We start from the raw sequence: 222,321 nt of genomic DNA, 5'->3' as shown, positions 1-222,321 counted from the left end.
GCCGACCGGCACCAGGGCGAGCGTCGTCTCGGCGGAGGTCGTGTAGTGATGCCCATAGCTGATGCCGTGCCCCGGGGGCACCTGCTTGACCAGCGCCACGGACGCCGCGAGCGTCATGACCGGTCGCAGGCCGAAGTCGGCCGGGGTGCCCAGCTCGGGGCTGGGCGAGATGCCGTACATCGCGATCCCGGTGCGCACGAGGTCGAAGTGGGACTCGGGCACCGTGAGCGTCGCCGGGGAGTTGGCGATGTGCCGCACCTCGGGCCGGACGCCCTCCTTCTCGGCGTACGCCACCAGGTCGCGGAACACGTTCAGCTGGGCGGCGATCGACGGATGGCCGGGTTCGTCGGCACACGCGAAGTGCGACCAGAGACCCGTGACGCGCAGGACGCCCGCGTCCTCGGCGGCGCGGGCCGCCGCGACCAGTTCCGGCCAGTCCGCCGGCTGGCAGCCGTTGCGCCCGAGGCCCGTGTCCGCCTTGAGCTGGACCCTGGCCGGGATCCCGGCCTCGGTGGCGGCCGCGACGACCTCGTCGAGAGCCCACATCCCGCTCACCGAGACGTCGATGTCCGCCTCGACCGCCGCGCGCCAGGGGCCCCCGGGCGTCCACAGCCAGCACATCAGCCGGCCGCCGATACCGGCGGCGCGCAGCGCGAGCGCCTCCTGCGGCGTGGCGGTGCCCAGCCAGGCCGCCCCGGCCTCCCGTGCCGCCCGGGCGCAGGGCACCGCTCCGTGGCCGTACGCGTCGGACTTCACCACGGCCATGAGCTGTGCCCCGGACGCCCGCGCACGCAGGGCGCGCACATTGGCGCGCAACGCGGCGAGGTCGATCTCGGCACGTGCTCTCAGGGTCGCTGTCTCGTTCATCGCGCCCAGTCTCTCAGAGCCGTACGCCTGTGCCCTCGACCTCCTGTGCCCGGTGAGGCGGTCAGCGGTGGTCGAGGGCGTGCTCCAGATGCTCGACGAGTACCGGGACATGGCTGGCCGGGACGTCCTTCACGGCCGTGACGAGCGTGACGGCGCCGCCCTCGCGCAGCAGGGCCAGCAGTCCCTGGACGGCCTCGGTGTGGGCGGCGTCGCCGAGCTCGGTGCGGTAGCGGTCCACGAAATCGTCGTACCGGTCACCCGTGCGGTCCTCGTGGTACCAGGTGCGGAGTTCGTCCGAGGGCGTCACGTCCTTGGCCCACAGGCCGATCGCCGCGTGCTCCTTGGAGACTCCGCGCGGCCAGAGCCGGTCGACCAGGACCCGGGTGCCGTCGTCGTCCTCCGGCGGGTCGTACACCCTGCGTACGCGTATGCCGCTGCCGCTGCCCACGACCGATCACCGTCCGTCCCTGTCGCTCCGGCCCGGACCGCTCGCGGGCCTTCGTCCCAGCGTGGATCAGGCCCGCACGTCCCGCCAGGCCGCGGGCAGGGCGTGCGCGACGTCCTGCGCGGACACCGGTGCCCCGTCGGACGCGCGGCGCGCCGCGAGACCGTGCAGATAGGCGCCCACCGACGCGGCGTCGCGCGGTGCGAGGCCCGCCGCCAGCAGCGAACCGGTCAGCCCCGACAGCACGTCACCACTGCCGGCCGTGGCCAGCCAGGAGGTGCCGGTCGGGTTGACCCGCACCGGCGCGTCCGCGGCGTCCGCCACGAGGGTCGTCGAACCCTTCAGCAGCACCGTGGCGCGGTACCGCGCGGCCAGTTCCCGTACAGCGGCGAGCCGGCCCGCCTCGACCTCCTCGCGCGGTACGCCGAGCAGCGCGGCGGCCTCGCCGGCGTGCGGGGTGAGGACGGTCGCGGCGGTCCGGGAGCGCACTGCCCCCTCGTCCATCAGCCGCAGCCCGTCCGCGTCGACCAGCACCGGGACGTCCGCGGCCAGCACGTCGGCCACCGACCCGGCCGCCGCCGAGGAGTCGCCGAGCCCCGGACCGACCACCCAGGCCTGCACCCGTCCCGCCTTCGACGGCGGGCCGGGGTGCACCAGCGTCTCCGGGAAGCGGGCGATCACCGCCCCGGCCCCCGGGCCCGCGTACCGCACGGCCCCCGCGCCGCCGTGCAGCGCCCCGGCGACCGCGAGCACGGCCGCGCCCGGGTACCGCTCCGAGCCGGCGGCCACGCCGACGACCCCGCGGCGGTACTTGTCGCTCTCGGCGTCGGGCTCGGGCAGCAGGGCGGCGACATCGGCGTACTGGAGTGCCTCCAGGTCCGGACGCGCGGGCAGATGCGCGGTGAGGCCGATGTCGACGAGCCGGAGCGCGCCCGCGTGCTCGGCCGCCGGGTCGATGAGCAGCCCCGGCTTGTACGTACCGAAGGTGACGGTCGCGTCCGCCCGCACGGCCGCACCGAGCACCTGCCCGGTGTCCGCCTCGACCCCGCTCGGCAGGTCCACCGCCAGCACCGGTGCGTGGCCCGCGGAGACCGTGCGGACCAGTTCGGCCGCTTCCGGGCGCAGACCGCCGCGCCCGCCGATCCCGGTGATGCCGTCGACGACGAGGTCGACGGGGCCCAGCCCGTCGGGGGTGTCCAGGACCTGCCCACCCGCCGCGAGGAGGGCCGCCAGGCCGCCCCGGTGGACCTTGTCCGGTGAGGTCAGCAGGGCCCGTACACCGGCGCCGCGCCGGGCCAGCCGGGCTCCCGCGTGGAGCGTGTCACCGCCGTTGTCACCGCTGCCGACGAGGAGCAGGACCCGGGAGCCGTAGACCCGTCCGTTGCGCCGGAGCAGATCACCGCAGGCCACCGCGAGCCCGGCTGCGGCGCGCTGCATCAGCGCGCCCTCCGGGAGCCGTGCCATGAGCGCCTTCTCGGCGGTCCTTACGGTCTCGACGCTGTAGGCATGTCGCATACCTCAACCCTCCGCGATCACCACGGCCGACGCCACCCCCGCGTCGTGGCTGAGCGACACGTGCCAGCTGCGTACGCCGAGTTCGGCCGCCCGCGCCGCCACGGTGCCGCGCACCTCGAGCCGGGGCCTGCCGCTCTCCTCGACGCACACCTCGGCGTCGGTCCAGAGGAGCCCGCCCGGTGCGCCCAGCGCCTTGGCCAGGGCCTCCTTCGCGGCGAACCTGGCCGCCAGCGAGGCGATCCCCCGCCGTTCCCCGCCGGGGAGCAGCAACTCCCTCTCCAGGAAGAGCCGTTCGGCCAGCTGCGGGGTACGCCCCAGCGCGGCGCCGAAGCGTTCGATCTCCGCCACATCGATCCCGACCCCAATGATCACGCGCTCACTCACTCACTCGACTGTCACGGACTTCGCCAGGTTGCGCGGCTGGTCCACCTCGTTGCCCCGGGCGGTCGCCAGCTCGCAGGCGAACACCTGCAACGGCACCGTGGCGACCAGTGGCTGAAGCAGCGTAGGCGTAGCCGGGATCCTGATGAGGTGATCGGCGTACGGGACGACCTCCTCGTCGCCCTCCTCCGCGATGACGACGGTACGGGCGCCGCGCGCCCTGATCTCCTGGATGTTCGACACGATCTTGTCGTGCAGCACCGAACGGCCGCGCGGGGACGGCACGACCACGACGACGGGCAGGCCCTCCTCGATGAGCGCGATCGGCCCGTGCTTGAGCTCCCCGGCGGCGAAGCCCTCGGCGTGCATGTAGGCGAGCTCCTTGAGCTTCAGCGCGCCCTCCATGGCCACGGGGTAGCCCACGTGACGGCCCACGAAGAGCACGGTGTCGTGGCCGGACAGCGAGCGGGCCAGCTCGCGCACCGGCTCCATCGTCCCCAGCACGCGTTCGACGGCTCCGGACATCTCGGAGAGCTGGCGCACGACGGTGCGGATCTCGTCGCCCCATTTGGTGCCGCGGACCTGTCCCAGGTACAGAGCGACGAGGTAGCAGGCGACGAGCTGCGTCAGGAACGCCTTGGTGGAGGCGACGGCGACCTCCGGACCCGCGTGCGTGTAGAGGACGGCGTCCGACTCCCTGGGGATGGTCGAACCGTTCGTGTTGCAGATGGCGAGGACCTTCGCCCCCTGCTCACGGGCGTGCCGGAGGGCCATCAGCGTGTCCATCGTCTCGCCCGACTGGGAGATGGCGACGACGAGGGTGCGCTGGTCCAGGATCGGATCGCGGTAGCGGAACTCGCTGGCGAGCTCGGTCTCGCAGGGCAGCCTCGTCCAGTGCTCGATGGCGTACTTGGCGATCATCCCGGCGTGGAAGGCGGTACCGCAGGCGATGATGACGACCTTGTCGACCTCGCGGAGCACACCCGGCGGGATGCGCACCTCGTCGAGGTGGAGCGTGCCCGATCCGTCGACCCGGCCGAGCAGGGTGTCGGCGACGGCCTTGGGCTGGTCGGCGATCTCCTTCAGCATGAAGGAGGCGTAGCCGCCCTTCTCTGCGGCCGAGGCGTCCCAGTCCACGTGGTACTCGCTCACGTCGGCGGGCCGGCCGTCGAAGCCGGTGACCGTCACCCCGTCCCGCCGCAGCTCGACCACCTGGTCCTGGCCCAGTTCGATCGCGTCCCTGGTGTGGGCGATGAAGGCGGCCACGTCGGAGGCGAGGAACATCTCGCCCTCCCCCACCCCGACGACGAGCGGCGAGTTCCGCCGGGCCCCGACCACCGCGTCGGGCTCGTCGGCGTGCGCCGCGACCAGGGTGAAAGCGCCCTCCAGCCGCCGGCACACCTCCCGCATGGCCTCCGCAAGATCGCCCCCGGAGGAGTACGCCTCGGCGAGCAGATGGGCGACCACCTCGGTGTCGGTCTCGGAGGCGAGGTCATGGCCCCGGCCGGCCAGCTCCTCGCGCAGTGCCGCGAAGTTCTCGATGATCCCGTTGTGCACGACGGCGACCCGGCCCGCGTTGTCGAGATGCGGGTGGGCGTTGGCATCGGTGGGACCGCCGTGCGTGGCCCAACGGGTGTGCCCGATGCCGGTGTTCCCGGCCGGCAGCGGCCGGTCCTTGAGCTCCTTCTCCAGGTTGAGGAGCTTCCCCGCCTTCTTCGCGGAGGCCAGCCCTCCGTCCGCGAGGACGGCGACCCCCGCGGAGTCGTACCCCCGGTACTCCAGCCGCTTCAGCCCCGCGACAACGACATCCTGCGCCGACTGCGCCCCGACGTAACCCACGATTCCGCACATATCGGCACCATAAGGCCGCATGGAGGCGGGGGACAGTAGTGGCGGTCCGCACGCGGGCGATGTTGGTCGCACCTGGCCTTGCGCACACAGTCACCTACGCGGCACCGAACCCACGAGCCGGGCGCCGGGACGTGCCGGGCGTCCGGGCCGGACCTGGGCTGCGGTCGACTCTCCTGGTGAATACCTGCACCTACCGGAGGAGCCCTGCTGCCACGACGACCACTCAGCCGTCGTCGACGCCGAAGGCGCCAAGCCGTGATCCGCGTGGCCCGCCCTCTCCCGGGCGGGGCCGGTGTCCGGCACGGGGGTGCGGACGACGGCCCGGGCGGGGAACCGGTGCGCTCGCGGCGGGGCGGTTCTACGCTCTCGGGTCATGACGATCCCTGAGTGCTACGCGTGCGACAAGGAAGCACAGTTCGATGAACTGCCGCCCCGGGAGCGCGTCGACTTCGACCGGCACTGGCGGGTGGCTCACTCCTTCACCACCTCGGTTCCGGGCTGGCTGGTGCTGCTGCCCCGCCGCCACGTCACAGCGGTGCACGACCTCACCGACGCGGAGGCCTCCACGCTGGGGGCGTGGCAGATCGGCCTCTCCCGGGCGCTCCGCAGCGTGACCGGCTGCGAGAAGACGTACGTCGTGCAGTTCGCCGAGGCGGAGGGCTTCGCCCATGTGCACTTCCACATCGTGCCCCGCACCGCGGACCTGGCGCCGGAGCACCGCGGTCCGGGGATCTTCGAGCTGCTGCGGGCCCCGGAGCACGCCCGCGTGACGGCCGGTCAGGCCGACCGCCTGGCGGCAGCGCTCCGGGACCGCCTCCGCGGGCGTCCGGCCGAGGCGTGAAGTCACCGCGGCACCTCACGCGCGGAGGCACGCCGGGAGGTACTCGGACCGGGGCAGCGCCGACGGGGCCCGGCCGGGGCCAGGTGCCGTCGGCGCCGTACGGCTAACGCACGTCGACGTAGTCGCCCGCCGCGGTGGCCGTGCCCGATGTGGACGAGCCGCCGAACGACCAGCGCCAGTAGCCGTCCGCCGAGGCCGTGACCGTGGTCCTCAGCGCGCCCGTGCTGGAGGAGGTCGCCGTCTTGACCGTGGAGTAGACGGAGCTGCCGGCCTTACGGAACTGCAGGCTGACCGACTTGCCCGCGTAGCCGGTGTACGAGTGCTTCACCCAGTCCGCCCGTGTGAGGCTGCCGGTGACGGTGATCGTCTTTCCCTTCGTCACCGGTTCGGGCGAGGCGTTGACCGTGGCCTTGGCCCAGCGCTTGACCTTCACGCCGCCGGAGGCCGTGGTGTACTCCGCCGTCTTCAGCTGGCCGTTCGTCTTCCACAGCTTGGCCGCGACGCCGATCTTCCACGTCGTGGCGTCGCCGTTCGAGTCGAGGTCGTAACGCGGGTTGATGTACAGCTCACCCTCGCAGTCCGCGACCCGGGCGCTGGTCTCGTAGCAGGTGTAGCCGCCCATGTGGAGGCCACCGCTGTCGGCGCCCTGGGCCGCGGTGGTGCCGTGGTAGAGGAAGGGCTCCGCGTCGTACGCGAAGGGGTCCGCGGTGCTGTACCCGGCGGGGAGGGTGATCCGGAAGGTCACGGGCGGGGCCTTCTCGTCCGAGGTGCCCACGATGATGGACTTGCCCTCGTTGACGACGATCCGCGACACCGTGATCCCGGTGTCCGCGGCCTGTGCCGCGGGAGCCGTGAAGGTGGAGAGAGCGACGGCCGCCCCCGCGACTGCGGCGACGGCGCCGGTTCTGCCGGTTTTCATGCGTACCTCGATGCTGTGTGTGCCGATGTGAGAGACACCGCCCGGGACGATCACGTCCGCACGGCGGGGCGGCAGGCTACCAGCGGTTCTGACGGGGAGCCCGGACAGGGCCGGGACCGCCGGCCGACCGGATCGCCCCGCCTCCCCCTCCGGAGAACCGCTCGGCCACGTGACCGACCCCACCCCCCACTCCGTCGGAACTCCCGCGACAATGAGTACGTGATCACTTCGCCCGCACGGAGCACCCGCCGCACCGAGCACGCGCCGACGCCCTACGTCGACCTGACCCGGGCCGAGTGGAGTGCCCTGCGCGACAAGACCCCCCTGCCGCTGACCGCCGAGGAGGTCGAGAAGCTGAGGGGCCTCGGCGACGTCATCGACCTCGACGAGGTACGGGACGTCTATCTGCCGCTCTCCCGGCTCCTCAACCTCTACGTCCAGGCCACCTCCGGCCTGCGCGGCGCCCTGAACACCTTCCTGGGCGACGCGGGCAACGGACACGGCGAGCAGCGTGGCACCCCGTTCGTCATAGGGGTCGCCGGGAGTGTCGCCGTCGGCAAGTCCACCAGCGCACGCATCCTGCAGGCACTGCTGGCGCGCTGGCCGGAGCACCCCCGGGTGGAGCTGGTGACGACCGACGGGTTCCTGCTGCCGATGAAGGAGCTGGAGGCGCGGGGCCTGATGTCGCGCAAGGGGTTCCCCGAGTCGTACGACCGGAGGGCGCTGACCCGGTTCGTCGCCGACATCAAGGCCGGCAAGGACGAGGTGACGGCCCCCGTCTACTCCCACCTGATCTACGACATCGTGCCGGGCGAGCGGCTGACCGTACGGCGCCCGGACATCCTGATCGTCGAGGGGCTGAACGTGCTCCAGCCGGCGCTGCCCGGCAAGGACGGCCGGACCCGGGTCGGGCTCGCCGACTACTTCGACTTCAGCGTGTACGTCGACGCGAAGGCCGAGGACATCGAGACCTGGTACCTCCACCGATTCCGCAGGCTGCGCGAGACGGCGTTCCAGAACCCGTTCTCGTACTTCCGCAAGTACACCCAGGTCTCCGAGGCGGAGGCGCTGGACTACGCGCGCACCATGTGGCGGACCATCAACAAGCCCAATCTGCTGGAGAACGTGGCGCCGACGCGCGGCCGTGCCACCCTGGTCCTCCGCAAGGGCCCGGACCACAAGGTCCAGCGCCTCTCCCTGCGCAAGCTCTGACTCCGGAAAGGGTGCGCCGTGCTGCATCTGCGCCTCCTCCTGCCCTCCGACCGCACCGACGAGGTGGTGGAGCTGCTGGAACGGACGGTGGGGACCGCCCATCTCGCGGTGCTCGCGGGGGCGGCGCGCAGCCCCGCGGGCGATGTGGTCCTCTGCGACGTCGCGCGTGAGGCGGGCGACGAACTCATCGGTGACCTGCGGAAGATGGGCATCGACGACTGCGGTTCGATCACCGTGGAGAACATGGACCTCACGCTCTCCAGGCGCGCGGACGAGGCGGAGAGGGCGGCGCCGGGCGAGGGCGCGGACGCGGTGCTCTGGGAAGAGCTGAGCGAGGTGACCCACGAGGAGTCGACCTTCAGCGCCACCTATGTGGCCTTCCTCGCCCTCGCGACGATGCTCGCGGCCTGCGGGGTCATGCTGGACAACGCGGTCCTGATCGTGGGCGCGATGGCGGTGGGCCCGGAGTTCGGCCCGCTGGCCGGGATCTCGACCGCGCTGGTGCAGCGGGCGCCCCGGCTGGCGGCACGGTCGCTGTGGGCGCTGATCGGCGGCTTCGTGGTGGCGATGGCGCTCACGGCCGGTTTCGCCTGGCTGATGGACGTGCTGGGCCTGTTCACCGAGGACATGGTCACGGCGGACCGCCCCAACACCCGCTTCATCTGGCACCCGGACTGGATGTCCTTCGTGGTCGCGCTCCTGGCGGGCATCGCGGGGACGCTCTCACTGACCTCGGCGAAGTCGGGTGCGCTGATCGGGGTGGCCATCTCGGTGACCACGGTGCCGGCCGCGGCCAACGCGGCCGTCGCCTTCAGCTACCAGGACCTGGACCAGACGTGGGGGTCGTCGGTGCAGCTGCTGGCCAACCTGGGCGGCATCGTCCTGTCCGGGACCCTCACCCTGCTGGCGCAGAGGGCTCTGTGGGCCCGGCAGCGCCGGAGGGACCCGGCCGTGAGGCCGGGCCCCTCCGGTGGCTGAGTGGGCGTCAGCCCAGTGCGGACTTCACCACGTCGGCGAGCTGTCCGGCCACGGCGCGCGCCTGCTCCAGGTCGGCCGCCTCGACCATGACGCGTACGAGCGGCTCGGTGCCCGACTTCCGCAGGAGCACGCGCCCGGTGTCCCCCAGCTCGCGCTCGGCCTGGGACACCGCGGAGGCGACCTCGGGTGAGGTGTCCACGCGGGACTTGTCGACGTCCGGCACGTTGACGAGAACCTGCGGGAGGCGCTGCATCACACCCGCCAGGTCGGCGAGCGTACGTCCGGTGGCGGCGACCCGGGCCGCGAGCATCAGCCCGGTCAGCGTGCCGTCACCCGTCGTGGCGTGGTCCAGGACGATGACGTGGCCGGACTGCTCGCCGCCCAGGGCGAAGCCCTCGGCCTTCATCGACTCCAGGACGTAGCGGTCGCCCACGGCGGTCTGGACGAGCTGGATGCCCTCCCGCTCCATGGCCATCTTGAAGCCGAGGTTCGACATGACCGTGCCGACGACGGTGTCCTTGCGCAGACTGCCGGCCTCGCGCATCGCGACGGCGAGCACGGCCAGGATCTGGTCGCCGTCGACCTCCGCGCCGGTCGCGTCCACGGCCAGGCAGCGGTCGGCGTCACCGTCGTGCGCGATTCCGAGGTCGGCGCCGTGCTCGACGACGGCGGTCCGCAGGAGCTCCAGGTGGGTGGAGCCGCAGCCGTCGTTGATGTTCAGGCCGTCCGGTTCGGCGCCGATGGTGATGACCTCGGCCCCGGCCCGGGCGAACGCCTCGGGCGAGACGCGGGCCGCGGCACCGTGCGCCTCGTCGAGCACGACCTTCAGGCCGTCGAGCCGGTTCGGCAGGACGCCGATGAGGTGGGCGACGTAACGGTCGAAGCCCTCGGCGTAGTCGGTGACCCGGCCCACTCCGGCGCCGGTCGGGCGGGCCCAGGGCTCGCCGGTGCGGTGCTGCTCGTAGACCGTCTCGATGCGGTCCTCCAGCTCGTCGGCGAGCTTGTGGCCGCCGCGGGCGAAGAACTTGATGCCGTTGTCCGGCATGGCGTTGTGACTGGCCGAGAGCATGACGCCGATGTCCGCGCCGAGCGCCCCGGTGAGATACGCCACGGCGGGGGTGGGCAGCACCCCGACACGGAGGACGTCCACGCCGGCGCTGGCCAGGCCCGCCACGACCGCGGCCTCCAGGAACTCCCCGGACGCACGGGGGTCGCGGCCCACCAGAGCGGTCGGCCGGTGCCCCTCGAAGGTGCCGGCCTCGGCGAGCACGTGCGCCGCCGCGACCGAGAGTCCGAGCGCGAGCTCGGCCGTCAGGTCCGCGTTGGCGACACCGCGCACGCCGTCCGTGCCGAAGAGTCGTCCCACTGGTGTCCTCCGAAGGTGCTCCGAAACCGCAAAACCAAAGTAATCAAAGTAGGGCAAAGCGAGGCAAGGCGCAGCAAGGGGGGGCACACCTGAGATCGCCAGCCCTATAAACGTGCAAACGTCTTAAGCCGTTATACGCCCACGGGGGCTGATAAACGAACGCCCCAGCAGCACGAGGTGTGCCGCCGGGGCGAACGTGTAATGCAGACGAGCAGGCGATTTAGCGCTTGCTGTACTGCGGGGCCTTACGGGCCTTCTTGAGACCGGCCTTCTTGCGCTCGACCGCACGGTCGTCGCGGGAGAGGAAACCGGCCTTCTTGAGCGCGGCGCGGTTGTTGTCCACGTCCGCCTCGTTCAGCGCGCGGGCCACGCCGAGGCGCAGGGCACCGGCCTGACCGGAGACGCCGCCACCCGAGATGCGGGCGATGACGTCGTAGCGGCCGTCGAGCTCGAGCACCTTGAAGGGCTCGTTGACTTCCTGCTGGTGCACCTTGTTGGGGAAGTAGTCCTCAAGGGTGCGACCGTTGATCTTCCACTTGCCGGTGCCCGGAACGATCCGGACGCGGGCAATGGCGTTCTTGCGACGGCCAAGGCCGGCGGCGGGCTGCGGGTCGCCGAAGCGGCCGGCGAGCGACTCGGAGGTGTACTCACCCTCGACGGGGACCTCCGACTCGAAGGTGGTCACCTCGGCGAAGGTCTCTTCGCCCTCGGTACCCTCGACGGGCGTCTCTGCAGTGGTCTCGGCCACGATTCTCCTCAGATCTTTCTTTACGTCTTAGGGGGGAGGCCGGAACTACTGCGCGACCTGGGTGATCTCGAACGGGACCGGCTGCTGCGCAGCGTGCGGGTGCTGGTCGCCCGCGTAGACCTTGAGCTTCGAGATCATCTGGCGACCCAGGGTGTTCTTGGGGATCATGCCCTTGATGGCCTTCTCGACAGCCTTCTCGGGGTTCTTCGCGAGGAGCTCGTCGTAACGCACGGAACGGAGACCGCCCGGGAAGCCCGAGTGGCGGTACGCCATCTTCTGGGTCTTCTTGTTGCCGGAGAGGTGGACCTTCTCGGCGTTGATGATGATGACGAAGTCGCCCATGTCCATGTGGGGGGCGTAGATCGCCTTGTGCTTGCCTCGGAGGAGGTTCGCGGCCGTGGTGGCCAGACGACCGAGGACGATGTCCTCAGCGTCGATGATGTGCCACTGGCGAGTGACATCGCCGGGCTTGGGGCTGTACGTACGCACTTCGTAGCCTTCGCTTCTTCAGTGGATGAGGTCCAGACAACACATGGCACCCCTGAAGCGATCATGCAGCTGGGGCTCACACTGCCGGGTACGACGCCCGTATGCGAGCCACTGGTAACTGCTCCAGAGAACCTACGCAGGGGCTCTTCGCGTGAGAACGGCGAACCCATACGTATAACAACCCCCGACAGTACCCGCCCCGCCCGGGACGGGTCAAAACGCGCCGGGCCTACCGCTCCCGCGCGACCCTGCGCTCGTCCCAGACCGGCTCCGTGGACTCCCGCACCACGCCGTCCGAGCCGAAGACCAGATACCGGTCGAAGGACTTCGCGAACCAGCGGTCGTGGGTGACGGCCATGACCGTCCCGTCGTACACCTCCAGCCCGTCCTGCAGGGCCTCGGCCGACTCCAGGTCGAGGTTGTCCGTCGGCTCGTCCAGCAGCAGCGCGGTCGTGCCGGCCAGCTCCAGGAGCAGGATCTGGAAGCGTGCCTGCTGCCCGCCGGACAGCCGCTCGAAGGCCTGGTCGCCCTGGCGCTCCAGCTCGTAGCGCCGCAGCACCGACATCGCGCCGCCCCGATCCTTGGCGTGCTCGGTCCACAGGATCTCGACGAGGGTCTTGCCGAGCAGTTCCGGGTGGGCGTGCGTCTGGGCGAAGTGACCCGGCACGACCCTCGCGCCGAGCTTCCACTCACCGGTGTGCGCCACCGGCTCCCCCGCCAGCAGCCGCAGGAAGTGCGACTTCCCCGACCCGTTGGAGCCGAGCACGGCGACCCGCTCCCCGTAGTAGATCTCCAGGTCGAACGGCTTCATCAGACCGGTCAGCTCCAGGTTCGTGCAGGTCACCGCCCGCACCCCGGTCCGGCCGCCGCGCAGCCGCATCCTGATGTCCTGCTCGCGCGGCGGCTCCGGCGGCGGTCCCGCCTCCTCGAACTTCTTGAAGCGGGTCTGCATCGCGTGGTAGCGGTTCGCCATGTCGGGGCTGTTCGCCGCCTGCTGCCGCATCCGCAGGACCAGCGCCTTCAGCCGGGCGTGCTCCTCCTCCCAGCGCCGCAGGAGCTCCTCGAAGCGCGCGAACCGCTCCTTGCGGGCCTGGTGGTACGTGGCGAAGCCGCCGCCGTGCACCCAGACGTCGGAGCCCGCCGGGCTGGGCTCCACGCTCACGATCTTCTCGGCGGCGCGCGAGAGGAGTTCCCGGTCGTGGGAGACGAAGAGCACCGTCTTGCGGGTCTCCTTGAGCTTCTCCTCCAGCCACCGCTTGCCGGGGACGTCCAGGTAGTTGTCCGGCTCGTCGAGAAGCAGCACCTCGTCCGGCCCCCTGAGCAGCGCCTCCAGGACCAGCCGCTTCTGCTCACCCCCGCTGAGCGTGCGCACCTCGCGCCACTGCGCCTTCTCGTACGGGACGCCGAGCGCGGCCATGGTGCAGATGTCCCAGAGGGTCTCGGCCTCGTACCCCCGCGCCTCCGCCCAGTCGCTCAGCGCCTGCGCGTACGCCATCTGCGCGGCCTCGTCGTCGACGGTGAGGATGCGCTCCTCGGCCGCGTCCACGGCCCGCGCCGCCTCCCTGATGCGAGGCTGCGCCACGGAGACCAGCAGGTCACGGACGGTGCGCTCGTCCCGTACCGAGCCGACGAACTGGGCCATCACGCCGAGCCCGCCGCTCACCGAGACCGATCCGCCGTGCGGCTGGAGCTCTCCTGCGAGCAGCTTCAGAAGGGTCGTCTTGCCCGCCCCGTTCGCGCCGACGAGGGCGACGACGGCGCCGTCCGCCACCCGGAACGAAGCGTCGCCGAGCAGCACCCGTCCGTCCGGTAGGTAGTACTCCAGGTGGCCCGCTTCGAGATGTCCCATGCACAGCATTGTCACGGCAGGAGAACCGTTGGCCCAACCGGATTACCGTCGGTCTAGGATTCGCCGCATGAGCTTTGGGCAAGGGGGGCCCTCCTGGGGGCCGGGAGAGAGCCGGACTCCGGACTGGGCGGCGCTGGCGGAGGCGTCCGCCGCGCGGGGCAGGCGCAGGAAGTGGATGCTGATCGGCGGCGGCGCGGTGGCCACCGCCGCCGTGGCCGCGATCGTGGCCACGGCCGTCATCACGACCGGCGGAAGCGGCGGCGCGTCCGGGTCGGACAAGAACGCGAGTGAGCTGCCCGCCCCCGCCGACCTGCCCTCGGAGAGCTCCGCGCCGGGCCCCTCCTTCTCCTCGGTGGCCCCGCCGCCCCCGCCGGACCCGAAGGACTACATCGCCGACGAGAAGAAGGACAAGGGCCCGGTCACCGTCGACGCCTTCTTCCCCGGCAGGAAACTGACCATGGGCGACCGCGTCTACGCCAAGGGCGCCACCGCCCGCGCGGCGGACTGCGCCACGACGACCCAGGGCGCGCTCGGCCAGATCCTCGACAGCAACGGCTGCGACCAGGTCATCCGCGCCACGTACAGCAAGGGCGGTGTCGCGGTCACCGTCGGACTCGCCGTCTTCGGCACCGAGGCCGAGGCCAGGAAGGCGGCCCAGCAGGCCTCCGGCGGCCTCGCCTCACTCAGCGGCTCGGGCGTCCCCACCTTCTGCCGCGGCGGATCCGTCTGCCGGCGCACCGCCAACTCCTACGGCCGCTACGCCTACTTCACCATCGGCGGCTTCACCAGCGGGAAGAACGTCACCACGGCGGCCAAGGACGTCTACGCGGTCGGCGACGACCTCACCGACTTCACGTTCCGCCAGATCCGCCACCGCGGCGAGGTCCAGGCCTCGGCAGCCGCGGGCGCACCCGTCACCTGACCGCCCGCCCGTCCCCCCACGCACCAGCCCCCTCCCTCCCCTCGACCGAGGACCCGCCGCCGTGCGTCTGACCACGCTCTTCACCATCCCGCGCGTCCTGCGCCACAGCGATGCGATCGGCGCCGACCTGCCTCCGGACGAAGCCGTCGTACTCGACGCGCCGGACACCTCCCTGCGCCTTGCCCTCGCCGCCGCCGCGGCGGGTGACCACGGACCGGCCGCCGAGCTGCTCGCGGCGACCCGCGAGCACGCCCAGTGGGAGCGCCGGGACACCTGCGTCTCGCGACTGGCACGGGCCTCCCTGCACCACCCCGGGTGGCTGGACAGCTGGCTGGAGGAGGACCCGGAGGACCCCGACGCGGTCCTGGTCAAGGCCGACCAGTACGTCTGCCAGGCCTGGCAGATACGGACGGGCGCCCGCGCCAAGCACGTCGAGGCCGACCAGTTCCGGGCGTTCCACGCGGTGCTGCGGGACTCGGTGCCGGTGATCTCGGCCGCCGCGGAGCTCAACCCCGACGACCCCGTCCCGTGGCGCGTCGCGCTGACCCAGGCCCGGGGCATCCAGGCCCCGCGCGAGGTCTTCGACACCTATCTGGCCGAGGCGCACGCACGCGACCCGCACCACGAGGGCTGCCACGTCCAGGCCCTTCAGTACCTCTGCGGCAAGTGGTACGGCTCGCACGAGGAGATGTTCGCCTTCGCCGAGCGCGCGGCCGACCAGGCACCGCCCGGCTCACGGCTCCACGCGCTGCCTCTCCAGGCCGTCGTGGAGTACCTGATCGCCGACGAGGAGACACCCGACCCCGACCCCTACACCCCCCGTGCCGAAGCCGCTGTGACCCGCGCCCAGGCACTGTCGGACAGCTACGCCCCCGGAGACCGGGAGGCCGCCGGCTTCCGCAACCACCTGGCCCTGGTCCTGTGGTCGATGAGCCGCTACGAGGAGGCCCTCACCGCCTTCCGCAGCATCGGGGTGCACGCCACGACGTTCCCCTGGACCTACTTCGGCGACGCCCGTGCCGAGTTCCTGGAGGCCCGCTCCGACACCCGGGTCGAGCTCGCGATGAAGGTCCCCTTCTTCCGCCCGTCCCCCCGGCTCCCCGCCACCGGCGCGCCCGACTGGGAGCGCGAGCTGGCGCCCCGGTCGGTCGCCATCGCGTCCACCGGACCCACCGAGGTCGCCCAGGCCGCCCTGATCTGCGGCCACAGCCTCCGGACGGCTCCGGCGGGCAGCCACCACACGTACGTCGAGATCGTGCCGGACCAGGTACGCGGCAAACGCGCGGCCCTCCTCCTGGACGACCCGCTCACCTCGGCGGCCGACAACTTCACCACGGGCGAGGACTGGCCCGCCCTGGTCCTGCACCGCACACCGGAGCGCAGCAGCTTCACGCTCCTGCACCGGGGCAGGAAGGTGGCGGACCACGCCTGGGAGACGGCCGCCCCCGCGACCGACCACGCCGAGGCGACGAGGACCGCCGCCGCGCTCGCCAGGGTCTACGGCCTCACCGACCCTCGCCCCCTGACCCACCTCCTGCGGGCCACCGGCGACCCCGCCCGGCACCAGGGCCAGCTGGTCGCCGCCCTCGGTCTCCCGCCGCTCCCCGAGGGCTACGGCGGCGAGCAGGAGATCCTCGCCGGGCTGCCCGGCGCCCGCGTACTGGCACGGCGCGGATTCCTCGCGGGCATGCGGGACACCATGACCACCAAGGACGGCGTCCACCCGGAGACCCCACCCACGTCCGAGTCCCACACGGCCGGCTGGTGGATCCTGCGCACCCTGGCGCTGCTGGTCTTCGGCGCGGCGGCCGTCTACGCCTGGTGGGCGCCGGACATCGGCTGGTTCCGCTCCACCGTGTCCACCGCCGTCGCCGTGCACTTCGCGGCCAAGCTGCTCCGCGCCCTGCGCCGCCGCCCGCTCAGCAGCAGCCCGCCCCCGGCAGCGTCCTGACGTTCCGGGCCTCCACGGCCCTGGCCGCCAGCAGCCCGTCCGCCGGGTACGCCACTTCCTCCAGCGTCAGCCCGTGCGGCCGCACCACGTGCACACCCGGGTCCCGCACCTTCGCCGCCAGCACCTCGGCCGGCCACCCGGCGGGCCGGCGTCCGTCCCCGACGAACAGCGCCGCGCCGATCAGCGCCCGCACCATGTTGTGGCAGAACGCGTCCGCCTGCACGGCCGCCGTCAGCACCCCGGACTCCGTGTCCCGCACCCAGTGCAGCCGCTGCAGCGTGCGGATGGTCGTCGCGCCCTCCCGCTTCTTGCAGTACGCCGCGAAGTCGTGCTCCCCCACCATCAGGGCGGCGGCCTCGTTCATCGCGTCCAGGTCAAGCGGCCGGTCGTGCCAGAGCACATGGCCCCGCAGCAGCGGGTCCACACCGCCGGGCCGGTCCCCCACCCGGTACGCGTAACGCCGCCACAGCGCGGAGAAGCGCGCGTTGAAACCCGTCGGGGCCTCGGCCGCACGCCAGACGCGTACGTCCAGCGGCAGCCGCCCGGCCATCCGCCGCAGCAGCTTCTCCCGGTGCTCGGCCCACACCTCGGCCGGCAGGTCCACGTGCGCCACCTGCCCGCGCGCGTGCACCCCGGCGTCGGTACGCCCGGCCACCGTCAGGTCGTACGTCACCGGCGACCGCGTCACGGTGCGCAGCGCGTCCTCGATCTCGCCCTGCACGGTGCGCCTGCTGGTCTGCTTCGCCCAGCCGGAGAAGTCCTTGCCGTCATAGGAAAGGTCCAGCCGTACCCGTACGAATCCGGGCTCTGCCTCGTCACTCACCCGAAGATCCTCTCAGAACAGAACGGGCCCGCACCGCCCCGAAGGGTGATGCGGGCCCGTACCTGGGTCTCAGGACGCTCAGGCGTCCTTGGACTCCTCGGCGGCGTCGGCCGTCTTGGCGTCCTCGACGGACTCGGCCGGAGCCTCGTCCTTCTTGAGGGCGTCTTCCTTGACGGCGCGCTTCGTCGCGGCCTCGGCCTCACCGGTGGCCTGCTGGGCCACGGTCAGCGCCTCGACCAGCTCGATGACGGCCATCGGGGCGTTGTCGCCACGACGGTTGCCGATCTTGGTGATGCGGGTGTAACCACCGGGGCGGTTCTCGTACCGCGGGGCGATCTCGGTGAAGAGCGTGTGCACGATGCCCTTGTCCGTGATCGACTGCAGCACCAGGCGACGGTTGTGGATGTCGCCCTTCTTCGCCTTGGTGATGAAACGCTCGGCGACCGGACGCAGGCGGCGGGCCTTGGCCTCGGTCGTGGTGATGCGGCCGTGCTCGAACAGCGACTTCGCGAGGTTGATGAGAAGAAGCTTCTCGTGCGCAGCGCTGCCGCCCAGACGGGCGCCCTTCGCGGGCTTCGGCATGGTGTTTCTCCTTGTGTGCTGCACCGGCCGTATCAGGTACCGGTGTCAGTTCCCGCGAGGCGGCCGCCCCGCGGAAGTCTCAGACGTCAGCCGGACATCGGCCGGAATCAAGCCGGCCCGGCGTTTGAGGACAAAGCCTCACTCCGGCACGGGGCACCCGGAAACCCGGGCACCCCCGCCGAAGGCGATCAGTACTGCTCGGTCTCCACGAAACCGGCGTCCGCGTCGTCGTCGGCGCCGAAGGCGTCGGCGGCAGCGGTCGGGTCGAAGCCGGGAGGCGAGTCCTTCAGCGCGAGGCCCATACCGGCCAGCTTCGCCTTGACCTCGTCGATCGACTTCGCACCGAAGTTGCGGATGTCGAGCAGGTCCGCCTCGGAACGCGCCACGAGCTCGCCCACGGAGTGGATGCCCTCGCGCTTGAGGCAGTTGTACGAACGGACCGTGAGCTCGAGCTCCTCGATCGGCAGCGCCAGATCGGCGGCGAGCGCGGCGTCCGTCGGGGACGGGCCCATGTCGATGCCCTCGGCGTCGATGTTGAGCTCGCGCGCCAGACCGAACAGCTCGACCAGGGTCTTACCGGCCGACGCCATGGCGTCACGGGGACGCATGGCCTGCTTGGTCTCGACGTCGACGATCAGCTTGTCGAAGTCGGTGCGCTGCTCGACACGGGTCGCCTCGACCTTGTACGTGACCTTGAGCACCGGCGAGTAGATGGAGTCGACCGGGATCCGGCCGATCTCCTGGCCCACCTGCTTGTTCTGGACGGCGGAGACGTAGCCGCGACCGCGCTCGACGGTCAGCTCCATCTCCAGCTTGCCCTTGCCGTTCAGCGTGGCCAGGACGAGGTCCGGGTTGTGGACCTCGACACCGGCCGGCGGGGCGATGTCGGCAGCGGTGACCAGGCCGGGACCCTGCTTGCGCAGGTACATCACGACCGGCTCGTCGTGCTCCGAGGAGACGACCAGCTGCTTGATGTTGAGGATGAGGTCGGTCACGTCCTCCTTGACGCCCGGCACGGTGGTGAACTCGTGCAGGACACCGTCGATCCGGATGCTGGTGACAGCGGCACCGGGGATCGAGGAGAGGAGCGTGCGGCGCAGGGAGTTGCCGAGGGTGTAACCGAAGCCCGGCTCCAGCGGCTCGATCACGAACCGGGAGCGGAACTCGTCGACGACCTCTTCGGTCAGCGACGGACGCTGAGCGATAAGCATGTGGTGATCCTTCAGTCGTGGGCACCCACTATTTGATGCCCGACAGATGAAACAAGGGTACGGGCGGCACGCCCCCGAAGGGGCATACCGCCCGGACCCACGCTACTGACGCACGGCCGTCACCGGCCGTAGCGGATCAGACGCGGCGACGCTTCGGCGGACGGCAGCCGTTGTGCGGCGTCGGGGTGACGTCCTGGATCGAACCGACCTCGAGGCCCGTGGCCTGGAGGGAGCGGATCGCGGTCTCACGGCCGGAGCCGGGACCCTTGACGAAGACGTCGACCTTGCGCATGCCGTGCTCCTGCGCGCGGCGGGCGGCCGACTCGGCGGCCATCTGCGCGGCGAAGGGGGTGGACTTACGCGAGCCCTTGAAGCCGACGTGGCCGGCGGAGGCCCAGGAGATCACGTTGCCCGAGGGGTCCGTGATCGAGACGATCGTGTTGTTGAACGTGCTCTTGATGTGCGCGTGGCCGTGAGCGACGTTCTTCTTTTCCTTGCGACGCACCTTCTTGGCTGCGCCCTGACGACCCTTGGGGGGCATGTCTTGACTCCAGATGGAGAGGGGAGGTGATCGGTCCTACAGCGAAGACCGCTGGTTTCCGCGGACCCCCGGTGACCGGATGTCCGCAGTACGTCCGCTGAGGACTACTTCTTGCCCGGCTTCTTCTTACCGGCGATGGCGCGACGCGGGCCCTTGCGGGTACGCGCGTTCGTGCTGGTGCGCTGACCGTGGACCGGCAGACCGCGACGGTGCCGGATGCCCTGGTAGCAGCCGATCTCGATCTTGCGGCGGATGTCGCCCTGGATCTCGCGGCGAAGGTCACCCTCGGTGCGGAGGTTGGCGTCCACGTACTCGCGGATCTTGACCAGGTCCTCTTCGGCCAGGTCACGAACGCGGGTGTTGGGGTTCACGCCGGTGGTGGCGAGGATCTCCTTGGACCGGGTACGCCCGATGCCGAAGACGTAGGTGAGGGCAACCTCCACGCGCTTTTCGCGCGGGATGTCAACACCTGAAACGCGTGCCATTCAATGGCTCCAGTTGTTATTTCGGGGGTCTTCCGCAGTGCCGCTCCCGGACGCCGACCTCGACCGCGTGGGAGGAGGTGGTACGCCCAGGTCCCCGGCCCCCGCCGGAGGTGTCGTCAGCCGAAGCTTGGACGGGCTCTGCGTATGTACGTTTACGTGCGTCGCGCGAAGAACTGCGAGATGCAGGGGGTCGTGCGTCAGCCCTGGCGCTGCTTGTGGCGCAGGTTGTCGCAGATGACCATGACCCGGCCGTGACGGCGGATCACCTTGCACTTGTCGCAGATCTTCTTGACGCTCGGCTTGACCTTCATGGGATGTCAGGTTCTCCGGGTCAGTGCCCTCACCACGCCGAAGCGGGATGGCGGCAAGATCTACTTGTACCGGTAGACGATCCGGCCACGCGTCAGGTCGTACGGAGAGAGCTCCACGACGACCCGGTCATCCGGGAGGATGCGGATGTAGTGCATCCGCATCTTGCCGCTGATGTGCGCGAGGACTTTGTGACCGTTCTGGAGTTCCACCTTGAACATGGCGTTCGGGAGGGACTCGATCACGGTGCCCTCAATTTCGATGGCACCTTGCTTCTTGGCCACGCTTCGCCCTTCGAATCGGCTACCTTGATCGACTTCCACCATCCGGTGCCCAGACATACGGACACACTGATGCACGGGAGCCGACGAGTCAGTCTACTTCAGCGGACCCCAAAAGACGAATCCGTCAAGTTTGCCCACTTCCCCTGATCCTTAGACACGGATCAGCCGGACAGTCCTGTGAGCGGTCCCGCCCGGGAGGAGGGGCCGGGCTCTCAGGCCAGCGGGTCCGGCGCCGCCTCGACGCCGTACTGGGCGAGCTTCGCCCGGCCGCAGTCCGGGGAGGTCAGGACCAGCGGGCCCTGCTCCGTGAGGGCGATCGAGTGCTCCCAGTGCGAGGACCAGGTGCCGTCGGTCGTGAGTACCGTCCACTCGTCCGCGAGCACCTTCGTCTGCGCCGTGCCCAGCGACACCATGGGCTCGATGGCCAGGCAGACGCCCGGGACCAGCTTGATGCCCTTGCCGCGCTTGCGGGAGACGTAGTTCAGCAGGTGCGGGTCCATGTGCATCTCGGTGCCGATGCCGTGGCCGCCGTAGTCCTCGATGATCCCGTACTTCCCGGTCGCCGGACGGGGCTGGCGGCGGATGTAGGACTCGATGGCCTTGGAGATGTCGACGAGGCGGTTGTTCACCTTCATCGCGGCGATCCCGGCCCACATGGACTCCTCGGTCACCCGGGAGAGCTCGACGAGCTCCGGAGCGTGCCCGGTGCCCACGAAGGCGGTGTACGCGGCGTCGCCGTGCCAACCGTCGATGATCGCGCCGGCGTCGATCGAGATGATGTCGCCGTCCTTGAGGACGGTCTTCTCGTCCGGGATGCCGTGCACGACGACCTCGTTGACCGAGGTGCAGATCGTGGCGGGGAATCCGCCGTAACCCAGGAAGTTCGACGTGGCGCCGTGATCGGCGATCACCTTGCGGGCGACCTCGTCCAGGTCCTTCGTGGTGGCGCCGGGAACGGCGGCCTCGCGTGTGGCGGCGTGAACGGCAGCGACGACGAGGCCCGCCTCGCGCATCTTCGCGATCTGCTCGGGGGTCTTGATCTGCACCATCGCTGGGCGCCTTTCTGGGTACGGAGGGGAACGTCGGGCCGTATTCCACGATACGGCGCAAACAATCGGCCGCGACGCCCTGAGGCGCCGCGGCCGGCTGCTGTGGTGGAAACGGAGGGGTCAGCCCTCGTCGGACTTCTTGAGGGCCTCCATGGCCCGCTCGGTCACCTCGGTGACCTTGCCGAGCGCCGAGATCGTCACGACGAGGCCCTGGGCCCGGTAGAAGTCGATGATCGGCTCGGTCTGCGAGTGGTAGACCTCGAGACGGGTCCGGACCGTCTCCTCGGTGTCGTCGTCCCGCTGGTACAGCTCGCCGCCGCAGACGTCGCAGACGCCCTCGGCCTTCGGCGGGTTGTACGTCACGTGGAAGACGTGCGCGCTGTCGTTACGGCAGATACGGCGGCCCGCGATGCGCTTGACCACCTCGTCCTCGGGGACCTCGAGGTCAAGAACCGCGTCCAGCTTGACGCCCTCGCCGAGGAGCATCTCGTCGAGCGCCGCGGCCTGCCCCACGTTGCGGGGGAAGCCGTCCAGGAGGAAGCCGTTCTCGGCATCCGCCTGGGACATGCGGTCCTTGGCCATCGCGATGGTGACTTCGTCCGGCACCAGCTGTCCCGCGTCCATGTAGGCGCGGGCCTGCTTGCCAAGGTCGGTGCCCTGGCTGATGTTGGCGCGGAAGAGGTCGCCCGTGGAGATGTGCGGAATCGAGAGATTCTTGGCAAGGAACGCGGCCTGCGTTCCCTTGCCGGCACCGGGCGGCCCGACGAGGACGATTCGCATCAGCGGAGGAACCCTTCGTAATTGCGCTGCTGGAGCTGACTCTCGATCTGCTTCACGGTCTCCAGACCCACACCCACGATGATCAGGATGCTCGTCCCGCCGAACGGGAAGTTCTGGTTAGCGCCACCGAAGCCTGCCAACGCCATCGTCGGCACCAGAGCGATCAGACCCAGGTACAGCGAGCCCGGCCAAGTGATCCGGTTGAGCACGTAGCTCAGATACTCGGCGGTAGGTCGACCTGCCCGGATACCCGGGATGAAGCCACCATACTTCTTCATGTTGTCGGCGACTTCCTCGGGGTTGAACGAGATCGCCACATAGAAGAATGCGAAGAACACGATCAACAGGAAGTACGTCGCGATGTAGTACGGGTGGTCGCCCTTGACGAAGTGGTCCGTAATCCAGGTCGCCCAGCCCGCGGTGGAGTTGGAGAACTGAACGATTAGAGCAGGAATGTAGAGCAGCGAAGAAGCGAAGATGACGGGAATCACACCCGCCTGGTTGACCTTCAGCGGGATGTAAGTGGACGTACCACCGTACGACCGACGCCCGATCATCCGCTTCGCGTACTGCACGGGGACCCTGCGCTGGGCCTGTTCGACGAAGACGACGAGGCCGACCATCACGAAGCCGATGAGGATGACCGTGATGAACTCGATCCAGCCGTCGGCCAGCTTGCCGCTCTGCTTGATGGCCCACAGGGCGCCGGGGAAGCTGGCCGCGATCGAGATGAACATCAGGATCGACATGCCGTTGCCGATGCCGCGGTCGGTGATGAGCTCACCGAGCCACATGACGGCGGCGGTGCCGGCGGTCATGGTGATCACCATGACGATGGTCGTGAAGATCGACTGGTTCGGCACGATCTGGTCGGCGACCGGGCAGCCGCTGAAGAGCGCGCCGCTGCGGGCTGTCGCCACCAGGCCGGTGCCCTGGAGGATGGCCAGCGCCACGGTCAGATAACGCGTGTACTGCGTGATCTTGGCCGTGCCCGACTGCCCCTCCTTCTTGAGGGCTTCGAGCCGGGGGATGACGACGGTCAGCAACTGAAGAATGATGCTGGCCGTGATGTACGGCATGATGCCGAGCGCGAAGATCGTGATCTGCAGCAGTGCACCACCGCTGAACATGTTGACCAGACCGAAGAGGCTGTTGTTGCCCTTACTTGCCTGGTCAACACAGGTCTGGACGTTCTCGTAGCTCACCCCCGGTACGGGAATGTGCGCCCCGAGACGATAGAGCACGATGATGCCGAGCGTGAAGAGCAGCTTCTTGCGCAGGTCGGGCGTCTTGAACGCCCGGGCGAACGCGGTGAGCACGGTGCCTCCTGCGACCCCCGCGCAAAAGCGTGAGGTGACGGTCTTGAGGATCGACGGTTACGTAACAGCCAAAGGAACCCGGGCGCTTGCCCGGGACTTACCACAGCAACAACGCACGCCACCTTACCGGCGGACATGCCCCCCTAGGAACGACCAACCGGGGATGCCCCAAATGAGAGGCATCCCCGGTCGGGTGTTCAGGCCACAGACCTGTCCGAGTTGTCTCAGACGAGTTCGGTGACGGTGCCGCCCGCGGCGGCGATCTTCTCCTTGGCGGAGCCGGAGACGGCGTCAACCGAAACCTGCAGCGCCACGGAGATCTCGCCCTGTCCGAGGACCTTGACGAGGTGGTTGTTGCGCACGGCGCCCTTGGCGACCAGACCGGCCACCGTGACCTCTCCACCCTCGGGGTAGAGCGTCGCGAGCTTGTCCAGGTTCACGACCTGGTACTCCGTGCGGAACGGGTTCTTGAAGCCCTTGAGCTTCGGGAGACGCATGTGGAGGGGCATCTGGCCACCCTCGAAGCGCTCCGGAACCTGGTAACGAGCCTTCGTACCCTTGGTACCACGGCCTGCGGTCTTACCCTTGGACGCCTCACCACGACCCACACGGGTCTTGGCGGTCTTGGCGCCCGGGGCAGGCCGGAGGTTGTGGGCCTTCAGCGGGCTGTTCTCCGCCATGTCAGTCAACCTCCTCAACCGTCACGAGGTGGCGGACGGTCTGCACCATGCCGCGGAACTCGGGGCGGTCCTCCTTGACAACCGAGTCGTTCAGGCGCTTGAGCCCGAGCGAACGCAGGGTGTCGCGGTGGTTCTGCTTGCTGCCGATGTACGACTTCGTCTGCGTGATCTTGAGGCGAGCCATTACGCACCCGCTCCCGCACGCGCACGAAGCAGAGCCGCGGGGGCGACGTCCTCGAGGGGCAGACCGCGGCGGGCCGCGATCTCCTCGGGACGCTGCAGGCCCTGCAGGGCCGCCACGGTCGCGTGCACGATGTTGATCGGGTTCGAGGAACCGAGCGACTTCGACAGGATGTCGTGGACGCCGGCGCACTCGAGAACGGCACGCACGGGGCCACCCGCGATCACACCGGTACCGGGGGAAGCAGGCTTGAGCAGGACGACGCCCGCAGCCTTCTCGCCCTGGATCGGGTGAGGGATGGTGCCCTGGATACGCGGGACCTTGAAGAAGCTCTTCTTGGCCTCTTCGACGCCCTTGGCGATGGCCGCGGGAACTTCCTTGGCCTTGCCGTATCCGACACCGACGGTGCCGTCACCATCGCCCACCACGACCAGCGCGGTGAAGCTGAAGCGACGACCACCCTTCACTACCTTGGCGACGCGGTTGATCGCGACGACGCGCTCGACGTACGCGGTCTTCTCGGCCGCAGCACCGTCACGGCCCTTCCGGTCCCGCCGCTCGCCGCCACCGGCACCGCTTCCGCGGCGCTGGGGTCCAGCCATTGGATTTACCTCTCTCTGTTACGTCCGCTGTGCGTTGGAACCGGGGCTTAGAACTTCAGCCCGGCTTCGCGGGCGGCGTCAGCCAGAGCGGCAATCCGCCCGGCGTACTGGTTACCGCCGCGGTCAAACACGACGGCCTCGACGCCTGCGGCCTTGGCACGCTCGGCGACCAGGGCACCGACCTGCTTGGCCTGGGCGCTCTTGTCACCCTCCGCACCACGGATCGACGTGTCCAGGGTCGACGCCGACGCGAGCGTGTGGCCCGCGATGTCGTCGATGACCTGGGCGACGATGTGGCGGTTGGAACGCGTCACGACCAAGCGGGGACGCTCCGGCGAACCGGAGATGTGCTTGCGGACGCGGATGTGGCGCCGCTTGAGAGCGGCACGCTTGTACGCGTCGCCCTTGGCGATCTTCACACCGTATGCCATGGCTACTTACCAGCCTTTCCGACCTTGCGGCGGATGACCTCGCCCGCGTACTTGACGCCCTTGGCCTTGTACGGGTCGGGCTTCCGCAGCTTGCGGATGTTGGCGGCTACTTCGCCGACCTTCTGCTTGTCGATGCCCTCGACGCTGAGCTTCGTGGGCGACTCGACCTTGAAGGTGATGCCATCCGGAGCCTCGATGAGGATCGGGTGGCTGTAGCCCAGGGCGAACTCCAGGTTGGAGCCCTTCGCCTGGACGCGGTAACCGACACCGCTGATCTCGAGCGCCTTGCTGTATCCCTGGGTCACACCGGTGATCATGTTCGCCACCAGCGTGCGGGACAGGCCGTGGAGGGCCTTGTTCTGACGCTCGTCGTTCGGGCGGACGACGTTGAGCACGCCGTCCTCACCCTTGGTGACCTCGATCGGCGCGGCGACGGTGTGCGAGAGGGAACCCTTGGGGCCCTTCACGGCGACCGTACGGCCATCGATGGTGACGTCCACACCGGCGGGAACCTGGATGGGGAGCTTGCCGATTCGCGACATGAGCTTTCCTTCCTTTCCCGACTACCAGACGTAGGCGAGGACTTCCCCACCTACGCCCTTCTTGCCTGCCTGCTGGCCGGTCAGGAGACCGTGGGACGTGGAGATGATCGCCACGCCCAGGCCGCCGAGGACCTTCGGCAGGTTGGTGGACTTTGCGTACACACGCAGACCCGGCTTCGAGATGCGCTTGATGCCGGCGATCGAACGCTCGCGGTTGGGCCCGAACTTCAGCTCGAGGACGAGGTTCTTGCCGACCTCGGCGTCCTCGACCTTCCAGCCGGTGATGAAGCCCTCCTGCTGGAGGATCTCCGCGATGTGCGACTTGATCTTGCTGTGCGGCATCGAAACATCGTCGTGATACGCCGAGTTCGCGTTACGCAGACGCGTGAGCATGTCTGCGATGGGATCAGTCATGGTCATGAGTTGGCCTTCGGCCTCTCTCGCCGGGGTTTCCTGTATGCGCCATCCCTCTCCCCACTCAGTGGCGGGACGGGTGCGGTGCGGGGACCTACGGCGTAGTAAGTCGGTCAGGGCGGCAGGCGCCCAACCCTTCTAGCCTACGGCATGAAGAGCGGGGCTCCTGCCGACCGGATACTTACCGAGAGCTTTCTGGTCCTACGACGCCCGAGGGCGAAGGAGGATTACCAGGAGCTCTTGGTCACGCCCGGCAGCTCGCCACGGTGGGCCATCTCACGAAGGCACACGCGGCACAGGCCGAACTTGCGGTAGACGGAGTGGGGCCGGCCGCAGCGCTGGCACCGGGTGTAACCCCGGACGCCGAACTTCGGCTTGCGGGCGGCCTTAGCGATCAGAGCCTTCTTCGCCACGGTCAGTTCTCCTTGAACGGGAAGCCGAGGTGACGAAGCAGGGCACGACCCTCGTCGTCGTTGGTCGCCGTGGTGACCACGGTGATGTCCATGCCCCGGACCCGGTCGATCTTGTCCTGGTCGATCTCGTGGAACATGACCTGCTCCGTGAGACCGAAGGTGTAGTTGCCACGGCCGTCGAACTGCTTCGGCGACAGGCCACGGAAGTCACGGATACGCGGAAGCGCGAGCGACAGCGTACGGTCCAGGAACTCCCACATGCGGTCACCACGGAGGGTGACGTGGCAGCCGATCGGCTGCCCCTCGCGCAGCTTGAACTGCGCGATCGACTTGCGGGCCTTCGTGACGGCCGGCTTCTGACCGGTGATCGTGGTGAGGTCCTTGACGGCCCCGTCGATCAGCTTGGAGTCGCGGGCGGCGTCGCCCACACCCATGTTGACCACGATCTTGACCAGACCGGGAACCTGCATGACGTTCTCGTACGAGAACTCCTCACGCAGCTTGCCGGCGATTTCCTCGCGGTAGCGCGTCTTGAGACGCGGCGCAGTGGTGGTCGTCATCAGATGTCCTCACCGGTCCGCTTGGCAACGCGGATCTTCTTGCCCTCGTCGTCAAAGCGGTAGCCGACGCGGGTGACGACCTTGTTGCCGTCCTTCTCCACAACCAGCTGAACGTTGCTGACGTGGATCGGGGCCTCGGTGGTGACAATGCCACCCGTCTGCGAACCGCGAGCCGTCTGACCGGCCTTGGTGTGCTTCTTGACCCGGTTGACACCCTCGACGAGGACACGGTCCTGAGCGGGGAAGGCAACGATGACCTTGCCCTGCTTGCCCTTGTCCTTACCGGTGATGACCTGAACCAGGTCGCCCTTCTTGATCTTCATGCTTACAGCACCTCCGGCGCGAGCGAGATGATCTTCATGAACTTCTTCTCGCGCAGCTCTCGGCCCACGGGGCCGAAGATACGGGTGCCGCGGGGGTCGCCGTCGTTCTTGAGAATGACAGCGGCGTTCTCGTCGAAGCGGATGTACGAGCCATCCGGACGGCGACGCTCCTTGACGGTGCGAACGATGACGGCCTTGACGACGTCACCCTTCTTCACGTTGCCACCGGGGATCGCGTCCTTGACGGTGGCGACGATGACGTCACCGATGCCCGCGTAGCGGCGACCCGAGCCACCGAGAACACGGATGGTGAGAATTTCCTTCGCACCCGTGTTGTCGGCGACGCGCAGTCGCGACTCCTGCTGGATCACGTCTATCTCCTGATCGTCTGCCGGTTCCCGGCAGGGGCTCCGTTACCGGAAGCCCCTGCCGAGCCTGGCGGAACTGGCCTGAGGGGAGACCCCCTCAGGGATTACTTGGCCTTCTCGAGGATCTCGACGATGCGCCAGCGCTTCGTCGCAGACAGCGGACGCGTCTCCATGATGACAACGCGGTCGCCGACGCCGGCAGCGTTCTGCTCGTCGTGGGCCTTGAGCTTGTTCGTACGGCGGATGACCTTGCCGTACAGCGCGTGCTTGACGCGGTCCTCGACAGCGACGACGACGGTCTTGTCCATCTTGTCGCTGACGACCAGACCCTCACGGGTCTTGCGGAAACCGCGGTCGGTGTTCGTCTCAGTCACAGTCTTCTCGCTCATCAGACGCTCTCCACCGTTTCGATGCCCAGCTCGCGCTCACGCATCAGGGTGTAGATCCGGGCGATGTCCTTACGGACGGACTTGAGCCGACCGTGGTTCTCGAGCTGGCCCGTCGCCGCCTGGAAGCGGAGGTTGAACAGCTCTTCCTTGGCCTCGCGGAGCTTGTTGAGGAGCTCCTCGTTGCCCAGCTCGCGCAGCTCGGACGCCTTGGTACCGGCCGACATCACGACTCACCTGCCTCGCGCCGAACGATCCGGCACTTCATCGGAAGCTTGTGAGCAGCGCGGGTGAGCGCCTCACGAGCAATCTTCTCGTTCGGGTAGGACAGCTCGAACATCACCCGACCGGGCTTGACGTTCGCGATCCACCACTCGGGAGAACCCTTACCGGAACCCATGCGGGTCTCGGCGGGCTTCTTCGTCAGGGGGCGGTCCGGGTAGATGTTGATCCAGACCTTGCCGCCACGCTTGATGTGGCGGGTCATCGCGATACGAGCTGCCTCGATCTGGCGGTTCGTCACGTACGCCGGGGACAGCGCCTGGATGCCGTACTCGCCGAACGCAACCTGCGTGCCACCCTTGGACATACCGCTGCGCTTCGGGTGGTGCTGCTTGCGGTGCTTGACCCTACGGGGGATCAGCATTTCGGTCAGGCCTCCGTTCCGGTGCTCTCAGCCGGAGCAGCGGCGGCGGGAGCGTCGGCCTTGGGGGCCTCCGCTGCCGGCGCGGACTGCTGCGGCTTGCGGCCGCGACCGCCGCGCTCGCCACCACGGCCACCACGGCCGGCCGGGCGGTCAGCGCCGCCACGAGCCGGACGGTTGCCGGCGCGAGCCGCTGCGTTCTCGGCGCGGACCTCGGCGATGTTCTTGACGTCGCCCTTGTAGATCCAGACCTTCACACCGATGCGGCCGAAGGTCGTCTTGGCCTCGAAGAAGCCGTAGTCGACGTTCGCACGGAGCGTGTGCAGGGGCACGCGGCCCTCGCGGTAGAACTCCGAGCGGGACATCTCGGCGCCGCCGAGGCGGCCACCGCACTGGATCTTGATGCCCTTGGCGCCGGCCTTCATCGTGCTCTGCATGCTCTTACGCATGGCACGACGGAAGGAGACGCGGGAGGAGAGCTGCTCGGCGACGGCCTGGGCCACCAGCTGAGCGTCCACCTCGGGGTTCTTGACCTCGAGGATGTTCAGCTGGACCTGCTTGCCGGTCAGCTTCTCCAGCTCGCCACGGATGCGGTCGGCCTCGGCGCCACGGCGGCCGATGACGATGCCCGGGCGGGCGGTGTGGATGTCAACGCGGACGCGGTCGCGGGTGCGCTCGATCTCGACCTTCGAGATGCCGGCCCGCTCCATGCCCTTCGTCATCATGCGACGAATGGCGACGTCTTCCTTGACGTAGTCCTTGTACAGCTTGTCGGCGTACCAACGGGACTTGAAGTCCGTGGTAATGCCGAGTCGGAACCCATGCGGGTTAACCTTCTGGCCCATTACCGGGTTCCTTCCTTGCTGCTGACGACCACGGTGATGTGGCTGGTCCGCTTACGGATCCGGTAGGCACGGCCCTGAGCACGCGGACGGAACCGCTTCAGGGTCGGGCCCTCGTCCACGTACGCCTCGCTGATGACCAGCGAAGAGGCGTCGGTGTGGTCGTAGTTGTGTGCAGCGTTGGCGATGGCGCTGTCAAGCACCTTGCCAACCGGCACGCTCGCGGCCTGCGGGGCGAAACGCAGGACCGCCTGAGCCTCCGTGGCATCCATGCCACGGATGAGGTCCACCACGCGGCGGGCCTTCATGGGCGTGACGCGGATGTACCGCGCCTGGGCCCTGGCTTCCATGGTTGTCCCTTCGGTGTAAGTCATAGTCGTTTCCACCCCGCGCTTAGCGGCGCTTCGACTTCCGGTCGTCCTTGACGTGGCCGCGGAAGGTGCGAGTCGGCGAGAACTCGCCGAGCTTGTGGCCGACCATCGACTCGGTGACGAACACCGGGACGTGGATCTTGCCGTTGTGCACCGCGATGGTGTGGCCCAGCATTGCCGGGACGATCATCGAGCGACGGGACCAGGTCTTGATGACGTTCTTGGTGCCTGCCTCGTTCTGTACGTCCACCTTCTTGATGAGGTGGCCGTCGACGAAGGGCCCCTTCTTGAGACTGCGCGGCATCTAAACCCGCTCCTAGCGCTTCTTGTTCGTCTTGCGGCGGCGGACGATGTACTTGTTCGATGCCTTCTTCGGCGAACGAGTACGACCCTCCTTCTGACCCCACGGCGAGACCGGGTGACGTCCACCGGAGGTCTTGCCTTCACCACCACCGTGCGGGTGGTCAACCGGGTTCATCGCGACACCGCGGACGGTCGGGCGAACGCCCTTCCAGCGCATACGGCCGGCCTTGCCCCAGTTGATGTTCGACTGCTCGGCGTTGCCGACCTCACCGATCGTGGCGCGGCAGCGGGCGTCGACCAGCCGGATCTCACCGGACGGCATACGAAGGTGGGCCATGGTGCCCTCCTTCGCCAGCAGCTGCACGGAGGCACCCGCGGAGCGGGCGAACTTCGCGCCGCCGCCGGGACGGATCTCGATGGCGTGGATGGTCGTACCGACCGGGATGTTGCGCAGCGCCAGGTTGTTACCGGGCTTGATGTCGGCGGTCGGACCGTTCTCGACACGGTCACCCTGCGACAGGCCACGGGGAGCGACGATGTAACGCTTCTCGCCGTCCGCGTAGTGCAGCAGCGCGATGCGCGCGGTGCGGTTCGGGTCGTACTCGATGTGCGCGACCTTGGCCGGCACGCCGTCCTTGTCGTGACGACGGAAGTCGATCACGCGGTAGGCGCGCTTGTGGCCACCACCCTGGTGGCGAACGGTCACACGACCGGCGTTGTTACGGCCGCCCTTGTTGTGCAGAGGGCGGACCAGCGACTTCTCCGGCGTGGACCGCGTGATCTCGACAAAGTCGGCGACGCTGGAGCCACGACGGCCCGGGGTCGTCGGCTTGTACTTGCGGATACCCATTTCTCAGTCCTCGTCCGATTCCGGACGACTCGACCTCACTAGGAGGTCGGGCCGCCGAAGATGTCGATACGGTCGCCCTCGGCGAGGGTCACGATGGCGCGCTTCGTGTCGGCGCGCTTGCCGAAGCCGGTCTTGGTGCGCTTGCGCTTACCCTGCCGGTTGATCGTGTTGACCCCGGTGACCTTGACCGAGAAGACCGCTTCCACGGCCTGCTTGATCTGGGTCTTGTTGGAGCCGGGCGCGACGATGAAGGTGTACTTGTTCTCGTCGAGCAGCGCGTAGCTCTTCTCGGAGACAACCGGCTTGACGAGAACGTCACGCGGGTCCGAGTAGGTCTTGCTGGTAACGGTCGCCTCACTCATCAGGCGGCGCTCCCTTCGGTCTCAGCGGTCTGGGGGCCAGACACGAAGGACTCGAAAGCGGCCTGGGTGAAGACCACGTCGTCAGAGACGATCACGTCGTACGTGTTCAGCTGGCCCGGCTCCAGGATGTGCACCTGGGGCAGGTTGCGCGCGGACAGCCACGCGGCCTCGTCGGCACGGTCGACGACCAGGAGCAGGTTGCTGCGCTCCGAGATCTTGCCGAGCAGCGTCTTGGCGGCCTTGGTGGAGATCCCACCCTCGACCACGCCGGTGACGACGTGGATGCGGGAGTGACGCGCCCGGTCCGAGAGGGCACCGCGCAGGGCGGCGGCCTTCATCTTCTTCGGGGTGCGCTGCGAGTAGTCACGCGGCTGCGGGCCGTGGACGACGCCACCGCCGGCGAACTGCGGCGCACGGGTCGAACCCTGGCGCGCGCGGCCGGTGCCCTTCTGGCGGTACGGCTTGCGCCCACCACCACGGACCTCGCCGCGGGTCTTGGTCTTGTGCGTGCCCTGACGGGCAGCTGCCAGCTGTGCGACGACGACCTGGTGGATCAGCGGAACGCTGGTCTTCGCGTCGAAGATCTCCGCGGGGAGCTCGACGGTACCGGCCTTGTCGCCTGCCGGCGAAAGGATGTCAATGGTGCTCATTACCTCAAGCCCCCTTGGCCGCGGTACGGACCAGGACGAGGCCGCCGTTCGGACCGGGGACCGCGCCCTTGATGAGGAGCAGACCCTTCTCCGCGTCAACCGCGTGGATGGTCAGGTTCTGGGTGGTGACGCGCTCGTTACCCATCCGACCGGCCATGCGCATGCCCTTGAAGACACGCCCAGGGGTGGCGCAGCCACCGATCGAACCGGGGGAACGGTGCTTGCGCTGGACGCCGTGGCCGGCGCCGAGGCCCTTGAAGTTGTGACGCTTCATGACACCGGCGAAGCCCTTGCCCTTGCTCTTGCCCGTGACGTCGACCTTGACGCCGGACTCGAACACCTCGGCAGTGACCTCCTGGCCCAGCGTGTACTCGCTGGCGTCAGGGGTGCGGAGCTCCACCAGGTGGCGGCGCGGGGTGACGTCAGCCTTGGCGAAGTGACCCTTGAGGGGCTTGTTCACCTTGCGCGGGTCGATCTCGCCGAAGGCGATCTGGACCGACTCGTAGCCGTCGCTGTCGTTCGTACGGACCTGCGTCACGACGCACGGACCGGCCTTGACGACGGTCACCGGGACAACCCGGTTGTTCTCGTCCCAGACCTGGGTCATGCCGAGCTTCTCGCCCAGGACGCCCTTGATGTTCTTGCTCATCTCGGCCCGTCCCTTCAGAGCTTGATCTCGATGTCGACGCCAGCCGGCAGGTCGAGACGCATCAGCGAGTCAACCGTCTTCGGGGTGGGGTCGAGGATGTCGATGAGGCGCTTGTGCGTGCGCATCTCGAAGTGCTCGCGAGAGTCCTTGTACTTGTGCGGCGACTTGATGACGCAGTACACGTTCTTCTCAGTGGGCAGCGGCACCGGGCCCGCGACCGACGCACCAGTGCGGGTCACCGTCTCGACGATCTTCTTCGCCGAGGAGTCGATGACCTCGTGGTCGTAGGCCTTGAGCCGGATGCGGATCTTCTGTCCCGCCATGGCTACTAGTAGTCCTGTCTCTCATAACGCTCTGGAACCCGGGAGTTCTCTTAACTCCGCCTCCGACCCACGCGGTCGGGCGTGTCGCATCCCCTCTACGAAGATCTCCCGAAGGATTTCCCAACCAAGGGGGTGCGGGCCGAAACCGCGCTGCCGGGGGCGAAACCCCACCGGGTGCCTGGTCAGCGCCCCACTGACGCTTCCCGAAAGATTCCCGTACGTCCGACCCTGGGGGTCGACGAGTACTGTGGGACTCGCTTCCGGTCCTCCCGGCGGGAGGCGCGCAGCATTGACACTCAACCGAGCAACCTGGCTAGTGTGCCATACGGCTCAGGGGCCTGGCCAATCGGGCCGGGGATCCTACCCCCTGTGGGGGACGGATCAAACACACGCACCGCCGCGCGGACGGTCGGGCCGGCCCTGCGGGGGCCCTACGCAGCCCTCCCCGACCCCTCCCCGGCCCCTCGCCGCGCCGCTCGGGCCGGGGCGGACGCCTCGGCAGAGCAGGGGTCACCGCCTCCGGAAGTGCGAGGGCCGCCCTCGGCCGCGGCAGGCCCCTCTGGTTGGATCCGGCCCATGTCTCCGCACACCACCGCCCATGCCTGGAGTCCGCGCCCCGCCACGCCGGACGACGTCGAGGTCATCGCCGAGCTCCGGGCGGTCGTCATGCGCCCCGACCTGGAGCGCCTGGGCCGCTACGACGAGCACCGCGTACGGCAGCGCCTGCGGGACGGGTACGAGGCGGGCCGCACCACGGTCATCGAGACCGGCGGTGTCTTCGCGGGCTGCTTCGTCCTGCGCCCTCACGAGAGCGACGGCTGGTGGCTGGAGAGCTTCTACCTCGCCCCGGAGCTGCAGGGCAGGGGCATCGGCACGTCGGTGCTGGCCGCCCTCCTCGCCCGTACGGACGGCACGGGCGCGACGGTCCGCCTCCAGGTGCTCCAGGGGAGCCCGGCCCGGCGCCTCTACGAGCGCCACGGCTTCACCGTGGAGCGCGAGGACCCGGTGGACGTGTACATGGTGCGGCCCTCCGGGCCCTGAGCACCGGGAGGGGACCGCGCCCTCGACCGCCGGACACGCCGGAGCGGGCGCCTCCTCCCTCCCGCCCTGGGCTTTTCGGCGGGTACCGAACAGCCTGGTCGGCCATGCACTCCTCGGAGATGCTCAGTTCAACGCGCCGCCGGGAACCGAACCGCGGCGCACCACCGAGCGGTCCGGGCCGAGGCACGTCCGCCGGCCGCTCCACGAGCATCGGGGGATCTCATGCGACAGAGGACCATGGCAAGGACACTCGTCGGACTCGCCGCGGCCGCAGGACTCGCCGCCGGCAGCCTGGCGGGTGCGGGGCTCGCGGCGGCCGCACCGGGCACGACGTCGGCGGCCGGCGCGGAGGCCGGCGTACTCGCGACGGTCAATCTCGGCCTGAGCACCACACAGGCCAAGGCCGTCCAGGGTGCGCTGAAGGCCCGCTGGAGCTACACGGGAGCGATCGACGGACAGCTCGGCACCAACAGCTGGAAGGCGATGCAGCGCTTCCTCAAGGCGAACCACGGCTACACGGGCACCATCGACGGCATCGTCGGGCCCAACACGGTGAAGGCCCTGCAGCGCTACCTCGCGACGTTCTACGGCTACACCGGCCCGATCGACGGTGTCGCCGGGGCGGGCACCCAGGCCGCGTTCAAGCGGGCGGCCGGCTACTGCCCCAGCGCCTGCCTGCTCTGACCCGTCGGCAGCGCTCGTGCCCGGCCCTCCTCAGCACCCCGGGGGCCGGGCACCTCCTGCTCCGCGGCACCGGGACCGGACATGGCGATCGCGATGCGATCACGCACCGCCCCGGTTCTCCGGCGGTGTTCTCCTCCCCCGAGTGGCACGCGCCCCCTCGTGCCGCTTTGCCCCACGCGCCCGTGCGACGGGACCATGGACGGCAGGGCTCTCGTACCGACCGAAGGCCCGCGCATCAGGGGGAGATGCCGTGCTCCGTATCCACTTCACCGACGCCGACCTCGCCAGGACCCGCGTGGCCTCCGGGCCGGACCCGCTGTGGGAGATCTGCACGAGCCTGCACCGATTACAGACCCGCCGCGGACGCTGGGCCTACGCCGACTGGTACCGGACCTCCCGTGACCGGCTGCGCGCCGGCCACCTGACCCGCACCGTGCGCACCCTCCTGCTGCCCCTGGTCCCGCGGGCCGCGTACTTCCCGGACTTCCTGACCCCGCCCGAGGCCTCCGCGGGACTCGACAGCGGACTGGAGGCCGTCCTGGCCACACCCGTGGAACGCGTCCTGGACGAGGTGGGCATCCTCGGGCGGACCAGCGGCGCCCCCTCCTGGGCACCACGCCTGGCCGAACGGCGCGTGCGGGAGGAACTGGTCCAGGCGATGCGCGCCTACTACGACACGGTCATCGCGCCGTACGACGAGCACACCCGGGCCCGCGTCGAAGCGGAGCGGTCGACCCGCGCGCGCGCCGTGCTCGACCACGGGATCGAGGGGGCTCTCCACAGTCTGGGGCCCTGCCTCCGGTGGAGACCCCCGGTCATGCACATCGTCTATCCCGTGGAGCGCGACCTGTTCCTGAACGGTCGCGGGCTCCTCCTCGTCCCGTCGTACTTCTGCTGGGGCAACCCGGTCGCCTTCGCCGAGCCGGCACTCGATCCGGTCCTGGTCTACCCGCTCACGCACGAACCGCGCCCTTCCGAGCTCCCCGGGGACCTCGGCTCCGGCGCGCCGCTGGCGACGCTGCTCGGACGCACCCGCGCCACCGTCCTGCGCGCCGCCGCCAACGGCGCCACCAACGGCGAGCTGGCCCGTGCCGCCGGTGTCTCCGCGTCGACCGCGAGCCAGCACACCACCGCTCTCCGGGACAACGGCCTGATCGTCACCAACCGCCAGGCCTCCTCAGTCCTGCACACCCTCACCCCGCTCGGAGCCGCCCTGCTGCGCGGCAGCGTCAGGTCCCCGGAGTGACACGGTGCGGTTCGGCATCCGCGCGGCGCCGTCCGTCCCGCCCGGTGCTCCCGCCGGCCCTGCCGAGGCCCGCGTCGGCCCCCTGGCCTCATGAGCGGCTGACCGTGGAGCAGTCCTCCTGACTCGGCCAGGTACTCCGGTCGTACGGGTCGACCAGGTCGCCGCCGGGTTCCCGGCCCTGCGCGTCGCTGTCGAAGGCGGGGTGCAGAAAGCCGTCGTACACCTCGCACGCGGAGTTGCCCGCGCGGGATTCGTATCTGAGGAGCGAGAGCTTGCCCGGTGTCACTTCGTAGTTCCGCGGGTCGTACAGCACCGTCGTCACACGGCGGCGCACGATCGTGCGCGCCACCTCGTCCTCGTTGCCCGCCTTCACCACGGGATAGACGAAGGTGTAGTCGGCGTGCACCTCCACGGAGCCCGGCCGCCCCGCCTCGAAGGTCGTCCGGCCACGCACCTTCACCACGTCTCCCAGCTGACGGGCCTCGGACGGGGCGAAACGGGAGAAGAACGCCACCGGGTCCCGCTTCTCGTCCGGTTCCGCCAGCGCCAGTGCCAGGTGCTCCCGGCCGTCCTCCTGCAGCGGGTCGAGCAGCGCCAGTGCCTCCCGGGGGTTCTCGCCGCGCAGGGTGGAAGCATCGAGGTTGGCGTCGACGAGGAGCTGCCGGGTGGTGCGCAGGGCGTACGCGACCTGGTCCTCGCTGATGCCTCCGACCGCCTTGGCCTCGGGGACCTCGATCCCCGCCGCCCCGTCCGCCCAGCGGATCGCGGGCGAGCCCAGGAACGGCTCCTCCGGGGTCGGCCGGTCCCCAGCCGTCCCGTGGGGCGGCGCGGCCGTCGGCGGTGCGGACTCCGCCGACAGGGGCGTGGTGCCGGCGGCATCGTCTCCCCCCGGGAGGCGGCCGGTCAGCAGGCTCGGCCGCATGGCGATCACCAGGATTCCCACCACGGCGACGAACCCCAGGGTGCCGGCGAGGCGCCGCCTCTTCCTCGGACGGCCGTTCATCCGCTGCCACTCCGGCCCCGTGCGCCAGCCGTCCGGCTGCCACGGCTCCACCTGCCTGGGCTTCCTGCCCCAGCGCCGGCCGGCCCCCTGGGCGCGTGCGGCCTCCTCGTCGAGCGCGCGCAGCCTGGCCGTGACCATGCGGGCCCGCGCGGAAGGCTCCTTCGGCGCCCCCGCGTCACCGGCCTCCGCCCTGCGCACCAGCTCCGTCCACTGCTCGTCGCTCACCGGAGGCACGGGGCCGTCGCGATCGGGCTGCTCTTCCGGTGGCGTACTCGTACTCACGGTGCTGTTCCACTCCCCCACTGCGGCTGTTCATCGCACCTTCGTCCGCCACTCTTCGGCGTTCAAGACGAACAGGCGTTCCGTGACGATCTTGTGACGACTACGTGCAGGCACCACCTGCATGGCACGGCGAAGGGCCCCGCACCTCTCGCGAGAGAGGTACGGGGCCCTTCTGGTGCTCTGTGCGGAGCAACCAGGTCAGACGATCAAGTAATTACTTGATGATCTTGGTGACCTGGCCGGCGCCCACGGTCCGGCCACCCTCACGGATGGCGAACTTCAGGCCCTCTTCCATGGCGACCGGCTGGATCAGCGCGACGTCCATGAGGGTGTTGTCACCCGGCATGACCATCTCGGTGCCCTCGGGAAGGGTCACAACGCCCGTCACGTCCGTGGTACGGAAGTAGAACTGCGGGCGGTAGTTGTTGAAGAACGGGGTGTGACGGCCACCCTCGTCCTTCGACAGGATGTAGGACTGCGCCTGGAACTCCGTGTGCGGCGTGACCGAACCCGGCTTGATGATGACCTGGCCGCGCTCGACGTCCTCGCGCTTGATGCCACGGAGGAGCAGACCGACGTTCTCACCGGCCTGGCCCTCGTCGAGCAGCTTGCGGAACATCTCGATGCCGGTGACCGTGGTGGTGGTCTTCTCGGTCTTGATACCGACGATGTCGACGGTCTCGTTGACCTTCAGGACACCACGCTCGATACGGCCGGTGACGACCGTGCCGCGGCCGGTGATCGTGAAGACGTCCTCGATCGGCATGAGGAACGGCTTCTCGACGTCACGCTCGGGCTGCGGGATGGACTCGTCGACGGCCTTCATCAGGTCGAGAACGGTCTTGCCCCACTCGGCGTCGCCCTCGAGGGCCTTGAGCGCCGAGACCTTGACGACCGGAAGGTCGTCGCCCGGGAACTCGTACTCGGAGAGGAGCTCACGCACCTCGAGCTCGACGAGCTCCAGGATCTCCTCGTCGTCCACCATGTCGGCCTTGTTCAGGGCGACGACGATGTACGGAACGCCGACCTGGCGGGCCAGGAGCACGTGCTCCTTGGTCTGCGGCATCGGGCCGTCGGTGGCCGCGACCACGAGGATGGCGCCGTCCATCTGCGCCGCACCCGTGATCATGTTCTTGATGTAGTCCGCGTGACCCGGGCAGTCGACGTGCGCGTAGTGACGCGACTCCGTCTGGTACTCGACGTGCGCGATCGAGATCGTGATACCGCGCTGGCGCTCCTCAGGAGCCTTGTCGATCTGGTCAAAGGCCGAGGCCTCGTTCAGGTCCGGGTACGCGTCGTGCAGCACCTTGGTAATGGCGGCCGTGAGGGTCGTCTTACCGTGGTCGATGTGACCGATGGTGCCGATGTTGACGTGCGGCTTAGTCCGCTCGAACTTTGCCTTCGCCACTGGGGTCCTCCTGAGTGGTTCTGTACGCCTTGCTTCATCGGCGCCAGGTGATCTTTGCTGGAATGCCGGTGCCGGGGGCATTCGCCGCGCTGCTTGCGCGCTGCGACGAATGCCCTACCGGGCTCCGGTGACAAGCCTAAAGCGTGAGCTCGGAAGAGTTACTCGCCCTTGGCCTTCGCGATGATCTCCTCGGCGACGTTCCGCGGAACCTCGGCGTAGGAGTCGAACTGCATCGAGTAGCTTGCGCGACCCGAGGTCTTGCTGCGGAGGTCTCCGACGTAGCCGAACATCTCCGAGAGGGGCACGAGGCCCTTCACGACGCGAGCGCCGCTGCGCTCCTCCATGGCCTGGATCTGGCCACGGCGGGAGTTGAGGTCGCCGATGACATCGCCCATGTAGTCCTCGGGCGTGGTGACCTCGACGGCCATCATCGGCTCGAGGAGCACGGGGGACGCCTTGCGGGCACCCTCCTTGAACGCCTGCGAACCGGCGATCTTGAAGGCGAGCTCCGAGGAGTCGACCTCGTGGTAACCACCGTCGAGAAGGGTGACGCGGACGCCCACCATCTCGTAGCCGGCCAGGATGCCGAACTGCATGGCTTCCTGGGCACCCGCGTCCACCGAGGGAATGTACTCACGGGGGATGCGGCCACCGGTGACCTTGTTGACGAACTCGTAGGAGGCGTCGCCACCCTCGATGGGCTCGAGGGCGATCTGCACCTTCGCGAACTGGCCGGTACCACCAGTCTGCTTCTTGTGCGTGTAGTCGATGCGCTCGACGGTCTTGCGGATCGTCTCGCGGTACGCGACCTGGGGCTTGCCGACGTTCGCCTCGACGCGGAACTCGCGCTTCATGCGGTCGACGAGCACCTCGAGGTGAAGCTCGCCCATACCACCGATGATGGTCTGGCCGGTCTCCTCGTCGGAGTGCACCTGGAAGGAGGGGTCCTCCTCCGAGAGGCGCTGGATGGCGACACCCAGCTTCTCCTGGTCACCCTTGGACTTGGGCTCGATGGCGACCTGGATGACCGGCGCCGGGAAGTCCATGGACTCCAGGATCACCGGGTTCTTGTCGTCGGACAGCGTCTCACCCGTGGTGGTCTGCTTCAGGCCCATGACGGCGACGATGTCACCGGCGCCCACCGACGCGATCTCCTCACGCTTGTTCGCGTGCATGCGGTAGATCTTGCCGATGCGCTCCTTCTTGCCCTTGACCGAGTTCAGCACCGCGGTGCCGGCCTCGAGGCGACCGGAGTAGATCCGGACGAAGGTGAGCTTGCCGAGGTGCGGGTCGCTCGCGATCTTGAACGCGAGGCCGGAGAACGGCTCGTCGTCCGAAGGCCTGCGCTTGACGACCAGCTCCGGGTCCTTGACGTCGTGGCCCTCGATGGCCTCGACGTCCAGGGGGGAAGGCAGGTAGCGGACGACCGCGTCGAGCAGGGGCTGGACGCCCTTGTTCTTGAACGCGGTGCCACAGAAGACGGGGGTCACGGTGACGGAGTCGGCCGAGCCCTTCGACGCGAGGGTGATCCGACGGATCGCCTCGTGCAGCTGCTCCTCGGTGGGCTCGACGCCCTCGAGGTACAGCTCCATCATCTCGTCGTCGTTCTCCGAGACGGCCTCAAGGAGCTTGCCGCGCCATTCCTCGGCGGCCTCCTTGTGGGTGTCCGGGATCTCGACGGTGTCGTACATCTCGCCCTTGGCGGCCTCGTCCGACCACACGAAGGCCTTCATCGACACGAGGTCGACGACGCCCTTGAAGTCGGCTTCGGCGCCGATGGGGAGCTGCATGACCAGCGGAACCGCACCGAGGCGGTCGACGATCATGTCGACGCAGCGGTGGAACTCGGCGCCGGTGCGGTCGAGCTTGTTGACGAAGCAGATACGCGGCACGCCGTAGCGGTCCGCCTGACGCCAGACGGTCTCGGACTGGGGCTCGACGCCCGCCACACCGTCGAACACGGTGACGGCACCGTCGAGGACGCGGAGCGAACGCTCCACCTCGACGGTGAAGTCCACGTGACCCGGGGTGTCGATGATGTTGATGGTGTGGTCAACATCATTGAGCGGCCAGTGACAGGTCGTCGCGGCGGACGTGATCGTGATGCCGCGCTCCTGCTCCTGCTCCATCCAGTCCATCGTGGCTGCGCCGTCGTGGACTTCACCGATCTTGTACGAAACGCCGGTGTAGAAGAGGATCCGCTCAGTGGTGGTCGTCTTGCCCGCGTCGATGTGGGCCATGATCCCGATGTTGCGGACCTTGGCCAGGTCAAGCGAAGTGGTGGCCATAAGGCTCAATCTTCTCTCGGTCTCGATGGGGTAAGCGACTACCAGCGGTAGTGCGCGAAGGCCTTGTTGGACTCGGCCATCTTGTGGGTGTCCTCGCGCTTCTTGACGGCAGCGCCAAGACCGTTGGAGGCGTCGAGCAGCTCGTTCATGAGGCGCTCGGTCATGGTCTTCTCGCGACGGGCGCGGGAGTAACCCACGATCCAGCGCAGCGAGAGGGTGGCGGCGCGGCCGGGCTTGACCTCGATCGGCACCTGGTAGGTGGCGCCACCGACACGGCGGGACTTGACCTCGAGCGAGGGCTTGACGTTCTCAAGCGCGCGCTTCAGCGTGATGACCGGGTCAGCGCCGGTCTTCTCGCGGAGGCCTTCCATGGCGCCGTACACGATCCGCTCGGCGGTGGAACGCTTGCCGTCGAGCAGGATCTTGTTGATCAGCGACGTGACAAGAGGAGAGCTGTAGACCGGGTCGATGATGACCGGGCGCTTCGGGGCGGGGCCCTTACGAGGCATTCTTACTTCTCCTTCTTGGCGCCGTAGCGGCTGCGGGCCTGCTTGCGGTTCTTGACACCCTGGGTGTCGAGCGAACCGCGGATGATCTTGTAACGAACACCCGGCAGGTCCTTCACACGGCCACCACGCACGAGCACGATGGAGTGCTCCTGCAGGTTGTGCCCCTCACCCGGGATGTAGGCCGTGACCTCGATGCCGGAGGTCAGACGCACACGCGCGACCTTACGGAGCGCCGAGTTCGGCTTCTTCGGGGTGGTCGTGAACACACGCGTGCAGACACCGCGACGCTGGGGCGAACCCTCGAGCGCGGGCGTCTTGTTCTTCTCGACCTTGTCCTGCCGGCCCTTCCGGACCAGCTGCTGGATCGTAGGCACTACTTCTCCGGTTTCTGTGTGCCGTTCGTGAAACTAACCTGGAACACTCACCGACCCACGCGGTCGGGTGTGTCGAACACTGCACGTCTCTGCGGTGAGGCAGAAGAAACACAGATTGCGGTGGCCACTTACGGACTCGCCATGCGGTTGAGGACACGCACCCGAGCCCAGGCACACCCCAGGCACAAGGCTTGAGCGTACCTACCTCACGGAGCTGGGTCAAAACAAATGCCGTCCACCCCCGGCCGACACGGACCGGGACACTGCGACACGGCCCCGCACGGCACCCCGGAGGGGCGTACGCAGGGCCGGCACAGCACCTCCGACCAGCATAAACGACTCCCCCGCGGCCCGGAGCGCTCCAGGCCCTCCCCGGGTCACCGGCTGGGTGCGGGTCACCCGGGGTGACCGACCTCACGGGGCACCGGCGCGAACGCCGCAGGGCGGTCACCCCGTGCGATACGGGGTGACCGCCCTGCGATCGAGTCGAGCGACCCGCTTACTGGTTGTACGGACCGTAGTCGTAGTCCTCCAGCGGAACGGCCTGGCCGGAGCCCGTGCCGAACGGCGAGTAGTCGATGTCGTCGTAGCCGACGGCCGAGTACATCGCGGCCTTGGCCTCCTCGGTCGGCTCGACCCGGATGTTGCGGTAGCGGGACAGACCCGTACCGGCCGGGATGAGCTTACCGATGATGACGTTCTCCTTGAGGCCGATCAGGGAGTCCGACTTGGCGTTGATCGCCGCGTCGGTCAGGACCCTGGTCGTCTCCTGGAAGGACGCCGCCGACAGCCACGACTCGGTGGCGAGCGAGGCCTTGGTGATACCCATCAGCTGCGGACGGCCGGAGGCGGGGTGACCGCTCTCCTGGACCACACGACGGTTCTCGGTCTCGAACTTCGAACGCTCGACGAGCTCGCCCGGCAGCAGCTCCGCGTCGCCGGACTCGATGATCGTCACGCGGCGCAGCATCTGCCGGATGATGATCTCGATGTGCTTGTCGTGGATCGACACACCCTGCGAGTTGTAGACCTTCTGGACCTCGCCGACCAGGTGGACCTGGACCGCGCGCTGACCGAGGATCCGCAGCACGTCGTGCGGGTTGGTGGCACCGACGGTGAGCTTCTGGCCCACCTCGACCGCGTCGCCCTCGCCGACCAGGAGACGGGCACGCTTGGAGATCGGGAACGCCGTCTCCTCGCTGCCGTCGTCCGGGGTGACGACGAGCTTCTTGGTCTTCTCGGTCTCCTCGATGCGGACCCGGCCCTTGGCCTCCGAGATCGGGGCGACACCCTTGGGGGTACGCGCCTCGAAGAGCTCGACGACACGGGGCAGACCCTGCGTGATGTCGTCACCGGCCACACCACCGGTGTGGAAGGTACGCATCGTCAGCTGGGTACCGGGCTCACCGATGGACTGGGCGGCGATGATGCCGACCGCCTCACCGATGTCGACCAGCTTGCCGGTGGCGAGCGAGCGTCCGTAGCAGAAGGCACAGGTGCCGACGGCGGACTCACAGGTCAGGACCGAGCGGGTCTTGACCTCCTCCACGCCGGCGCCCACGAGGGCGTCGATCAGGACGTCACCGAGGTCGACGTTGGCAGGCGCGATGACCTTGCCGTCGACGACGACGTCCTCGGCCAGCATGCGGGCGTACACCGAGGTCTCGACGTCGTCCGTCTTGCGCAGGACACCGTCGGCGCCCTTGACCGCGATCTTCAGCTTGAGGCCGCGGTCGGTGCCGCAGTCCTCCTCGCGGATGATGACGTCCTGCGAGACGTCCACCAGACGACGGGTCAGGTAACCCGAGTCGGCGGTACGCAGGGCGGTGTCCGCCAGACCCTTACGGGCACCGTGCGTGGAGATGAAGTACTCCAGAACGGTGAGGCCCTCACGGAAGGACGCCTTGATGGGACGGGGAATCGTCTCGTTCTTGGCGTTCGACACCAGACCACGCATACCCGCGATCTGACGCATCTGCATCATGTTTCCTCGGGCACCCGAGTCGACCATCATGAAGATGGGGTTCGTCTTCGGGAAGTTCGCGTTCATCGCCTCGGCAACCTCGTTGGTCGCCTTGGTCCAGATCGCGATGAGCTCCTGCGTGCGCTCGTCCTTGGTGATGAGACCGCGCTCGTACTGCTTCTGGACCTTCTCGTCCTGCTCCTCGTAGCCCCTGACGATGGCCTTCTTGGCCTCGGGCACGACGACGTCGGAGATGGCCACGGTCACACCGGAACGGGTCGCCCAGTGGAAACCGGCCGCCTTCAGGTTGTCGAGCGTCGCCGCCACGATGACCTTGGGGTAGCGCTCGGCCAGGTCGTTGACGATCTCGGAGAGCTGCTTCTTGCCCACCGAGTAGTCGACGAACGGGTAGTCCTCGGGCAGCAGCTCGTTGAAGAGCGCGCGGCCCAGGCTCGTACGCAGACGGAAGGTGTCACCCGGCTGGTACTCGGGCTCGCCCTCCTCGGCGACCGGCGGCACCCAGCCACGCGGCGGCATGGTGCCGACCGGGAAGCGGATGTCGACCTTCGCCTGCAGCGAGAGCTCGCGGGCGTCGAAGGCCATGGTGGCCTCGGCCGTGGAGCCGAACGCGCGGTCCGTGCCCTTGACGTTGCGGCCCTCTTCGTCCGTGGTGAGGAAGAAGAGACCCAGCACCATGTCCTGGGTCGGCATGGTGACGGGACGACCGTCGGCCGGCTTCAGGATGTTGTTCGAGGACAGCATCAGGATGCGGGCCTCGGCCTGCGCCTCCGCGGAGAGCGGCAGGTGCACGGCCATCTGGTCACCGTCGAAGTCCGCGTTGAACGCGGTGCAGACGAGCGGGTGGATCTGGATGGCCTTGCCCTCGACCAGCTGCGGCTCGAAGGCCTGGATGCCGAGGCGGTGCAGGGTGGGCGCACGGTTCAGCAGCACCGGGTGCTCGGCGATGACCTCTTCGAGGACGTCGTACACGACGGTGCGGCCACGCTCGACCATGCGCTTGGCCGACTTGATGTTCTGCGCGTGGTTCAGGTCCACCAGGCGCTTCATCACGAACGGCTTGAAGAGCTCCAGCGCCATCGCCTTCGGCAGACCGCACTGGTGCAGCTTGAGCTGCGGGCCGACGACGATCACGGAACGCGCAGAGTAGTCCACACGCTTGCCGAGGAGGTTCTGACGGAAACGGCCCTGCTTGCCCTTCAGCATGTCGCTGAGGGACTTCAGGGGACGGTTACCGGGACCGGTGACCGGGCGACCGCGGCGGCCGTTGTCGAACAGCGCGTCGACGGCCTCCTGCAGCATCCGCTTCTCGTTGTTCACGATGATCTCGGGGGCACCGAGGTCAAGGAGACGCTTGAGACGGTTGTTGCGGTTGATCACACGGCGGTACAGGTCGTTCAGGTCGGAGGTCGCGAAGCGGCCACCGTCCAGCTGCACCATCGGACGCAGGTCCGGCGGGATGACCGGCACGCAGTCGAGCACCATGCCCTTGGGCTTGTTGCTGGTCTGCAGGAACGCGGAGACGACCTTGAGGCGCTTGAGCGCACGGGTCTTCTTCTGGCCCTTGCCGGTGCGGATGATCTCGCGGAGGCGCTCGGCCTCCTCGTCGAGGTCGAAGGACTCCAGGCGCTTCTGCAGCGCGGCGGCGCCCATGCAGCCGTCGAAGTACGTGCCGAAGCGGTCACGCAGTTCGCGGTAGAGCAGCTCGTCGCCCTCGAGGTCCTGGACCTTGAGGTTCTTGAAGCGGCTCCACACCTCGTCGAGACGGTCGATCTCGCGCTGCGCACGGTCGCGCAGCTGCTTCATCTCACGCTCGGCACCTTCGCGCACCTTGCGGCGCACGTCGGCCTTGGCACCCTCGGCCTCGAGCTCGGCCAGGTCGGTCTCGAGCTTCTTGGCACGGTTCTCGAGGTCCGAGTCACGGCGGTTCTCGACCTGCTGACGCTCGACGGAGACGTGCGCCTCCAGCGACGGGAGGTCACGCGTGCGGCGCTCCTCGTCGACGAACGTGATCATGTACGCGGCGAAGTAGATGACCTTCTCGAGGTCCTTCGGCGCGAGGTCCAGCAGGTAGCCGAGGCGCGACGGGACGCCCTTGAAGTACCAGATGTGGGTGACGGGAGCGGCAAGCTCGATGTGACCCATGCGCTCACGGCGCACCTTGGCGCGCGTGACCTCTACGCCACAGCGCTCACAGATGATGCCCTTGAAGCGGACACGCTTGTACTTGCCGCAGTAGCACTCCCAGTCCCGGGTCGGACCGAAGATCTTCTCGCAGAAGAGTCCGTCCTTCTCGGGCTTGAGCGTGCGGTAGTTGATGGTCTCCGGCTTCTTCACTTCGCCGTGGGACCAGGTCCGGATGTCGTCCGCGGTGGCAAGGCCGATCCGCAGCTCGTCGAAGAAGTTGACGTCGAGCACTTGTCGTCAATCCCTCTTTCGGGGGTTCGAGCCCCCTCGCTCACGCGAGAAATCGGGGCACTTCAGCAATGGTCTGAACGGGTCCGGGGAGGGCCGGCCGGATCACTGGGATCCGGCCGGGCAACCCGTCAGACCTCTTCGACGCTGCTCGGCTCGCGCCGGGACAGGTCGATACCGAGCTCCTCCGCCGCGCGGAAGACGTCCTCGTCCGTGTCGCGCATCTCGATGGACATGCCGTCCGAGGACAGCACCTCCACATTGAGGCAGAGCGACTGCATTTCCTTGATGAGCACCTTGAAGGACTCGGGAATGCCCGGCTCGGGGATGTTCTCGCCCTTGACGATCGCCTCGTAGACCTTCACGCGGCCGGTCACGTCGTCGGACTTGATCGTCAGGAGTTCCTGGAGGGCGTATGCGGCGCCGTAAGCCTCAAGGGCCCACACCTCCATCTCACCGAATCGCTGACCACCGAACTGCGCCTTACCACCCAGCGGCTGCTGCGTGATCATGGAGTACGGGCCGGTCGAACGCGCGTGGAGCTTGTCGTCGACCAGGTGGTGCAGCTTGAGGATGTACATGTACCCGATCGAGACCGGGTCCGGGAACGGCTCGCCGGAGCGGCCGTCGAACAGGTTGGCCTTGCCCGAGGGCAGGACCAGCCGGTCGCCGTCGCGGTTCGGGATCGTGGCCTGGAAGAGGCCGGTGATCTCGTCCTCGCGCGCACCGTCGAAGACGGGGGTGGCGACGTTGGTGCCGGGGGCGACCTGGTCGGCGCCGATGGCCTGCAGGCGCTGGGCCCACTCGTCACCGAGGCCGGAGACGTCCCAGCCGCGGCTGGCGAGCCAGCCGAGGTGGATCTCCAGGACCTGTCCCGGGTTCATTCGGGACGGGACACCCAGCGGGTTGAGGATGATGTCGACCGGGGTGCCGTCCTCCAGGAACGGCATGTCCTCGATCGGGAGGATCTTCGAGATGACGCCCTTGTTGCCGTGACGGCCGGCGAGCTTGTCACCATCGGTGATCTTGCGCTTCTGCGCGACGTAGACGCGGACCAGCTGGTTCACGCCCGGCGGGAGCTCGTCGCCCTCCTCGCGGTCGAAGACGCGGACGCCGATGACCTTGCCGATCTCGCCGTGCGGGACCTTCAGCGAGGTGTCGCGCACCTCGCGCGCCTTCTCACCGAAGATCGCGCGGAGCAGGCGCTCCTCCGGGGTCAGCTCGGTCTCACCCTTGGGCGTGACCTTGCCGACGAGGATGTCGCCGGCGACGACCTCGGCACCGATACGGATGATGCCGCGCTCGTCGAGGTCGGCGAGGACCTCTTCGGAGACGTTCGGGATGTCCCGGGTGATCTCCTCCGGGCCGAGCTTGGTGTCACGGGCGTCGACCTCGTGCTCCTCGATGTGGATCGAGGAGAGGACGTCGTCCTGCACGAGGCGCTGCGACAGGATGATCGCGTCCTCGTAGTTGTGGCCCTCCCAGGGCATGAACGCCACGAGGAGGTTCTTGCCGAGCGCCATCTCACCGTTCTCGGTGGCGGGCCCGTCGGCGAGGACCTGGCTCTCGATCACGCGGTCGCCCTCGGAGACGACGACCTTCTGGTTGACCGAGGTGCCCTGGTTGGAGCGCGAGAACTTGGCGATGCGGTACGTGGTGTACGTGCCGTCGTCGTTCGTCACGGTGATGTAGTCCGCGGAGACCTCCTGGACCACACCCGCCTTCTCGGCCTTCAGCACGTCACCGGCGTCGGTGGCACAGCGGTACTCCATGCCCGTGCCGACCAGCGGCGCCTCGCTCTTGATGAGCGGGACGGCCTGACGCATCATGTTCGCGCCCATGAGGGCACGGTTGGCGTCGTCGTGCTCGAGGAAGGGGATCATCGCGGTCGCGACCGACACCATCTGGCGCGGCGAGACGTCCATGTAGTCGACGTCGTCACCGGGGATGTAGTCGATCTCCCCGCCACGACGGCGGACCAGGACGCGGGCCTCGGTGAAGCGCATGTCCTCGGAGAGCGTCGCGTTCGCCTGGGCGATCACGAAGCGGTCCTCTTCGTCGGCCGTCAGGTAGTCGACGTCGTCGGTGACGACGCCCTCGACGACCTTGCGGTACGGCGTCTCGATGAAGCCGAACGGGTTGATGCGCCCGTAGGAGGCGAGCGAACCGATCAGACCGATGTTCGGGCCTTCGGGCGTCTCGATCGGGCACATGCGGCCGTAGTGCGACGGGTGGACGTCACGGACCTCGAAGCCGGCGCGCTCACGGGACAGACCACCCGGGCCGAGGGCGTTGAGACGACGCTTGTGCGTCAGGCCCGACAGCGGGTTGTTCTGGTCCATGAACTGGGACAGCTGGCTGGTGCCGAAGAACTCCTTGATGGAGGCGACGACCGGCCGGATGTTGATCAGGGTCTGCGGCGTGATCGCCTCGACGTCCTGGGTGGTCATGCGCTCGCGCACGACGCGCTCCATACGGGCGAGACCCGTGCGGACCTGGTTCTGGATCAGCTCACCGACGTTACGGATACGGCGGTTGCCGAAGTGGTCGATGTCGTCGGTCTCGACCATGATCGAACGGCCGGACTCGCCGACCGTCTCGGTCTCGCCGGCGTGCAGCTTCACCAGGTACTTGATGGTGGCGATGATGTCGTCGCTGGTGAGGACACCCGCGTCGAGCGGCTCGTCGGCGCCGAGCTTCTTGTTCACCTTGTAGCGGCCGACCTTCGCGAGGTCGTAGCGCTTCGGGTTGAAGTAGAGGTTCTCGAGCAGCGTCTGAGCGGCCTCGCGCGTGGGCGGCTCGCCCGGACGCAGCTTGCGGTAGATGTCGAGCAGCGCGTCGTCCTGGCCCTGGGTGTGGTCCTTCTCCAGGGTGGCGCGCATCGACTCGTACTCGCCGAACTCCTCGAGGATCTGCTCGGTGGTCCAGCCGAGAGCCTTCAGGAGGACGGTGACGGACTGCTTGCGCTTGCGGTCGATGCGGACACCGACCATGTCGCGCTTGTCGATCTCCATCTCCAGCCAGGCACCCCGGGACGGGATGATCTTGGCGGAGAAGATGTCCTTGTCGGACGTCTTGTCGATGGAGGAGTCGAAGTAGACACCCGGCGAGCGCACGAGCTGCGACACGACGACACGCTCGGTGCCGTTGATGACGAAGGTGCCCTTGTTGGTCATGAGCGGGAAGTCGCCCATGAAGACCGTCTGGGACTTGATCTCGCCGGTCTCGTTATTGGTGAACTCGGCCGTGACGAAGAGCGGCGCGGCGAACGTGAAGTCGCGCTCCTTGCACTCGTCGATCGAGTTCTTCGGGGGCTCGAAGCGGTGGTCGCGGAACGTGAGCGACATCGACCCGGAGAAGTCCTCGATCGGCGAGATCTCCTCGAAGATCTCCTCCAGGCCGGACTTGGTGGGGACGTCTTGTCCGCTGTCCAGAGCAGCCTCGACGCGAGCCTTCCAGGCGGCGTTGCCGAGGAGCCAGTCAAAGCTCTCGGTCTGCAGCGCGAGGAGGTTCGGAACCTCGAGGGGCTCCTTGATCTTTGCAAAAGAGATGCGCAGCGGGGCGGTGCTGGCACCGTTGTTCGTATTCGAGGTCGAGGCGTTGCGCGAGGCGGCCAAGAGGGGGTCCTTCCGAGGGCTCGGACTCACTACGCGCGTACCGGCCCCAAGCCGCACACAGAGACAGGAATCCCAAGGTCCCCAAGGTCGGGGAAGGTCCGGTCATCGGTGCTAGGCGTGGGCATGCCCCTGGTGACGGGCAGGAGGCAGCTAACAGGCAGCGCAAAGGGTCAGTGTAGCCAAGCGGCACACTGATGTCCAGTCGGGGTTCTCAGAGACCCACGTTGCTCTCAACAGCTGTTCTCAACACCTATGAATAGCCCTCGCGCGGTGTGCGCTCTTCTTTACTGCCCTCTTCGCTCTCGATCCATGCCTCGGATGCGGATCGAGATGACGACGCGTCCTGAGAATTGCGCGCCGCGTGCGGTTCGTCAAGGCCCCCAGGGCCCCGGCGGACGGCCGGCGATCTTCACCTGCGCCCGGAGGACGCCGGTTGACGCCTCATGGCGCCCCGGAGAAACGCACGGCGAAGATCACCCTACTCGCCGCGCGCCGAAGATCAAGGCAGCCGCTTGAGGCACGCCAAAGGGCGACCACCCGGATGGGTGATCGCCCTTTGCGATGTGACATCCCCGCCTCGCGGCAGGGACTTACCTCACGGAGTCAGAGGACTCGCAGGGTCACTTGACCTCGACGGAGGCGCCGGCGCCCTTGAGGGACTCGGCAGCCTTCTCGGCGGCCTCCTTGGCGACCTTCTCGAGGACGGGCTTCGGGGCGCCGTCGACGAGGTCCTTGGCCTCCTTGAGACCCAGCGAGGTCAGCTCACGCACGACCTTGATGACCTGGATCTTCTTCTCGCCGGCACCCGTGAGGATGACGTCGAACTCGTCCTGCTCGGCCTCGGCCTCAGCGGCGGGGCCACCGGCGGCGGGACCGGCAACGGCGACGGCCGCGGCGGCGGTGACGTCGAACTTCTCCTCGAAGGCCTTCACGAACTCGGAGAGCTCGATGAGGGTGAGCTCCTCGAACTGGGCGAGCAGGTCTTCCTGGCTGAGCTTCGCCATGATGGCGTCCTTCCACTAATTCGGCAGGTGCCGGATGTATATGTAGGCGGGCGTACGGGCCCGCTGCGAGCCGGTGGAGCGGAGTGTTACTCCGCCACCTCGGCGTCGGCGGGAGCCGACGTGTCGGCACCGCCCTGCTCGGCCTTCTTGGCGCGAAGCGCTTCCGCGGTGCGGACGAACTTCGACGGCAGAGCCTGGAAGAGCTGCGCAGCCTGAGTCTGCTTGCCCTTCATGGCGCCGGCCAGCTTGGCGAGCAGAACCTCGCGGGACTCGAGGTCCGCGAGCTTCTTGATCTCATCGGCGGACAGCGCCTTACCGTCAAGGACACCGCCCTTGATGATGAGGTTGGGGTTGTCCTTGGCGAAGTCACGAAGACCCTTCGCCGACTCCACCGGGTCACCGGTGATGAAGGCAACCGCCGTCGGACCTGCGAACAGGTCGTCCAGCGTGTCGATCCCGGCCTCGTTGGCCGCAATCTTGGTCAGCGTGTTCTTCACCACGGCGTACTGGGCGTTCTCACCGAGCGAACGACGCAGCGTCTTGAGCTGCGCCACGGTGAGACCCCGGTACTCGGTCAGCACGGCGGCGTTCGAGCTGCGGAACTGGTCCGTCAGCTCGGCTACCGCGGCAGCCTTGTCGGGCCTTGCCATGAGCGTCGGCCTCCTTCCGGGTGATGAGGACCGCTCAGAAGGGGCCGGAAAAGACGAAACGCCCCGGCGCAGGCGCCAGGGCGTAGCTCGACCGAATGAATCCGGGAGCTTTCCACAGTCACCTGCGCAGGTCGTCCGTTCTTGACGGATCCTTCGGTCACCGTTCCCCTTGCGAGGACGCGGCAACGACCAGCGGTCTTTGGCTTCTTCGTGAGAGTACGCGACCGGGGCCGTTCGGAGCAAATCCGTCCCGGTTCGACCGGTGCGAGAGGTTTGAACGCCTCTCGGACGGCTCACGGACCCCCTGTCGCGTACGAGGACGGGCCCCGCTGCCTCCGAGAGGCTGCGGGGCCCGTCCCATGCCGTGACGACGGCTACCGGGTGAGCACGGGGGCTCAGACGGCGGCCGGGTCCTCCTCGACGAGGAGGTTGCGCACGCGGTTGGCGTCCAGCGGGATGCCGGGGCCCATCGTCGTGCTCATGGTCGCCTTCTTGATGAAGCGGCCCTTGGCGGCGGACGGCTTCAGACGGAGGATCTCCTCCAGAGCGGCGCCGTAGTTCTCGACCAGCTTCGTGTCATCGAAAGAGGTCTTTCCGATGATGAAGTGCAGGTTCGAGTGCTTGTCGACGCGGAACTCGATCTTGCCGCCCTTGATGTCGTTGACAGCCTTGACGACGTCGGGGGTGACGGTGCCGGTCTTCGGGTTCGGCATCAGACCACGCGGACCGAGCACGCGGCCCAGGCGGCCGACCTTGCCCATGAGGTCCGGCGTGGCGACGACGGCGTCGAAGTCCAGACGGCCCTTCGCCACCTCGTCGATGAGCTCGTCGGCGCCGACGATGTCGGCGCCCGCGGCTTCCGCGGCCGCAGCACGGTCACCGGTCGCGAAGACCAGGACCCGGGCGGTCTTGCCGGTGCCGTGCGGGAGGTTCACGGTGCCGCGGACCATCTGGTCGGCCTTGCGAGGGTCGACACCCAGGCAGAACGCGACCTCGACGGTGCCGTCGAACTTGGTGGTGGCGGTGTCCTTGGCGATCCGGACGGCCTCGAGCGGGGCGTAGGTACGCTCCCGGTCGATCTTCGCGTCCGCAGCGCGGAGGTTCTTGCTGCGCTTCACATCTACTCCTGATGGTTTCAGAGTGTGGAGTCGTGGTGCGGACCAGCGCTTGGTCCTACCACTGTGGGGCTACGGGGCTGACTTCAGCCTTCGACCGTGATGCCCATGGAACGGGCGGTGCCAGCGATGATCTTCGACGCGGCGTCGAGGTCGTTGGCGTTCAGGTCGGGGAGCTTGGTCGTGGCGATCTCGCGGACCTGGGCGGCCGTGAGCTTGGCGACCTTGGTCTTGTGCGGCTCGCCGGAGCCCTTGTCCACACCCGCGGCCTTGAGGATCAGCTTGGCGGCCGGCGGAGTCTTCGTGATGAAGGTGAAGGAGCGGTCCTCGTAGACCGTGATCTCCACCGGCACGACCATGCCACGCTGCGACTCGGTCGCGGCGTTGTAGGCCTTGCAGAACTCCATGATGTTGACGCCGTGCTGGCCCAGTGCGGGACCGACCGGCGGCGCCGGGTTGGCCGCACCGGCGTTGATCTGGAGCTTGATAAGCCCCGTGACCTTCTTCTTCTTGGGAGGCATTGCTCTCTCCGGGTCCTAGTGAGAGTGTTTCGCCGCCGTTCCGGTCATCCGGATGGAGGCATACCGCACAACGATAACGGGTATAGCTGCGCGACCAAAAACCGAGCAGGTCAGACCGGCTGCGAAGCCTGTCTGACCTGCTCGGTAGGCATGTGTCCAGAAGCTGGCGGAAAGCCCGTCAGTTCTTCTGGATCTGGTCGAAGCTGAGCTCGACCGGAGTCTCGCGACCGAAGATCTCGACGAGGCCCTTGACCTTCTTCGAGTCGGCGTTGATCTCGTTGATCGTCGCCTGCAGCGTCGCGAAGGGGCCGTCGGTGACGGTGACCGAGTCGCCCACCTCGAAGTCCAGGACCTGGACCTCGACCTTGCGGGCCGGAGCCGGCTTGCCCTCGGCCTCGGCCGCCTCGCGGGCGGCCTTCTCCTCGGCCTCGGGGGCGAGCATCTTGACGATCTCGTCCAGGGTCAGCGGGTACGGGTCGTAGGCGTTGCCCACGAAGCCGGTGACGCCGGGCGTGTTGCGGACAACACCCCAGGACTCGTTCGTCAGGTCCATGCGCACCAGGACGTATCCCGGGAGCTTGTTCTGACGGACGTTCTTCCGCTCGCCGTTCTTGATCTGGACGATCTCTTCCTCGGGCACCTCGGCCTGGTAGATGAACTCCTCGACGTTGAGCGAGACGGCGCGCTGCTCCAGGTTGGCCTTCACGCGCTTCTCGTAGCCGGCGTACGTGTGGATGACGTACCACTCACCGGGCAGCCCGCGCAGTTCCTCACGCAGGGCGGTGACGGCGTCGACGGGGGCGGCCTCCTCGGCGGGCTCGTCGTCGGCGTCTTCCGCGGCTTCGTCGTCCTCGTCGGACTCGGCGGCTTCGTCGTCCTCGTCGGACTCGGCGGCCTCTGCGTCCTCGTCGGACTCGGCCTGCACGGCGTCCTGCTCCGCAGGCTCTCCCGCGGCGGCGTCAGCAGCTTCGACCTGGTCCGGGGCCACGGCATCCGCCGCCTCGACGATGTCGAGCTCGTCCTCGGCGGACTCGACGGCGCTCGCCGTGGGCTCGGCGTCGTCGTTCAGGTTCGGGTCAGACACGATGGCTGCTTCTTCCTGGATACATATGGGTGGAACACGCGAAAAGGGGCGCCTGTGAGGCGCCCTTCGCGAGGATCAGCCGAAGACGTACTTGATGACCCGCGCGAATCCGAAGTCAATCACGGTGACGAGGCCGATCATCACGACCACGAACGCGATAACGACAGCGGTGTAGGTCGAGAGCTGGCTGCGCGTCGGCCATACGACCTTGCGGAGCTCGGCGACGATCTGGCGGTAGAACAGCGCGAGACGGCCGAGAGGGCCCTTCTTGCCGCGCTTGCCGCCCTTCCGGGCCTTCTTCTTCGACTCGGGGGCTTCGTCCTCGGCATCAGGCATGTCGATGGAGCCCACGGCGTCCGTCACGCTACTCACCTGATTCCGGGTCGTGGCCGTGCCGCGCCCGGTGGAGCCGCACGGCGGTGCATTGAAGTACGTACATGCGCACACATCCTGGCGAAGGAGTGTGTAGCAGGGCCGGAGGGACTTGAACCCCCAACCGCTGGTTTTGGAGACCAGTGCTCTACCAATTGAGCTACGACCCTTTGTGGTTTCCACCAACCTACCGCATCTTCCCCGGTGGGCCGGTTGGGAAAACGGTGCGGCTGATGAAGGCCAACGACAGGTGAGTGTACGTGCTCAGGGGCCTCGCGTCGAACAGACAACTACCGACCGGTCCTGTCCGGATGCTGTCCGAGTGCTGTCCGGTCCCTGAAACCCCTGTGCCCGGGCCTTTTGCGGTCTGCGAGCATGGGGGCATGAGCGCTGCAACTTCTCCGTCCGAGCGCCGGGTCTCGGCCCGCATCGGTGCGATCTCCGAGTCCGCCACCCTCGCCGTCGACGCCAAGGCCAAGGCCCTGAAGGCCGCCGGGCGTCCGGTGATCGGCTTCGGCGCCGGCGAGCCCGACTTCCCGACACCCGGCTACATCGTCGACGCCGCGGTCGAGGCCTGCCGCAACCCGAAGTACCACCGCTACACCCCCGCAGGCGGGCTTCCCGAGCTCAAGGCCGCCATCGCGGAGAAGACCCTGCGCGACTCCGGCTACGAGGTCGACGCGTCCCAGATCCTGGTGACCAACGGCGGCAAGCAGGCCATCTACGAGGCCTTCGCCGCGATCCTCGACCCGGGCGACGAGGTCATCGTCCCCGCCCCGTACTGGACCACCTACCCGGAGTCCATCCGTCTCGCGGGCGGTGTCCCGGTCGAGGTCGTCGCCGACGAGACCACCGGCTACCGGGTCTCGGTCGAGCAGCTGGAGGCCGCGCGCACCGAGCGCACCAAGGTCGTCCTGTTCGTCTCCCCGTCGAACCCGACCGGCGCCGTCTACAACGAGGCCGACACCGAGGCCATCGGCCGCTGGGCCGTGGAGCACGGCCTGTGGGTCATGACCGACGAGATCTACGAGCACCTGGTCTACGGCGGGGCCGCCGCCGCGTCACTCCCCGCGGTCGTGCCCGAGCTGCGTGACAAGTGCATCGTGGTCAACGGCGTCGCCAAGACGTACGCCATGACCGGCTGGCGGGTCGGCTGGATCATCGGCCCCAAGGACGTCGTGAAGGCCGCGACCAACCTGCAGTCGCACGCCACCTCCAACGTCAGCAACGTCGCGCAGGTCGCCGCGCTGGCAGCCGTGTCGGGCCCCCTGGACGCGGTCGCCGAGATGCGGACCGCGTTCGACCGGCGCCGCAGGACGATCGTGCGCATGCTCAACGAGATCGACGGCGTGTTCTGCCCCGAGCCCGAGGGCGCGTTCTACGCGTACCCGTCGGTGAAGGGCCTGCTCGGCAAGGAGATCCGGGGCAAGCGTCCGGCGGACTCCGTCGAGCTCGCGGCCCTCATCCTGGACGAGGCAGAGGTCGCCGTGGTCCCGGGCGAGGCGTTCGGCACCCCGGGTTACCTGCGGCTGTCCTACGCCCTGGGCGACGACGACCTGGCAGAGGGCGTGTCGCGGCTCCAGAAGCTGCTGGGCGAGGCCCGCGACTGATCACGCGCGCATCAGGTGGCCCCCGGCTCAGGCCGGGGGCCACTTTTTTGTTCGACGGATCACTCACAAGGGAATCCGGCTACCGCGAGGCACCCCGGGTGCGGCAAGATCCTTCAATGGAGCGTGACGTACGGCTGTTGCCCAAGGCCCACCTGCACCTGCACTTCACCGGGTCGATGCGGCCAACGACCCTGCTCGAACTGGCGGACAAGTACGGGGTCCGCCTGCCCGAAGCCCTGACCGGCGGCGAACCGCCGCAGCTGCGTGCGACCGATGAACGCGGCTGGTTCCGTTTCCAGCGCCTCTACGACATCGCCCGCTCCTGCCTGCGCTCTCCGGAGGACATCCAGCGGCTGGTGCGCGAGACGGCCATGGAGGACGTCGCGGACGGGTCCGGATGGCTGGAGATCCAGGTCGACCCCACCTCGTACGCACCCCTGCTCGGCGGGCTCATCCCGGCCATCGAGATCATCCTGGACGCCGTGGACAGCGCGGCGAGGGAGACCGGGCTCGGGATCCGGGTGGTGATCGCGGCGAACCGGATGAAGCATCCCCTGGACGCCCGGACGCTGGCCCGGCTCGCCGTGCGCTACGCGGACCGGGGAGTCATCGGCTTCGGGCTCTCCAACGACGAACGTCGCGGGATGGCGCGCGACTTCGACCGCGCCTTCGCCATCGCCCGCGAGGGCGGCCTGATCGCGGCGCCGCACGGCGGCGAGCTGTCGGGCCCCTCCAGCGTCCGGGACTGCCTGGACGACCTCGACGCGGCCCGGATCGGGCACGGCGTCCGGGCGGCCGAGGACCCGAGGCTGCTTCGCAAGCTCGCGGAGCGGGGAGTGACGTGCGAGGTCTGTCCGGCGTCCAACGTGGCGCTCGGCGTCTACGAGAAGCCCGCGGACGTACCCCTGCGCACTCTGTTCGACGCGGGGGTACCGATGGCGCTCGGCGCGGATGACCCGCTGCTCTTCGGTTCACGGCTGGCCGCGCAGTACGACCTCGTACGCCGTCATCACGCGTTCACCGACGAGGAACTGGCCGAGCTGGCACGGCAGTCCGTGCGGGGGTCGGTGGCTCCCGCCGAGGTGCGGGAGGAGCTGCTGGGCGGGATCGACGCCTGGCTCGCTAACTGATGCCGCCCAGCAGGGTGCGCGCGAGGGAAGCGGCGAAGTCGTCCAGCGGCTGCGGGGCGCCGCCCATCTCGTAGGCGAAGGCGCGCTGGGCGCACGCGCCCAGCAGCAGCGAGGCGGCGGCGTAGGTGTCGGCGCCGGGGCGGACCCTGCCCGCCTGCTGTTCGGCGCGCAGGTAGGCGTCCAGCCCCTGGATGGGCTTGTGCGGGCCTGTGCCCATCTCCCGCATCGCGGCCTCGTGGCGGTGCTTGAGCCGGGGATCGGCGTACAGGGAGGCGAGCACCGGAAAGGTCTGCTCGTAGAAGAGCGCTGCCTGGCGGGCGACGTCGGTGAGGTTCCGCTCCAGTTCGCCCCTGCCCGGCTCCAGGTCGCTCAGGAGTGGGCCCAGCTTCGGCATCCGTTCGCCGAGAACGGTCACGAAGAGCTCTTCCTTGCTCCGGAAGTACTTGTACAGCGCCGCCTCGGAACAGCCTGCGGCCTTGGCGATCTCCTTCGTGGTCGTCCGTGCGAGGCCGATGCCGAGCATGAGTTCGTGCGCCGCGTCGACGATGCGGATGCGGGCCGGCTTCTGCTCCATGGGTGCTCCAGAACGGCTTGACGAACGGGTGAGTGTCCGCTCACTCTATGGGTAAGTGAATACTCACCCACTCGGAGGCGCACGCCATGAGGATCACAGTGTTCGGAGCGACCGGGGCCGTCGGCCAGGAGATCGTGAGGCAGGCGCTCTCGACGGGGCACGAGGTGACGGCGGTGGTCCGGGACCCGGCCCGGCTCCCGGAGGGGCTCCGGGCCGCGGATCCGAGCGGGGTCGTCCCGCTCGGGGACGCGGCGGCCGTGCGGGCCGCGGTGGCGGGGAGGGACGCGGTGCTCTCCGGGCTGGGCTCCCGGGGCCGCAAGGCCGGCGACGTGGCGGAGAGACTCACGCGGCAGGTGCTGGGGGCCATGGAGGCGGCGGACGTGCGGCGGCTGCTCGTCGTGAGCGCGGCACCGGTCGGCCCCGAGCCGGCCGACGACCCCCTGCTGGACCGGGCGGTCCGCCGGGTGATCGGCACGGTCCTCAAGGAGGTGTACGCGGACCTGACGCGCATGGAGGCCGCGCTGGCCGCCAGTGCGACGGACTGGACGTCGGTGCGTCCGCCGAAGCTCACGAACGGCCCGCTGACGGGGACCTACCGCACGGTCGTGGGCGGCACCCCGCGCAGCGGACGGTCCATCGCGCGGGCCGACGTGGCCCATGCGATGCTCGCGCTGATCGACGAGCCGGGCGCCGTGAAGCAGGGCGTGGGCATCGCCTACTGAACGGCGCCCCGGGCGGCCTGCCCCGCACGCCCCGCAGGCCACCCGGCTGGCGTCCCGGCCGGTGCACAGCGCCCGGCGGGCCACCCGGCGGGCGTCCCGGCCGGTGTGCAGGCCGCCCGGAGGGCGCCCCTACAGGCTGACGCCGACCGTCACCGGCTCGTTGACGAGAGTGACCCCGAAGGCCTCGTGGACACCTGCGACGACCTCGCGGGCCAGGGCCAGCAGGTCCTCGGTGGTCGCGTCGCCGCGGTTGGTGAGGGCGAGCGTGTGCTTGGTGGAGATGCGGGCGGGGCCCGTCCCGTAGCCCTTGGTGAAGCCCGCCTTGTCGATGAGCCAGGCGGCCGAGGTCTTCATCCGCCCATCGCCCGCCGGGAAGGCCGGGGGTGCGGTGTCCGCGCCCAGGCGCTCGGCGGCACGCGCCAGGAAGGCAGCGTGTTCCGCCTCGCCGAGGATCGGGTTGGTGAAGAAGGACCCGGCCGACCAGGTGTCGTGGTCCTCCGGGTCGAGCACCATTCCCTTGCCCGCCCGCAGCCGGAGGACGGTTTCGCTGGCCGAGGCGGCGGGGACGCGTTCGCCCTGCTCGACGCCCATGGCCCTGGCCGTCTCCGGGTAGCGGAGCGGCGCGGACCGGCCGCCCGCGTCCTCCAGCCCGAACCGGACACGGAGCACGACGAAGCGGTCCGGCTCGGCCTTGAAGCGGCTGTGGCGGTACGAGAACGCGCAGGCCTCGTTCGGGAGTACGACCGTCTCCCGGGTCTGCCGGTCGTAGGCGACGACCTCCGTGATGACCGAGGACACCTCCTGGCCGTAGGCACCGACGTTCTGGATCGGCGTCGCTCCGGCGGACCCGGGGATCCCGGCGAGGCACTCGATCCCGGCGAGGCCCGCTTCGACCGTACGGGCCACGGCGTCGGTCCAGACCTCGCCGGCGGCCAGTTCGAGCGCCGTACCGGAGAGCTCGAAGCCCTTGGTGGCGATACGGAGGGCCGTTCCGTCGAAGCCCTTGTCGCCGATGACCAGGTTGGAGCCGCCGCCGATGACCAGGAGCGGGGTGCCGCTGTCGTCGGCCTCACGTACGGCGGCGATCACCTCCGCGTCGGTGGTGGCCGTCAGGAGGCGGCTGGCCGGACCGCCGAGCCGGAAGGTGGTCAGGGGGGCGAGGGGGGCGTCGTGGAGTTCCTGCACGGGGACAAGAGTACGGTCCGCGGCCCCGTCGCCCGGGTGGGGCCACGGGCGCGCGAAGGGCGCCCTCCGAGGAGAGCGCCCTTCGGTCCGTTCTGTGCGGCGCCGCGTCAGGCCAGACGGACGACCGCGCGGGACATGCCCAGCACCTTCTTGCCCTCGCTCATCGCCGTCAGGTCGATCCGCACCAGGTTGTCGTCGAGCTTCGCGGCCACCTTGCCGCTGACCTCGACCAGCGCCCCGGTGTCGTCGTTCGGGACGACGACGGGCTTGGTGAACCTCACGCCGTACTCGACGACCGCACCGGGATCGCCGGTCCAGTCCGTGACCACCCGGATCGCCTCGGCCATCGTGAACATGCCGTGCGCGATGACATCCGGCAGTCCGACCTCGCGCGCGAACTTCTCGTTCCAGTGAATCGGGTTGAAGTCACCGGAGGCGCCCGCGTACTGCACCAGCGTGGCCCGCGTCACGGGGAACGACTGCGCCGGCAGCTCCGTGCCGACCTCGACGGCCCCGTAGGCGATGTTCGCCGTCATCACGCCTCCTCGGCGGCACGCGCCACCAGCTTGGTCCACGCGGTCACCACGTGTTCACCGGACTCGTCGTGCACCTCGCCCCGGATGTCCAGGATGTCGTTGCCCGCCATCGTCTTGACGGCCTCGATGGTGGAGGTGACCGTCAGCCGGTCCCCCGCCCTGACGGGGCGCCGGTAGGCGAACTTCTGGTCGCCGTGCACCACCCGGCTGTAGTCCAGGCCCAGCTGGGGGTCCCGGATCACCTGGCCCGCGGCCTTGAAGGTGATGGAGAAGACGAATGTGGGCGGAGCGATCACGTCCGGGTGCCCGAGAGCCTTGGCGGCCTCCGGGTCCGTGTACGCGGGATTGGCGTCACCCACCGCTTCCGCGAACTCCCGGATCTTCTCCCGGCCGACCTCGTACGCCGGGGTGGGCGGATAGGTCCGCCCTACGAAGGACTGGTCGAGCGCCATGAGCCCGGTACCTCCTGATGAAAGTCGAATGGGGCGGGGAACCACCCCAACCCCCAGATAAAACGACACGAGGCCGCCCCCAGTGGGGACGGCCTCGTGTACGAGCCTGTTTCAGCGCGTTTCGCGGTGCGCAGTGTGTGAGTTGCAGCGCGGGCAGTGCTTCTTCATCTCAAGACGGTCCGGGTTGTTACGCCGGTTCTTCTTGGTGATGTAGTTCCGCTCCTTGCACTCCACGCAGGCCAGCGTGATCTTCGGGCGGACGTCGGTGGCAGCCACGTGAGTGCTCCTTGGACGGACGGATGGACGGATGAACGCATAAAAGAGTAGCCGATCGAAGGACCGACCCTGCAATCGGCTACCGTTAGTAGCGGTGACCGGACTTGAACCGGTGACACAGCGATTATGAGCCGCTTGCTCTACCGACTGAGCTACACCGCTTTGATGACGGGCTTCCCCGCCGAAGCGGGGTCGCCTGATCACCAGAGCCCCAATGCGGAATCGAACCGCAGACCTTCTCCTTACCATGGAGACGCTCTACCGACTGAGCTATTGGGGCGAGCGAGGAAGACATTACACGGTCCCTCGCCGATCGCCCAAATCCGTTTCCGCCGCCCCCGCCGCACCCCTCGCCGGCCTCCGCGAAGCACCCGCCCCCACCCCCTGATCAGGCCCTTGATCAGCACGTACGCGATCTCCGCGGACGACTGCGCGGACCCTCCCGGCACCCCGCTCCCGGCCCGCCCCGGCCCGGCCCCGCAGGGCCACATTCGTACGACTAATTCGCTCCTCCACGGAGTGGGCGGAGCACCCGCCTAGGCTCGGCGCACTCTGCGTGATCTTGAATTCCCTCCAGGAGCGGCGCGATGCCCGACAGCCACAGCGACGCGTCCGCGCTCCTCCTCAGTGGGGCCCGGCTCGTGGACGGGCGCACCGTCGACGTGCGGATCGGCGGCCCGCGCATCGAGGCCGTCGGGACCGCGGGCAGCCTCACCACCCCGGGGACCCGTCTGGACCTGCGCGGCTACCTCCTGCTGCCCGCCCCCGCGGAACCCCACGCCCACGCGGACACGGCGCTCACCGGCACCGCGACGGGCCCGCCGTCCTACCGGCCCGAGGACGTGCGGCGCCGCGCCACGGAGGCCGCGCTGCTCCAGCTCAGCCACGGGGCCACCGCGGTGCGCGCCCACGTGCGCGTCGGCGACGTCCAGGGGCTCGGCTCCCTCGAAGGCGTCCTGGGTGCCCGCCGCTCCCTGCGCGGCCTCACCGATCTGACCGCCGTCGCCGTGCCCCGGCTCCTCACCGGCGTCGCGGGCGCCGACGGGCTCGCGGCACTCCGTGACGCGGTGGACATGGGTGCGGGCGTGGTCGGCGGCTGCCCCGACCTCGATCCCGATCCGGCCGGCCACACGGAAGCGGTCCTGGACCTCGCCGCTGCCCACGGCCTGCCGGTGGACCTGCACACGGACGGTGAGGACCCCGCCCGGCTCGCCCGGCTGGCCGCCATGGCGGGGGGACTCCGACCAGCGGTCTGTCTCGGCCCCTGCGCGGGCCTCTCGCGGCTTCCCGGCCACGAGGCGGCCTCCGTCGCCGACCGGCTCGCCGCCGCCGCTGTCACGGTGGTCTGCCTTCCGCAGGGCGGCTGCTCGGGCACCCTGTTCCGCGGGAGGCCGCCCGTACGGCTGCTGAGGGCCGCCGGGGTGCGGGTGGCGGCGGGCGGCGGGGCCCTGCGCGACAGTTCCAACCCCGTGGGCCGCGGCGACCCCCTGGAGGCCGCGTACCTGCTCGCCTCCCAGGAGGGCCTCGGCCCCGAGCAGGCCTACGACGCCGTCTCCGACACCGCCAGGGCGGCCCTGGGCCTGCCCGTGGTGCGCATCGAGGCGGGCTTCCCCGCAGAGCTCCTGGCCGTGCGCGGGGAGGAGCTGGCAGGCGCGCTCTCCCTCGCGTACAGCCGGATCGTGGTGCACCGGGGACGGGTGGTGGCACGGACCAGCGCCGTGCGCGAGTACTGCGACTCCGAGGCCGCGGCCGCCCTGGACCTCCCCCGTCAGGGTCGCACCGACTCCGGCACGGGGTCCGGGCCTTGCGCATGAGCACGTCGCGCGGCGTACGGTCGGAAGCATGCGCATTGTCATTGCAGGTGGACATGGTCAGATCGCGCTGCGGCTGGAGCGGCTGCTCGCCGCGCGCGGTGACGAAGCGGTGGGTGTCATCCGCAATCCTCAGCAGAGCGAGGACCTGAGGGCGGCAGGGGCCGAGCCCGTCGTCCTCGACCTCGAATCGGCGTCCGTCGAGGAGGCGGCGGAGGTCCTGCGGGGGGCGGACGCGGCGGTCTTCGCGGCCGGCGCCGGCCCGGACAGCGGCTCGGAGCGCAAGGACACGGTGGACCGCGGAGCGGCCGTGCTCTTCGCCGACGCGGCGGAGCGGGCGGGTGTGCGCCGCTACGTCGTCGTGTCCTCGATGGGCGCCGACCCCGCTCACCCCGGCGACGAGGTGTTCGACATCTACCAGCGGGCGAAGGGCGAGGCGGACGCGTACGTACGTTCCAGGAGCGGTCTGGACTGGACGGTCCTGCGCCCCGGGATGCTGACGAACGACGCCGGCAGCGGCCAGGTCCTGCTCGCCGCCTCGACGGGCCGCGGCCCGATCCCCCGTGACGACGTGGCGGCGGTGCTGGCGGAGCTGCTGGACACCCCGGCGACCGCGGGCCTGACGCTGGAGCTGATCAGCGGCTCCACGCCGGTGACGGTCGCGGTGAAGGACATCGCGGGGAACTGAGGCGCGACGCGGTGCGGCCGGCGCCCGGAGGGGTGCGGTTCTCCGCGGGCCGGGCCCCGCGCTGCGGTTCTCCGCGGGCCGGGCCCGGCGGAGAACCGCACCGGACCGGGCGGTCATCCGTCATCCGCACACCGGCCGTCGCGCCGTGGTGCCGGAGGCGGGCGGGTGATCGGGGTACACGCCCGGGGTGACGACCCGCCGACCTGGAGACCTCCATGCATCTCACGTACCCGGCCGCCGCACCGCAGGAGCCCTCGGGCGGCATCGCCGGCTGGGCCACCGGACTCGTCGAAACCATGGGCGGTCCCGGAGCCGGCCTGGCCATCGCCCTGGAGAACCTCTTCCCGCCGCTGCCCAGCGAGGTGGTCCTGCCGCTGACCGGCTTCGCCGCCGGGCAGGGCGTCCTCAGCCTGGCCTCGGCGCTGTTCTGGACCACGCTCGGCTCGGTCGTGGGAGCCCTGGTCCTCTACTGGATCGGCGCGGCCTTCGGCCGGGAGCGCATGCACGCCCTGTGGGCGAAGCTGCCGCTGGTGAAGGCCTCCGACCTGGTGCGCACGGAGGAGTGGTTCGCCGAGCACGGCACCAAGGCGGTCTTCTTCGGCCGCATGGTGCCGGTCTTCCGCAGTCTGATCTCCGTCCCCGCGGGTGTGGAGCGCATGCCACTGCCCGCCTTCCTCACCCTGACGGCACTCGGCAGCCTGATCTGGAACTCGGTCCTGGTGATGGCCGGTTACTGGCTGGGCGACCGGTGGGAGTCGGTGGGGACGTACGTGGGGTTCGCCTCCAAGGCGGTGCTCGCCCTCGCGGTCGTGGCCGTCGTGACGTACGTGGTCCTGCGGCTGCGCGGCAGGGACCGCGCTCAGCACCGCCGCAGTTCATGAACCGTCCGGGCACGCGCGGGACGGTCCGGGCGGTCTTGTCGCGGCCCCGCCGGCGCACCGGGCTCCGTCGTCGCGCAGGGGGGTCCCGCGGACCTCACCACCCGTCACCTCGCGGGCTGCCAGGGCGCAAGCGCCCCGGAACGGCGGGGAGCGAGCCCGGCCGGGCCGTCTCCCGGTGGCGCCGGGGCGAGGCGTTGCGGCCTGCCGGAGCGGCTGCGGGATACCGTCGGGCACATGGACGGTGGCCTTGATCGCCGAGGTTGGCTCGCCTGCCTTCTCAGCGGGGCGGTGTTCGCGGTGTGCATGGCGGGGACCACTCTGCCGACGCCTCTCTACAGCCTCTACCAGGAGAAGCTCGGATTCTCCGAGCTGACGGTGACCGTGGTGTACGCCGTGTACGCCTTCGGCGTCATCGGAGTGCTCCTGCTGGCGGGCAACGCCTCCGACGCGGTCGGCAGACGCCCCGTGCTCCTCTGGGGCCTGGGCTGCGCGGCGGCGAGCGCGGTCTGCTTCCTGTGCGCCACCGCTCTGGGCTGGCTCTTCGCGGGACGGCTGCTGTCGGGCCTGTCGGCCGGGCTGTTCACCGGGGCCGCCACCGCGTACGTCATGGAGCTGGCACCGGGCCGGGACTCCCCCAGGGCCTCGTTCGTGGCGACGGCGGCGAACATGGGCGGCCTGGGCTGCGGGCCCCTGCTCGCGGGAGTCCTCGCCCAGTACGCTCCCTGGCCGCTGTACCTGCCGTTCATCGTGCACCTGGCGCTGCTGGCGGCTTCGGGGGCCGTCCTGCTCGGCCTGCGGGAGACCGTGCGCGTGCGGCGGCCTCTGAGCACGGTCCGCCCGCAGCGGCCCGGACTGCCCCCCGGGGTCCGGGTGGTGTTCCGGCCGGCGGCACTGGCCTCCTTCGCGGGATTCGCCCTGTTCGGGGTGTTCACCTCGGTAAGCCCGGCGTTCCTGTCCCAGTTCCTGGACGTGGACAACCACGCGGTGAGCGGGCTGATCGTCGCGCTGGCCTTCTTCTCCTCGATCGCCGGACAGTCGGCGGTCGGCAGGATCGGTGAGCGGCGGTCACTTCCCCTGGGCTGCGCGGGACTCCTCGGCGGGCTGGCGCTGCTCGCGGCCGCGCTGTGGTGGCAGTTGCTGCCCCTGGTGGTGCTGAGCGCGCTCCTCGGCGGTGCGGGCCAGGGCCTGACCTTCCGGGCCGCCCTGGCCCAGGTAGCGGCGGCGTCACCCGCGGACAAGCGGGCGGCGGTCATCTCGACGCTCTTCGTGGTGGCCTACGCGGGCATCTCCCTTCCGGTGATCGGCGTGGGCGTCCTGTCCGTCCACATCGGCCTCCAGGACGCGGGGCTGGTCTTCATCGCGTGCATGGCGGTCCTGGTCACGGCCGCCGGGATCTACCTGGTGCGGCGGCGGCCGGGGGGTGCCGGAGCGTGAGCGGGACACGGCGTCCGCGGGCGATGGAGGCAGGGTTCCCCGCTCCCGGGCCGCCCTCGCATGACATGTGCGACGAACGGGACGACGCATGACGGAAGGCAAGGGTCGAGCGGTGAGCCGGACCGAGGACACCGCCGAGGGCGCAGGACCGTTCACCACCCGGCTGACCTGGCGCCTCGGTGACGGAGGCACGGCGGTCTGGGAGTCACGGCAGGCGCGCAAGCGCGGCCTGCTCACCGTGCGGGCCGCGGGCGCGTCGGAGTCCCGCTCCCGCAGCGCGGACAGCGCGTCGGTGGAGCGCATCCGCCGGCTGAACGCCATGGCCGCGGGTGCGTTCGTGATCGGCGGGGGCCTGTTCGTCGCCGGGGCCTCGGTGGCCCAGTTCGGCACGGGTGGTGCGACGGGGGCCTGGATCTACTTCGCCGGCGGCCTGTTCTTCAACGCGGGTGGCTACGCGTCCCTGCTCCAGGCGGTCAACGCTCCCCGCCGGGACGGCGGGATCGCCGCCCTCGCCGCACAGCGCTGGAGATGGTGGAGCTACGAGCCCGGCCGGATCGACTGGCTGAGCACCTTCCTGCTGTTCGTGGGCACGCTCGTGTTCGGGGTCAACCTGCTGGGTTCCCTGTTGCAGGGGCTCACCGTGCAGCAGGTGGACAGGTTGGTCTGGGCCCCTGACCTGATCGGTTGCACGCTGTTCCTCGTCTCGGGGCACACGGCCCTGCTGGAGGTCTGCCACGGCCGTCCAGGCGTCCGCCCCCATGATCTCGGCTGGTGGATCGTGGCGGTCAACCAGCTCGGGTCCGTGCTGTTCATGGGCTCGGCACTGGCCGACTTCACCCGCCCGGCGACGGGAAGCGTCGTGAACATCGACATCGCCAACTGGGGCACGCTCGCCGGTGCGCTCTGTTTCTGCGCCGGCGGGGTGCTGCAGTTCTACGAGCGCCCTTAGGCCCTGCTGCCGACGTCCTTCGTGCCCCCACGTGCATACATGCAGAAACCCCGCCCGACCTGGTCTTTAAGCAGGTCGGACGGGGTTTCCCGTCCTGTGGCGGCGCCAGGGTTCGAACCTGGGTAGGCTGAGCCGGCAGATTTACAGTCTGCTCCCTTTGGCCACTCGGGCACACCGCCTGGAACGGCGCTTCGGATCCCGGTGAGGGCTCCTTGGCGACGACGTAAACGATACCTGATACCCGGGGGTGCTACGCCACCTGGTTGATCAGCGCCAGGGGCGCGCGCGGGTGGCTAGGCTTTGCGCCGTACCCACCGCATACGACGCAAGGAGCCACACGTCATGGCCGACTCCAGTTTCGACATCGTCTCGAAGGTCGAGCGGCAGGAGGTCGACAACGCCCTCAACCAGGCCGCCAAGGAGATCTCCCAGCGCTACGACTTCAAGGGCACGGGCGCGTCGATCTCCTGGTCGGGCGAGAAGATCCTCATGGAGGCGAACGGCGAGGAGCGGGTGAAGGCGATCCTCGACATCTTCCAGTCCAAGCTGATCAAGCGCGGGATCTCCCTGAAGTCGCTGGACGCGGGCGAACCGCAGCTGTCCGGCAAGGAGTACAAGATCTTCGCCACGATCGAGGAGGGCATCTCCCAGGAGAACGCCAAGAAGGTGGCGAAGATCATCCGCGATGAGGGTCCGAAGGGTGTCAAGGCACTGGTCCAGGGCGACGAACTGCGCGTCAGTTCCAAGAGCCGGGACGACCTGCAGGAGGTGCAGGCGCTCATCAAGGGCAAGGACCTCGACTTCGCGGTTCAGTTCGCGAACTACCGGTAGAGAGGGTTCGCTGCTTCGCGTGCAGCGAGTCGCCGGGCGGGGCGGGGCGTGCCATGTGGCGCTCCCCGCCCCGTTGCCGTATCCGCAGCCGGGGTGGTCAGCGGCGGTCGCGGGAGTTGCCGAAGAGCAGGCGGTAGGCGATCAGCAGCACGAGGGATCCGGCGACGGCGGCCACCCAGGTCGCCGCGTCGAAGAAGTCGGTGCTGATGGGGCGGTCCAGGAAGCGCGATGACAGCCACCCCCCGAGGAAGGCACCCACGATGCCTATGAGGGTGGTGCCGATGATGCCGCCGGGATCGCGGCCCGGCAGGAGGATTTTGGCTATGGCGCCGGCCAGCAGCCCGAGGATGATCCAGCTGATGATGCTCATGTTCGCGTTCCTACCCGTCACTCGTTCCTGCAAGCAGTGACGCCTTCAGGACGGGTGCGGTTGCCGGCCGGCTGTTCCGCTAGTGGCCGACGAGCGGCTGGTCGCTCGGGACGATCTCCTTGCCGAACGGCATCAGCGACACCGGGATGAGCTTGAAGTTCGCGATGCCCAGCGGGATGCCGATGATCGTGACGCACAGGGCGATGCCGGTGAAGATGTGGCCGAGGGCGAGCCACCAGCCCGCCAGGATGACCCAGAGGACGTTGCCGATGAGGGAGCCGCCTCCGGCGCCGGGACGGTCCACGACGGTGCGGCCGAAGGGCCACAGCGCGTAGACGCCGATACGGAACGCGGCCACGCCGAAGGGGATGCCGATGATCGTGATGCAGAGCAGGAGCCCGGCGGCGATGTAGCCCAGGAACATCCACAGTCCGCACAGGACCAGCCAAATGACGTTCAGGATTGCGTTCATGGTCGATACCCTGCCATCTGCTCGAGTCGGGCGATGCGTTCAGCCATGGGCGGGTGGGTGGAGAACATCTTGGACATGCCCTGGCCGGGACGGAACGGGTTCGCGATCATCATGTGGCTCGCGGTCTCGATCCGCGGTTCGGGGGGGAGCGGAAGCTGTTTGGTCCCGGCTTCGAGCTTGCGCAGGGCCGACGCCAGGGCGAGCGGGTCACCGGTGAGCTGAGCCCCGGACGCGTCGGCCTGGTACTCACGGGAACGGCTCACGGCGAGCTGGATCACGGAGGCGGCGAGCGGACCGAGGATCATGATCAGGAGCATTCCGAGGAGCCCGGGGCCGTCGTCGTCGTCGGACCGCCCGACGGGGATGAGCCAGGCGAAGTTGACCAGGAACATGACGACGGAGGCGAGGGCGCCCGCGACGGACGAGATGAGGATGTCGCGGTTGTAGACATGGCTCAGCTCGTGGCCGAGGACGCCGCGCAGCTCGCGCTCGTCGAGGATCTGGAGGATGCCTTCGGTGCAGCACACGGCGGCGTTGCGCGGGTTGCGGCCGGTGGCGAACGCGTTGGGCGCCTGCGTCGGGGAGATGTAGAGCCGGGGCATGGGCTGGCGGGCCGCCGTCGATAGCTCGCGGACGGTGCGGTAGAGCTGCGGTGCCTCGAACTCGCTGACCGGCCGGGCACGCATGGCACGCAGGGCGAGCTTGTCGCTGTTCCAGTACGCGTAGGCGTTGGTGGCCAGCGCGACGAAGAGGGCCACGATCAGCCCGGTGCGTCCGAAGAAACTGCCGATGACGATGATGAGGGCCGAGAGGCCCCCGAGGAGTACAGCGGTTTTCAGCCCGTTGTGCCGGCGGTGCACGGTACGCCCTCCAAGTGGTGCAGCAGGGGAACCCTTGCTCGGTGGTGCTCCACTCCCCAGTGGAGCCTCCTGTACTGGTCAACGCGAGGCGAAGGAAGCTAGTTCCCTTGTGCGAGGCGGCCGGGGCACAAGCGGCAGGGGCGGATCCTGGTGGATCCGCCCCTGGGCCGTACGGGTGGTGGTGCCGCGCGGGACGGGTGGCCCCTGCCGCGGCGGGTGTCAGCGCTGGGCGGGCAGTCCCGCGAGCGCGCGTGCCTCGGAGTCCGGCTCGACTTCGCTGGTGCAGTGGGCGCAGCGGCTGGCGATGGAGGGGATCTCGCTGAAGCAGTGGGGGCAGTCGCGGAGGGCGGCCTTGATGTCGGCCGCCTTCTCCTCCTCCTTGGCCGTGAAGCGGTTCTGGACCTTGGCCATCGGGAGGACGACCAGGAAGTAGAGCACCGCGGCGGTGATGAGGAAGGCGATCGCGGCGCTGATGAAGAGGCCGTAGGGGAACTTCACGCCGTCGACGGTGTAGGTGGCCTTGCTGAAGTCGCCGGTGCCCCGGGTGAACAGACCGATCAGCGGCACGATGAACGCGTTGCTGAAGCCCGTGACCACGGCGGTGAAGGCGGCTCCCACGGCGAGGCCGATGGCCATGGAGATGACGTTCCCGCGGAGGATGAAGTCCTTGAACCCGTTCAGCACCGCTCTGGCTCCCTCTGTGTTCTTCACGTCGCGCTCTTCATGTCGTACCGTGCTGCGTCCCCTTCTAGTGACGCGTGCACGCATGACCATGCCCTGTGCGCGGCTCCCCGGGCAAGCCGGTCGGAGCCGCTCAGAAGAGGCTGACGGCGGCGAACCGGAGGATGAGCTGGGGAGCGCCGGACAGTGTGATTCCGGCTACGGCGGTGAGGGCGATCGCCAGGGTGAGCGGGGCGGGGACCCGGTGCGAGGGCGCCGTGGGCGCCGTCTCGGCGGGCGTGTCCGTCCCGGGGGCCCGGAAGAGCGCGGCTGTCCACTGGAGGTAGTAGTACAGCGCGATCACCACGTTGACGGCCATGACCACGGCGAGCCAGCCGAGTCCCGCGTCGACGGCCGCGGAGAAGACCGTGACCTTGGCGAAGAGGCCGATGATGCCGGGAGGCAGGCCCGCGAGGCAGAGGAGGAAGAAGCCCAGGGCGAGCGCCGCCAGGGGCCGGGTCGCGTACAGGCCGCGGTAGTCGCTGAGGCGGTTGCCGGGATGGCTGCGGGCGACCAGGGCGGCGACCGCGAAGGCTCCGAGGTTCACCACGGCGTACATGAGCGCGTAGGCGACGGTCGAGCCGGTCTGTGCGTCGCCGGCGTACGCGGATGCCGCGATCGGGACGAGGAGGTAGCCGGCCTGGCCGACGGACGACCAGGCGAGGAGGCGTACGGCGCTCCGGGCGCGGGTGGCGTTCTGGCGGAGCGCGGCGAGGTTGCCGATGGTCATGGTGAGCGCGGCGAGGACCGCCAGGGCGGGGCCCCAGACGTCGGCGTACGACGGGAAGCCGATGACCGTGACGAGGATCAGGCCGGAGAAGCCCACCGCCTTGCCGACGACGGAGAGGTACGCGGCGATCGGAAGCGGGGCCCCCACATAGGTGTCGGGCACCCAGAAGTGGAACGGTGCGGCGGCCGTCTTGAAGGCGAAGCCGACGAGGGTGAGGGCGACGCCCGCCTCGGCGAGGGTGGAGAACCTGCCCGGTACGTCGTCGAGCCGGGTGGCGATCTCCGTGAGGTGCATGGTCCCGGTGGTGGCGTAGACGAAGCTGACGCCGAGGAGCATGACGGCGGTGGCGACGACCGAGGAGAGGAAGAACTTCAGGGCGGCCTCGGAGGAGCGCCGGTCGCCCCGCTTGATGCCGACGAGGGCGAAGGCGGGCAGCGAGGCCACTTCGAGGGCGACGACGAGGGTGGCCAGGTCCCGGGCCGCGGGCAGGAGTGCGGCGCCCGCGGCGGAGGAGAGCAGCAGGAACCAGAACTCGCCGGCGGGGAGCTTGCGGGTGTCGCCGATCGAGAGCAGCGCGGTGAGCAGTGCGCCGCCGAGCACGAGTGCCTGGATGACGAGCGCGAAGTGGTCGGCGGTGTAGCTGCAGGCCTGGGTCCCGCCGGTGAGGCAGAAGGTGGAGCGGTCCCCGGCGCGCAGCGGGACGGTCATGGCGAGCGCGGCGGCGAGCCCGGCGACGGCTCCGTAGCCGAGGAGCGGCTTGTGCCGTTCCGCGGTGAAGAGGTCGGCGACGAGGACGAGCAGTGCCACGGACGCCGCGATGACGGGGGGTGCGATCGCGAGCCAGTCGACGGACTGGACGAGGCTTGCCGCCCCGGTTGCGCTGTCGGCTGCCACGGTCACGACTTGCCTCCTGCGAGGAGCTTCTGCACGGCCGGGTCGGTGAGGCCGAGGAGGACGGCGGGCCAGAGTCCGGCGAGGACGGTCAGGGCGGCGAGCGGGGTCCAGGCGGCGATTTCGTAGCGCTGGATGTCGGCGACCGGGTGGGGCTGCTCACGGTGCTCACCCATGCAGACGCGGCGTACGACGATCAGCATGTACGCGGCGGTGAGCAGGGTGCCGAGGGCGCCGATCGCCATGAAGGTGAGGAAGGCGGGGCGGCTGAGCCCTTCGGCCGGGTCGAAGGCGCCGAAGAGGGTGAGCATCTCGCCCCAGAATCCGGCGAGGCCGGGGAGTCCGAGCGAGGCGACGGCGGCGAAGGCGAGGAGGCCGCCGAGCCGGGGGGCGCGGCCGTAGAGAGCGGCGCCGGTGGCTCCGGCCAGGGTGTCGAGGTCCGCTGTGCCGTAGCGGTCCTTGACGGCGCCGACCAGGAAGAACAGCAGGCCGGTGATGAGGCCGTGGGCGATGTTCGCGAAGAGCGCGCCGTTCACGCCGGTCGGTGTCATCGTCGCGATGCCGAGGAGCACGAAGCCCATGTGGCCCACGGAGGAGTAGGCGATCAGGCGCTTGAGGTCGCCCTTGGCCCCGGGGCGTGCGAGGGCGAGGCAGGCCAGGGATCCGTAGATGATCCCGACGACGGCGAACGCGGCGAGGTAGGGCGCGAAGGTCTGCATCCCGTCGGGTGTGACGGGGAGGAGGATCCGCACGAATCCGTACGTACCCATCTTGAGCAGGACGCCGGCGAGGAGGACGGAGCCGACGGTGGGGGCCGCGGTGTGGGCGTCGGGCAGCCAGCTGTGCAGGGGCCACATCGGGGTCTTCACCGCGAGCCCGATCCCGACCGCGAGTACGGCGATGACCTGCACTGATGTGGTGAGGCCACGGCCGTTGTCAGTGGCGAGTGCCACCATGTCGAAGGTGCCGCTCTTCAGTCCGATGAGGAGCAGCCCGAGCAGCATGATCACGGAGCCGAGCAGCGTGTAGAGGATGAACTTCCAGGCGGCGGGCTGCTTCCGGTCGCCGCCCCAGCGGGCGATGAGGAAGTACATCGGGATGAGGACCATCTCGAAGGCCAGGAAGAACAGGATCAGGTCGAGGACGGCGAAGGTCGCGAGGGTGCCGGACTCGAGCACGAGGACGAGAGCGACGAAGGCCTTCGGGGAGGGGCCCGCGGGAAGCTTGAAGTAGCTGTGGAGCGCGCAGAGGAAGGTCAGCAGCGCGGTCAGCACGAGAAGGGGGAGCGAGATGCCGTCGGTGCCGAGGTGGATCCGGACGTCGAGTGCCGGGATCCAGCTGATGTCCGTGGTGGCCTGCATCTTCGACGGGTGGTCGTGGTCGAAGCCCGCGGCCAGGACGAGCACGGCCAGGAGGACGGCCCCGGTGACGGTCACACCGTGGCGGAGTACGGCCTGGTCGGGGTTCCTGCCCTTGAGTCCGGGCGGTGCGGGCAGGAGGGCCGCGACCGCGCCGAGGAGCGGGGCGACGACGACGAACGCCAGAAGGAACTGCATCACGGATGCGCTGATATCGAACACGGCTCACGCCCCGGCGTAGACGTTGGCAAAGACGACGGCGGCGATCGCCAGGACAAGGGTTCCGGCGAGCAGCGCGCCGAGGTAGGTCTGCACGTTGCCGGTCTGGGCGCGGCGGACCACGGTGCCGAGTCCGCGGGCGATGCTGCCCGAGCCGCGTACGTAGGTGTCGACGACCTCGCGGTCCAGGAACCGGACGAGCCGGGCGGCGGCCCCGACGGGGCGGACGAACACGGCGGTGTACAGGGCGTCGAGGTGGAAGCCGGTCACCGCGTGGCGGTGCAGCGGGCCCAGCAGGAGACGGCCGGGGTCCGTGGGGTCCGGTGCGTCCGCGATGGTGCCGTACACCGCTGTGTGCGAGGCGATCGCCTCGGCCTCGACGAGCGCGGGTTCGGCGTCGGGGTGGGCGGTGACCGCGCCGACCGGAGGACGATCGGCGAGCGCCGTGGTGTGACGCCACGCCCCGTAGGTGACGAGTCCGCCGACGAGCCCGACGCCGGTGGAGAGGACGGCGGTCGTGAGGGAGGGGGTGAGGCTGTGTCCGTCGAACCAGTCGGTGAGGGTGCCGGCGGCGAGGCCGAAGGCGATCGTGGGGACGGCGAGGACCCAGAGGACGGAGGTCATCGCGACGGGCTGCCTGCCGTGGTCGGGGGCCTCGGGGCCGCGCCCGCGGAAGGCGAGGAGCCACAGCCGCACGGCGTAGGCGGCGGTGAGGACCGCGGCGAGGAGTCCGGCGACGAGGATCGTCCAGCCTGCCGCGGCCGGTGCGACGTCGCGGTCTCCGAAGGCGGTGTGCTCGGCGGCGACGAGAACGGCTTCCTTGGAGAAGAAGCCCGCGAACGGGGGAATGGCGGCGAGGGCGAGAAGGGCGACGGTCATCGTCCAGTAGGCGTCCGGGATGCGCTTGGTCAGTCCGCCCATGCGGGACATGGCGGCGAGTGAGTTGGTGCCCGCCGCGTGGATGACGACGCCCGCCGCGAGGAAGAGGACGGCCTTGAACGCACCGTGCGACAGGAGGTGGAAGACGGCGGCCCCGCGGTCGCCGACGGCCAGGGCGCCGGACATGTAGCCGAGCTGGCCGATCGTCGAGTAGGCGAGGACGCGCTTGATGTCGTCCTGCGCGAGGGCGGCGAGACCGGAGCCGATCATGGTGACGGCCGCCATCACGGCGAGGACGACGAGGGCGGCGCCGGAGGCGGCGAAGACGGGCAGCAGCCGGGCTACGAAGTAGATGCCGGCGGCGACCATCGTCGCGGCGTGGATCAGCGCGGAGACGGGGGTGGGGCCGGCCATCGCGTCGGGCAGCCAGGTGTGCAGGGGGAACTGCGCGGACTTGCCCGCGACGCCGGCGAGGAGCAGCAGCGCGATGAGGGTGGGGTGGTCGAGTCCGCCGTCGGTGACTGCGGCCAGGATGCCGGTGATGCGGAAGGTTCCGGTGTCCGCGGCGAGCGCGAACAGGCCGATGAGGAACGGCACGTCGCCGAGCTTGGTGACGAGGAAGGCCTTGAGGGAGGCGGCGCGCGCCTCGGGCGTCTCCCAGTAGTGCCCCACGAGGAAGTACGAGCAGATGCCCATGATCTCCCAGCCGACCAGGAGCACCATGAGGTCGCCGGAGTAGACGACGAGCAGCATCGCGGAGGTGAAGAGGGAGACGAGGGCCGCGTAGGAGGGGTAGCGGGCGTCGTCCTTGAGATACGCCGTCGAGTAGATCTGTACGCAGGTGGCGACGAGCCCCACGAGGACGGCGACGAGGACGGCGAAGCCGTCGAGGTGCAGGGCCAGGTCGATCGGGACGGAGCCGGTGGGGGTGAGCTGCGTCGAGGCGTCGAGGGGCCGGCCCCCGCCCTGGCGCGCGGCGACGACGACCGCGAGGACCGCGGCGGTCAGGGTCGGCAGGACGGCGAGAGGGCGGACGAAGCCGGGTGCGCTCCGGCCCAGGAGGAGTCCTGCGGCTGTACCGAGGAAGGGGAGAAGGGGGACGAGGACGGCGAGGGTCGTGGTGGTCACGCGGTGGCCTCTGCCTTCTTTGCCTTCCCTGCCGGAGCAGTGGGCTGGTCTGCGGTGCTGTCCTCGGCGGCGGCAGCGTCGTCGTCGTCGTCGGGAAGCGTTTCGGCGTCGTCGGTCTCCGCGGTGTCACGAAGACGGTCGACGTCCGAGCTGCCGCGGTTGCGGTACACGGCAAGGACGATCGCGAGGCCGATGCCGATCTCTGCCGCCGCGATGGCGATCGTGAACAGGGTGAGGGCCTGGCCCGCGTGGAGCGCGTCGCGGAGCCAGACGTCGAAGGCGACCAGATTGAGGTTGACGGCGTTGAGCATGAGCTCGACGGACATCAGGACGAGGATCGCGTTGCGGCGGGCCAGGACGCCGTACAGCCCGGTGCAGAAGAGGAGGACGGCGAGTACGGCGGGATAGGCGAGGTGCATCAGCTCTTGTCCTCCCTGTGCGCGGCAGGTCGTTCCACGACGCTGCGGCGGTCCTTGCGGGAGAGGACGATCGCTCCGACGAGGGCGGCGAGCAGCAGGACGGAGAGCGCTTCGAAGGGCAGCACCCAGTGCCTGAAGAGGAACTCCCCGGAAGCCTTGGTGGAGCCCTGGGCCGGACCGTCCAGGTTGATCCAGGTCGTGCGGAACGCGTCCACGACGACCCAGACGAGGGCGCCGGCAGCGGCGACCGAGGCGCCGAGGGCGATCCACCGGTTGTCCGAGTCCGCGTCCGGGGAACGGCCGATGGGGGCTCTGGTGAGCATCAGCCCGAAGAGGAGGAGGACGACGATGGAGCCGACGTAGATCAGCACCTGCACCCATGCGATGAACTCGGCGGTCAGCAGCAGGTACTCCACCGCGATGCCGCCGAGTGCCACCACGAGCCAGAGGGCCGCGTGCACGAGCTGCTTCGTCGTGACGGTGATCAGGGCAGCGCCGAGGGTGGCGAGGCCGACGAGGACGAAGGCGATCTCGACGCCGGTCGGGGAGAGGAAGCCGGGATGGCCGGCGGCGGCCGCGAGGGTCACTCCTGCCCCTCCTGTTCCGCGTCCTGAATCTGCTGGGCTTCCTGGGCCTGCTGGGCTTCCTGGGCCTGTTGGGCTTCCTGGGCCTGGAGCTTGTCGGCCGTCTTGCGGGCGGCGGCGATCTCCTTGGGCTCCTCGGCTCCCGGGTCGAGCGCGGGCGGCTCGGGAACGGTCCACATCCACTCGCGGAGCTTGTCCCGCTCGTGGGTGAGTTCGTGGATGTCCGTCTCCGCGTACTCGAATTCGGGCGACCAGAACAGCGCGTCGAAAGGACACACCTCGATGCAGATACCGCAGTACATGCAGAGGGCGAAGTCGATCGCGAAGCGGTCCAGGACGTTGCGGCTGCGCTCGCGGCCGCCGGGTGCGGCTGCGGGCATCGTCTCCTTGTGGGAGTCGATGTAGATGCACCAGTCGGGGCATTCACGGGCGCAGAGCATGCAGACCGTGCAGTTCTCCTCGAACAGCCCGATGACGCCCCGGGTGCGGGGCGGCAGTTCGGGCTGGACGTCCGGGTACTGCGCGGTGACCGTGCGCTTCGTCATGGTCCGCAGGGTGACGGCAAGACCCTTGGCCAGGCCTGAGCCGGGAATCGGGGGCACTAGTTGATCGCCACCTTCACGATGCCGGTGAGCGCGATCTGCGCGAGGGCGAGGGGGATGAGTGTGGTCCAGGCGAGCTTCTGCAGCTGGTCCTCGCGCAGGCGGGGGTAGGTGACCCGGAGCCAGATGACGACGAACGCGAGAACGGCTGTCTTGAGCAGGGTCCAGACCCAGCCGAGCCCGTCGGCGCCGAGCGGTCCGTGCCATCCACCGAGGAAGAGGACGGTCGTCAGACCGCACAGGACGACGATTCCGGCGTACTCGGCGAGCAGGAAGAGGGCGAAGCGAAGGCCCGTGTACTCGGTGTACGCCCCGAAGATGATCTCCGAGTCGGCGACCGGCATGTCGAAGGGCGGGCGCTGGAGTTCGGCGAGTCCCGCCACGAAGAAGACCAAGGCGCCGACGATCTGCCAGGGCAGCCACCACCACTCGAAGGCGTTGAGGATGCCGGGGAGCGAGACGGTGCCGGCCGCCATGGCCACGGAGGCGGCGGCGAGCAGCATCGGCAGTTCGTACGCGAGGAGCTGCGCGGCGGTACGGAGACCGCCGAGGAGGGAGAACTTGTTGGCCGAGGCCCAGCCCGCCATCAGCGAGCCCAGCACGCCGACCCCCATGACGGCCAGCACGAAGAAGATGCCGGCGTCGACGACCTGGCCGACCGCTCCCTCGCTGGGGCCGATCGGGATGGCGACGATCACGAGGAGGTACGGGAGCAGGGCGACGGCGGGGGCCATCTGGAAGATGCGGCGGTCCGCGTCCGCCGGGACGACGTCTTCCTTCTGGGCGAACTTCACCCCGTCCGCGACCAGCTGCGCCCAGCCGTGGAACCCGCCGGCGTACATGGGGCCGAGGCGGCCCTGCATGTGGGCCATCACCTTGTGCTCGGCCTGGCCCACGACGAGTGGAACCACCATGAACACGGCGAAGACGATGACGAGGCGGAGGGCGACGTCGAGTACGTCGTTCACGCGGCATCGCCTCCGGAGGGACGGTCGGGACCGGCGGAACGGTCGCTTCGGGACGAGGAATCGGGGGCGGGCTCGGGCTCAGGATCGGACTCGGACTCGGACTCGGAGGCACTGTCCGGACCGCGCTCGGGGTCGCTGTCCGGGGCGTGGTCCGGAACGCGACCGGCGTCGTCCCGGCCGGAGGATTCCGAGGGCTCGGACTCCGGCACAGGCTCGGGCTCAGATGCCGGTGCGGGTGCCGGGTCCGGCTCGGGCTCAGACGCCGGCGCAGGCTCAGACCCCGGTGCGGGCTCGGACCCCGGCTCGGGCTCAGACGCCGACACAGGCTCAGACCCCGGTGCGGGCTCAGACGCCGACACAGGCTCAGACCCCGGTGCGGGCTCAGACGCCGGCTCGGGCTCAGACGCCGGTGCGGGCTCAGACGCCGACACAGGCTCAGACCCCGGTGCGGGCTCGGACCCCGGCTCGGGCTCAGACGCCGGCTCGGGCTCAGACGCCAGCACAGGCTCGGACCCCGGTGCGGGTGCTGTCGTTTCAGCGTCCGGCGCGGGCTCCGCGGGCGCAGGAGGTCGCTCCCCCGCCGACTGCTTCGGGGGCTCGTCGAACGCGGGCCGCGCGTCATGCCAGGGCGCGTCGGCGCTGCCTGCCGCGCCCGCCCGGCGGGCGGCGGCGTCCCGCGCGGCGTCGGGGTCCGGCGTACCGGCAGGAGGTGTGGCCGCCGGGCCGGTGGCCTGGCTCGCCGAGCCCTGCGAGGCGCTGCGGCTGCGGCGCGGAGGCGCCGCCTGCGGGGACTCCGCCGCGTCGGGGCGCTGCGCCGCCGAGCCCTCACTCGCACTGCGGGCCCGGCGCACGGGGCGGTCGCCCGCCGCGCGCGGAGGGGCGCCCGCGCCCGCCGCGCGGGCCCCGCGGGCCGGGCGGGCCGGGGCGGGCGGGAGCTGTCCCTTGAGCGGGCCCCATTCGTTGGGATCGGGTACCCCGGGCGGCAGCATCGTGCGTCGCTTGGGCCCGCCGTGCTCCGACTCGCCCGGTTCCTTCGCCCCCGGCCAGGCCTTGGCGACGCGGGCCGCCAGAACGAAGTCCTTGCGCAGCGGGTGGCCCTCGAAGGCCTCCGGCAGCAGCAGGGGGACCAGATGCGGGTGGTCCTCGAAGACGACGCCGAACATCTCGTGCGTCTCGCGCTCGTGCCACGCCGCGCCCGCGTAGACGCCTACGGCGGTGGGCAGGGTGGCCGCGTCGTGCGGGACGGTCGTACGGAGCAGCAGGCGCCGGACCGTGCCGTCGCCGAGGGCGGCGACGTGGGCGCACACGCGGAAGCCGGTGCCCGGTTCGTCGACGGCGCTCAGCCAGTCGAAGTAGGTGCAGCCGAGCTCGTCGCGGGCCGTCTCGAGGGCGGCGGTCCAGACCGCGGCGGGGACGTCGACGGTCAGCAGGTCGTACGCGTGCGTGGCCGTGGCGTCCGCTCCGAAGACATCGGTGACGGCGTCGGGCAGCCGGTCGTAGGTGTCCGAGGCGGTCACTTCCCCTCCTCCCCCGGTGTCTTCGGGGCTGCGACGAGACCGCTGCGCAGGGCCGCGGCCGAGGGGCGGGCCGTGTCCTCGGTGGCGTACCGCTCGGCGAGCGATTCGCGGGCGATCTTCTCCTGGAGCTTGAGGATGCCCTGCAGGAGCGCCTCGGGCCGGGGCGGGCAGCCGGGGACGTAGACGTCGACGGGGATGATCTGGTCGACGCCCTTCGTCACGGAGTACGAGTCCCAGTACGGGCCGCCGCAGTTGGAGCAGGCGCCGAAGGAGATGACGTACTTCGGTTCGGGCATCTGCTCGTACAGCCGCTTCACGGCCGGGGCCATCTTGTCCGTCACCGTGCCGGACACGACCATCAGGTCGGCCTGCCGGGGGCCGGGGGCGAACGGGATGACGCCGAGCCGGATGAAGTCGTGCCGTGCCATGGAAGCGGCGATGAACTCGATGGCGCAGCAGGCGAGTCCGAAGTTGAAGACCCAGAGGCTGTAGCGGCGGCCCCAGTTGAGGACCACCTTCATCGGTTCGGGTGCGAGCCGGGACAGCACACCGAGCTTCTTCGGCCCGGGCGTCGGCGGCTCGGGGGAGGTCGGCCCGGGCCGCAGCGTCGGATCGGGCAGCGACACGGGGGGTCCGGGGTTCGGCCGGCTCGTCACGCCCATTCGAGGACGCCCTTCTTCCATGCGTAGAGCAGTCCCACGGCCAGGAAACCGAGGAAGATGAACATCTCCACCAGCGTCGTCGCCCCGTACCCCGGGGCCGCGAACACCGTCGCCCACGGGAACAGGAAGATCGAGTCGACGGCGAAGATGACGTACAGGAAGGCGTACACGTAATAGCGAACCTGTGTGTGGGCCCACCCCTCCCCCACCGGGTCCACGCCGCATTCGTACGTGAGGAGTTTCTCCGGCGTCGGGACCACGGGCCTCAGCAGCCGGCCGGCGCCGAAGGCGACGGCGACGAACAGCACGCCCACCAGGGCGAGCAGTCCGACCACTGAGTAGCTCTGGAAGTAGTCCGACGCGAGAACGGTCGGTTCCGGCACGTCCGCCACGTCCGCCCCTCGCTCCCTCAACCTGTTCGACGGTCTGTACGCACGGGAGTCTAGGCCCTGTTAAAGAGATGGTAAGCAGCCCCGTCGCACAACAGGTGGGACAGGAGGTGACAGGGGAGCGGCGACGCGAGGTGGGGTTATCCCTACCCGGCGCCACCCACGAACCCCATGGCGCGGGCGCCGTCGGCCCGGCACGCTGGTCGTATGACCATGAGCCCCGCCCTGCCGGACAACGACCGGCCGCCGCCCGCGCGCTTCGCCTTCGACCGGTGGACGTGGAAGGAGATCGCCTATCTCCTGACCAGTCTGCCGATGGCGATCGCCGGGTTCGTGTACGCCGTGATCCTTGTCTCCGTGGGCGCCGGGCTCTCCGTGACCGTCATCGGACTGCCGCTGCTCGCGCTGGGGCTGCAGGGTGCGCGTGGGCTGGGCCGGGCCGAGCGAGCCCGGGCGCGGAGCATGCTCGGTGTGCGGATCGACGAACCCAGCCGGATGGCGCGGGGCAGGCGGGACCAGGGGTTCCTCAGCCGGCTGTGGTCGGGGCTGAAGGACCCGGTGGCCTGGCGGACGTTGCTGTATTCCTTCATGCGGCTGCCGTGGGGAGTGGCGACGTTCGCCGTGACACTGGTGGGCCTCTTCGTGCTCTGGCCGGTGCTCCCCTTCATCGCGCGCGGACTGACGAACGCGGACCGGGCGATGGCGCGGGCGCTGCTCTCGCCCTCCGACGAACTGGAGCGCAGGATCGCCGAGCTGGAGTCGGACCGGGGTGTGGTGGTGGACACGGCCGCCGCGGACCTGCGCCGCATCGAACGCGACCTCCACGACGGCGCCCAGGCACGACTCGTCGCCCTCGCCATGGGCCTGGGGCTGGCGAAGGAGAAACTGACCGACGACCCCGAAGCCGCCGCCCGCATGGTCGACGAGGCCCACGGCGAGGTCAAGGTCGCCCTCCAGGAACTCCGCGACCTCGCCCGCGGCATCCACCCCGCCGTCCTCACCGACCGCGGCCTCGACGCCGCACTCTCCGCCATCGCCTCCCGCTGCACCGTCCCCGTGAACGTCACCGTCGACCTCCACGCACGCCCCGCCCAGGCCATCGAAGGCATCGCCTACTTCACCGTCTCCGAACTCCTCCAGAACGTCAGCAAACACGCCCGCGCCACCCACGCCAAGGTCGACGTATGGCGAGCCCAGGACCGACTGATGCTCCAGGTCACCGACGACGGAAGGGGCGGGGCCCGGCTCGACGGCGGTACGGGCATGTCGGGGCTGGCGGAGCGGCTTGGCGCGGTCGACGGGCTGTTCGTCCTGGACTCCCCCGAGGGCGGCCCCACCACGGTCACCGCCGAACTGCCCTGGCGCGACCGGGCCGGCAACGGGTCCGAGCGGATCGGCGCGGCATGACCCCGGAGCGAGGCCCGACTCCCCCGACGCCCGCGCCCCGTGACCGCGTGGCGGGCCCGGCTCCCCGGCGCCCCGTGCCGCGTGCCCGCACGGAGCGCCCGCGCAACCGCCGGCAGATCGGCGGCCCCCGCCGGCCCCGCCGGTCCCCGTGGTGGGGAAAACCCCCTGCCGGATACGGAGACCGTCCTCATGGTGCGGGGCCCCTCCGCACAGCAGTCTTGAGTCATCAGCCGTTGTATCGGCCCGCGGGGAGTTCCCGCCCAGAAGAAACGGACGGACGCCACTGATGGCCACCGCATACGGACGGGACACGCGGCGCCGAGGGCCCGCCACCGGATCGGGGGGACATCCCCCGGCGAAGCACTTCCTCCCCGCGGCGCTGCGCGCGCCCCTCGAAGCGCGTACGTGGCGCGAGCTCGCCTACGTGGTGCTGAGCCTGCCGATCAGCGTGGCCCTGTTCAGCTTGGCGGTCACGATGACGGCGCTGGGCCTGGGCATGCTGGTCACCTTCCTCGGCATCCCGATACTCGCCGCCGGCCTGGTCATGTGCCGGGGCTTCGGTGTCATGGAGCGGGGCCGGGCTCGCGGACTGCTGGGGCTGGACATCGCCGATCCCGCGCCGGTACGCGGGAAGGGCGGCCTGATGTCCTGGGTCGGCGCGACGCTGAAGAGCGGGGTGTCCTGGCGGCATCTGCTCTACGCGGTGCTCCACATGCCCTGGGCGACGTTCGCGTTCATGGTCGCGATGACGTTCTGGGGGTACGGCTGGGCCGCGTTCACCTATCCGCTGTGGCGCTGGGTCTTCCCGGTGTACGCGGGTGTCGGCGGGATCCAGCTGTACGGCGACAGCACGCATCAGGTCTACCTCGACTCACCCTTCGAGATCGCGGTGACCACCGCGCTCGGCCTGGCGCTCGTCCTGGTCACCCCGTGGATCATCCGGGGCCTCGTGTCCGTGGACCGGGCGATGGTGCTGGGGCTGCTCGGCCCGTCCCGGCTGGCCACCAGGGTCTCGGAGCTGGAGTCGGACCGGGGGGTGGTGGTGGACACGGCCGCCGCGGACCTGCGCCGCATCGAACGCGACCTCCACGACGGCGCCCAGGCACGACTCGTCGCCCTCGCTATGGATCTGGGGCTGGCGAAGGAGAAACTGACCGACGACCCCGAAGCCGCCGCCCGCATGGTCGACGAGGCCCACGGCGAGGTCAAGGTCGCCCTCCAGGAACTCCGCGACCTCGCCCGCGGCATCCACCCCGCCGTCCTCACCGACCGCGGCCTCGACGCCGCACTCTCCGCCATCGCCTCCCGCTGCACCGTCCCCGTGAACGTCACCGTCGACCTCCACGCACGCCCCGCCCAGGCCATCGAAGGCATCGCCTACTTCACCGTCTCCGAACTCCTCCAGAACGTCAGCAAACACGCCCGCGCCACCCACGCCAAGGTCGACGTATGGCGAGCCCAGGACCGACTGATGCTCCAGGTCACCGACGACGGAAGGGGCGGCGCGGGTGTCTCGACGGGCAGTGGTCTCGCCGGGCTGACGGAGCGGCTGGACGCGGTCGACGGCATCCTCGTCGTCGACTCCCCCGCCGGGGGCCCCACGACCGTGACGGCCGAGCTGCCCTGGAGGGGCTGAAGGACCGGGCCGCCGCGGTGCCCCGGACGCCCTCACGGCGTCCGGGGCACCGCGGTGTGACCGGGGACAACGGAACCGCTGGTCCGGGGTCCATCCGGGCGCCGATGCTGGAATGCTGGGCGCACAGGGCGGCGCGTACAGCGGCGTACACATGCGGGACCGACAGTGGGGGACACAACGTCGTGGAGGAAAGAGTGCGGGTCGTCATCGCCGAGGATTCGGTTCTGCTGCGGGAGGGCCTCACCCGGCTGCTGACCGATCTCGGGCACGACGTCGTCGCGGGAGTGGGGGACGCCGAAGCGCTGCTCAAGACGGTGGCCGACCTCGCGGGGCAGGACGCGCTGCCGGACGTGGTGGTCGCCGATGTGCGCATGCCGCCGACCCACACCGACGAGGGGGTTCGGGCGGCGGTGAAGCTGCGCAAGGAGTACCCGGACATCGGAGTGCTGGTGCTCTCGCAGTACGTCGAGGAGCAGTACGCCACGGAGCTGCTGGCCGGCAGCAGCCGCGGGGTGGGCTACCTGCTGAAGGACCGGGTGGCCGAGGTCAGGGAGTTCGTGGACGCCGTCGTGCGGGTGGCGCAGGGCGGGACAGCGCTGGACCCTGAGGTCGTGGCCCAGCTGCTGGGCCGGAGCCGCAAGCAGGACGTCCTGGCGGGTCTCACGCCTCGTGAGCGTGAGGTCCTGGGTCTGATGGCGGAGGGGCGAACGAATTCAGCCGTCGCCCGGCAGCTGGTGGTCAGTGACGGAGCTGTGGAGAAGCACGTCAGCAACATCTTCCTGAAGCTGGGGCTGTCCCCCAGCGACGGGGATCACCGGCGAGTTCTCGCCGTTCTTACTTATCTGAACTCATGACAGACCGTTGATCCACCCGCGATGATCTGTATGTTCCACCCGCAGTGAAGCGAAACCCCAGGTCCACGACGAAAAGATGAGCACCGAGGGCGGCTCGTCCCACACCTGGGGGGTCCGCGAAATGTGGCGACGCGTGGCGCATTCATACGTCGGAAACGCGTCCACCATATGACCGGTCCGAGGAAGGCGACCCTTACAGAAGTAGGGTGGTGCCTGGACCGCCGGCGGGCCGGCCGGTCCCGAGCCGCCGCCCAGAGGGAGGTCCAGTTCAGTGACCAGCCAGGTCAGTAGCCCAGCCGGAAAGTCCGACGAGGCCAGTGAGGCTGTCGTCGGGGAGCAGCGCGCCCCGCGCATTGATCGTACGGGCACCACCGAGAAGGAAATCCGCCGCCTGGACCGGGTGATCATCCGTTTCGCGGGTGACTCGGGTGATGGCATGCAGCTGACGGGTGACCGGTTCACGTCGGAGACTGCGTCCTTCGGGAACGACCTGTCGACGCTGCCCAACTTCCCGGCCGAGATCCGGGCACCTGCCGGCACCCTGCCGGGTGTGTCGTCGTTCCAGCTGCATTTCGCGGACCACGACATCCTCACACCGGGCGACGCACCGAACGTACTGGTCGCCATGAATCCCGCGGCGCTGAAGGCGAATATCGCCGATGTGCCGCGGGGCGCCGACATCATTGTGAACACGGACGAGTTCACCAAGCGCCCGATGGCGAAGGTCGGATATGCCGAGTCCCCTCTCGAAGACGGGTCGCTCGAGGCGTACAACGTCCATCCGGTGCCTTTGACAACCTTGACGATCGAGGCTTTGAAAGAGTTCGGCCTTTCCCGTAAGGAGGCCGAGCGGTCGAAGAACATGTTCGCGCTCGGGCTTCTGTCCTGGATGTACAACCGTCCGACCGAGGGGACGGAGACATTCCTCCGGTCGAAGTTCGCCAGGAAGCCGGCCATCGCCGAGGCGAATGTGGCGGCGTTCCGTGCGGGCTGGAATTTCGGTGAGACGACCGAGGATTTCGCGGTCTCCTACGAGGTGGCGCCGGCGAGCAAGGCCTTCCCCACGGGCACGTACCGCAATATCTCGGGGAATCTGGCCCTGTCGTACGGGCTGATCGCGGCGGGCCGGCAGGCGGATCTGCCGGTATATCTGGGTTCGTATCCGATCACTCCTGCGTCCGACATCCTGCATGAGCTGAGCAAGCACAAGAACTTCGGTGTACGGACCTTCCAGGCCGAGGACGAGATCGCCGGGATCGGGGCGGCGCTGGGGGCGGCGTTCGGCGGTTCGCTCGGCGTGACCACGACCTCCGGGCCGGGTGTGGCGCTCAAGTCGGAGGCGATCGGCCTGGCGGTGTCGCTGGAGCTGCCGCTGCTGATCATCGACATCCAGCGCGGCGGCCCGTCGACCGGTCTGCCGACCAAGACCGAGCAGGCCGACCTGCTCCAGGCCATGTACGGCCGCAACGGCGAGGCACCCGTCCCGGTCGTGGCGCCCAGGACCCCGGCGGACTGCTTCGACGCCGCCCTGGACGCCGCCCGGATCGCGCTGACCTACCGGACTCCGGTCTTCCTGCTCTCCGACGGGTATCTGGCGAACGGCTCCGAGCCGTGGCGGATCCCCGAGACCGACAGCCTCCCCGATCTGCGGACACAGTTCGCGACCGGCCCCAACCACGAACTCGCCGACGGGACGGAGGTGTTCTGGCCGTACAAGCGCGACCCGCAGACCCTGGCCCGCCCGTGGGCGGTGCCGGGAACCCCCGGTCTCGAGCACCGGATCGGCGGGATCGAGAAGCAGGACGGTTCGGGGAACATCTCCTACGATCCGGCCAACCACGACTTCATGGTCCGCACCCGCCAGGCGAAGGTCGACGGCGTCGAGGTCCCGGACCTGGAGGTCGACGACCCGGCCGGCGCGAACACCCTGGTCCTCGGCTGGGGTTCGACGTACGGGCCGATCACCGCGGCGGTCCGGAGGCTCCGGGCGGCGGGCGAGACGATCGCGCAGGCGCATCTGCGCCATCTCAACCCCTTCCCCCGGAATCTCGGTGAGGTGCTGAACCGCTACGACAAGGTCGTCGTACCGGAGATGAACCTCGGTCAGCTCGCGCTGCTCATCCGCGCGAAGTACCTGGTCGACGCGCAGTCCTACAACCAGGTCAACGGAATGCCCTTCAAGGCCGAGCAGCTGGCCACAGTCCTCAAGGAGGCCATCGGTGCCTGACGCCAACGCCAACGAGCTCCTCCAGCTGGTCCCCAAGGCCGAGGGCAAGCAGTCCATGAAGGACTTCAAGTCCGACCAGGAGGTGCGCTGGTGCCCGGGCTGCGGTGACTACGCGGTCCTCGCGGCGGTGCAGGGCTTCATGCCCGAACTGGGGCTGGCCAAGGAGAACATCACGTTCGTCTCCGGCATCGGCTGCTCGTCCCGCTTCCCGTACTACATGAACACCTACGGGATGCACTCCATCCACGGCCGCGCCCCCTCCATCGCGACGGGCCTGGCCACGTCCCGCCGCGACCTGTCGGTCTGGGTCGTCACCGGCGACGGTGACGCGCTGTCCATCGGCGGGAACCACCTCATCCACGCCCTGCGCCGGAACGTCAACCTCAAGATCCTGCTGTTCAACAACCGGATCTACGGGCTCACCAAGGGGCAGTACAGCCCCACGTCCGAGGTCGGCAAGATCACCAAGTCGACGCCGATGGGCTCGCTCGACGCCCCGTTCAACCCCGTCTCCCTCGCCCTGGGCGCCGAGGCGTCCTTCGTCGCCCGCACGGTCGACTCCGACCGCAAGCACCTCACGAGCGTGCTGCGCGCGGCCGCCGACCACCCGGGCACGGCGCTGGTGGAGATCTACCAGAACTGCAACATCTTCAACGACGGTGCCTTCGAGGTCCTCAAGGACAAGGAGCAGGCCGAGGAGGCGGTCATCCGCCTCGAACACGGCAAGCAGATCCGCTTCGGTGCCGAAGGCGGCAAGGGTGTCGTCCGGGATCCCCTCACGGGCGATCTGAGCGTGGTCGCGGTCACCGAGGAGAACCAGTCACGGATCCTGGTGCACGACGCCCACAACCCCAGTCCCACGACCGCGTTCGCGCTGTCCCGGCTGGCGGACGCCGACACCCTTCACCACACCCCGATCGGTGTCCTGCGCAGCGTGGAGCGCCCGGTCTACGACACACTCATGTCCGACCAGCTCGACGCCGCGATCGAACAGCGCGGCAAGGGTGACCTGAGCGCCCTGCTGGCCGGCAGCGACACCTGGACCGTCGTCGGCTGACCCGCCGCCGTTACACCCGAAGCCCGGCCCCGGACGATCAGGGCCGGGCTTCGTCGTACGCCTCGCGGGCCCTCTCCACCGCGCCGACCGCGCGCTCCGCCCACCGGGCCAGTCCCCAGACCTGCTCCGCGGCCTCCTTGCCGAGCGGGGTGAGCGAGTAGTCGACCCTCGGCGGGATCACGGGCTTGGCGTCCCGGTGCACGAAGCCGTCCCGTTCCAGTGTCCGCAGGGTCTGGGCCAGCATCTTCTCGCTCACGCCCCCGACGGCGCGGCGCAGCTCGCTGAAGCGGCACGGACGTTCCAGCAGCTCGGCCAGCACGAGCACCCCCCAGCGGCTGGTGACGTGCTCCAGCACCAGCCGGGAGGGGCACATCGGCTGGTTGACGTCGGAGGACCTCACCGGGCTTACGTTCATACCAGTACCTTACTTCAAAGTGGGTACTTTCCCCTGGTTAGTGCCAGTCGTAGGGTGAGTGAGGAGAACACACGCATACGAGGATCAGCGCCCCTAGGAGGAACCCCATGAGCATCGTCGTCACCGGAGCGACCGGACAGCTCGGCCGTCTCGTCATCGAGCGGCTGCTCGCCACCGTCCCGGCGGAATCGGTCGCCGCGGTCGTCCGCGACAAGGAGAAGGCGGCGGCGCTCGCCGCCCGCGGTGTCGAGATCCGCGTCGCCGACTACGACCGGCCCGAGACCCTCACCGGCGCGTTCCGGGCGGGCGACCGCGTGCTGTTCGTCTCCGGCAGCGAGGCCGGCAGGCGCGTACCGCAGCACACGGCCGTGATCGAGGCCGCGAAGGCCGCGGGCGTCGCACAGCTCGCCTACACCGGAGTGCTGGGCGGTCCCGATGCGGACTTCCTGCTGGCGGCCGAGCACAAGGTGACCGAGCGGCTGATCCTGGACTCCGGAGTCCCCTACACCTTCCTGCGCAACGGCTGGTACACCGAGAACTACACGGCGAACCTGGCGTCCGTCCTGGAGCACGGCGCCGTCGTCGCCAACGCCGGCGAGGGCCGTATCGCCTCCGCCACCCGGGCCGACTACGCGGACGCCGCCGCCGCCGTGCTCACCGGCGAGGGGCACCTCGGCGCGGCGTACGAGCTGAGCGGCGACGTCGCCTGGTCACTGGCCGAGTACGCCGCCGCGGTCTCCGCCGCGACCGGCAGGGAGATCGCGTACACCGACGTGCCGGCGGCCGTGCACCAGGAGATCCTCGTCAAGGCCGGACTGCCCGAGCCCTTCGCCGAGATCCTCGTCGACGTCGACGAGGCCATCGCGCGCGGCCTCCTCGCCGGTACGAGCGGGGACCTGGCCCGACTGACCGGCCGGCCGTCCACCCCCATGGCCGAGACGGTCGCCGCGGCGGTCAGCGGCGCCTGACCGGGCACGGGTTCCGCCCGGACGGGCACCCCCGCCCGCTGTCACGACCGTTTCCGTGAGACGGCAATGACAGAGGGCCCTTCCGGCGCTACCGTCGTGCAGTCGGCCGATCGCCGGCACAGGAGCGCCGGGAGGGCCCATGAAGGGGAAGAACGAGCAGCGGGCCGGCCTGCTGTACGGAGTCGGCGCGTACGGGATGTGGGGCCTCGTGCCCCTCTTCTGGCCACTGCTGGAACCGTCCGGCGCGGTGGAGATCCTCGCGCACCGGATGGTCTGGTCACTGGGCGTCGTCGGCATCGCCCTGCTGTTCCTGCGCCGCTGGGCGTGGATCGGCGAGCTGATACGGCAGCCCCGGCGGCTGGGGCTCATCACGATCGCCGCGACCGTGATCTCCGTGAACTGGGGCCTCTACATCTGGTCCGTCAACAACGGCCACGTCGTCGAGGCGTCACTCGGCTACTTCATCAACCCGCTGGTCACGATCGCCATGGGCGTCCTGCTGCTCGGCGAGCGGCTGCGCCCGGTCCAGTGGACCGCGGTGGCGACCGGCTTCGCGGCGGTGCTCGTGCTGGCGATCGGCTACGGGCAGCCGCCGTGGATCTCGCTGGTGCTGGCGTTCTCGTTCGCGACGTACGGCCTGGTGAAGAAGAAGGTCGGCATGGGCGGCCTGGAGTCCCTCGCCGCCGAGACCGCCGTGCTGTTCGTGCCCGCGTTCGGCTTCCTGGTGTGGCTCGGGGCGAGCGGCGGCGCGACGTTCCTGGCCGGGGGCGCGGGGCACGGCGCCCTGCTCGCCGCGACGGGACTCGTCACCGCGATCCCGCTGGTCTGCTTCGGCGCCGCCGCGATCCGGGTGCCGCTGTCCGTGCTGGGCCTGCTGCAGTATCTGGCACCGGTGTTCCAGTTCGCGCTGGGCATCCTGTACTTCCACGAGGAGATGCCGCCCGAGCGGTGGGCCGGCTTCGCACTGGTCTGGGTGGCGCTGATGCTGCTGACCTGGGACGCCCTGCGGACAGCGCGTCGCACGAGGGCGGAGGCGCTGCGCCTGGCCGTGCGGACGGCCCAGGCCGCGGGGCCCGTCGGGACGGCTCCCGCCTCGTCCCCGGACTCGGACACCCCGGCCCTGAAATAGTTACCGCGTTGCTTTTATTACTCGGTTGCTGTTTCCTGTCCGCAGAGACGGGCGAACCGAGGAGCAGGCATGACCGACGTACTGATCGTGGGCGCGGGTCCCACCGGGCTGACGCTGGCGTGCGACCTCGCCAGGCGCGGCCTCGCCATCCGGATCGTGGACAGGTCGCCCGTCCATCCGCGCACGTCGCGGTCGAAGGGGCCCAACCCACGCTCGCTGGAGGTGCTGGAGGACCTGGGCGTCGCCGAGGAGGTGCTGGCGGCCGGTTCGGCGCCGCTCCCCATGCGCAAGTACCGCGACGGTGCGCCCGTCGCCGACACCGACCCGTACGCCGGGTCCGCGCCGACCCCGGACGCGCCTTACGACCGGGGCCGGCTGATCGCCCAGTGGCGGCTGGAGGAGATCCTGCGCGACCGGCTCGCCGGATACGGCGTGGCCGTGGAGACGGGCACCGAGGTCGTGGGCCTCACCGATGAGGGCACCTCGGTGACCGTCACCCTCGCCGACGGCTCCGGCGCCTCGGCCCGTTACGTGGTGGGCTGCGACGGCGCCCACAGCCGCGTACGGAAACTGCTCGGCGTCCCCTTCGAGGGAGAGACGGCCGAGGACCAGGTGATGGTCTGCGGCGACGTCGAGATCGATCCGGGCGTCCTCGACCGCACCGTCTGGCACCAGTGGTTCGACGAGGACGGCGCGGTCATGCTCTGCCCCGTCCCCGGCACCCGGACGGGCTGGTGGTTCCAGGCGGGCCCCGAGCGGGACGCCGAAGGCCGCCCCCTCGCCCCCTCCACCGACGGATTCCGGCGGCTCTTCGCCCGGCACACCCGCCTTCCGGCCGCCCACCTCACCGAGGCCACGCTGCTCTCGACGTACCGCGTCAACGTGCGCATGGCGGACCGCTACCGGGTGGGCAGGGTCCTCCTGGCCGGGGACGCCGCCCATGTGCACGCGATCGCGGGCGGGCTGGGCATGAACACCGGCATCCAGGACGCCTTCAACCTGGGCTGGAAGCTCGCCCAGGTCGTGCGGGAGCGGGCGGGCGAGGAACTGCTGGACACCTACGGGGAGGAGAGGCTGCCGGTCGCGGCCCGGACGCTGGACCTCACCTCGGACCGCCTCCGGGCCACGCTCGAAGCGATCAGGAGGCCGGGCGGCGGGCTCGACAGTGCGGTCACGCCCTCGATGAGCGGGCTCGACGTCGGCTACCGGTGGAGCTCGCTCGCCCGCCCCGGGGCCGGCGGCGGCCCCCGGTCCGGCGACCGCGCCCCGGACGCCCCCTGCGTCATGGCGGCGACGGGGCGGCCCACCCGCCTCTTCCGCGCCTTCGCCGGTCCGCACCTCACCGTGCTGGGCTTCGGGGACGGCACCGCGCGGGCGCTGCGGGAGGCCGCCGAGACCCATGGCGACGCGGTGCGCACCGTACGGGTGTACGCCGCCGGGGCGGCGGAGCCGGGGACGGCCGCCGTGGGCCCGGACGCCCTGCACGACCGGGAGGGCCTGGCCCGCGCGGCCTACGGCATCGGCCGGGACACCGTCGTCGTGATCCGTCCCGACAACCACGTGGGGCTGATCTCGGACACCGAGGGCTTCGACGATGTGCGGCGGTATCTGGACGTGCTGGACGGGGCACGGGAGCCGGATCCGATGAGTGTGGCAGGCATGGTGGACGGCACCCGCAAAGGCTGATTGAGTGCCCGGATGGGGACGATCCTGAAGGACATGAGGCACGTTCAGTGGCATGAGCTGCGCCATGCCCAGGGCTCCGCCTCCCAGGTCCCCGGGATGCTGTCGCGGATCGCCTGGGGCGACAGCGAATCGGCCGAGGACGCGCTGAGCGACCTGGGGCAGTGGATCGGGGCGCTGGCCGTCTTCGACGCGACGGTCGCCGCGGTGCCGTTCCTCTGGGAACTCGCGGCCATGGAGACCGTGAAGGACCGCGCCGGGGTGCTCGGACTGCTGGGGACGATCCTGGCCCACGGCCACACGCACCACCCGGAGTGGACCAGGGACGCACATCTGGCGGTGCTGGCCGGCAGGCCGACTGCCGAGCGGCTGGCCGCCGACGTCGACCCGGCGGTGAGCGCGGCGGCCGGAGAGCTGCTGACGGCACTCGGCGGGCACTCCTGCGGGACCTGCCCGGCGCACTGAGACCCACGGGCCGGGCGGGGCCCGGGGTCGCGGCCCGGGGTCGCGGCCCGGGGTCGCGGCCCCCTGCGGGCGGGCAGGCCTCACGCCCCTCACGCCCCCGCGTCCTTCGAAGAAACGGCCCCGGTTCCGGCGTGCCCGTTGCCCCGGCGTCCGGGTAACCAGTACAAACGGCTTCCATGACTCTTCACTGGAAGCTCGTCATCGATGCCGCCGACCCGCACGCCCAGGCCGACTTCTGGGCCGAGGCCCTCGGCTACGTCGTGGAGGACAACAGCGTCCTGATCGGCGAGCTGCTCGGCGCCGGCGTCGTGACCGAGGCGGACACGGTCGAGCCGCACGGCCGCCGCGCCTGGCGCGATCTCGCCGCGGCACGGCATCCGGACGACCCCTACGACGGGAAGAGCGGTGCGGGGCTCGGCCGCCGGCTGCTCTTCCAGCGCGTGCCGGAGACCAAGACGGTGAAGAACCGCCTCCACATCGACGTCCACGCGGAGCCCGGCCGGCGCGAGGCGGAGACGGACCGTCTGGTGGGTCTGGGCGCGAGCGTGCTGGGGCTCGTCGAGGAGCCCGGGGGGACGTGGCAGGTGCTCCTGGACCCGGAGGGCAACGAATTCTGCGTGCAGTGACGGAGCCGACCCGTCCGCGCAGGTCAGGGGCGTACGGCGGCGGGGCGATCTCTCTAGGCTGACCTCATGTTCACGCCACCCGCCGCATACACCCTCGTCGCCACGGATCTGGACGGCACGCTGCTGCGTCCCGACGACACCGTGAGCCCCCGCTCCCGCGCCGCCCTCGCCCGTGCCGCGTCGGCGGGGGCGCGCCATCTGATCGTCACGGGCCGCTCGGTACCCGGGATACGCGCCCTGCTCACGGACCTGGGCTACGACGGTCTCGTGGTCTGTGGCCAGGGCGCACAGCTGTACGACGCCGGGACGGCACGCATGCTGAGTTCGGTGACGCTGGACCGGGAGCTGGCCGACACCGCGCTCGGCAAGATCGAGGCCGAGGTGGGGCAGGTGTTCGCCGCGGTGGACCAGGACGGCACCGACGGCCGGACCCTGACCGAGCCGGGCTACCTGATGCCGCACCGGTCCCTCCCCGCGCAGCGGGCGGGGCACCGCCAGGAGCTGTGGGCGGCCCCGGTCGTCAAGGTGCTGATACGCCACCCCGAGCTGACCGACGACGAACTGGCCTCGGCGGCCCGGAGCGCGGTGGGCGACCTGGCGTCCGTCACGATGGCCGGCCCGGGGACGGTGGAGCTGGCACCGTACGGCGTGGACAAGGGCACCGGCGTCTCGCGGGCCGCGGAGATGCTGGACCGCGATCCGGCCGGGGCTCTGGCGTTCGGTGACATGCCCAACGACCTGCCGATGTTCCGGCTCTGCGGCCACTCCGTGGCGATGGGCAACGCCCACGCCGAACTCCGGGCCGAGGCCGACGAGATCACGCTGTCCAACGAGGAGGACGGGGTGGCCTCCGTGCTGGAGCGCCTGTTCGGCTGAAATCCGCCTCACTCAACCCGTCGCGCGCCGATATGCTGCGTACGCAAGCAATCGTCGCACGCGGGCAATTTGGAGTGATCATGGCAGCACGTTCCTTCCTCTTCGTGCTCGGCAGCAGCCGCGCCGGCGGCAACACCGAGACGCTCGCCCGGATCGCGGCCGAGCAGCTCCCCGCGGACACCGGGCAGCGCTGGCTGAGCCTGCGCGGGCTCCCGTTGCCCGACTTCGAGGACCTGCGCCACCCCGAACGCCGCCACACCCCTCCTGACGGGCCCGCCGCGAGCCTGCTCCGGGCCACTCTTGAGGCGACCGACGTGGTGATCGCCTCGCCGCTCTACTGGTACTCGGTCTCCTCCTCCACCAAGCGCTACCTCGACCACTGGTCGGGCTGGCTCGAGACCCCCGGCGCCGGCTTCCGGCAGCGCATGGCGGGCAAGACGCTCTGGGGGGTCACCGCCCTCGCGGACGGCGATCCCGCCGTCGCCGAACCCCTGGCGGGGACCCTGCGCAACTCCGCGGAGTACCTGGGGATGCGCTGGGGCGGGGTACTCCTGGGCAACGGCACCAAGCCCGGCGACGTACGCTCCGACACCGGCGCCACGGCCCGGGCGAAGGTCTTCTTCAGCTGAGGCGTCCGGGGTGGCGTCCCGGTCCGGGCCCGGGACGTCACCCGGGCTCAGGCCGGAGTACCACCCGGGACGTCGCCCCCGCCCCCGGCCGGAGTGCTGCCGACGGGTCCCAGGGACCGCAGGACGTGGGCCACGAGCGTGGCGACCGTCGCCTCGTCCTGCGCCGGCTTGCGCAGCACATGGCGGTAGTAGACGGGGCCGTAGAGCATCTCCACCGTGAGGGGGAGGTCGGCGCCCGCCGGGATCTGCCCCTGCTCCTGGGCGCGGCGCAGCCGCCCCACCGCGGCCTCCACCCGCGGGTCGACCAGCTGCTCGCGGACGGCTCGCGCGAGGTCGTCGTCGTGGTGCATCTCCGACAGGATCCCGGCGTAGGCGGGGCCGTAGGGCGGCGTGGAGACCAGTCGCACCGCGCTGTTGATGTGCGTCCGGAGATCGGCCTCGACATCACCGGTGTCGACGAACGGCGTGGCGCCGACGAACGCCTCGGCGAACGCCTCCAGCAGCACCGCGCCCTTCGAGGGCCACCACCGGTAGATCGTCTTCTTGCTCACACCGGCACGGGCCGCGATGCCCTCGATCGTGACCCGCCCGTACCCCTTCTCCGTGCACAGCTCCAGAGCTGCGTCCAGCGTCGCCCGGCGCGACCTCTCACTGCGGCGCAGGGAACTCGGCGATGTGATCATTCGGTGAGCATAGGGGGATTCTGCCCACCGCTTGTTGACAGGTCGTCGCCAGAAGTCGAACAATGACCAGGCTGGAAACGGAACGTACCGTGTCGTGACGTTCCGCAGCAGACCGTTCGTGCCGTTCGTGCCGCGACGAGCCGATCGGGGGACGGCTCGACCGGCCGACGGTACGGGCGGACCGGTGCCGGACCCCTCAGACGCTGATGTCCTTCGTGGTGAACCGCGCCCAGGCGGCAGAGCCGAACATCGCCGCGTACAGGGCTTGCAGCTCCAGGTTCCTGACCGTCTCGTCCCAGTAGACCGGGGCGCGCAGCAGGTCCGTGAAGGACATCCAGTAGTGCGGGAAGAGATACGGACGGATCCCGTCCAGTTGCGGCATCGTGTCCAGGATCTGCGCGGTGATCAGCACTCCGACCGTGGCCGCCATCGCCGCGATCCCGCTGTTGGTGAGGGTCGAGACGAAGAGGCCCAGCGCGGCGAACCCGATGAGGGACGCCGCCACCGCGACCGCGATCGCTCCCGCCCGCAGGAGCCCTTCGCCGAAGCCGATCCGGGTCCCCGAGATCGTCGTGACCTCACCGACGGGGAAGAGCAGCAGGCCGGCCGCGAGCGCCGATGCCGCGACGACCACTGTGGCGACCAGGCAGAACACCAGCACGGACGCGTACTTCGCGAGCAGCAGACGGGTGCGGCCCGCCGGGGCGACCAGCAGATAGCGGAGCGTGCCGCCGCTCGCCTCGCCGGCCACGGAGTCCCCCGCGACGACGCCGACGGCCATCGGGAGGAAGACGGGCAGGGTCGCGGAGAGCGCCGCGAAGACCAGGAAGAGACCGTTGTCGGTGACCTGGGAGAGGAACGCCGGGCCGCCCGGCCCGCCCGGTGAGCCGTCGCCCCCCTCGATCCGGAGGGCGATCCCGATGAGGACGGGCACGGCGGCCAGTACCCCGAGCAGGGCCAGGGTGCGCCACCGCCGGAGTGTGGTGGTCAGTTCGGAGCGGAGGATCCCCAGGGTCCACAGTGCCCGGCGCCGCACGCGGGGCGCGGGGACGGCCGTGACGTCAGCCTGCGACATCGAATCCCTCTCCGGTGAGTGCGACGAAGGCGTCCTCCAGCGAGGCCCGCTCGACGCCGAAGGCGCGTACGCGGACGCCGGCACGCACCAGGGCCGCGTTGAGGTCCGCGAGCTCCACGTCACCCGGGGGCGCGTCCGCGCTCACCCGCTCCCCGTCGGTCACCAGCCCCGTCGCCCCGTGTGCCGTGAGGACGCGCGCGGCGTCACCGGGGTCGGGTGTGGTGACGGCGAGCCTGCCTCTGGCGTCCGCGGCGAGTGCGGCGACCGGCCCCTGGACGAGGAGCCGGCCGCGGGACATCACCGCGGCGTGGGTGCAGATCTGCTCGATCTCGTCGAGCAGATGGGACGAGAGGAAGACGGTGGTGCCCTCGGCCGCCAGGTCCCGGACCAGGGACCGGATCTCGCGCATGCCCTGCGGGTCGAGGCCGTTGGTCGGTTCGTCCAGCACGAGCAGTCCGCGCGGCTGGAGCAGGGCGGCGGCGAGTCCGAGGCGCTGCTTCATCCCGAGCGAGTACGCCTTGGCCTTCTTGCCGGCCGCGGCGGCGAGGCCGACCCGCTCCAGGGCGCTCTGCACCCGTGCGCGCCGGGTGCGCGGGTCGGCCGTCGGGTCGGCGGAGTCGAAGCGCACGAGGTTGTCGCGGCCCGTCAGGAACCCGTACAGGGCGGGCCCTTCGATGAGCGCGCCGACCTGCGGGAGCACCGCCCGGGAGGCGGCCGGCATGGGGCGCCCCAGGACGTGGGCGGTGCCGGAGGTGGCGTCGATGAGCCCCAGGAGCATCCGGATCGTGGTGGTCTTGCCGGAGCCGTTCGGCCCCAGGAAACCGAAGACGCTGCCGGCGGGGACGGTGAGGTCGAGCCCGTCGACGGCCGGCCGGCCGCCTCGGTAGCGCTTGGTGAGGCCGCGCGTCTCGATCACGGGTCCCGGTCCCGGGCGCGTTCCGGCCGCGGCGGCCGCTGTCTCGGTCATGCCCACTCCCGGTCCCGTCCCCTCCGTGTCCGGCCGCCCGTGTCCGGCCGCGCCGCGTGCCGGACCGCCCGTGGCACGAGCCGCCCCGCCGTACGGAGCGTACGACGGGGCGGGGCGTGCGGTACGTCCTACTTCGCGGTGTCGGCGGCCTTCACGAGCGCGTCCTCGGTGACCGCCCCGACGTAGACCTTGCCGTCGTCCGTCAGCAGGGCGTTCACCAGGCGCGTCTTGAAGACCGTGCCCGAGCCGAACTCTCCGGTGACCTTGTCGCCGAGCGCGTCCAGGAACTGCTGCGCCTGCGCGGGCATGTCGCCGGAGTCCTGGGCGGGCAGCCCCGCGCCGCCCGGCATCTCGATCTCGGCGACGGCGTTCCAGCCCTTGCCGATGATGTTGGGGCCCTGGAAGCCCTCCATGGCGCTCAGGTCCTTCCGCGCCTTGTCCGCCGCGCCCTTCTCCCCGGCCCCGGCCTTCAGCTCGTCGGCCTCGGTCACCTTCGCACCCTTGGGCGGGGTGAAGGAGAAGGAGGAGGCGGCGGGCTTCGCGAAGTCGACCTCGGTGAAGCCGGCGTCGACCGCGGCCTTGCCACCGCCGCTCGGGGCCAGCGTGAACTTCAGCGGCAGGCCGGTCGAGGCGTCGACCGCCACCGTGACGGACCCGATCGTCGAACCGGACTGCCTGGGCTTGATCAGGAGCTTGTAGGCGTCGCGCCCCGCGACCTGCGCCGTGCCGTCGACGGTGACGGACGTCGTGTCGTCGGCGGCGGCGAGCGCCTCCTCGGCGAGCTCCTTGGGAGTGGCCGGCACCCCCTTCGGTGCCTCGTGCTTCCCGGCCCCGGCGCCCGCGCCCTTCTCGGACGTCGCGTGGTAGACCTCGTTGCTCTCGCTGTCGTAGCCCCAGACGTCGTCCCCGTTGTGGACGAGGCTGTACTCGGAGCCCTCACCGAGGATCGAGAGGCGCTGCTTGTCGGGGCCGTCGGCCGCGACCCGGAGCGTGTGCGTCCCGGAGGCGAGCTCCATCAGCTTGGCCTCGGGTGACGCGCTCGACCCGGCCGAGCCCGCGCCCGGCGCGAAGGAGCCCGCGAGCCCGCCGATCGACGGGATACCGAGGTCGGTGCTGACCTTCACCGTGCCGGAGAGCTGCTCCTCGTCCGATGCGGCGATCTTCTCGACGAGTTCCTGCGCGGTGATGTCCGGCAGGTCCGGGTCGCCGGAGTCCGCCAGTGCCGGGACGAGTCCGATCGTCGCCGCCGCCACGCCCGCCACCGCGAACGGGACGATGTAACGCGCCGCCTTCCGACGGACCACGACAGTGCCCGTGGCCTCGCCGTTGGTCTCTGCGCTGTCGTTCGGTGCCATGTGTGCTCTACCTCCGTGGTCGGCGGCTGCCATCCCGTTGAGCCTGTCCACTCCTCGCCGCCATTCTCACCCGATGTGGTCAGGAGTGGTTCTTATCCATCTGACCAAATCGGGCGGGGACAAGCGTCAGCCCCCGGGAGCAACTGCGCGTACCTCTCCAGGATGACCCGCGGTGCGCACCGCCCACCGAGCCCTTAGGGGTCGGCCGGACACGGACGGGTCAGCCCGCGCGGTGCACCACGGCGTCGCACAGCTCTTCGAGCGCGGCCTTCGCGTAGCACTCGGGCAGCGGCGCCAACGTCGCCCGGGCCTCCTGGGCGTAGCGGACGGTGTCGCGGCGGGCCTGCTCGAGCGCGGGGTGGGCGCGCAGCCTGCGCAGCGCCTCGGCGAGCAGGGCGTCGTCCCCCAGGTCGCCGTCCAGCATCGCCAGGAGCTCCTTGTCCTCCGGACGGCCCTCGGCCTCCGACCGCGCGCGCAGGAGGAGGACGGGCAGGGTCGGGATGCCCTCGCGCAGGTCGGTGCCGGGCGTCTTGCCCGACTCGTGGGAGTCGGAGGCGATGTCGAGGACGTCGTCGGCGAGCTGGAAGGCGATGCCGAGGCGTTCGCCGTACTGGGTGAGGATGTCGACGACCGACTCGTCGGCGCCCGCCATCAGGGCACCGAACCGGCCGGACACGGCGACCAGGGAGCCGGTCTTGCCGCTCAGCACGTCCATGTAGTGGTCCACCGGGTCGCGTCCGTCGCGCGGGCCCGCGGTCTCCAGGATCTGACCGGTGACCAGCCGCTCGAACGCCTCCGCCTGGATGCGGACGGCCTCCGGCCCGAGGTCGGCCAGGATGTGCGAGGCACGGGCGAAGAGGAAGTCGCCCGTCAGGACGGCGACGGAATTGCCCCACCGGGTGTTGGCGCTCTCCACCCCGCGGCGCACGTCCGCCTCGTCCATCACGTCGTCGTGGTACAGCGTCGCCAGGTGCGTCAGCTCGACGACCACGGCGGAGGGGACGACGCCCGGGGCGTCGGGGTCGCCGAACTGCGCCGCGAGCATCACCAGCAGTGGCCGGAAACGCTTGCCCCCCGCGCTGACGAGGTGCTGCGCGGCCTCCGTGATGAACGGGACCTCACTTTTGGTGGCATCCAGCAGCCCCGCCTCGACAGCGGCCAAACCTGCCTGGACATCGGCCTCAAGAGCCTGGTCCCGCACGCTCAGTCCGAACGGCCCGACGACGGTCACGAGGGCATCTCCTGTCTGCTGACGATCACACGGAATGTCGATGTGTCGTTGTCCTCACTCAACTCAGCGTATCCGGTCCCGTTTGGATCACCGTGGGCGCCTTCCCGCCACCGCCGGTATGTTCGGGATCAGCTCATACGATCAGGAGTTATCGCTTTGTCCCACACAACGGCCGGTACCGAACCGACCCAGCCGCCGCCCGGAGACGACACCGCCTTCTTCGGCCAGCCACGGGGTCTCATGACCCTGTCCGGACTGGAGGTCTGGGAGCGCTTCTCGTTCCTCGGGATGCAGGCGATCCTGGTCCTCTTCTTCGCCGACAAGGTCTCGAACGGCGGCATGGGCATGGACCCGGGCACCGCCGCCTCGGTGTCCGCCGCGTACGGCACGCTGGTCTATCTGGTGTCCGTCGCGGGCGGCTGGCTGGCCGACCGGATCCTCGGCTCGTACCGCGCCGTCCTGTACGGCGGCATCCTCATCGCCTGCGGCCACTACTCCATGGCCGTGCCGACCGACACGATGACCTGGGTGGGCCTCGGCCTGATCAGCGCCGGAACGGGCCTGCTCAAGCCCAATGTCGCCTCGATGGTCGGCAAGCTCTACGGCACCGAGGACGACCGCCGGGACGCCGGCTTCGCCCTCTACTACATGGGCATCAACATCGGCGCCTTCGCCGGCCCGCTCGTCACCGGATGGCTGGGCGACCACGCGAGCTGGCACTGGGGCTTCTCGGCCGCCGCCTTCGGTATGACGCTCGGCCTGATCCAGTACGTCGCCGGCCGGCGTCACCTGGCCGGGCGAAAGCACGCCGCCGAGTACGCGCTGGCCCCCGGCCCGATGCGCCGGGCCGTGCTGACGATCGTGGCCGGTGCCGTGGTGGTCGCCCTGGTGGCCACCGCCCTGGCACTGGCGGGCTGGCTCACGATGGACCGCTTCGTCGACGTGCTCACCGTCGTCTCGGTGATCGCGCCGGTCGCCTACTTCGTGGTCATGTTCCGCAGCCCCCGGGTCACCCCGGAGGAGCGCGGCAGGCTGCGCCCCTACGTCGTGCTGTTCCTGGCCTCCGTCGTCTTCAACTTCATCCTCTTCCAGGCGTACTCGACGATGATCCTGCTCGCCTCGACGAACGCCCGTACGGAGATCTTCGGCTTCCACTTCCCTGCGAGCTGGTACGCCTCGGCCCTGGGCGCCTTCGAGGTCGCCCTGGCGCCCGTCGTGGCCGCGGTCTGGGCCAGGATGGGCCCGCGCCAGCCGCACGCGTCGAACAAGATCGCGATCGGGGTGATCCTCGGCGGGCTGTCCTTCCTGCTGATGGTCCTGCCGACCTCCGGTCACGCCGACGACACCTACAAGATGGCCGCCTGGTGGATCGTCGGCTCCTACCTGCTGCTCGGGCTCGGCGACATCCTCGTGGAGACGTCCGGCATGTCCGCCACCACGAAGCTCGCGCCCAAGGCGTTCGCCAGCCAGACGATGGCCCTGTGGTTCCTGTCGCTGGCCCTCGCCAACGGCATCCAGTCACAGATCGTGAAGCTGTACGGCGAGGTGTCCAACCCCGCCTACTTCGGTGTCAATGGCGCTATCGCGGTGGCGGCCGGTGTGGCCGTCATCGCCGCCGCTCCCTGGCTCAAGCGCACCATGCACCCCGTCCACTGAGGTACCGCCATGCACATCCGCACCGATTTCCCGTACGAGACCACCCACGAGGACCTCTACATCCCGCTGGCGGACGGCACCGAGCTGTACGCCCGGATCTGGCGGCCGGTCACCGACGAGCCGGTGCCCGCGCTGCTGGAGTACCTGCCCTACCGGCTCAGTGACTGGACGGCGCCGCGCGACTGGCAGCGCCACCCCTGGTACGCGGGCCACGGCTACGCCTCCGTACGCGTCGACGTACGCGGGCACGGCAACAGCGAGGGCATGCCGGGGGACGAGTACGACGCGACGGAGCTGGCCGACGGGGTGGCCGTCGTGCACTGGCTGGCCCAGCAGGAGTGGTGCTCCGGGAAGGTCGGCATGTTCGGCATCTCCTGGGGCGGCTTCAACTCGCTCCAGATCGCGGCGCTCGCACCGGAGCCCCTGAAGGCCATCGTGACCGTCTGCTCCGCGGACGACCGCTACGACAACGACGTCCACTACATGGGTGGCTCCGTCCTCGGTGTGGACATGCACGCCTGGGCCTCCACCATGCTGGCCTTCGTCTCGCGCCCCCCGGACCCGGCGGACGTCGGGGACGACTGGCGGGACATGTGGCTGCGCCGGCTCGAGAAGGTGGAGCCGTTCATCCATACGTGGCTGGCGCACCAGACCCGCGACGACTACTGGAAGCACGGCAGCGTCTGCGAGGACTACGGCGCGATCAAGGCGAAGGTCCTGGCGGTGGGCGGCTGGCACGATCCGTACCGGGACACCGTCCTGCGGCTCGTCGAGCACCTGGACCCCGGACAGGTGCGGGGCCTGATCGGCCCCTGGTCGCACCAGTACCCGGACCGGGGGCTCCCCCCGGGCCCCGCGATCGGCTTCCTCCAGGAGACGCTGCGCTGGTGGGACCAGCACCTCAAGGACGAGGACACCGGGGTGATGAACGAGCCTCTGCTGCGGTCCTGGATCAGCGGCTCGCACCGCCCCGCCACTGCCTACGAGACGCTGCCCGGCCGCTGGGTCGGTGACGCGAGCTGGCCTTCGGAGAACGTCGCCGCCGTCACGTACGCGCTGGGGGGCGGGGCGCAGACCGTCCGTTCGCCGCAGCAGACGGGGCTCGACGCGGGCCGCTTCTTCCCGTTCGGCAACGACGCCGACCTGCCTCCCGACCAGCGGGACGAGGACGCCAAGTCGGTGTGCTTCGAGTTCCCCGTCGAGGACGCCCCGATCGAGATCCTCGGCCGCCCCGGGGTGACGCTCCTGCTCCGGATGGACGTACCGCGCGGCCAGGTGATCGCCCGGCTCTGCGACGTGGCACCGGACGGGGCCTCCACCCTGGTGACCCGCGGGGCCCTCAACCTGGCCACCCGTCACGGGCGCGACCGCGCGGAGGACTGGCCCGTCGGGGAGGCCGAATACGTGAACTTCGAGCTGAACGGCATCGGGCACACCTTCCCGCCCGGCCACCGGATCAGGGTCGCCATCTCCTCCTCGTACTGGCCGTGGATCTGGCCCCAGGCAGGTTCGGCGGGCTTCACGCTGGAGGCGGAGGGCAGCCTCGTCGAACTCCCCGTGCGCCGGCACACCGAGGACCCGTCGATCACCTTCGGCGAACCGGAGCAGGCGGAGCCGCTCGGCGTCGTCTTCCCGGTCACGCTCGACGAGCAGCGCCCGGAGCGCCTGGTCGTCCGCGACGTCGCGAAGGGTGAATGGCGCCTGGAGGTCGATCCGCGCTACGGCGGCACCCGGGTCTACCCCGACGGGCTGGAGTTCACCGAGGACGCGCTGGAGGCGTACACGATCCAGCAGGACGACCCGCTGTCGGCCAGGGCCCGTTCGGACTGGACGATCCGGCTGCACCGGCCGGAGATGTCCTGGGACGTGCGCGTCGAGACGCGTTCGGAGACGAGCGCGGACGCGGACGACTTCATCACGTCCAACGAGGTCGTGTGCAAGGACGGCCAGGAGGTCGTCTTCCACCGGACCTGGGAGAAGCGGATCCCGCGCACGGCGGGCTGACCTCGGTCGGGGAGCGGGCACGAGCAGGGTTATCACGTAACTTTCCGGGCATTACGCCTACTTGAGGCACTGCCGCCGACCGGGGCAGCCGACGTACCGTGTTCCTCAAGCGACTGGAAAGGGGCAGCGACAGATGCCCGAGCAGAGCAGCCCGCTCGACCTGGCCGAGGGCGATCCCTTCGGTCCGCACAACCTTCCGTACGGAGTGTTCTCCACCCCCGGGCACCCCGAGGACCGAAGGGTCGGAGTCCGCGTCGGCGGACATGTACTGGACGCGGGAGCGGCGGCGCACGCACTCGGTTCGCCGTACGCCAGACTCCTGGCGCAGCCGAGCCTGACGCCCCTGCTGGCGGCGGGGCGCACGACGTGGAGGGACGTGCGCAGGGCACTGACGGCGTGGGTGACGGTGCCGTCGCACCGCCCCGACCTGGAGCCGCTGCTGCACCCGCTCGACTCGGTGACCCTGCACCTGCCGTACGAGGTCGCGGACTACGTGGACTTCTACGCCAGCGAGCACCACGCCACCAACGTGGGGAGGATCTTCCGGCCCGACGGGGCGGCCCTCACCCCCAACTGGAAGCATCTGCCGATCGGTTACCACGGCCGGGCCGGCACGGTCGTGGTCTCCGGCACGGATGTGGTGCGCCCTTCCGGGCAGCGGAAGGCGCCGTCCGACCCTGCCCCCGTCTTCGGCCCCTCGGTGAAGCTGGACATCGAGGCCGAGGTCGGCTTCGTGGTGGGTGTCCCCTCCGAGCAGGGCTCCCCGGTGGCGCTGGGCGACTTCCGCGAGCACGTCTTCGGGCTCTCCCTGCTCAACGACTGGTCGGCGCGGGACATCCAGGCCTGGGAGTACGTGCCGCTGGGCCCCTTCCTCGGCAAGTCCTTCGCCACCTCCGTGTCGGCCTGGGTGACCCCGCTGGAGGCCCTGGACGCGGCGCGTACGGCCCCGCCCGCCCGGGACTTCCCGCTGCTCCCCTACCTGGACGACTCCGAGGACGAGGAGCCCGGCGGCTTCGACATCCGGATCAGCGTCGAGATCAACGGCCAGGTGGTCGCCGAGCCGCCGTTCTCCTCGATGTACTGGACGGCCGCCCAGCAACTGGCGCAGATGACGGTGAACGGCGCCTCGCTGCGCACCGGCGACCTCTACGGCTCCGGCACGGTCAGCGGCGCGGAGCCCGCCCAGCGTGGCTCCCTGCTCGAACTCACCTGGAACGGCCGCGACCCGCTGGACCTGCCCGAGGGCAAGCGGACGTTCCTGGAGGACGGCGACACCGTCACCCTGACGGCCTGGGCACCGGGCCCGCACGGCACGCGGGTCGGGCTCGGCGAGGTGACGGGGCGGATCACGGCCTCGTCGTGAACGACGCGATTCCGACGCTCCCCGAGGAGCTGCTGCTGCTCGCGCTGGACCCCGTACACGGCAGGCCGTACTGCCGCGGCCGGTTCCTGGAGTACGGAATCGCCGGTGCCGCTCTGGCGGAGCTCGAACTCCAGGGCCGGATCTCGCAGGCGTGCGGCCGGGTGGTGGTCGTGAATCCGCTCGACCCGCCGGATGCGCTGCTCGCGGTGTTCCTGCGGAGTCTTCCGCCGCCGGGCAAGAGCAGATTCGGTTCGGGGGTGTCCGCGAGGCGCTGGGTGCGGCAGGCGGGGCGGCAGGCCGAAGGGCTGTGTCTGGACGCCCTGGTGGAGCGCGGCGCCCTGCGCAGGGAGACGCGCCGCTTCCTCGGCCTCTTCCCGTACCACCGCCATCCCGCGGGCTCCGCATCGCCGGCGGAGCAGGTGCGCCGGCGCTTCGAGGCGTCCCGTGCGGCCGGGTACCCGGACCGCAGGGGCCGGCTGCTCGCGGGCCTGGCCGCGGCGGTCGAGCTCCCGTCCGTGGTGAAGCAGGGTGACCGCCGCACGCGTGGGGCGGCGCGGTCCCTGGCCCGCGAGGAGTGGCCGTCGCTTGCCGTGCACCGCAACGTGCGCCAGGACAAGGCCGCCCGGGCCGGCGGTGGGGCCGGCGGGGACGGAGGCGGCGGAAGCAGGGACGGCGACTGACGCCCCCGGTGTCCGAGGGGTGGTCGCGGGCCGCTGCCCCGGTGTCCGAGGGCTGGTCAGCCGGGTGGCAGATCTTGCCTGGCCGGGCGGAACGTAGCTGGTCACAGCGGTGGGCCCGGCGTCCCCAGGTGGCGCAACACTGCGGCAACACCACCGCGTGGACCCCGTCGGTATGGTCCAGCGCATGCCAGCCGATCGCACCCGTGAGCACACCGTGCCCGTCGCCGCCGCCCGTCGGCGCCGGCTCCGCGCGGACCATGCCCGGCTGCTCGCCGACCTCCTGCGCCACCAGGTGCGGACCGGCGGATTCCCGGGCGGGGTGCTGCCCTTCGAGGACGCGATCGGCAACGACTACCGCGTCTCGCGCAACACGGTCCGCCAGGCCCTGGACCTGCTGCGCGCCGAGGGCCTGGTGGAACGGCAGCCGGGCGTCGGAACCGTCGTGGTCAGCGAGAGGTACCCCCACCGCCTCGACCGGCTCCAGGGCCTGGCGGAGACCCTCCGCGAACACGGCCGGGTCACCAACGAGGTCCGTACCGTCGGCCCGGTGCCCGCTCCGGGCCCCGTCGCACGGCGGCTGAAGATCGCGGAACACACCGACGTGCTCTACATCGAGCGGCGCAGGCTGCTGAACGGGCTGCCGCTCTCCCTCGACCTCACCTACGTCCCCATGGACATCGGGGCCGGCCTCCTCGGCTGCGACCTGGAGAACACCGATGTCTTCCGGCTGCTGGAGCGCCTCACCGGGCAGCCGCTCGGCACCGCAGAGATCACCCTGGAGGCCGTCAACGCCGACGCGCACTCCGCCGCCGTCCTGGAGGCCCCGCAAGGCTGTGCCGTCCTGATGCTGGAACGGCTCACCCACCTCGGTGACGGCCGTCCCGTGGACCTGGAGTTCATCCGCTTCCGCGGCGACCGCATCAGCATGAGCGGGCTGCTGCACAGGTCCGGCTGAGACCCCCTTCCCCTTCTTTCCTGGAGACCGCCATGCCTCTGGCGCCCCAGCGGGCCGACGTGCCCGTGACCATCGACGAGTCGAAGTGCATCGACGGCTGCACCCTCTGCGTCGACATGTGTCCGCTCGACTCCCTGGCCATCAACCCGGACAGCGGCAAGGCGTACATGCACGTCGACGAGTGCTGGTACTGCGGCCCGTGCGCGGCCAGGTGTCCCACCGACGCGGTCACGGTCAACATGCCCTACCTCCTCCGGTGAAAGGCCCCTCCTCCCATGCCACGCACGGCAATCCGCGCCGGCGCCCTGCTGACCTCCGCACTCCTCGTCCCGCTCGTGACGGGCTGCGGCGGCGAGGCGAGCGCGGGTGACGACGACACGGTCACGGTGACCGTCGGCTACCAGTCCAGGACCATCAACACCGTCACCGCGGGCACCCTCCTGCGCTCGCTCGGCTACTTCGAGGACGAACTGCGGGCCCGGGGCGAGCGGGACGGGGTCACGTACGAGGTGAAGTGGCAGGACTACGCGACCGGCGCCCCCATCACCGCCCAGATGACCGCGGGAAAGATCGACATCGGCTCGATGGGCGACTTCCCCCTGCTGATCAACGCGGCCCGCGGCAAACAGCTGAACCGTCCCACCAAGCTGGTCTCGGTCACCGGTTACAACCTCCGCGGTGGCCTCAACACCGTGGTGACCGGCCCTGATTCGACTCTCGAGTCCCTGAAGGACCTGCGCGGCAGGAAGGTCTCCACGAGCGTCGGATCGGCCGCCGACGGGACGCTCGTCCGCGCGCTCCAGCAGGCCGGGCTCGACCCGGACAAGGACATCCGCAAGCTCAACCAGCAGCCCGCGGTGGGTGCGTCGGCGCTCCAGGCCGGCAGCGCGGACGCCCTGTCGCAGTTCGTGGCGTGGCCCGGACTGCTGGCGTTCCAGGGCCGGGCGAAGGCCCTCTACGACGGGGCGGAGCTGAATCTTCCGACGTTCCACGGGGTCACCGTCGTCGAGGACTTCGCGAAGAAGCGGCCCGCCGTGCTGGAGGACTTCCTCCGGGCGCAGGGCCGGGCGACGGAGTACCTGCACGAGCACCCGGTGGCGGCCTCCGAGTCGGTGGCGAAGGCGACGGGCCTGCCGGCCGAGGTCGTCCACCTCTACAACGGTGCCCAGGGCATCGCGACGTTCGACACGACGGTGAAGCCCGCGCTGGTGGCCGCGCTCGAGAAGGACGTCCCGGTTCTGCGCTCGGCGAAGCTCGTCGGCGACGTCGACGTGGACGCCTTCGTCGACGAGCAGTACGTGAAGCGGGCGTTCGGCAACGGCTACACGAAGGCCCGGGCCGCCGGTCCGCCCGCCGCCCGCGGGGGCGAGGTCTGGCTGAAGGGCGAGGACACCACCTCGGCGTTCGCCACCCCCGCCGAGGTCCTGCGGTACGCCGCCGGGCACGAGGGCCGGGTCCGCGCCGCGTACGTCCCCGACGCGGGCACCGGGACCCTGTGGTTCGCGGACCGGGCCGTCTGGGTGTCGGAAGGCGACGAACTGCGGCCGTACGTCACGGAGTCGGCCGCCCGCACCGACGTCGCGGCGCACCCCGGCTCACGGACCGTCCCGTACGCCACGGCGCTCGACCTGGCCCGCGCCTCATGAGGGGGCGGCGGTCGTCGGTCGCGCTGCGGGCCCTGTCGCTGGTGGCCGCTCTGTCCGTCTGGCAGTTGCTGACCTCCTACGACGTCAACCTGTGGCTGCGCTTCGAGCAGTTCCCCACGGTGACCGATGTGGCCCGGGCGTTCGGGGACCGGCTGGGCAGTGACGCGTACTGGCAGGACCTCACCGACAGTCTGACCCGGATCGTCACCGGCTTCGCCCTGGCCGCCGTCCTCGGCATCACGGCCGGCACGGCGATCGCCCGATCGCGGCTGGTCTCGGACCTGCTGGGCCCCGTCCTGGAGGTGGTGCGCCCCGTCCCGGCGATCGCCCTGGTGCCCGTGGCGATCCTGCTCTTCCCCAGCAACGAGCAGGGCATCGTCTTCATCACCTGCACCGCGGCGTTCTTCCCCGTCATGGTCTCCACCCGGCACGCGGTGCGTGCGCTCACCCCGGTGTGGGAGGAGGCCGTCCTGACGATGGGCGGCGGCCGGTGGAGGGTCCTCGGCTCGGTCGTCCTGCCCGGCGCACTCCCCGGCATCCTCGGCGGGCTCTCCGTCGGCATCGGGGTGTCGTGGATCTGTGTGATCTCCGCCGAGATGATCTCCGGCGAGTACGGGGTCGGCTACCGCACCTGGCAGGACTACACGGTCGTCGACTACCCCGGGGTCTTCGTCGGCATGGCCACGATCGGCCTGCTGGGGTGGATCACCTCGACCGCGGTGGAGCTGCTCGGCCGCCGGCTCACCCGGTGGCTGCCACGCACGGAGGGCAGCCGCCCTCCGTCCCCCGTACGGCACCGGAACCGGGCCGTGCCCTCGGCGGCCGCACCGGCGGCCCTGGCGAAGGAGCGGGTGCACCCATGACCACGACCACTCCCCCGGGAGTCCGGCTGACGCTGCGCGGCGCAGTGCTCGGCCGGGCCGGGACACCGGTGCTGGACGGTGTCGACCTCGACGTCGTACCCGGCGAGATCCTGGCCGTCGTCGGGCCGTCCGGCTGCGGCAAGTCCACGCTCCTGCGCACCCTGGCCGGGCTGCTGCCCGCCCTCGGCGGCGAGGTCACCCAGGACGGCGAGGCGATCACCGTGCCCCGGGCCGAGCGGGCCCTCGTCTTCCAGGACGACGCGCTGCTGCCGTGGCGCACGGTACGGGCCAACGTGGAACTCCCGCTGGCCATCAGGGGCGTCCCGCGCGGGGCCCGCAGGGCACGTGCCGAGTCCTGGCTTGCCCGGGTCGGCCTGGACGGCCACGGCGCGAGGCTCCCGCACCGGATCTCGGGCGGCCAGCGCCAGCGCGTCCAGCTGGCCCGCGCCCTGGCGGCCGAGCCGCGGGCGGTCCTGATGGACGAGCCCTTCGGCGCGCTGGACGCCCAGACCAGGGCCGGGATGCAGCAGTTGCTCGTCGACGTCCTGCGGGGTACGGGCGCCACGGTCGTCTTCGTCACGCACGACGTGGACGAGGCCCTGTTCCTGGGCGACCGGGTGGCGCTGCTGCCCACCGCGCGCGTCCTGGACGTGCCCCGCCCGCGGGAACGCGCCGCGCACACCGATCCGGCGACCGTCGCGCTGCGCCGCGAGGTCCTCGAATCGCTCACTCCCGACCGTGGAAAGGCCTGACCGTGCAGATCCCCGCCCTCGCCGACGCCGAGGAACTCTCCTGCGACGTACTGGTCGTGGGGGGCGGCACAGCCGGCACGATGGCCGCGCTCACCGCCGCCGAGCACGGCTCCTCCGTCCTGCTGCTGGAGAAGGCGCACGTCCGCCACTCGGGCGCCCTCGCCATGGGCATGGACGGTGTGAACAACGCGGTGATCCCGGGCCGGGCCGAACCCGACGACTACGTCGCCGAGATCACCCGGGCCAACGACGGCATCGTCGACCAGTCCACCGTCCGGCAGACGGCGGTGCGCGGGTACGGGATGGTGCGGCGGCTGGAGTCGTACGGGGTGAAGTTCGAGAAGGACGAGCACGGCGAGTACGCCGTCCGCCAGGTGCACCGCTCCGGCTCGTACGTGCTGCCGATGCCTGAGGGCAAGGACGTCAAGAAGGTCCTGTACCGGCAGCTGCGGCGCCGGGAGATGCGGGAGAGGATCCGCATCGAGAACCGGGTGATGCCGGTCCGGATCCTCACCGGCGACGACGGCCGGGCGATCGGCGCGGCGGCCTTCAACACCCGCACCGGCGCGTTCGTCACCGTGCGTGCCGGGGCGGTCGTCCTGGCCACCGGCCCCTGCGGGCGGCTCGGCCTCCCCGCCTCCGGGTACCTCTACGGGACGTACGAGAACCCCACCAACGCGGGCGACGGCTATGCCATGGCCTACCACGCGGGCGCCGAACTGACCGGCATCGAGTGCTTCCAGATCAACCCGCTGATCAAGGACTACAACGGCCCGGCCTGCGCCTACGTCGCCAATCCCTTCGGCGGCTACCAGGTGAACCGGCACGGCGAGCGGTTCGTCGACTCCGATTACTGGTCGGGGCAGATGATGTCCGAGTTCGCGGCGGAGGTCGCCTCGGACCGCGGGCCGGTGTACCTGAAGCTGAGCCACCTGCCCGAGGAGTCCGTCAGCGCGCTGGAGGGCATCCTGCACTCCACGGAGCGGCCGACCCGGGGCACGTTCCACGCGAACCGGGGCCACGACTACCGCACCCACGACATCGAGATGCACATCTCCGAGATCGGTCTGTGCGGCGGCCACTCCGCCTCCGGGGTCCGCGTCGACGACCACGCCCGCACGACGGTGCCCCGCCTCTACGCGGCCGGGGACCTGGCCTGCGTCCCGCACAACTACATGATCGGCGCGTTCGTCTACGGCGACCTCGCGGGCGCCGACGCCTCGCAGTACACCGCGTACGAGGGCGAGCTGCCCGCGGAGCAGCTCAAGGAGGCCCACGAGCTGGTCTACCGGCCGCTGCGGAATCCGGAGGGGCCCCCGCAGACCCAGGTCGAGTACAAGCTGCGCCGCTTCGTGAACGACTACGTGGCCCCGCCGAAGTCGGGGGCCCGGCTCTCGCTCGCGCTGGAGCACTTCGAGCGGATGCGTACGGACATCGCGGAGATGGGGGCGACCACCGCGCACGAGCTGATGCGCTGCGCGGAGGTGAGCTTCATCCGGGACTGCGCGGAGATGGCGGCGCGCTCCTCGCTGGCCCGGACGGAGTCCCGCTGGGGCCTCTACCACGAGCGTACGGACCATCCGGAGCGCGACGACACCGACTGGTTCCACCACCTCGACCTGCGGAAGTCGGCTGCGGGCGCGATGGAGTTCACGGCCCGGCCGGTGGCGCCGTACCTCGTGCCGGTGGACGGGTTCGACCCCGTCGGCGGGGCCTCCAGGGAGCTCGGCGAGGTCGAGGCGGAGCAGGTGGCGACGGCCGGGGCGAAGGAGGCCGCCCCGTCCGGTTCCACGCCGGCCGTCCGCGCCGGGGCCGCCGCGGCGCTGTCGGCCGGGCCCTCCCCCCGCATCCTCGAACTCCTCGCGCTGGCGGAGGACCAGCCGGAGCTGGCGGACCTCGCCCCGTATCTGGCCGATCCCGACCCGGCGGTCCGGCGGGCCGCTGTGGCCGCGCTGACCGAGTCGACGCCCCGGGGCGCGGGGCCGGCGCTGGCGGCGGGGCTCGCGGACCCGGTGCCGTCCGTGCGGGCGGAGGCGGCCGCCTCCCTGCGGGAGCTGGTCGAGGTACTGCCGGCCGAACCGGCCCTGCGCGAACCGCTGGTGGGGGCGCTGGGCTCGGAGGACCCGGTCGTACGGGCCACGGCGCTGGACACCCTGCGGGCGCTGCGGCTGGGGGACGCGGAGCTGTTCGCGGGCACGCTCGGCGACCCCGTCATCGACGTACGCGTCCACACGGTGAGCGCCCTGGTCTCGGTGGACGCCACGGACCTGCTGGCCGGGGCCGTGACGGACCCGTCCCGGGAGGTCCGGGTGGCCGTCGCGAAGGGGCTGGCGGCCACCCGCTCCCCCGGCCCGGAACCGCTGGCCCCGCTCCTTTCGGACCCGGACCTGCTGGTGCGGGCGGCCGCCCTGGCGGCGCTCGCGGCGACGGGGTGCCCGGAGCCGTACGCGGCCCAGGCCACCGCGGCGCTGGCGGATCCGGCCTGGCAGGTCAGAGCGGGGGCGGCGACGGCGCTCTCCTCGGCCGAACCGGTCTCCGCACTCGCCCCGCTGGCCGGGGCGCTGGCCGACCCTAACGCCGACGTCCGGATGGCGGCGGTGCTGGCGCTGCTGAACCACACGTCCCACGACGCGGCCCGGGAGGCTCTCGCCGGGGTGCTCACGGACCCGGACGCGGACGTGCGCGCGTATGCGGCCAGAGGGGCGTTGGTCAACGACGCGTAAGTCGCTCACGCGTTTGGGCGGCCATGATCGGTTTTCGCCGGATACGCTGAACGCACCCGCGAGGCTTCGTCCCATGGGAGCACTGATGAGCATCGAACCCGAGGCCCCCCAGCCGCGGTGGGCGGTCCCGCCCGTGGGCGGCTGGACCGCCGATGACCTGGACACACTCCCGAATCTGCCTCCGCACACGGAGCTGATCGACGGGAGCCTGGTTTTCGTGGGTCCGCAGACGTTGTTCCATACACGGGCGGTCAGCTTCTTCGAATGGCAGCTGGAGTCGCTGGCACCGCCTGAGCTGGAGGTCGTGCGGGAGTTCACCATCGACATCGACTTCCAGAACCGGCCGGAACCCGATGTCGTCGTCGTGCGCGCGGACGCGGTCGAGAGCCTGCGGCAGACACGGTTCCCCGCGAGCAGCGTGCTGCTCGCGATCGAGGTGGTGTCCGACGAGTCCGTCACCCGTGACCGGGAGACCAAGCCCGTGAAGTACGCGCGGGCGAGGATCCCGCACTACTGGCGGGTGGAGAACCAGGACGGCCGCGCGGTGGTCTACGTCTTCGAGCTGGAGCCCGCGACCGGCGCGTACACGTCCACGGGGATCTTCCATGACCGGATGAAGGTCTCCACGCCCTTTCCCGCGGACCTGGATCTGACCGCGATCGTCTCCCGCCGCCGGGCGGCGGAGCCGGAGTAGCCCCGGTCCCGCTCACTCGAACTCGGGCGGCTCCTCGTCCCAGCCGAACTCCGGGTCCGCGTCCTGGGCGGCGGGGCGGGCCGTCGGCTCCGGCGTCCGGTCCGGTGCGGGCGCCGCTGCCGCTGATGGGGCAGCCGCCGGGCCCGCCTCTCCCAGCCCCGCCAGCACCTCCAGCACGCCTTCGCCGTACGTCGCGAGCTTCTTCTCGCCCAGGCCGCTGACGCCGCCCAGCTCACCGAGCGAGCTGGGACGCAGGGTGGCGATCTCCCGCAGCGTCGCGTCGTGGAAGATCACGTAGGCCGGGAGGCCCAGCTCCTTCGCCGTCGCCCCGCGCCAGGCGCGGAGCGCCTCGAAGACCGGGACGGCCTCCGCCGGCAGGTCGGCCGCCGCCGCGGCGGACTTGGCCTTCCGCTCACCGGAGCCGCCGGACCGGGTCGTCGGCCGCTTCGGCTCCTTGCGCAGCAGCACCTCGCGCTCCCGGCCGAGGACCGAGCCGCTCTCCTCGGTCAGTACGAGCGTGCCGTACTCGCCCTCGACCGCCAGCAGTCCCTGAGCCAGCAGCTGCCGCACGACGCCCCGCCACTCCGCCTCGGCCAGCTCCTCGCCGATGCCGAAGACGGAGAGCTGGTCGTGGTCGAACTGGATGGTCTTCGCGGTCTTGCGGCCCAGCAGGATGTCGATGATCTGCCCGGCGCCGAACTTCTGGTTCCGCTCGCGCTTCAGGCGGACCACGGTCGACAGCAGCTTCTGGGCGACCACCGTGCCGTCCCAGGTCTCGGGCGGGGTGAGGCACGTGTCGCAGTTGCCGCAGGTCTGCTCGCCGGGCTCCTGGCCGAAGTACGTCAGGAGCTGGGCGCGACGGCACTGGACGGTCTCGCAGAGCGCCAGCATCGAGTCGAGGTGCGAGGCGGCACGACGCCGGAAGGCCTCGTCGCCCTCGCCGCCCTGGATCAGCTTGCGCTGCTGGACGACGTCCTGGAGTCCGTAGGCCATCCAGGCCGTGGACGGTGCGCCGTCACGGCCGGCGCGGCCGGTCTCCTGGTAGTAGCCCTCGACGGACTTGGGCAGGTCGAGGTGGGCGACGAAGCGCACGTCCGGCTTGTCGATGCCCATGCCGAACGCGATGGTCGCGACGACGACCAGCCCCTCCTCGCGCAGGAAGCGCGACTGGTGGGCGGCGCGCGTCCCCGCGTCGAGGCCCGCGTGGTAGGGCACGGCCTCGATGCCGTTGCGGCTGAGGTACTCGGCGGTCTTCTCCGTGGAGTTGCGCGAGAGGCAGTAGACGATGCCCGCGTCCCCCGCGTGCTCCTCCTTGAGGAAGGTGAGCAGCTGCTTCTTCGGGTCGGCCTTCCCCACGATGCGGTACTGGATGTTGGGCCGGTCGAAGCTGGCCACGAAGTGCCGGGCGTCGGGCATGCCCAGGCGCTGGGTGATCTCCCGGTGCGTGGCGTCGGTGGCCGTGGCCGTCAGGGCGATCCGGGGGACGTCGGGCCAGCGCTCGCCCAGCACGGACAGGGCGAGGTAGTCGGGGCGGAAGTCGTGGCCCCACTGGGCGACGCAGTGCGCCTCGTCGATGGCGAAGACGGAGATCTCACCGCGGGCCAGGAGGGAGAGCGTCGAGTCGAGACGCAGCCGCTCGGGGGCCAGATACAGCACGTCGAGCTCACCGGCGACGAACTGGGCCTCCATCGAGCGGCGCTCGTCGAAGTCCTGCGTGGAGTTCATGAAGCCCGCGCGGACACCGAGCGCGCGCAGGGCGTCGACCTGGTCCTGCATGAGCGCGATCAGCGGGGAGATCACGACGCCCGTACCCGGCCTGACCAGGGCGGGGATCTGGTAGCAGAGGGACTTCCCCCCACCGGTGGGCATGAGCACGACCGCGTCGCCGCCCCCGACGACATGCTCGATCACCGCGCCCTGCTCGCCGCGGAACGTCTCGTACCCGAACACCCGGTGCAGTGTCTGCTGCGCAGCGCTCTCGGTCGTCACACTCATGGTCGCGCCCGTCCGTCCGTCTTCACCCGTCCACAGCAACCATAGGCGCCGCCTACGACAACGCCGGACGGGCTTGACTTTCCAAGGCCCGTCCGGCGCGCGTACCGCTCTCTGCCGCCGTTACCGCACGAAGACTCCCGCCTGGCTCGCCAGGTCGAGGAAGTACTGCGGGGCAAGGCCGAGGACGAGGGTCACGGCGACCCCGACCGCGATGGTGGTCATCGTCAGCGGGGACGGGACGGCGACCGTGGGGCCGTCCGCCTTCGGCTCGCTGAAGAACATCAGGACGATGACCCGGATGTAGAAGAACGCCGCGATGGCCGACGAGATCACACCGACCACGACGAGGCCGCCCGCGCCGCCGTCCGCCGCCGCCTTGAAGACGGCGAACTTGCCGGAGAACCCGGAGGTGAGCGGGATGCCGGCGAAGGACAGCAGGAACACCGCGAAGACCGCCGCGGTCAGCGGCGAGCGCCGGCCGAGGCCGGCCCACTTCGACAGGTGGGTCGCCTCGCCGCCCGCGTCGCGCACCAGGGTGACGACGGCGAAGGCACCGACGGTCACGAAGGAGTACACCGCGAGGTAGAAGAGGACCGAGGAGATGCCCTCCGGGCTGGCCGCGATGACACCGGCGAGGATGAAGCCCGCGTGCGCGATCGAGGAGTAGGCCAGGAGCCGCTTGATGTCGGTCTGGGTGATCGCGACGACCGCCCCTCCCAGCATCGTGACGATCGCGACACCCCACATGACGGGGCGCAGGTCCCAGGTGAGGCCCGGCAGCACCACGTACAGCAGGCGCAGCAGCGCGCCGAACGCGGCGACCTTCGTGGCCGCGGCCATGAAGCCGGTGACCGGGGTCGGGGCGCCCTGGTAGACGTCCGGGGTCCACATGTGGAACGGGACCGCGCCGACCTTGAAGAGCAGGCCCATGAGGATCAGGGCGCCGCCGATGAGCAGCAGCGCGTCGTTGCCCATGGTGTCGGCGAGCGCCGGGTCGATCTGCTGGACGGTGCCGTCGACGACGTTCGCGATGCCCGCGTAGGAGACGGTGCCCGCGTACCCGTAGAGCAGGGCGATCCCGAAGAGCAGGAAGGCCGAGGAGAAGGCGCCGAGCAGGAAGTACTTCACGGCGGCTTCCTGCGACATCAGCCGCTTGCGGCGGGCGACGGCGCACAGGAGGTAGAGCGGGAGGGAGAAGACCTCGAGCGCCACGAACAGCGTCAGGAGGTCGTTGGCCGCGGGGAAGACCAGCATGCCGGCCACGGAGAAGAGGGCCAGCGGGAAGACCTCGGTCGTGGTGAACCCGGCCTTGACCGCCGCCTTCTCGCCGTCGCTGCCGGGCACCGAACCGGCCTGGGCGGCGAAGGAGTCGACGTGGTTTCCGTGCGAGGCCGGATCGAGGCGCCGCTCGGCGAACGTGAAGACGGAGACCATCGAGACGAGCAGGATGGTGCCCTGCAGGAACAGGGCGGGGCCGTCGACGGCGACGGCGCCCATCGCGGCGATGTGCGCGTTCTTCGAGGCGTAGCCGTCTGCGGCGAGCCCCACCACCGCGGCGAACGCGGCGGCGATCGCGACGACCGTCAGGAACACCTGGGTGGTGTAGCGGGCCCTGCGCGGGACGAAGGCCTCCACCAGGATCCCGATGACGGCGGCCCCGACCACGATCAGGACGGGCGCCAGTTGGGCGTACTCGATGGTCGGAGCGGTGAACTTGTCGCCCGGTGCGGCCGTCGTCACCCCGCCCGCCGTCGTCCACAGACTGTGGACAGCTGTTGCGCTCACTTGGCGGCCTCCACCTCGGGCTGGGGGTCCTTCTTCTGTACGTCCTGCATGGTGTGCTGCACCGCCGGGTTGACGACATCGGTGAGCGGCTTCGGGAAGACGCCCAGGAAGATCAGCAGGGCGATCAGCGGGACGGCCACGGCCAGCTCACGGACCTTGAGGTCGGGCATGCCCCCGATCCCCTCCCTGACCGGGCCCGTCATCGTCCGCTGGTAGAGGACGAGGACGTAGAGCGCGGCGAGGACGATGCCGACGGTGGCGATGATGCCGACCACCGGGTACGCGCTGAACACGCCGACCAGGACGAGGAACTCACTGACGAAGGGGGCGAGTCCGGGCAGCGAGAGGGTGGCCAGGCCACCGATGAGGAAGGTTCCCGCCAGGACGGGCGCCACCTTCTGCACCCCGCCGTAGTCGGCGATGAGCCGCGAACCGCGCCGGGTGATCAGGAATCCGGCGACCAGCATGAGCGCGCCCGTCGAGAGGCCGTGGTTGACCATGTAGAGCGTGGCGCCCGACTGGCCCTGGCTCGTCATCGCGAAGATCCCGAGCACGATGAAGCCGAAGTGCGAGATCGAGGCGTAGGCGATGAGCCGCTTGATGTCGCGCTGGCCGACGGCGAGCAGCGCGCCGTAGACGATGGAGATCAGGGCCAGGACGAGGATCACCGGCGTCGCCCACTTGCTGGCCTCCGGGAACAGCTGGAGGCAGAAGCGCAGCATCGCGAAGGTGCCGACCTTGTCGACGACCGCGGTGATGAGGACGGCCACCGGGGTGGTCGCCTCCCCCATCGCGTTGGGCAGCCAGGTGTGCAGCGGCCACAGCGGGGCCTTCACCGCGAAGGCGAAGAAGAACCCGAGGAACAGCCACCGCTCGGTGGAGGTCGCCATGTCCAGCGATCCGTTGGCCCGGGCCTCGGCGATCTCGGAGAGCGAGAAGCTCCCCGCGACGACGTAGAGCCCGATGACGGCGGCCAGCATGATGAGCCCGCCGGCCAGGTTGTAGAGGAGGAACTTCACGGCGGCGTAGCTGCGCTGCGCCGCCGCGTTCTCGTCGCTGCCGGAGTGTGCCCGGTCCCCGAAGCCGCCGATGAGGAAGTACATCGGGATGAGCATGGCTTCGAAGAGGATGTAGAAGAGGAAGACGTCGGTGGCGACGAAGGACAGGATGACCATCGCCTCGACCATGAGGATCAGGGCGAAGAAGCCCTGGGTCGGGCGCCAGCGGCTGGAGTTGGTTTCCAGGGGGTCGGCGTCGTGCCAGCCCGCCAGGATCACGAAGGGGATCAGCAGTGCGGTGAGCGCGAGGAGCGCCACCCCGATGCCGTCGACGCCCAGCTCGTAGCGGACGCCGAAGTCCTTGATCCAGGCGTGCGACTCGGTGAGCTGGTAGCGGTCGCCGCCCGGTTCGAAGCGGGCGAAGACGATGCCGGCCAGGACGAGCGTGGCCAGCGACACCGCCAGGGCGAGCCACTTGGCCGCGGTACGCCGGGCGGCCGGGACGGCGGCGGTGGCGATCGCGCCGATCGCCGGGAGCGCCGCCGTCGCTGTCAGGAGGGGAAAGGACATGGGATCAGACCGCCCTCATCAGCAGGGTCGCGGCGATGAGGACCGCCGCACCGCCGAACATCGAGACCGCGTAGGAGCGGGCGTAGCCGTTCTGCAGCTTGCGCAGCCGGCCGGAGAGCCCGCCCATCGAGGCGGCCGTGCCGTTGACGACACCGTCGACCAGGGTGTGGTCGACATAGACCAGGGAGCGGGTGAGGTGCTCGCCGCCGCGGACCAGGACCACGTGGTTGAAGTCGTCCTGGAGGAGGTCCCGGCGGGCCGCCCTGGTGAGCAGGGAGCCGCGCGGGGCGACGGCCGGGACGGGCCTGCGCCCGTACATGGCCCAGGCGACGGCGACACCGATGACGAGCACCACCATGGTGGCGGCGGTGACGGTGGTCGCGCTCACCGGGGCGTGTCCGTGGTCGTGGCCGGTGACCGGCTCCAGCCAGTGCATGAAGCGGTCGCCGATGGAGAAGAAGCCACCGGCGAAGACCGACCCGAAGGCCAGCACGATCATCGGGATCGTCATGGACTTCGGTGACTCGTGCGGGTGCGGCTCGTGGCCTTCGGCGTCCGGCTGCCAGCGCTTCTCGCCGAAGAAGGTCATCAGCATCACGCGCGTCATGTAGAACGCGGTGATCGCGGCGCCCAGCAGGGTGACCGAGCCGAGGATCCAGCCCTCGGTGCCGCCCTTGGCGAAGGCCGCCTCGATGATCATGTCCTTGGAGAAGAAGCCGGACAGACCGGGGAAGCCGATGATCGCGAGGTAGCCGAGGCCGAAGGTGACGAAGGTGACCGGCATGAACTTCCGCAGGCCTCCGTACTTCCGCATGTCCACCTCGTCGTTCATGCCGTGCATGACCGAACCGGCGCCGAGGAAGAGACCGGCCTTGAAGAAGCCGTGCGTCACCAGGTGCATGATCGCGAAGACGTAGCCGATGGGGCCGAGGCCCGCGGCGAGGATCATGTAGCCGATCTGCGACATCGTCGACCCGGCGAGGGCCTTCTTGATGTCGTCCTTGGCGCAACCGACGATCGCACCGAAGATCAGCGTGACCGCGCCGACGACCACGACGACCAGCTGGGCGTCGGGGGCACCGTTGAAGATCGCGCCGGAGCGGACGATCAGGTAGACACCGGCGGTCACCATGGTGGCGGCGTGGATGAGGGCCGAGACCGGGGTCGGGCCCTCCATCGCGTCACCGAGCCAGGACTGCAGCGGCACCTGGGCCGACTTGCCGCAGGCGGCGAGGAGCAGCATCAGGCCGATCGCGGTGAGCTTGCCCTCGCTCGTGTCCCCGGTCGCCTCGAACACCGGCCCGAAGGCGAAGGTGCCGAAGGTGGTGAACATCAGCATGATCGCGATGGACAGGCCCATGTCGCCGACCCTGTTGACCAGGAAGGCCTTCTTGGCGGCGGTGGCCGCGCTGGGCTTGTGCTGCCAGAAGCCGATGAGCAGGTACGACGCCAGGCCGACGCCTTCCCACCCGACGTACAGCAGGAGGTAGTTGTCGGCGATGACCAGGATGAGCATCGCCGCGAGGAAGAGGTTCAGATAGCCGAAGAAGCGGCGGCGGCGCTCGTCGTGCTCCATGTAGCCGATGGAGTAGATGTGGATCAGCGTGCCCACACCCGTGATCAGCAGGACGAACGTCATCGACAACTGGTCGAGCTGGAAGGCCACGTCGGCCTGGAACCCCTCGACGGGGATCCAGCTGAACAGGTGCTGGTGCAGGGTGCGGTCCTCCGCGCCCCTGCCCAGCATGTCGGTGAACAGCACGGCGCCGATGCCGAACGACACGGCGGCGAGCACCGTGCCGATCCAGTGTCCGGCCCGGTCGAGCCGGCGGCCGCCGCAGAGCAGCACCGCCGCTCCGAGCAGGGGCGCCGCGACCAGCAGCGCAATCAGGTTTTCCACGATTCCGACCCCTTACAGCTTCATCAGGCTGGCGTCGTCGACCGAGGCCGAGTGGCGGGAGCGGAACAGCGACACGATGATCGCGAGCCCGATGACGACCTCCGCGGCGGCGACGACCATCGTGAAGAAGGCGATGATCTGGCCGTCGAGGTTGCCGTGCATCCGGGAGAACGCGACGAGCGTGAGGTTGCAGGCGTTGAGCATCAGCTCGATGCACATGAACACCACGATCGCGTTCCGCCTGATCAGGACGCCGGAGGCGCCGATCGTGAACAAAAGGGCCGCGAGGTAGAGGTAGTTGACCGGATTCACTTGGCGACCTCCTCCTCTTCTTCCGCGTGGTCACGGGCCGGCCCGCGGTCACGTCCGAGCCGCTCCCCCGAGCGCTGTTCCAGCGCCTTGAGGTCGGCGAGCGATTCGCTGGACACGTCGCGGATCTGGCCGCGCTGCCGCAGCGTCTGCATGACGGTGAGCTCGGACGGGGTGCCGTCCGGCAGGAGTCCCGCGATGTCCACGGCGTTGTGCCGGGCGTAGACACCGGGGGCGGGCAGCGGCGGGAGGTGGCTGCTGCGCACCCGCTCCTGGGAGAGCTCCCGCTGTGTCTTCGCCCGCTCGGTGCGCTCGCGGTGCGTGAGCAGCATCGCCCCGACGGTCGCCGTGATCAGGAGGGCGCCGGTGATCTCGAACGCGAAGACGTACTTGGTGAAGATGAGGTTGGCGAGGCCCTCGACGTTTCCGCCGTGCCGGGCGTTCGCGGCTCCCAGGCCGTTGAAGGTGGAGAGGGACGCCTGCCCGATTCCGGCGATCAGCAGGATGCCGAAGCCGAGCCCGCAGGCGGCGGCCAGCCAGCGCTGCCCCTTGAGGGTCTCCTTCAGCGAGTCGGCCGCCGTGACGCCGACGAGCATGACCACGAAGAGGAACAGCATCATGATCGCGCCGGTGTAGACGACGACCTGGACGATGCCCAGGAAGTAGGCGCCGTTGGCGAGGTAGAAGACCGCCAGCACGATCATGGTGCCGGCGAGCGACAGCGCGCTGTGCACCGCCTTCTTCATCAGGACGGTCGAGAGCGCGCCGATGACGGCGACGGTGCCGAGGATCCAGAACTGGACGGCCTCGCCGGTCGACGTGGCGGTGGCCGCCGCGGCCAGGGTGGCGGTCATGCGTCCACCTCCTTGTCCGCTTCTCCCTTGGAGACGGCGACCTGGCGCTCCGTACCGGAGGCCGCCTCGGTCACCAGACCTCGGTAGTAGTCCTGTTCGTCCATGCCGGGGAAGATCGCGTGCGGGCTGTCGACCATGCCTTCCTCCAGGCCCGCGAGCAGCTCGTCCTTGGTGTAGATGAGGCTCTCGCGGGTGGTGTTGGCCAGCTCGAACTCGTTGGTCATGGTCAGTGCCCGGGTGGGGCACGCCTCGATGCAGAGCCCGCACAGGATGCAGCGCGCGTAGTTGATCTGGTAGACGCGGCCGTAGCGCTCCCCGGGGGAGTAGCGCTCCTCGTCCGTGTTGTCCGCGCCCTCGACGTAGATCGCGTCCGCCGGACACGCCCAGGCGCAGAGCTCGCAGCCGACGCACTTCTCCAGCCCGTCCGGGTGGCGGTTGAGCTGGTGCCGGCCGTGGAAGCGCGGCGCCGTCACCTTCTGCGTCTCCGGGTACTGCTCCGTCAGCCGCTTCTTGAACATGGCCTTGAAGGTCACGCCGAAGCCGGCCACAGGATTCTGGAACTTCTCCCCCGAGGGTTCCGATGACTCAGACACCGTCGGCCTCCCTTCCGTCACTCGCACTTCCGTCACTCACCAGGTCGTCACTCCGAGTGTCCGGCCCGCCACTGACAACGAGCTCCCGCTCGCGTCGTGGCGTGCGGCGCGGCACCGGGGGCAGTGTCTGGCCGGGCAGCGGCGGCACCGGATATCCGCCCGCCATCGGGTCGAACGCGGGCTCCGGTCCGGCCGCCTCCTCGGCGGCCTTGGTCCTCCGGTCGCGGAAGATGTCGGCGGCGAAGGAGATCAGCAGGACCGCGATCACCGCTCCGGCGACGTACAGCAGGATCTTCGCGTAGTCGTAGCCCTCGTTGTTCATCGCCCTGACGGTCGCGACCAGCATCAGCCAGACGACGGAGACCGGGATCAGGACCTTCCAGCCGAGCTTCATCAGCTGGTCGTAGCGCACCCGTGGCAGGGTGCCGCGCAGCCAGATGAAGAAGAAGAGGAGCAGCTGCACCTTGACGACGAACCAGAGCATCGGCCACCAGCCGTGGTTCGCGCCCTCCCAGAAGGTGCTGACCGGGTACGGAGCCCGCCAGCCGCCGAGGAAGAGGGTCACGGAGACCGCGGAGACGGTCACCATGTTGACGTACTCGGCGAGCATGAACATCGCGAACTTGATCGACGAGTACTCGGTGTTGAAGCCGCCGACCAGGTCGCCCTCGGACTCCGGCATGTCGAACGGGGCGCGGTTGGTCTCCCCGACCATCGTGATGACGTAGATGATGAAGGAGACCGGAAGCAGGATGACGAACCAGCGGTCCTCCTGGGCAGCCACGATCTCCGAGGTCGACATGGACCCGGAGTAGAGGAACACCGAGGCGAAGGCGGCGCCCATCGCGATCTCGTAGCTGATCATCTGGGCGCAGGAGCGCAGTCCGCCGAGCAGCGGGTACGTCGATCCGGAGGACCAGCCGGCCAGCACGATGCCGTAGATGCCGACGGAGGCGACCGCGAGGATGTAGAGCATCGCGATCGGCAGGTCGGTCAGCTGCATCGTCGTGCGGTGGCCGAAGATCGAGACCTCGTTGCCGGACGGGCCGAACGGGATCACGGCGATCGCCATGAACGCGGGTGCGGCGGCGACGATCGGGGCCAGGATGTAGACGACCTTGTCGGCGCGCTTGACGACGACGTCTTCCTTGAGCATCAGCTTGATGCCGTCGGCGAGCGACTGGAGCATGCCCCAGGGCCCGTGCCGGTTGGGGCCGATGCGCAGCTGCATCCAGGCGACGACCTTGCGTTCCCACACGATGGAGAACAGCACGGTCACCATGAGGAACGCGAAGCAGAACACCGCCTTGACGACGACGAGCCACCAGGGGTCCGTGCCGAACATGGAGAGGTCCTCGGCTGCGAGGACGGTCCCCCGCGGTGCCGTGGCGAGTTGGGCGAGGCCGGTCACTCTCCTACCTCCGTTGTCACGACGTGGGAGCCCGGGGCGGCCGGACCGATCCGGACCAGTCCGCCCGGCTGGGCGCCGGTGTCGGCGGGGACACCCCGGCCGACGGAGTCGAGCGGCACCCACACGACCCGGTCCGGCATCTCGGTGACCGCCAGCGGGAGTTCGGTGGTGCCGGCGGGGCCGGTGACGGCCAGCAGGTCGCCGTCCTTCACCCCGGACTCGGCTGCGGTGACCGGGGAGAGCCGGGCGACGGCCGCGTGCCTCGTACCGGCCAGGGCCTCGTCGCCCTCCTGGAGCCGGCCCCGGTCGAGCAGCATCCGGTGGCCCGCGAGGACCGCCTCGCCGTCTCCGGGCCGGGGCACCGGGCGGGAGGTCGCCCGCGGGTCGTCGGCGTGGCCGCCCTGCCAGCCGCCGAGACGGTCGAGCTCACGGCGGGCCGCTCGCAGGTCGGGCAGCGCGAGGTGGACGTCGAGCGCGTCGGCCAGCATGTGAAGCACCCGCGCGTCGGTCGGGCAGAGCGTCCTGGGCATCTGCTCGGGCTTCAGAGCGGCCTCGAACATCCGGGCCCTGCCCTCCCAGTTGAGGAAGGTGCCGGGCTTCTCGGCGACGGCGGCGACGGGGAGGACCACGTCGGCGCGCTCGGTGACCGCGCCGGGCCGCAGCTCCAGCGAGACCAGGAACCCGACCTCGTCCAGCGCTCTCAGCGCCCCCGCGGGGTCGGGCAGGTCCTCGGGGTCGACGCCCGCGACCAGCAGCGCGCCCAGTTCGCCGGTGGCCGCGGCCTCCACGATCTGTCCGGTGTCGCGCCCGAAGCGGGCGGGGAGTTCGGCGACGCCCCAGACGGACGCCACCTCCTCCCTGGCCCGCGGGTCCGTCGCGGGGCGGCCGCCGGGCAGCAGCGACGGGAGCGCGCCCGCCTCAAGCGCGCCGCGTTCGCCGGCCCGGCGCGGGATCCACACGAGCGCGGCGCCGGTCGCGGCGGCGGTGCGCAGGGCGGCGGTGAGCCCGCCGGGCACCGCGGCGAGCCGTTCGCCCACCACGATGACGGCGCCCTCGCCGCGCAGCGCCTCGGCCGCCGCGGCGCCCTCGGCCTCCAGACCGACACCGCCCGCGAGGGCGTCCAGCCATTCGGTCTCGGTTCCGGGTGCGGCGGGAAGCAGGGTGCCGCCCGCCTTCTCCAGGCCGCGGGTGGCGTGCGAGGCGAGCGCGAACGTCCGCTGCCCGTGCTTGCGGTGGGCCTTGCGGAGACGGAGGAAGACGCCGGGCGCCTCCTCCTCGGACTCGAAGCCGGCCAGCAGGACGGCCGGTGCCTTCTCCAGCGCGGTGTACGTGACCCCGCTGCCGTCCAGGTCGCGTCCGCGCCCCGCGACCCGCGCGGCCAGGAAGTCGGACTCCTCGGCGCTGTGGACGCGGGCGCGGAAGTCGATGTCGTTGGTGTCGAGGGCGACCCGCGCGAACTTGCTGTACGCGTAGGCGTCCTCGACGGTCAGCCGGCCTCCGGTGAGGACACCGGTCCTGCCGCGCGCCGCCGAGAGCCCGGCCGCCGCTGCCTCCAGCGCCTCCGGCCAGCTCGCCGGCTCCAGCACGCCGTCCGCGTTGCGCACGAGCGGCGTGGTGAGCCGGTCGCGCTGCTGGGCGTAACGGAAGCCGAAGCGGCCCTTGTCGCAGAGCCACTCCTCGTTGACCTCGGGGTCGTTGGCGGCGAGCCGCCGCATGACCTTGCCGCGCCGGTGGTCGGTCCGGGTGGCGCAGCCGCCGGCGCAGTGCTCGCACACGGAGGGCGTCGACACCAGGTCGAAGGGCCGGGAGCGGAAGCGGTACGCCGCCGAGGTCAGCGCCCCGACCGGGCAGATCTGGATGGTGTTGCCGGAGAAGTACGACTCGAAGGGGTCGCCCTCGCCGGTGCCGACCTGCTGGAGCGCGCCGCGCTCGATCAGCTCGATCATCGGGTCGCCCGCCACCTGGTTGGAGAACCGGGTGCACCGCGCGCAGAGCACGCACCGCTCACGGTCCAGCAGCACCTGGGTGGAGATGGGGACGGGCTTCTCGAAGGTGCGCTTCTTCCCGTCGAAGCGGGAGTCGGCGCCGCCGTGCGACATCGCCTGGTTCTGCAGGGGGCACTCGCCGCCCTTGTCGCAGACCGGGCAGTCCAGCGGGTGGTTGATGAGCAGGAGCTCCATCACCCCCTTCTGGGCCTTCTCCGCGACGGGCGAGGTGATCTGCGACTTGACGACCATGCCGTCGGTGCAGGTGATGGTGCAGGAGGCCATCGGCTTGCGCTGGCCCTCGACCTCGACGATGCACTGCCGGCAGGCACCGGCGGGGTCGAGGAGCGGGTGGTCGCAGAAGCGCGGGATCTCGATGCCCAGGAGCTCGGCGGCGCGGATGACGAGGGTGCCCTTGGGCACGCTGATCTCGATGCCGTCGATCGTGAGCGTGACGAGGTCCTCGGGCGGAACGGCCGCCTCGCCGCCCCCGGAGGGCGCACTCGTGGTGACTGTCATGCGTTCACCCCCCGGTGAGCGTTCTTGTCGTCTTTGTCGTCGGCCCAGAGGGTCGACCGGGCCGGATCGAAGGGGCAGCCCCTGCCGGTGATGTGCTGCTCGTACTCCTCGCGGAAGTACTTCAGCGAGGAGAAGATCGGCGAGGCGGCGCCGTCACCGAGGGCGCAGAACGACTTGCCGTTGATGTTGTCGGCGATGTCGTTCAGCTTGTCGAGGTCGGCCATCTGCCCCTTGCCGGCCTCGATGTCGCGGAGCAGCTGGACCAGCCAGTAGGTGCCCTCGCGGCACGGCGTGCACTTGCCGCAGGACTCGTGGGCGTAGAACTCGGTCCAGCGGGTGACGGCGCGCACCACGCAGGTGGTCTCGTCGAAGCACTGGAGCGCCTTGGTGCCGAGCATGGATCCGGCGGCGCCGACTCCCTCGTAGTCCAGGGGGACGTCCAGGTGCTCCTCGGTGAACATGGGGGTGGAGGAGCCGCCGGGGGTCCAGAACTTCAGGCGGTGCCCTTCCCGGATGCCGCCGCTCATGTCGAGGAGCTGGCGCAGGGTGATGCCGAGCGGTGCCTCGTACTGGCCGGGGCTGGTGACGTGCCCGCTGAGGGAGTACAGCGTGAAGCCCGGGGACTTCTCGCTGCCCATCGACTTGAACCAGTCCTTGCCCCTGTGCAGGATCGCGGGAACCGAGGCGATGGACTCGACGTTGTTCACGACAGTGGGACAGGCGTACAGACCGGCGACCGCGGGGAAGGGGGGACGCAGCCGGGGCTGGCCGCGCCGTCCTTCGAGCGAGTCGAGCAGCGCGGTCTCCTCGCCGCAGATGTACGCTCCGGCGCCCGCGTGCACCGTGAGTTCCAGGTCGAGCCCGGAGCCCAGGATGTCCTTCCCGAGGTAGCCGGCCTCGTACGCCTCGCGCACGGCCTCGTGCAGTCTCCTCAGTACGGGGACGACTTCGCCGCGCAGGTAGATGAAGGCGTGCGAGGAGCGGATCGCGTAACAGGCGATCACGATGCCCTCGATGAGGCTGTGCGGGTTCGCGAAGAGGAGCGGGATGTCCTTGCAGGTCCCGGGCTCCGACTCGTCGGCGTTGACGACGAGGTAGTGCGGCTTGCCGTCGCCCTGCGGGATGAACTGCCACTTCATCCCGGTGGGGAAGCCCGCGCCCCCGCGCCCGCGCAGACCGGAGTCCTTGACGTACGCGATGAGGTCGTCGGGCGCCATGGCCAGGGCCTTGCGCAGCCCCTCGTAACCGTCGTGGCGACGGTAGGTGTCCAGCGTCCAGGACTCCGGATCGTCCCAGAAGGAGGAGAGGACCGGGGACAGGAGCTTCTCGGGACTGGTCCCGTTCTTGTCGATCTCGGTGGCCAAGGTCATCACTCCCCCTCCTCGGCTGCGGGTCCGGCCGGGTTGTCCGGGTCGGAGGCCGAGGTCTGCTGCGGCGCGTCGTGGGAACTGAGGTGTTCGGCGCCCTTCTGCGGCTGGTCGCTCGGGGCCTCGCCCCTCGGGCCGACCACGCGTGCCTTCGGTGCTGCCTCGCCCTTGGCGAGCTTCAGCCCGACCAGGGAGGCCGCGCCCGCTCCGCCGCTCGCCTCGACGGCGCCGGGGCGCGCGTCGGGGAAGCCGGCGAGGATCCGGGACGTCTCCTTGTAGGTGCAGAGCGGCGCGCCCCGGGTGGGCTCCACGGTGCGGCCGGCGATCAGGTCGTCGACGAGCCGGGTCGCGCTCTCGGGCGTCTGGTTGTCGAAGAACTCCCAGTTGACCATCACGACGGGCGCGAAGTCGCAGGCCGCGTTGCACTCGATGTGTTCGAGGGTGACCTTGCCGTCGTCGGTCGTCTCGTCGTTGCCGACGCCCAGGTGCTCCTTGAGCTGGTCGAAGATGGCGTCGCCGCCCATCACCGCGCACAGGGTGTTGGTGCAGACCCCGACCTGGTAGTCGCCGCTCGGCCTGCGCCGGTACATCGAGTAGAAGGTGGCGACCGCGGTGACCTCGGCGGTGGTGAGACCGAGCTGGTCCGCGCAGAACGCCATGCCCGTGCGGGAGACGAACCCCTCCTCGGACTGCACCAGGTGCAGCAGCGGCAGCAGCGCGGAGCGGCTGCCGGGGTAGCGGGCGATCACCTCCTTCGCGTCCGCTTCGAGCCGGCCGAGCACGTCGGCCGGGTAGGCGGGGGCGGGGAGCTGCGGCATCCCCAGGCTGACTTCTTGGTTGGACGCGGTCACCGGTCGACGCCTCCCATCACGGGGTCGATGGACGCGACGGCGACGATGACGTCGGCGACCTGGCCGCCCTCACACATCGCCGCCATGGCCTGCAGATTGGTGAAGGACGGGTCGCGGAAGTGCACCCGGTAGGGGCGGGTGCCGCCGTCCGAGACGACGTGCACGCCGAGTTCGCCCTTGGGGGACTCCAGGGCGGTGTACGCCTGCCCGGCCGGGACCCGGAAGCCCTCGGTCACCAGCTTGAAGTGGTGGATCAGGGCCTCCATGGAGGTGCCCATGATCTTCTTGATGTGGTCGAGCGAGTTGCCCAGGCCGTCGGGTCCCAGCGCGAGCTGGGCGGGCCAGGCGATCTTCTTGTCGGCGACCATGACCGGTCCCGGCTCCAGCCGGTCCAGGCACTGCTCGACGATCCTGAGCGACTGGCGCATCTCCTCCAGCCGGATGAGGAAGCGGCCGTAGGCGTCGCAGGTGTCCGCGGTGGGCACGTCGAACTCGTAGGTCTCGTATCCGCAGTACGGATCGGACTTGCGCAGGTCGTGCGGGAGTCCGGCGGACCTGAGGATCGGGCCGGTGGCGCCGAGCGCCATGCAGCCGGTCAGGTCGAGGTACCCGACGTCCTGCATGCGGGCCTTGAAGATGGGGTTGCCGGTCGCGAGCTTGTCGTACTCCGGCAGGTTCTTCTTCATGGTCTTCACGAACTCGCGGAGCCGGTCGACCGCGCCCATGGGCAGGTCCTGGGCGAGCCCGCCGGGACGGATGAACGCGTGGTTCATACGGAGGCCGGTGATCAGCTCGAAGATGTCGAGGACGAGCTCACGGTCGCGGAAACCGTAGATCATGATCGTCGTGGCGCCGAGCTCCATGCCGCCGGTGGCGATGCACACCAGGTGCGAGGAGATCCGGTTGAGCTCCATCAGCAGCACGCGCAGGGTCGTGGCGCGGTCGGGGATCTGGTCCTCGATGCCCAGGAGCTTCTCGACCCCGAGGCAGTAGGCCGCCTCGTTGAAGAAGGGCGTCAGGTAGTCCATGCGTGTGACGAAGGTGGTGCCCTGGGTCCAGTTCCGGAATTCGAGGTTCTTCTCGATGCCGGTGTGGAGGTAGCCGATGCCGCAGCGGGCCTCGGTGACGGTCTCGCCGTCGATCTCCAGGATCAGCCGCAGCACGCCGTGCGTGGACGGGTGCTGGGGGCCCATGTTGACGATGATGCGTTCGTCGTCCGACTTGGCGGCGGACTCGACGACCTCGTCCCAGTCGCCGCCGGTGACTGTATATACAGTCCCCTCGGTCGTGGCGCGGGGAGTTGCGTGGGGAGTGGTCATCAGCTGTACGACCTCCGCTGGTCCGGAGCCGGGATCTGGGCGCCCTTGTACTCGACGGCGATGCCGCCGAGCGGGTAGTCCTTGCGCTGCGGGAAGCCCTGCCAGTCGTCCGGCATCATGATCCGGGTCAGGGCGGGGTGCCCGTCGAAGATCAGGCCGAAGAAGTCGTAGGTCTCGCGCTCGTGCCAGTCGTTGGCCGGGTAGACCCCGACGAGCGACGGGATGTGCGGGTCGCTGTCGGGGGCGGACACCTCCAGGCGGATCAGCCGCCCGTGGGTGAGCGAGCGCAGGTGGTAGACCGCGTGCAGCTCGCGCCCCTTGTCCCCCAGGTGGTGGACACCGCTGACGCCCGTGCAGAGCTCGAAGCGCAGGGCCGGGTCGTCCCGCAGGGTGCGGGCCACCTGGACCAAGTGCTCGCGCGCGACGAAGAAGGTGACCTCGCCCCGGTCGACGACCGTCTTCTCGACGGCGTTGCCGGGGAGCAGGCCCTGTTCCTCCAGGGCCCCTTCCAGCTCGTCGGCCACTTCGTCGAACCAGCCGCCGTAGGGCCGGGAGGTGGCTCCCGGCATGGCCACCGTGCGGACGAGTCCGCCGTAGCCCGAGGTGTCGCCGCCGTTGTCGGCGCCGAACATCCCCTTGCGTACGCCGATGACCTCACCGGAGTCGTCGCGCGGGACGGGCACCTGGCCGCTGTTGCTGTTCGGTTCGTCGCTCATCGCAGCAGCCCCTTCATCTCGATCAGGGGGAGTGCCTTGAGAGCCGCCTCCTCCGCCTCGCGGGCGGCCTCCTCCGCGTTGACCCCGAGCTTGGAGCCCTGGATCTTCTGGTGGAGCTTGAGGATGGCGTCGATCAGCATCTCGGGACGCGGCGGGCATCCCGGCAGATAGATGTCGACGGGAACAATATGGTCAACACCCTGAACAATGGCGTAATTATTGAACATTCCACCCGATGACGCGCAAACCCCCATGGAGATGACCCACTTGGGGCTGGGCATCTGGTCGTACACCTGCCGCAGGACGGGTGCCATCTTCTGGCTGACCCGCCCGGCGACGATCATCAGGTCCGCCTGCCGCGGTGATCCGCGGAAGACCTCCATCCCGAAACGGGCCAGGTCGTACCGCCCCGCGCCGGTCGTCATCATCTCGATGGCGCAGCAGGCGAGGCCGAAGGTGGCGGGGAAGACGGAGGACTTCCGTACCCAGCCGGCGGCCTGCTCGACAGTGGTCAGCACGAAGCCGCTCGGCAGCTTCTCTTCGAGTCCCATGGTGTGCCCCTCAGCCCCTCAGTCCCATTCCAGGCCGCCCCGGCGCCACACATACGCGTAGGCGACGAAGACGGTGAGCACGAAGAGCAGCATCTCCACGAGCCCGAAGATCCCCAGGGCGTCGAAGGTGACCGCCCAGGGATAGAGGAAGACGATCTCGATGTCGAAGACGATGAACAGCATCGCCGTCAGGTAGTACTTGATGGGGAAACGGCCACCTCCGACAGGAGTCGGGGTGGGTTCGATACCGCACTCGTACGCTTCGAGCTTTGCTCGGTTGTACCGCTTCGGGCCGATAAGCGTGGCCATGACCACGGAGAAGATCGCAAACCCTGCCCCGAGGGCGCCGAGCACGAGGATGGGCGCGTAGGCATTCACGCTCCTCGCTCCTTCCAGTCGTCCTTGACCGTTGGACCGCATCGGGCGACCGGCTCGCCACCTCATCAAGATCGTGCACATGTGAGGCAGTTCACAAGCCCGACTGCCCCGCATCCTATGCCTGCCGTCCTGTGATCTGCGACACGGGGTGCAGCAACGTCTTTGTGATCTCCACCACCTGACGAACGATCATGAAGTCGGATGAGCGGTGATCTTCGTACGCGAAGCGGCCGACCGGTTACGAGACGTGACATCTTGCGGCGTTACCGCTGGTCAAAGGGGCGTAGCCCTATCAATGGACGGCCCCTACAAGCAAATTGGCGATGGACGCGACACGAGTGATATAGGGACCGGTCACATTCCGCCCCCACTCGGAAGAGGGGCTTCCGGTACCGATGTGGACAATGTGCGCGCATTCACGAACTTCCGGGCAGGGATCCGCCGGGCCGCCGGAGGCCGGCCGCCGACGCCCGGCGAAGCCTCTCGACCGCGCCAGGGTCCGAGCGGCTCCGGCCCGTCGGCGACAGCCGGAGGAACGGACACGACTCCCCGACGGGTCACCCCTCCGCGCCCCCGCGACCGCCCCCACGACCGAGCCCACCCCGAACGCGGCCCGCGCCCGCGCGGTTGCCTCTCACGGAACACCCATGCTGTGACCTGCATCACTCCACGCGCGCTCCAAGAGAAGCGGGCTTGGCCATCGGTGTGAACGGATGGTAAGCGACGGGCAATTCGGGCGTATTGAAAGAACGCCGTGATCACAGCCGTGTACACAGGTGCCCGATTTGCCCGTTAGGGCGTCAATAAGGGCCCGTAATAAGCGGATTCGTAGATTCCGAACGTAACTGTGTCGCAACACACGTTTCTTGATGGGACCCCTACAGCCCTGATAGCGCTAGTACCCATGTCCCACACCGCTCACATACCCAGCCACCGGAAGCCCCGCCAGAGTGCCTCGAAGACGGCCCTGCGGGCAGGAGTTGCCGGCGGCGTCCTCAGCACCATCGCGGTCGCGGGTGCCGCCGGTCCGGCCCAGGCCGAGCCGGTGACCCAGACCATCGAGATGCCCACCATCACGGCCGGGCTCTCCACCACCGTCGCCGCGTCCGCGCAGGCGACCCAGGCGGTCGCCCTCGACCTCGAGACGCAGGCCCAGGAGGACGCCGCGGCCGCCAAGGCCGCCAAGACGGCCAAGACCGCCAAGGCGGAGGCGGTCCGCAAGGCCGAGGCCAAGAAGAAGGCCGAGGCAGCCGCCAAGGCGGAGGCCAAGGCCAAGGCGGAGGCCGCGGAGCGCGCGTCCCGCTCCTCCGAGCGCACCACGCTCAGCGCCTCCTCCGGCTCGTCGTCGTCGTCCTCCTCCTCTTCGTCGAGCGCCACCGGGTCCGCCGCGTCCGTCATCGCGTTCGCGCAGTCCCAGGTCGGCGACGCGTACGTCTCCGGCGGCACCGGCCCGAACTCGTGGGACTGCTCGGGCCTGGTCCAGGCCGCCTTCGGCTCGGTGGGCATCGACCTTCCGCGTGTCTCGCAGGACCAGTCGACGTCCGGCACCCAGGTCTCCCTCGGCAACCTGCAGCCCGGCGACATCCTGTACTGGGGCGGTGCGGGCAGCGCGTACCACGTCGGGATCTACGTGGGCGGCGGCCAGTTCGTCGGTGCGCAGAACTCCAGCACCGGCGTCGTGCAGCAGTCCCTGGACTACGACCCGCCGTCGGGCGCCGTCCGCGTTCTCTGATTCACAAGCGTCCCGGGCCGCCCCGGGACGTGGCTGGACACCGCAGAGGGCCGTCGCTCCCCCGCTCGGGAGCCACGGCCCTCCGGCATGCCCGGACGCGCTCGAAAGCGGCCCCGCGGAAGGGACCGGGCCCAGGCGGCGCGGGAAGCGGCCCCGCGCGTCAGTGCGCCGTGGTCCGGACGTCCGGGTCCGCGGCGGCCCGTGCCGGCCGCCGCTGCCCCGGGACGTGCCCCCGTTCCCCGTCGGCCCGCTCCCGGCGCAGCAGCAGGACACCCGCCACGCACACGAGGGCCGCCAGCACGAAGCCGTACGGCGGGGTCGAGCCCGAAGGCTGCGTCTCGTAGACGAGTGCGGCCGACAGCACGGTCACCGCGCTCAGAGCCCGGCCCCCGTTCGCGGTGGCGGCGATCACCGCCGTCGCCCACAGCAGATACCAGGGCTGGACCATCGGCGAGAGCACGACCAGGACCAGCAGCGCGGTGCCCAGAGCGCGAACGGGCTCGGTCCGCCCGGTCGCCGCATGCCACGCGAGGCGGCCGATCAGGACCAGAGCCACCAGCAGACCGAGGTTCTGCACGGCGGACTTGACCGGATCCGGATCCGTCCCGGCCAGCAGCCGCAGGAGCTCGCCCAGCCCCAGGCCCAGGTCGCTGCTGAGGGACAGCGCGGTGTGGATGCGCCCCGCGACGCTCTGGGTCCCCAGCCAGCCGAAGCCGGTGCCCCCTGCGAAGGTCGCGGCGACAACGACCGCCCCGGCGACCAGGCCGGGCGCCAGCAGCCCCTTCGCCACCCTCCGGACCGCCGGACCGTCCGCGGCGCGGCCCACGGCCACGCCGACGAAGAGCAGGGCCACCGCCGCGGGCGACTTGACCATCGCGGCGAGCCCGATCAGCGCCGAGCCTGTGATCCATCTGCCCCGCAGGGCGAGCAACGCGCCCGCCAGCATGAGGCCGGTCATCAGCCCGTCGTTGTGCGCGCCGCCGACCACGTGGATGAGCAGCAGGGGGTTCAGCGCGCCCAGCCACAGCGCGGCGCTCTCGCTGCGGCCGTGCTCCCGGGCGAGACCGCGCAGGGCCCAGACGATCAACGCCAGCGCGAACAGGCCGATGAGGCGCATCCCGAGCACGGCGGGCACGATCGTCCCGCCGGTCGCCCAGGCCACGCCCCGCGCGAGGACGAGGAAGAACGGGCCGTACGGCGCCGGGGTGTCGGTCCAGTGGCCGCCGACGCTCGCGGCGGCGTCGCCGCCCGGCCCGCCCGGGTCGAGGGCGGACGGCCCCACGGTGTAGACGTCATGGCCTTCGAGGACCATCGCGCCCTGGGCGATGTAGCTGTAGACGTCCGCGCTGTAGAGGGGTGGGGCCACCACGAGCGGTGCCGTCCACCACCCGAGGGTGGTGAGGCTGTCGCGTACGGAGGCTCCCGTCCGCCCGTACAGCCACCAGGCGACGACGAGCACCGTCAGTCCGCCGTACGCGAGCGCGTAGCCGGAGGCCCTCACCGCGGGGCCGTGCGGCACCCACAGCCCCCAGGGGTCGTGGGCGGGCAGTGTGCCGACCGCCCAGCCGCCCAGCGCGACGCCCAGCGATCCGGCCGCGCCGAGCCACCGGCAGCCGCGGGTGGTCCATGCCCTTGATGCCCCCATGGCCCGAAACCTACCGCAGGGCGGGGCGGGGGCCCGGGGTCACCCGGGCCCCGTGCGCTCAGGCCTTCGGGGCGACCTTCGAGAGGCCGTTGATGATGCGGTCCATCGCGTCGCCGCCCGTCGGGTCGGTGAGGTTGGCGAGCATCTTCAGCGTGAACTTCATCAGCAGCGGGTGGGTCAGACCGCGCTGCGTCGCGATCTTCATGACGTGCGGGTTCCCGATCATCTTCACGAAGGCGCGGCCCAGCGTGTAGTAGCCGCCGTAGGTGTCCTTGAGGATCTTCGGGTAGTGCTGCAGCGCGAGCTCCCGCTGCGCCGGGGTCGCGCGGGCGTGCGCCTGGACGATGACGTCCGCGGCGATCTGGCCCGACTCCATGGCGTACGCGATGCCCTCGCCGTTGAACGGGTTGACGAGGCCGCCCGCGTCACCGACGAGCAGCAGGCCCTTGGTGTAGTGCGGCTGGCGGTTGAACGCCATCGGGAGCGCCGCGCCGCGGATCGGGATCGTCATGTTCTCGGGGGTGTAGCCCCAGTCCTCCGGCATGGAGGCGCACCACGCCTTGAGCACCTCGCGCCAGTCCAGCTCCCTGAAGGCCGACGAGGAGTTGAGGATGCCGAGGCCCACGTTGGAGGTGCCGTCGCCCATGCCGAAGATCCAGCCGTAGCCGGGCAGCAGGCGGTCCTCGGCGCCGCGGCGGTCCCACAGTTCCAGCCAGGACTCCAGGTAGTCGTCGTCGTGGCGGGGCGAGGTGAAGTACGTGCGGACCGCGACGCCCATCGGGCGGTCCTCGCGGCGGTGCAGGCCCATGTTGAGGGAGAGCCGCGTGGAGTTGCCGTCGGCGGCGACGACGAGCGGGGCGTGGAAGGTGACCGGGGTCTTCTCCTCGCCGAGCTTGGCGTGGACCCCGGTGATGCGCCCGGTGCGCTCGTCCTTGATCGGTTCGCCGACGTTGCAGCGCTCGTGGAGCCGCGCGCCGGCCTTCTGCGCCTGGCGGGCGAGCTGCTCGTCGAAGTCGTCACGCTTGCGGACCAGTCCGTAGTCCGGGTACGAGGCGAGGTCCGGCCAGTCCAGCTGGAGGCGGACGCCGCCGCCGATGATGCGCAGACCCTTGTTGCGCAGCCAGCCGGCCTCTTCGGAGATGTCGATGCCCATGGAGACGAGCTGCTTGGTGGCGCGGGGGGTGAGACCGTCGCCGCAGACCTTCTCGCGCGGGAAGGCCGTCTTCTCCAGGAGGAGCACGTCGAGTCCGGCCTTGGCGAGGTAGTACGCGGTCGTGGAGCCGGCTGGGCCCGCTCCGACGACGATCACGTCCGCGCTGTGTTCGGAGAGGGGCTCGGTCACGGTCGGATCTCCCGAAGACTCGAATTCGCGTGCCGCGCGGCACAGGTCGCGTGCAGTCTATGGGTGCCTGCTGATCAACCTTCCGAAGGGCTCCCCGATGCCGCACACGCCTGACCCGTCTCCGACCGTCCGTCTGCGCGTCCCCACCGACGAGGACGCCCTGGCCTGGCACCGGGTGTTCGCCGATCCGGAGGTGATGGAGTTCCACGGCGGCCGCCCGGCGGAGTACTCCGTGTACGAGGAGTTGACCGCACGCCAGAGACGGCACGACGCGGAGCTCGGCCACTGTCTGTGGACGGTCCTCGACGGCGCGGGTGAGGTCCTCGGCTTCACGGGCGCCCAGCCGTGGCCGCACGCGTCGTTCGGCCCGGTCGGCGAGATCGAGATCGGCTGGCGGCTGGGCCGGGCGGCCTGGGGACACGGCTACGCGACGGCCGCGGCGCGCACGACACTGGAGCGGACGAGGGCGCTCGGGGTGCGGGAGGTCGTGGCGATGATCGATACGCGCAACGCGCGCTCGGTGGCGGTCGCCCGGCGGCTGGGCATGCGGCAGGCCGAGACGTACACCTCCCCGGTGTCGGGACGGGAGGCGTACTGCTTCCGGCTGGACCTCTGAGGCCCCGCCGGATCAGTCGCGCACGCCCCGGTGCAGCGCCACCACTCCGCCGGTGAGGTTGCGCCAGGCCACCTTCGACCAGCCGGCCTTCTGCAGCAGTGTCGCGAGGCCGGCCTGGTCGGGCCAGGCCCGGATCGACTCGGCGAGGTAGACGTAGGCGTCGGGGTTGGACGAGACGGCGCGCGCGACCGGAGGCAGCGCGCGCATCAGGTACTCGGTGTAGACCGTGCGGAAGGGCGTCCACGTCGGCTGGGAGAACTCGCAGATCACCACCCGGCCGCCCGGCTTGGTGACCCGGTAGAGCTCGGCGAGGGCGGCGCCGGTGTCCTGGATGTTGCGCAGCCCGAAGGAGATCGTGACCGCGTCGAAGGTCTCGTCCTTGAACGGGAGCCTCATGCCGTCACCCGCGGTGAACGGCATCCACGGGTGGCGTGCCTTGCCGACGCGGAGCATTCCGATGGAGAAGTCGCAGGGCACCACGTAGGCGCCGGCCCGGGCGAACGGCTGCGAGGAGGTGGCCGTCCCGGCCGCCAGGTCGAGGATCCTCTGAGCCGGGCGGGCGTCGACGGCCCGAGCGACTTCCTTGCGCCAGAGCCGCGCCTGCCCGAGCGACAGCACGTCGTTGGTGAGGTCGTAGTTCGCCGCCACGTCGTCGAACATCGAGGCGACTTCGTGCGGCTGCTTGTCCAGGGATGCTCGGGTCACCCCCCCATTCAAGCAGCCCCGCACCCGGGCGCTCGCGGCGGCGTGGACCGGCTTCAACCTTTCGGTGCCGACGGTGCTCATAAAGGGGTGTGACCCACCGGATGATGTGAGAGGGGGGACGGATGTCCGTTCTGCGCGACAGGGACTCCACCGGCCCGAGTGGCTCCGAGGACGGTTTCGAGAACTTCGCCCGGGCCAACCAGCAGCGTCTGTACCGCACGGCGTATCTGCTCTGCGGTGACCAGGAGGGCGCCCGGGACCTGACCCAGACGGCCCTGGCGAAGATCTTCCAGCACTGGCGGCGGGTGAGCACGGCCGACCGTCCCGAGGCCTACGCGCGCACGGTGCTGACGCGTACGTATCTCGCGGAGCGCAGACGGCGGCTGCGCGACCTCCTGGCCCACACGCCCGTCGAGGTGCCCCGGGCCTCGGTCGGCCCCGACCTGACCGTGACGCTGCTGGCCGCGCTCGCCGAACTGCCGCCCAGGGCCAGGGCGATGGTGGTACTGCGCTACTGGGAGGACCTCAGCGTGGAGTCGGTTGCCGAGTTGCTCAGGTGCAGCGAGTCCACCGTCAAGAGCCAGTGTTCACGGTCCCTGTCCCGCCTTCGGGAGCAGCTCGGACCGGCCCACGTCTACACCACCCCGAACTGAGGAGCCGCGTGATGAGCAAGGATGCCCTGCTGGTCAAGGACGTCATGAAGCGTACGGCGGACGGGCTCGCCCCCCTTCCCGACCTGGTGCCCGGCGCGGTGGCCCGGGGCAGGCGGCGCCGGGCGAGGACCCGGCTCGCGCTCACGGCGGGCGCCTTCGGAGCGGTCTCCCTGGTGGCGCTCGGCACCGCCGCGCTGTCGGGCGGCGGCTCCGGCCCGGACACCGTGGCCTCCGGCACGGGAGTGGCCGCGGCACCGGCGCCGTACCGCACCCCGGTCCATGTGGCGCCGTCGCCCGGGGAGGCGGAGGAGGACGGCGCCCTCGCCGGGCTGCCCCCCGGGGAGCGGCGGCGCCTGGAGGACTTCCAGCAGCGCGCGGCCGTGGCGCTGGACGAGGCGCTGCCGGACACGGTCGGCACGATCCGCCCGGTCGACTCCTCCGTGGCGCGCTACCAGGGGGAGAAGGACGGAAGTGTCTTCCAGGTGGGCTTCTCGGTCCGTCCGGGCGACGGCGGGGCCGCCGGAGAGTGCCGGAGCGTCCCCGAGAAGCGCATGACCTGCGTGAAGGAGGAGCTCACCGACTCCGTCGAGGCGAGGCTCCGGGTCGCCGCCGTCAACTCCCTGGAGACGACGTCCACGTCGATCGCCTTCGAAATCGGGAACAGCACGGTGCTGATCGACGTCTCTCCCGATGAGGGGAAAGGGGTTTCCGCGCCGGTGACCACCCAGCAACTCCTGGACGGCGTAAGGGAGAGCGGGCTGCTGGACGTCGTGCGGTACGCGGACGAGCACCCGGTACTCCAGAAGCAGATCAGCGTGCGGGGCGGGTGATCCCCCGCACGGACGTTCCGAGACGACGGGCATTCACCGGACGATGTACAGCGACGACGACACCTACCGAATACGGAGCGGCGCCCCCCGGCGGGGGGCCGGGGCGCCCGCTCCCAGGACGGGGCCCTCCCGTACGGAGGCCCGGAGACGGTCCGTCGCCCGCCGAAGACGGATGCGAAGACGTCGTACCGTCTTCGCCGGGGCCGTGCTCACGGTGGTGGCCGCCGCGGCCTTCCTCTACACCGCCGCGCCGTGGCAGGACGACGGCGCCGCGGTCGCGGCGGACCTGGAGCCCGGCCGGACCGCTCCGCCACCCCCCGCCTCGCCCCCGGCGTCGGCTTCGCCGAAGGTGTCGGTGAGCCCCTCGGCTTCCGAGTCCCCCGAGGGCTCGCCCAGCGCCGAGGAGTCCGTGGATCCCGCCTCCGTGCCGTCCTCGGGTCCCGGCACCTTCACGGTGGCGCACGAGGGCGTCTCCTCCGGCGGCGGAGGCAGCCGCTACCGCGTCGAGGTGGAGGACGGTATCGGGGTGGACCCGGACAGCGCCGCCGAGGACGTCGCGGAGATACTGTCCGACCCACGGGGCTGGAGCAAGGGCGACAGCCACACCTTCCGCCAGGTCGCGGACGACAGCGCCGGACTGGTGATCCGGATCGGCACGCCGAGGACCACGGACCGGCTCTGCGGGCAGTACGACCTGGACACCCGGGGCGAGGTCAACTGCCGCGGCGGCAAGAACGTCATGGTCAACCTGCGGCGCTGGCAGCTCGGTTCACCGACGTTCGACGGGTCCGCGTCCGAGTACCGGGCCCTGATCATCAATCACGAGGTCGGCCACTGGCTGGGACACGGCCACGAGACGTGCCCCGGCGCCGGGAAGCCCGCGCCCGCGATGATGCAGCAGATCAAGGGGCTGAAGGGCTGCGTGTCCAACGCCTGGCCGTACGACGGCGACGGCCGCTACCTGGGCGGGCCCTCCGTGGCCTGAGGCCGCGCCCCGGGAGCGTCTCACCGCCGCCGGTGCACCAGCCGCCCGCCGAGGACCGTGGCCACGCAGGTGACGGCGCCCGCCGCGCACAGCTCCGCCTCGTCCGCCACGTCGAAGACCGCGAGGTCGGCGCGGCCGCCGACGGCGAGCGGGCCGTGCGCGGAACCCGCCAGGTCGCGCCCCCGCGCGAAGGGGTCCAGGTCCGGTCCGCCGGCCGGGGCCCCGGCGGGCGGGACCACCGTCAGACCCGCCCGGCCCACGGCGGTGCGCACGGCCGGCTCGCCGAGTACGCCCGCGACATGGGTGGTGCCGTGGCGCAGCATGCGCTGCAGCCCGCGGCGTACGCTTCCGGCCCGGCGGGGCTCGTCCATCCGCTCGGCCAGCTGCTCGAACCGCGCCCCGGTGAGGGGCTGTTCGCCGAGCTCGTCGGCCTCGCGCGGGTCGGGGTGGTAGCAGCGGGTCAGCAGCGGGAGGCCGTCCCACTGGCGCAGGCCCGGGGTGAGGACGCCCGGCCACTCCCGGACCCGGGCGGAGGGATGCGCGGCCACGACCGCGTCGTACGGGCCGAGGGCCACGATCCGGTCCCCGTCCACGGCGACCGCGCCGCCGCGGACGGCTGCCGCGCCGACCGGGAGGACCAGTGGCGCGGCGTGAACGGTCAGCACGCGTGCCTCAGTTGGCGTCGAGGAGCTTGAGCTCCGGGTGCGCCGTGCCGCCCACGATCGCCGTGGAGGAGATGTGCGAGACGACGCGCTCGTCGACCGGGTCGTTCGCCGGGTCGTCGTGGACGACCAGGTGCTCGTAGGTCGTGGCGCGCTGAGCGGGGACGCGGCCGGCCTTGCGGATCAGGTCGATGATCTCGAGCCGGTTCGAGCGGTGCTTGGCACCGGCCGACGAGACGACGTTCTCCTCCAGCATGATCGAGCCGAGGTCGTCCGCGCCGTAGTGCAGGGACAGCTGGCCGACCTCCTTGCCCGTGGTCAGCCAGGAGCCCTGGATGTGGGCGACGTTGTCGAGGAAGAGCCGGGCGATGGCGATCATCCGCAGGTACTCGAAGAGCGTGGCCTGCGTCTGCCCCTTCAGCTTGTTGTTCTCCGGCTGGTAGGTGTACGGGATGAAGGCGCGGAAGCCGCCCGTGCGGTCCTGGACGTCGCGGATCATCCGCAGGTGCTCGATGCGCTCGGCGTTGGTCTCGCCGGTTCCCATCAGCATGGTGGAGGTGGACTCGACGCCGAGGCCGTGGGCGATCTCCATGATCTCCAGCCAGCGCTCGCCGGACTCCTTGAGCGGGGCGATCGCCGTACGCGGCCGGGCGGGCAGCAGTTCGGCTCCCGCGCCGGCGAAGGAGTCGAGACCGGCGGCGTGGATCCGCTCGATGGCCTCCTTCGCGGAGACGTCCGAGATGCGGGCCATGTGCTCGATCTCGGAGGCGCCGAGCGAGTGGATGACCAGCTGCGGGAACGCCTTCTTGATCGCGGAGAAGTGCTCCTCGTAGTACTCGACGCCGTAGTCCGGGTGGTGGCCGCCCTGGAACATGATCTGTGTGCCGCCCAGCTCGACGGTCTCCGCGCAGCGGCGCAGGATGTCGTCGAGGTCGCGGGACCAGCCCTTGGCCGTGTCCTTGGGCGGCGCGTAGAACGCGCAGAACTTGCAGGCCGTGACGCAGACGTTGGTGTAGTTGATGTTGCGCTCGATGATGTACGTCGCGATGTGCTCGGTACCGGCGTAGCGGCGGCGGCGTACGGCGTCGGCCGCGGCCCCCAGCGCGTGCAGCGGTGCCGACCTGTAGAGGTCGAGCGCCTCCTCCGGAGTGATCCGCCCGCCTTCGGCGGCGCGGTCGAGGACGGGCTGAAGGTCGGCCTTCTCGGTCACCGGGCTGTCACCTTTCGGCGGTTTTTCTACGGATCCACGGACCGATCCAGCCTACGCCAGCCCTTCCCGGGGTCAGCCGTCGGACCGGGTGAGCGTGCCCTTCGGCGTGCCCGCGGCGTCTTCGTGGGACTCGTAGAGGAGGGTCTCGTCCGAGGTGAGGGTGAAGTCCAGGTCGGCCTCCCCGCCGGTGCACATCGTGCCGGTGCGGGCATCGGGGTCGGCGCGCTCCCGGATCTTCACCTCGGTGGCCGTCCCGGAGACGAGGGTGCCGACGCCCTTGCAGACGACGGTCGTCCCGAGCGCGTCGAAGCGGTACGAGAGCCGGACGACCTCCTCCCCCTTCCTCCCCTCGACGAAGACGGCGGTGACCGAGCCGTGCGGCGCGCCGCTGCGCTCGGTCGCGGAGCCCTTCCACGTACCGGCGAAGGCCTCGGGCAGTGCGCCGACCGGCGCGGAGGCGGCCGGTGAGGGCGGGGACTGCGCGGCGTCCGGCGGGGACTGCGAGCGGTCGGCCGACGGGGGCTGCTGGGCGGCGTCGCTGCCCCGGTCGTCGTCACCGCTCCCGAAGAGGTCCCCCAGCGTCGCGGCGCCGACCGTCACGACGGCGAGCGCGCCCGCGACGGCCAGCGCGACGGTGCAGCTGACCCGCCGCCCCCTTCGGCCGCCGGACGGCGGGACGGAGCCCACGGTGAGGGCGACGCGGGACCCCTGGTCCCGCTCCCCCGGGGCGCCCACGGCGGCCGGCGGCCCGGCGGGCGGAGGCGGCGGCGGAGGCCCGAAGGTGCCGGGCGCCGCGCTCCCCAGGGAGGCGTTGCTGAACGGCACGGGGCCCGACCGCACGGGCGCGTCCTGCGGCTCCAGGTCCAGCAGGGCCACCGCCGAACTGCTGACCTCGCGCACCAGGGGGCCCGGCAGCCAGCCGGGAGCCACCAGCGCGGCGGCCCCGCCGGGTGCGAGCCTGCGGGCGAGCTCGGCGGGGGCGGGCCGGTCGGCGGGGTCCTTGGCCAGGCACCCGGCCACCAGTTCCCGCAGTTCGCCTTCCAGCTCCCCGAGTTCGGGTTCCTCGTGGACCACCTTGTAGAGGAGTACGGCGGAGGAGTCGCCGAGGAAGGGCGCGGCTCCGGTCGCCGCGTAGGCGAGGACCGCGCCGAGCGAGAAGACGTCGGCCGCACCGGAGAGGTCGAGCCCCCGGATCTGTTCCGGGGCCATGTAGCCGGGCGAGCCGACGGAGACGCCGGTCGAGGTGAGGGAGACGGTGGCGCCGAGCGCCCGGGCGATCCCGAAGTCGATCAGCCGGGGGCCGTCGAGGGCGAGCAGGACGTTGGACGGCTTCACGTCCCGGTGGATGAGGCCGTGCGCGTGCACGGCGTCGAGCGCCTCGCCGAGCCCCGCGCCCAGGGTCCGTACCGCGCACTCGGGCAGCGGGCCGTGACGGGTGACCGCGTCGGAGAGCGGCGGCCCGGCCACGTATCCGGTGGCCACCCACGGCACGGGCGCGTCGGGGTCGGCGTCCAGCACCGGGGCCGTCCACTGCGCGCCGAGGCGCCGCGCGGCGTCCACCTCGCGCCGGAACCGGGCGCGGAACTGCTCGTCGAGGGCGAAGTGGGGGTGCACGACCTTGACCGCGACGGTACGGCCGCCGGCGCTGCGGCCCAGATAGACCCGGCCCATCCCGCCGGCCCCGAGCCTGCCGAGCAGCCGGTAGGCGCCGATGGTGTGCGGTTCGCCGGCTTCCAGCGGTTGCATACGGTCTCCCCCTGTGGACCCCGGAACTCGGACGGCAGCCTAGGGGGCGCGGCTCGCGGGGTCACGGAGACCCCTTCCGCCGATACCGCCCCTATCGGCATGAAGCAGGGATTTCGCCACTCGGAAAGGCGCGAATACGTCGTTCGTCCGGTGCCGCCCGGGTTCACCGGAGAGAAACCGGAAGGGCTTGTGGAAGCCATCCGCTATTCCTCCCCACGCGTGCGGGCAGGTACTCCGCCTGGAACTCCGGAACATTGACGCCCTTTCCCGGGAACGGAATGCCGATGCCGCGCGTCAGGGGTAAAGGGCACCCGTGTGCCAAGGTGCGGGAAGGCGCGGGATTCCTCTTCTCCCCCGCGCCATTCCCGTGCTCGCCGCGTGTCAGCCGCCGAGCAGTTCGACCTTGACGTCCGCCGGGAAGCCGGTCGTCGGGCCGGTCCGCCGGGCGAACTCGCGCACCCCCGCCAGCTGGTCCGGGCCGAAGCGGAAGTCCAGGGTGGTGAAGTAGCGCTCCAGCACCTCGGCGTCGAAGGCCTCCCAGCGCGCCGCCTGCTCGGCCACCTTGGTGACCTCCTCCAGCGAGACGTCACGGGAGGCCAGGAACGCCTCGTGCACCTTCTCCACGTAGTCGGGGTGCGAGGCCAGGTAGTCCTTGCGCGCTGCCCAGACCGCGAAGACGAACGGCAGCCCCGTCCACTCCTTCCACATCTCACCCAGGTCGTGGACCTGGAGTCCGAGCCTGGGAGCGTCGTGAAGGTTGGCCCGCAGGGCCGCGTCACCGATGAGGACGGCCGCGTCCGCCTCCTGCATCATCAGGCCGAGGTCGGGCGGGCAGGTGTAGTAGTCGGGGGCGACGCCGTACCGCTCGGAGAGCAGCAGCTGGGCCAGGCGCACGGAGGTGCGCGAGGTCGACCCGAGGGCCACCCGGGCCCCGTCCAGCTGCTCCAGGGGCAGCTGGGACACGATCACGCACGACATGACGGGGCCGTCGCAGCCGACGGCGATGTCGGGGAGGGCGACCAGGTCGTCGGCGTTGCGCAGGAACTCGACCAGGGTGACCGGACCGATGTCCAGATCACCCCTGACCAGCTGCTCACTGAGTCTTTCCGGGGTGTCCTTCGAGAGCTCCAGGTCGAGCAGGGTTCCGGTCCGTGCCAGGCCCCAGTACAGGGGGAGGCAGTTCAGGAACTGGATGTGGCCGACGCGCGGCCTGCTGCGACGGTCGTCGCCTTCTACGGGAGAGACGGTTGAATTGTCCACATCGCGAGGCTAGACCTGCCCCCGCCGACCCGCTTCATCGGGGCGTCCGAGAGCGCTCCCGAGGCCTTGTCCGTCAGCTCCGCGAGGGCCCGATCAAACATCCGAGTGAGGTGATCTTTCCCTCTACCGCTCCCCGCACACTGCGTGCTAGGCTCGCCCGCAAGTTGCAGTTTGGTTTCCCTTGCAGTACAGAGCCTGCGGAGCATGTAACCCGCAGGCTTTTGTAGTTTTCAGACTTGTTTGCAGGTTCTGGAGCAGGGCAACCCTTTGGCCCAAGGAGGGCTTTATGGCTACCGGAACCGTCAAGTGGTTCAACGCTGAAAAGGGCTTCGGCTTCATCGCCCAGGACGGCGGCGGCCCGGATGTCTTCGTCCACTACTCCGCGATCAACGCGTCCGGGTTCCGCTCCCTCGAGGAGAACCAGGTCGTGAACTTCGACGTCACTCAGGGTCCCAAGGGTCCGCAGGCTGAGAACGTCACCCCGGCCTAGTTGCCCGGGTCGGCCGATCGCGGCCGAGTGAGCAGTACCCAAGGAGCCCCGCTCCCCCGCTTCGGCGGGGGAGCGGGGCTCCTGCCTTCGGGGCACCGGGCCGGTGCCGGCCCGGGCCGTCGTTGTCGAGGCCCTGTGCAGAGCGACACCCGATGCTGACGAGCCCGCCCATCACAAGGCAGACTGTTGAGCCCGGTACCACCGGTGTGGTGCGGCGGGGTCGGCAGGACCGGCGGGGCGAGCAGTACAGGGGGCACCATGAACCGCGACAACGGACCCGGCGTGCGCGTTCCGGAGCAGCGTGCTCCACAGGAGCGAACAGCCGGAGCCTCACTGCGCTTCACCGTCCTCGGCCCGGTACGCGCCTGGCGCGGCAGCGTGCTCCTGCCGTCCGGTTCCCCGCAGCAACGCGCCCTGCTGGCAGCCCTGCTCCTGCGGGACGGCCGCACGGCCACCGCCGGCGAACTCATCGACGCCCTCTGGGGCGACGACCCGCCGTCCCAGGCGCTGGCCACCGTACGGACGTACGCCTCGCGGCTCCGCAAGATCCTGGGCCAGGACACACTCGTCAGCGAGTCCGGCGGGTACGCCGTCCGGATCGCGCGCGAGGCACTGGACCTGACCGCCGCTCAGGACCTGGCCGCCCAGGCGGAGAAGGCCCGCGGCGGCGGGGACCGCTGCCGGGCCCGCACCCTGCTCAACGAACTGCTCGGCCTCTGGGACGGCGAGGCGCTCGCCTCCCTCCCCGGGCCCTATGCGGAGAACCAGCGCACCAGCCTGGAGGAATGGCATCTCCAGCTCGTCGAGACACGTCTCGACCTGGACCTGGAGGTCGGCTGCCACGCCGAGGCGGTCTCCGAACTGACCGCGCTCACCGCTTCGCACCCCCTGCGCGAGCGGCTGCGGGAACTGCTGATGGTCGCCCTGTACCGCAGCGGCCGGCAGGCCGAGGCCCTCGCGGTGTACGCCGACACCCGCCGCCTGCTCGCGGAGGAACTGGGCGTCGACCCGCGCCCCGAGCTCGCCCAGCTCCAGCAGCGGATCCTGCGGGCCGACGAGGAGCTGGCCCGCCCCGCCGACGAGCCCGCGGCGGCGCCCGCCCCGGTCCGCCCGGCCCAGCTCCCGGCCACCGTCCCCGACTTCACGGGACGCGACGCGTTCGTACGCGAGCTGGGCGCCCGGATCGCGACCGCCGAGGGCTCCGTGATGGCGGTCTCCGCGCTGGCCGGGATCGGCGGCGTCGGCAAGACGACCCTCGCCGTGCACGTCGCCCACCAGGCACGCCGTCACTTCCCGGACGGCCAGCTGTACGTCGACCTCCAGGGTGCGGGCAACCGGGCCGCGGAACCCGAGACGGTCCTCGGGGCGTTCCTGCGCGCCCTGGGCACCGCCGACTCCGCGATCCCGGACTCCCTCGACGAGCGGGCCGCCCTCTACCGCTCCGCCCTCGACGGCCGCCGCATCCTGGTCCTGCTCGACAACGCCCATGACGCGGCCCAGATCAGGCCGCTGCTGCCCGGCACGGAGGGCTGCGCGGCCCTGGTCACCAGCCGCGTCCGCATGGTCGACCTGGCGGGCGCGCACCTCGTGGACCTCGACGTGATGTCCCCCGAGGAGGCCCTGCGGCTCTTCACCCGCATCGTCGGCGACGAGCGCGTCCGCTCGGAGCGCGAGGCCGCCCTGGACGTGGTCGCCGCGTGCGGCTTCCTCCCCCTCGCCATCCGCATCGCCGCCTCCCGGCTGGCCGCCCGCCGCACCTGGACGGTCTCGGTGCTGGCCGCGAAGCTCGCCGACGAACGCCGCCGCCTCGACGAACTCCAGGCGGGCGACCTCGCGGTGAAGGCCACCTTCGAGCTCGGCTACGGCCAGCTGGAGCCGGCCCAGGCCCGCGCCTTCCGCCTCCTGGGCCTGGCGGACGGCCCCGACATCTCCCTCGCCGCGGCGGCCGCGCTCCTGAACCTGGACCCCCACACGACGGAGGACCTCCTGGAGACCCTGGTCGACACCAGCCTCCTGGAGTCCGCCGCCCCGGGCCGCTACCGCTACCACGACCTGGTGCGGCTCTACGCGCGTGCGTGCGCGGAACGCGACGAACAGCCGCCGGTGGAGAAGGACCTGGCGCTCTCGCGGCTGCTGGACTTCTACCTGGCCACGGCGGCGGGGGTGTACGCGCTGGAGCGGCCGGGGGACCGGCTGGTCACTCACCTGGAGCCGACGCAGTACCCAGGGCTCACGTTCGAGAACCGCCATTCCGCCTTGGACTGGCTCTACTCCGAAGCGAACTGCCTCCTGGCGTGCGCACAGCAGTCGACCGGGACCAGCACGCTGCGCAGAGCGGTCGACCTGCTGTGGGCCGCGAAGGACCTGGCCGAGTCCGGGGCGAACTCGAAGCAGTACGAGTCGGCGGCCTTGAAGACGCGAGACGCGGCTCAGACCTGCGGGGACGCACACGCGGAGGGCCGAGCCCGGACCACCATCACCAATGTCCACATCGTGGCGGGCCGTTTCGACGAAGCCGACGCCGAGGCACAGCTGGCCATGCAGCTCGCACGTTCGGCCGACGACCCGGTTCCCAACTGCTGGGCACCCAACGACCGGGGAGTGGTCGCCATCTACCAGGGGCGGCACGAGGAAGGCGAACGGTATCTGCTCCAGGCCATCGACAACTTCCGGGCCGACGGCAACTACGTCGGCCAGGCGAGTGCCCTGTGCAATCTCTCCCGGATCCACGTATCACTCGGGCGCATCTCCAGCGCGATAGAGCTCGCGCAGCAGGGCATCGACATCTACGACCGGATGGGGCTCAGCCTGCGCCTGGCCAACGGCCGATACGCCCTGGGTATTGCCCTGACCCGGGCGGGCCGGCTGTCCGAAGCCCTGAACCAGCTCACCGAGGCACTGGCCCTCTTCCATGACAACCGTCAGCCGCTGTGGGAGGGCGTCACGCATTTCAGGCTGGCAGAGGCTCACCTCGCCGCACACCGCCCGACCTTGGCGGCTGCTCACGCGGAGCAGGCGATCGCACTCCGTGGCATCGGGGGCGAGTGGCGCCGCGGCACCGTACTGACCGTGCTCGGCAAGGCGCTCGACACCATCGGCCAGCCTGACCGCGCACGGGCCTGCTGGCGCGAAGCCCTCGCGATCTACGAGCAGTTGGGCGCGCCCGAGGCCGAGGAGGCTCGCCTGTTGCTCACGCCGGTGGCCGCGGCGTAGCCATGGCGTTCATCGTTCGTTTATCGCCGGGCGCCAGTCTGTGGTTCATCGAGCCGTCGCGTCGGGGGGCAGGCGGATCGACGGAACGGCCGTCCCAGTAGGGTGAGCGGCCCTGAGATGCCCGCCCGGCGATCCACGGGGGAATGGCCGGGCGGGCATCGCCGACCTCGCACGGAATGACGAACGGGAGCTGACGATGAGCGAAGCGAAGAAGGCCAAGGACGACCTCCTCAAGCCGCAGGACAACCACGCGTCCGACGCCGACACGGGCGTCGCCACCACGCAGGACAACCACGCCTCGGGTGGGGGCATCACGACCCTGGACAACCACGCGTCCGGCGAAGAGATCACGACGCTGGACAACCACGGTTCGGCTCCCACGCCCAAGTAGACCTTCACTCTGCGGGGGACGGGGGGAACGGCCGCGGCGGCGCGGAGGGGGAGCCGCCGCGGCCGCCGCGCGTCCGTGCCGCCGCGCGTCGGGCAAGGACGGCAGGCGGAAGCTGTGCCGGCCGGCAGTCCAGGTCCGGGCGTTGCGACCGTGAGCGCCTTCCTGGCGGCCGTACCAGCGGCCGTACCGCCCGGAGTCAGTACCGCAGCTCCGCCGAGACCGTGCAGCGCTTCACGCGGGAGACCAGACGGGGGCTGTCCATCTTCACCGTCACGGTCGCGGTGTCGCCGTTCGCGAGGTCGACCGTCGCCTCGCCCGTGTCGACGGTCAGGCCCTTCGCGTCGACGAACGTCACGTCCACCTCGTACGTGTGCTCGGTCGTCGCCGTCGAGCGGATCTCGACCGTCGAGGAGGTCACCGCCCTGCGCTTGCCCTTCTTGGGCTGGGCGCAGCGGACGACGCGGACCACGGGGGCGTCCGAGGCGGTGGGGCCGGGCGTGGCCGACTCGTACGTGGAGCCGCCGGACGAGCTGGACGAGCTGTCGTAGTCGTCGTCGTCGTAGTCGCGGTAACCGTTGTTGCTCTTCTTGGAGCTGGAGCAGCCGCCTCCGCCCGAACCGCCGCTGCTCCGGCTCTTCCCGCTCTTGCCGCCGTGGCTGGATGTGGAGAATCCGGTGAGCGCGAGCACCACCACGACCAGTACGGCCGCGAACCTCATCTGTCGCCGCATCATCGATGCAGCCCCCCTTGCTGTAGTCGGCTTTCCCGTAGTTGGCTCCTCCGGCCGCCGCGCGGGCCGCGCGACACCGTAACGCACAGCATTCCGGACGCTCCCCCATGGCCCCGTCATGGCCCTGTCACGATCTGGTCGTGGTCTCCGGTCCCGGGGCGGCGGCTCCGTCAGGGGCGCGGACGGGAGTTGAGCCGGGCGGCACAGCGCGTCAGGTGGTCACGTTCGGCGAGGTCGGATGCCTTGAGGGCCGCCTCGGCGTACAGCCGTGCCGCCGTCGTCAGGTCGCCGTCGCGCTCGTGGAGGTACGCCGCCACGGCTGTGTGGCGGGGCAGTGAGGCGTCCAGCTCCGCGAGCGCCGCCAGGCCGGCGCGCGGTCCGTCGGCCTCCCCGACGGCGACGGCGCGGTTGAGCCGGACGACCGGGCTGCCGGTGAGGCGCGCGAGCTCGTCGTACCACTCGACGATCTGCACCCAGTCCGTCTCCCCGGCGGTGGGCGCGTCGGCGTGGAGCGCCGCGACGGCGGCCTGGGCCTGGAACTCGCCCAGCCGGTCGCGGGCGAGGGCCTCCTGGAGGATGCCGATGCCCTCGGCGATCAGCGCGGTGTCCCAGCGCCCGCGGTCCTGCTCGGCGAGCGGGACCAGGCTGCCGTCGGACGCGGTCCTGGCCCCGCGCCGGGCGTGGTGGAGCAGCATGAGGGCGAGCAGCCCCGCGACCTCGGGGTGGTCGACGACGGCCGCGAGCTGCCGGGTGAGCCGGATGGCCTCGGCGGCGAGGTCGACGTCGCCGGAGTAGCCCTCGTTGAAGACCAGGTAGAGGACGCGCAGCACGGTGGCGACGTCGCCTGGCCGCTCGAACCGCACCCCGGCGACGGTGCGCTTGGCGCGGCTGATGCGCTGCGCCATGGTCGCCTCCGGCACCAGGTAGGCAGCGGCGATCTGGCGTGTGGTGAGCCCGCCGACGGCGCGCAGGGTGAGCGCGACCGCGGATGCCGGGGTCAACGACGGGTGGGCGCACAGGAAGTAGAGCTGAAGTGTGTCGTCCACCGCGGGCGCGGGACCGGGCGCCGGTTCCTCGTCGACGAGGTCCTCACGGCGGCGCCGGGCGGCGTCCGCCCGGCTCGCGTCCAGGAACCGGTGCCAGGCCGCGGTGACCAGCCAGCCCTTCGCATCCCGCGGAGGGTCGGCCGGCCAGGCGCGGAGGGCCTGCAGCAGGGCCTCCTGCACGGCGTCCTCGGCCGCCGCGAAGTCGGCCCCGCGGCGGACGAGGATCGCGAGCACACCGGGAGTGAGGCTGCGCGGCAGTGCCTCGTCCATGGGTGGGATCACTCCGTGACGGTGGGCGGCTCGGTCAGGAACGGGCGCAGCTCCAGCCACTCGTGGATCGGTTCCCCGCCCGCCCCCGGAGCGGCCGACAGCTCTCCGGCCAGCTCGACGGCGCGCTCGTAGCTGTCGACGTCGATCACCATCCAGCCGGCGATGAGGTCCTTGGTCTCGGCGAACGGGCCGTCGGTGACCGGCGGGCGGCCCTCGCCGTCGTACCGGACGAACGTGCCGCTGGGGGCGAGCGCCTGGCCGTCGACGTACTCGCCGGTCCCTTCGAGCCGGGCCGCGAAGTCGTTCATGTACCGCATGTGGGCCGAGATCTCCTCGGGCGTCCACTTGTCCATCGGCACGTCGTTGACCGCGGCCGGGGCGCCTCGGTAGTGCTTGAGAAGCAGGTACTTCGCCATGATGGTTCTCCCTCGCCGGTACGACCCCTTGTGGTCGCGTTCATAGCAGGGACGGTGCCGGTCGCGGGTTCTCGACATCGCCTCCGGGTTTTCTTCGGCTCTCTTTTTTCCGGCTCCCGGATGACGGCGCTCTCCGTACGTCCCCCGCTCCCGCCGGTCTCCGATGGCACGGGAGATCGGCCGGGCGTAGCGTCGATCGCGGGGAGCGGTGCGCACGGCCGTGCGCCAAGGCCCGGGAGGCTGACGATGATCCGCAACGTCATCGGCTCCGTCGTCGCACTCGTGGGAGCAGCGGCGGCCGTCCAGAGCCCTTTCCAGCGCTGGTACCAGGACCGCCTGGGGCGGGATTACCGCATCCAGGACCTGTTCGACGGCATCACCGGCGTCTCGTCGTCCGTGATGGCCTCGATCCTGCTGCCGTTCCTCTTCGCCGCGCTGGTGACCCTGGTGGGGGTCGTGCTCCGCTCGCGCTGGGTGGTGGCCCTCGCGGGCCTGATCGTGCTCGGCTTCACCGTGCTCTGGATGGTCCGGCAGGGCCAGGCCGCGAGCGGTCTGACGGTCGACGGCGAGGGTTCGGGGCTCCGCTGGGGCGTGGCCCAGGCGCTGGCCGGCGGCATCCTGCTCCTGCTGGGCGCCCTGCTGATGTCGGGGCGGCGGCGGACCGCCCGGGCGGCGCCCGTCGCCGAGCCGTATCCCGTACCGCCGGACGACCACCCGGACACCTGGCCGCCTACGCAGGAGCCGGGTCCGGCCGCCTACACGTCGTCCGCCCCCGAGCCGGAGGCGGACCCGTACACCGGGCCCGGCCGGCACCGGGCTGCCCCTGCCGACGAGGACACGGCCCCCTACCCCGTCCAGGGGGAGGAGCGCGGGGAGGAGCGCCCCTACCCCGGCGAGGACCCGGACCGGAACCGCTATCACCCGCCGCATCCGTGAGAGGTCAGGCCCGGGCCCTGCTGCCCGTCCCCGTGCCCTTCAGCGCGTCCAGGGCGTACACGCAGCGGTCCTTGCTGCACGCGTACACGACACCCGCCTGCGCCACCGGGGAGCCCGTGATCTCCCCGCCCGTGGCCAGCTTCCAGCGGAGCTGGCCACCCGCCGCGTCCAGCGTGTAGAGCACGTGGTCCGCCGAGCCGAAGTGGACCCGGCCGTCCGCGACCACCGGGGCGCCGACCACCTCGCCCCCCGCGGCGAACCGCCACTTCGGCGTGCCGGTCACCGCGTCGAGCGTGTACAGCGCGCTGCCGCTGCCGACGTGCACGTTGCCCGCCGTGACCAGCACGGGTTCGACGGACTGCCGGGCCTCCGTCGCGATCCGCCACCGGTCCTTGCCGGTCGAGGCGTCCAGCGCGTACACGGTCCCCAGGTAGTCGGCGAGGTACACCCCGCCGCCCGTGACGGCGGGGCCCGGCGCGAAGGCGGGCGGGGAGAGGAAGACGGCGGGCGACTCGAAGTGCCACCGCACCCGGCCGGAGACCGCGTCCACGGCCAGTACCCGGGTGCCCGCCGCGACGTAGACGAAGCCGTCGGGCGCGGCGGTCACCCGGACCGGCACGCCGCCGCAGGAGGCGGCGTCGCCGACGGGGTACGACCACCGCTCGGCGCCGGTGCGGGCGTCGACGGCCCGCAGCCGGGCGTCCTGCCACAGGTAGACCGTGCCGTCGTGGATGACGGGTCCGGCCTCCGCCGTCTCGAAGTCCGTCTGGACGCCGGAGGTCTCCCACAGCTTCTCGCCGCTGGACGCCTCCCACGCCTGTACGCCGCCGCCACGCGTCCCGGTCAGGACGGTGCCCCGGTCGGCCTTGAGGGAGTACACCCAGGCGTCGGTCGAGAGCCGCCACCGCTCGGCACCGGTCGCCGCGTCCAGCGCGTACAGCGACGGGCCGTCCGAGGCGTGGATCCGGCCGCCGTCGACGGCCATCGACCAGGCGACGTCACGGGTCTTGAACTGACGGCGCCCGTTGCCGACGTCCAGGGCATGGACCTCGAAGGACGTCACGTAGAGCAGATCGCCCACCACGACGGGCGTGCCCCACACGTCGTTCGACATGCGGAACCGCCACGGCCGCCAGCGCTCCGGCACGGCCGGCGCGGTGTCCGGGGCCTGTGCCGGGGCGGGTACCGGAGCGGTGGGAACGGCCGACGTCTGGCCGGGCGCGCGCACCCAGCCGGTGGCCGGGTCCGCGTGCGCGGCGGCGGGGCCGCGCACCTCCACGGGGCGGGGTCCGGGACCGATCGGCACCTTGGCGCCGGCAAGCTGCACGGGCCCGCCGTCGAGCGCGGAGACCGGTACGGGGGCTGGGGCGGTCCGCACATCGCCGCCGCGCCACGCCCCGTCCTGGCCGGCACCGGGCGGGGGCTGCCGCGGGGGCGGGGGCACGACCACGGGGGCGGGCGCCACGGTGACGGCACGGCCGCCGCCCCGGCGCTGCTCGATCATCGCGGTCGCGACGGTCGGCAGCCAGGCCGACGCCGTGCCGCTGTCGTCGCTGCCGGAGGCGAACAGGTGCGGTGCCAGCTGGGACTGGAGGTCCGCCGGACTGGGCCGCCGGGTGGCGTCCATCTGCATGCAGGACTCGATGAGCGGGCGCAGGTCGTCGGGCAGCCCCGCGGTGTCGGGGCCCTCCCGCAGCAGCATGAACACGGTCTCCACGGGATTCGCCCCGTGGAAGGGCGCGTGCCCGGTCGCCGCGAAGACCAGCGTCGAGCCGAGCGAGAAGATGTCGCTGGCGCCGGTCACGCTGCGCGAGTCGCGGGCCTGCTCCGGAGACATGTACGCGGGGGTGCCCACGGCGACGTTCGTCATGGTCAGCCGGGTGTTGGAGACACCGGACGCGATACCGAAGTCGATCACCCGCGGCCCGTCCTCCACCACGAGGACGTTGGACGGCTTCAGGTCCCGGTGGACGAGGCCGGCCCCGTGGATGGACTGCAGGGCCTCGGCGATCCCGGCGGCCAGCCAGCGCACCGCCTGCGTCGGCATCGGCCCGCACTCCGTCACTATCTCCTCGAGGGAGGGTGCGGGGACGTACGCGGTGGCCAGCCAGGGCACCGCCGCCCTCGGGTCGGCGTCGACCACCGCGGCCGTGTAGAAACCGCTGACCGCGCGTGCGGCCTCCACCTCGCGCGTGAAGCGGACCCGGAACAGCTGGTCCTCGGCCAGTTCCGTACGGACCGTCTTGATCGCCACCCGCCGGCCCGACGCCGACCGCGCGAGATAGACCAGCCCCATGCCGCCGGCCCCGAGCCGTCCCAGCACCTCGAACGGGCCGATCCGCCTCGGGTCATGCTGCGTCAGCTGCTCCACTTGCCTGCCACCTCCCCGTACGGACCTCAGGAACAGAAGCCCGCGAAATCCCGCCCTGTGCAGCGTCTCACCACTGGGCACCACTTGGCGGTGCGCAGTGGTGATTCTTCCTGGCTCGGGGCCCGGTTGCGAACCCGGGGGCGGATCGGGGTGTCTTGTGGCACTCCACCCCTTTCAGGACACCTCCGGGACGGCCGGGGGACGGCTACGGAAGCAGTTCGGTCGGCTGGAGAACGGCGAAAGCCGCACCTTGGTCGTCCTGGAGGACCGCCATCCGCCCGTACGGGATGTCCGTGGGCGGGGCCGTGATCCGGCCACCGAGGCGCGCGGCGGTCCCGGCGGTGCGGTCGCAGTCGGCGACGGCGAAGTAGCTGAGGAAGTAGCTGGGCAGCATCGCGGGGAAGGCGTCCGTGATGATCGCGCGCCCGCCGACCGCGGTGTCCTCGCCCGGCTCGGTCCCGGCGGGGGACCAGACGCGGAAGTCCTCCGTCGCCCCGGCCTCGCCCGGCAGTTGGATGTCGGTCCCCCGGAAACCGAGGACCTCCTCGTAGAAGGGGTCGACGCGCTCCGGCAGCCGGGTGTGGACCTCGGTCCAGCAGAAGGAGCCCGGCTCGTTCTGCTTCTCGAAGCCCGCGCGCTCCCCCGCCTGCCACAGGCCGAAGACCGCGCCTCCGGGGTCGGCGGCCTGGGCGATGACCCCGGCCCCGCCGGCCCGCACCGGATCGGTGATCACCTGCCCGCCGGCCTTCCGGACCAGGGCGACGGTGGCACGGATGTCGTCGGTGGAGAAGTAGACGCCCCAGGTGGTCGGCATGCGGCCGTCCTGCTTGGCGGCGAGCGCGGCGACGAGTGCGCCGTCGCTGTACGCGTCGGCGAAAGGCATGCCGTCACCCGCGTGGAAGGTCCAGCCGAAGAGCCCGCCGTAGAAGCGCTTGCCGGCCTCCAGGTCGGAGAGCTGCACATCCACCCAGCACGGCGCGGACTGCGCGAATACGGCCATGGCCCGGGTCCTTCCGTGGCAGTGAGATCGCGGCGGCCCGCGGCGGCGAAGCTGTGGATCACGGTGGACCGCGGCGAGGGCAGCCGTGACGCCCGTCACACTCAACGTAACGTCGAGGGGCCTCCGGCGCGCCCCGGGAGGCCCGAATAGAACTTTTGCCCGAATCGTGAAGGCCCTGCACCCCCCGTGGACACGGGTTGTCCACCGAAGTTATCCACAGGGTGTTGATAACAACATCCCATCGGGGCGCGTCCGACATGGAGAGAGGAGCAATTCCATAAACCCCCGAACCCGCGCGAGAAACAGCTCGCACATCATCGGGAATTGCGCTGTCCACCCCGTCCGCACTGGGTCGTTCCCCATTTGCAGTCGGTCAGATCGCGCTCGGATCACCCCTCGGTAAGCTGACGGCATGACAGGACAAGTACGCACCGTCGACGGCCGCGTGGCTGGTCGGCGAGGTCAGGCGACGCGGCAGAAGCTGCTCGACTGCCTCAGCGAGATGCTCAGCTCCTCGCCGTACCGGGACGTCAAAGTCATCGACGTGGCCCGGAAGGCGGGGACTTCACCCGCGACTTTCTACCAGTATTTCCCCGATGTCGAGGGCGCCGTTCTCGAACTCGCCGAGGAAATGGCCAAGGAAGGTGCCGGACTGACCGAACTGGTCGGCGGCCGCACCTGGGTCGGCAAGGCCGGCTGGCAGGCTTCCGAGGAACTCGTCGAGGGATTCCTCGACTTCTGGCGGCGCCACGACGCGATCCTCCGCGTCGTCGACCTCGGCGCGGCCGAGGGCGACAAGCGGTTCTACAAGATCCGCATGAAGGTCATGAACTCGGTGACCCACTCCCTGACGGACGCGGTCAAGGAACTCCAGTCCAAGGGCAAGGTCGACAAGGACGTCAGCCCTGCCGCGGTGGCGGGCTCCCTGGTCGTCATGCTGGCGGGGGTCGCCTCGCACCAGAAGGGCTTCACCACCTGGGGCGTGAAGCAGGCCGAACTCCGGCCGAACCTCGCACTCCTGGTCCACCTCGGCATCACCGGCAAGAAGCCGGCCAGGTAGGCCCCGGCAGCCCCGACTCCCCCGCACACGCCGGGCGCCGCACCCCTCCCGCGGCTCCCCCCGTCCTGTCGCGCCGACGGCGGACCACACCCGTGGTCCGCCGTCGGCGTTTCCGCACCCGTGGTCCGCCGTCGGCGTTTTCGCACCGGGTCGCGACGCGGTGGAATGGATCCATGAGCGATGCACAGAATGAATTCCGCGAACTGCTCCACGCGCAGCGCGTCTGGGACGTGCCGCTCCCACGCTTCGATCCGTCGGCCGCTCCGGCCGCCCCCCTCCCGCTGTTCCACGCCTGGTTCGCCGAGGCCGTGGCGGCGGGGCAGGCAGAACCGCACACCATGACCCTGGCGACCGTGGACGCGGAGGGCCGGCCCGACGTGCGCACGCTGATGCTGCACGACGCCGACGAGCGTGGCTGGCACTTCGCCACGCACGCCACCAGCGCGAAGGGCCGCCAGCTCGCCGCCCGCCCCTGGGCGGCCCTCGGCCTCTACTGGCCCGCCCAGGGCCGGCAGGTGCGGGTGCGGGGAGCCGCCGTCCCCGCGAGCCCCGAGGAGAGCAGGGCCGACCTGCGGGCCAGGTCCACCGGAGCGCTCGCCTCCGCGCTGACCGGGTCCCAGAGCGAGGTGCTGCCCGCGCTCGACGACCTCGTACGGGCCTCCGAGGCCGCGTGGGAGCGCGCGCGGGCCGAGCCCGACGCCGAGGCGGGGACCTGGACGCGGTACGTGGTCGAGCCGCGGGAGGTGGAGTTCTTCCAGGGCGACGACCGGCGGAGGCACGTAAGGCTGCGCTACCGCCGGGACGGCGCGGGCTGGACCCGCGAGCTCCTCTGGCCCTGAACCTCCCCTTCGCACGGTTTCACCAGGAAAGGGGCACTATGGGAGTCAGGTGAGCTGCTGGAGGCACCCATGGCACGAGCCCGTTCCCGTTACGCCCCGGACCGCGGTCTGACCACCCGCATGGTGAGCACCATGTTCTTCATCGGCCTGCTGTACGTGGTCCTCGCGGGCGTGCTCCTCGCCGTCCTGCGCGGCGCCTGGCCGGTCGTCCTGATCGTCACCGGCGGCCTGTTCGTCGCCCAGTTCTGGTTCAGCGACCGCATCGCGGCGTACGGCATGGGCGCCCGCGAGGTCACCCCCGAGGAGGCGCCTGAGCTGCACGGCGCGATCGACCGGATCTGCGCGCTGGCCGACATGCCCAAGCCCCGGGTGGCCGTCGCGCGGAGCGACGTGCCGAACGCCTTCGCCACCGGCCGCAGCGAGAGGACCGCCCTGGTCTGCGCCACGACGGGACTGCTGCGGAGACTGGAGCCCGAGGAGCTCGAGGGCGTCCTGGCTCACGAGATGTCGCACGTCGCGCACCGCGACGTGGCCGTGATGACGATCGCGTCCTTCCTCGGCGTCCTCGCCGGCGTCGTCACCCGGGTCGCCCTGTGGGGCGGCTTCGCCCGCAACAGCCGGGGCAACGACCCCGCGGGCATCATCATCATGCTGATCCCGCTGATCAGCGCGGTCGTGTACGCGCTGAGCTTCCTGCTGACCCGGCTGCTCTCCCGCTACCGCGAGCTCTCGGCCGACCGCACGGCAGCCCTGCTCACCGGCCGCCCCTCGGCCCTCGCCTCCGCGCTCACGAAGGTGAGCGGGCAGATGGCCCGGATCCCCACGGAGGACCTGCGGAAGGCGGAGCCGTACAACGCCTTCTACTTCGTTCCCGCCTTCGCCGCCAAGGAGAGCCTCAGCCGGCTGCTCTCCTCCCACCCGACCCTCGAACAGCGTCTCGACCAGCTGGCCCGCATCTCGGCCGGCCTCTCCCACCCGTGAGGAGCTCCCGTGGGACTGCTCGACAGCATCCTGGGGCGCAGCAAGCCGGTACGCCCCGACCTCGACCAGCTCTTCGCCGTGCCGTCCGCCGCGCTCACCCTCCAGGCCGGCACCGGCTTCACGCCGACCGGCCTGGGGTCGGTGTGCTTCGCGGCGGTGGAGGGATCCACCTTCGCCCGGGTCCGTCAGGACGTGCGGGAGCTGCTCGACGCGGACACCGGACGCGGCGGGATCCCGGTGGAGTTCAGCCGCGACCCCTACGGCTACACCTGGCTGCTCGCCCGCCAGGAACCCGCCGCCCAGAGCACGGCGGCCCTGGTCAACGACCTGCATGCGGTCAACACCCTCCTCCAGGACGGCGGCTTCGGACCGCACCTGCTCTGCTCGCTGATCGGTTTCAGCGATCCGGAGGGGCGTGCGCTGGCCCTGGTGTACCTCTACAAGCGCGGCACGTTCTATCCGTTCGCCCCGGCACCGGGCGGTGGGGAGCGGCGCGACAACGGCCTGGAGCTTCAGGTGCGGGCGGTGCTGGGCGACGACCTGCGGGTGGAGGGCGACCTCTCCCGGTGGTTCCCGGTATGGGGTGCGCCCGGTCTCCGAGGGGACGGAACGGGCCCGGTCGGCCACTCGTGATCATTTCGCAACCGATTCCCGTCCGGACCGGAACCCATCATGTCCATGTCCCATTACGCTCCGAACCATGCCCGAACGCACCTCCGCCACCGACGACGTCCTTCCCGCCTCCACCGACCGCACCGACGGCCGGCCGGTCTATGTGATCGGCGGCGGCCCGGGCGGACTCGCCGCCGCGGCCGCCCTGCGGGAGCGCGGCGTACGCGCGGTGGTGCTGGAGAGGTCCGATCGTGTCGGGGCGTCCTGGCGGCGCCACTACGACCGGCTCCACCTCCACACGATCCGGCGCTGGTCGGCGCTGCCGGGGCTGTCGATGCCGCGCCGGTTCGGGCGCTGGGTGTCCCGCGACGACATGGTGCGCTACCTGGAGAAGTACGCCGACCACCACGAGCTGGAGGTGGTGACGGGGGTCGAGGTGTCCCGGATCGACCGCACCGGCGACGGCACCGGCTGGCAGCTCAGCGCCACCGGCGGCCGGGTGCTGACCGGACGGGCGGTGGTGGTGGCCACCGGCTTCAACCACACCCCGCGCGTGCCCGCGTGGCCCGGCCGTGAGGACTTCGTGGGCGAGCTGGCGCACGCCTCGGAGTACCGGAGCCCGGCCCCGTACGCGGGCCGTGACGTCCTCGTCGTCGGCATCGGCAACACCGGCGCGGAGATCGCCGTGGACCTGGTCGAGGGAGGCGCCTCCCGGGTACGGATCGCGGTCCGTACGGCCCCGCACATCGTGCGCCGTTCCACGGCGGGCTGGCCCGCGCAGGCGACCGCCGTCCTGGTCCGCAGGCTGCCGGTCCGGCTCGTCGACCGGGCCGGGCGCCTGCTGAGCCGGGTCGCCGTCCCCGATCTGGCCGCCCAGGGCCTGCCCCGCCCCGACACGGGCCTGTACTCCCGGGTCAAGGAGGGTGCGATCCCCGTCCAGGACGTCGGGCTGATCGACGCGGTGAAGAGCGGCCGGGTGGTCCCGGTGGCGGCCGTCGAGTCCTTCGACGCGGACGCCGTGGTGCTGGCCGACGGAAGCCGGATCACCCCGGACGCGGTGATCGCGGCGACCGGCTACGAGCGCTCCCTGGAGGGACTGGTCGGCCACCTCGGCGTCCTGGACGCGCGGGGCCGCCCCCGGGCGCACGGCGCCCGCACTCCCGACGGGGCCCCGGGCCTCTACTTCACCGGTTTCACGAACCCGATCAGCGGGATGCTCCGCGAAATCGCCCTGGACGCGAGGAAGATAGCCGGGCGGGTGTCCTCCGGGGGCTGACGGCGGGAGCAACGGCCCTCAGCCGGGACCCTGTCGGACGAGTACGCGCACGGCGCCGCCGTCCGGATCGCCGAACAGGTCGTACAGTTCGAGCCGTTCGTCGGTGCCGCCGACCGTCCACGGGCCGACCGGGCAGCCCTCCCCGGCGAGGTCGAAGCCCACCGTGCCCCTGACGGCACCGTCCTCGGGAACGTACGACCACGTCCCCGTGCCGTCGCAGCGGCCCTCCTCCTCCCAGTCCCCGTACGGCACTGCGGAGAGCACCGCGCGGCCGTCCGCCTGGAGACGGACCTCGGCCCGTCCGTCCTCGCCCACCCAGACACCGCGCATGGCCTCGCCGGTGGGACTCGGGGCCTCGTACGCCCCGACGGCGCCCGTGCCGAGGGCGGCACCGCAGGCCGCCATCACCGCCGCCGTGAGCAGGAACCCGGCGGGCAGCACCCGGAACCAGACATCACCCTTGCTGTACGGCCGCCCCCGCCTGCGCTCGCCCCGGTGGAACCACGCGACAGCCAGAAGCGGCAGTGCGCCGCTCCCGGAGATCCACGCCCAGGAGCAGAGGAACGGGGCTCCGACGGCGGCGAGCCCTGCCGCGTACACCGCTCCGAGCGCGACCACGCTCCCGCACTGCCACTGCCACAGTGCCCCGTCCGCGCGGCGGAGGGCGGCCCGTGCCAGGAGATCGGCCGGCATCGTCATGACGAAGGTGTGCACCGCCCCGAAGAGCAGGAGGAGCGGTGGTGCGAAGACGAGCACGCACACGAGCCCCAGCGCGCTTCCGGGCGGTCTCCCGTAGGCGTCGGTCCGGCCGGACTCCACGACCACGACGCCGGCGAGCAGGGCTCCCGTCTGCGCGGCACACACCAGCATCCCCACCGTGCCGTCGGACCCCGTCCCCTCGGAGGACACCGGTTTCCGCATACGCCCCACCCCGTCTGCCGGAGGAGGGCACCGTAGCGCCTCGCCCGGGGCGTCGGTCAGGCGGGGGCCGACAGGGTCATCCGGTCCGTCGGTCCGCGGCGGATGACCAGGGCCATCAGGGCCGCCGTCGCGCACAGCGCCCCCGACGCGTACCAGACCACGTCGTACGAACCGGTCACGTCCCGTGCGACCCCGCCGAGGAACGCCACCAGGGCCGCGCCGACCTGGTGCGACGCGAGGACCCAGCCGAAGACGATCGCGCTGTCCTCGCCGTACTGCTCCCGGCACAGGGCCATGGTCGGCGGGACGGTGGCGACCCAGTCCAGCCCGTAGAAGACGATGAAGAACACCATGGACGGACGCACCGTCGGGGCCATCAGCATCGGGAGGAACATCAGCGAGACACCGCGCAGCGCGTAGTAGACGGCCAGGAGCCTGCGGGCGTCGAAGCGGTCGGTGAGCCAGCCGCTGAAGACCGTGCCGACGATGTCGAAGACCCCGATGACGGCCAGCAGCGAGGCAGCCGCGGTGATCTCCATGCCGTGGTCATGGGCGGAGGGCACGAAGTGGGTGCGGATCAGGCCGTTCGTGGAGGCGCCGCAGATCGCGAAGGAGCCGGCCAGCAGCCAGAACGGGCCCGTGCGGGCGGCGCCGGCCAGGACACGCACGGTGCGGCGCGCGGCGCCCTTCGCGGGAGCGGGCTTCTCCACGTACGCGCCGCCGTAGGGGGCGAGGCCCAGGTCGGCCGGGTGGTCGCGCATCAGGAGCCAGACGAACGGGACGACGACGAGCGCAGCCAGCGCGACCGTCACCGTGGCCGGCCTCCAGCCGTGGTTGTCGACGATCCAGGCGCACAGCGGCAGGAAGACCAGCTGGCCGGAGGCCCCGGCCGCGGTCAGGATCCCGGTGACCAGTCCCCGGCGGGCGACGAACCAGCGGTTGGTGACGGTCGCCGAGAACGCCATCGCCATCGAGCCGGTGCCGAGGCCCACGAGCAGGCCCCAGTAGAGCATCAGCTGCCAGACCTCGGTCATCCAGTAGCTCGCCAGCGCCCCGGCCGCGACCGCGCCGAGCGCGACGACCACGACCCGGCGGATGCCGAAGCGGTCCATCAGCGCGGCGGCGAACGGCGCGGTCAGCCCGTACAGCGCCATGTCGAGGGAGACGGCGAGGCCGATCTCGCCGTACGACCAGCCGAAGTCGTCGTGGAGGGGGTCGATGAGGAGGCCGGGCAGGGAGTTGAAGGCCGCACCGCCGATGATCGTCACGAAGGTGACGGCGGCGACGATCCACGCACGGTGTATCCGCGGGCGGGCGGGGCGGCGAGGAGCGCTCTCGACCACGCTGTCGGTTGTCTGGGTCACGACGCCCAGCATCCGGCCGGGGGCCCGGCCCGGACGAGTGGCCGGGAGGACACCCTTCGCAGGTATCGGGCCACCCGGGCTCAGGGGCGTGCGAGGCGGCGCCCGCGCGGCAGCCCGCTGTGGACGGCCCAGGCCAGGGCGGCCCCCACCGCGTACCAGAACAGGTCCGGGGCGTTGAACGTCGAGCCGAGCACCAGCCGTGCCACCGTGCTCTGCCGTGCCAGGTCCGCCGGTACGCCGGTCAGCTGGGCCAGTTCCACCGCCCAGCTGACGGCCAGCGCGACTCCCGCCGCGGCGGCCGGCCGCACCCGGGGCGCGAGGAGGACGACGAGGGTGTGGACCAGCACGGTGTAGAGGGCGTCGCCCCCGTACTTGGCCACGTCCCCGCCCGCGGCCGAGCGGAGGCCCAGGCCCGCCGCCACGGTCACGAGCGCCGCGGCCGCGGCTGCCGCACGGACGCCCGAGGCCGGGGCAGCGGCGGTCGGAATCTTCTTCATGACCGGTACGTTTATCAGGCCCGAACCGGTCGCACGCAATCCGCGGGAGAACAGGAGCCCCATGCGCCACCGCGTGGTCGTCCTCGCCCTCGACGGGGTGATCCCCTTCGAACTGGGCATCCCGCAAAGGATCTTCAGCCGCTCCCGGAATCCCGTCACGGGTGAGGTGCTGTACGACGTCGTGACCTGCTCCACGCGGCCGCCGGGCCCGGTCCGCACCGACGCGGACTTCAGCATCCTGGTCGAGCACGGCCCCGACGCCCTCGCCACGGCCGACACCGTCGTCGTCCCGGCGTCGTACCAGCTCGGCCCCGTTTACGACGAGGGCCGGCTCACCGCCGAACTGGCCGCCGCGCTCGCACACATCGGGCCGGGCACCCGCCTGGTCTCCATCTGCACCGGCGGCTACGTCCTCGCGGCGGCCGGGTATCTCGACGACCGGCCGGCCACCACCCACTGGTCCTCGGCGGACCACTTCCAGCGGCTCTTCCCGAAGGTGCGCGTCGACCCGGACGTCCTGTTCATCGACGACGGGGACGTACTGACCTCGGCCGGTGTGGCCGCGGGGATCGATCTCTGCCTGCACATCGTGCGCCGGGACCACGGCACCGCCGTCGCCAACGACGTCGCCCGCCGCAGCGTCGTCCCGCCGCACCGCGACGGCGGTCAGGCGCAGTTCGTCCGGCGTCCGCTGCCCGAGGCGGGGCTCGCCACGACGACTGCCGCACGGGCCTGGGCGCTCGACCGGCTCGAACAGCCGATCCTGCTCCGCGACATGGCGGGCCGCGAAGCGATGAGCGTGCGCACCTTCACCCGCCGTTTCCGCGAGGAGGTCGGCATCAGCCCGGGACAGTGGCTCGCGCGGCAGAGGGTGGAGCGGGCCCGGGACCTGCTGGAGTCCACGGACCTGTCGATCGACCAGGTGGCGCGGGAAGCCGGCTTCGGTACGGCCACATCCCTGCGCCAGCACGTGCAGGCAGCGCTGGGGGTGCCGCCCACGGTCTACCGGCGGACGTTCCGGTCGACGGTCGCCGGCCCCTGACGGGGTCTCCCGCGCCGCTCAGAAGCAGGCCCGGTCGCCGGGCTGTTCCTGGATCACCGGGACCATCACCGGCCCGCCGCGGTCGACCTCGCACCAGATCCGCTTGCCGGCGCCCTCCGGCTGCCAGCCCCAGCGGTCGGCCAGGCCGTCCACCAGCTCCAGGCCGCGGCCGCCCGTGTCCTCGCCCTCGGCGTGACGCGGCTGGGGCGGACGGCAGCTGGTGTCGGCCACCTCGACCCGCACCGTCCCCGCCGAACCCGTCGGATCAGCGGAGCCGAACAGCATCCGCAGCACGGCCGGACAGCCCGTGTGGACCACCGCGTTGGTGACGAGCTCCGAGATCAGCAGGATGAGCGTCTCCGCGAGCGGCTCGTCGTCCTGCATCCCGGACCCGACCAGGCGCGAGCGCGCCCATCTCCGGGCCCGTCCCACCTCTGAGGGATCCGCCCCGACCTCCAGCTGAACCTGAAGCACCTGCACCGCTCACACCATCCGAACCGGCGGACACATCGCCTCGCGCCTCCTCAGGGTCACGGAACGTGACTCCCCTTCGAGACAGCATGGTTGACGTACAGTCACCGCAACAAGCGCTTCGGGCATATTCCAGCGCGAAGGAGTACGCGTGGTCCATACTGTGCGACGCGCGCTGCGGAGAGTCGAACAGGAGCGCGCCGGCGTCCCGGGGACCGGATCCCCGGCGTACCGATCGCAGCTCCGTGGGCCGCGAGCAGCGCACCGCGCGTCACCGGGGGCCGCCGCTCGGGGCGCACCCGGATCCTCCGGTTCCAGTACCACTCGCATCCCACGGAGCGTACCCGAGCCACGGCTCGTGACTCCGCCCGGTGACGGGGCGCCCGGGGCGTACACCCGGCTTCCGGATGCGTTGCGTCACCGAAGCGCACCGTGCGCACGCCTCCGGTCAGCGACGACTGTCCCGTCCCCGGCCCGACGGCCGGGTCCGGGGCGGGCGGAACGGGGCCCGGAACAGGCACGAACTGCTCATGCGGTTCGGCGTGTTGACGCACGGCCCCGACGTGCCGGACCCTGCGCGGCCCCGTCACGACGACGGCCCGCCGGTCCAGTTCCGGTGCCTCCCGCGCCGGCCCGGCCGCTTCCGCGCCGGGTCCGGCCGCCTCCGCTACGCGTCGGGTTCGACGACGGTGAAGTACGCGGAGAAGGCGGCGACCGCTTCCGCTTCGGCGATCCGGCCGTCCTGGTCGGTGTCCAGGCTCCGGGCCGCGACGCTCGCGATGTCGTCCGCCGCGCCCAGCACCCGCAGGGCCCGCTCCACCGCGACGACCGGGGCTGTCGCGGGTGCGGCGCCCTCGGGGTCGGTGCCGGCGGCGACGGCGATCGCCGCGCGCAGGAAGGGGCGCGCGATCTCGGCGAAGCGTTCGGGGTTGTCCCGCAGCCGTTTCACGGCCCCGCCGACGAACTCCTCCCGGGTGACCCGCTGGTCACCGTCCACGTCGGCGATACCCGCCATGCCCTGCCAGAAGGCCTCGGCCCCCGTGTAGAGCGACTGGCCCCGGTCGCAGCGGGCCGTCGTACCGAACTCGGCGAGCAGGCGGGCCGCGGCGGCGTTGAAATCGGCGCGGTCGATGTAGTCGTTGCCGTCCTGGTCGAAGGCGGCGAAGCGGTGCGCGATCTTGCGCTCGTACTCTGCGCTGTCCATGCGGGGAGCGTACGACGCCGGACGGCGTCACGTGTCACTGACTCCCTTCAGTGAGGTGACAACCTCGCACGGTCCGGCGTGTCACGCGGTGAGCGGCTGGGACCCGTCGTCCGTGGCCGCGTCGGCGTCCGGGTAGACGTCGAAGAGCCGGCGCACCCCCAGGGCGCCCAGCACCTTGTTGACGTGCGAGCCGTCGACCGCGCCGCGGGCCGGGAGGATCAGCCGCAGCCGCCCGCCGCAGGACTTCATGAGGCGCCGGGAGGCGATCAGGACGCCGACACCGCTGGAGTCGCAGAAGAGGACGCCCGAGAGGTCGAGGACCACGTCGTGCCGCCCCGCGGCCACCGCACCGTGGACGGACTGACGCACGACGGGTGAGCTCACGAGATCGAGTTCGCCGTGGATCCGCAGCACGGTCCACGCGTCCTGCTCCGTCTCGTACACCTTCAGCGTCACGCGACTCGGCCTCTCGTCCGGGGCTCCGGAGGATCCGGAAGTTTCCGTTCCTCCTCGCGGCTGCCCGCGTACCCGCCCGTGAAACACCCTTCCACCCATCGGCCTGGCACAGGATTCATCCAGAAATGATCACTTCAGGATCGTTTACGCGATCAGGAAACGGCAAAGCGTGGAGCGTTCCCTATCATTCGGCGCCACTTCAGGGACGTACTTGCCGGAAAGGTACGTGCCCGGACTGTCCCGCCGACTACATTCGACGTGACGAGAGGCACAGGGCTGGGGGCTGGATGGCGAAGGACGCACCACCGCGCTGGGACCGCCGGATGCAGCAGCGGCTGTCGCGTGGCGAGGCGGCGGCGCTCGGCGAGCTCTACGACCGGTTCGCCGCCCTCGTGCACAGCCAGGCCCACCGCATGCTCGACGACGAGGACGCGGCGGACCAGGTGACGCGCGACGTCTTCGGTTACGTCTGGGAGAACCCCGACGCCTACGACCCCAAGCACGGCTCGATGCGCTCGTGGGTGGCGCGGCTCACCCATCGCCGGTCCGTCCAGCGGCTCCGCACGACGGACGGCGGGGCCGAGGGACCCGACACCGAGGCACGGGCCGAGGAGCTGGAGCACCGGGTGCGCAGGGCCACCGCCGCGGCCCGCGCCGACTACATCGTCGCCTCCATGCCCGCGCCGCTGCGCGCCGCACTCGAGCTCGCGTACGTCCAGCGCCGCGACTACCGGCAGGCCGCCGCGGACCTCGGTGTCACCGGGGACGAGGCAAGGCGCCGGCTGCGCCTCGGACTCCAGCTGCTCTCGACCGCGAACAGCCGGCCTTCCGCCGGCTCGGCGCCTCCCGGATACGGACCGACACCGTGACCGGAGGCGGCGGCGACGGCCGCGAGGGAGAACAGCCGGTCGAGCGGCGCATACCGGGGCCCCGGGCTGCCCCGGACGACCGGGAGGTGCTGCCGCCGGCCGTCTCCTCCGCGGGCCCGGAACCTGCCTGGCCCCCGGACACCCTGCTGTCGGCCAAGCCCCCTGATCCGCCCGGCCCGCCGCTCCCCCACAAGGTGCTCACGTCGCTCCTCGGCGCCTGGGCCCTGGCTGCCTGCTCCCCGGAGGAGACCGCGGCGGTCGAGGACCACCTCACCGCGTGCGCGCCCTGCGCCGACGAGGCCCTGCGGCTGCGCGACGCCGTGGGGCTGCTGCACTCGGACGGCACCCTGGACCTGGACCCGACGCTCCGGTCCCGGGTCATGGAGGGCTGTCTGGGCCGCCGCCCCGCTCGCATCCCCGTCCCTTCCTGGGCCGCGCCGTACGACGCGGAGACCGCACGGCTGGACGCGCTGCTGCGGGACATCGGCGACTCGGAGTGGCACGCGCCGGTACGGCTGAAGTGGTTCGAACGCGACCGGCAGGTGAACCGGAAGACGACGGTCGCCGGGGTGATCGGCCATCTGATGGCCGTCGACGGCCTGGTGTCCAAGGCGCTCGGCCTGGACGACCCGCTCGGCAAGGGCGACGGGGCCCTGCCGCCGACACCGACCGGGCGCACCGAGTCCTACTGGTCGGCCGCGCGCCGTCCGCCCACCCGGACCGTACGAGAGCCCTGGCGTGACCAGAGCCACTCACTCGTCCGCACGGTGTCCTTCGCCGGCCGGGGCGTCGCGGAGCTCTCCGTCCCGTACGGGGGCTTCGCCCTCCCGCTGCAGGACTCGCTCCTGGAGCGGGCCTTCGAGTGCTGGGTGCACGGCGGTGACATCGCCGACGCGGTGGACTACCCGTACGAGCCGCCCGCAGCGGCCCACCTCCACCGGATGATCGACCTGGCGGCCCGGCTGCTGCCCGCCACCCTGGCCGAGCGCCGCCGCGCGGGGCTGGCCTCACCGGCACGCCGTCTGGTCACCGCGGGGTCTCCGGGCCGCTCCCTCCATCTGGAGGTGGAGGGGCGGGGCGGCGGCGACTGGTACATCGCCCTGGACTCGCCGGCCGCCCTCGGCTCCCCCGACCACACGGTCGCGACGGTCGCGCTCGACGGGGTGGAGTTCTGCAGGCTCGTCGCCGGCCACGTGCCGCCGATCGAGGCGGCGGCGGGCCAGGAGGGCGACCGCGAGGCGATCAGCGACGTCCTGTTCGCAGCGGCGTCCCTCAGCCGGCTCTGAGCCGGCCGGTCACCGGCCGCCACGGGATCACCGAGGGCAGAGGCGGTCGCCGGTGACGGCGCTGGGGCCGCCTCTCGTCCGGATCATGCCGGGCTCGCCTCCCCCGGCATGATCCGGGCGGAAGACCTCAGTCGAAGATGACCGTGCGGCGGCCGTTGAGCAGGATGCGCCGCTCCGCGTGCCACTTGACGGCGCGGGCCAGGGCCTGGCACTCCACGTCGCGTCCGACGGCCACGAGCTGGTCCGGCGTGACGCCGTGCCCGACGCGCTCGACCTCCTGCTCGATGATCGGCCCCTCGTCGAGGTCGGCGGTCACGTAGTGCGCCGTCGCACCGATCAGCTTCACACCGCGCGCGTGGGCCTGGTGGTAGGGCTTCGCGCCCTTGAAGCTCGGCAGGAAGGAGTGGTGGATGTTGATGATCCGGCCGCTCAGCTGCTTGCAGAGGTCGTCCGACAGCACCTGCATGTAGCGTGCCAGGACCACGAGTTCGACGTTCTCCCCGCGGACCAGCTCCAGCAGCTGCGCCTCGGCCTCGGGCTTGTTCTCCCGGTTCACGGGGATGTGCCGGAACGGGACGCCGTACGAGGCGACGAGCTCGGCGAACTCCGTGTGGTTGGAGACGACCGCGACGATCTCGACCGGCAGCGCGCCCGTGCGGGAGCGGAACAGCAGGTCGTTGAGGCAGTGCCCGAACTTGCTCACCATCAGCACGATCCGCATGCGCTCGCTCGCCCGGTGGATCTGCCACTCCATCCGGAAGGCGTCCCCGATCGCGGCGAAGCTGGCCCGCAGCTTGTCCACGGTGACCGTGGCGTCCGCCGAGAAGTGGACGCGCATGAAGAAGAGACCGGTGTCGTGGTCGCCGAACTGCTGGCTGTCCTCGATGTTGCAGCCGGTCATGAAGAGATAACTCGACACGGCGTGCACGATGCCCTGCTTGTCGGGGCAGGACAGCGTGAGGACGTACTGCTCGGTCATGGCGTCCGAGGCAGCGGGTACGGATTCGGCGGGCTGCGGCGCGGTCATCCCCGTAGGGTGCCACACCGCCCGCGGCTCACGCCGATCTGGTCATGATGCGGAGCACGTCCAGGGAGCGCGGCGGGGTGTCGGGGTCCTCGCCGTCGTTGGTGGCGAGCATCACATGGGCCTCACGGGCGGCCACGACCGCCTCCTGCCAGCCCGGGTGCTCCAGGTAGGCGGAGACCGGGGCGTCGGCGCCTATCTGGTGCATGATGCGCAGCACCCGCAGGGCGGCGACGTCCACGAGGGCGGCCTCGGCCGAGTCGCGGAAGATCGTCCCCACGTACTTCTCGGCGGACCAGTTGTCGAGCCAGGTGTCCTCGACCAGGCGGTACACGGCGTCGGTGATGTCGCCGTAACCCTCCCGGCCGGCCAGCCAGCACTCGTGGTGGAAGACGGGGTCGGAGAGCATGTGCAGCGCCGAGCGCACGTTGCTGCGCCAGCGCCACCAGGGCATGTCGTTGAGCGGCATGCCGCCCATGGTGGAGGAGCGACGGCCGCGACGGGAAGTGTTCTCCGAACCTTGCTGCACGGTTGCCGATCGTACGTTCCTCCCGGAGGGCCGCGTACGGCCCCCCGCAATTCACCTCTGCGTCACTGTCTGTTGACCACAGCACACAGTGGCGTTACCCGGAAGCCGTAAAAGTTCACTCCCATGACCGGACGGCGACGCCTCACCTCCCCCCGCCCCTACAAGCTCCTCACATCGGTGGTGGCCGGGGCGCTGCTGATGTCCGGCTGCGGTAGCCTCCCCGGCCTCTCGGGGGGCTCCCGGGAACCGGTCACCGTGATGACCTGGGCTCCCGACACCACGGCCGCCGCCGCGGTGAACATGGCGGGCGTGCCGGCCATGGCGAGGACCTACGCCCGCTGGATCAACGAGCGGGGCGGGATCGACGGACACGAGCTCCGCGTGCTCACCTGCAACGAGCAGGACACCGCGACCGGCGCCTCGAAGTGCGCGCGGCGGGCGGTCGACGAGGACGTGGCGGCGGTCGTCGGCTCGTACAGCAGATACGGGAGGGCGTTCCTGGCCCCGCTGGAGGGCGCCGGGATCCCCTACATAGGCGGGTACGGCGCCTCCGCGGAGGAACTCACCAGCTACGTCTCCTACCCGGTCAACGGCGGGCAGCCCGCGCTCGTCGCGGGTAACGGCGAACAGCTGGCGGCCGGTTGCGAGCGGGTGTCGATCGTGCGGCCCGACACCCTGGTCGGCGACAGCCTGCCCGGGCTCCTCGACACGGGCCTCCGCCGGGGCGACCGCCCCGCGTCGTACGACATCAGCGCGGCCGAGGGGGCCACCTCGTACGACGCCGAGGCGGCCAAGGCCCTCGCCCACGCGGGGGGCGGCTGTGTGACGGCGGTGCTCGGCAAGGGCACGGAGACGTTCTTCGACTCCTTCCGCCGCCTGCAGCCCGAGGGCAGCGAGGTGCGGATCTCGTCCGTGCTCGGCAGCGTCGGCCAGGGGCTCATCGACCGTACGGGCGGAGCGAACAGCCCCTTCGAGGGGGCTCTCGTCACCGGCTGGTACCCGGAGTCGGGCGACGCGCGCTGGAACGAGATGCGGGAGGTGATCCGGAAGTACGCCTTCGGGGACAACCGGATCGATCCCTCGGACGCCGGAGTGCAGACCACGTGGATCGCGTACACCGCGCTGAAGGCGGTGATCGAGGCGATGGACGCGCCGGAGATCACGGCAGGCGCCATCTCCGTGAGCCTCAACCGCGGCACCGAGGTGGACACCGGCGGCCTCACCCCGGTCCTGCGCTGGCGCTTCCAGGACACCGTCGGTACGGCGGCCCACGGACGCATCGTCAATGGGCGGGTGACGTTCCAGGTGGTGCGCGACGGGCGCCTCACCGCCGAGAAGAAGGGCTTCGTGGATGTCACGGAGACCCTGGTGAACGCCCGCTAGACCGCCGGACCGCCGGACCGCTGACACCGACCCACCCGCCCACCGGCCGGCCTCCGGCATCGCGCCTCCGGCATCCCGCGGACAGCGGGGCCGGAGGCCTGACCCCGCGGGGTCAGAGCTGCGTGGGGGCGCGCTCGGTCAGTCCGTACTTCTGGGCGATCTTGTTCCACAGTCCCGAGGCAGTCCGCTTCTGGATCGTGGCGTCGCTGCTCGACGCGCCGGCCCTGGCGGTCGCGTCGGTGGAGCGGGCCTTGCCGCCCTTGCAGACCTTCTTGTCGTCCTTGGCCTGACCGGCCCAGGTGGCGTAGTGGTCGTCGGCCTCCGCCGACGCCTGCCATGCCTTGGTCAGGGACGCCTTCAGCGCGGCGTTGTCCGGGAGTCGGCCGACGCTCAGCCCTTCGAGCCGGGTGACCAGGTCACGGCGCTGCTGCGCGGCGCCCTTCAGATCCGTGGCCGCCTGGTCGAGCGCACGGCAGCTCTTGATCTTCTCCACGGCGCCGATCACCGCCGAACGGCTGTTGTTGCTGTCGGCGAGCAGCTTGTCGAGCGCCTCGGCCTGCGGCTTCGCGGGGTCCGCCGCCGGGGTGGCGGGCCCGCTACCGGACGAACTCTGCGCGGCCACCGGCTGCTTGTCGTCCGAGGGGCTCTCGTCGCCTCCGCTCATCAGGGCGCCGGCACCGAGCCCGATGACGGCGCAGCCGACGACGACCGCCGCGATCAGCGGGATGTGCGCGGACCGTCTGGGCGCCGCGCCACGCCCCTGGTCGTCCGGCTCCCTCCCTCCGGTGCCCGGGTAGCCGTCGCCGGGGCCCTGCGGGCCCGACGGATAGGGCAGGCCGCCCTGGGCGCCCTGGTGGGTCCGGGGCGGCTGCTGGTACCCGGGGTCGAACTGGGGCATCTGCTGCGTGGCGCCCGCGGGCTCCTCGCTCCGGAAGAGGCTGTCGAACTCCGCGGGCGGCTGCCGGTCGCCCGGGGCTCCGGGCCTGATCCCGTAGGGAGCACCGCCGGGCACCGGGGGTATGTACTGGGTCGCGTCGGCGTCGGACGGCTGCCCGGCGGCGGGATTCGGCGCCAGGTACTGCGTCGACTCCGCCGCGCGCTCGGGCGGCATCCCGCCGGGGAGTGCGCCGCCGGGGACGGGCGCGATGAACTGCGTGGCGTCGGCGTCCCCGCCCTGCCCCGGACCCTGGCCCTGGCCCTGGCCCATGGGACCGGCCTCGGGCGGCAGCGGCTGGGCGTACGCCTGCTGCCGGTACGGGTCGTGCGGCTGCTGGTACGCGTCCTGCTGCGGGGCGTACTGCTGGTACTGCTGATGCGCGTCCTGCTGGTTCTGCCCGTGCTGCTGGTTCTGCTGGTGCTGCCCGTGCTGCTGGTGCACGTCCTGCTGGTGCTGCTGGTGCTGCCCGTGCTGCTGGTGCTGCCCGTGCTGCTGGTGCGCGTCCTGCTGGTGCTGCTGCCCGTGCTGATGGTTCTGCTGGTGCTGCTCCGGTGGCAGATGACCGGGTGGCGGGCCTTCCTGGTGGGTGGCCTGCGGCCCCCAGGGCCGGCCCCACGGCTGCCCGCCCGCAGGGACGGCCTGGTCCTGCTGCCCGCCCTCCGCGCCCCCCGGGTACCAGGGGGCGCCACCCTCCGCGGGCAGCACGACACCTTCGTGCGCGGGCCGTACAGCGGGAAGCTGCGGCTCGTCGCCCTCTCCGCTCTGCGTCACCGGGACTCCTACGTGTGAACCTATGGAATCGTCGGTTCACGCTACCGGGTGCCCGTGGCCCGGCGCCAAGCGCCCAGGAGCGCTCACCACCCCTTCACACAGCGGGTGACGCCTGCCGCACCCACGGCGCTGTTCATGGTCAACTCGCCGTAGGCGCCGGTCAGGCGGCCTGGAGCTCCAGCCTGGCGCCGAACTCCCGGACCGCGGGCTCGTCGGCGTACGGCTCGAACCGCAGCTGGAGGTCCTCGAGATATTCGGCACCCCGGCTGGAGCGCACCGTCCCCAGGAGTTCCATCGCCCGGAGCCCGGTGTGGCACGCCTGCTCCACCTCGCGCTGCTGGATCTGCGCCGTGGCCAGCAGCACCAGGCCGATGCCCCGGCGCCTGGTCCGGGACTCCGGGAGCGCCGCCAGGGCCTCCTTCGCCCGGCGGGCCGCCGGCTCGGCCTGCCCCAGGTCCCGGTGGCAGTGCGCCAGCTCGTCGGCGAGGTAGCCCGCGTCGAAGTGGGCGATCCAGTCGGGGTCGTCGCCGGAATCGGGGTCCGCCTGCTCCAGCGCGGCCATCGCCCGGCCCGCCGCCACCTGGCAGGTGCGGGCGTCGCCCATCAGCGCGTGGCCCCGTGCCTCCGCCGCGTGGAACATCGCCTCGGCCCTCGGGGTCACCCGCCCCCGCGCCCCCTCCTGGGCGGCCCGTGCCAGCTGGGAGATCTCGCGGGGGTTGCCGAGCTGCGCCGCGAGGTGACTCATCGACGCGGCCAGCACATAGCCCCCGTAGGCCCGGTCGCCCGCGGCCTGGGCCAGGCGCAGCGCCTGGATGTAGTAGCGCTGGGCCAGCCCCGGCTGGCCGGTGTCGACCGCCATGTACCCGGCGAGCTCCGTGAGCCTGGCGACCGCGCCGAACAGCTCGCGGCCGACCGATTCGCGGTACGCCCCCGAAAGGAGGCCCGACACCACGCTGTTGAGGTAGTGCACCAGGACGGGCCGGACGTGCCCGCTGCCGAAGCGGTGGTCCAGGTCGACGAGCGCGGCCGTCATCGCCTTCACCGCCGCCACGTCCGGCATGCCGACCCTGCTCCCGGCCGTCCGCGCCACCTGCGGGTCGGCGCCCGTGATCAGCCAGTCACGGCTGGGCTCGACCAGCGCCGAGGCGGCCACCGTCGACCCGGACAGCAGATCGCGACGGCCCACGTCGCTGCGCCAGAGCTCACAGACCTGCTCGATGGCACCGAGCACGGTGGGCGCGAACTGCAGGCCGACACCGGAGGCCAGGCTCTTGCCGTTGGCCATGCCGATCTCGTCGATGGTGACCGTGCGGCCGAGCTTGCGGCCGATCGCCTCGGCGATGATTCCCGGTGCCCTGCCGCGTGGTTGCTGTCCGCGGAGCCAGCGGGCCACGGAGGTCTTGTCGTAGCGGAGGTCGATCCCCCGCTCCGCCCCGACCATGTTGACCCGGCGTGCGAGACCGGCGTTGGAGCACGCCGCCTCCTGGATCAGCGTCTGGAGCCGTTCGTTCGGCTGGCGTGCGACGAGAGGTCTGGCTGCCATTCTTCCCCCTGGGACCGCGGTGATTCAGTGAAGCAATCACTGCCCGGCACGGCACGAGAAATGCGCATATTCATCTGTATCGGGTACGAGCGGTGGCGCGTTGGCACAGTCGTGCAAGTGGTTACCCCCGCACCGGTGCACTCGCTCGTGCGCGCCCCCGCCGGTGCATCCGTGCGCCCCGCGTGCAGGATCGATCCACCGGGGGGGTGCGCACGCACGGCCGTAACCCCGGGTGACGAGGGGAGTTGAGTGGGCGTGGAAGAGCCCATCGGAGTGACGGAAGCCGCCCAGGTCCCCCAACAGCGCAGCGAACAGCTGCTCGAGGCCGCTGCCTGGTACGCCCAGGAGCGGCACTGGGACGTGTTCCCGGGCACCTGGCTCGAAGCCGCCGGAGGGACGGAGCGCTGCTCGTGCGGTGACGCCGCGTGCGCCGCCCCGGGAGCCCATGCCACACGGCCGGACTGGGCGGGCCAGGCGACCGGCAGCGCCGCCGCGGCACGCCGGATGTGGTCCCGGCAGCCCGGCTCCTCGGTCCTCCTGCCGGCCGGGCGGACCTTCGACGCCCTGGACGTACCGGAGTCGGCGGGGTTCCTGGCCCTCGCCAGGGCGGAGCGCATGGGCCTGACACCGGGCCCGGTGACCCGGACACCGGACCGGCGGATGCTGTTCTTCGCCCTGCCGGGCGCCGCGGCCAAGACACCCGAGCTCGTGCGGCAACTGGGCTGGGACGCCGGGGCGATCGGGCTCGTGGGGCGTGGTGAGGGCGACTACGTGGCCGGGCCGCCGACCCGGATGGCCGGACGGGGCGCGTTCCAGTGGGCCCGTCGCCCCTCCCGGGCCGATCTGTGGCTGCCCGACGCGGACGAGCTGGTCGGCCCGCTCGCGTACGCCTGTGCCCGGGAAGCGGCCGACGCCCGGAGCCGTCTTTCGTAGGGTGGTCCCCACAGGCGGGGATATCGAAAGGCAGTGCCATGCCGGACCAGGCGGACAGCGCAGGCGTAACCGACGTGGCGGGTGAGGCTCCGGTTCCACGGCCCGCGGTACGGGTGGAGGGGCTGTGGAAGCGGTTCGGGGAACAGATCGCGGTCGGGGGGATCGATCTGGACCTGCCGGCGGGCAGGTTCATCGGCCTCGTCGGCCCGAACGGCGCGGGGAAGACCACCACGCTCTCGATGGTGACCGGGCTGCTCAGGCCTGACATGGGCCGTATCGAGGTCGGCGGCCACGACGTGTGGCGTGACCCGGTCGAGGTGAAGTCGCGGATCGGGGTGCTCCCGGAGGGCCTGCGGCTCTTCGAGCGGCTCTCGGGGCGCGAACTCCTCGGCTACACCGGCCGGTTGCGAGGGCTGCCGGGGACCGAGGTGGACAAGCGGGCCACGCAGCTGCTCGACGTCCTGGATCTCGCGGGGGCCCAGCACAAGCTCGTGGTGGACTACTCGACCGGGATGCGCAAGAAGATCGGGCTGGCGTCCGCGCTGCTGCACAACCCCGAGGTCCTGTTCCTCGACGAGCCGTTCGAGGGCGTCGACCCGGTGTCGGCGCAGACCATCCGCGGGGTCCTGGAGCGCTACACCCGCTCCGGCGCCACCGTGGTCTTCTCCAGCCATGTGATGGAGCTCGTCGAGTCCCTCTGCGACTGGGTGGCCGTGATGGCGGCGGGCCGGATCAGGGCCCAGGGCACGCTGGCCGAGGTGCGTGGTGACGCGGCCTCCCTGCAGGACGCCTTCCTCGAACTGGTCGGCGCGGGCGCGCGGGAGACCGGGGAGTCCCTGGACTGGCTGGGCGGTGCCCGATGACGGTGCTGGACGCCCCCGCGGGGGCCGCCGTCCCGGCCGTGGGCGGTCAGAGGCTCGTCCCCGTCTTCGTAAGGCTCAAGCTGACACTGCTGCGCAACGGCCTGCGCCAGTCGTCCGGGCGGCGGGCCGCCTACATCGCGTCCCTCGTCGTCACCGTGCTGCTCGCGGCGGGTCAGGTGATCGGCCTGGTCGCCCTCCGCGGCCACGCGCAGGCGGGCACCCTGGTGGTGCTGCTGACGGCGGTGGTGGCGCTGGGCTGGGCGGTGATGCCGCTGTTCTTCCCGAGCGGCGACGAGACCCTGGACCCGAGCCGGCTGGTGATGCTGCCTCTGAGGCCCCGTCCGCTGATCGGGGCGCTGCTGGCGGCCTCGCTGATCGGCATCGGGCCGCTCTTCACGCTCGCCCTGGCCCTCGGGTCGGTGATCGCGGTGACGCACGGCGCGGCCGCGGTGGCCTTCGGGGTCGTCGCGGTCCCGCTGGCGCTGCTGGTCTGTGTGGCGCTGGCGCGGTCCGTCGCCACGGCCAACATCCGGCTGCTGACCTCACGCAAGGGCCGCGATCTCGCCGTGCTCAGCGGGCTGGTGATCGCGGTCGGCATCCAGTTCGTCAACTTCGGCGCCCAGCGCCTCGGCCGGGCGGGCGGACTGTCCTCGCTCGAACCCGTCGCGGACGTGGTGCGCTGGCTGCCGCCGGCCTCGGCGCTCGGGGCGGTGGGATCCGCCTCCGAGGGGTCCTACGGGACGGCGCTGGGGCAGCTGCTCCTCTCGGTGCTCGCGCTGGGCGCCCTGGTGTGGATGTGGCAGCGGAGCCTGGAGAAGTTGATGACCGCGCCGGACGGCTCCACGATCGCCGCCGCGGAACCCTCCGCCGGCCGGTCGGGCGCGGACCGCTCCGGGCTCTTCGCCCTGCTTCCCGAGGGACGCACGGCGACGGTGATGCAGCGGAGCCTGCGCTACGTCGTGCGGGACCCGAAGACCAAGGCGTCCTGGGTGACGGCGCTGGCGATCGGTCTGATCGTGCCGGTGCTCAACGCGGTGCAGGGGACGGGGTCCGTCTACTTCGCGTGCTTCGCGGCCGGGATGCTCGGCATGCAGATGTACAACCAGTTCGGTCAGGACACCTCCGCCTTCTGGATGGTGGCGCTGTCGGTCTCCTCGACCCGGGACGCCTACCTCGAACTGCGGGCGCGGGCGCTCACGCTGCTGCTGATCACCCTGCCGTACACGGTCCTGGTGACGGTGGTGACCGCGGCGGTGCTCGGGGACTGGGCGGCGCTGCCGGGTGTGGTGGGCCTGTCGTTCGCCCTGCTCGGCGCGATGCTGGCGACGGGCGCCCTGGCCTCGGCGCTCTTCCCGTACTCGATCCCTCAGGACGGGGCCTTCAAGAACGTCGTGCCGGGGCAGGCCGGCCTCGCCTGGATCTCCATCCTGGGCGGCATGGTGGCGGCCGCGGTGCTCAGCGGGCCCGTGATCGGGCTGACCATCTGGCTGCACGTGGCCGGGCATCAGGACCTGCTGTGGCTGCTGCTTCCGGTGGGAGCGGTGTACGGGGCGTTCATCGGGTGGCTGGGCGTGCGGCTGGCGGCCCCGCGCACGGCGGACCGGCTCCCTGAGATCCTGGCCGCGGTGAGCAAGGGCTGAGGGGCGGCTCGCGAGGGGACGCCTTCGCAGCGGGCCGGGGCCCCCGGTTCGAAGCGCCCGGCCGGGGGCCGGAATCCGGGGCTCCGGAGCCGGGTCCGGGGAGTCCGGGGCCGAGTCCGGGGCTTCCGGGGGCCGGGTAACGGGCTCCGGGCCCGTGTCAGGGGCTGACGGGTTCCCGGAACCCCTCGGCGAGCTGCTCCAGGAACGGCTCCACTGCTCTGCGCCAGCCCTCGGGCCGGTCGTAGTGGACGAGGTGGCCGGCGTCCTCCACCTCCGCGTACTGCCCGCGCGGCAGGACACGGACCATCTCCTGGGCCTCCGCCCTGCCCAGCTCCCCCTCGATCCCGCGCAGGACCAGGGTGGGGCAGCGCACCTGTGCCAGCTCCTCCCAGTGGGCGTCGTAGATCCAGGTGGCCCGCGACGTCAGCATCTGCTCCTGGGAGAACACGGGCCGCCAGCCGTCGGAGCTCTCGGCCATCACCTCGGCGAAGAACTCGCCGCGGGAGGGGTTGGGCCGCTCCACCCAGGGGTCGTCCTCGCCGAACCACTTCCGCACCTCGGCGAGTGTCGCGAAGGGCAGCGGCCAGGCGTTGAACCAGTCCTCCCATTCGCGCTGCGAGGCCGCCCCGAGGGCGGAGGCCCGCATGTCGCAGATGATCAGCGCCTTGACGAGATCGGGGCGCTTCGCGGCGAGCTGCCAGGCGGTGAGCGCGCCCATCGAGTGCCCGATGAGGGTGACCGGGGCGAGACCGAGCTGTTCGATCGCGGACTCGGCGTCCGCGACGTAGGCGTCACGGGTGTACGGGCCGTCGGCGGGCTTCTCGCTGCGCCCGTGGCCACGCTGGTCGAGGCCGACCGGCCGGTGGCGTTCGGAGAGCCAGCGCGCCGTGGAGGCCCAGTGCGTGGCCCGGCCCATCAGTCCGTGCAGCATTAAGATCCCGGGCGCCTGCCCCGACTCCGGCCGCTCTTTGGGCGGATCGGCGAACTCCCAGGCCGCGAGGCGTGCACCGTCCGATCCGGTCACATCGATGCGCCGCACCATAGGTCCTGGCACCCCCTTCTGGTCCTCGATCACCGTGTGGTTCGTGCACGCCAGACTATCGAACCTTTATTCGAATACCTGCTTCCGGCTCGCAACATCCCACGTTCGAGTGACAGCGGTTCAGGATTGGCGACGGCCCCCCAGGGGAGACCTTCTGCGGGAAGCGGACCACTCGGGGACAGGGGTCCGCGGGGACTGACCTCGAGAGCTCGGGGCTCCAGGTCAGCGCAGGGGAGGACCGGCCCCGGCGCCTTCGGGCGCCGGGGCCGTCCCCTGTTCCGTAAGGCATGGGCGCGCACCCGTGAGGGCCCTCGGCCCCCGGGCGGAAGTCCGCGAGGAGGGTGCGCGGGCCGGCCGGGGCGGCGCGTCGGGCGGCCCGGTCCGCCCGGCGGATCACGGGGACGGCGGGACGGCGGCCGGCCGGGGCGATTCGAACACGCTCCACGGCCCCGAGGGCTCCGGGAAGCACCGGGCGGCGGAAGCGCGGGGCAGCCACCTCACGGTGCACGTGCCAGTGCGACGGGCGCAATTCCCCGCTCCCTCCCCGGACCGCGCGGCAGACGCTGCCGGCACCCTCAGGTCATTGCCTGGCCACAGCCTGGCACGCGTTTCGCCCGGGCGCTGCGATTCCGGGCGGAAAACAGAAAGCGGGCTTACCCGCCCACATCTGCACGTGCATCCGCACCGGCACCCGCACATGCGGGCACACTGCCGGTACCCGCATCAGCGCTGGTCAGCGCTTTGCGACGAAGACGTGCGAGGCGACCTCGGAGTCCAGCTCGGCCGCCTCCCCGCTGGAACCGACCAGCACCCCGCCGGCCGACTCCGTCACGCTGACGACCGAACCGGGCTGCACGCCCGCCCGCCGCAGCGTGTACATCAGCTGCGCGTCGGTCTGGATCGGCTCACCGATCCGGCGCACCACCACGGTCTTGCCCTCCGTGCCCGGGTCGAGCTCGGCCAGGCTCACCATGCCCTCGTCCAGGAACGGATCGGCCTCGGACTTCTCGCCCAGCTCCTCCAGGCCCGGGATCGGGTTCCCGTACGGAGACTCCGTCGGGTGGCGCAGCAGCTCCAGCACCCGGCGCTCCACGGCCTCGCTCATCACGTGTTCCCAGCGACACGCCTCGGCATGGACCTGCTCCCACTCCAGGCCGATGACGTCGACGAGCAGGCACTCGGCGAGTCGGTGCTTGCGCATCACCCTGGTCGCCAGGCGGCGCCCCTCCTCGGTCAGCTCCAGATGGCGGTCGCCCGCGACCTGGACCAGCCCGTCCCTCTCCATCCGCGCCACCGTCTGGCTGACCGTCGGACCGCTCTGGTCCAGCCGTTCGGCGATCCGGGCGCGCATGGGGACCACGCCTTCCTCTTCGAGCTCGAGGATGGTGCGGAGATACATCTCCGTTGTGTCGATCAGTCCGGACATACGTGCCCCTCGATGCTGTGACGTGAAGTCGTCGTGCGATGGCCCTCCACCAATTCTGACGCATGGCACCGGCAACCGTGCCCCGCCGTCGGGAGTCGGCGTCCGCGACCGGGCCCGGGCGCTATTGACAGCCCACTGGTCCAGACCGCAACGTGATCCGCGACACGGGCACCGCACGGACCCCCACCCCGCAGGAAAGGCCTCCTCGATGAGCGACAGCAAGCTCGCCGGTCAGTTCTTCGACGCAGCGATCGGCCTGCTGGAGCGGGTGCGTGACGAGGAGGCCGGAGCCGTCGCGGCCGCCGGAGCCGCGATCGCCGACACGGTCGCCTCGGGCGGCCGGCTCTTCGCCTTCGGCGCCGGGCACTCCTCGCTCGCCGCGCAGGACGTCGTCTACCGGGCGGGCGGACTCGCCCTGATGAACCTGCTCACCGTGCCCGGCACCGTCGGCGTCGACGTCATGCCGGCCACGCTCGGCTCCGCGCTGGAGCGGGTGGACGGCCTCGCGAGTGCCGTCCTCGACTCCAGCCCGGCCACGTCGGGCGACCTCCTGGTGATCATCTCCCTGTCCGGGCGCAACGCGCTGCCCGTCGAGATGGCGCAGAACGCCCGGGCGCTCGGGCTGACGGTGGTCGGGGTGACCTCGGTCGCGTACACGACGGGCACCAAATCCCGGCACGCCTCGGGCGGCTTCCTGCGGGACCACTGCGACATCGTCCTCGACAGCAAGATCGCGATCGGGGACGCGGAGCTGACCGCGGAGGGCGTGGAAGCGCCGTTCGCGCCCGCCTCGACGGTCGTCACCAGCGCGCTCATGCAGGCCGTGATGGCCACCGCCGCGGAGGAACTGGTCGCCCGGGGGATCGAACCGCCGCTGCTGCGCTCGGGCAACGTCGACGGCGGCCACGAGTGGAACGGGCGTGTGATGCGGGAGTACGGCGACCGGATCTTCTACCGGCACTGAGACCTCCGGGGACCCGGGCCCGCTCAGGCCCCCGCCCCGCCGGCCAGCCTGGCCAGGTCCACCGCCGCGGCGACCCGGACCGCCACGCTCTCCGCGTACACCACGTCAGGGCGTTCGAACGCGCTGCGGTTCGCCGCTCGCAGGAACGTCACCACGCCCAGGGTCCGTCCCCGGCTCCGCAGCACCGCGCACAGGGCGTGCACGGAGTCGCCGGGCCACTGGTGCTCCACCGCCCACGCCTCGCCGGACCCGGCCGGGGCGGCGGCTCGGACCGACCCCGCACGCTCCACCGCCTGGAGTGCCGGGTGCTTCGGCGCGTACCGGACCGGGAGCGGTCCGCCGGAGACCGGCAGGCAGGGGCCCGGCGCGTCGGACGGTGTGGCCGCGGCCCGCACGAGCCGCTCCCCCGCCGCGAGATCCGCCAGCAGGTCCACCACCACATGGTCGGCGAACCCCGCCAGGGCGTAGTCCAGCGACGTGGTCGCCGCTTCCATCGGGTCCTCGCACTCCGCCGCCTGACGGGCCGCCCGGTGCAGCTGGTTCGCACGGAACCGCACCCGGTCCGCGTCCTGCTCAGCGAGCTTCGCCGCCGTGACGTCCCGGAACAGCCACCCGACCCCGAGCGGAACCGGTTCCTCCGCCAGCGGCGAGGCCAGCCGCAGGAAGCCGCTGCGCCAGCAGCGCCGCCGGTCCCCCTCGCTGGTCCGCAGGGTCACCCACAGCTCGGCCGGTGCGGGCGGGGGGCCCTCGGCGAGGACGTGCTGCAGCGCGCCCTCCAGGTCCTCGACGCCCTGCACGATCAGCTCTCCGAGCGGACGCCCCAGCAGCGTGGTGCGCCCGCCGCCGAGCGCACGGGCGGCGTACGCGTTGACCACGGTCGGGCGCAGGTCGACGTCGACGGCGACCACACCCCAGGAAGCCTCCTCGAACAGCGCCTCGCTGAGCGCGATGGACCGCTCCAGGTCGATCTGCGCGTGCACCTCGCTGAACGCGCAGTACACCCCGGCGGGCTTCCCGTCCTCGCCCCGGACCCCCGACGACTGGGTCCGCACGAGGACGCGTCCGCCGTCCTTGCGCAGCAGGGCGAACTCGTGGACCTGCCGCCCCGGCGCGTCCATGACGGCCAGCAGCCGCCCCTGCACGTCCCCCGCGTCCGCGCTCCGTACGGCCCACCCCGCGAAGCCGCGCCGTCCGACGGCCTCCTCGGCGGTCCAGCCGAGGATCCGTTCGGCCTCGCGGTTCCAGTGGGTGATGGTGCCGTGCGCGTCGAAGGCGCAGAGCGCGGCGTCCATTCCGTCGAGCAGCGCGGCGAGGAGCCGGGAACCCGGGATCGCCGCCGTCGGCGGGGCCGGCTCCGGGTCCTCGTCGGGGCCGATCGCGTCGGTGGTCCCGGTGCTCCTGGAAGCACTCACTCCGTACCTCCCGCAGGGCGTGTTCCGCTTCGCGTTCCGCATTGCCGCACGTCAGACCATTGAACTCGAACGTGAGCCACCACACAGCCACTTCCCGGAAATCCGCTGTCCACCGGTGGTCCCGGTAATTCGCTTGTGCGGCCTCGGGGAGTGTTCCTAGGCTGTGGGCACACGCTGAAAGGAGGTGATCCGAAAAGTGCAGTCTTATCGGATTCGTGAGGTGGCTGCGGGCTGACAGCCCGTCGTCGCACACCGTGCACCTCGGCAGGCTGTCTGCCGAAACCCAAGCAGTCACCGACCCGCAGGCTCGCCGGTAAGTCCGGCCGGCTCCTCCGCGAGGAGGACCCAGAGCCTGCGGGTTTCCGCGTGTCCGGGCCCGTGGCTCACGGGCAGAGCCGCTCGACACGCCACGCGGTGTCCGGGGCGTCCCGGACGTACCGCAGCCGGTCGTGGAGCCGGTTCTCGTGGCCCTGCCAGAACTCGATCGCGTCCGGCACGACCAGGAAGCCGCCCCACTGCGGCGGGGCCGGGACCTTCTCACCCTCCGGGTAGCGGGCGGCCAGCTCCTCGTAGCGGTCGACCAGCTCCCGGCGCGAACCGATCACCGTCGACTGCTCGCTCGCCCAGGCACCCAGCTGGGAGCCGTGCGGACGGGTGCGGAAGTACGCGACCGTCTCCTCCCGCCCGACACGCGCCGCGGTGCCGGTGACGATGACCTGGCGGGCCAGCGGGTGCCAGGGGAAGAGCAGTGAGACGTACGGGTTCGAGGCCAGCTCACGGCCCTTGCGGGAGCCGTAGTTGGTGAAGAACACGAAGCCGCGGGCACCGTAGTGCTTCAGCAGCACCGTGCGCGAGGACGGGCGTCCCCGGGAGTCGGCCGTCGAGACCACCATCGCGTTCGGCTCGTGGAGGGCTCCGCCCCCCGCGACCTGGCGGAACCAGTGGGCGAACTGGTCCATGGGGTCGGCTGCGAGATCCTGCTCGGTGAAGTCCTCGGACCGGTACTGCTCGCGCATCGCGGCCGGATCGGTGGTGCAATCGGATGACGGAGCGCGGGAGGAGGCGGAAGCGGAAGACGGAGTGGCATCTGCTGTGGGCACGGGGGCCATCCTGCCGCAGCGGGCCGTGTTCCCTGCGGGAAGGGGCTCGACCGCCGGGTCCGCGGGCCGGGCCTGTGCCGGACGTCACCCTTCCCCGCGTCGAGGTAACCCGCCAGTATCGTGAAGCGGCCTCCGTGGCCGCCATACAGCCGCCGAGTCGAGGGAGCCGCCCGATGTCCGACTTCGTACCCGGACTTGAAGGAGTCGTCGCGTTCGAGACGGAGATCGCCGAGCCCGACAAGGAAGGCGGCTCGCTCCGTTACCGCGGCGTCGACATCGAGGACCTCGTCGGCCATGTGTCGTTCGGCAACGTCTGGGGTCTGCTGGTGGACGGGGCGTTCAATCCCGGTCTGCCGCCCGCCGAACCCTTCCCGATCCCCGTGCACTCCGGCGACATCCGTGTCGACGTCCAGTCCGCGCTCGCGATGCTCGCCCCGGTGTGGGGCCTGAAGCCGCTGCTCGACATCGACGCCGAGCAGGCCCGCGACGACCTCGCCCGCGCCGCCGTCATGGCCCTCTCGTACGTCGCCCAGTCCGCCCGCGGCCAGGGGCTTCCGATGGTCCCGCAGAACGAGATCGACAAGGCCGGGTCCGTGGTGGAGCGGTTCATGATCCGCTGGCGCGGCGAGCCCGACCCGAAGCACGTCAAGGCCGTCGACGCCTACTGGACGTCGGCCGCCGAGCACGGGATGAACGCATCGACGTTCACCGCCCGCGTCATCGCCTCGACCGGCGCCGACGTCTCGGCCGCCCTCTCCGGCGCGGTGGGCGCCATGTCGGGCCCCCTGCACGGCGGCGCGCCGTCCCGTGTCCTCGGCATGATCGAGGAGATCGAGCGGACCGGCGACGCCACGGCGTACGTGAAGCAGGCCCTGGACAAGGGCGAGCGCCTGATGGGCTTCGGCCACCGCGTCTACCGCGCCGAGGACCCCCGCGCCCGCGTCCTGCGCCGTACGGCCCGTGAGCTGGCCGCCCCGCGCTTCGAGGTGGCGGAGGCACTGGAGAAGGCCGCCCTGGAGGAGCTCCACGCCCGCCGCCCGGACCGTGTCCTCGCGACGAACGTCGAGTTCTGGGCGGCGATCGTGCTGGACTTCGCGGAGGTCCCGGCGCACATGTTCACGTCGATGTTCAGCTGCGCCCGCACGGCCGGCTGGTCGGCGCACATCCTGGAGCAGAAGCGCACCGGCCGCCTGGTGCGCCCCTCGGCGACGTACGTCGGCCCGGGCACGCGCGACCCCCGCGAGATCCCGGGTTACGAGCACCTGGCGGACCTGGGGAACTGACGGAGGGCCGGCCCGCGGGGCGCGCCTCAGGTCGCGTCCCGCTCCGCCCGCTCGGCGAGCCGCTTGACGCGGTCGAGGCGCCTGTCCCATTCGCCGGCCAGGGCGGACATCCAGCGGGCCGTCGCGTCCAGCGCGGAGGGCCGCACGGTGTACCGGACCTCGCGTCCCTCCCGGCGGCCCGCCGCCAGTCCGGCGGCGTCCAGGACGGTGAGGTGCTTGACCACCGCCTGGCGTGAGACGGGCAGCGCTTCGGCGAGGGTCGTGGCGGTCGCCTCCCCCCGCGCGGCGAGCAGGTCGAGTATGCGGCGCCGCATGGGGTCCGCGAGCGCGCCGAGGACACCTTCGACGTCCTCGGCCGCTCCTCCGGGTCCTGCGGTCACGCCGCCTGCCGTTCGGCCCGCGCCTTCAACGCGTCCAGCACCTGCGGCCAGCCACCGGTGTTGTCCTCGTGCGCCTTGGCGCGGAGCTCCTCGGACCCGGCCAGGGCGGCGAATCCGCTCTCGACCACGCGGAGCCTGGTGGAGTCGCCCTCCGGCGTGAGGGTGAACTCCACGAGGGTGCTGTTGCCCCCGGCCAGCCCCTCGCCGGGGAAGGCGCTGGCCCAGCGGTAGGCCACGTACGTCACGGGCTCGACCTTCTCCACGTACACCGGGAAGTCGCCGTACTCGGCGTTCTTCGCCACGGTCGTCGCGCCCTCCTCCGCCACCGTGCCGGTCAGGCTCGCCTCCTCGGCCACCCAGAAGCCGGGCTGGGTCACCAGTGACCAGACCCGCTCCGGGGACGCCGCGATCAGGGTCTCGCGCTCGATCCGGTCCTCGCTCACGACAAGCTCCTCTGCTTCCGCCATCGACTGCGTGCAACTACAGGGTTGCACGTTCGGAAGTCAGGAGCAACCTTTCGGTTGCGCGATTCCGGGCCGATCGGCCCCTCGTGTCGTCGGGTCAGGCGGGATCGGCCCAGCACGCCGTCGAGTCCGGGCGGGATCAGCCCAGCGCGTCGTCGAGCAGGGCCGCCCACTGCGTGACGACGCGGCGCCGTCGCGCCGCGTCGTCCGTCAGCAGGTTGGCGAGGCCGAGGCCACGGGCCATGTCGAGGAGGCCCTGCACCGTCTCGCGGACCCCGGGGCGGGTCTCGTCGGCGCCGAGGAGGCCGACGGCGATGCGGTGGGTCTCCCGGCCGACGCGGGCCTCCAGTTCGGTGACCCGGGGCCGGAGCTGCTCCTCGTTCGAGGCCGCGACCCAGAGCTGGAGCGCGGCCCGGAAGAGCGGGCCGGTGTAGAGGTCGACGAGCGCGCCGACGACCTCCGTGCGGCCCTGGACGGGCAGGGCGCGCAGGGCGGCCGAGCGTTCCTCGGCGACGTATTCGACGGCGCCGGTGAACAGGTCCTCGCGGGTGGGGAAGTGGTGCTGTGCCGCGCCCCGGGAGACCCCGGCGCGTTCGGCCACGACCGAGACCGTGGAGCCCGCCCAGCCGTGTTCGGCGAGGCAGGCGACCGCGGCTTCGAGCAGCCGTTGGCGGGTGGCGCGGCTGCGGTCCTGCTTGGGGGACTTCGCGGCGGGGGTTCTGGGGGGTGTCACAGCACCCATGCGGGATCCCGTCGTTCCAGGAAGGCCGTCATCCCCTCCCGTGCTTCGTCGGAGGCGAAGAGCGCTGAGGAACGGGCGATGACGTCTTCGGCGTGGCTGTCGAAACTCCGCAGCACAGTAGCCGTGACCAGCCCCTTCGATGCGGCCAGCCCCTGCGGGGACGCCCGCCGCAGTCCGTCGAGTACCGGTACGAGCGCCTTGTCCACATCCTCGGCGGCGATGCTCACGAGGCCGATGCGGGCGGCCTCCGGTCCGTCGAAGCGTTCGCCCGTGAGGTAGTAGCGGGCGGCGGCGCGTGGGTCGAGGCGGGGCAGCAGGGGCAGGGAGATGACGGCGGGGGCGAGGCCGAGGCGGGACTCGGTGAGGGCGAAGGTGGCGTCCGGTCCGGCCGCCGAGACGTCGCAGGCCCCCAGGAGGCCGAGCCCGCCGGCCCGGACGTGTCCGGTGACGCGGGCGACCACGGGTTTGGGCAGCGCGACGATCGCCCGCATCAGTGCGACGAACGAGGCCGGTTCGGGCGGTGCGGTCAGGTCGGCGCCCGCGCAGAAGGTGGTGCCGGTGTGGGTGAGGACCACGGCCCGGACGGAGTCGTCGCCCGCACACCCGGCCAGCGCCTCGGTCAGCTCCCCGACGAGCCGGGCCGAGAGCGCGTTGCGGTTGGCCGGGGAGTCGAGGGTGAGGGTGGTGATCCCCCGGTCGTGGGCGGGGGGTGCCAGGGTCATCGCGGCTTCTCCCTGTCGCGCAGCTCGCGCCGCAGGATCTTGCCGGACACCGCGCGGGGGACCGCCTCGATGAACTCGGCCTGTCTGACCTTCTTGTACGGGGAGACCCGGTCGGCGACGTAGGCGATGACGTCCTCCTCCGTGAGGTCCTCCGCGCCCGCCTGGCGGACCAGGTAGGCCTTGGGGACCTCGTTGCCGTCGGTGTCGTGGACCCCGATGACGGCGGCGTCGGCGATCGAGGGGTGGGTGAGGAGCAGGGCCTCCAGATCGGCGGGGGCGACCTGGTAGCCCTTGTACTTGATGAGTTCCTTGACCCGGTCGACGACGAACAGCCAGCCGCCCCTGTCGACCCGGCCGACGTCCCCGGTGTGCAGCCAGCCGTCCTCGTCGATCATGGCGGCGGTGGCGTCGGGGCGGCCGAGGTAGCCCTTCATCACCTGGGGGCCGCGGATGAGGATCTCGCCGTCGGTGCCGGTGCCGACGTCGATGCCGGGGTCCGTGAGCGAGACGATCCGCATCTCCGTGCCGGGCAGCAGCTTCCCCACGGCGCCGGGCGGCGGGTTCTCCGCGTCGAGGGGGACGACGTGGGTGCCGGGCGAGAGTTCGGTCATGCCGTAGGCCTGCCGTACGGCGGGTACGCCGAGCCGGGTGGAGCACGCCGCGGCGAGTTCGGCGTCCAGGGGGGCGGCGGCGCTGACGATGTACTCCAGCGAGGAGAGGTCGTAGTCGCCGACGAGCGGGTGCTTGGCGAGGGCCAGCACGATGGGCGGGGCTACGTAGAGACCGGTGATGCGGTGGGTCTGGATCGTCTCCAGGAACTGCGCGAGGTCGAAGCGGGGCAGGACGACGACCGTGGCGCCGTAGCGGAGCGGGCCGTTCATGAGGGCAGTGAGCCCGTAGATATGGAAGAAGGGGAGAACTGCCAGGATCCGGTCCCGCTCACCGAGCGGGACGAAGGGCCGCAGCTGCTCCAGGTTGGTGGCGATGGAGCGGTGGGTGAGCATGACGCCCTTGGGCGAGCCGGTGGTGCCCGAGGAGTACGGGAGTACGGCGACGTCCTCGGCCGGGTCGAAGGTGATCTCGGGTTCGGGGGCGGTGGAGCCCAGCATGTCGAGTACGGAGGTGTGGCCCTCGGCCTGGTCGCAGACGTAGATCTCCTCGATGCCGCCCGCGAGTTCGGCGGCCCGGCGGGCGACGTCGAGGAGGGGGGACACCGTGACGATCCAGCGGGCGCCGGAGTCCCCCAGCTGCTTGGCGAACTCCTCGGGGGTGGAGAGCGGGTGGATCGTGGTGACGGTGGCGCCCGCCCGGGTCGCCCCGTAGAAGACGGGCGGGTAGGCGATCGTGTTGGGGCTGTGCAGGGCGAGGACGTCGCCCTTGCGCAGGCCGGCCGCGGCGAGGTGCGCGGCGATGCGCCGGTGGAAGGTGTCGAGCTGGCCGTACGTGAGGGTCGTCCCGTCGGTCCCGTCGATCAGGGCGGGGGTGTCACCGAAGTCCGCGGCCCTGCCGAGGACGGCTTCGTGGATGGGTGATTCGAGGGGCGGAACGTCTGCGTACTCGCTGTGGAACACCATGGCGGTCCCCTTCGACGCGGGTGGAGAGCCAGAATCGCCCCTGCGGGGGCGGTTGGGGAGACCTGGGACATGACCGGACGTGTCAGTACGACTTCGGCAGGCCCAGGGTCTGGTGGGAGACGTAGTTCAGGATCATTTCCCGGCTGACGGGCGCGATGCGGGAGACGCGCGCCGCCGTGATGAGAGAGGCGAGCCCGTACTCGCGGGTCAGGCCGTTGCCGCCGAGCGTGTGGACGGCCTGGTCGACGGCCCTGACGCAGGCTTCGGCGGCGGCGTACTTCGCCATGTTGGCGGCCTCGCCCGCGCCGACGTCGTCGCCGTCGTCGACGAGCCTCGCGGCCTTCTGCATCATCAGCCGGGCGAGCTCCAGCTCGATGTGCGCCTGGGCGAGCGGATGGGCTATGGCCTGGTGGGCGCCGATGGGCGCGCCCTTCCAGACGGTGCGGGTCTTCGCGTAGTCCACGGCCCGTTCGAGGGCGTAGCGGCCCATGCCGATGGAGAAGGCGGCGCCCATGACGCGTTCCGGGTTCAGCCCGGCGAAGAGCTGGAGCAGTCCGGTGTCCGCCTCCTCGCCGACGAGTGCGCCGGAGGGCAGGCGTACGTCGTCGAGGACCAGCTCGAACTGCTTCTCCGCGGCCTGGAGTTCCATGTCGATCCGGGTGCGTGTGAACCCCGGGGCGTCGCGGGGGACGATGAAGAGGCAGGGCTTGAGCCTGCCCGACCTCGCGTCCTCGGTCCGGCCGACGATCAGGGTGGCGTCGGAGATGTCCACACCGGAGATGAAGACCTTGCGGCCGGTGAGGACCCACTCCTCGCCGTCCCGGCGGGCGGTGGTGGTGATGCGGTGGGAGTTCGATCCGGCGTCGGGCTCGGTGATCCCGAAGGACATGGTCAGGGAGCCGTCGGAGAGCCCGGGGAGCCAGGCCCGCTTCTGGTCCTCGGTACCGAAGCGGGCGATGACCGTGCCGCAGATCGCGGGTGAGACGACCAGCATGAGGAGGGGGCTGCCGGCCGCTCCGAGCTCCTCCAGGACGATGGAGAGCTCGGCCATGCCGCCGCCCCCGCCGCCGTACTCCTCGGGGAGGTTGACGCCCAGGTAGCCGAGCTTGCCGGCCTCCTCCCACAGTTCGCGGGGGTGCTCGCCCTTACGGGCCAGGCCCATGGTGTAGTCGCGGCCGAACCGCTTGCCGAGGGCGGCGACGGCCGCGCGGAGGGCCTGGTGCTCTTCGGTTTCGAGGACGGTGCTCATGGGGTCGTCTCCTCCTGGTGCGCGGGTGCGTGCGGGGATGCGGGCGCGGGTGCGTGCGGGGACGCGTCCTGTACGACGGCGAGCAGAGCGCCGACCTCGACCTGGAGTCCGGGGGCGGCGTGGAGTGCGGTGAGGGTGCCGGAGGCGGGGGCGAGGATGCGGTGTTCCATCTTCATCGCCTCCAGCCAGATCAGCGGCTGCCCCGCCTCGACCGCGGCGCCCGGCGCGAGGCCCTCGGCGAGGCGGACGACGGTGCCCGGCATGGGGGCGAGCAGGGAGCCGGGTTCGGTGCGTTCGGCGGGGTCGGTGAAGCGGGGCAGGGCGGTGAAGGTGTACCCGCCGGAGGTGGTGTCCACGTACACCCGGTCGCCGTGGACGTGGACGTCGAAGTGGCTGGTCACGCCGCCGATGTCGAGGGTGGCGCGGACGCGTCCGCCGGAGACGACACGGACGCCCTCCGTGCCGACGGCCAGGCCGTCGCGGGTGGGGTGGTAGGTGATCTCGTACGTCCCTCCGTCCGGTTCGGCGCGGTAGCGCCGGAGCTGAGGCTGCGAGGGGAGGTTGCGCCAGGCGCCGAAGCGCATGAACCCCCGGACGTTGAGCGTGGCGTTGCGGGCCGCCTCGACGACGGCGGCGGCGGTCGCGGCCTGCCGTACGGACACCTCGTCGAGCGCGGAGGTCAGGGCCGCCAGGTGGCGTTCGTAGAAGCCCGTGTCCAGGCGGGCCGCCAGGAAGTCCGGGTGGCGCAGGGAGCGGACGAGCAGCTCGCGGTTGGTGACCGGGCCGTGGATGCGGGCACGTTCCAGGGCGCGGGCGAGAAGGCGGACGGCCTCGGTGCGGGTGGGGGCGTGGGCGATGACCTTGGCGAGCATCGGGTCGTAGTGCACGCCGATGGTGTCGCCGCCGGTGTAGCCGGTGTCCAGACGCAGCCCGGGTTCGTCCGGCATGTCGAGCGTGAGCAGTGCTCCGGTCTGCGGCTGCCAGTCACGCGCCGGGTCCTCGGCGTAGAGCCGGGCCTCGACGGCGTGGCCCGTCGGCTGCGGTGGTTCGGTGGAGGGCAGCGGGTCCCCCTCGGCGATCCGGAGCTGGAGCGCGACGAGATCGAGCCCGAACACCGCCTCGGTCACCGGGTGTTCGACCTGGAGGCGGGTGTTCATCTCCAGGAAGTACGGGCGGCCGTCGGCGACCAGGAATTCGACGGTCCCGGCGCCCCGGTAGTCCACGGCGCGGGCGGCGGCGACGGCGGCCTCGTGCAGCCGCTCGCGCAACGCGTCGTCCAGGCCGGGGGCGGGGGCCTCCTCGATGACCTTCTGGTGACGGCGCTGGAGCGAGCAGTCACGGGTACCGAGCGCCCAGACCCCGTCGTGCGCGTCGGCCATGATCTGCACCTCGACGTGCCGGCCGCGCTCCACGTACGGCTCGGCGAACACCTCCCCGTCGCCGAACGCGGACAGCGCCTCGGCACGGGCGGCAGTCAACTCCGTCGGCAGCTCGCTCAGTTCGCGCACGATCCGCATCCCCCGCCCCCCGCCGCCCGCAGCCGCCTTCAGCAGCAGCGGCAGATCGGCGTCGGTGGCGGCAGCCGGGGAGACGGGGGCGAGCAGCGGCACCCCGGCGGCGGCCATCAGCTCCTTGGCCCGGGTCTTGGACGCCATCAGCTCGACGGCCTTGACCGGCGGGCCCACCCAGACGAGGCCCGCGTCCTGCACGGCCCTGGCGAATCCCGCGTTCTCGGAGAGGAAGCCGTACCCCGGGTGCACGGCGTCGGCGCCCGCGGCGAGCGCTGCTGCGACGACGAGGTCGCCGCGCAGATACGTGTCGGAGGGGGCGGCCCCCGGGAGGCGTACGGCGGTGTCGGCCTCCCGTACGTGCAGGGCGCCGGCGTCCGCGTCGGAGTACACGGCGACGGTGGAGATGCCCAGCTCGCGGCAGGTGCGGAAGATCCGGCAGGCGATCTCGCCCCGGTTGGCGACCAGCAGTGCGGTGATCATCCTGTGCCTCACATCCGGAAGACGCCGAAGCCGCGCGCGCCTTCGACCGGTGCCGTGTGGATCGCGGACAGGCACATCCCGAGGACGGTCCTGGTGTCGCGCGGGTCGATGACCCCGTCGTCGTAGAGCCGCCCGGAGAGGAACATCGGCAGCGACTCGGACTCGATCTGCTGTTCCACCATGGCGCGCAGCCCGGCGTCGGCCTCGTCGTCGTAGGGCAGGCCCTTGGCCGCGGAGGAGGCGCGGGCGACGATCGAGAGGACGCCCGCGAGCTGCTGGGGTCCCATGACGGCGGACTTGCTGCTGGGCCACGCGAAGAGGAAGCGGGGGTCGTAGGCCCTGCCGCACATGCCGTAGTGGCCGGCTCCGTAGGAGGCGCCCATCAGGACGGACAGGTGCGGGACCCGGGAGTTCGACACCGCGTTGATCATCATCGCGCCGTGCTTGATGATGCCGCCCTGCTCGTACTCCCTGCCGACCATGTAGCCGGTGGTGTTGTGCAGGAAGAGCAGCGGGATGTCGCGCTGGTTGGCCAGCTGGATGAACTGCGCGGCCTTCTGCGACTCCTCGCTGAACAGCACGCCCTGCGCGTTGGCGAGGATGCCGACGGGATAGCCGTGCAGACGCGCCCAGCCGGTGACCAGGCTGGTCCCGTAGAGCGGCTTGAAGGCGTCGAAGTCCGAGCCGTCGACGAGCCGGGCGATGACCTCGCGGGGATCGAAGGGGACCTTGAGGTCACCGGGCACGATCCCGGCCAGCTCGTCCTCGTCGTACTTCGGGGGCTCGGCGGGGCCCGGGTCGGAGTGCGCCTTGCGCCAGTTGAGACGGGCGACGATCCGGCGGGCCTGGCGCAGCGCGTCGTGCTCGTCCACGGCGTAGTGGTCGGCGAGTCCGGAGGTGCGGGCGTGCATCTCGGCGCCGCCGAGCGACTCGTCGTCGCTCTCCTCGCCGGTGGCCATCTTCACCAGGGGCGGGCCGCCGAGGAAGACCTTGGACCGCTCCTTGATCATGACCGTGTGGTCGGACATGCCGGGGACGTACGCGCCTCCGGCGGTGGAGTTGCCGAACACCACGGCGACGGTGGGGATTCCGGCGGCGGACAGCCGCGTCAGGTCCCGGAAGAGCGCCCCGCCGGGGATGAAGATCTCCTTCTGCGAGGGCAGGTCGGCGCCGCCGGACTCCACCAGGGAGACACAGGGCAGCCGGTTGGCGAAGGCGATCTCGTTGGCCCGCAGGGCCTTCTTCAGGGTCCAGGGGTTGGAGGCGCCACCGCGCACCGTCGGGTCGTTGGCGGTGATCAGGCATTCGACACCCTCGATCACCCCGATCCCGGTGACCAGGGAGGCGCCGGTCGTGTAGTCGCTTCCCCAGGCGGCGAGCGGGGACAGTTCGAGGAACGGGGTGTCCGGGTCGACGAGCAGCTCGATCCGCTCGCGGGCGAGGAGCTTGCCGCGCCCGCGGTGCCGGGCCACGTACTTCTCGCCGCCGCCCGCCAGGGCCTTGGCGTGCTCGGTGTCCAGTTCGGCGAGCTTCGCGAGCATGGCCTCGCGGTGGGCGGCGTATTCGGGGGCCGCGGTGTCGAGCGCGGTGGGCAGGACGGTCATGCGCGCACCTCCGGTTCGTCCTCGTCGAGCAGGTGCAGGGGTACGGGCACGTGGCGGGAGCGCAGCCACTCCCCCACCGCCTTGGCCTGCGGATCGAAGCGCGCCTGCGCGGCTACGCCGTCTCCCAGGAGGCCGTGGACGACGAAGTTGAGGGCCCTCAGACGGGGCAGGACATGGCGTACGACGGTGAGTCCGGCGGTCTCCGGCAGCAGTTCCCCGAAGCGGGCGACGGTCAGTTCGTGGACCAGCCACCGCCAGGCGTCGTCGGAGCGGACCCATACGCCGACGTTGGCGTCCCCGCCCTTGTCCCCGCTGCGGGCGCCCGCGACGCGTCCGAGGGGCACGGTCCGGGTGGGTCCGGCGGGCGGCGGACCGGGCGGCTCCGGCTCCGCCACCTCGGCGAGTTCCGCGTACGGTCCGGCTGCCGGGACGCTCTCCCGCGACCCGTCGGGCAGCACGGCGACATGGTCGACCTCGCCGGCCGGCACGTACGCGGCCTCGAACACGCCGTACGGCGCGCCCTTCCCGGGCGGCGCGGTCACGTGGAAGCCCGGGTAGCTGCCGAGGGCCAGCTCGACGGCCGCCCCGGACACGGCGCGTCCGACCGCCTCCGGGTCGGGATCGCGTACGACGAGCCGGAGCAGCGCGCTCGCGGTCTCCTCGGTGTCCGCGTCGGCCCGGTCGGTGCGGGCGAGCTCCCACCGCACCTCTTCCGGCTTCGAGCCCGCCCGGCCGAGGGCGTCGGCGAACTGGTCCCGGACGAGCCGGGCCTTGTCCTCGACGTCGAGGCCGGTGAGCACGAACACGACCTCGTTGCGCCAGCCGCCGAGCCGGTTGAGCCCGACCTTCAGCGTGGGGGGCGGGGCCTCGCCGCGTACACCGCTGATCCGCACCCGGTCGGGCCCGTCCGGTGCCAGGGTCACGGTGTCGAGCCGGGCGGTGACGTCGGGCCCTGCGTAGCGGGCGCCGCCGGTCTCGTACAGCAGTTGCGCGGTGACGGTACCGGTGTCGACGACTCCGCCGGTGCCGGGGTGCTTGGTGATGACGCTGCTGCCGTCCTCGTGGATCTCGGCGAGCGGGAAGCCGGGGCGGCGGACGTCGTGGTCGCCGAAGAAGGCGTAGTTGCCGCCGGTGGCCTGCGTCCCGCACTCCAGGACGTGCCCGGCGACGACCGCCCCGGCGAGGGCGTCGTGGTCGCCCGGCCCCCACCCGAAGTGGGCGGCCGCGGGCCCGGTGACGAGGGCGGCGTCGGTGACCCGGCCGGTGACGACGATGTCGGCCCCCGCCCGCAGGCAGGCGGCGATGCCCGCGCCGCCGAGGTAGGCGTTGGCGGTGAGGTGGCCGTCCGGCACGGGGCGGCTGTCGCCCTCGACGTGTGCGACGCGCACGGGCACGCCCGTCCGGTCCGCCAGTTCCCGTACGGCGTCGGCGAGGCCCGCCGGATTCAGCCCGCCGGCGTTGGCGACGATCTTCACGCCCTTCTCGTGGGCGAGTCCGAGGTTCTCCTCCAGCTGGCGCAGGAACGTCGTGGCGTATCCGCCCTTCGGGTCCTTGAGCCGGCTCCGGCCCAGGATGAGCATGGTGAGCTCGGCGAGGTAGTCCCCGGTGAGGACGTCCAGCGGGCCGTCGGTGAGCATCTCGCGCACGGCGTCGAAGCGGTCGCCGTAGAAGCCGGAGGCGTTGCCGATGCGCAGCGGCCGGGTCATCGGTCCGCCTTCGGGGGGCGCCCGGGTCCGGCGGGGCCGGCGAAGGCCTGCGCGATGTCCAGCCACCGCCCGGCGTCCTCGCCCACCGCCTCGACGGCGAGGTCGTCGCGGTGGGCGCGCTGGGTGACGAGCAGGCAGAAGTCGAGGAGCGGCCCGGTGACCCGCTGCGCGGCGTCCTCGGGGCCGTACACGGTCAACACGCCGTCGTCGGAGCGCAGTTCTACCCTGAACTGCTCGGCGGGCGGTTGCAGCCCCCGGACGAGGTAGGCGTAGTCCCGGGCCCGTACGCCGATCCTGGCGACGTGCCGCAGCCGTGCGGTGGGCTTCCTGGTCACGCCGAGCGCGTCGGCGACGTCCTGGCCGTGCGCCCAGGTCTCCATGAGCCTGGCGGTCGCCATGGAGGCGACGCTCATGGGCGGCCCGTACCAGGGAAGCTTCGTCCCCGCGGGCGCCGCACGCAGGGCCTCCTGCAACCTGGCCCGTCCGGCCCGCCACTCCACGAGCAGCGCCTGGGGCGTCAGGGCCGTGACGGCCTCCTCGGCCGCCTCGTCGACGAACGCCTCGGGGTCGGCCAGGGCTCTGTCGACCTCTGCGGCGAAGGCGTCGGGCTCGGTGGCGGCGACCAGGGCCACCTCGTCGGTCCAGTTGAGGTGGGCGACCTGGTGGGCGACGGTCCACCCAGGGGCGGGGGTCGGCGTGGTCCACTCCTGCGCACTCAACCCGGCTACCAGCAGGTCGAGTTCGTCGCTCTCCTCACGCAGGTCGTCGAGCACGGCGGCGGTCACGGCCGATGCGTCGGGCACGGTGCGCTCCCCTCGGGGCGTGGCGGTGTGCCCCGGAGCATGCCAGCGGCCCATAAAACAAGCAAGCGTGCTTGCATGATTTTTCTGAGGCCGGGCCTGCCCCGGCCGCCCCTCGCCCCCGGGGACCCCGCGCTCAGAGGACGGCGAAGGCGTCCTCCACCGCCCGGCAGGTGGCGTCGAGGTCGGCGTCCGACACGACGGCCGGAACGAACCAGCAGGCCATGGCGTAGGCGTTGGTGTGCACACCGCGTTTGAGCAGCTCGTGCCGGAAGGCGTCGTACCGGCCCCCGTCCGCCTGGAGGAGGTCCCGGTACTGCCGGGTGGGGGAACCGTCCGGGGTGAACACCACCTGGAACATGGCCCCGACGCCCTGGACCGCACACGGCACACCCCGGTCGTGGGCAGCGCGGCGCACCGTCTCCATGATCCGGCGACCGGTCTCGTCGATCCGTTTGGTGACGGCGGGGTCGTTCAGCGTACGGAGTGTCACGAGAGCGGCCGTGGCGCACAGGGGCGACGCGTTGTAGGTACCTCCGTGCTTCACCTGCCCGCTCGCCAGTGGCTCCATCACCTCCCGCCGGCCCGCGAAGGCGGCGATCGGCAGTCCTCCGCCCAGCGCCTTGGAGTAGACCGCGAGATCCGGGACCACCCCGAAGAGCGTCTGTGCCCCGCCGGGGCCCGTCCGGAACCCGGTGCACACCTCGTCGAAGATCAGCACGAGCCCCCGTGCGGTGCACTCCTGCCGCAGCAGGTCCAGGAAGCCCGGATCGGGCATGGTGCAGGCGTTGTTGGCGACAATGGGCTCACAGATGACGGCGGCGAGGTCGGGACGGGCGTCGAGGACGGACCTGAGCGCCGCCGGGTCGTTCCACGGGCAGACGACCACGTCGTCGACGACGCCCTGCGGGATGCCCGGTGAGTGGGGCACGGCATGCGGCGCTCCGTAGGGGCCCGCTTCGGCGGCGGTGGGACGGTTCGAGACCGCGAGCGTGTCGGACCAGCCGTGGTAGTGCCCCTCGAACTTGAGGATGGTGGACCGTCCGGTGTATCCGCGGGCGGCACGCACCGCCCCCTGCACGGCCTCGCTCCCCGAGTTGGCGAAGCGGACCAGCTCCGCGCAGGGCACCATCCGGCATATCAGCTCGGCGAGTTCGACCTCCGGAACGTTGCAGGTACCGAACATCGTCCCCGTCCGGAGCACGTCGGTGAGGGCGTCCGTGAGCAGGGGGGACGCGTGCCCGAGGACGGCGCTGCCGTAGGAGACGAGGTAGTCGATGTAGTCGTTGCCGTCCACGTCCCGGACGCGCGCGCCCGATCCGCTGGTCATGTAGAGCGGGTAGGGGTGCGGTCCGGTGGAGGTCAGCCGGGCGGAGGAGCTGATCCCTCCGGCCAGGGACCCCTGTGCGCGCTCGAACCAGGACCGGCTGCCGTCGGTACCGCCGAGCGCCGGGAAAACGCCATTCATCGCTGCTCCAGTTTGAGTGGGAGGGCCGCGGGACACGCTCCGGAGGCCGGTGTCCGGACGCGGTTTCGCTGAGACGGGGTGTGCAGCATGGCGGTGAGGACGGCTGTTGTCACGGGGGCGGGGAGCGGTGTCGGGCGGGCCTGCGCCCTGGGTCTGCTGGCGGACGGCTGGACGGTCGTCCTCGCCGGGCGGCGCCGCGCCCCGTTGGAGGAGACCGCACGGCTCGCCCCCGTACAGGACCGGAGCCGGGCCGTCGCGGTCAGCGCCGACATCACCGACCCGGCGGCGGTGGACACCCTGTTCGGCACCGTGCAGGAGCGCTTCGGCCGGCTCGATCTGCTCTTCAACAACGCCGCGGACACCATGCCGTACATCCCCACCGAGGAGGTGCGGGTCGAGGACTGGAACCGCGTCATGGCGTCCATCGCCACCGGGACCTTCCTCTGCTCGCAAGCGGCGTTCCGGATGATGAAGGCGCAGTCGCCCCGGGGCGGCCGGATCATCAACAACGGTGCTCCTTCCGCCCAGGCGCCCCGGCCCGACTCGGTCGCCTTCACCGCCGCCAAGCACGCCGTGGCGGGGCTGACCCGTTCCCTGTCGCTCGACGGCCGCCGCCACGACATCTCCTGCGGCCAGATCGACATCGGCAACGTGACCCCCGAGGACCGGCCGCAGCCGGCCGTGCGCCAGGCCGACGGCTCGCTCAGGGCCGAGCCGACCATGGACATGCGGCACGTCGTGGACATGGTCCGGGCCATGGCCGCGTTACCGGCCGGGGTGAACATCCAGTCGGTCCTGGTGATGCCGAGTTCCATGCCGTACGTCGGCCGGGGGTAGCCCCGCGACGTACGCGTTCACCCACCGGCCCGGCACCAGCCGGCCTGCCTGCTGCCAGGCCAGCATCCGGTGCAGCCCGTCGAGATGGACCAGGCCGCGGCGGGTCGTGAGCCCTTCGTAGTCCTCACCCGGCACCGCTTCGGTGCTGAGGAAGAACGAGCGCGGTGTCGCGTGGGTCTGGCGTGCGAGCTTGAACGCGCAGAGCGGGTTGGTCTCGGCGTACGAGGTGCCCAGCCCGGCGAGCCGGGATGCCGCCGCCGCCACCGTCAGGCCCGTTCTCGGGATCAGCTCGACGCCGCCGTCCTCCCCGAGATGCCAGGGCAGTACGACGCCGAGTACCTCGGTGCCCTCCAGCAGCACGTGGTGCCAGCGGCCGCGGAAGGCCCCCTGTGCGCTGCGGATGTGGGTCTCGGCCTCGTCGTTCGAGTTGGCGTCGTCGCCCTCGTGGTACGGGTGCTCCAGGCGGAAGCGGGCCATCAGCGCATCGAAGGTGACTTCTCCCAACACCTTCATGCCACCGGCCCCCAGCCCGTTCCCGGGTACTCGCTGAAGTGCCGCTCGGCGAAGAGGTCGGGCCTGCGCCCGCCCCCCAGCCGCCGCCTGCGGCCCACGTCCAGCACCGCCCGCCAGTACGGCTTGACCGGGGGCCAGAGCACACCGGTCCGGCAGTAGGACGCGTCGATCATGTAGCGGTGGCGTCCGTCCGACCGCGCATCGGACGCCGCACGTCTCGTGTGGAAGAGAGCCGAGTGCAGGAGGACGGTGGAGCCGGGCGGAAGGTCGTCTATGACCACCTCGCCCGGCTGTTCGGCCGTCCCCAGGTCGCTCCATGCGTCCTTCTCCGCGACCTGCCTGTGCGATCCGGGGAGCAGGGCCAGCGCCCCCATGCCAGGACGCAGGCCCTCGATGTAGTGCAGTGCGTGGACCATGGGGTGGTCCCGGTCCTTCTGCGGGTGCTGCTCGTAGTCGTGGTGCCACGCCTTGCCGCTGCCTCCGGGCAGGCGCCGGTCGCTGTGGAGGTGGTGGAAGACGAAGGTCCGCCCCAGCAGGGACTCCGTCTCGAGCAGCTCCAGCAGAGGTTCGTAGGCAGCCAGTTCCGCGTGGGAGTCCATCTCGAGCTCCACCAGCGGCGGCGGAGCGCTGCCGGAGTCCGCGCACGCGTCGATGGACACCTGCCTCAGGCCCCGGTCGACCCACCGGTCGACTTCGGGCACGAGTCGCTCGACGAGGGGCGCGGGGAGGAACCCGGGCAGGAGGAGATAGCCGTTCTCGTGGAACCGGGCGAGCTGCACATCAAGATCCATGATGTCGATCATGCGATGAAACCCCCAGAATTCACCGAGATGCCAACTAAGAGCATGGTCGGGTGGTCCGAGGCTTTCTATCCCACGCACTCACGTCGCACGCCTGACGCGCCGACAATGGCCAAAGCCGGGCCGTCTGGCCGGAACCGCGGCGAAGGCGCGTACCTCCCGGCCGGAGCCGAGGAATGGCCGGTGACGGCCGCACCGGGCCCAGCAGGCCGCGCCGCTGCCGCGCGGCCTGCTTACACGCCGTCTCCGTTCATGCTCAGAACGTAACAAGCCCGACGGAGGTACCGCCCTGCCCTACGTAGGGCAGGGCGGTACCGTTCAGGCATGATAAAGACGACTGTGTACCTTCCGGAGGACCTGGAAGTGCGACTGAACGCCGAGTCGTCGGCCACGGGGATAAGCAAGGCCGAGCTCATCAGGCGAGGCATCGCCATGATCCTCGACGACGCGGAACGGCCCAAGCGGAACCGGAGCCTCCCGGTCTTCGACAGCGGGCGCCCGCTCACCCCAGAGGCGATGGACGACGCGGTGTACGAACACATCAAGGAACGAGCAGCGCGCCGTTGATCATCGTCGCCGACACCTCCGCCCTCTACGCGGCCTTCGACTCCGCGCAGCCGGAGCATTCCGGCGCGGCAAAGATCCTCGCCGACGAGACACTGGCCATCTCCCCGTTGGTCGTCACGGAACTGGACCACCTCGTACACCGGGATCTCGGCTTCCCGGCCACCATGCAGGTGATGGAAGCACTCAACTCACGCATGGCGGATGGCCAGTACAGGCTCGCCGACCTGAAGCCCGCCGACCTGAGAGCGGCGCACGAGGTGCGTCGCACGTACGCAGGGCTCCGGCTGGACCTCGCGGACGCGGTGGGCGTCGTCCTCGCCGACCGCTACAGGACCGACCGCGTCTTCACGCTCGACCAGAGCGACTTCCGGGCGATCACACCGCTCACCCCCGGCCTGACCGCGTTCCGGATCCTTCCGGTCGACGGCTGAACCAACCCCGCCGCTACTCGGTGCGGTCGCCCTCCGCCTGCGAGGGTTCGGTCCGGGGGACGTCGGGGTGGGTCTCGGGGGCCTGGCCGCGCACGGCCGGCTCGTCGCGCTCGCCCTCGGCCTGGGAGGGGGTGTGGGAGTACAGCCCGGCGTATTCGTCGGTTTCCTTGGGGGCACCCATGCGTGGGCCTCCTTCTTCCGCTCCCTTCCATCGTGCCTCGCGCGCCCGTTCCCGGCGCGGTGACCACGGGCGCCCCCGGGAAGGCGGCCCGCTACTGCCCCTTCGACGCCGCCTCGGCCATCCTCGCCGTGGTGCTGCCACCGTCCAGCGCCTCGCGGATGATGTCCGCGTGACCGCTGTGGTGGGCGATCTCCCGGAAGATGTGCCACAGGACGCGGCGGACGGTCCAGACGACCGGCTCCGGGGGCGACCAGGGATACGAGGGCAGCGTGACCTCGCGGTCGAGGTCGGCCTCCTCGCGCACCGTACGGTCGAACGCGGCCGCCGCCGTGTGGAAGGCCTCCAACAGCCCGGGCACCGTCTCGCCGTCGGTCATCCGGTTGCCGTCGGGGTCGAGGTCCGCCCAGCCGACCTCGGCGGGGGCGGTGCCCTCGACGACGTCGAGCCAACTGCGCTGCACGAGTCCGAGGTGCTTCAGGAGTCCGCCGAGGGTCAGCTCGCTGACCGTCGTCCGGGCGCGGGCCCCGGCGTCGTCGAGTTCCGCGACGGTGTAGAGAAAATTGGTGCGCTGATCGGTCACGAGCGCCAGCAGGTCGTCGCGTTCCGGCATGTGTTCCTCCAGGTCGGCCATCAAGGCCACCCTAGGATCGGGCGCCCGGCCGCGCAGGCGAACGGACGGACGCCCCGCGCCACGGGCTCACCGCTTGCGGGACTGCCGCCCCTGGCTGCGTACGGCGCCGATGCTCGCCCCGATCACCAGGGCGATGGCCAGGGCGTCGGTCGAGGAGAGTGCCTGGTCGAGGAGGAGGAAGCCCGCCGTGGCCGCGATGGCCGGTTCGAGGCTCATCAGGACCGCGAAGGTGGGCGCGGGCAGCCGCCGCAGGGCCATGAGTTCGAGGGTGTACGGCAGGACCGAGCTCAGCAGCGCCACGGCGACACCCAGGGCCAGCGTGGACGGGACCGCGAGCTTCGAACCGGATTCCAGGATGCCGAGCGGCAGCGAGAGGACCGCGGCGACGACCATGGCCAGGGCCAGCCCGTCCGCCTGCGGGAAGCGGCGGCCCGTACGGGCGCTGAAGAGGATGTACACCGCCCACATGGCGCCCGCGCCCAGGGCGAACGCGGCCCCGGCCGGGTCCAGGCGGTCGAATCCTCCGCCCCCGAGCAGGACGAGACCGCCGAGCGCCAATGCCGCCCAGACGAGACTGACCAGCCGGCGGGAGGCGATGACGGACAGGGTCAGCGGGCCGAGCACCTCCAGGGTGACGGCCGCGCCCAGCGGGATGCGGTCGATGGCCTGGTAGAAGAGCAGGTTCATGGCGCCCATCGCGACGCCGAAGGCGACCACGGTGCCCCAGTCGGCGCGTGAGTGCCCTCGCAGCTTCGGCCGGCAGACGACCAGCAGGATCAGGGCGGCGGCGGCGAGACGCAGGGTGACGACGCCGAGCGCGCCCGCCCTCGGCATCAGCAGGGCGGCGACCGCCGCGCCGAACTGGACGGAGAGCCCGCCCGCCACCACCAGCGCGACCGGACCGAGTGCGGCGCCACGACGAGCCGGGCCACCGCCGGGCCCGTCGAGCGCGGACACCGCCTCGGGGACGGCGACGGCTGCGACCGACTCTGTGGCAACGCGGGGGTCGTTCACCGGGCACCTTTCCTTCAGTTCACTGGAATGCACTTCCTGGTACACAGTACGGCACTGACGGCGATGGCCTCACGCCCTCACGGTAGGGACCCGCGCGCCTCCCGTGAAATGCCCATTGCGCTCACGTTATGCTCAGGACGCATGAGCACTGGACAGGGCATCGGAGGCGGCGGACGGAGTATCGAGGTCCGGCACCTCCGCGCCTTCCTCGCCATCGCCGACGAGGGCAGCGTCACCCGTGCCGCCGTCCGCCTGCGGGTCACCCAGCCCGTCGTCTCCCGCACACTCGCCGCCCTGGAGCGGCACCTCGGCGTCCGGCTCGTCGACCGGTCCACCCACCACCTCGCCCTCACCTCCGAGGGTGTCGCCTTCCGCGACAAGGCCGCCGCGGCGGTCGGTGCCTTCGAGGAGGCCCTCGATCCCGGCCGTCTGCACCACTGGCCGCTGCGGGTCGGGCACGCCTGGTCCGCCTTCGGGCCGTACACCACACCGCTGCTGCGGACCTGGCAGCGGCGCCACCCCGGGACCCCGCTCGAACTGCTCCGCATCGACGACCGCACGGCGGGCCTCACCCGGGGTGAGGTGGACGCCGCGCTCCTCCGGGGGCCCGTGGACACCCCTGGGCTCGTCACCGAGGTGCTGTTCTCCGAGGGCCGGGTGGCGGCCGTGGCCGCCGACGGCCCGCTCGCCGCCCGCGCCTCGCTGTCCCTGGCCGATCTCACCGGCGACGCCGTGGTCCTGAACACCGTCTCGGGGGCCACCACGCTGGACCTGTGGCCCCCGCACGACCGGCCGGCGGCCACCGTCACCGTCGCCAACACCGACGACTGGCTCACCGCCATCGCGGCGGGACGCGGCTGCGGGGTCTCGGGCAATTCCACCGCCCAGATGCATCCGCACGCCGGGGTCTCCTACGTACCTCTGGACGACGCCCCTCCGCTCCCCGTCCTGCTGGCCCGGCGGGACGGCCCCGGCCACCCCGCCCTGCCCCTGCTGGCGGAGCTCGCGCGGGAGATCGTGGCGCGCGAGCAGCGGACGCGACCCGGAGATCACGCGGGGTAGCGGGGAACGCGGGCGGGCGTGCGGCGGCACCGGTCGGACCGCGTCTGACGTCGCACAGGCCTTCGCCGGTACGTTCCGCGTGGAGGGCCCGCGGAGAGACCCATGGCCCCTCCCCCGCCTCACGGATCAGTCCACCGGGCGCTCCGGCAGACCTTCTGCCAGCACCTCCGCGAGGTGCCGGGCCCGCCGTCCCGCCAGCTGTTCCAACTGGGTGCGGCAGGAGAAGCCGTCGGCCAGCAGTTCCGTTCCGGGTTCCGCCGCCCGCACGGACGGCAGGAGCTGGTCCTCCGCGCAGGCCACGGAGACGTCCCAGTGGCCCTTCTCGAAGCCGAAGTTGCCGGCCAGTCCGCAGCAGCCTCCGCTCAGCTCGCCGCTCAGCCCCGCCCTCTGCCGGAGCCTGCGTTCGGCGGCTTCACCGAGCACGGCGTGCTGGTGGCAGTGGGTCTGGCCGGCGACCGGCCGGTCCAGGCGGGGTGGGGTCCACTCGGGGGCGTACTCCTCCAGGTACTGGGCCAGGGTGCGGACGGCACCGGCGAGTTCGGCGGCGCGCGGGTCGTCGGGGAGGAGCTCCGGCAGGTCCGTCCGGAGCGCGGCGGCGCAGCTCGGCTCCAGGACGACGATCGGTTCGCCGAGGTAGGGGCCCAGACGGTCCAGGGTGCGGCGCATGACCCGGCGGGCCGCGTCGAGGCGGCCCGTCGACACGTAGGTGAGGCCGCAGCACACACCCCGGCGGGGCAGTACCGGCGTCCGGCCCGCCGCTTCCAGGACCCGGACCGCCGCCAGGCCGGCCTCGGGCGAGAGGTGGTCGGTGAAGGTGTCCGGCCAGAGGACGACGGGCGGGCCCGCCACCGCCGGGCGCCGGGTGCGGGCCCACGCCCGGAACGTCCGCCGGGCCAGGACGGGGAGCTCCCGCCGCGCGTCGATGCCGCCGAGCCGCTTGGCGAGGGCGGCGAGCGGACCGACCCGGGCCAGGGCGTTGAGCGCGCCCGCGAAGGGCGCGGCCATCCGCAGCCAGCGCGGGAGCCCGCCCATCGCGTAGTGCGCGGCGGGACGTGGCCGGCCCTTGTAGTGCTGGTGGAGGAACTCCGCCTTGTACGTGGCCATGTCGACGCCGACCGGGCAGTCGGTGCGGCAGCCCTTGCAGGACAGGCAGAGGTCGAGCGCGTCCCGTACCTCGGTGGACCGCCAGCCGTCCGTGATCACCTCGCCGGCGAGCATCTCGTGGAGCAGCCGGGCGCGGCCCCGGGTGGAGTGGGCCTCCTCGCCTGTCGCCCGGAAGGACGGGCACATCACGTCCGGACCCGCCTTCTCCGTACGGCACTTGGCGACGCCGACGCAGCGGCTGACTGCTGCCGAGAAATCGCCCCCGTCCTGCGGGTAGCCGAACGCGACGTCCACGGGGCGCTTCGGCAGCACGGCGAAGCGGAGATTCTCGTCGAGCCGTGCGGGGCGGGCCAGGATGCCGGGGTTGAGTCCGCCGTCCGGGTCCCACAGGTCCTTGAAGCGTGTGAACAGGCCGACCATCTCGTCCCCGTACATCCGGGGCAGCAGCTCGGCCCTCGCCTGCCCGTCGCCGTGTTCGCCGCTGAGCGATCCGCCGTGCGCGACGACGAGGTCCGCCTGGTCCTCGGAGAAGCGGCGGAAGCGCGCCACGCCCTCTTCGGTCCGCAGGTCGAAGTCGACGCGTACGTGGATGCACCCTTCGCCGAAGTGGCCGTACGGGGTGCCGCGCAGGCCGTGTTCGGCGAGCAGGGCCCGGAAGTCGCGCAGGTAGGGGCCCAGGCGGGCGGGCGGCACGGCGCAGTCCTCCCAGCCGGGCCACGCCTCCCCACCGTCCGGCATCCGGGTCGCGGTGCCGGCGGCGTCCTCGCGGATGCGCCACAGGGCCCGCATCGCGGCGGGATCGGTGACGACGGCTCCGTCCAGGGCGTCGGCGGCGCGCAGGATCCGTTCCGCACGGTCACGGGCCTCCCCCGGCGTCTCGCCGCCCGTCTCGACGAACAGCCAGGCGGCGCCGCGCGGCAGCCCCACCGGTTCGCGTACGAGGTCGGCGGCCATGCCCTCGACGGTGAGCGGGCCGTACGGGAGGAGACCGGGGGCGGCTTCGGCCGCGGCAGGCTCGTCGGCGTACCCGAGGACGGCGAGCGCGCGGGCGCGGGGCGCCTCGACGAGGGCCACGGTCGCCTCGGTGACCACGGCGAGGGTGCCCTCGCTGCCGCAGAGGGCGCGGGCGGGGTCCGGGCCGTGCTCGGGGAGCAGCGCGTCCAGCGCGTACCCGGAGATGCGGCGCGGAAGTGCCGGGAAGCCGGTGCGCAGGAGTGCGAGGTGGCCGGCGGCGAACTCGTGGAGCCAGGGGGGCGCGTCGGGCAGCCCCCGGCCGAGGTGCAGGGCGTCGCCGCCGCCGTAGCGCACGACGCGCAGGCTCCGGACGTTGTCGGCGGTGGTGCCCCAGGCCACGGAGTGCGGGCCGCAGGAGTTGTTGCCGATCATCCCGCCGAGCGTGCAGCGGCTGTGGGTGGAGGGGTCGGGGCCGAACGTCAGCCCGTGCGGGGCGGCGGCGGCCCGCAGGTCGTCGAGGACGACGCCGGGCTGGACGACGGCGGTGCGGGAGGCGGGGTCCAGCTCCAGGATCCGCCGCATGTGGCGGGTGAAGTCCAGGACGACACCGGTGCCGGTGGCCTGGCCGGCGATGGAGGTGCCGCCGCCCCTGGGGACGACCGGCGTGGCGTGTTCCCGGCAGACGCGGAGCGTCTCGGCGACGTCCTCCGCGTCGCGGGGAGCCACCACCGCCTGCGGGACGCGGCGGTAGTTGGACGCGTCCATCGTCGCCAGCGCGCGGGCGGCCGGGTCGGACTCCACGTCGCCGTGGACGGCCCGGGCGAGGTCCCGGGCGAGGTCAGGGTGCGGGGTGGCCATGCGGCCAGCATGCCGCGTCCGGCCTGCGGCCGGGGGGAGGACGAGGACACGAGGCCGGGGCGTAGGGCCCGGCCCCGGCGGTACCTCTCCTGCTCCTGCTCCTGCTCCTGCTCCTGCTCCTGCTCCTGCTCCTGCTGGCAGCCGAACGGCCCCCGGCCCCGGCGAGGGGCAGGAGGCCGTGGCGGGAGCGGCGTCTACTTCGCGCAGACCGCCTTGTCGGCCTCCACGCGCTGGATGTCCTCCGGCGCCTTGCTCGGGGCCGAGAGCGGGCTGCCCGCCTTCGTGAAGTCCGGCCCGAGGGTCAGCTTCATCGGGTCCATCTCGCCCGCGTCCGTCGTCGTCGGCTTGAGGGCCGAGGCCGAGAGGCCCATCATGTCGGCCAGCCTGCGGGCCTGGTCCGCCTGGTTGGGGGCGTAGACGAGCTGGGTCTTCTTCACGTCCTCGTCCGCGTTCGCCTGGTTCGTGGACTTGAGCACGCTCTCTTCGTTCTGCAGCCAGTCCAGGGCGTTCTGGGCGGAGCCGGCGGGGGCACCGCCGTTGTAGACGTCGACCCGGACGTCCGCCGCGTCGGCCATCTCGCCCTTGAGCTTGGCTGCCTCCGCGGCCTTCGCCTTGGCCTTCTCCTGCTTCTCCACCGCGGTGAAGGAGATGTCCTCGCGCATCATCGAGAAGACCTGCGGGGCCTTGGACTCGTCGAGGATGACGGTGGCCTTGTCGTCCGGGTTGTCCAGCACCGGGACCGTGGTGAACGTGATGTTCTTCGGGTCGACCGAGGCCAGCTCCATGCCCAGCTTGCGGAGCTGGTTGATGTCGTCGATCTTGTCGTCGACGGTGAGCGCCTTGGTGGCTGCCTCGGCGAGCGACCACATCTTGGTGGGGCTGGTCAGGGTGTCGTTGGACTTCAGCTTGCGCATCAGCGAGCCCAGGAACTGCTGCTGGATCTCGATGCGGCTCAGGTCACTGCCGAAACCGACGGAGTGCCTGGTGCGCAGGAAGGCGAGGGCCTGCTCGCCCTGAATGGTGTGCTCGCCCTTGGAGAGCTTGAGGTGCGAGTCGGAGTCGTCGATGTCCTTGGCGAGGCAGACGTCCACCCCGTCGACGGCGGTGGTCAGGCTCTTGACGGCGTTGAAGTCGGCGACCATGAAGTGGTCGACCTTCAGCCCGGTCAGTTCGGTGACGGTCCGCATGGTGCAGCTGGGGGTGCGGTCGGACTGTCCGAGGCTGGTGTTGAAGCGCCCGCCGGGGGTGGCCGGGATGTCCTTCTCGGTGCCGTCCTCCAGCTGGGTCGGACAGTCCGGGATGTCCGTTATCAGGTCGCGCGGGATGCTCAGCGCCGTGGCGTTGGTGCGGTCCTTGGAGACGTGGAAGAGGATGTTGGTGTCGGCGTGGCCGACACTGCCCGCGTCCCCGTAGCCCTCGTTGCCCTTGCCGGTCCGCTTGTCGGTCCCGATCACCAGGACGTTGATCGCCCGGTCCTTGCTGAAGCCGCCCGTGCCCGCGCCGTCGGTGGAGAGGGAGGTGATGTTGCCGTTGAAGTGCTCGTACACGAGGTACCCCGCGGTGCCGACGCCCACCAGCAGGAAGGCGAGCACACCGCCGGTCCACACCAGGGCCTTCTTCTTGCCGGACTTCTTGGACTTCGCCTTGCGCCGCCCGGCGGCCGGCGCGGCCGCCCGGCCCCCCTGCCTGCGTGACTCGTCGCGGTCCCCGCGTCCGCCGCCGGCCCCCCTGCGCCCGCCCCGCTGACCGGGCACGGAGGCACGGTCGCCCGGAGGCGCGGACTCCGGCTTCGGCCTGCGGCGCGGCGCCGCGGGCCTGGCATCGGTCGCACCGGCGGCACCGGACGATCGCCCTGAGGAAGGGGTCAGTCGCAGTTCGTAATCGCCGGTGTCGGGGTTGAGCACCCACTGGTCTGCGGGATCGATGCCCTCGTCCCGCCCACGGCCTTGCGCGTCCACGGTTGCTGCGTCCTCCGTCGGGGCCACGCGCGGCGCCTCCCCCTTCAAGGCGCGCGGTGTTTCTTAGCGGCAGTGTCGACCTGGCAGGTCGGCTGCACCGGAGCGCTCACACTAGCTGGCCACCGGCCCACGAGCGACGATCGTGACAAATCAAGCTTCACACAGGGTGCATAACGGCACATTCATCACTACTCACCCGCCCATCCCGGGGGTTGACACGGGAATCAGCACCCACAGGACACCGGCGGAGTCAGTTCAAGCCAGATTTCATACAGAAGTGGCCACAAGGAATCCCCAAACAAGTCGCCAATTCTCCTATAGTTGCCGTGACTTGATCAGGAACAATCAGCTCCAGTTGTGGTTCTTTCACCACCACCACACCGATTTGCCCTGATCGCACCTTCCGCCACACCTGTCCCCTTCCTCCCGCACCGTCCGCCCCGAGGACTCCGATTGCGCCCTTCACTCCGGCCGACCGCACTCGCCCTGCTGATATCGGCAGCCGTTACCGGTGCTCTGTGCCTGTGGGCGGTCGCCGCCGCTCCCGCCTCGGTACGGACACCGCTCACGTGGGGGGCGGGCGCCGCCTCCGTGCTGCTGTGCGTGGCGGTGACCGTCACGGTCCACACGCTCGCCACCGCCCGGAATCTGCGCGCGCTGCGGGCCGCCGACTCCGAACGCTTCACCGCCGAGACCTCCCGCCTCGTCTCGACCTCCGCCGCCGAGGCCCAGCGCTTCACGGCGGAGACCGCCCGGATCAGGTCGGCCGCCTCCGCCGAGGCCGCCCGTGCCACCGCCGAGGCGGACGACCGGGTCGCCCGCATCACCGCCGAGGCCGCCGAACAGCACGAGCGGCTCACCGCCGAGACCGCGCGGCTCACCGCCCGCGCCCGGCGCAGCGAGACCGAGCGTTCCGCTGCGGTCTCCGCGTGCGCCAACGCGGCGGGCCGGATGCAGGCCCTGTCCACGAGCATGCTGGCCGACCTCCGGGAGATGGAGCACCGGCACACGGCCGAGGACGTGCTCGGTGACCTGCTGCACCTGGACCACCGCACGGCCCAGGCCGGCCGTCTCGCCGACTCCATCGCCGTGCTGACCGGTGCGCGCTCCGGGCGCCGCTGGGCCAAGCCGATCGTGATGGAGTCGATCCTGCGCGGAGCGATGGGCCGTATCGGCGGCTACCAGCGCATCCGCCTCCACTCGACCAGCGACGTGGCGATCGCGGGCCACGCCGCCGAGGGCGTCATGCACGCCCTGGCCGAACTCCTTGACAACGCTGCCAACTTCTCGCCGCCCACCGCCGAGGTGCACGTGTACGTCGAGGAGGTCCCGGCGGGGATCGTCGTCACCGTCGAGGACAGCGGCCTGGTGATGAGCGACGTGCAGCTGCGCCGCGCCGAGCGCGCCGTGTCCGCCGACAACCAGGACCTCACGGGGATCTCCGGCACCCGGCTGGGCCTCGCCGTCGTCGGCCGGCTGGCCAGGAAGCACGGCCTCACCGTCTCCTTCCGGCCTTCGGCGCGCGGCGGCACGGGCGCGCTGATGATGCTGCCGCAGGAGCTCATCTCCCGTACGCCCGCTCCGCTCCCCGAGCCCGTGCAGGAGCCCGCCCGGCGCCCCGAGCCGGAGCCGGACCACACGACGCCGGACGCCCGGAGCCAGGCCGCGGCGGCCGGCTCCCCCGGGGCCGCGTCGCGAGCGGACGAGGCGCCCCGGAGCACGGAGTCGGCGTCCGAGTCCACCGGTGCCGTCCCCCAGTTCGGTGAGAGCGGCCTGCCCAAGCGCCGCCGCGGCCGCACCCTGGCCGCCGCCGAAGCCCGTACAGGCAATGCCGTCCCCGGCGGAGCCGAGTCCCCCCGGCCCCGTACCACCGACGCGAAGGTCCAGGCTGCCCGCTTCAGCACCTTCAGCCAGGCGGTACGAGCCAATTCCCCGCACCCGGAAGGCAACACCCGATGAGCGCGACCACCGACGAGAAGCTCAACTGGCTGCTGGAGGGGCTGCTCGACCGCACGCCCGGCACCCGGCACGCCCTCGTCCTGTCCCGGGACGGCCTGAAGCTCTGCCGCACCCCCGAACTCTCCGTCGACCAGGCCGACCAGCTGGCCGCGATCTCCGCGGGCATCCAGAGCCTGTCGCACGGCGCGTCGATCGAGTTCGGTGACGGCACCGGCGGCGTGCGGTCCGCGATGACGGAGTTCTACGGCGGTGTGCTGTTCATCGTCGAGGCGGGCGCCGGCGCCCACCTGGCGGTCGTGGCCGCGGAGGACTCCGACGTCGGCCTGGTGGGCCACAACATGAGCGAACTCGTCGAGCAGCTCGGTGAGTACCTCGTGGCCCCGCCCCGTGACCCCGCGGGGCCCGGAGACACGGCGTCCACGGTCACGGAAACCGCTGACGTATGACGCCGGTCCCGCGCCCCCGCCCCGGACGCGACGACGACCCGGACCGGCTGTACACCCTCACGGGTGGCCGCAGCCGGTCGGACTCCGCCGCGTTCGACCTGGTGACACTCGTCGTCGCCGAATGCGAACCGAACCCCGGGATGCAGTCGGAGCACGTCGCGATCCTGCGGATGTGCGACAGCCCCACCGCGGTCGTCGAGATCTCGGCCACCCTGAATCTGCCCGTCAGCATCGTCCGCATCATGCTGTGCGACCTGCTCGACACCGGCCGGATCAGCGCCCGCCACCCCCGTACTGCACGTGTCGAGGACCGGCTCCCCGACACCGACACCCTGGAACAGGTGCTCGTTGGACTCCGCAACCTCTGACCGTGCCGCCCTGCAGGCGACGGCCGACAACGGACTGAAGATCGTCGTCGTCGGCGGCTTCGGGGTCGGCAAGACCACCATGGTCCGATCCGTGAGCGAGATCCGTCCGCTCAACACGGAAGAGACCATGACCCGCGCGGGCGAGGCCGTCGACGACCTCGACGGTGTTCACTCCAAGACGTCCACCACGGTCGCCTTCGACTTCGGCCGCATCACGCTCGACGCGCGATCGGTCCTCTACCTCTTCGGCGCGCCCGGACAGGAGCGCTTCTGGTTCCTGTGGGACCGCCTCTTCTCCGGCACCCTGGGCGCCGTCGTGCTCGTCGACACCCGGCGGCTCGCGGACTCCTGGTACGCGATCGACCGGCTGGAGCACCACGGCACGCCGTTCATCGTCGCGTGCAACGACTTCGGCGGCTCCTTCCACACCGAGCAGCAGATCCGTGAGGCCCTCGACCTGTCCCCCGACGTCCCGCTCGTGGAGTGCGACGCCCGGGACCGCTCCTCCAGCAAGTACGTCCTGATCACGCTGGTCGAGCACCTCCACGCCCTCTCCGTCGCCCGTGCGAAGGGCGCCGGAGCGGCGCTCGCGGGCGGCCAGGGCGCCTCGATGACCCCGGAGCGCACCCCGTGACCAAGTGCCCCGTGTCCCACGGTTCCGTACCCCTGTCCGGGCCGCGGTTCCAGACCGACCCCGTGCAGCTGTACCGGGACATGCGCCGTGACCACGGCGCCGTGGCCCCCGTCGTGCTCGACGGCGACATCCCCGCGTGGCTGATCCTCGGCTACCGCGAGCTGCACCAGGTCACCAACGACCCGGTGCTCTTCAGCCGCGACTCGGACCTGTGGAACCAGTGGGAGAACATCCCGGACACCTGGCCGCTGCTGCCGATGATCGGGCGCAAGCAGCCGTCGATCCTCTACACCGTCGGTGAGCGGCACACCGTCCGCCAGGCCATGATCAGCAACGCGCTGGAGGGCGTCGACCCGTTCGCGCTCAAGCAGTACGCGGAGGAGTTCGCCGACGACCTCGTCGACCGCTTCTGCTCCACGGGCCGCACCGACATCATCGCCGAGTACGCGATGCTGCTCCCGGCCCGCGTCCTGGCGAAGCTCTACGGCTTCAGCGACGAGGTCGGCGGCCCCCTCGTGGGCGCGCTCAACGACATGATCGACGGCCGCGAGCGCGCGCTGGCCGGGCAGCAGCACCTGGGCGCCGCCATGGGGCAGCTCCTCGCCGACAAGCACGCCGAGCCGGGTGACGACGTCGCGACGCGGATGCTCCAGGACCCGGGCGGCTTCACCGACGAGGAGGTCGCCCAGGACCTCATGGTGATGATGGCCGCGGGCCACCAGCCGACCGCCGACTGGATCGGCAACTCGCTGCGGCTGATGCTGACCGACGACCGTTTCGCCGCGTCGCTCTCCGGCGGCCGGCACAGCGTCGGCGAGGCCATGAACGAGGTGCTCTGGGAGGACACGCCCACCCAGAACGTCGCGGGCCGCTGGGCGTCCCGCGACACCCACCTCGGCGGACGGCACATCCGCGCCGGCGACCTGCTGCTCCTAGGCATCGCCGCCGCCAACGGCGACCCGCAGGTGCGCACCGACGGTTCCGCGCTGACCGGCGGCAACAACGCGTTCCTCTCCTTCGGACACGGCGAGCACCGCTGCCCGTTCCCGGCCCAGGAGACCGCGGAGGTCATCGCCCGTACGGGGATCGAGGTGCTCCTGGACCGGCTCCCGGACGTGGACCTCGCCGTCCCCGCCGAAAAGCTGACCCGGCGTCCCTCCCCGTGGCTGCGCGGGCTGACGGAGCTGCCGGTGCACTTCACGCCCACCCCCGCACTTGGAGGCCAGAAATGACCCGGATCGCCCTCGATCCCTTCGTCGCCGACCTCGACGCCGAGAGCGCCGCGCTGCGTGCCGCCGGACCTCTGGCCGAGGTGGAGCTCCCCGGAGGGGTCCACTGCTACGCGGTGACGCATCACGCGGAGGCCCGCCAACTGCTCACCGACAGCCGTGTGGTGAAGGACATCAACGTCTGGAACGCCTGGCAGCGCGGTGAGATCCCGATGGACTGGCCGCTGATCGGTCTCGCCAACCCGGGCCGCTCCATGCTGACCGTCGACGGCGCCGACCACCGCAGGCTGCGCACCCTCGTCGCGCAGGCGCTGACCGTGAAGCGGGTGGAGCGGCTGCGGTCCGGCATCGAGGCGCTGACGAACGCCTCCCTGGACAAGCTGGCGGCCCTGCCCAAGGGCGAGACGGTGGACCTGAAGGCGGAGTTCGCCTATCCGCTGCCGATGAACGTCATCAGCGAGCTGATGGGCGTGGACGCGGCCGACCACCCCCGGCTCAAGGAGCTGTTCGAGAAGTTCTTCTCGACCCAGACGCCGCCGGAGGAGGTCCCGCAGATGATGGCGGACCTCGGCACCCTCTTCACGAAGATCGTCGACGACAAGCGGGCGAACCCGGGCGACGACCTGACCAGCGCGCTCATCGCGGCGTCCGAGGACGGCGACCACCTCACCAACGAGGAGATCGTCAACACGCTGCAGCTGATCATCGCGGCCGGTCACGAGACGACGATCAGCCTGGTCGTCAACGTCGTGGAGGCGCTCCAGACCCACCCCGAGCAGCGCAAGCGCGTGCTGAACGGCGAGGTCCCGTGGGAGGACGTGATCGAGGAGACCCTGCGCTGGAACACGCCCACCTCGCACGTCCTGATCCGCTTCGCGACCGAGGACATCGAGGTCGGCGACAAGATCCTGCCGAAGGGCGAGGGCCTGCTCATCTCCTTCGGCGCGCTGGGCCGCGACGAGAAGCAGTACGGGCCGACCGCCGGTGAGTTCGACGTCACCCGCTCCCCCAACCGCCACATCGCCTTCGGCCACGGCCCGCACGTCTGCCCGGGCGCCGCGCTGTCCCGGCTGGAGGCGGGGGTCGCCCTGCCCGCGCTGTACGAGCGCTTCCCCGACCTGGACCTCGCGGTACCGGCCTCCGAGCTGCGGAACAAGCCGATCGTGACCCAGAACGACCTGCACGAGCTCCCGGTCGATCTGGGCTGACCCCGCACGTCTCCCCGGCCGCACAGGCCGTCCACGACCCGGAGCGCGCATCTCATCCGACGGACACGGTCCCCGACCGCTTCCCGGAGGGACTACGCTCCGGGTCGTGGCTGACATCCAGATTCCCGCTGACCTCAAGCCCGCCGACGGACGTTTCGGCGCCGGGCCCTCCAAGGTGCGGACGGAGGCGGTCGACGCTCTGGCCGCGACCGGCACCTCCCTTCTCGGTACGTCCCACCGCCAGGCCCCGGTCAAGAACCTGGTCGGCGAGGTGCGTGACGGCGTACGCGGCCTCTTCTCCCTCCCCGAGGGATACGAGGTGATCCTGGGCAACGGCGGCTCCACCGCCTTCTGGGACGTCGCGACGCACGGACTGATCGAGTCGAAGTCCCAGCACCTGAACTTCGGCGAGTTCTCGTCCAAGTTCGCGAAGGCCGCCAAGCTCGCCCCGTGGCTGGCCGACCCGACCGTCATCGCCTCGGACCCGGGCACCCACCCGGACCCGGAGGCCGAGGCTGGCGTCGACGTGTACGCCTTCACCCACAACGAGACCTCGACGGGCGTCGCCGCGCCGGTCAAGCGGGTCGCGGGCGCCGACGAGGGTTCCCTGGTCCTGGTGGACGCCACCTCCGGCGCGGGCGGCCTGCCGGTCGACATCACCGAGACGGACGTCTACTACTTCGCCCCGCAGAAGTCCTTCGCCTCCGACGGCGGCCTGTGGATCGGCGTGTTCTCCCCGGCGGCCCTGGAGCGCGCGGCGCGCGTCCACGCCTCGGGCCGGCACGTCCCGGAGTTCTTCTCGCTGCCCACGGCGATCGACAACTCCCTGAAGAACCAGACGTACAACACCCCGGCGCTGGCCACCCTCTTCCTGCTGAACGAGCAGCTGAAGTGGATGAACAGCCAGGGCGGCCTGGACTTCACGACCGGCCGCACCGCGGCCTCCTCGCAGCACCTGTACGGCTGGGCCGAGGAGTCCAAGTACGCCACCCCGTTCGTCACCGACCCGGCGAAGCGCTCGCAGGTCATCGGCACGATCGACTTCGAGGACGGCATCGACGCGGCGGCCGTCGCCAAGGTGCTCCGCGCCAACGGCATCGTCGACACGGAGCCGTACCGCAAGCTGGGCCGCAACCAGCTGCGCGTCGCGATGTTCCCGGCGATCGACCCGGCGGACGTCCAGGCGCTCACCGCCTGCATCGACTACGTCATCGACAAGCTGTAACCCGTGCCCTCCGGAACGGCCCTGCGCACCGCGAAGGTGCGCAGGGCCGTTTCTGCTTCACTCGGCCGGGTGATGAACCGCCTGCGGGACGAAGTGGGGCGTCCCGCCCTACGATGATGTCCTCGACACCAGCCATTCCAGGAGGGCCCGCCATGTCTGCAGCCGCAGTCGAGCACCCCTGTGACGATGAGCCGGAACCGATGCTCGTGACGGCGAACCGTCTCATGGAGCAGCTTCCGGGTTATCGCGTCGAGATCATCGGAGGCGTCATCACCGTGGCCCCACCCCCGGACGGCCCGCACGCCAATGCGCTGACCACACTCATGGTCCCCTTCCTGGCCGCAGGACTCCACGGCGAGGAGACCGCAGTCCTCCAGTCGATCGGCCTGTGGCTGCCCGGCGGCCCCGAGGACTACGCCATCCCGGACCTCGCCATCGTCGACGCCGACTTCGACGAGCACCTGATCGAGAACAACTGCTACGACCCGGTGGCCTTCCGCCTCGTGCTGGAGGTCACCTCCAGCAACTACAAGAGCGACCTTCGCAACAAGGTCGCGACGTACGCCGAGGCCAAGATCCCGGTGTACGTCATCCTGGACCGCCGCCACGGCCGCCTCCACGTGCTGACGGAGCCCACCGGCTGCACGTACGACAGCCACGAGGTCTACGCCCCGGGCCAGTCGGCCGCGCTTCCCGCTTCGATCGGTGCGGAGATGGCCCTCGACGTCGCCGAGCTGGTCAAGGCGGGCCGCCCCCGCTCCTGAGGGCGTTGTCAGCACCGGCTGTCACGTTCCCCGGCATGACGAGGACCGTGCCGTACACCGGCGGCGAGAGGGAATCCCCGCACGCGAGTCCGGACCGGCACCGGGACGTGGTGCTGTGGAAGCTGGAGGGGCTGGACGACGGGCAGGTGCGCCGCCCTATGACCCCCACGGGGACGAATCCGCCGGGCCTGGTCAAGCATCTGGCGACCGTCGAGTACGGCTGGTTCCGCAGCCCGTTCGGGCGCGCGACCGGGGACTTCCGGTTCGACACGTCCACTGCCTGAGCCCGGGGTCCGCCGCGTTCACCACTCGCCCTCGGTGACCCGGACGACCAGCACCGCCACGTCGTCGCGTTGCGGGGCGTCCGCCAGTCCACGGGACAGCGCCTCCAGGAGTTGCGGCAGCGGCTCGTCCCCGTGGGCGGCCAGCGTGGCCGCGGTCTGCTGGATGCTCACGTCGATGTCGTCGTCCCGGCGTTCGACCAGGCCGTCGGTGTACAGCAGGAGCACGCTGCCCCGGGGGAGGTCGTGCGTGTGGTCGTGGCGGGTGTGGGCGTTCGGGGTGCCGAGCAGGAGGAGGTCGTGCTCGCCCAGTTCACTCACGCGGCCGTCGGGTGTGCGCAGCAGCGGCGGGGGGTGTCCGGCGTTGGACCAGGTCAGCCGCCACCGGCCGCCGTCCGGGTCGAGGCGGGCGTGCACCGCGGTGGCGCCGGGGCCCAGGGGCAGCGCGTCGAAGGCCGCGTCGACCGAGGCGAGGGCGGCCGCGGGCGAGTGCGCCGGATGGCCGAGGGTGGCCTGCCGGAGCATGCTGCGCACCTGACCCATCACGGCCGCGGCCTGGACGTCGTGGCCGATGATGTCACCGATGGACACCATCAGAGACGGCCGCGAGGACGCCGGGAGCCCCGGCAGCAGGTAGGCGTCGTACCAGTCGCCGCCCACCATGTCCTGGTCGGTGGCCGGCAGGTACAGGGCGGACATGTCCAGTCCCGGCACCGCGGGCAGGTCCGTCAGCATCGCGGCCTGCAGCCCTTCGGCGGTGCTGAGCCGGTTCTCGACGAACAGGGTGCGTTCCACCGCCTGGCTCACGTATCCGGCCACCGCGGTGAGGGCCGCCTCCTCCGTGACCGTCAGGACGTGGGGGTCGGGCCAGCACCACATGAGCACACCGCGGCCGCCCGTCAGCGGTACGCACAGGACGGAGCTGAGGCCCAGTGCGTCGTATCCGGCGACGGCCTCGGCGCTGAAATCCTCCACGAGCACGCTGTGGTCCGGGACGAAGACGGTGCGCTGTTCGCGCATGGCCAGGGTGCTGGGGAATCCGGCGTCCAGGTCCAGGCGCTCGATGGCGGCTTCCACGGACTTCACGTCGTCGGGGTCGACCACGCGCCACAGTCCCCGTCCGTCCGCGAGGAGCAGACCCACGAAGGACGGAGCGGAGGGCCCGTGGAACAGCCGGCGCAGGCGCCGGGTGAGGTCGGTGAGGTCGCGTGAGTGGCCCAGCTCCACGGAGGCCCGCAGCAGCAGGTCGGCGTGGTCGCGGTCCTGCCGGAGGCGCTCGGAGGCGATCCGCAGGCGGAGCTCCACCGAGCAGGCCGCGGTGAGGTCACCGAGGTCCTGCAGTTCGCCCTGGGTCCACTTCCGGGGCGTGTGGTCGATGGCGCAGAGCGAGCCCAGCACGCGTCCGTCGGCGTCGGTCAGCGGCATCCCCGCGTACGCGATCACCTGCAGGTCGGGGATGGCGAGGCTCGCGCAGGTGCGCGGGTGGATCCGTGTGTCCTCCAGGATCAGCGGCCGGCCGTCGACGACGACGTGCTGGCAGAAGGAGTGGCTCAGAGGGGTCTCGCGCCACGTCGCCCAGGGCTCGGCGAGCCCGACCATGCCGGGGAACACCTGCCGGTCGGCCTCCAGCAGGGAGACCAGGGACACCGGGACGCGCAGGAACCGGGCGACGAGCCTCGCGAACCGGTCCATGCCGGGATCGGCCGCCGCCGTGAGCCCCGCGAGCCGCAGGGCTTCCAGCCTCCCCAGTTCGCCCACCCCAGGGCCTCCGTCGGTCGCTCGGCACGGGACGCGGAGTCGTGTACCGCGTACTGACGAAGGTATAAGACAATTCCCGCCATGTCGTGATCAGAGACCACGCCCGGGGTCCGTCGGCCGCCCCGCTCCGGCCTCCTGGGGCGCGTCCCGCCGCCACCGCGTCTCACCGTCCGCCCGCTCGCCCGTCGGGCGGAGCCCCGCGGCTGCGGCCACGGCGGCGGAGGCCGCGTGCTCCGGGTGGATGTGGGCGACGACGGTACGGACGGATCCCCGGTCCAGCAGGTGGCCGACCAGGCCCGTCGCCGCCTCCTTCGCGTATCCCCTGCCCTGCCACCTGGCCCCGACCACCCAGGCCACCTCCGCCCGCGCCCCGCGCACGGTGGCCTGCACGTATCCGGCGAGGTATCCGCCGGCGCGCAGCCGCAGCACCCAGTTCCACCAGAGTTCGGCGGGGTCGGGCGAGCCGGCGACCTGGCGCTCGTAGCGGGCGCGCAGGGCTCCGGCGTCCTCCGGGGAGCCTCCCGTGTAGGTGTGGAGGGTGGGGTCGAAGAGGACGGCGGCCATCTCCTCCGCGTGCGCGACGTCGAGCGGGACCGCGTCGAGGCGGGGGGTGGAGAAGGGCTCGGGCGCACCGTGTGCCTGCATGGGCCGGAGCCTACGCGCGGGTCAGCGGCTGAGCCGCCGGAATCTGCGTACGGCGAGCGGCAGGAACACCAGCGTGATCACCAGCGGCCAGACCAGCGCCATCAGCAGCGCGTGCTGCTCGACCCAGGTGCCTCCGCTCGCGACCGGGTTGCCGAACAGCTGCCGGACGGCCGTCACGGTCGAGGAGACCGGGTTCCAGGCGGCTGCCGCGCCCAGCCAGCCGGGCATCAGCGAGGGTGCGACCAGGGCACTGGAGATCATCGTCACGGGGAACGCGATCGCGTACAGCCCGCCCGCCGACTCCGCGTTCGGGACGACCAGCCCCAGCCAGACGCCCACCCAGATCAGGCCGAACCGCAGGAGCAGCAGGAGCCCGAACGCGCTCACGGCCTCCAGTGGGGTGCCGGCCGCCCGCCAGCCGATCGCGAGTGCCGTGCCCGCGAGGATCGCCAGCTCGGCGCACGCCACCACGAGGTCCGCGGCCCCGCGCCCGGTGGCGACGGCGGACGGGGCCATCGGCATGGACCGGAAGCGGTCGATGACGCCCTTGCCGGCGTCGGTGACCACGGCCATGGCGGTGGTCATGAAGCCCATCGTCATGGTGGTGGCGAACATGCCGGGCATGAGGAACTCCCGGTAGTCACCGCCCCCGGGGACCTTCATCGCGCTGCCGAGGACATAGCCGTACAGCAGCACGGAGATGATCGGGAAGCCGAGCTGCCAGACGATCGTGAGCGGCTGCCGCTGGTAGTGGGTGAGGCTGCGGCGGGTGACGTTCCAGCAGTCGGCGAGGGCCCAGTAGGCACGGCTCCGCTCGCGGACCGCGGTGGTGGTGTGGAGTCCGAGCGCGGTCATGCGGCGGCCTCCATGCCGTGCGCGGTTCCTGCTCCGCGCCCCGTCAGGCGCAGGAACACGTCGTCCAGGCTCGGCCTGCGCAGCCCGATGTCCTCCACCGCGATCCCCTCGTCCTGCAGGACCCGCACCACCTCGGTGAGCGCGGCCACCCGGTCGGTGACCTGGGCGTGCACCCGCCGGTCCCCCTCGTCCGTCACGACCAGCCCGCCGCCCGCGGCCCGGTCCACGGCCTGCGCCACCGCCGGCAGGTCGGCCGGCTCGGCGGCGACGACCTCGATCCGGTCGCCGCCGACCCGGTCCTTGAGCCCGTCCGGGCTGTCGTCCGCGATGGCCCGGCCCCGGTCGATGACCGTGATGTGTGAGGCCAGCCTGTCCGCCTCGTCGAGGTACTGCGTGGTCAGCAGTACCGTCGTGCCGCCCGCGACGAGCGCCCGTACGGCGTCCCAGACCTCGCCGCGGCTCCGCGGGTCGAGCCCGGTCGTCGGCTCGTCCAGGAACAGCACCGCCGGCGCGAGGATCATCGAGGCGGCCAGGTCGAGCCGCCGCCGCATGCCGCCGCTGTACTCCCTGACGCCCTTGTCCGCGGCATCGACCAGGTCGAACTGCTCCAGCAGTTCTCCGGCCCGCCGCAGGGCCCCGCCGCCCAGATGGAAGAGGCGGCCGAACATCTCCAGGTTCTGCCGTCCGGTGAGCACCTCGTCCACGGCGGCGTACTGCCCCGCGAGCCCGATCCTGCTCCGCACGCGGTGCGGTTCGCGTGCCACGTCCAGGCCGGCGACCTCGGCCCTGCCCCCGTCGAACCGCAGCAGGGTGGCGAGCACCCGTACGGCGGTGGTCTTCCCCGCGCCGTTCGGGCCGAGCAACCCGTGCACGGTCCCGGGGCGGACGGCCAGATCGAGTCCGTCGAGGGCGCGCTTCTCCGCGGCCCCCTTCCTCGGCCCGTACCTCTTCACCACTCTCTCGGCCAGCACGGCATATCCGGACGCGGACATGTGCTCACTCCCCTTCCCGGTTCACCCAGCAACTGAGTACACCGTACCTGATTATGGGTACACCGTACTCGGTTTTGCCGCCGAGGCTTACCCTGAGGCCATGACGAAGAGCGGACCGGCAGACGGCACCACCACCGGCAGCGGCGACATCGCCCGCAGCCTGGAGCTCCTCTGGGGCACGGGCGAACGCCCCAGCCGCGGCCCCAAGCCGGGCCTCACGCTCGACCGGATCGTGGCCACGGCCGTCGGCGTCGCGGACGCGGAGGGCCTCGACGCCCTGTCGATGCGGCGGCTCTCCACGGAGCTCGGCACCGGCACGATGACGCTCTACCGCTACGTCCCCGGCAAGGCGGAGCTGCTCGACCTGATGCTGGACCGCGTCCAGGGCGAGCCGCTCACGAGGGACGCCTCCGAGGTGCCCGGGGACTGGCGGGTGGCCGTCGACGCCATGGCCCGCACCTACCGGGCCACACTCCGGGCCCACCCATGGCTCCTCAAGATCAACCAGGCCCGCACGGCGCTCGGCCCGAGCGCTCTGCGCGGCCTCGAACTGGCCCTGACCGGCCTCCGCGGGATGGGCCTCACCGATCCCGAACTGA

General features: G+C 71.0%; 218 protein-coding genes, 4 tRNA genes and 1 pseudogene (2 of these 223 running past the window's edge). 77 read left to right on the top strand and 146 right to left on the bottom strand.

The genetic code is table 11. The features are described 5' to 3' along the window. From alr to glmS, 5 genes are all read right to left on the bottom strand, one after another. Window positions 1-867, bottom strand: the 5' portion of a protein-coding gene (gene alr, locus ACIRJR_RS06690; protein ID WP_403774788.1) for an alanine racemase. 288 nt of this gene lie to the left of the window's left edge; only the first 867 of its 1,155 coding nucleotides appear in the window; its start codon is at window positions 865-867; its stop codon lies beyond the left edge, outside the window. A 61-nt stretch (window positions 868-928) separates the two neighbouring features. Continuing rightward, entirely contained in the window at window positions 929-1,315 is a 387-nt protein-coding gene (locus ACIRJR_RS06685) for a DUF488 domain-containing protein (protein ID WP_403774785.1), read from the bottom strand. Between the two features lie 66 nt (window positions 1,316-1,381). Then, window positions 1,382-2,827, bottom strand: coding sequence for an NAD(P)H-hydrate dehydratase (locus tag ACIRJR_RS06680; RefSeq protein ID WP_403774782.1), 1,446 nt, complete (start codon window positions 2,825-2,827; stop codon window positions 1,382-1,384). Window positions 2,828-2,830: 3 nt separating this feature from the next. Further along, on the bottom strand, window positions 2,831-3,199 hold the full coding sequence (locus ACIRJR_RS06675; protein ID WP_327122262.1) for a holo-ACP synthase: 369 nt from the start codon (window positions 3,197-3,199) through the stop codon (window positions 2,831-2,833). A gap of 12 nt (window positions 3,200-3,211) precedes the next feature. Next, window positions 3,212-5,059 (bottom strand): glutamine--fructose-6-phosphate transaminase (isomerizing), encoded by a 1,848-nt coding sequence (glmS, locus tag ACIRJR_RS06670; RefSeq protein ID WP_403774779.1) that lies wholly within the window; start codon window positions 5,057-5,059, stop codon window positions 3,212-3,214. Window positions 5,060-5,432: 373 nt separating this feature from the next. On the opposite strand from glmS, the gene ACIRJR_RS06665 reads away from it, so the two are divergent. Next, a complete protein-coding gene (locus ACIRJR_RS06665; RefSeq protein WP_403774776.1) occupies window positions 5,433-5,900 on the top strand; it encodes an HIT family protein in 468 nt (155 codons plus the stop codon). A 103-nt stretch (window positions 5,901-6,003) separates the two neighbouring features. Here the strand turns inward: ACIRJR_RS06665 and ACIRJR_RS06660 are convergent, their stop codons facing one another. After that, window positions 6,004-6,819, bottom strand: coding sequence for a hypothetical protein (locus ACIRJR_RS06660; protein ID WP_403774773.1), 816 nt, complete (start codon window positions 6,817-6,819; stop codon window positions 6,004-6,006). A 219-nt stretch (window positions 6,820-7,038) separates the two neighbouring features. On the opposite strand from ACIRJR_RS06660, the gene coaA reads away from it, so the two are divergent. Then, on the top strand, window positions 7,039-8,031 hold the full coding sequence (coaA, locus tag ACIRJR_RS06655; RefSeq protein ID WP_329231862.1) for a type I pantothenate kinase: 993 nt from the start codon (window positions 7,039-7,041) through the stop codon (window positions 8,029-8,031). Window positions 8,032-8,049: 18 nt separating this feature from the next. After that, window positions 8,050-9,009, top strand: coding sequence for a DUF389 domain-containing protein (locus ACIRJR_RS06650; protein ID WP_403774770.1), 960 nt, complete (start codon window positions 8,050-8,052; stop codon window positions 9,007-9,009). A gap of 7 nt (window positions 9,010-9,016) precedes the next feature. Here the strand turns inward: ACIRJR_RS06650 and glmM are convergent, their stop codons facing one another. The 4 genes from glmM to ACIRJR_RS06630 form a co-directional block, all read right to left on the bottom strand. Then, the gene (gene glmM / locus ACIRJR_RS06645; protein ID WP_403774767.1) at window positions 9,017-10,375 is read right to left on the bottom strand and encodes a phosphoglucosamine mutase; all 1,359 of its coding nucleotides are present in this window, start codon (window positions 10,373-10,375) and stop codon (window positions 9,017-9,019) included. 220 nt (window positions 10,376-10,595) lie between these two features. Next, window positions 10,596-11,123 carry a 30S ribosomal protein S9 gene (rpsI, locus tag ACIRJR_RS06640; RefSeq protein WP_403774764.1) on the bottom strand — a complete coding sequence of 176 codons (528 nt, stop codon included), beginning with the start codon at window positions 11,121-11,123 and terminating at the stop codon, window positions 10,596-10,598. A 45-nt stretch (window positions 11,124-11,168) separates the two neighbouring features. Further along, window positions 11,169-11,612: a 50S ribosomal protein L13 gene (rplM, locus tag ACIRJR_RS06635; RefSeq protein ID WP_024490227.1), complete on the bottom strand. Its 444-nt coding sequence runs from the start codon at window positions 11,610-11,612 to the stop codon at window positions 11,169-11,171. A gap of 229 nt (window positions 11,613-11,841) precedes the next feature. Then, window positions 11,842-13,461 carry an ABC-F family ATP-binding cassette domain-containing protein gene (locus ACIRJR_RS06630; protein WP_403774761.1) on the bottom strand — a complete coding sequence of 540 codons (1,620 nt, stop codon included), beginning with the start codon at window positions 13,459-13,461 and terminating at the stop codon, window positions 11,842-11,844. Window positions 13,462-13,528: 67 nt separating this feature from the next. On the opposite strand from ACIRJR_RS06630, the gene ACIRJR_RS06625 reads away from it, so the two are divergent. Both ACIRJR_RS06625 and ACIRJR_RS06620 read left to right on the top strand, forming a co-directional pair. Further along, on the top strand, window positions 13,529-14,383 hold the full coding sequence (locus tag ACIRJR_RS06625) for a hypothetical protein (protein ID WP_403774758.1): 855 nt from the start codon (window positions 13,529-13,531) through the stop codon (window positions 14,381-14,383). Between the two features lie 61 nt (window positions 14,384-14,444). After that, window positions 14,445-16,334, top strand: a complete 1,890-nt coding sequence (locus ACIRJR_RS06620) for a hypothetical protein (protein ID WP_403774755.1) — start codon at window positions 14,445-14,447, stop codon at window positions 16,332-16,334. Here ACIRJR_RS06620 and truA read toward each other — a convergent pair. From truA to rpsJ, 31 genes are all read right to left on the bottom strand, one after another. Further along, complete coding sequence (gene truA / locus ACIRJR_RS06615; RefSeq protein ID WP_403774752.1) at window positions 16,303-17,157, bottom strand: tRNA pseudouridine(38-40) synthase TruA; 855 nt, start codon at window positions 17,155-17,157, stop codon at window positions 16,303-16,305. The two genes, ACIRJR_RS06620 and truA, sit on opposite strands and share 32 nt — an antisense overlap. Before the next feature lie 78 nt (window positions 17,158-17,235). Beyond that, a complete protein-coding gene (gene rplQ, locus ACIRJR_RS06610; RefSeq protein ID WP_403774749.1) occupies window positions 17,236-17,739 on the bottom strand; it encodes a 50S ribosomal protein L17 in 504 nt (167 codons plus the stop codon). Window positions 17,740-17,927: 188 nt separating this feature from the next. Beyond that, window positions 17,928-18,950: a DNA-directed RNA polymerase subunit alpha gene (locus ACIRJR_RS06605; protein ID WP_003966937.1), complete on the bottom strand. Its 1,023-nt coding sequence runs from the start codon at window positions 18,948-18,950 to the stop codon at window positions 17,928-17,930. A gap of 136 nt (window positions 18,951-19,086) precedes the next feature. Beyond that, window positions 19,087-19,491: a 30S ribosomal protein S11 gene (rpsK, locus tag ACIRJR_RS06600; protein ID WP_003956432.1), complete on the bottom strand. Its 405-nt coding sequence runs from the start codon at window positions 19,489-19,491 to the stop codon at window positions 19,087-19,089. Window positions 19,492-19,595: 104 nt separating this feature from the next. Next, window positions 19,596-19,976, bottom strand: coding sequence for a 30S ribosomal protein S13 (gene rpsM / locus ACIRJR_RS06595; protein WP_014047799.1), 381 nt, complete (start codon window positions 19,974-19,976; stop codon window positions 19,596-19,598). A 197-nt stretch (window positions 19,977-20,173) separates the two neighbouring features. Continuing rightward, entirely contained in the window at window positions 20,174-20,287 is a 114-nt protein-coding gene (gene rpmJ / locus ACIRJR_RS06590) for a 50S ribosomal protein L36 (RefSeq protein WP_003956441.1), read from the bottom strand. A gap of 60 nt (window positions 20,288-20,347) precedes the next feature. Further along, a complete protein-coding gene (infA, locus tag ACIRJR_RS06585) occupies window positions 20,348-20,569 on the bottom strand; it encodes a translation initiation factor IF-1 (protein WP_003956442.1) in 222 nt (73 codons plus the stop codon). 212 nt (window positions 20,570-20,781) lie between these two features. Next, window positions 20,782-21,618, bottom strand: a complete 837-nt coding sequence (gene map, locus ACIRJR_RS06580) for a type I methionyl aminopeptidase (protein ID WP_403774746.1) — start codon at window positions 21,616-21,618, stop codon at window positions 20,782-20,784. Window positions 21,619-21,738: 120 nt separating this feature from the next. Continuing rightward, on the bottom strand, window positions 21,739-22,398 hold the full coding sequence (locus ACIRJR_RS06575) for an adenylate kinase (protein ID WP_403774743.1): 660 nt from the start codon (window positions 22,396-22,398) through the stop codon (window positions 21,739-21,741). Beyond that, window positions 22,398-23,717 carry a preprotein translocase subunit SecY gene (gene secY / locus ACIRJR_RS06570; protein WP_403774740.1) on the bottom strand — a complete coding sequence of 440 codons (1,320 nt, stop codon included), beginning with the start codon at window positions 23,715-23,717 and terminating at the stop codon, window positions 22,398-22,400. Before secY ends, ACIRJR_RS06575 begins: the two co-directional genes overlap by 1 nt. Before the next feature lie 224 nt (window positions 23,718-23,941). After that, window positions 23,942-24,397, bottom strand: coding sequence for a 50S ribosomal protein L15 (rplO, locus tag ACIRJR_RS06565; protein ID WP_185299083.1), 456 nt, complete (start codon window positions 24,395-24,397; stop codon window positions 23,942-23,944). A gap of 1 nt (window position 24,398) precedes the next feature. Further along, window positions 24,399-24,581, bottom strand: a complete 183-nt coding sequence (rpmD, locus tag ACIRJR_RS06560) for a 50S ribosomal protein L30 (RefSeq protein ID WP_006126892.1) — start codon at window positions 24,579-24,581, stop codon at window positions 24,399-24,401. After that, on the bottom strand, window positions 24,581-25,180 hold the full coding sequence (rpsE, locus tag ACIRJR_RS06555; RefSeq protein WP_103514101.1) for a 30S ribosomal protein S5: 600 nt from the start codon (window positions 25,178-25,180) through the stop codon (window positions 24,581-24,583). The genes rpmD and rpsE overlap by 1 nt, the downstream gene beginning before the upstream one ends. A gap of 47 nt (window positions 25,181-25,227) precedes the next feature. Next, window positions 25,228-25,611, bottom strand: a complete 384-nt coding sequence (gene rplR / locus ACIRJR_RS06550) for a 50S ribosomal protein L18 (protein ID WP_033297607.1) — start codon at window positions 25,609-25,611, stop codon at window positions 25,228-25,230. Between the two features lie 2 nt (window positions 25,612-25,613). Continuing rightward, window positions 25,614-26,153, bottom strand: a complete 540-nt coding sequence (gene rplF / locus ACIRJR_RS06545) for a 50S ribosomal protein L6 (RefSeq protein ID WP_275493830.1) — start codon at window positions 26,151-26,153, stop codon at window positions 25,614-25,616. A gap of 21 nt (window positions 26,154-26,174) precedes the next feature. After that, a complete protein-coding gene (rpsH, locus tag ACIRJR_RS06540; RefSeq protein WP_007446728.1) occupies window positions 26,175-26,573 on the bottom strand; it encodes a 30S ribosomal protein S8 in 399 nt (132 codons plus the stop codon). Window positions 26,574-26,794: 221 nt separating this feature from the next. Then, window positions 26,795-26,980 carry a type Z 30S ribosomal protein S14 gene (locus ACIRJR_RS06535; protein WP_003948630.1) on the bottom strand — a complete coding sequence of 62 codons (186 nt, stop codon included), beginning with the start codon at window positions 26,978-26,980 and terminating at the stop codon, window positions 26,795-26,797. Window positions 26,981-26,982: 2 nt separating this feature from the next. Beyond that, window positions 26,983-27,540, bottom strand: coding sequence for a 50S ribosomal protein L5 (rplE, locus tag ACIRJR_RS06530; RefSeq protein ID WP_073718383.1), 558 nt, complete (start codon window positions 27,538-27,540; stop codon window positions 26,983-26,985). Further along, the gene (gene rplX / locus ACIRJR_RS06525) at window positions 27,540-27,863 is read right to left on the bottom strand and encodes a 50S ribosomal protein L24 (RefSeq protein ID WP_014047788.1); all 324 of its coding nucleotides are present in this window, start codon (window positions 27,861-27,863) and stop codon (window positions 27,540-27,542) included. Before rplX ends, rplE begins: the two co-directional genes overlap by 1 nt. Window positions 27,864-27,865: 2 nt before the next feature. After that, window positions 27,866-28,234: a 50S ribosomal protein L14 gene (gene rplN / locus ACIRJR_RS06520; protein WP_003974257.1), complete on the bottom strand. Its 369-nt coding sequence runs from the start codon at window positions 28,232-28,234 to the stop codon at window positions 27,866-27,868. A gap of 101 nt (window positions 28,235-28,335) precedes the next feature. After that, entirely contained in the window at window positions 28,336-28,620 is a 285-nt protein-coding gene (gene rpsQ / locus ACIRJR_RS06515) for a 30S ribosomal protein S17 (RefSeq protein WP_069171155.1), read from the bottom strand. Then, the gene (rpmC, locus tag ACIRJR_RS06510; protein WP_014047786.1) at window positions 28,620-28,844 is read right to left on the bottom strand and encodes a 50S ribosomal protein L29; all 225 of its coding nucleotides are present in this window, start codon (window positions 28,842-28,844) and stop codon (window positions 28,620-28,622) included. Before rpmC ends, rpsQ begins: the two co-directional genes overlap by 1 nt. Further along, complete coding sequence (gene rplP / locus ACIRJR_RS06505; protein ID WP_014154587.1) at window positions 28,844-29,263, bottom strand: 50S ribosomal protein L16; 420 nt, start codon at window positions 29,261-29,263, stop codon at window positions 28,844-28,846. Before rplP ends, rpmC begins: the two co-directional genes overlap by 1 nt. A 5-nt stretch (window positions 29,264-29,268) precedes the next feature. Next, window positions 29,269-30,105 (bottom strand): 30S ribosomal protein S3, encoded by an 837-nt coding sequence (gene rpsC / locus ACIRJR_RS06500; RefSeq protein ID WP_014047784.1) that lies wholly within the window; start codon window positions 30,103-30,105, stop codon window positions 29,269-29,271. Beyond that, on the bottom strand, window positions 30,105-30,452 hold the full coding sequence (gene rplV, locus ACIRJR_RS06495; protein ID WP_004571827.1) for a 50S ribosomal protein L22: 348 nt from the start codon (window positions 30,450-30,452) through the stop codon (window positions 30,105-30,107). The genes rpsC and rplV overlap by 1 nt, the downstream gene beginning before the upstream one ends. A 43-nt stretch (window positions 30,453-30,495) precedes the next feature. Further along, window positions 30,496-30,777 carry a 30S ribosomal protein S19 gene (gene rpsS / locus ACIRJR_RS06490; RefSeq protein WP_003966956.1) on the bottom strand — a complete coding sequence of 94 codons (282 nt, stop codon included), beginning with the start codon at window positions 30,775-30,777 and terminating at the stop codon, window positions 30,496-30,498. Between the two features lie 12 nt (window positions 30,778-30,789). Beyond that, the gene (gene rplB, locus ACIRJR_RS06485) at window positions 30,790-31,626 is read right to left on the bottom strand and encodes a 50S ribosomal protein L2 (protein WP_403774732.1); all 837 of its coding nucleotides are present in this window, start codon (window positions 31,624-31,626) and stop codon (window positions 30,790-30,792) included. A gap of 38 nt (window positions 31,627-31,664) precedes the next feature. Beyond that, window positions 31,665-31,988, bottom strand: a complete 324-nt coding sequence (gene rplW, locus ACIRJR_RS06480) for a 50S ribosomal protein L23 (protein WP_014154589.1) — start codon at window positions 31,986-31,988, stop codon at window positions 31,665-31,667. Then, entirely contained in the window at window positions 31,988-32,638 is a 651-nt protein-coding gene (rplD, locus tag ACIRJR_RS06475) for a 50S ribosomal protein L4 (protein ID WP_033297600.1), read from the bottom strand. Before rplD ends, rplW begins: the two co-directional genes overlap by 1 nt. Window positions 32,639-32,642: 4 nt before the next feature. Continuing rightward, complete coding sequence (rplC, locus tag ACIRJR_RS06470; RefSeq protein ID WP_014154591.1) at window positions 32,643-33,287, bottom strand: 50S ribosomal protein L3; 645 nt, start codon at window positions 33,285-33,287, stop codon at window positions 32,643-32,645. A gap of 14 nt (window positions 33,288-33,301) precedes the next feature. Next, a complete protein-coding gene (gene rpsJ / locus ACIRJR_RS06465; protein ID WP_003948644.1) occupies window positions 33,302-33,610 on the bottom strand; it encodes a 30S ribosomal protein S10 in 309 nt (102 codons plus the stop codon). Between the two features lie 576 nt (window positions 33,611-34,186). On the opposite strand from rpsJ, the gene ACIRJR_RS06460 reads away from it, so the two are divergent. The 3 genes from ACIRJR_RS06460 to ACIRJR_RS06450 all read left to right on the top strand — a co-directional run bounded on the left by ACIRJR_RS06460 (window position 34,187) and on the right by ACIRJR_RS06450 (window position 36,581). After that, window positions 34,187-34,651, top strand: coding sequence for a GNAT family N-acetyltransferase (locus tag ACIRJR_RS06460; protein WP_403774728.1), 465 nt, complete (start codon window positions 34,187-34,189; stop codon window positions 34,649-34,651). A 237-nt stretch (window positions 34,652-34,888) separates the two neighbouring features. Then, the gene (locus tag ACIRJR_RS06455; RefSeq protein WP_403774725.1) at window positions 34,889-35,335 is read left to right on the top strand and encodes a peptidoglycan-binding protein; all 447 of its coding nucleotides are present in this window, start codon (window positions 34,889-34,891) and stop codon (window positions 35,333-35,335) included. 250 nt (window positions 35,336-35,585) lie between these two features. Then, on the top strand, window positions 35,586-36,581 hold the full coding sequence (locus ACIRJR_RS06450) for an ArsR/SmtB family transcription factor (protein WP_403774722.1): 996 nt from the start codon (window positions 35,586-35,588) through the stop codon (window positions 36,579-36,581). Between the two features lie 88 nt (window positions 36,582-36,669). Here ACIRJR_RS06450 and ACIRJR_RS06445 read toward each other — a convergent pair whose 3' ends face one another. The 14 genes from ACIRJR_RS06445 to ACIRJR_RS06380 all read right to left on the bottom strand — a co-directional run bounded on the left by ACIRJR_RS06445 (window position 36,670) and on the right by ACIRJR_RS06380 (window position 55,374). Further along, complete coding sequence (locus tag ACIRJR_RS06445; RefSeq protein ID WP_403774719.1) at window positions 36,670-37,866, bottom strand: hypothetical protein; 1,197 nt, start codon at window positions 37,864-37,866, stop codon at window positions 36,670-36,672. 214 nt (window positions 37,867-38,080) lie between these two features. Continuing rightward, window positions 38,081-39,274, bottom strand: coding sequence for an elongation factor Tu (tuf, locus tag ACIRJR_RS06440; RefSeq protein WP_327115692.1), 1,194 nt, complete (start codon window positions 39,272-39,274; stop codon window positions 38,081-38,083). Window positions 39,275-39,432: 158 nt separating this feature from the next. Beyond that, on the bottom strand, window positions 39,433-41,562 hold the full coding sequence (gene fusA, locus ACIRJR_RS06435; RefSeq protein WP_403774715.1) for an elongation factor G: 2,130 nt from the start codon (window positions 41,560-41,562) through the stop codon (window positions 39,433-39,435). A gap of 38 nt (window positions 41,563-41,600) precedes the next feature. After that, window positions 41,601-42,071: a 30S ribosomal protein S7 gene (gene rpsG, locus ACIRJR_RS06430; RefSeq protein ID WP_014154599.1), complete on the bottom strand. Its 471-nt coding sequence runs from the start codon at window positions 42,069-42,071 to the stop codon at window positions 41,601-41,603. Between the two features lie 2 nt (window positions 42,072-42,073). Beyond that, the gene (gene rpsL, locus ACIRJR_RS06425) at window positions 42,074-42,445 is read right to left on the bottom strand and encodes a 30S ribosomal protein S12 (RefSeq protein WP_003948652.1); all 372 of its coding nucleotides are present in this window, start codon (window positions 42,443-42,445) and stop codon (window positions 42,074-42,076) included. A 499-nt stretch (window positions 42,446-42,944) separates the two neighbouring features. Further along, entirely contained in the window at window positions 42,945-46,844 is a 3,900-nt protein-coding gene (locus tag ACIRJR_RS06420; RefSeq protein ID WP_403774711.1) for a DNA-directed RNA polymerase subunit beta', read from the bottom strand. 128 nt (window positions 46,845-46,972) lie between these two features. Continuing rightward, window positions 46,973-50,458, bottom strand: coding sequence for a DNA-directed RNA polymerase subunit beta (gene rpoB, locus ACIRJR_RS06415; RefSeq protein ID WP_376374181.1), 3,486 nt, complete (start codon window positions 50,456-50,458; stop codon window positions 46,973-46,975). Window positions 50,459-51,078: 620 nt separating this feature from the next. After that, on the bottom strand, window positions 51,079-51,462 hold the full coding sequence (gene rplL, locus ACIRJR_RS06410; protein WP_103517760.1) for a 50S ribosomal protein L7/L12: 384 nt from the start codon (window positions 51,460-51,462) through the stop codon (window positions 51,079-51,081). A gap of 86 nt (window positions 51,463-51,548) precedes the next feature. Continuing rightward, window positions 51,549-52,112, bottom strand: a complete 564-nt coding sequence (rplJ, locus tag ACIRJR_RS06405) for a 50S ribosomal protein L10 (protein WP_403774706.1) — start codon at window positions 52,110-52,112, stop codon at window positions 51,549-51,551. 395 nt (window positions 52,113-52,507) lie between these two features. Further along, window positions 52,508-53,230, bottom strand: coding sequence for a 50S ribosomal protein L1 (gene rplA / locus ACIRJR_RS06400; RefSeq protein ID WP_033297585.1), 723 nt, complete (start codon window positions 53,228-53,230; stop codon window positions 52,508-52,510). A gap of 83 nt (window positions 53,231-53,313) precedes the next feature. After that, on the bottom strand, window positions 53,314-53,748 hold the full coding sequence (gene rplK, locus ACIRJR_RS06395) for a 50S ribosomal protein L11 (RefSeq protein WP_010058817.1): 435 nt from the start codon (window positions 53,746-53,748) through the stop codon (window positions 53,314-53,316). Between the two features lie 178 nt (window positions 53,749-53,926). Continuing rightward, complete coding sequence (gene nusG / locus ACIRJR_RS06390) at window positions 53,927-54,832, bottom strand: transcription termination/antitermination protein NusG (protein WP_403774702.1); 906 nt, start codon at window positions 54,830-54,832, stop codon at window positions 53,927-53,929. 75 nt (window positions 54,833-54,907) lie between these two features. Further along, window positions 54,908-55,195, bottom strand: a complete 288-nt coding sequence (secE, locus tag ACIRJR_RS06385) for a preprotein translocase subunit SecE (protein WP_356532983.1) — start codon at window positions 55,193-55,195, stop codon at window positions 54,908-54,910. Window positions 55,196-55,301: 106 nt separating this feature from the next. Beyond that, window positions 55,302-55,374, bottom strand: a tRNA-Trp gene (locus tag ACIRJR_RS06380). Between the two features lie 213 nt (window positions 55,375-55,587). Between ACIRJR_RS06380 and ACIRJR_RS06375 the strand changes: the two genes are divergently transcribed. Continuing rightward, on the top strand, window positions 55,588-56,814 hold the full coding sequence (locus tag ACIRJR_RS06375; protein WP_403774698.1) for a pyridoxal phosphate-dependent aminotransferase: 1,227 nt from the start codon (window positions 55,588-55,590) through the stop codon (window positions 56,812-56,814). Between the two features lie 116 nt (window positions 56,815-56,930). After that, on the top strand, window positions 56,931-57,944 hold the full coding sequence (locus tag ACIRJR_RS06370; protein WP_403774695.1) for an adenosine deaminase: 1,014 nt from the start codon (window positions 56,931-56,933) through the stop codon (window positions 57,942-57,944). Here ACIRJR_RS06370 and ACIRJR_RS06365 read toward each other — a convergent pair. Beyond that, on the bottom strand, window positions 57,937-58,518 hold the full coding sequence (locus ACIRJR_RS06365; protein ID WP_403774691.1) for a TetR/AcrR family transcriptional regulator: 582 nt from the start codon (window positions 58,516-58,518) through the stop codon (window positions 57,937-57,939). The genes ACIRJR_RS06370 and ACIRJR_RS06365 overlap by 8 nt on opposite strands. A gap of 86 nt (window positions 58,519-58,604) precedes the next feature. On the opposite strand from ACIRJR_RS06365, the gene ACIRJR_RS06360 reads away from it, so the two are divergent. Continuing rightward, window positions 58,605-59,240: an NAD(P)-dependent oxidoreductase gene (locus tag ACIRJR_RS06360; RefSeq protein WP_403774688.1), complete on the top strand. Its 636-nt coding sequence runs from the start codon at window positions 58,605-58,607 to the stop codon at window positions 59,238-59,240. Between the two features lie 129 nt (window positions 59,241-59,369). Here the strand turns inward: ACIRJR_RS06360 and ACIRJR_RS06355 are convergent, their stop codons facing one another. From ACIRJR_RS06355 to ACIRJR_RS06330, 6 genes are all read right to left on the bottom strand, one after another. After that, the gene (locus ACIRJR_RS06355) at window positions 59,370-60,425 is read right to left on the bottom strand and encodes a UDP-N-acetylmuramate dehydrogenase (RefSeq protein ID WP_403774685.1); all 1,056 of its coding nucleotides are present in this window, start codon (window positions 60,423-60,425) and stop codon (window positions 59,370-59,372) included. A 107-nt stretch (window positions 60,426-60,532) separates the two neighbouring features. Then, window positions 60,533-60,961 (bottom strand): MaoC family dehydratase, encoded by a 429-nt coding sequence (locus ACIRJR_RS06350; RefSeq protein WP_403774682.1) that lies wholly within the window; start codon window positions 60,959-60,961, stop codon window positions 60,533-60,535. Then, entirely contained in the window at window positions 60,961-61,413 is a 453-nt protein-coding gene (locus ACIRJR_RS06345; RefSeq protein ID WP_403774679.1) for a MaoC family dehydratase N-terminal domain-containing protein, read from the bottom strand. The genes ACIRJR_RS06350 and ACIRJR_RS06345 overlap by 1 nt, the downstream gene beginning before the upstream one ends. A gap of 111 nt (window positions 61,414-61,524) precedes the next feature. Then, a complete protein-coding gene (rpmG, locus tag ACIRJR_RS06340) occupies window positions 61,525-61,689 on the bottom strand; it encodes a 50S ribosomal protein L33 (RefSeq protein ID WP_003956487.1) in 165 nt (54 codons plus the stop codon). An 89-nt stretch (window positions 61,690-61,778) separates the two neighbouring features. Then, a tRNA-Met gene (locus ACIRJR_RS06335) sits at window positions 61,779-61,851 on the bottom strand. Between the two features lie 45 nt (window positions 61,852-61,896). Then, window positions 61,897-61,969: transfer RNA gene (locus tag ACIRJR_RS06330), tRNA-Thr, on the bottom strand. A 307-nt stretch (window positions 61,970-62,276) separates the two neighbouring features. Here ACIRJR_RS06330 and ACIRJR_RS06325 point away from each other — a divergent pair. The 5 genes from ACIRJR_RS06325 (at window position 62,277) to ACIRJR_RS06305 (ending at window position 67,452) form a co-directional block, all read left to right on the top strand. After that, window positions 62,277-63,503, top strand: a complete 1,227-nt coding sequence (locus tag ACIRJR_RS06325; RefSeq protein ID WP_403774676.1) for an amidohydrolase family protein — start codon at window positions 62,277-62,279, stop codon at window positions 63,501-63,503. 28 nt (window positions 63,504-63,531) lie between these two features. Further along, window positions 63,532-64,188, top strand: a complete 657-nt coding sequence (locus tag ACIRJR_RS06320; protein WP_403774673.1) for an SDR family oxidoreductase — start codon at window positions 63,532-63,534, stop codon at window positions 64,186-64,188. Between the two features lie 215 nt (window positions 64,189-64,403). After that, a complete protein-coding gene (locus ACIRJR_RS06315) occupies window positions 64,404-65,069 on the top strand; it encodes a DedA family protein (RefSeq protein ID WP_403774670.1) in 666 nt (221 codons plus the stop codon). Window positions 65,070-65,303: 234 nt separating this feature from the next. Continuing rightward, window positions 65,304-66,503: an MFS transporter gene (locus tag ACIRJR_RS06310; protein ID WP_403774667.1), complete on the top strand. Its 1,200-nt coding sequence runs from the start codon at window positions 65,304-65,306 to the stop codon at window positions 66,501-66,503. A 112-nt stretch (window positions 66,504-66,615) separates the two neighbouring features. Continuing rightward, complete coding sequence (locus tag ACIRJR_RS06305; protein ID WP_403774664.1) at window positions 66,616-67,452, top strand: hypothetical protein; 837 nt, start codon at window positions 66,616-66,618, stop codon at window positions 67,450-67,452. 97 nt (window positions 67,453-67,549) lie between these two features. On the opposite strand, the gene ACIRJR_RS06300 is transcribed toward ACIRJR_RS06305, so the two are convergent. Further along, window positions 67,550-67,631: transfer RNA gene (locus ACIRJR_RS06300), tRNA-Tyr, on the bottom strand. 163 nt (window positions 67,632-67,794) lie between these two features. On the opposite strand from ACIRJR_RS06300, the gene ACIRJR_RS06295 reads away from it, so the two are divergent. Beyond that, window positions 67,795-68,283: a YajQ family cyclic di-GMP-binding protein gene (locus tag ACIRJR_RS06295; RefSeq protein ID WP_103517790.1), complete on the top strand. Its 489-nt coding sequence runs from the start codon at window positions 67,795-67,797 to the stop codon at window positions 68,281-68,283. A 97-nt stretch (window positions 68,284-68,380) separates the two neighbouring features. Here ACIRJR_RS06295 and ACIRJR_RS06290 read toward each other — a convergent pair whose 3' ends face one another. The 14 genes from ACIRJR_RS06290 to ACIRJR_RS06225 form a co-directional block, all read right to left on the bottom strand. Further along, the gene (locus ACIRJR_RS06290) at window positions 68,381-68,653 is read right to left on the bottom strand and encodes a GlsB/YeaQ/YmgE family stress response membrane protein (protein WP_403774660.1); all 273 of its coding nucleotides are present in this window, start codon (window positions 68,651-68,653) and stop codon (window positions 68,381-68,383) included. A gap of 79 nt (window positions 68,654-68,732) precedes the next feature. Beyond that, a complete protein-coding gene (locus ACIRJR_RS06285) occupies window positions 68,733-69,125 on the bottom strand; it encodes a YccF domain-containing protein (protein WP_403774657.1) in 393 nt (130 codons plus the stop codon). Continuing rightward, window positions 69,122-69,985 (bottom strand): zinc metalloprotease HtpX, encoded by an 864-nt coding sequence (htpX, locus tag ACIRJR_RS06280; protein WP_403774654.1) that lies wholly within the window; start codon window positions 69,983-69,985, stop codon window positions 69,122-69,124. Before htpX (ACIRJR_RS06280) ends, ACIRJR_RS06285 begins: the two co-directional genes overlap by 4 nt. A gap of 219 nt (window positions 69,986-70,204) precedes the next feature. Beyond that, window positions 70,205-70,669, bottom strand: coding sequence for a large conductance mechanosensitive channel protein MscL (gene mscL / locus ACIRJR_RS06275; RefSeq protein WP_403776379.1), 465 nt, complete (start codon window positions 70,667-70,669; stop codon window positions 70,205-70,207). A 130-nt stretch (window positions 70,670-70,799) separates the two neighbouring features. After that, window positions 70,800-72,335 (bottom strand): NADH-quinone oxidoreductase subunit N, encoded by a 1,536-nt coding sequence (locus ACIRJR_RS06270; RefSeq protein WP_403774651.1) that lies wholly within the window; start codon window positions 72,333-72,335, stop codon window positions 70,800-70,802. Further along, complete coding sequence (locus tag ACIRJR_RS06265; protein ID WP_403776376.1) at window positions 72,332-73,882, bottom strand: NuoM family protein; 1,551 nt, start codon at window positions 73,880-73,882, stop codon at window positions 72,332-72,334. The genes ACIRJR_RS06270 and ACIRJR_RS06265 overlap by 4 nt, the downstream gene beginning before the upstream one ends. A gap of 27 nt (window positions 73,883-73,909) precedes the next feature. Then, window positions 73,910-75,910, bottom strand: a complete 2,001-nt coding sequence (locus tag ACIRJR_RS06260; protein ID WP_403774648.1) for an NADH-quinone oxidoreductase subunit L — start codon at window positions 75,908-75,910, stop codon at window positions 73,910-73,912. Continuing rightward, window positions 75,907-76,329, bottom strand: a complete 423-nt coding sequence (nuoK, locus tag ACIRJR_RS06255; protein ID WP_403774645.1) for an NADH-quinone oxidoreductase subunit NuoK — start codon at window positions 76,327-76,329, stop codon at window positions 75,907-75,909. The genes ACIRJR_RS06260 and nuoK (ACIRJR_RS06255) overlap by 4 nt, the downstream gene beginning before the upstream one ends. After that, entirely contained in the window at window positions 76,329-76,916 is a 588-nt protein-coding gene (locus tag ACIRJR_RS06250; RefSeq protein WP_403774642.1) for an NADH-quinone oxidoreductase subunit J, read from the bottom strand. Before ACIRJR_RS06250 ends, nuoK (ACIRJR_RS06255) begins: the two co-directional genes overlap by 1 nt. Then, window positions 76,913-77,515 carry a NuoI/complex I 23 kDa subunit family protein gene (locus ACIRJR_RS06245; RefSeq protein ID WP_403774639.1) on the bottom strand — a complete coding sequence of 201 codons (603 nt, stop codon included), beginning with the start codon at window positions 77,513-77,515 and terminating at the stop codon, window positions 76,913-76,915. The genes ACIRJR_RS06250 and ACIRJR_RS06245 overlap by 4 nt, the downstream gene beginning before the upstream one ends. Next, window positions 77,515-78,483: an NADH-quinone oxidoreductase subunit H gene (locus ACIRJR_RS06240; protein ID WP_403774636.1), complete on the bottom strand. Its 969-nt coding sequence runs from the start codon at window positions 78,481-78,483 to the stop codon at window positions 77,515-77,517. Before ACIRJR_RS06240 ends, ACIRJR_RS06245 begins: the two co-directional genes overlap by 1 nt. Further along, on the bottom strand, window positions 78,480-80,000 hold the full coding sequence (locus ACIRJR_RS06235) for an NADH-quinone oxidoreductase subunit C (protein WP_403774633.1): 1,521 nt from the start codon (window positions 79,998-80,000) through the stop codon (window positions 78,480-78,482). Before ACIRJR_RS06235 ends, ACIRJR_RS06240 begins: the two co-directional genes overlap by 4 nt. Beyond that, on the bottom strand, window positions 79,997-80,662 hold the full coding sequence (locus tag ACIRJR_RS06230) for an NADH-quinone oxidoreductase subunit B (protein ID WP_403774630.1): 666 nt from the start codon (window positions 80,660-80,662) through the stop codon (window positions 79,997-79,999). The genes ACIRJR_RS06235 and ACIRJR_RS06230 overlap by 4 nt, the downstream gene beginning before the upstream one ends. Then, window positions 80,653-81,054 carry an NADH-quinone oxidoreductase subunit A gene (locus ACIRJR_RS06225; protein ID WP_403774627.1) on the bottom strand — a complete coding sequence of 134 codons (402 nt, stop codon included), beginning with the start codon at window positions 81,052-81,054 and terminating at the stop codon, window positions 80,653-80,655. Before ACIRJR_RS06225 ends, ACIRJR_RS06230 begins: the two co-directional genes overlap by 10 nt. 204 nt (window positions 81,055-81,258) lie before the next feature. Here ACIRJR_RS06225 and ACIRJR_RS06220 point away from each other — a divergent pair, with 204 nt between their 5' ends. From ACIRJR_RS06220 to ACIRJR_RS06200, 5 genes are all read left to right on the top strand, one after another. Beyond that, the gene (locus tag ACIRJR_RS06220; protein WP_403774624.1) at window positions 81,259-82,458 is read left to right on the top strand and encodes a sensor histidine kinase; all 1,200 of its coding nucleotides are present in this window, start codon (window positions 81,259-81,261) and stop codon (window positions 82,456-82,458) included. Window positions 82,459-82,744: 286 nt separating this feature from the next. Beyond that, complete coding sequence (locus ACIRJR_RS06215) at window positions 82,745-84,094, top strand: sensor histidine kinase (RefSeq protein WP_403774621.1); 1,350 nt, start codon at window positions 82,745-82,747, stop codon at window positions 84,092-84,094. Window positions 84,095-84,288: 194 nt separating this feature from the next. After that, window positions 84,289-84,948 carry a response regulator gene (locus ACIRJR_RS06210; protein ID WP_403776373.1) on the top strand — a complete coding sequence of 220 codons (660 nt, stop codon included), beginning with the start codon at window positions 84,289-84,291 and terminating at the stop codon, window positions 84,946-84,948. Window positions 84,949-85,219: 271 nt separating this feature from the next. After that, on the top strand, window positions 85,220-87,175 hold the full coding sequence (locus ACIRJR_RS06205; RefSeq protein WP_403774618.1) for a 2-oxoacid:acceptor oxidoreductase subunit alpha: 1,956 nt from the start codon (window positions 85,220-85,222) through the stop codon (window positions 87,173-87,175). Between the two features lie 55 nt (window positions 87,176-87,230). Then, window positions 87,231-88,232, top strand: a complete 1,002-nt coding sequence (locus ACIRJR_RS06200; RefSeq protein ID WP_403776370.1) for a 2-oxoacid:ferredoxin oxidoreductase subunit beta — start codon at window positions 87,231-87,233, stop codon at window positions 88,230-88,232. A 37-nt stretch (window positions 88,233-88,269) separates the two neighbouring features. Here ACIRJR_RS06200 and ACIRJR_RS06195 read toward each other — a convergent pair whose 3' ends face one another. Further along, window positions 88,270-88,647: a winged helix-turn-helix transcriptional regulator gene (locus ACIRJR_RS06195; protein WP_403774615.1), complete on the bottom strand. Its 378-nt coding sequence runs from the start codon at window positions 88,645-88,647 to the stop codon at window positions 88,270-88,272. A 107-nt stretch (window positions 88,648-88,754) separates the two neighbouring features. Between ACIRJR_RS06195 and ACIRJR_RS06190 the strand changes: the two genes are divergently transcribed. The 7 genes from ACIRJR_RS06190 (at window position 88,755) to ACIRJR_RS06160 (ending at window position 95,023) form a co-directional block, all read left to right on the top strand. Further along, the gene (locus ACIRJR_RS06190) at window positions 88,755-89,615 is read left to right on the top strand and encodes an SDR family oxidoreductase (RefSeq protein ID WP_403774612.1); all 861 of its coding nucleotides are present in this window, start codon (window positions 88,755-88,757) and stop codon (window positions 89,613-89,615) included. A gap of 139 nt (window positions 89,616-89,754) precedes the next feature. Then, window positions 89,755-90,744 (top strand): EamA family transporter RarD, encoded by a 990-nt coding sequence (gene rarD / locus ACIRJR_RS06185; RefSeq protein WP_403774609.1) that lies wholly within the window; start codon window positions 89,755-89,757, stop codon window positions 90,742-90,744. Window positions 90,745-90,813: 69 nt separating this feature from the next. Next, entirely contained in the window at window positions 90,814-92,430 is a 1,617-nt protein-coding gene (locus tag ACIRJR_RS06180) for an FAD-dependent monooxygenase (protein WP_403774606.1), read from the top strand. Window positions 92,431-92,442: 12 nt separating this feature from the next. Then, window positions 92,443-92,892: a hypothetical protein gene (locus ACIRJR_RS06175; protein WP_403774603.1), complete on the top strand. Its 450-nt coding sequence runs from the start codon at window positions 92,443-92,445 to the stop codon at window positions 92,890-92,892. A 176-nt stretch (window positions 92,893-93,068) separates the two neighbouring features. Then, window positions 93,069-93,518 (top strand): VOC family protein, encoded by a 450-nt coding sequence (locus tag ACIRJR_RS06170; protein WP_403774599.1) that lies wholly within the window; start codon window positions 93,069-93,071, stop codon window positions 93,516-93,518. Between the two features lie 66 nt (window positions 93,519-93,584). After that, the gene (locus tag ACIRJR_RS06165) at window positions 93,585-94,394 is read left to right on the top strand and encodes an HAD family hydrolase (RefSeq protein WP_403774596.1); all 810 of its coding nucleotides are present in this window, start codon (window positions 93,585-93,587) and stop codon (window positions 94,392-94,394) included. Window positions 94,395-94,474: 80 nt separating this feature from the next. After that, a complete protein-coding gene (locus ACIRJR_RS06160) occupies window positions 94,475-95,023 on the top strand; it encodes a flavodoxin family protein (RefSeq protein WP_403774593.1) in 549 nt (182 codons plus the stop codon). Between the two features lie 47 nt (window positions 95,024-95,070). Here ACIRJR_RS06160 and ACIRJR_RS06155 read toward each other — a convergent pair whose 3' ends face one another. The 5 genes from ACIRJR_RS06155 to ACIRJR_RS06135 form a co-directional block, all read right to left on the bottom strand. Next, window positions 95,071-95,706, bottom strand: coding sequence for a TetR/AcrR family transcriptional regulator (locus ACIRJR_RS06155; protein WP_403774590.1), 636 nt, complete (start codon window positions 95,704-95,706; stop codon window positions 95,071-95,073). A 196-nt stretch (window positions 95,707-95,902) separates the two neighbouring features. Then, window positions 95,903-96,781: an ABC transporter permease gene (locus ACIRJR_RS06150; protein WP_403774587.1), complete on the bottom strand. Its 879-nt coding sequence runs from the start codon at window positions 96,779-96,781 to the stop codon at window positions 95,903-95,905. Then, window positions 96,768-97,748: an ABC transporter ATP-binding protein gene (locus tag ACIRJR_RS06145; RefSeq protein ID WP_403774584.1), complete on the bottom strand. Its 981-nt coding sequence runs from the start codon at window positions 97,746-97,748 to the stop codon at window positions 96,768-96,770. The genes ACIRJR_RS06150 and ACIRJR_RS06145 overlap by 14 nt, the downstream gene beginning before the upstream one ends. A gap of 128 nt (window positions 97,749-97,876) precedes the next feature. After that, the gene (locus tag ACIRJR_RS06140; protein WP_403774581.1) at window positions 97,877-99,103 is read right to left on the bottom strand and encodes an outer membrane lipoprotein carrier protein LolA; all 1,227 of its coding nucleotides are present in this window, start codon (window positions 99,101-99,103) and stop codon (window positions 97,877-97,879) included. 220 nt (window positions 99,104-99,323) lie between these two features. Continuing rightward, window positions 99,324-100,334 carry a polyprenyl synthetase family protein gene (locus ACIRJR_RS06135; RefSeq protein WP_403774578.1) on the bottom strand — a complete coding sequence of 337 codons (1,011 nt, stop codon included), beginning with the start codon at window positions 100,332-100,334 and terminating at the stop codon, window positions 99,324-99,326. Window positions 100,335-100,490: 156 nt separating this feature from the next. On the opposite strand from ACIRJR_RS06135, the gene ACIRJR_RS06130 reads away from it, so the two are divergent. The 11 genes from ACIRJR_RS06130 (at window position 100,491) to ACIRJR_RS06080 (ending at window position 113,670) form a co-directional block, all read left to right on the top strand. Next, the gene (locus ACIRJR_RS06130; RefSeq protein WP_403774575.1) at window positions 100,491-101,990 is read left to right on the top strand and encodes a peptide MFS transporter; all 1,500 of its coding nucleotides are present in this window, start codon (window positions 100,491-100,493) and stop codon (window positions 101,988-101,990) included. A gap of 9 nt (window positions 101,991-101,999) precedes the next feature. After that, complete coding sequence (locus tag ACIRJR_RS06125; protein WP_403774572.1) at window positions 102,000-103,994, top strand: CocE/NonD family hydrolase; 1,995 nt, start codon at window positions 102,000-102,002, stop codon at window positions 103,992-103,994. Window positions 103,995-104,127: 133 nt separating this feature from the next. Next, window positions 104,128-105,357 carry a fumarylacetoacetase gene (gene fahA, locus ACIRJR_RS06120; RefSeq protein ID WP_403774569.1) on the top strand — a complete coding sequence of 410 codons (1,230 nt, stop codon included), beginning with the start codon at window positions 104,128-104,130 and terminating at the stop codon, window positions 105,355-105,357. Next, on the top strand, window positions 105,354-106,037 hold the full coding sequence (locus ACIRJR_RS06115) for a GPP34 family phosphoprotein (RefSeq protein WP_403774566.1): 684 nt from the start codon (window positions 105,354-105,356) through the stop codon (window positions 106,035-106,037). Before fahA ends, ACIRJR_RS06115 begins: the two co-directional genes overlap by 4 nt. Window positions 106,038-106,221: 184 nt before the next feature. Continuing rightward, complete coding sequence (locus tag ACIRJR_RS06110; protein ID WP_403774563.1) at window positions 106,222-106,992, top strand: GntR family transcriptional regulator; 771 nt, start codon at window positions 106,222-106,224, stop codon at window positions 106,990-106,992. A 32-nt stretch (window positions 106,993-107,024) separates the two neighbouring features. Further along, window positions 107,025-107,252: a ferredoxin family protein gene (locus tag ACIRJR_RS06105; protein WP_266479325.1), complete on the top strand. Its 228-nt coding sequence runs from the start codon at window positions 107,025-107,027 to the stop codon at window positions 107,250-107,252. Window positions 107,253-107,267: 15 nt separating this feature from the next. Beyond that, window positions 107,268-108,638 (top strand): ABC transporter substrate-binding protein, encoded by a 1,371-nt coding sequence (locus tag ACIRJR_RS06100; protein ID WP_403774559.1) that lies wholly within the window; start codon window positions 107,268-107,270, stop codon window positions 108,636-108,638. Continuing rightward, window positions 108,635-109,501, top strand: coding sequence for an ABC transporter permease (locus ACIRJR_RS06095; RefSeq protein WP_403774556.1), 867 nt, complete (start codon window positions 108,635-108,637; stop codon window positions 109,499-109,501). The genes ACIRJR_RS06100 and ACIRJR_RS06095 overlap by 4 nt, the downstream gene beginning before the upstream one ends. Beyond that, window positions 109,498-110,253, top strand: coding sequence for an ABC transporter ATP-binding protein (locus tag ACIRJR_RS06090; protein WP_403774553.1), 756 nt, complete (start codon window positions 109,498-109,500; stop codon window positions 110,251-110,253). The genes ACIRJR_RS06095 and ACIRJR_RS06090 overlap by 4 nt, the downstream gene beginning before the upstream one ends. Before the next feature lie 2 nt (window positions 110,254-110,255). Continuing rightward, window positions 110,256-112,976: a fumarate reductase/succinate dehydrogenase flavoprotein subunit gene (locus ACIRJR_RS06085; RefSeq protein WP_403774550.1), complete on the top strand. Its 2,721-nt coding sequence runs from the start codon at window positions 110,256-110,258 to the stop codon at window positions 112,974-112,976. A gap of 85 nt (window positions 112,977-113,061) precedes the next feature. After that, window positions 113,062-113,670 carry a Uma2 family endonuclease gene (locus ACIRJR_RS06080; protein WP_403774547.1) on the top strand — a complete coding sequence of 203 codons (609 nt, stop codon included), beginning with the start codon at window positions 113,062-113,064 and terminating at the stop codon, window positions 113,668-113,670. Window positions 113,671-113,682: 12 nt separating this feature from the next. On the opposite strand, the gene recQ is transcribed toward ACIRJR_RS06080, so the two are convergent. The 15 genes from recQ to ACIRJR_RS06005 all read right to left on the bottom strand — a co-directional run bounded on the left by recQ (window position 113,683) and on the right by ACIRJR_RS06005 (window position 131,771). Continuing rightward, window positions 113,683-115,665, bottom strand: coding sequence for a DNA helicase RecQ (gene recQ, locus ACIRJR_RS06075; protein ID WP_403774544.1), 1,983 nt, complete (start codon window positions 115,663-115,665; stop codon window positions 113,683-113,685). Between the two features lie 120 nt (window positions 115,666-115,785). After that, on the bottom strand, window positions 115,786-117,450 hold the full coding sequence (gene nuoN / locus ACIRJR_RS06070) for an NADH-quinone oxidoreductase subunit NuoN (RefSeq protein WP_403774541.1): 1,665 nt from the start codon (window positions 117,448-117,450) through the stop codon (window positions 115,786-115,788). Then, a complete protein-coding gene (locus ACIRJR_RS06065) occupies window positions 117,447-119,018 on the bottom strand; it encodes an NADH-quinone oxidoreductase subunit M (protein ID WP_403774538.1) in 1,572 nt (523 codons plus the stop codon). The genes nuoN and ACIRJR_RS06065 overlap by 4 nt, the downstream gene beginning before the upstream one ends. A gap of 4 nt (window positions 119,019-119,022) precedes the next feature. Next, window positions 119,023-120,918 carry an NADH-quinone oxidoreductase subunit L gene (gene nuoL / locus ACIRJR_RS06060; protein ID WP_403774535.1) on the bottom strand — a complete coding sequence of 632 codons (1,896 nt, stop codon included), beginning with the start codon at window positions 120,916-120,918 and terminating at the stop codon, window positions 119,023-119,025. 12 nt (window positions 120,919-120,930) lie between these two features. After that, window positions 120,931-121,230, bottom strand: a complete 300-nt coding sequence (gene nuoK / locus ACIRJR_RS06055; RefSeq protein WP_099173920.1) for an NADH-quinone oxidoreductase subunit NuoK — start codon at window positions 121,228-121,230, stop codon at window positions 120,931-120,933. Continuing rightward, window positions 121,227-122,081 (bottom strand): NADH-quinone oxidoreductase subunit J, encoded by an 855-nt coding sequence (locus ACIRJR_RS06050; protein WP_403774532.1) that lies wholly within the window; start codon window positions 122,079-122,081, stop codon window positions 121,227-121,229. Before ACIRJR_RS06050 ends, nuoK (ACIRJR_RS06055) begins: the two co-directional genes overlap by 4 nt. Next, on the bottom strand, window positions 122,078-122,674 hold the full coding sequence (gene nuoI / locus ACIRJR_RS06045; protein ID WP_403774529.1) for an NADH-quinone oxidoreductase subunit NuoI: 597 nt from the start codon (window positions 122,672-122,674) through the stop codon (window positions 122,078-122,080). The genes ACIRJR_RS06050 and nuoI overlap by 4 nt, the downstream gene beginning before the upstream one ends. Further along, entirely contained in the window at window positions 122,667-124,085 is a 1,419-nt protein-coding gene (gene nuoH, locus ACIRJR_RS06040; protein ID WP_403774526.1) for an NADH-quinone oxidoreductase subunit NuoH, read from the bottom strand. The genes nuoI and nuoH overlap by 8 nt, the downstream gene beginning before the upstream one ends. Then, entirely contained in the window at window positions 124,082-126,589 is a 2,508-nt protein-coding gene (locus tag ACIRJR_RS06035; protein ID WP_403774523.1) for an NADH-quinone oxidoreductase subunit G, read from the bottom strand. Before ACIRJR_RS06035 ends, nuoH begins: the two co-directional genes overlap by 4 nt. Beyond that, the gene (gene nuoF / locus ACIRJR_RS06030) at window positions 126,586-127,959 is read right to left on the bottom strand and encodes an NADH-quinone oxidoreductase subunit NuoF (RefSeq protein WP_403774520.1); all 1,374 of its coding nucleotides are present in this window, start codon (window positions 127,957-127,959) and stop codon (window positions 126,586-126,588) included. Before nuoF ends, ACIRJR_RS06035 begins: the two co-directional genes overlap by 4 nt. Then, on the bottom strand, window positions 127,959-128,774 hold the full coding sequence (nuoE, locus tag ACIRJR_RS06025) for an NADH-quinone oxidoreductase subunit NuoE (protein WP_403774517.1): 816 nt from the start codon (window positions 128,772-128,774) through the stop codon (window positions 127,959-127,961). The genes nuoF and nuoE overlap by 1 nt, the downstream gene beginning before the upstream one ends. Before the next feature lie 29 nt (window positions 128,775-128,803). After that, complete coding sequence (locus tag ACIRJR_RS06020; RefSeq protein WP_403774514.1) at window positions 128,804-130,126, bottom strand: NADH-quinone oxidoreductase subunit D; 1,323 nt, start codon at window positions 130,124-130,126, stop codon at window positions 128,804-128,806. After that, window positions 130,126-130,842: an NADH-quinone oxidoreductase subunit C gene (locus tag ACIRJR_RS06015; protein WP_403774511.1), complete on the bottom strand. Its 717-nt coding sequence runs from the start codon at window positions 130,840-130,842 to the stop codon at window positions 130,126-130,128. The genes ACIRJR_RS06020 and ACIRJR_RS06015 overlap by 1 nt, the downstream gene beginning before the upstream one ends. Next, window positions 130,839-131,393, bottom strand: a complete 555-nt coding sequence (locus tag ACIRJR_RS06010; RefSeq protein WP_014154689.1) for an NADH-quinone oxidoreductase subunit B family protein — start codon at window positions 131,391-131,393, stop codon at window positions 130,839-130,841. Before ACIRJR_RS06010 ends, ACIRJR_RS06015 begins: the two co-directional genes overlap by 4 nt. Before the next feature lie 18 nt (window positions 131,394-131,411). Next, window positions 131,412-131,771, bottom strand: coding sequence for an NADH-quinone oxidoreductase subunit A (locus ACIRJR_RS06005; RefSeq protein ID WP_359887413.1), 360 nt, complete (start codon window positions 131,769-131,771; stop codon window positions 131,412-131,414). A gap of 904 nt (window positions 131,772-132,675) precedes the next feature. Here ACIRJR_RS06005 and ACIRJR_RS06000 point away from each other — a divergent pair. After that, a complete protein-coding gene (locus tag ACIRJR_RS06000; protein ID WP_403774507.1) occupies window positions 132,676-133,503 on the top strand; it encodes a C40 family peptidase in 828 nt (275 codons plus the stop codon). A 160-nt stretch (window positions 133,504-133,663) separates the two neighbouring features. Here ACIRJR_RS06000 and mptB read toward each other — a convergent pair whose 3' ends face one another. Beyond that, window positions 133,664-135,148 (bottom strand): polyprenol phosphomannose-dependent alpha 1,6 mannosyltransferase MptB, encoded by a 1,485-nt coding sequence (gene mptB / locus ACIRJR_RS05995; protein ID WP_403774504.1) that lies wholly within the window; start codon window positions 135,146-135,148, stop codon window positions 133,664-133,666. 58 nt (window positions 135,149-135,206) lie between these two features. Further along, window positions 135,207-136,490 carry a geranylgeranyl reductase family protein gene (locus tag ACIRJR_RS05990; RefSeq protein WP_267074213.1) on the bottom strand — a complete coding sequence of 428 codons (1,284 nt, stop codon included), beginning with the start codon at window positions 136,488-136,490 and terminating at the stop codon, window positions 135,207-135,209. 97 nt (window positions 136,491-136,587) lie between these two features. Between ACIRJR_RS05990 and ACIRJR_RS05985 the strand changes: the two genes are divergently transcribed. After that, on the top strand, window positions 136,588-137,106 hold the full coding sequence (locus ACIRJR_RS05985) for a GNAT family N-acetyltransferase (RefSeq protein WP_403774499.1): 519 nt from the start codon (window positions 136,588-136,590) through the stop codon (window positions 137,104-137,106). A gap of 12 nt (window positions 137,107-137,118) precedes the next feature. On the opposite strand, the gene ACIRJR_RS05980 is transcribed toward ACIRJR_RS05985, so the two are convergent. Continuing rightward, entirely contained in the window at window positions 137,119-137,811 is a 693-nt protein-coding gene (locus tag ACIRJR_RS05980; RefSeq protein WP_403774496.1) for a demethylmenaquinone methyltransferase, read from the bottom strand. A gap of 122 nt (window positions 137,812-137,933) precedes the next feature. Between ACIRJR_RS05980 and ACIRJR_RS05975 the strand changes: the two genes are divergently transcribed. From ACIRJR_RS05975 to ACIRJR_RS05965, 3 genes are read left to right on the top strand one after another with little or no spacing between them, the layout of a single operon-like run. Next, window positions 137,934-138,464 carry a SigE family RNA polymerase sigma factor gene (locus tag ACIRJR_RS05975; protein WP_403774493.1) on the top strand — a complete coding sequence of 177 codons (531 nt, stop codon included), beginning with the start codon at window positions 137,934-137,936 and terminating at the stop codon, window positions 138,462-138,464. Between the two features lie 11 nt (window positions 138,465-138,475). After that, a complete protein-coding gene (locus ACIRJR_RS05970) occupies window positions 138,476-139,294 on the top strand; it encodes a hypothetical protein (RefSeq protein ID WP_403774490.1) in 819 nt (272 codons plus the stop codon). 43 nt (window positions 139,295-139,337) lie between these two features. Then, on the top strand, window positions 139,338-140,279 hold the full coding sequence (locus ACIRJR_RS05965) for a DUF3152 domain-containing protein (RefSeq protein WP_403774487.1): 942 nt from the start codon (window positions 139,338-139,340) through the stop codon (window positions 140,277-140,279). 20 nt (window positions 140,280-140,299) lie between these two features. On the opposite strand, the gene ACIRJR_RS05960 is transcribed toward ACIRJR_RS05965, so the two are convergent. The 4 genes from ACIRJR_RS05960 to ACIRJR_RS05945 form a co-directional block, all read right to left on the bottom strand. Further along, window positions 140,300-140,944, bottom strand: a complete 645-nt coding sequence (locus tag ACIRJR_RS05960) for an imidazolonepropionase-like domain-containing protein (RefSeq protein ID WP_403774484.1) — start codon at window positions 140,942-140,944, stop codon at window positions 140,300-140,302. A 7-nt stretch (window positions 140,945-140,951) separates the two neighbouring features. Next, on the bottom strand, window positions 140,952-142,151 hold the full coding sequence (gene mqnC / locus ACIRJR_RS05955) for a cyclic dehypoxanthinyl futalosine synthase (protein ID WP_403774481.1): 1,200 nt from the start codon (window positions 142,149-142,151) through the stop codon (window positions 140,952-140,954). Window positions 142,152-142,223: 72 nt separating this feature from the next. Next, window positions 142,224-143,897, bottom strand: a complete 1,674-nt coding sequence (locus ACIRJR_RS05950) for a serine/threonine-protein kinase (protein WP_403774478.1) — start codon at window positions 143,895-143,897, stop codon at window positions 142,224-142,226. A gap of 381 nt (window positions 143,898-144,278) precedes the next feature. Then, a complete protein-coding gene (locus ACIRJR_RS05945; RefSeq protein WP_103760369.1) occupies window positions 144,279-145,157 on the bottom strand; it encodes a menaquinone biosynthetic enzyme MqnA/MqnD family protein in 879 nt (292 codons plus the stop codon). A 286-nt stretch (window positions 145,158-145,443) separates the two neighbouring features. Here ACIRJR_RS05945 and ACIRJR_RS05940 point away from each other — a divergent pair, with 286 nt between their 5' ends. From ACIRJR_RS05940 to ACIRJR_RS05930, 3 genes are all read left to right on the top strand, one after another. Next, window positions 145,444-145,647, top strand: coding sequence for a cold-shock protein (locus ACIRJR_RS05940; RefSeq protein ID WP_003967102.1), 204 nt, complete (start codon window positions 145,444-145,446; stop codon window positions 145,645-145,647). Between the two features lie 258 nt (window positions 145,648-145,905). Next, on the top strand, window positions 145,906-148,860 hold the full coding sequence (locus tag ACIRJR_RS05935; protein WP_403774474.1) for a BTAD domain-containing putative transcriptional regulator: 2,955 nt from the start codon (window positions 145,906-145,908) through the stop codon (window positions 148,858-148,860). 196 nt (window positions 148,861-149,056) lie between these two features. Continuing rightward, a complete protein-coding gene (locus tag ACIRJR_RS05930) occupies window positions 149,057-149,251 on the top strand; it encodes a sigma-like protein (protein WP_403774471.1) in 195 nt (64 codons plus the stop codon). 196 nt (window positions 149,252-149,447) lie between these two features. On the opposite strand, the gene ACIRJR_RS05925 is transcribed toward ACIRJR_RS05930, so the two are convergent. The 3 genes from ACIRJR_RS05925 to ACIRJR_RS05915 all read right to left on the bottom strand — a co-directional run bounded on the left by ACIRJR_RS05925 (window position 149,448) and on the right by ACIRJR_RS05915 (window position 151,713). Then, window positions 149,448-149,984, bottom strand: coding sequence for a hypothetical protein (locus ACIRJR_RS05925; protein ID WP_403774468.1), 537 nt, complete (start codon window positions 149,982-149,984; stop codon window positions 149,448-149,450). A gap of 167 nt (window positions 149,985-150,151) precedes the next feature. Next, on the bottom strand, window positions 150,152-151,297 hold the full coding sequence (locus ACIRJR_RS05920) for an RNA polymerase sigma factor (RefSeq protein ID WP_403774465.1): 1,146 nt from the start codon (window positions 151,295-151,297) through the stop codon (window positions 150,152-150,154). Between the two features lie 8 nt (window positions 151,298-151,305). Further along, window positions 151,306-151,713, bottom strand: coding sequence for a YciI family protein (locus tag ACIRJR_RS05915; RefSeq protein WP_403774462.1), 408 nt, complete (start codon window positions 151,711-151,713; stop codon window positions 151,306-151,308). A 246-nt stretch (window positions 151,714-151,959) separates the two neighbouring features. On the opposite strand from ACIRJR_RS05915, the gene ACIRJR_RS05910 reads away from it, so the two are divergent. Then, window positions 151,960-152,649, top strand: a complete 690-nt coding sequence (locus ACIRJR_RS05910) for a hypothetical protein (protein WP_403774459.1) — start codon at window positions 151,960-151,962, stop codon at window positions 152,647-152,649. A 4-nt stretch (window positions 152,650-152,653) separates the two neighbouring features. Here the strand turns inward: ACIRJR_RS05910 and ACIRJR_RS05905 are convergent, their stop codons facing one another. Beyond that, window positions 152,654-155,020, bottom strand: coding sequence for a PQQ-binding-like beta-propeller repeat protein (locus ACIRJR_RS05905; protein WP_403774456.1), 2,367 nt, complete (start codon window positions 155,018-155,020; stop codon window positions 152,654-152,656). A 205-nt stretch (window positions 155,021-155,225) separates the two neighbouring features. Beyond that, the gene (locus ACIRJR_RS05900) at window positions 155,226-156,020 is read right to left on the bottom strand and encodes a VOC family protein (RefSeq protein WP_403774453.1); all 795 of its coding nucleotides are present in this window, start codon (window positions 156,018-156,020) and stop codon (window positions 155,226-155,228) included. A gap of 412 nt (window positions 156,021-156,432) precedes the next feature. On the opposite strand from ACIRJR_RS05900, the gene ACIRJR_RS05895 reads away from it, so the two are divergent. From ACIRJR_RS05895 to ACIRJR_RS05875, 5 genes are all read left to right on the top strand, one after another. Further along, the gene (locus tag ACIRJR_RS05895; protein WP_403774450.1) at window positions 156,433-157,080 is read left to right on the top strand and encodes a TetR family transcriptional regulator; all 648 of its coding nucleotides are present in this window, start codon (window positions 156,433-156,435) and stop codon (window positions 157,078-157,080) included. Between the two features lie 173 nt (window positions 157,081-157,253). Further along, window positions 157,254-157,919, top strand: a complete 666-nt coding sequence (locus tag ACIRJR_RS05890) for a pyridoxal 5'-phosphate synthase (RefSeq protein ID WP_403774447.1) — start codon at window positions 157,254-157,256, stop codon at window positions 157,917-157,919. Window positions 157,920-157,988: 69 nt separating this feature from the next. Next, the gene (gene htpX, locus ACIRJR_RS05885) at window positions 157,989-158,900 is read left to right on the top strand and encodes a zinc metalloprotease HtpX (protein WP_403774444.1); all 912 of its coding nucleotides are present in this window, start codon (window positions 157,989-157,991) and stop codon (window positions 158,898-158,900) included. A gap of 9 nt (window positions 158,901-158,909) precedes the next feature. Next, on the top strand, window positions 158,910-159,533 hold the full coding sequence (locus ACIRJR_RS05880; protein ID WP_403774441.1) for a hypothetical protein: 624 nt from the start codon (window positions 158,910-158,912) through the stop codon (window positions 159,531-159,533). A 67-nt stretch (window positions 159,534-159,600) separates the two neighbouring features. Then, complete coding sequence (locus ACIRJR_RS05875; RefSeq protein ID WP_403774438.1) at window positions 159,601-160,788, top strand: flavin-containing monooxygenase; 1,188 nt, start codon at window positions 159,601-159,603, stop codon at window positions 160,786-160,788. Window positions 160,789-160,806: 18 nt separating this feature from the next. Here the strand turns inward: ACIRJR_RS05875 and ACIRJR_RS05870 are convergent, their stop codons facing one another. From ACIRJR_RS05870 to ACIRJR_RS05860, 3 genes are all read right to left on the bottom strand, one after another. Continuing rightward, window positions 160,807-161,709, bottom strand: coding sequence for a hypothetical protein (locus ACIRJR_RS05870; protein WP_403774435.1), 903 nt, complete (start codon window positions 161,707-161,709; stop codon window positions 160,807-160,809). 56 nt (window positions 161,710-161,765) lie between these two features. Next, window positions 161,766-163,085 (bottom strand): MFS transporter, encoded by a 1,320-nt coding sequence (locus ACIRJR_RS05865; RefSeq protein ID WP_403774432.1) that lies wholly within the window; start codon window positions 163,083-163,085, stop codon window positions 161,766-161,768. Between the two features lie 68 nt (window positions 163,086-163,153). Continuing rightward, window positions 163,154-163,570, bottom strand: coding sequence for a DUF2809 domain-containing protein (locus ACIRJR_RS05860; protein WP_403774429.1), 417 nt, complete (start codon window positions 163,568-163,570; stop codon window positions 163,154-163,156). A gap of 61 nt (window positions 163,571-163,631) precedes the next feature. On the opposite strand from ACIRJR_RS05860, the gene ACIRJR_RS05855 reads away from it, so the two are divergent. Further along, entirely contained in the window at window positions 163,632-164,612 is a 981-nt protein-coding gene (locus ACIRJR_RS05855) for a GlxA family transcriptional regulator (protein WP_403774426.1), read from the top strand. Window positions 164,613-164,630: 18 nt separating this feature from the next. Here ACIRJR_RS05855 and ACIRJR_RS05850 read toward each other — a convergent pair whose 3' ends face one another. From ACIRJR_RS05850 to ACIRJR_RS05840, 3 genes are all read right to left on the bottom strand, one after another. Beyond that, a complete protein-coding gene (locus ACIRJR_RS05850) occupies window positions 164,631-165,092 on the bottom strand; it encodes an ATP-binding protein (RefSeq protein ID WP_403774423.1) in 462 nt (153 codons plus the stop codon). A gap of 658 nt (window positions 165,093-165,750) precedes the next feature. Further along, window positions 165,751-166,287 (bottom strand): EF-hand domain-containing protein, encoded by a 537-nt coding sequence (locus ACIRJR_RS05845; protein ID WP_403774420.1) that lies wholly within the window; start codon window positions 166,285-166,287, stop codon window positions 165,751-165,753. Between the two features lie 81 nt (window positions 166,288-166,368). After that, the gene (locus ACIRJR_RS05840; RefSeq protein ID WP_403774417.1) at window positions 166,369-166,743 is read right to left on the bottom strand and encodes an STAS domain-containing protein; all 375 of its coding nucleotides are present in this window, start codon (window positions 166,741-166,743) and stop codon (window positions 166,369-166,371) included. Window positions 166,744-167,030: 287 nt separating this feature from the next. On the opposite strand from ACIRJR_RS05840, the gene ACIRJR_RS05835 reads away from it, so the two are divergent. Then, window positions 167,031-167,612 carry an RNA polymerase sigma factor gene (locus tag ACIRJR_RS05835; RefSeq protein WP_403774414.1) on the top strand — a complete coding sequence of 194 codons (582 nt, stop codon included), beginning with the start codon at window positions 167,031-167,033 and terminating at the stop codon, window positions 167,610-167,612. After that, a complete protein-coding gene (locus ACIRJR_RS05830) occupies window positions 167,594-168,898 on the top strand; it encodes a maleylpyruvate isomerase N-terminal domain-containing protein (protein WP_403776367.1) in 1,305 nt (434 codons plus the stop codon). Before ACIRJR_RS05835 ends, ACIRJR_RS05830 begins: the two co-directional genes overlap by 19 nt. A gap of 127 nt (window positions 168,899-169,025) precedes the next feature. Here the strand turns inward: ACIRJR_RS05830 and purU are convergent, their stop codons facing one another. Then, a complete protein-coding gene (purU, locus tag ACIRJR_RS05825) occupies window positions 169,026-169,925 on the bottom strand; it encodes a formyltetrahydrofolate deformylase (RefSeq protein WP_403774411.1) in 900 nt (299 codons plus the stop codon). Window positions 169,926-169,953: 28 nt separating this feature from the next. Continuing rightward, window positions 169,954-170,400, bottom strand: coding sequence for a hypothetical protein (locus ACIRJR_RS05820; protein ID WP_403776364.1), 447 nt, complete (start codon window positions 170,398-170,400; stop codon window positions 169,954-169,956). A 174-nt stretch (window positions 170,401-170,574) separates the two neighbouring features. Between ACIRJR_RS05820 and ACIRJR_RS05815 the strand changes: the two genes are divergently transcribed. Further along, window positions 170,575-171,834, top strand: coding sequence for an ABC transporter substrate-binding protein (locus ACIRJR_RS05815; RefSeq protein WP_403774408.1), 1,260 nt, complete (start codon window positions 170,575-170,577; stop codon window positions 171,832-171,834). Between the two features lie 112 nt (window positions 171,835-171,946). On the opposite strand, the gene ACIRJR_RS05810 is transcribed toward ACIRJR_RS05815, so the two are convergent. Next, window positions 171,947-173,542, bottom strand: coding sequence for a hypothetical protein (locus tag ACIRJR_RS05810; protein WP_403774405.1), 1,596 nt, complete (start codon window positions 173,540-173,542; stop codon window positions 171,947-171,949). 160 nt (window positions 173,543-173,702) lie between these two features. Next, entirely contained in the window at window positions 173,703-175,085 is a 1,383-nt protein-coding gene (locus ACIRJR_RS05805) for a transcriptional regulator (protein ID WP_403774402.1), read from the bottom strand. Between the two features lie 255 nt (window positions 175,086-175,340). On the opposite strand from ACIRJR_RS05805, the gene ACIRJR_RS05800 reads away from it, so the two are divergent. From ACIRJR_RS05800 to ACIRJR_RS05790, 3 genes are read left to right on the top strand one after another with little or no spacing between them, the layout of a single operon-like run. Continuing rightward, window positions 175,341-176,018 carry a bifunctional DNA primase/polymerase gene (locus ACIRJR_RS05800; RefSeq protein ID WP_403774399.1) on the top strand — a complete coding sequence of 226 codons (678 nt, stop codon included), beginning with the start codon at window positions 175,341-175,343 and terminating at the stop codon, window positions 176,016-176,018. Window positions 176,019-176,056: 38 nt separating this feature from the next. Further along, on the top strand, window positions 176,057-176,881 hold the full coding sequence (locus tag ACIRJR_RS05795) for an ABC transporter ATP-binding protein (RefSeq protein WP_403774396.1): 825 nt from the start codon (window positions 176,057-176,059) through the stop codon (window positions 176,879-176,881). After that, window positions 176,878-178,521 carry a transporter gene (locus ACIRJR_RS05790; RefSeq protein WP_403774393.1) on the top strand — a complete coding sequence of 548 codons (1,644 nt, stop codon included), beginning with the start codon at window positions 176,878-176,880 and terminating at the stop codon, window positions 178,519-178,521. Before ACIRJR_RS05795 ends, ACIRJR_RS05790 begins: the two co-directional genes overlap by 4 nt. 157 nt (window positions 178,522-178,678) lie before the next feature. On the opposite strand, the gene ACIRJR_RS05785 is transcribed toward ACIRJR_RS05790, so the two are convergent. Next, complete coding sequence (locus tag ACIRJR_RS05785) at window positions 178,679-179,563, bottom strand: alpha/beta fold hydrolase (protein ID WP_403774389.1); 885 nt, start codon at window positions 179,561-179,563, stop codon at window positions 178,679-178,681. Between the two features lie 733 nt (window positions 179,564-180,296). Further along, window positions 180,297-180,989, bottom strand: a complete 693-nt coding sequence (locus ACIRJR_RS05780; RefSeq protein ID WP_103513636.1) for a metal-dependent transcriptional regulator — start codon at window positions 180,987-180,989, stop codon at window positions 180,297-180,299. A gap of 208 nt (window positions 180,990-181,197) precedes the next feature. On the opposite strand from ACIRJR_RS05780, the gene ACIRJR_RS05775 reads away from it, so the two are divergent. After that, window positions 181,198-181,953 (top strand): SIS domain-containing protein, encoded by a 756-nt coding sequence (locus tag ACIRJR_RS05775; protein WP_403774385.1) that lies wholly within the window; start codon window positions 181,198-181,200, stop codon window positions 181,951-181,953. 23 nt (window positions 181,954-181,976) lie between these two features. Here ACIRJR_RS05775 and ACIRJR_RS05770 read toward each other — a convergent pair whose 3' ends face one another. Both ACIRJR_RS05770 and pdxH read right to left on the bottom strand, forming a co-directional pair. Next, window positions 181,977-183,365 (bottom strand): PAS domain-containing protein, encoded by a 1,389-nt coding sequence (locus ACIRJR_RS05770; RefSeq protein ID WP_403774382.1) that lies wholly within the window; start codon window positions 183,363-183,365, stop codon window positions 181,977-181,979. 383 nt (window positions 183,366-183,748) lie between these two features. Beyond that, a complete protein-coding gene (gene pdxH, locus ACIRJR_RS05765; RefSeq protein ID WP_403774379.1) occupies window positions 183,749-184,381 on the bottom strand; it encodes a pyridoxamine 5'-phosphate oxidase in 633 nt (210 codons plus the stop codon). 257 nt (window positions 184,382-184,638) lie between these two features. On the opposite strand from pdxH, the gene ACIRJR_RS05760 reads away from it, so the two are divergent. Then, window positions 184,639-185,748, top strand: coding sequence for a citrate synthase 2 (locus tag ACIRJR_RS05760; protein WP_403774376.1), 1,110 nt, complete (start codon window positions 184,639-184,641; stop codon window positions 185,746-185,748). Between the two features lie 26 nt (window positions 185,749-185,774). Here the strand turns inward: ACIRJR_RS05760 and ACIRJR_RS05755 are convergent, their stop codons facing one another. The 11 genes from ACIRJR_RS05755 to ACIRJR_RS05705 all read right to left on the bottom strand — a co-directional run bounded on the left by ACIRJR_RS05755 (window position 185,775) and on the right by ACIRJR_RS05705 (window position 198,448). Then, on the bottom strand, window positions 185,775-186,128 hold the full coding sequence (locus tag ACIRJR_RS05755) for an ArsR/SmtB family transcription factor (RefSeq protein WP_403774373.1): 354 nt from the start codon (window positions 186,126-186,128) through the stop codon (window positions 185,775-185,777). Further along, on the bottom strand, window positions 186,125-186,571 hold the full coding sequence (locus ACIRJR_RS05750) for an SRPBCC domain-containing protein (RefSeq protein ID WP_403774370.1): 447 nt from the start codon (window positions 186,569-186,571) through the stop codon (window positions 186,125-186,127). The genes ACIRJR_RS05755 and ACIRJR_RS05750 overlap by 4 nt, the downstream gene beginning before the upstream one ends. A gap of 160 nt (window positions 186,572-186,731) precedes the next feature. Continuing rightward, window positions 186,732-187,334: a TetR/AcrR family transcriptional regulator gene (locus ACIRJR_RS05745; RefSeq protein WP_403774367.1), complete on the bottom strand. Its 603-nt coding sequence runs from the start codon at window positions 187,332-187,334 to the stop codon at window positions 186,732-186,734. Further along, the gene (locus tag ACIRJR_RS05740; RefSeq protein WP_403774364.1) at window positions 187,322-188,056 is read right to left on the bottom strand and encodes an enoyl-CoA hydratase family protein; all 735 of its coding nucleotides are present in this window, start codon (window positions 188,054-188,056) and stop codon (window positions 187,322-187,324) included. The genes ACIRJR_RS05745 and ACIRJR_RS05740 overlap by 13 nt, the downstream gene beginning before the upstream one ends. Further along, window positions 188,053-189,630 carry a 4-coumarate--CoA ligase family protein gene (locus ACIRJR_RS05735; protein WP_403774361.1) on the bottom strand — a complete coding sequence of 526 codons (1,578 nt, stop codon included), beginning with the start codon at window positions 189,628-189,630 and terminating at the stop codon, window positions 188,053-188,055. Before ACIRJR_RS05735 ends, ACIRJR_RS05740 begins: the two co-directional genes overlap by 4 nt. 82 nt (window positions 189,631-189,712) lie before the next feature. Further along, entirely contained in the window at window positions 189,713-190,879 is a 1,167-nt protein-coding gene (locus ACIRJR_RS05730; RefSeq protein ID WP_403774358.1) for an acyl-CoA dehydrogenase family protein, read from the bottom strand. Beyond that, window positions 190,876-192,870 carry an acetyl/propionyl/methylcrotonyl-CoA carboxylase subunit alpha gene (locus ACIRJR_RS05725; protein WP_403774355.1) on the bottom strand — a complete coding sequence of 665 codons (1,995 nt, stop codon included), beginning with the start codon at window positions 192,868-192,870 and terminating at the stop codon, window positions 190,876-190,878. Before ACIRJR_RS05725 ends, ACIRJR_RS05730 begins: the two co-directional genes overlap by 4 nt. A gap of 8 nt (window positions 192,871-192,878) precedes the next feature. Next, entirely contained in the window at window positions 192,879-194,474 is a 1,596-nt protein-coding gene (locus tag ACIRJR_RS05720; RefSeq protein WP_403774352.1) for an acyl-CoA carboxylase subunit beta, read from the bottom strand. Further along, the gene (locus ACIRJR_RS05715) at window positions 194,471-196,180 is read right to left on the bottom strand and encodes an acyclic terpene utilization AtuA family protein (RefSeq protein WP_403774349.1); all 1,710 of its coding nucleotides are present in this window, start codon (window positions 196,178-196,180) and stop codon (window positions 194,471-194,473) included. Before ACIRJR_RS05715 ends, ACIRJR_RS05720 begins: the two co-directional genes overlap by 4 nt. After that, complete coding sequence (locus ACIRJR_RS05710) at window positions 196,177-196,983, bottom strand: TIGR03084 family metal-binding protein (RefSeq protein ID WP_403774346.1); 807 nt, start codon at window positions 196,981-196,983, stop codon at window positions 196,177-196,179. Before ACIRJR_RS05710 ends, ACIRJR_RS05715 begins: the two co-directional genes overlap by 4 nt. Before the next feature lie 133 nt (window positions 196,984-197,116). Further along, on the bottom strand, window positions 197,117-198,448 hold the full coding sequence (locus ACIRJR_RS05705) for an aspartate aminotransferase family protein (RefSeq protein ID WP_403774343.1): 1,332 nt from the start codon (window positions 198,446-198,448) through the stop codon (window positions 197,117-197,119). A gap of 87 nt (window positions 198,449-198,535) precedes the next feature. Here ACIRJR_RS05705 and ACIRJR_RS05700 point away from each other — a divergent pair, with 87 nt between their 5' ends. After that, window positions 198,536-199,285 carry an SDR family oxidoreductase gene (locus ACIRJR_RS05700; RefSeq protein ID WP_403774340.1) on the top strand — a complete coding sequence of 250 codons (750 nt, stop codon included), beginning with the start codon at window positions 198,536-198,538 and terminating at the stop codon, window positions 199,283-199,285. Here the strand turns inward: ACIRJR_RS05700 and ACIRJR_RS05695 are convergent. Next, window positions 199,214-199,798: a DUF6309 family protein gene (locus ACIRJR_RS05695; RefSeq protein ID WP_403774337.1), complete on the bottom strand. Its 585-nt coding sequence runs from the start codon at window positions 199,796-199,798 to the stop codon at window positions 199,214-199,216. The two genes, ACIRJR_RS05700 and ACIRJR_RS05695, sit on opposite strands and share 72 nt — an antisense overlap. After that, window positions 199,795-200,589: a phytanoyl-CoA dioxygenase family protein gene (locus ACIRJR_RS05690; RefSeq protein WP_403774334.1), complete on the bottom strand. Its 795-nt coding sequence runs from the start codon at window positions 200,587-200,589 to the stop codon at window positions 199,795-199,797. Before ACIRJR_RS05690 ends, ACIRJR_RS05695 begins: the two co-directional genes overlap by 4 nt. Window positions 200,590-200,922: 333 nt before the next feature. Between ACIRJR_RS05690 and ACIRJR_RS05685 the strand changes: the two genes are divergently transcribed. Together ACIRJR_RS05685 and ACIRJR_RS05680 are read left to right on the top strand one after the other, a co-directional pair. Next, window positions 200,923-201,165, top strand: a complete 243-nt coding sequence (locus ACIRJR_RS05685; RefSeq protein ID WP_403774331.1) for a ribbon-helix-helix domain-containing protein — start codon at window positions 200,923-200,925, stop codon at window positions 201,163-201,165. Beyond that, entirely contained in the window at window positions 201,162-201,596 is a 435-nt protein-coding gene (locus tag ACIRJR_RS05680; RefSeq protein ID WP_403774328.1) for a type II toxin-antitoxin system VapC family toxin, read from the top strand. The genes ACIRJR_RS05685 and ACIRJR_RS05680 overlap by 4 nt, the downstream gene beginning before the upstream one ends. Window positions 201,597-201,609: 13 nt before the next feature. On the opposite strand, the gene ACIRJR_RS05675 is transcribed toward ACIRJR_RS05680, so the two are convergent. The 3 genes from ACIRJR_RS05675 to ACIRJR_RS05665 all read right to left on the bottom strand — a co-directional run bounded on the left by ACIRJR_RS05675 (window position 201,610) and on the right by ACIRJR_RS05665 (window position 203,422). Beyond that, the gene (locus ACIRJR_RS05675) at window positions 201,610-201,777 is read right to left on the bottom strand and encodes a hypothetical protein (RefSeq protein ID WP_403774325.1); all 168 of its coding nucleotides are present in this window, start codon (window positions 201,775-201,777) and stop codon (window positions 201,610-201,612) included. Between the two features lie 91 nt (window positions 201,778-201,868). After that, a complete protein-coding gene (locus ACIRJR_RS05670; RefSeq protein ID WP_403776361.1) occupies window positions 201,869-202,387 on the bottom strand; it encodes a DUF664 domain-containing protein in 519 nt (172 codons plus the stop codon). An 87-nt stretch (window positions 202,388-202,474) separates the two neighbouring features. Continuing rightward, on the bottom strand, window positions 202,475-203,422 hold the full coding sequence (locus tag ACIRJR_RS05665) for an EamA family transporter (protein WP_403774322.1): 948 nt from the start codon (window positions 203,420-203,422) through the stop codon (window positions 202,475-202,477). Window positions 203,423-203,563: 141 nt separating this feature from the next. On the opposite strand from ACIRJR_RS05665, the gene ACIRJR_RS05660 reads away from it, so the two are divergent. Further along, window positions 203,564-204,484 (top strand): LysR family transcriptional regulator, encoded by a 921-nt coding sequence (locus ACIRJR_RS05660; protein WP_403774320.1) that lies wholly within the window; start codon window positions 203,564-203,566, stop codon window positions 204,482-204,484. 126 nt (window positions 204,485-204,610) lie between these two features. Here ACIRJR_RS05660 and ACIRJR_RS05655 read toward each other — a convergent pair whose 3' ends face one another. Beyond that, window positions 204,611-207,400 (bottom strand): FAD-binding and (Fe-S)-binding domain-containing protein, encoded by a 2,790-nt coding sequence (locus ACIRJR_RS05655; RefSeq protein WP_403774318.1) that lies wholly within the window; start codon window positions 207,398-207,400, stop codon window positions 204,611-204,613. Window positions 207,401-207,594: 194 nt separating this feature from the next. Then, window positions 207,595-209,358 (bottom strand): LCP family protein, encoded by a 1,764-nt coding sequence (locus tag ACIRJR_RS05650; RefSeq protein WP_403774315.1) that lies wholly within the window; start codon window positions 209,356-209,358, stop codon window positions 207,595-207,597. Between the two features lie 453 nt (window positions 209,359-209,811). Here ACIRJR_RS05650 and ACIRJR_RS05645 point away from each other — a divergent pair, with 453 nt between their 5' ends. From ACIRJR_RS05645 to ACIRJR_RS05605, 9 genes and pseudogenes are all read left to right on the top strand, one after another. Next, window positions 209,812-211,317 carry an ATP-binding protein gene (locus ACIRJR_RS05645; protein WP_403774311.1) on the top strand — a complete coding sequence of 502 codons (1,506 nt, stop codon included), beginning with the start codon at window positions 209,812-209,814 and terminating at the stop codon, window positions 211,315-211,317. Continuing rightward, on the top strand, window positions 211,314-211,763 hold the full coding sequence (locus ACIRJR_RS05640; protein WP_403774308.1) for a roadblock/LC7 domain-containing protein: 450 nt from the start codon (window positions 211,314-211,316) through the stop codon (window positions 211,761-211,763). The genes ACIRJR_RS05645 and ACIRJR_RS05640 overlap by 4 nt, the downstream gene beginning before the upstream one ends. Next, window positions 211,760-212,131 carry a DUF742 domain-containing protein gene (locus ACIRJR_RS05635; protein WP_329231576.1) on the top strand — a complete coding sequence of 124 codons (372 nt, stop codon included), beginning with the start codon at window positions 211,760-211,762 and terminating at the stop codon, window positions 212,129-212,131. Before ACIRJR_RS05640 ends, ACIRJR_RS05635 begins: the two co-directional genes overlap by 4 nt. After that, the gene (locus ACIRJR_RS05630) at window positions 212,112-212,765 is read left to right on the top strand and encodes a GTP-binding protein (RefSeq protein WP_403774305.1); all 654 of its coding nucleotides are present in this window, start codon (window positions 212,112-212,114) and stop codon (window positions 212,763-212,765) included. Before ACIRJR_RS05635 ends, ACIRJR_RS05630 begins: the two co-directional genes overlap by 20 nt. Beyond that, entirely contained in the window at window positions 212,762-213,997 is a 1,236-nt protein-coding gene (locus tag ACIRJR_RS05625) for a cytochrome P450 (protein ID WP_403774302.1), read from the top strand. The genes ACIRJR_RS05630 and ACIRJR_RS05625 overlap by 4 nt, the downstream gene beginning before the upstream one ends. Beyond that, window positions 213,994-215,202 carry a cytochrome P450 gene (locus ACIRJR_RS05620; RefSeq protein ID WP_403774299.1) on the top strand — a complete coding sequence of 403 codons (1,209 nt, stop codon included), beginning with the start codon at window positions 213,994-213,996 and terminating at the stop codon, window positions 215,200-215,202. Before ACIRJR_RS05625 ends, ACIRJR_RS05620 begins: the two co-directional genes overlap by 4 nt. Window positions 215,203-215,308: 106 nt before the next feature. After that, window positions 215,309-216,427, top strand: a complete 1,119-nt coding sequence (gene serC, locus ACIRJR_RS05615) for a phosphoserine transaminase (protein ID WP_403774296.1) — start codon at window positions 215,309-215,311, stop codon at window positions 216,425-216,427. A 152-nt stretch (window positions 216,428-216,579) separates the two neighbouring features. Next, window positions 216,580-217,191: a Uma2 family endonuclease gene (locus tag ACIRJR_RS05610; protein WP_403774293.1), complete on the top strand. Its 612-nt coding sequence runs from the start codon at window positions 216,580-216,582 to the stop codon at window positions 217,189-217,191. A gap of 35 nt (window positions 217,192-217,226) precedes the next feature. Next, window positions 217,227-217,469, top strand: a pseudogene (locus tag ACIRJR_RS05605) (DUF664 domain-containing protein); the annotation flags it as partial. 24 nt (window positions 217,470-217,493) lie between these two features. Here ACIRJR_RS05605 and ACIRJR_RS05600 read toward each other — a convergent pair. From ACIRJR_RS05600 to ACIRJR_RS05585, 4 genes are all read right to left on the bottom strand, one after another. Then, window positions 217,494-219,230, bottom strand: a complete 1,737-nt coding sequence (locus ACIRJR_RS05600) for a GAF domain-containing SpoIIE family protein phosphatase (protein WP_403774290.1) — start codon at window positions 219,228-219,230, stop codon at window positions 217,494-217,496. Window positions 219,231-219,320: 90 nt separating this feature from the next. Continuing rightward, on the bottom strand, window positions 219,321-219,875 hold the full coding sequence (locus ACIRJR_RS05595; RefSeq protein WP_403774287.1) for a GNAT family N-acetyltransferase: 555 nt from the start codon (window positions 219,873-219,875) through the stop codon (window positions 219,321-219,323). 21 nt (window positions 219,876-219,896) lie between these two features. Beyond that, a complete protein-coding gene (locus tag ACIRJR_RS05590) occupies window positions 219,897-220,730 on the bottom strand; it encodes an ABC transporter permease (protein ID WP_403774284.1) in 834 nt (277 codons plus the stop codon). After that, window positions 220,727-221,722 carry an ATP-binding cassette domain-containing protein gene (locus ACIRJR_RS05585; RefSeq protein ID WP_403774281.1) on the bottom strand — a complete coding sequence of 332 codons (996 nt, stop codon included), beginning with the start codon at window positions 221,720-221,722 and terminating at the stop codon, window positions 220,727-220,729. Before ACIRJR_RS05585 ends, ACIRJR_RS05590 begins: the two co-directional genes overlap by 4 nt. A gap of 100 nt (window positions 221,723-221,822) precedes the next feature. Between ACIRJR_RS05585 and ACIRJR_RS05580 the strand changes: the two genes are divergently transcribed. Continuing rightward, on the top strand, window positions 221,823-222,321 hold the 5' portion of the coding sequence (locus tag ACIRJR_RS05580) for a TetR/AcrR family transcriptional regulator (protein ID WP_403774278.1). It continues 275 nt past the right edge of the window; 499 of the gene's 774 nt are visible here — the first part of the coding sequence; it begins with the start codon at window positions 221,823-221,825; the stop codon falls past the right edge of the window.

This window comes from Streptomyces sp. NPDC102402 (assembly GCF_044765765.1).
Taxonomy (GTDB): Bacteria; Actinomycetota; Actinomycetes; order Streptomycetales; family Streptomycetaceae; genus Streptomyces.
This window is presented reverse-complemented; position numbering and strand designations above follow the sequence as displayed.

Excerpts from the sequence above, each read along its gene's own strand:
- ACIRJR_RS06680 (WP_403774782.1), bottom strand. The coding sequence starts at position 2,827 with ATGCGACATGCCTACAGCGTCGAGACCGTAAGGACCGCCGAGAAGGCG.
- glmS (WP_403774779.1), bottom strand. The coding sequence starts at position 5,059 with ATGTGCGGAATCGTGGGTTACGTCGGGGCGCAGTCGGCGCAGGATGTC.
- ACIRJR_RS06665 (WP_403774776.1), top strand. The coding sequence starts at position 5,433 with ATGACGATCCCTGAGTGCTACGCGTGCGACAAGGAAGCACAGTTCGAT.
- ACIRJR_RS06660 (WP_403774773.1), bottom strand. The coding sequence starts at position 6,819 with ATGAAAACCGGCAGAACCGGCGCCGTCGCCGCAGTCGCGGGGGCGGCC.
- ACIRJR_RS06630 (WP_403774761.1), bottom strand. The coding sequence starts at position 13,461 with ATGGGACATCTCGAAGCGGGCCACCTGGAGTACTACCTACCGGACGGA.
- ACIRJR_RS06625 (WP_403774758.1), top strand. The coding sequence starts at position 13,529 with ATGAGCTTTGGGCAAGGGGGGCCCTCCTGGGGGCCGGGAGAGAGCCGG.
- rplQ (WP_403774749.1), bottom strand. The coding sequence starts at position 17,739 with ATGCCGAAGCCCGCGAAGGGCGCCCGTCTGGGCGGCAGCGCTGCGCAC.
- ACIRJR_RS06605 (WP_003966937.1), bottom strand. The coding sequence starts at position 18,950 with ATGCTTATCGCTCAGCGTCCGTCGCTGACCGAAGAGGTCGTCGACGAG.
- rpsK (WP_003956432.1), bottom strand. The coding sequence starts at position 19,491 with ATGCCCCCCAAGGGTCGTCAGGGCGCAGCCAAGAAGGTGCGTCGCAAG.
- rpsM (WP_014047799.1), bottom strand. The coding sequence starts at position 19,976 with ATGGCACGCGTTTCAGGTGTTGACATCCCGCGCGAAAAGCGCGTGGAG.
- rpmJ (WP_003956441.1), bottom strand. The coding sequence starts at position 20,287 with ATGAAGGTCAAGCCGAGCGTCAAGAAGATCTGCGACAAGTGCAAGGTG.
- map (WP_403774746.1), bottom strand. The coding sequence starts at position 21,618 with ATGGTGCAGATCAAGACCCCCGAGCAGATCGCGAAGATGCGCGAGGCG.
- ACIRJR_RS06575 (WP_403774743.1), bottom strand. The coding sequence starts at position 22,398 with ATGCGAATCGTCCTCGTCGGGCCGCCCGGTGCCGGCAAGGGAACGCAG.
- rplO (WP_185299083.1), bottom strand. The coding sequence starts at position 24,397 with ATGGCGGAGAACAGCCCGCTGAAGGCCCACAACCTCCGGCCTGCCCCG.
- rpmD (WP_006126892.1), bottom strand. The coding sequence starts at position 24,581 with ATGGCTCGCCTCAAGATCACGCAGACGAAGTCGTACATCGGCAGCAAG.
- rpsE (WP_103514101.1), bottom strand. The coding sequence starts at position 25,180 with ATGGCTGGACCCCAGCGCCGCGGAAGCGGTGCCGGTGGCGGCGAGCGG.
- rplR (WP_033297607.1), bottom strand. The coding sequence starts at position 25,611 with ATGGCATACGGTGTGAAGATCGCCAAGGGCGACGCGTACAAGCGTGCC.
- rplF (WP_275493830.1), bottom strand. The coding sequence starts at position 26,153 with ATGTCGCGAATCGGCAAGCTCCCCATCCAGGTTCCCGCCGGTGTGGAC.
- rpsH (WP_007446728.1), bottom strand. The coding sequence starts at position 26,573 with ATGACCATGACTGATCCCATCGCAGACATGCTCACGCGTCTGCGTAAC.
- rplE (WP_073718383.1), bottom strand. The coding sequence starts at position 27,540 with ATGACGACCACCACTGCGCCGCGTCTCAAGACGCGCTACCGCGAGGAA.
- rplX (WP_014047788.1), bottom strand. The coding sequence starts at position 27,863 with ATGAAGATCAAGAAGGGCGACCTGGTTCAGGTCATCACCGGTAAGGAC.
- rpsQ (WP_069171155.1), bottom strand. The coding sequence starts at position 28,620 with ATGAGCGAGAAGACTGTGACTGAGACGAACACCGACCGCGGTTTCCGC.
- rpmC (WP_014047786.1), bottom strand. The coding sequence starts at position 28,844 with ATGTCGGCCGGTACCAAGGCGTCCGAGCTGCGCGAGCTGGGCAACGAG.
- rplP (WP_014154587.1), bottom strand. The coding sequence starts at position 29,263 with ATGCTGATCCCCCGTAGGGTCAAGCACCGCAAGCAGCACCACCCGAAG.
- rpsC (WP_014047784.1), bottom strand. The coding sequence starts at position 30,105 with ATGGGCCAGAAGGTTAACCCGCATGGGTTCCGACTCGGCATTACCACG.
- rplV (WP_004571827.1), bottom strand. The coding sequence starts at position 30,452 with ATGGAAGCCAGGGCCCAGGCGCGGTACATCCGCGTCACGCCCATGAAG.
- rpsS (WP_003966956.1), bottom strand. The coding sequence starts at position 30,777 with ATGCCGCGCAGTCTCAAGAAGGGGCCCTTCGTCGACGGCCACCTCATC.
- rplB (WP_403774732.1), bottom strand. The coding sequence starts at position 31,626 with ATGGGTATCCGCAAGTACAAGCCGACGACCCCGGGCCGTCGTGGCTCC.
- rplW (WP_014154589.1), bottom strand. The coding sequence starts at position 31,988 with ATGAGTGAGGCGACCGTTACCAGCAAGACCTACTCGGACCCGCGTGAC.
- rplD (WP_033297600.1), bottom strand. The coding sequence starts at position 32,638 with ATGAGCACCATTGACATCCTTTCGCCGGCAGGCGACAAGGCCGGTACC.
- rplC (WP_014154591.1), bottom strand. The coding sequence starts at position 33,287 with ATGAGCAAGAACATCAAGGGCGTCCTGGGCGAGAAGCTCGGCATGACC.
- rpsJ (WP_003948644.1), bottom strand. The coding sequence starts at position 33,610 with ATGGCGGGACAGAAGATCCGCATCCGGCTCAAGGCCTACGACCACGAG.
- ACIRJR_RS06460 (WP_403774728.1), top strand. The coding sequence starts at position 34,187 with ATGTCTCCGCACACCACCGCCCATGCCTGGAGTCCGCGCCCCGCCACG.
- ACIRJR_RS06455 (WP_403774725.1), top strand. The coding sequence starts at position 34,889 with ATGGCAAGGACACTCGTCGGACTCGCCGCGGCCGCAGGACTCGCCGCC.
- fusA (WP_403774715.1), bottom strand. The coding sequence starts at position 41,562 with ATGGCCACCACTTCGCTTGACCTGGCCAAGGTCCGCAACATCGGGATC.
- rpsG (WP_014154599.1), bottom strand. The coding sequence starts at position 42,071 with ATGCCTCGTAAGGGCCCCGCCCCGAAGCGCCCGGTCATCATCGACCCG.
- rplL (WP_103517760.1), bottom strand. The coding sequence starts at position 51,462 with ATGGCGAAGCTCAGCCAGGAAGACCTGCTCGCCCAGTTCGAGGAGCTC.
- rplJ (WP_403774706.1), bottom strand. The coding sequence starts at position 52,112 with ATGGCAAGGCCCGACAAGGCTGCCGCGGTAGCCGAGCTGACGGACCAG.
- rplK (WP_010058817.1), bottom strand. The coding sequence starts at position 53,748 with ATGCCTCCCAAGAAGAAGAAGGTCACGGGGCTTATCAAGCTCCAGATC.
- ACIRJR_RS06375 (WP_403774698.1), top strand. The coding sequence starts at position 55,588 with ATGAGCGCTGCAACTTCTCCGTCCGAGCGCCGGGTCTCGGCCCGCATC.
- ACIRJR_RS06370 (WP_403774695.1), top strand. The coding sequence starts at position 56,931 with ATGGAGCGTGACGTACGGCTGTTGCCCAAGGCCCACCTGCACCTGCAC.
- ACIRJR_RS06365 (WP_403774691.1), bottom strand. The coding sequence starts at position 58,518 with ATGGAGCAGAAGCCGGCCCGCATCCGCATCGTCGACGCGGCGCACGAA.
- ACIRJR_RS06360 (WP_403774688.1), top strand. The coding sequence starts at position 58,605 with ATGAGGATCACAGTGTTCGGAGCGACCGGGGCCGTCGGCCAGGAGATC.
- ACIRJR_RS06350 (WP_403774682.1), bottom strand. The coding sequence starts at position 60,961 with ATGACGGCGAACATCGCCTACGGGGCCGTCGAGGTCGGCACGGAGCTG.
- ACIRJR_RS06345 (WP_403774679.1), bottom strand. The coding sequence starts at position 61,413 with ATGGCGCTCGACCAGTCCTTCGTAGGGCGGACCTATCCGCCCACCCCG.
- ACIRJR_RS06325 (WP_403774676.1), top strand. The coding sequence starts at position 62,277 with ATGCCCGACAGCCACAGCGACGCGTCCGCGCTCCTCCTCAGTGGGGCC.
- ACIRJR_RS06320 (WP_403774673.1), top strand. The coding sequence starts at position 63,532 with ATGCGCATTGTCATTGCAGGTGGACATGGTCAGATCGCGCTGCGGCTG.
- ACIRJR_RS06315 (WP_403774670.1), top strand. The coding sequence starts at position 64,404 with ATGCATCTCACGTACCCGGCCGCCGCACCGCAGGAGCCCTCGGGCGGC.
- ACIRJR_RS06310 (WP_403774667.1), top strand. The coding sequence starts at position 65,304 with ATGGACGGTGGCCTTGATCGCCGAGGTTGGCTCGCCTGCCTTCTCAGC.
- ACIRJR_RS06295 (WP_103517790.1), top strand. The coding sequence starts at position 67,795 with ATGGCCGACTCCAGTTTCGACATCGTCTCGAAGGTCGAGCGGCAGGAG.
- ACIRJR_RS06290 (WP_403774660.1), bottom strand. The coding sequence starts at position 68,653 with ATGAGCATCATCAGCTGGATCATCCTCGGGCTGCTGGCCGGCGCCATA.
- ACIRJR_RS06285 (WP_403774657.1), bottom strand. The coding sequence starts at position 69,125 with ATGAACGCAATCCTGAACGTCATTTGGCTGGTCCTGTGCGGACTGTGG.
- ACIRJR_RS06265 (WP_403776376.1), bottom strand. The coding sequence starts at position 73,882 with ATGCAGTTCCTTCTGGCGTTCGTCGTCGTCGCCCCGCTCCTCGGCGCG.
- nuoK (WP_403774645.1), bottom strand. The coding sequence starts at position 76,329 with ATGCACCTCGCCTATCCCGCCGTACTCGCCGTCCTCCTCTTCTGCACC.
- ACIRJR_RS06230 (WP_403774630.1), bottom strand. The coding sequence starts at position 80,662 with ATGGGCGTGACGAGCCGGCCGAACCCCGGACCCCCCGTGTCGCTGCCC.
- ACIRJR_RS06220 (WP_403774624.1), top strand. The coding sequence starts at position 81,259 with ATGACCATGAGCCCCGCCCTGCCGGACAACGACCGGCCGCCGCCCGCG.
- ACIRJR_RS06215 (WP_403774621.1), top strand. The coding sequence starts at position 82,745 with ATGGCCACCGCATACGGACGGGACACGCGGCGCCGAGGGCCCGCCACC.
- ACIRJR_RS06200 (WP_403776370.1), top strand. The coding sequence starts at position 87,231 with ATGAAGGACTTCAAGTCCGACCAGGAGGTGCGCTGGTGCCCGGGCTGC.
- ACIRJR_RS06195 (WP_403774615.1), bottom strand. The coding sequence starts at position 88,647 with ATGAACGTAAGCCCGGTGAGGTCCTCCGACGTCAACCAGCCGATGTGC.
- ACIRJR_RS06190 (WP_403774612.1), top strand. The coding sequence starts at position 88,755 with ATGAGCATCGTCGTCACCGGAGCGACCGGACAGCTCGGCCGTCTCGTC.
- rarD (WP_403774609.1), top strand. The coding sequence starts at position 89,755 with ATGAAGGGGAAGAACGAGCAGCGGGCCGGCCTGCTGTACGGAGTCGGC.
- ACIRJR_RS06180 (WP_403774606.1), top strand. The coding sequence starts at position 90,814 with ATGACCGACGTACTGATCGTGGGCGCGGGTCCCACCGGGCTGACGCTG.
- ACIRJR_RS06175 (WP_403774603.1), top strand. The coding sequence starts at position 92,443 with ATGGGGACGATCCTGAAGGACATGAGGCACGTTCAGTGGCATGAGCTG.
- ACIRJR_RS06170 (WP_403774599.1), top strand. The coding sequence starts at position 93,069 with ATGACTCTTCACTGGAAGCTCGTCATCGATGCCGCCGACCCGCACGCC.
- ACIRJR_RS06165 (WP_403774596.1), top strand. The coding sequence starts at position 93,585 with ATGTTCACGCCACCCGCCGCATACACCCTCGTCGCCACGGATCTGGAC.
- ACIRJR_RS06160 (WP_403774593.1), top strand. The coding sequence starts at position 94,475 with ATGGCAGCACGTTCCTTCCTCTTCGTGCTCGGCAGCAGCCGCGCCGGC.
- ACIRJR_RS06155 (WP_403774590.1), bottom strand. The coding sequence starts at position 95,706 with ATGATCACATCGCCGAGTTCCCTGCGCCGCAGTGAGAGGTCGCGCCGG.
- ACIRJR_RS06150 (WP_403774587.1), bottom strand. The coding sequence starts at position 96,781 with ATGTCGCAGGCTGACGTCACGGCCGTCCCCGCGCCCCGCGTGCGGCGC.
- ACIRJR_RS06145 (WP_403774584.1), bottom strand. The coding sequence starts at position 97,748 with ATGACCGAGACAGCGGCCGCCGCGGCCGGAACGCGCCCGGGACCGGGA.
- ACIRJR_RS06140 (WP_403774581.1), bottom strand. The coding sequence starts at position 99,103 with ATGGCACCGAACGACAGCGCAGAGACCAACGGCGAGGCCACGGGCACT.
- ACIRJR_RS06125 (WP_403774572.1), top strand. The coding sequence starts at position 102,000 with ATGCACATCCGCACCGATTTCCCGTACGAGACCACCCACGAGGACCTC.
- fahA (WP_403774569.1), top strand. The coding sequence starts at position 104,128 with ATGCCCGAGCAGAGCAGCCCGCTCGACCTGGCCGAGGGCGATCCCTTC.
- ACIRJR_RS06110 (WP_403774563.1), top strand. The coding sequence starts at position 106,222 with ATGCCAGCCGATCGCACCCGTGAGCACACCGTGCCCGTCGCCGCCGCC.
- ACIRJR_RS06105 (WP_266479325.1), top strand. The coding sequence starts at position 107,025 with ATGCCTCTGGCGCCCCAGCGGGCCGACGTGCCCGTGACCATCGACGAG.
- ACIRJR_RS06100 (WP_403774559.1), top strand. The coding sequence starts at position 107,268 with ATGCCACGCACGGCAATCCGCGCCGGCGCCCTGCTGACCTCCGCACTC.
- ACIRJR_RS06095 (WP_403774556.1), top strand. The coding sequence starts at position 108,635 with ATGAGGGGGCGGCGGTCGTCGGTCGCGCTGCGGGCCCTGTCGCTGGTG.
- ACIRJR_RS06090 (WP_403774553.1), top strand. The coding sequence starts at position 109,498 with ATGACCACGACCACTCCCCCGGGAGTCCGGCTGACGCTGCGCGGCGCA.
- ACIRJR_RS06080 (WP_403774547.1), top strand. The coding sequence starts at position 113,062 with ATGAGCATCGAACCCGAGGCCCCCCAGCCGCGGTGGGCGGTCCCGCCC.
- recQ (WP_403774544.1), bottom strand. The coding sequence starts at position 115,665 with ATGAGTGTGACGACCGAGAGCGCTGCGCAGCAGACACTGCACCGGGTG.
- ACIRJR_RS06065 (WP_403774538.1), bottom strand. The coding sequence starts at position 119,018 with ATGTCCTTTCCCCTCCTGACAGCGACGGCGGCGCTCCCGGCGATCGGC.
- ACIRJR_RS06050 (WP_403774532.1), bottom strand. The coding sequence starts at position 122,081 with ATGACCGCCACCCTGGCCGCGGCGGCCACCGCCACGTCGACCGGCGAG.
- ACIRJR_RS06035 (WP_403774523.1), bottom strand. The coding sequence starts at position 126,589 with ATGACAGTCACCACGAGTGCGCCCTCCGGGGGCGGCGAGGCGGCCGTT.
- nuoF (WP_403774520.1), bottom strand. The coding sequence starts at position 127,959 with ATGACCTTGGCCACCGAGATCGACAAGAACGGGACCAGTCCCGAGAAG.
- nuoE (WP_403774517.1), bottom strand. The coding sequence starts at position 128,774 with ATGCCGCAGCTCCCCGCCCCCGCCTACCCGGCCGACGTGCTCGGCCGG.
- ACIRJR_RS06020 (WP_403774514.1), bottom strand. The coding sequence starts at position 130,126 with ATGACCACTCCCCACGCAACTCCCCGCGCCACGACCGAGGGGACTGTA.
- ACIRJR_RS06015 (WP_403774511.1), bottom strand. The coding sequence starts at position 130,842 with ATGAGCGACGAACCGAACAGCAACAGCGGCCAGGTGCCCGTCCCGCGC.
- ACIRJR_RS06010 (WP_014154689.1), bottom strand. The coding sequence starts at position 131,393 with ATGGGACTCGAAGAGAAGCTGCCGAGCGGCTTCGTGCTGACCACTGTC.
- ACIRJR_RS06000 (WP_403774507.1), top strand. The coding sequence starts at position 132,676 with ATGTCCCACACCGCTCACATACCCAGCCACCGGAAGCCCCGCCAGAGT.
- mptB (WP_403774504.1), bottom strand. The coding sequence starts at position 135,148 with ATGGGGGCATCAAGGGCATGGACCACCCGCGGCTGCCGGTGGCTCGGC.
- ACIRJR_RS05985 (WP_403774499.1), top strand. The coding sequence starts at position 136,588 with ATGCCGCACACGCCTGACCCGTCTCCGACCGTCCGTCTGCGCGTCCCC.
- ACIRJR_RS05975 (WP_403774493.1), top strand. The coding sequence starts at position 137,934 with ATGTCCGTTCTGCGCGACAGGGACTCCACCGGCCCGAGTGGCTCCGAG.
- ACIRJR_RS05970 (WP_403774490.1), top strand. The coding sequence starts at position 138,476 with ATGAGCAAGGATGCCCTGCTGGTCAAGGACGTCATGAAGCGTACGGCG.
- ACIRJR_RS05965 (WP_403774487.1), top strand. The coding sequence starts at position 139,338 with ATGTACAGCGACGACGACACCTACCGAATACGGAGCGGCGCCCCCCGG.
- ACIRJR_RS05950 (WP_403774478.1), bottom strand. The coding sequence starts at position 143,897 with ATGCAACCGCTGGAAGCCGGCGAACCGCACACCATCGGCGCCTACCGG.
- ACIRJR_RS05940 (WP_003967102.1), top strand. The coding sequence starts at position 145,444 with ATGGCTACCGGAACCGTCAAGTGGTTCAACGCTGAAAAGGGCTTCGGC.
- ACIRJR_RS05935 (WP_403774474.1), top strand. The coding sequence starts at position 145,906 with ATGAACCGCGACAACGGACCCGGCGTGCGCGTTCCGGAGCAGCGTGCT.
- ACIRJR_RS05930 (WP_403774471.1), top strand. The coding sequence starts at position 149,057 with ATGAGCGAAGCGAAGAAGGCCAAGGACGACCTCCTCAAGCCGCAGGAC.
- ACIRJR_RS05925 (WP_403774468.1), bottom strand. The coding sequence starts at position 149,984 with ATGATGCGGCGACAGATGAGGTTCGCGGCCGTACTGGTCGTGGTGGTG.
- ACIRJR_RS05920 (WP_403774465.1), bottom strand. The coding sequence starts at position 151,297 with ATGGACGAGGCACTGCCGCGCAGCCTCACTCCCGGTGTGCTCGCGATC.
- ACIRJR_RS05915 (WP_403774462.1), bottom strand. The coding sequence starts at position 151,713 with ATGGCGAAGTACCTGCTTCTCAAGCACTACCGAGGCGCCCCGGCCGCG.
- ACIRJR_RS05910 (WP_403774459.1), top strand. The coding sequence starts at position 151,960 with ATGATCCGCAACGTCATCGGCTCCGTCGTCGCACTCGTGGGAGCAGCG.
- ACIRJR_RS05900 (WP_403774453.1), bottom strand. The coding sequence starts at position 156,020 with ATGGCCGTATTCGCGCAGTCCGCGCCGTGCTGGGTGGATGTGCAGCTC.
- ACIRJR_RS05895 (WP_403774450.1), top strand. The coding sequence starts at position 156,433 with ATGACAGGACAAGTACGCACCGTCGACGGCCGCGTGGCTGGTCGGCGA.
- ACIRJR_RS05890 (WP_403774447.1), top strand. The coding sequence starts at position 157,254 with ATGAGCGATGCACAGAATGAATTCCGCGAACTGCTCCACGCGCAGCGC.
- htpX (WP_403774444.1), top strand. The coding sequence starts at position 157,989 with ATGGCACGAGCCCGTTCCCGTTACGCCCCGGACCGCGGTCTGACCACC.
- ACIRJR_RS05875 (WP_403774438.1), top strand. The coding sequence starts at position 159,601 with ATGCCCGAACGCACCTCCGCCACCGACGACGTCCTTCCCGCCTCCACC.
- ACIRJR_RS05870 (WP_403774435.1), bottom strand. The coding sequence starts at position 161,709 with ATGCGGAAACCGGTGTCCTCCGAGGGGACGGGGTCCGACGGCACGGTG.
- ACIRJR_RS05865 (WP_403774432.1), bottom strand. The coding sequence starts at position 163,085 with ATGCTGGGCGTCGTGACCCAGACAACCGACAGCGTGGTCGAGAGCGCT.
- ACIRJR_RS05860 (WP_403774429.1), bottom strand. The coding sequence starts at position 163,570 with ATGAAGAAGATTCCGACCGCCGCTGCCCCGGCCTCGGGCGTCCGTGCG.
- ACIRJR_RS05855 (WP_403774426.1), top strand. The coding sequence starts at position 163,632 with ATGCGCCACCGCGTGGTCGTCCTCGCCCTCGACGGGGTGATCCCCTTC.
- ACIRJR_RS05845 (WP_403774420.1), bottom strand. The coding sequence starts at position 166,287 with ATGGACAGCGCAGAGTACGAGCGCAAGATCGCGCACCGCTTCGCCGCC.
- ACIRJR_RS05835 (WP_403774414.1), top strand. The coding sequence starts at position 167,031 with ATGGCGAAGGACGCACCACCGCGCTGGGACCGCCGGATGCAGCAGCGG.
- purU (WP_403774411.1), bottom strand. The coding sequence starts at position 169,925 with ATGACCGCGCCGCAGCCCGCCGAATCCGTACCCGCTGCCTCGGACGCC.
- ACIRJR_RS05820 (WP_403776364.1), bottom strand. The coding sequence starts at position 170,400 with ATGGGCGGCATGCCGCTCAACGACATGCCCTGGTGGCGCTGGCGCAGC.
- ACIRJR_RS05815 (WP_403774408.1), top strand. The coding sequence starts at position 170,575 with ATGACCGGACGGCGACGCCTCACCTCCCCCCGCCCCTACAAGCTCCTC.
- ACIRJR_RS05805 (WP_403774402.1), bottom strand. The coding sequence starts at position 175,085 with ATGGCAGCCAGACCTCTCGTCGCACGCCAGCCGAACGAACGGCTCCAG.
- ACIRJR_RS05795 (WP_403774396.1), top strand. The coding sequence starts at position 176,057 with ATGCCGGACCAGGCGGACAGCGCAGGCGTAACCGACGTGGCGGGTGAG.
- ACIRJR_RS05790 (WP_403774393.1), top strand. The coding sequence starts at position 176,878 with ATGACGGTGCTGGACGCCCCCGCGGGGGCCGCCGTCCCGGCCGTGGGC.
- ACIRJR_RS05785 (WP_403774389.1), bottom strand. The coding sequence starts at position 179,563 with ATGGTGCGGCGCATCGATGTGACCGGATCGGACGGTGCACGCCTCGCG.
- ACIRJR_RS05780 (WP_103513636.1), bottom strand. The coding sequence starts at position 180,989 with ATGTCCGGACTGATCGACACAACGGAGATGTATCTCCGCACCATCCTC.
- ACIRJR_RS05775 (WP_403774385.1), top strand. The coding sequence starts at position 181,198 with ATGAGCGACAGCAAGCTCGCCGGTCAGTTCTTCGACGCAGCGATCGGC.
- pdxH (WP_403774379.1), bottom strand. The coding sequence starts at position 184,381 with ATGCGCGAGCAGTACCGGTCCGAGGACTTCACCGAGCAGGATCTCGCA.
- ACIRJR_RS05760 (WP_403774376.1), top strand. The coding sequence starts at position 184,639 with ATGTCCGACTTCGTACCCGGACTTGAAGGAGTCGTCGCGTTCGAGACG.
- ACIRJR_RS05745 (WP_403774367.1), bottom strand. The coding sequence starts at position 187,334 with ATGGGTGCTGTGACACCCCCCAGAACCCCCGCCGCGAAGTCCCCCAAG.
- ACIRJR_RS05740 (WP_403774364.1), bottom strand. The coding sequence starts at position 188,056 with ATGACCCTGGCACCCCCCGCCCACGACCGGGGGATCACCACCCTCACC.
- ACIRJR_RS05735 (WP_403774361.1), bottom strand. The coding sequence starts at position 189,630 with ATGGTGTTCCACAGCGAGTACGCAGACGTTCCGCCCCTCGAATCACCC.
- ACIRJR_RS05730 (WP_403774358.1), bottom strand. The coding sequence starts at position 190,879 with ATGAGCACCGTCCTCGAAACCGAAGAGCACCAGGCCCTCCGCGCGGCC.
- ACIRJR_RS05725 (WP_403774355.1), bottom strand. The coding sequence starts at position 192,870 with ATGATCACCGCACTGCTGGTCGCCAACCGGGGCGAGATCGCCTGCCGG.
- ACIRJR_RS05720 (WP_403774352.1), bottom strand. The coding sequence starts at position 194,474 with ATGACCGTCCTGCCCACCGCGCTCGACACCGCGGCCCCCGAATACGCC.
- ACIRJR_RS05715 (WP_403774349.1), bottom strand. The coding sequence starts at position 196,180 with ATGACCCGGCCGCTGCGCATCGGCAACGCCTCCGGCTTCTACGGCGAC.
- ACIRJR_RS05705 (WP_403774343.1), bottom strand. The coding sequence starts at position 198,448 with ATGAATGGCGTTTTCCCGGCGCTCGGCGGTACCGACGGCAGCCGGTCC.
- ACIRJR_RS05700 (WP_403774340.1), top strand. The coding sequence starts at position 198,536 with ATGGCGGTGAGGACGGCTGTTGTCACGGGGGCGGGGAGCGGTGTCGGG.
- ACIRJR_RS05695 (WP_403774337.1), bottom strand. The coding sequence starts at position 199,798 with ATGAAGGTGTTGGGAGAAGTCACCTTCGATGCGCTGATGGCCCGCTTC.
- ACIRJR_RS05690 (WP_403774334.1), bottom strand. The coding sequence starts at position 200,589 with ATGGATCTTGATGTGCAGCTCGCCCGGTTCCACGAGAACGGCTATCTC.
- ACIRJR_RS05685 (WP_403774331.1), top strand. The coding sequence starts at position 200,923 with ATGATAAAGACGACTGTGTACCTTCCGGAGGACCTGGAAGTGCGACTG.
- ACIRJR_RS05675 (WP_403774325.1), bottom strand. The coding sequence starts at position 201,777 with ATGGGTGCCCCCAAGGAAACCGACGAATACGCCGGGCTGTACTCCCAC.
- ACIRJR_RS05670 (WP_403776361.1), bottom strand. The coding sequence starts at position 202,387 with ATGCCGGAACGCGACGACCTGCTGGCGCTCGTGACCGATCAGCGCACC.
- ACIRJR_RS05660 (WP_403774320.1), top strand. The coding sequence starts at position 203,564 with ATGAGCACTGGACAGGGCATCGGAGGCGGCGGACGGAGTATCGAGGTC.
- ACIRJR_RS05655 (WP_403774318.1), bottom strand. The coding sequence starts at position 207,400 with ATGGCCACCCCGCACCCTGACCTCGCCCGGGACCTCGCCCGGGCCGTC.
- ACIRJR_RS05640 (WP_403774308.1), top strand. The coding sequence starts at position 211,314 with ATGAGCGCGACCACCGACGAGAAGCTCAACTGGCTGCTGGAGGGGCTG.
- ACIRJR_RS05635 (WP_329231576.1), top strand. The coding sequence starts at position 211,760 with ATGACGCCGGTCCCGCGCCCCCGCCCCGGACGCGACGACGACCCGGAC.
- ACIRJR_RS05620 (WP_403774299.1), top strand. The coding sequence starts at position 213,994 with ATGACCCGGATCGCCCTCGATCCCTTCGTCGCCGACCTCGACGCCGAG.
- ACIRJR_RS05610 (WP_403774293.1), top strand. The coding sequence starts at position 216,580 with ATGTCTGCAGCCGCAGTCGAGCACCCCTGTGACGATGAGCCGGAACCG.
- ACIRJR_RS05595 (WP_403774287.1), bottom strand. The coding sequence starts at position 219,875 with ATGCAGGCACACGGTGCGCCCGAGCCCTTCTCCACCCCCCGCCTCGAC.
- ACIRJR_RS05590 (WP_403774284.1), bottom strand. The coding sequence starts at position 220,730 with ATGACCGCGCTCGGACTCCACACCACCACCGCGGTCCGCGAGCGGAGC.
- ACIRJR_RS05585 (WP_403774281.1), bottom strand. The coding sequence starts at position 221,722 with ATGTCCGCGTCCGGATATGCCGTGCTGGCCGAGAGAGTGGTGAAGAGG.